A 228,948-nucleotide genomic window follows, 5' to 3' on the forward strand; every position below is an offset into this window, starting at 1 on the left:
CCTCCCCCGTGGATCCCGCGATGCCCTCGGTCTCCGGCCATCCGTAGTCGGCGCCCGCGCGGAGGACGTTGACCTCGTCCCAGGTGCGGTGGCCGAGTTCGGAGGCGTAGGGCGTGCCGTCGGGCCCGAACGCGATCCCCTGGACGTTGCGGTGGCCGCTGGAGTAGATCGGCGACGCCGGATCGGGGTTGTCGCCGGGGATCGAGCCGTCGAGGGCGATGCGCAGGATCTTCCCGTTGAGCGAGTCGCCGGTGGCGGCGTTCTCGGGTTCGAACGCGTCACCCGTCCCGATCCACAGGTGCCCGTCGGGCCCGACGACGAGACGGCCGCCGTGGTGGCGGTCGGCGGTCTGGATGCCGTCGAGCAGCACCCGGTCGACGGTCAGGGAGCCGTAGTCGTCGGCCACGGTGAGTGCGACGACGCGGTTCTGGTCCTGCCCGGAGACGGAGGCGAAGACGGTGCGGTCGTCCGCGAAGCCGGGGGAGGCGACGATGCCGAGCAGGCCCCCTTCCGAGGTCACCTCCACGTCGGGGACGGCGCCGACCGTGCGCGGATCGCCCCCTTCCGGGGGGACGCGCAGGATCTCACCGCTGATGCGCTCGGACACGAGCGCCGATCCGTCCGGGAGGAAGGTGAGCCCCCAGGGCGCCTCCAGCCCCGTCGTCAGCTCCTCCGGCTCGCCGAGGTCGGCGACCGCGCCGGCCGGGGCGGTGCCGGCGGCTGCGGAGGGGGAGGGAACCGCCACGCGACCGTCCGGCGCGCCGGAGCACCCGCTCGCCGCGACGGCGACCGACGCCGCGAGGATCGCTGCGCGCGATAGCGATCGCGCGCCCGCGGCCGTCCGCCCTGTCCCGTGGCCGCTCATCGCTTGAGCTCCAACGTCTCGGCGAAGCCGAGGCGCCGGACGAAGGCCTCGCGCGTCAGGTCGCTGAAGGCCATGACGTGGTCGGCCCCCGCACGGGCGGCGTCCACCACGGACCGGAACGGCCTGCCTCCGGCGGGAAGGGCCAGGACGCGCCGGATCTCCTCGGCCACCTCCTGCGGGTCGGCGGTCGTCCCCGGCTCGAAGAGCCGCTCGTGCGCTTCGTGGGTCCGTTCGACGAGCGGGTCCAGCTCGGCGTACTGGGCGGCCACGTTCTCGTCGGTGGCCCTCGACGCGTTGGGGAAGTGCTGCGTGCCCTGCGTGATCGCCCCCGGCATGACGATCGAGGTCGCGATGCCGAACTGCGACGCCTCGTAGGAGGTCACGACGGCGAGCGCGTCGAACGCCGCCTTGGAGGCCACATAGGGGCCGAGGAAGGGCGGGGTGGTCACGAGGATGGTGCTGCCGACGTAGACGAGCGTTCCCGAGCGGCGCCGGCGCATGTGCGGCAGGACCGCGCGGTTCACCCGGTGCGCCCCGATCGCGTTGACGTCGAGCAGGTGGGCGATGTCGTCGTCGGTGAACGCCTCGACGTACCCGATGGACAGGTGCCCGGCGTTGTGCACGACGACGTCGATCGCGCCCGTCTCGCCGACGATGCGCTCCACGGCGCTGTCGGCCGAGGCCTGGGACGTCACGTCGAGTTCGGCGACGTGCAGGTCGCGGTCGTGCGACCGGGCGCGGGCCCGGAGCTCGGCCGCGGCGGCGGCGTTGCGGTCGCCGGGGTCGCGCATCGTCGCGTAGACGGTGTGGCCTGCCGCGGCGAGGGTCTCGGCGGTCACGCGCCCGATGCCGGTGGCGGCACCGGTGATCACTGCGATGGACATCTTCGGTTCCCTTCCTTCTGGCGGGTCCCTTCAGGCGGCTCCGCGCTGACGTGGCGGATCCGTCCGCTCACCCGGCGCGCGGGGCCCTGCGAGGAACGCGCCGGTCTCGGCGATTCCTCGGCGGAGCCGAGCCGTCCCGGCGGGCCCGAGGGGGCGATCGGCCTGCCGGCGCTGACGAGCGCGAGCCGCGCTGTGCTGTGGGCCGTCATCCGATCCTCCGCTACGATATGGACTAGTTGTTCACATACGACGATACGCAGAAATGCACAGTCTGTCCATAAGTGGGGTGGCGATGTCCGAAAGCTCTGCCGTGCAACGGGGCCGGGGCCGTCGGCCGGCCGCGGAGGTGCGCGCCGACGTGCTCACCGCAGCCGGGCGCATTCTGCTGCGAGACGGCATGCAGGCGGTCAGGTTCGACCGCGTGGCGGCGGAAGCGGGGGCCAGCAAGACGACCCTCTACAAGTGGTGGCCGTCGCCGGGTGCGCTCGCGGCCGAGGCGTACTTCGCCCAGAGCCGGCGGTTGCTGGACTTTCCCGACACCGGTGATGTGCGCGCCGACCTGGTCGCCCAGCTCCGCTCGTTCGTGCGCTGGCTGAAGGACGACGGCGCGGAGAAGCCCCTGTCTGAGCTCATCGGCGCCGCCCAGATGGACGAGAGCCTCGCCCAGGCCTGGTCGGAGAGTTACGCGCTGCCTCGGCGCGAACTCGCGCGCCAGCGTCTGCGCATCGCTCGGCGGCAGGGCCAGCTGCGCGAGGACGCGGACCTCGACATCATCGTGGACCAGCTGTGGGGCGCCTGCTACCACCGGCTGCTCGTGCTCAGGGTGCCCTTCGACGAGTCCATCGCCGAGCGCCTGGTCGACCAGGCGCTCCACGGGGCGGCCCCGCGCGGAGCGGGCCGCCCGGAGCCGGCCGCCACCGACCGCGGCGCCGGCCGAGGGCCGGCGGGCGGCGCCCCCTGCGGGGCGTCGCGCGGTCGGGGCCGGTGCGGGGCCGCGGCGACGGGCACCGCCGGGCGGGCGGCCTCCCCGCGGCGCGGAGTACCTACTCCGGTGCGTCGCCCCAGAGCAGGTCGGAGATCCGGGTCACCGTGGCCTGCATGTGCTGCAGTGCGTCGGGGATGCGGTCACGGCCGAACCGGTAGCGCGGTCCGTCGACGGTGAGGATGGCGGCGAGGTTGCCCGAGGAGTCGCGCACCGGACGCGACAGCGAGAGCAGGCCCTCCTCGAACTCGTTGTCGATCACCGAGTAGCCCTGCTCCCGGACCTCGCCGAGTTCCTTCAGAAGCGCATCGCGGTCGGTGATGGTTCGGGGCGCGAAGGACTCGAGCTTCTCCGGAAGGAGCGAGGTGACCTTGTCCTGCGGCATCTCCGCCAGCAGCACCTTGCCGGTCGAGCTCGCGTGCAGCGGGAAGTGCCGGCCCACCTGCTTGCCCATCGCGACGCCGACCAGGTGTGCGCTGTCGGCCTGGGCGATCAGCTCCAGGCCGTCGTCGCCCACGGTGACCGACATCGTCACCGTCTCGCCGAGTTCGGCGGCGAGGTCGTCCAGCAGGGGATGGACCCGCTTCACGAGCCCTGAGTAAGGGTCGGCGATCTTGCCGAGCCGCGCCAGTTCCCAGCCGAGGATGTAGTTGTTGTCCACCCGGTCGACGAAGCCGTTCTGCTCCAGGCTGTGGAGGAGCCGAAACGCCGTGGGGCGGGCGATGCGCGTCGCGGCGGCCAGGGTCGTCGCCGTCGCGCCGTTCGGATGCCTGGCGAGTTCCCGAAGCAGGCGGACGGCTTTGACCACGGACTTGTTGGTCATGTCCGCCGGTTCGGGTGAGTCGCCCATGGGTTGGTCCTCCAGCTTGTCCTCGCCCGCTTATTGCGGGACGCATTGCAGTTGCCACTGTATCGGGAGGACCAGGGACGACGTGTTGCGAGCGCGTCACCGGTGGTGGCTCCGTCCTCTGCGGCACCGCACGCCGGTCCCGCCTGCGGCGTGTGCCTGCGCGGCCGAACCGATCGCCTTTCCGAGCGCCGCCGGCGGAAAAGGCCGCCGGTGTGATTTCCTCGAGTGCGCAGGAGAATGGACGGGAATGCATCGTCTGCCCCGCGGAATTCGCCGTGAATGGAGCGGTCAATTCCCCTGTTTCGCACGGCCGCGAAAGCGCCGCTTTCGCGGCCGCCCGGGCGGGCATCCCTCGGGCCGCGGCCCGAGGGGCCCGGGCCGGGGGCGGGTTCGGCGCCGCCGCCGGCGCTGGCAGCGCGCGGACCTCCGCGGACCCGGTGTCTCCGGGCCGGGCGGAGGTGCGGACCGTGGCGGCGAGGCCGCCGGGGAGCCGCACCGGCACCCGGTGAAGCTCCTCCCGGGAGGGGTACTCGACGACGGTGGCCGTCGGGCCGAGCGTCGTCTCCAGCAGGGGACGCCTGGTCGGCAGGTCGCGCGCGTGCGCCCGGAGCGGTGTCGCGCCGGCGGCGGGCACGTCGTCCGCGGCGGCGTCGAACCCACCGTGGAGCGGACCTCCACTCCCGGTGCGGCGGCCGCACCGCGGCGAGCAGGGCGTCCCGCTCGGAGTCGAGCGCGGCGGCGCGCGTGGCGGGTGCGAGGGCCCGGTCGAGCCTCCTGGGCACCGGTTTCGGCTGCGGGCAGGTTCTCGATGGCGGCCAGGACGGTGGTCTGGCCCTGTCGTCAGGTACGGGGCGGCTCGGTCGCGCCAGTCGTCCGACCGGCCGCGGCGGCGACGTCGGCGGCCGTGCGCAGGCCGCTCTCGATCGCGCCGTCGATGAACCCGGGCCACAGGTCGGCGTGGTCGCTTCCGGCGAAGTGCACGACGCCTTCGGCGCTGCGCTGCCGGTCCCGGTGGCGGGTGAGCTGGTGGGGGCGGTGGATGAGCCAGGTCTCCCCGGAGCGCGGGTCGGCCATCCAGTCGTGCCCGGTGACCTCGAGGACCTCCAGGTCGTCCCGCCAGACGCGGAGGGCCTTCTGGACCGCGTCGCGATCGTGGGGGGAGATCCGCCGCGAGTCCGCCCCGAAGGAGACCAGGACGGCGTCGTCCTCCCCGAGGAACTCGGTGCGCACGACGGACAGCGGGTGGTGCGCGGAGGAGTAGGCGAAGAAGGGGGCGACCGGGCCGCGCACCCGGATCCACACCTTCACGCCCTGGGACGCGGTCCTCTCCCGGCCGGCGGCGAGCTTGTCCTCCGGGAGCGCGGGGGACAGGGCCAGGTCCGGGAGGATGTTCTGCGGCAGCGTCACGACGACCCGCTCCGCCGCGATCTCGGCGCCGCCCGCGGTGGTGACCACCGCCCCGCCGGGGCCGTGGCCGATCCGCTCGACGGGGCAGGAGGTGCGGATGTCGGCGCGGGTTTCGGCGGCGATCGCCGAGACCAGGGCGCGGGTACCGCCGGCCAGTCGGAACACGGCCGAGGCCTCGTGCATCAGGTGCCAGGACCCGGCGGTGGCCGCGGTCCACCGCAGGGCGCTGCTGAAGCCGGCCTGGTCCAGTGGGGCGTTGAGGTGGCCGACCCAGGCGGCCTCGTTGGCGTTGCGCTCCTCCACGGGCAGGTCGAGCTCGTCCAGCTTCTCCTGCACGGTGGCGCCGTCGAGGGCGCCGATCCCGGGCGCCGCGGTCGGCATGTCCGGCCGGGGGATCGCTCGCATCGTCCCGGCCATGAGGCGGCGCATGCCCGGGTCGATGAGCTCCATGAACGCGTCGAGCGAGCCCGTGCGCACCTCGTCTCCGGCCAGCCAGTAGGCCTCTTCGGGGCGCGGCCCGCGTGTGACGGGCAGCCCGTGGCGGGTGATCTCCGCCCAGACGTGCGGCTGCACCCAGTGCACCCACGTGCCGCCGATCTCCAGGGGGCGGCCGAGGCGCTCGTCGGTCCACACGCGCCCGCCCAGGCGCTCGCGGGCCTCCAACACGGTGACGCGCAGCCCGCTCCGGCCCAGTTCGCGCGCCGCGACCAGGCCGGCGATCCCGGCCCCGACGATGACGACGTCGGTCTTCTCCTGCATGGCGTGCCTCTCTCGGATGCTTCGGCTCCCGGTGCCGAAGCCGACGGAGGCGGGCCTTCGGCTCCGGGCGGCCGCGCGACCGGCGGCCCGCGGACGGGCGTCTGCCCGTCGAAGGCGAAGGAGGGGAACGAACCGTCGATCGTCGGCGGGAGGTCCGGACGACGCACCCGGAACCGGGATTCAGCTGCACATATTGACGTTCAATATACGGACGTATTGTTCAGTTTAAGGAGTCGTAGTCGAGGCCGTCAAGGCGTGGTTCTCGCGGTTCGCGGGAGAGGGCGTACCGATGAGGCGGTTTGCGGCTGCTGTCCTTGGCCGCGATGGTCGTCACAGTGTCGCAGTAATTGGACGCAGCGTTCTGTATGAGAACAGGAACAACAGTGCGCCATGGGCGGAGAGAGATCGATGCCCCTGCCGAGCACCGACGAAGCCGCCGCGGCCCTGCCCCCGGCTGCAGGGCTCTCCGCCTGTGAGGCGCGGCTTACACCCCACCCTGTGGGGTCCGACAGCCGTGCCGCGGGCGCCGGTACGGCGCCGCCCGAGCGGCGTGCGCTCCTGAGCACCGCGTTCATTACTGGTTCTGGACACGCCAAAACTGGACGGTACGGGCGTGGGTCGGTGGGAGTGCGCGTTCCGGCCCGCGGCGGAGTGCGCGGCCCTGCTCGGTGGTGTGCTGCGGCCGTTGCAAGGCGGCGGCTGCGGCCCTCGCGCCTGCACTGCCGAAGAAACCGCTGGTGGCAGTGGTTTCCCGACCGGGTTTCCGGTCGGGTGGCAGCCGGTGGAAACCCTCTGCGTCGCATCTTGACGGAGCGGAGCGGCCGACCGTACTGTGCGGTTCATGGCGTTCATATAGTGGCTTATATGTTCATTTATTGAACACTAGGGGGATCAATGTCCCACGAGCGGATGCGGCTGTTCGCCTTCGACTTCAACGGGCCGGCGCACCTGTCGGCCGGACTGTGGCGGCACCCGGACGACCGGGGTGCGCGCTACACCGACGTCCGGTACTGGACGGAGTACGCGAAGCTGCTGGAGGAGGGCCGGTTCGACGGCCTGTTCCTGGCCGACAACGTCGGCTACCACGACGTCTACGAGGGGAGTGCGGACGCGGCCCTGCGCGACGCGGCGCAGATACCGGTCAACGACCCGGCCCTGGTGGTGCCGGCGATGGCGAGCGCCACCACCCACCTGGGGTTCGGCATCACCGCCTCCACCTCCTACGAACACCCCTACGCGCTGGCGCGGCGCTTCACCACCCTGGACCACCTCACCTCCGGACGCATCGGCTGGAACCTGGTCACCTCCTACGCCGAGAGCGCGGCGCGGAACATGGGCACCGGACGCCAGGTCCCGCACGACGAGCGCTACGACATGGCCGCGGAGTACCTGGAGGTGTGCTACAAGCTCTGGGAGCGGTCCTGGGAGGAGGGCGCCGTCCGCCGCGACCGCGCGGGCGGTGTCTATGCGGACCCCTCGCGCATCCACGCGATCGAGCACCGGGGCACCTACTTCACCGTGCCGGGCTTCTTCCTGTGCGAGCCGTCGCCGCAGCGCACCCCCGCGCTCTTCCAGGCCGGCGGTTCGTCGAAGGGGCGGGCCCTGGCGGCGGCGAGCGCGGAGGCGGTCTTCGCCAACGCCACCTCGATGAGCGCACTGAAGCGGCAGGTCGACGACCTGCGGTCGCAGGCGGAGGCGGCGGGGCGGGACCCGCAGAGCGTCCGGGTCCTGCAGATGCTGACCGTCGTCTGCGCGCCGACCGACGAGCAGGCGCACCAGCGCTACGAGGAGTACCGGCGCCTGGTGAGCTATGCGGGCGCGATGGCCCGCTACAGCGGCTGGACCGGCCTCGACATGGCGCGGTTCGACCCCGACGTCCCGCTGCGGAACGTCAAGACCGAGGCCGGGCAGACCATGGTCGACATCTTCTCCAAGGCCGACCCCGACCGCGACTGGACCCCGCGCGACATCGCCGAGTACATCGGCGTGGGCGGGACCGGCCCGACGCTGGTGGGCTCGCCGGCCACCGTGGCGGTGCAGCTGGAGGAGTGGATGCGCCGGACCGGGGTCAGCGGCTTCAACATCGGCCACGCCCTCAAGCACAGGGACATCGCCGACTTCATCGAACTGGTCGTCCCCGAGCTGCAGCGCCGCGAGCTCGTGTGGGACGACTACGACGGCTCCACCCTGCGGGAGAAGCTCTACGGACCCGGTGTGACCCGGCTCCGCGACGACCACCCCGGAGCGGGCCACCGCGAGCGCCGACCGCAGGGCGTCGGCGCCTAGAAGCAAAGCCCACGCATCGACAGGAGGTGTGGTCCATGTTGACGGTCGAGTCCCCGATCTCCCAGCAGCACTACCGCAGTGTCATGGGGCGGCTGCCCACCGGCGTGGCGGCGGTCACCGGCCTGGACAAGGACGGCGAGGAGCTCGGCTTCATCGTCGGGACGCTGGCTTCGCTCTCGCTGACACCGCCGCTGGTGACCTTCAGCGTCGGCGAGGCGTCCTCCACGTGGCCCAGGATCCGGCGCCGGCAGTACTTCACGGCGAACGTCCTCGCCAGCGCCCAGACCCACGTGTGCCGCGCGCTTTCCCGCAAGGGGGCCGGCAAGTTCGAGGGCCTGCGGTACACGAGCGGCCCACTGGGGACCCCGCACCTGCCGGAGTCGATCGCCTGGATCGACTGCGAGGTGCAGGCGGAGATCGTGGTCGGCGACCACTTCATGGTCGTCGGCGGCGTGGTCTCGATGGAGTCGGCCGCGGGGGAGCCGCTGCTCTTCCAGGCCGGCGAGTTCGGCCGGTACGCCGGTCTGTCCGACAGCGCAGCGGTTGCGGGTTAGGAGCGGGGCATGAACGAGGACCGGCGCCGGAACCTGCTCAACGCCTGGCGCGCCGCATGGGGAAACGGTGACATCGACACCTTCGAGGGCCTGCTCACCAGCGGCTACGTGCGCCACACCAAGAGCGGCTCGGAGGGCCTCGAATCGGTCAGGTCCGCCATCGCCGCCTCTCAGAAGGCGTTTCCCGACCTGCGTACCGAGATCCTCGAAACCGTCGAGGAGGGCGCGCTCCTCGCGCTCCGCTGGCAGAGCCGGGGGACCCACACCGGCGAGTTCATGGGCGTGCCGCCCACGGACCGGATGGTGACCGTGACCGGGGCGTCCTTCTGCCGGTTCGAGGGCGCGCTGCTGGCCGAGGAGTGGGTCGTCTGGGATCCGCGCGAACTGCTGTCGGCCATGAACATCTGGGCGCTGGGCTCCCGCGCCGAACGCTAGGGCCGAGGTGGACACGTGCTCGTCGAACCGCGCGGCGGCCGCGTCGGCCGGAACGCCCCCGCGGGTGCCGCGGGGGCGGCTTCCTAGAGCAGGCGCCGCGCGGCGTCGAGTAGCGGGGTGCGGTAGCTGCGCCCGAACAGGCACACGTGGGCGAGCAGCGGGTGCAGCTGGTGCAGCGGGACGCGGGCCCGCCGGCCCTCGGCCAGGGGATAGGCCTCGTGGTAGGCGGCGAGGATCCGGTCCAGGTGGGGCGCGCCGAACAGCTCCAGCATGGCCAGGTCGGTCTCGCGGTGCCCGCCGTGGGCGGCGGGGTCGATCAGCACCGCCCCCTCAGGCCCCCAGAGCACGTTGCCGCCCCACAGGTCGCCGTGGATGCGGGCCGGGGGCTCGTCGGGGCCCGCGAGGGCGGCGACGCGGGAGAGGACGCGCTCCAGGAGCGCCACGTCTTCAGAGTCCAGGTGCGCCCGGTCGCGGGCGTCGCGCAGGTAGGGCAGCAGGCGGCGCCGCGCGTACCACTCGGGCCACCGTTCGCCCGGTGTGTTGTCCAAGGGCAGTGTGGCCAGCCACCCGGGCCGCGACGCGCCGAAGGACGGTGCCCCGGCCCGGTGGGTGAGCGCCAGGCGCCGACCCAGCTCGGCGGCGGCCTCAGCGTCCGCGCGGTGCTCGCGGACGAGTTCCAGCACCAGTACGCCCTCGTCGGCGGCGAGAACCTCAGGCACGGCGGCACCTCCGGGCGCCTCGGCGAGCCAGCGCAGCCCGGCGGCCTCCGAGCCCAGCGCCTCGGCGCAGCCGTCGGCGACCTTGGCGAAGAAGGGGCGCCCGTCGGCCAGTTCGCCGCGGTGCAGGGTCCACGCGTGCGAGGAGCCCAGCGGGGTGCAGGAGCGCACTTCGCTGGAGGCGGCCGCCGCGATGGCCGCCGCCGGAGGGGGCGCGGGAGTCGGCTGGGACATGGCGTGCTCACTGGGTAGCGGGTGCCGGTTCGGGCCCACGGTACCGCCGCGGGCCGCTGCCGTCCGCGGGACGCCGGTGGTCTGCGGCGGAGAGCAGCGTGCCCGGCCCCGCACGGCCGGTGTGCCGGGGGGCGTTTCCAGTTCGGCAACCCGTGGCATTAAGTTGGCCCTGCCGAACTTTTCCGATCGCTCTGGCACGGAGGTCTGGCGTGGGACTGCTCGACTCCCCGACCGGCGCGGCACGCTCGACGACGTCGCGCCTGCGTTCGGGCGTCGCTCTGCTCGGTCCGGCGTTCGTCGCCGCGATCGCCTATGTCGATCCCGGCAACGTCGCCACGAACGTCGCCGCCGGCGCGACCTACGGCTACCTGCTGGTGTGGGTCATCGTGGCGGCCAACGCCATGGCCTTCCTGGTGCAGTACCTCTCCGCCAAGCTCGGGCTGGTGACCGGCCGGTCCCTGCCGGAGGCGCTGCGCGAGCGCTTGCCGCGCGCCGCCCGGCTGGGCTACTGGGCACAGGCGGAGCTGGTGGCCATGGCCACCGATCTGGCCGAGGTGCTGGGCGGGGCGATCGCGCTGCGCATCCTCTTCGACGTCCCGCTGCTCCTCGGCGGCGTGATCACCGGGGTGGTCTCGCTGGGGCTGCTGGCGATGCAGAACCGCTACGGGCAGCGCCCCTTCGAGCGCGCCATCACCGGACTGCTCGGCGTGATCGCTCTGGGGTTCATGGCGGGACTGGTCGTGGAGCCGCCCTCGGCCTCCGGCGCCCTGGGCGGTCTCGCCCCGCGGTTCGCGGGGACCGAGAGCGTCCTGCTGGCGGCCGGCATGCTGGGGGCCACGGTGATGCCGCACGCGGTCTACGTGCACTCGGCACTGGCGCGCGACCGGCACGGACGCCGGCGCGGGCCGCTCCTGCAGCGGCTGCTCGATGCCAACAAGGTCGACGTCGGGGCCGCCATGCTGCTCGCCGGCGCGGTCAACCTCGCCATACTGCTGCTGGCCGCGAGTGCGCTGCAGGGCAGCGAGACGGGCGAGTCGCTGGAGGGCGCCCACGCCGCCGTGAGCGCGAACCTGGGTCCGGCCGTCGGGCTGCTGTTCGCGGTCGGGCTGCTGGCGTCCGGGCTCTCCTCGACGGCGGTGGGCTGCTACGCGGGCGCCGTGGTGATGGACGGCCTGCTGCGCCGGCGCATCCCGCTGTTCGCACGCAGGCTGATCACCCTCCTGCCGGCCCTGGCGGTGCTCGCCCTGGGGCTGGACCCCACCCGGGCCCTGGTCCTGTCGCAGGTGGTGCTGTCCTTCGGCATCCCCTTCGCGCTGGTTCCCCTCGTCGTCCTCACCGCCCGGCGCGACGTCATGGGACGGCACGTGAACGGGCGCGGGGTCACGGCCGCCGCCGTCGCGGTCGCGGCGGCCGTGGTCGCCCTCAACGTCGCGCTCGTCTATCTCACCGCCACCGGGCAGAGCTGAGCCGGGGCGAGGCCGCCGGGGCCTGCGGCGACCAGGGCGCTGAGCCCGGATGCCCCCACCGCGGCATCGGGTACGGGCGCCGGGTGTGCGCTCGCCTCAGTCGCGGGCGCAGCAGGAGCAGCCGGGCTCGCACCCGCAGGCGTCTTCGGCCGTGCCGCTCGCGGTGCCGGTCGCGGTGCCGGTCGCGGCGCCGGTGTGAGTGTGGGTGGGGGCGGGGGTGCCGACGGCGGCGGCGATGCCGCCCGGGGCGCAGCAGGCGTCGCCCTTCCAGGCCTCGCGGCCCTCCTTGACTGCGACCGCGGCGATGGCGAGGGCGACCAGCGGATCGGCCCAGGCCCAACCCAGCAGGGCGTTGGCCAGCAGGCCGGCCAGCAGGGCGGCGGAGAGGTAGGTGCACAGCAGGGTCTGCTTGGAGTCGGCCACCGCCGACGCCGAGGACAGCTCGCGACCGGTGCGGCGCTGGGTCAGCGACAGCACGGGCATGATCCCCACCGACAGTCCCGCCAGAACGATGCCGGTCAGCGAGGGCTCGGCCTCGCCCGCACCCAGCAGGGAGCGCACGGCCTCGAAGGAGACGTAGGCGGCCAGCGCGAAGAACGACACCGCGATGATGCGCAGCGCACGGCGTTCGCGCCGCTGGCGGAGTGCGGCTTCGCGCGCGGAGAACTGCCAGGCCACAGCCGCCGCCGAGGAGACCTCGATGACCGAGTCGAGGCCGAAGCCGATGAGGGCGGTGGAGGAGGCCAGCGTTCCGGCGGTGAGGGCGACGACGGCCTCGACCACGTTGTAGGCGATGGTGGCGGCCACCAGCAGGCGGATGCGACGGGTCAGTACCTCCCGGCGCCGGTCCGATACCCGCGGCGTGATCTGGTGGGCCATCAGCAGCAGTCCTTCTCGTCGGCCTCCGGGCAGGTGGTGTCGTCGGCCACGGCGAGCACCGCTGAGCGCAGGTCGTCGATGGCGTGGCCCAGGCGGGGGTCGGCGATCTCGTAGCGGACGCGGCGGCCCTGGGGCACGGCGACGACCAGGCCGCAGTCGCGCAGGCAGGCGAGGTGGTTGGACAGGCGGGTGCGGCTGATGTCGAGGGCGTCGGCGAGGTCGGCGGGGTGGGCGGGCGCCTGCCGGAGCCGCAGGAGGATGCGGCAGCGGATGGGGTCGGCCAGGGCGCGGCCGAAGCGGGAGAGGGCGTCGACGTCGGTGGCGAGGGTCAGCATACGCCGACGATACACAATTCTCTGAATCCTTGTGAAGATGAATCCATGATCTCCTGGCGTATCGTTCTCCCGTTCCATTGGGCGCCCACGTCCCCCCGCGGATCGGGGGCTGCGGCGTGCCGTGCCCCCGGCGGCACGGCCGCGCCGCCCGCCGGATCGATCAAGCGCCACGAACCGCTCCCCGCCGGCCGCGGGCTCGCCCCGACCGGCGGCGCATGCGAGCCCGGCGGCGACCGCGGCCGTGTGGCCCGGCAGCGCGCCACACGGCCGGCCCGGCCGAGGCCGCGGGGTGCGGCCGGGGCGGGACTTCAGGGCCGCGACTCCGCGGGGTCGGAGACGACGGTCAGAGTCCCGGCCGTGCCGTCGATCTCGACGGCCTGGCCGTCGGCGATCCGCCGGGTCGCGTCCTCGATGCCGACGATGCAGGGTTTGCCGTACTCGCGGGCGACGAGCGCGCCGTGCTGGAAGCTGCCGCCGGTCTCCAGGACGATGCCCGCGGCGTTGACGAAGAGGGGAGTCCAGCCGGGATCCGTGGCCCGGGCGATGAGCACCTCGCCGGGCAGCACGGGCTTCTCGCCGACCGTGCTCAGCACCTTCGCCGGCCCCGACGCCAGTCCGGGCGAGACCCCCTCTCCGACCAGCGCGTTCGCGGCCGCCGCCCGGGGCGCGGGACGGGGTATGCGGCCGCGGGAGTCCACCGCGACCGGGAACCGGGTGCCCGGCATCTGCCGGACGAGCCTGCGGTAGCGGGTGTTGCCGCGGGCGCGGGCGCGCAGGTCCGCCTCCGGCGTGCCGGGTGTCCGGGCTGCTTCGGCGAGGTCCTCCCAGGTCAGGTCGAAGACCTGCTCGGCTGTGTCCAGCAGACCGGCCTCGGCGAGTTCGCGACCGGCCGCGAGGGCGCGCCGGCGCACCCGGTAGCCGTCCCTGACCAGCTGGTACTTGTGGATCTCCCGGAGGCCGCCGAGAACCTCGGCGGTGCGGTACAGACGTGCCACGAGCCGCGCCTTCAGGGGGCTGCGGGTCCCGTCGAGGAGCCGGCGGTAGGCGTCGCGCCGTTCGCGCCGGCGCCGCTCGCTGGCCTGCCGCGGGTTCTCCCGCGTCTCCTCGTCGAGCAGCATGTAGTGGCGCATCTGCTCCAGTACCGGCCGGGGGTCGTCGGCGTAGCGGGGCGTGGCGAGGTCCAGTTCGTCGGGCCCGCGGAACCCGTAGTCGGCCATGAACGCGTCCCACCGGTCCAGGAACGCCGGCGGCAGATCCCGCTCACCGATGCGGCGGGCCAGCGCCGCGGGATCGGTGTAGGCGTCGGGTCCCGCGTGCTCCTCCAGCGACCGCGCGAGGTCGTAGAGAGCCAGGCCCATCTCGATCGTGGTGTTGTCGGGCATCGAGCGCAGCGCGGTGCCGAGAGACCGCCTCTGCTCGGCCGGGGAGCGCCGGTAGAGCGCCGTGAGCAGGGACGTCGCCGCCTCCGCCGCGGCGGTGAGGGGCAGGCCCTCGCGGACGAGCAGGCGCACGGCCGGCTTCATGGTCTGCTCGCCCAGGTGCCGGAGCGAGGGCGCGGTGCGTTCCACGTCGTCCAGGTGGCGGCGGTGCCGGTCGACGGCGCCCGCGTAGCGCCGCCGCGCCCGCTCGGGAGCCGCCAGCGCGCCCAGCGTTCTGGCGACAAGGCCCGAGGCGTGGGCGACGGTGCCCGCGACCGTCCGTGCCGCGTCCGCCGGGGCCGGCCTCTTCGCGGCCCTGCGGTAGTACCGCGCGTCGACGTTGCGCACGGTCCGCGCCGCGTGGACGTCGAGCGTCGCCAGCGACGCGGCCAGCCGCTCGGTGCCCAGCCACAGCACGTTCGACGCGTTCAGGTACCACCGGCCGCCCACCGTGTGCATGAGGCCGCCGCTCTCCCGCGTCGAGAACCGGCGCCCCGTCACCTGCCGGATCATCTCGACGACGGCTTCGGCCATCCACTGCTCGCCGAGCACCGACAGCGGCTCCTGCATCCCCTCCTCGAGCAGCGTGGTGTCCAGGTAGAGCCGCCGGGGAGCCCCCGGTGCGGTGCGCAGCTCCTCCGGCACCGGGAAGTAGGCGGTGACCGGGCGCGCCTGCAGGAGCGAGAGTTCGCCGTCAGCGGTGTAGGCCCATTCGACGTCGACCGGGGCGGCGGTGAGCGCCTCGGCGCGCGCGACCATCCGCGCGAGGGCCGCGGCCTGCTCGGCTGTCAGAGCGCACCGCGAGGGGTCGCCGCCGCCCTCGCCGCGCCTCTCCACCGAGCCGCCCTCGGGCCGCGACCACAGCGCGGTCTCCTTGGCGCCCGGCCTGGTTTCGAGCAGGCGCCCCGTCGCCTTGTCCACCACGAACCGGTCCGGTGTGACGCTGCCTGCGACCACGGTCTCGCCCAAGCCCCAGTTGGCCTGGATCACGACCTCGTCGTAGTCGTTGTTCTGCGGGTTCAGCGAGAAGGCGACTCCCGCCGAGGCGCTGTCGAGCTGGCACTGCACGACCACCGCGATCTCCGCCGCGGCGGGGTCGAAGCCGCGCCGGCGCTTGTAGGAGACCGCCGGGAAGCCCACAGCGGAGAGGAACACCGTGCGCAGAGCCGCGGCCAGCTCGTCCGGCCGGACACCCAGGACGCTCTCGTAGACCCCGGCGAAGGACGCTCCGGCGAGGTCCTCGTGCGGGGCCGACGAGCGCACGGCCAGCAGCCGCGTCCCCGGCGCGCCGCCGGGCCCGGGGTCCGCGCCCGCCAGCCCGTCCAGCGCCTCGGACAGACGGCGCTCCTGCTCGGAGGTCAGCGCCAGGTCCTCGCCCGCGGCCTGCAGGTCGGCGGCGCGCGTGCGCAGGTCGTCGTCGGAGGGGCCGTCGGCGCCGACGGCCTCGGCGAAGCCGCGCCACGCAGGGGCGGCGCGCAGGTGTTCGAGCCACGGCCTGAAGAACGCCGTGGTCAGCACGAACCCCGGCGGCACCGGCAGTCCGGCGCGGGTCATCTCGATCAGCGACGCGCCCTTGCCGCCCACCTGCGCTGCAGGGGGCCGACCGGCTGTGGCGAAGGGGTACAGCACGGCGTCCGGTTCTCGGTTCATCGTCGTCCTCCCGGTGCGCGGTCGGGTCTAGGTCTCCAGCAGGGCGCGCAGCGCACCGAAGGCGCCGGCGGTGTCGGTGGTGGAGTCCAGGAGTGCGTGCAGCACCAGGCCGTCGCCGGAGGCCGCCAGCAGGGCCGCCACCGCGTCGGGGTCCGCGTCGGCGCGCACGGCGCCCCGCTCCTGCTCGGCACGTATCAGCCTGCTCAGCACGCGCCGGTACTCGGCCAGCAGCGCGGTCACGCGCTCGGTCAGCTCCGGATCCCGCCCCGCCTCGCGCAAGGTCTCCACCAGCACACCGGAGAGCACCCGCTCGGAGTCCTCGCGGCGGGCGACCGATGCGGTGATCAGCTCGATGAGCTGGGTCAGGGTCTCCACGGCCGCCAGCTCGCCGATCGGCAACGCGGATTCGACCGTCTCCAGCGCGGCCTGGGCGAGCAGTTCCCGCTTGCCGCGGAAGTGGTAGCTCACCGCCCCCAGCGGCAACCCGGCCCGTTCGGCCACCGCCCGCGTGGTCACCCGGCCCCAGCCCACCTCGGCGATCAGAGCGGCGGCGGCAGCGAGCAGCCGCTGCCGCGTCCCGCCGGAGTGCGCCCGTTCCGGCGGGACTTGTTCAAATGAACTGTTCACTTGAACAACTCTACCAGGGGGCTCCGCCCGCCGGCGGTTTGCGGCCGCGCCGGCGGCCCGGCCGCCGGCGGCGGGGGAGGTCGGGCGGCGAACCGCTGCGCCCGGGTGCCGGGGCCGGGGGCGGGCCGATTGAACGCCGTGGGCGTCACCCCACCGCGGTGCTGTCGACGGTCCAGGCGCGAGCGCGGTCGCTGAGGGTGACACCCAGGCCGGGGCGGGCGGACAGGTGCATGCGCCCGTCGGCGATCTCCAGGTGCTCGTTGAACAGCGGGTCGAGCCATTCGAAGTGCTCGACCCACGGCTCGCGCGCAAACGCGGCGGCCAGGTGGATGTGGATCTCCATGGCGAAGTGCGGAGCCAGCTCCAGCCCGCGCTGGTCGGCCATGGCCATCACCTTGAGGAACTGCGTGATCCCGCCGATTCGGGGCGCGTCGGGCTGAACGATGTCCGCACCGCCTGTGCGGACGAGCTCGGCGTGCTCGGCCACGCTGGTCAGCATCTCGCCGGTGGCGACCGGGGTGGCGCAGTCGGCGGCCAGCGCGGCGTGGCCGGTGAAGTCCTGCGCGTCCAGCGGCTCCTCGATCCACACCAGGTCGAACTCCTCCAGGGCGCGGCACATCCGCCGCGCGGTGGCGCGGTCCCACTGCTGGTTGGCGTCGGCCATGAGGGGCACCCCGGGCCCCAGGTGCTCGCGCACCGCGTGGACCCGGGCGATGTCCACGGCGCTGTCGGGGTGGCCGACCTTGAGCTTGACGCCGCCGATCCCGGCCTCCACCGCCGCGCTCGCCTTCTCCAGGACCTCTTCCACCGGCGCGTTCAGAAAGCCGCCGGAGGTGTTGTAGCAGCGCACCGAGTCCCGGTAGGCACCGAGGAGTTTGGCCAGCGGGAGACCCGCACGCTTGGCCTTGAGGTCCCACAGGGCGATGTCGAAGGCGGCGATGGCCTGGACCGCGAGCCCGCCGCGGCCGACCGAGGCCCCCGCCCACGCGAGCTTCTCCCAGATCTTGGCGATGTCGCTGGGGTCCTCGCCCAGCAGGGCGGGGGCGATCTCCGCGGCGTGGGCGAACTGGCCCGGCCCTCCGGCCCGCTTGGAGTAGCTGAAGCCCACCCCTTCGAGTCCCGACTCGGTGGAGATCTCGGCGAACAGCATCGCCACCTCGGTCATCGGACGCTGCCGGCCGGTGAGGACCTTGGCGTCGCTGATCGGGGCCTCCAGGGGCAGGGTGACCGAGGACAGCCGAACCCCGCTGACGCGGTCCACCGTGGCGGGGCCGGCGGCGACCAGAGCGGAGTGGGCGGAGGTGCTGGTGGGCATGTGCGGCGGTGTCCCTTCGCGGCGGGAAAGACGACAGGAAGAAGGGCAACGGGTCGCTGCGCTCCGTGGCGGGGCCGGTGCCCCGGCGGCGGTCCGGGCGGGAGGCGGGGCCGCGCGCCCCGCCTCCCGTGCGCCGGAGGGGGCCTCAGCTCTCGCGGACCTCGTCGATGGCGGCCATGACCTCGCTGTACTCGCCCTTGCGGGCCTCGTCCAGCAGGCCGGACACCGACTCCTGGAACTCGGTGGTCTCCACGTCGTGGATCTTGATCCCGGCGTCCTTCATCTCCGCGAGGGACTCCTCGACCTCCTGGTCCCACAGCTTGCGCTGCTCGGCGACGGACTCCTGCGCGACGTCGCGCAGCAGTTGCTGATCCTTCTCGCTGAGGGAGTCGAACACGTCGGCGTTGATCATCAGCACCTCGGGGATGCGCTGGTGGGCGTCCATGGTGAAGTGCTTGGCCAGCTCGTAGTGGCCGCTGCTGACGTAGCTGGGCTCGTTGTTCTCGGCGCCGTCGAGGACGCCGGTCTCCAGGGAGCTGTAGACCTCGCCGTAGTCCATGGTCACGGGGGACCCGCCCATGGCCTCGACCATGTCGGCGTTGACGGACCCCTCGATGACGCGGATGTCCAGGCCCTCCAGGTCCTCAGGGGAGGTGATGGGCTTGTCCACGGTGTAGAAGTTGCGGGCGCCGGCCTCGTAGTAGGCCAGGCCCACAAAGCCGCTCTCGCGGAGGTCGCCCAGCATGCCCTGGGCGTAGTCGCCCTCGAGGAACCGCCACAGGTGCTCCTCGTCGTCGAAGAGGTAGGGCATCGAGAACACCCCGAACGCGGGCACGAACTCCGCCACGGGCGCCGTGCTGACCCGGGTCATCTGCGCGGCGCCCATCTGCACCTGCTCGATGACCTCGCGCTCCTCGCCGAGCTGGGCCGAGTGCCGGACGCTGATGTCGATGCGGCCGTCGGTCCGCTCGCGGACGTGGTCGGCGAACCAGATGTCGGCCTGGGTGGTCGGGTAGTCCTTCGGGTGGGTCTCGCCCAGCGACCACTGTTGGCTGCCGCCGCTCTCGCCGCCACCGCCGCAGCCGGTGAGGGCGAGCGCGCCGACCAGTCCCAGCGCGGCAAGGGTTCGTAGGGAACGTGTCTGCTTCTTCATGAGGAACTCCTCGGGGGGAGAGGGGGACGGGCCCGCTAGAGGCCCGCCAGGGACGGCAGCCAGAGCGAGAGGGCGGGGACGAAGGTGATGGCCAGCAGCACCAGAAGCATGGGCGCGTAGAACGGGAGGACGCCGCGTGTGGCGTCCTCCACCCGGATGTCGCCCACCGCGGCGCCGACGAACAGGACGCCGCCGACTGGGGGCGTGATCAGGCCCAGGCCGAGGTTGAGCATGAGCATGACGCCGAACTGGACGGGGTCCATGCCCACGCTCGTCGCCACCGGCAGGAGGATCGGGGTGGTGATCAGGATGAGGGGCGCCATGTCCATCACGGTTCCGAGCGCGAGCAGCATCAGGTTGATGAGCAGCAGCACCACGATCGGGTTGTCGGACATGCCGGTCAGGCTCTGGGTCAGCGCGGCGGGGATGCGGAGCTGGGTCATCAGGTAGCCGAAGGCCCCCGCCGAGGCGATGAGGAACAGCACCGAGGACAGCGTGCGCGTGGCCCGGTTGAGGACACCGATCAGCCCGCGCGGGGTCAGCTCCCGGTAGACCACCAGCGAGACGACCAGCGCCCACACGCAGGCGATGGCAGCGGACTCCGTGGCGGTGAACACGCCGGTCATCACGCCGCCGATGATGATCACCGGCGTGAGCAGACCGAGCGAGCCCTGCCAGATCACCCGGGGCCACTCCCGCAGGGGGACGCGTTCGCCCTTGGGGTACTTGCGGCGCCAGGAGAGGTAGTAGGTCAGCCCCAGCAGCGCGAGGGCGAGCAGCAGGCCCGGCAGGACCCCGGCGAGGAACAGCGCACCGATGGACACGCTGCCGCCCGCGGCCAGCGAGTAGATGATCATGTTGTGGCTCGGCGGGATCAGCACGCCCTGGATCGAACTGGACACGGTGACCCCGACGGAGAACCGGGCGTCGTAGCCGGTGCGCTTCATCACGGGCACCATGACCGAGCCGATCGAGGAGGTGTCGGCCACCGCCGATCCGGAGATGCCGCCGAAGAAGGTGCTGGCCATGACGTTGAGCATCGCCATGCCGCCGCGGAGCCGCCCGATCATCAGGTTCGCGAGGTCGATGAGCCGGCGGGATATCCCGCCCGCCCCCATGATCTCGCCGGCGAGTACGAAGAAGGGGATCGCCAGCAGCGGGAAGGTCAGCAGCGCGTTGACGATCTGCTGGCCCACCACCGGAAGGGGGATCTGCAGGTAGAGCGCGGTGCACAGCGATGCCAGGGCCAGCCCGAGGGCGATCGGGATGCGCAGCGCCAGGGCGGCCACGAACACCCCGATGAGGATGGCCACGGCCAGAGGGTCACCGATCATCGTCGTCCTCCTCGGGAGCCGGTTCCGCCCCGGTCGTCTCGGCGCCCCGTGTCTGCGCGGGCCCGGCCGAGCGGGCCGCGCCGGCGGTCAGTCCGTCCCCGGAGATGGGCACCGCCTCGCTTCCGGGCGCCGCGGCGATGTCGTGCGCGCCGTCCTCCCCGCCGCTCGGGCGCGTGTCCCGGCGGGTGTCGATCCCGACGAGCTGCAGCAGGCTGTACACGGCCACGAGCACGCCCGTCACCGGCATGACGGCGTACTGCACCGAGGAGGGCAGGCCGGTCGCCGGGAGGCTGGTGCCCGCGGTGGACACGGTGAACTGCCAGCCCTGGAACACCAGGTAGAGGGCGAAGGCGAGGAACGCCAGCGGGGTCAGCGTCTCCACCGCGGTCCGCAGCCTGGGCGGGAGCCGGTCGGTGATGAAGGTGACGCCGATGTGCGTGTGCTCCCGCAGGCCGATGGCGATGCCGAGATAGCCCACCCAGGCCAGCAGGATGAGCGCCACCTCCGACCCCCAGCGCGGACTGGCCTGCAGCACGTAGCGGCCGAACACCTGCCAGGTGACCACCAGCACCACCGCGGCCAGTGCCGTGAGCGCGAGGGTGTCGGTCGTGCGGTCGAGCACGCGCAGAACTCCGCGCGCGATCGACTGGAACTTGGGCGGCACGGGCTATCGACCCCCTGCGGGTGCGGCGCGTTCGGCGAGGGCGCGGCGGATCTGCGCCAGGCGGCGGGCCGAGGCCAGGCCGCCGTGGTAGACGTGGAACTCCGTGGCGCCCGCGTCGGCGTACAGGTCCAGGCGCCGCTCCAGGTCGGCCGGGTCGGCCGGCCGCGGCGGCAGCGCGAGCACGTAGGCACCCACGTCCGCGTCCGCGGGCCGCGCCTGGGCGGCCAGCCCGGCCAGCCCGGCGGCGGCCTCCTCGTCGGGGGTCCAGCAGGTGCCCACGAGGCAGTCGGCGGCGGGGCCGCCCGGGTCGTCGGCGACGGTGGCGAACGGCCCGGTCGCCCACGCGTCGGCGGAGGCGTGGACGGCGACGCGGATTCCCGGACGCAGTTCGCGGGCCCGCCCCAGCAGCAGCGAGCGCAGCTCGGCGGCGAGCCCGGTGCGCACCCGGCGCACGGGGGCGGCGAGCGGTCCGAGCGCCTCCTCCACCGAGGGCGGGGGCTCGGCGGCGTCGACCCCGGCGCGGACCCGGCGGACCAGGTCGGCCGGATCGACGCCGGCGTCGCGGTAGCGCCGGTCGCAGGCCGCGCAGCAGCACAGCGACAGCAGGTCGAGCTGGACCGGGGTGTACTCCGCTCCCTCGGTCTTCTCGTGGTGGCCGCCGTGGCGGACGCCGAGCGGGCCGCAGGCCTCCAGGATGAGGCCGTCGGGTTCGCCGAGGGCGACCACCTCGGCGACGAGCCGCGCGCAGTAGTCGCGGACCTCGGCGGATGCGGGGCACAGGGCGTACTCGTAGTGCTCGCCGAAGGCGTTGCGCACGGTCAGGTCCGGGTGGGCCGCGCCGAGGAGCGAGTTGTGGGTCAGCACGACCCACGCGGGCACGGCCAGGCCGGCGGCGCGCAGGGCCGTGCGCGCCGCCGCGAAGGAGTCGTCCCCGGCGACCCAGTCCGGGCGGCCGGGCACGAGCCTGCTGCCCTGCCACGCATCGGGCGTGACGGGCACGTAGCAGGCGGCGTGCCGGGCGTGGACGAACCGGTGGCCGGGATGGCGGGGGGTGGCGGCACGGGCGGTGTGGTAGGAGGCGGCGACCGCGACGGACCCGGCACCGAGTCCGGCCAGGCGGTCGGGTGCGCCGGGATCGCCGACCACGTCCCAGGGGTAGGCGTAGACGGTATTCACCAGAACCTCGTCTTCGGCTGGTAGTCGGGCTGGAAGCGCCGCATGTAGGTGGTGTCGTCGCGCCGGGTGATCCCGCAGCGCAGGTACTGCTCGTGCATGGCCGCCAGCGCGTCGCGGTCCAGGTCCACGCCCAGCCCCGGCGCCTCGGGGACGGCGACCGCGCCGCCGCTGAAGCGCAGCGCGCCGGCGGCGACCACGTCCTGCCCGTTCTGCCAGGGCGTGTGGGTGTCGCACGCGTGGTTGACGTTCGGCACGGCGGCGGCCAGGTGGGTCATGGCGGCCAGGCTGATGCCGAGGTGGGAGTTGGAGTGCATGGACAGCTCGATGCCAAAGGTCTGGCACAGCGCGGCCATCTGGGTGGAGCGCCGCAGGCCGCCCCAGTAGTGGTGGTCGATGAGCAGGACGCCGATCGCGCCCTGGGCGACGGCCGGGGGCAGGTGGTCGGGGGTGACCACGCACATGTTGGTGGCCAGGGGCATGGGTGAGCGGGACGCGACCTCGGCCATGCCGTCGATACCGGAGGTAGGGTCCTCCAGGTACTCCAGCACCCCGGCGAGCTCGGCGGCGACGCGCACCGAGGTCTGCGGGGTCCACGCCGCGTTGGGGTCCAGCCGCAGCGGCATGCCGGGAAACGCCTCGGCGAGGGCGCGGACCGCCGCGACCTCCTCGTCCGGAGGGAACACGCCGCCCTTGAGCTTGATGGAGCCGAACCCGTAGTCGGCGACCAGGCGCCGCGCCTGGGCGACGATCCCGCCGGGGTCGAGGGCCGCACCGAAGGGGTCCTCCGGGGCCCCCGGGTGGGCGGCCCACTTGTAGAACAGGTAGGCGCTGTAGGGCACGGCCGAACGCACCGGTCCGCCCAGCAGGTCGACCACGGGCCGGCCGGCCGCCTTGCCCTGGATGTCCAGGCAGGCGACCTCGAAGGGGGAGAACACGCCGTCGGCGGTCTTCTGGTTGCTGCCCGCACCGGTGAGGCCGTGCTGGTGGGTGACGACCGCGGAGCCCACGCATTCGGCGACCAGGGTGCCGACGCGGTGGAGGTCGTAGGGGTCGGTGCCCAGGAGCGCGTCGGCGGCGGCCCGCACCATCGCCAGGTGCGCCTCGTCGCCGTAGGTCTCGCCGAGTCCGGTGAGGCCGTCGTCGGTGGCGACCTCCACGACGCCCCGCAGCGCCCACGGCTCGTGCACGCCGGTGGCGTTGAGCAGCGGCGGGTCGTGGAAGGCCACCGGAGTCACGGTGATGCCACTGATGCGCACGGTCACCCCCTGACCAGTCGCAGGCCGTCGTCGATGATGCGCTGCAGGACGTCCAGATGCTCGGGGCCGGGGTCGGTCAGCGGCGCGCGGACGGGGCCGACCGCGCGGCCCCGCAGCCGGGCCCCGGCCTTGACCAGGGACACCGCATAGCCGGGGACGCGGTCGCGCAGTTCGGCGAACGGGCGGTAGAAGCCGGAGAGCAGCCGCTGCACCGCCGCCTGGTCGTCGTTGCGCAGAGCCGTGTGGAACGCTCCGGCGACCTCGGGGACGAAGGCGAAGGCGGCCGAGGAGTACAGGTCGAAGCCGACCGCCCGGTAGGCGGGGGCGGAGAGTTCCGCCGTCGGCAGGCCGTTGAACAACAGGAACTCGTCGCCGACGGCCTCGCGCACCTCCAGCACGATCCGCTGCGCGTGCTCGATGTCGCCCAGGCCGTCCTTGAAGCCCGCGACGAACGGCTCCTTGGCCAGGCGCGCGACGCCTTCGGGTGAGAAGCGCGCATTGTTGCGCTGGTAGATGACCACCGGCAGCGGGGAGGCCGCGGCGACCTGGCGGACATAGGACTCCAGCCCCCCTCCCGGCCCCTGCACCAGGTAGGGCGGCATCACCAGCAGGCCGTCGGCCCCGGCCTCGGCGGCGGCCCGGGCGCAGGCCCGGGCGTGGGGGAGCGGGCCGCCGGCGCCGCTGAGCACCGGCACGCGCCCGGCCGCCGCCTGCACGGCGGCACCGACGAGCCGCCGGTACTCGGCGAGGTCCAGGGCGTGGAACTCGCCGGTCCCGCACGCAGCGAAGACGCCGCCTGCACCGGCGTCGACGCCGTCGGCGACGTGGTCGGCGAGCACCTCGGGCGCCAGGTCGCCCGCCGGGTCGAATGGCGTGACCGGGAAGAACAGTAGGCCGTCTAACTGCATCTCATCTCAATTCACATATATGAATGAAAATCTCCCTTGTAAAAGATGGCTAGAAATGTAAAATTTTCGATATCCGGTGTCAAGGGGGCGTAACGGGTGATCCTGCGACGAAGGGCCACGTCATGACGGTGAAATCCGCTGACCGGACACTCGAGGTCCTGGAGGTGCTGGCGAGATCGGCCACGCCGCTGTCGCTCGCCGAGCTGCACGACGAGCTCGGCTATCCCAAGTCCAGCCTGTACGTGCTGCTGCAGACCATGGTGGAGCGGCGGTGGGTCGAGACGGACGCGCGCGGATCGCTCTACCGGGTGGGCGTGCGCGCCCTGCTGGCCGGTACCTCCTACCTCGACCGCGACCCGGTGGTCCGCGCCGCCGCGCCGATCCTCGAAGAGGTGCGCAGCGAGGTCAACGAGACCGTGCACCTGGCGCGGCTCGACGGCGGCAGCATCGTCTACCTGGCCAGCCGCGAGTCGCGGCACCAGCTGCGCACGGTCTCCCGCGTCGGGCGGCGGCTGCCGGCCTACGCCACCGCGCTGGGGCGGGCGATCCTCTCCCAGCGCCCGGACGGCGCGGACCTGGTCCCCGAACACCCGGAGGCGCTCAGTCCGCGCGGCCTGACCGACCGCCGGGCGATCCTCGCCGAGCTGGACGAGTTCCGCCGGATGCACTACTCGAAGGAGTCCGAGCAGACCAACCTCGGCCTGGGCTGCCGAGCGGTGGTGCTGACCTACAACGACCCGGTGACCGACGCGCTGAGCTGCTCGGTTCCGCTGGCGCGGCTGGACGAGGACCACAGCCGGCACATCGTGGACACCCTCATCGACGCCTCCCGCCGCATCTCCGAGCTGCTCACCCGCTGACCCCGTCTGGAAGGGACTGCCCATGACCGAGCGGATTCTCATCACCGGCGCGGCCGGAGGACTCGCGAGCCTGATGCGCCCCCGGCTCGCCCGGCCCGGACGCGAGCTGCGGCTGCTCGACGTCGCGACTCCGGCCGACCCCGCTCCCCACGAGGAGGTCGTCACCGCCAGCGTCACCGACGCGGCGGCGGTGGCCGAGGCGATGCGCGACGTCTCCGCGGTGATCCACCTGGGTGGCCACAGCCTGGAGGGTCCGTGGGAGGACATCCTCGACGTCAACGTCCACGGCAGCTACGTCGTCCTGGAGCAGGCGCGCCTGGCCGGGGTCCCGCGGGTGGTCCTGGCCAGCTCCAACCACGCCGTGGGCTTCCACCCCCGCGTGCCCGAGGTGCCCGACTACGCCTTCCCCCGCCCCGACACCTTCTACGGCGTGAGCAAGGTGGCCCTGGAGGCACTCGGCAGCCTCTACCACGACAGCTTCGGCATGGACGTGATCGCCGTGCGCATCGGCACGTGCTTCGAGAAGCCGACCAACGCGCGCATGCTCGACCACTGGATGTCGCCCGACGACGGTGCACGCCTGTTCGAGGCGTGCCTCAACGCCCCCTCGCCCGGGTTCCGCGTCGTCTGGGGCGTCTCGGACAACACCCGGCGGTGGACCTCGCTGGAGGCCGCCCGGGCGCTGGGCTACGAGCCGCAGGACGACTCGGAGGCCTACGCCGAGACGATCCGGGCCGCCGAGGGCGAGCGCGACCCGGACCGCCCGCCGCACAACCAGATCGGCGGCCACTGGCGGCTCGCCGCCGCCGACCCCCGAAACCGCACTCCCCGCATCGACCGGACCTAGCCCGGGCGCCCGCTCATCGGCGACGCTCGCAAGCTCCCCGGCGAGATGTGCTGAACCCGCTGCGGCGCCGACCCCGCCGAGGTCGGCGCCGCAGCGGTGTCCGGTGCCCGCGCTCAGCGCGGCCGCCGCCGCGCGCGCCGACCGCCGCGCTCCGGTGGTCGGCTCCCCGGCCGCTCCCGAGGGGACGGGCGGGCCGTGCCGGGGCCCGGCCCTGGGGGTCCGTGTCGCGGCGACCGGTGACGGGGACCACACCAACCCCTTGACCCCCGCTCCGGCTGCGAATTAGTTTACTTCCAGTACAAATTAGGTGCGTCACAGGTCGATGGCTTTGCGTCGTCGGCCGCACCGTCGCCCTCATCCACCCATCGGCGGAGCGATGCCCTCACACGAGCACGAAGGACACACATGGCCAGGGAACTCTCCCGCCGTCGCCTGCTCTCCGCGGGATCGGCGGCCTCACTCGCCCTGCTGCTTCCCGGATGCGGGTTCGGCATCGGCAGTTCTCGGCTGAGCGCAGGAGCCGCGATCTGGGACATCTCCACCGGCAGTGAGCAGAAGCTGCTCGAAGACGTGGTGAGGAGGTTCAACCGCCGCGCCGACGGCGCGCCCGTGGCCGCCCAGTTCTTCCAGAACGACCCCTACAAGAACCGTTTGCGGACGTCGATGATCTCCGGAACGCCGCCCGAGGTGTTCTACAACTGGGGCGGCGGCCAGCTCAAGGCCTTCGTCGACGCCGGAGAGGCCGCGGCGATCCCCCCGTCGGTCGCCACCGACCGCTACTTCCCGTCGGTGATGGAGGCGGTGACCTTCGACGGGCGCGTCTACAGCGTCCCCAAGTCGGGCACCGCGCCGAAGGTCTTCTTCTACAACAAGGACCTCTTCGCCGAGCACGGCCTCAGCCCGCCGGAGAGCTGGAGCGATTTGCTGGAGGTCGTCGGCGTCCTCTCCGGCGCGGGCCTGACCCCGATCTCCCTCGCGGGCCAGAACCTGTGGACGAACATGATGTACCTGGAGTACCTCGTCAACCGCGTGGGCGGGCGCGAGCCCTTCAGGGCCGTCGTGGCCGGCGAGTCCGGCGCGTGGTCGCACCCGGCCTTCCGGCAGGCGGTCGCCATGATCCAGGAGCTCGTCGACGCCGGCGCCTTCCCGGACGGGTTCGCGGCCCTGGACGCCGACACCAACCAGGACACCCAGCTCGTGTACTCGGGGCAGGCGGGCATGCTGCTCCAAGGCGCGTGGAACTACCAGCGCTTCGTCACCGACGCCCCGGACTTCGCCGGCGACAGCCTGGGCTGGTTCCCCTTCCCCGCCGTCGAGGGCGCCGGCGGCGACGCCGGCGCCGTGGCCGGAAACCTCACCAACTTCTACGCACTGAGCAGCGCCTCCCGCAACCGCGACCGGGCTGTCGCGTTCCTGGAGGAGGCGGTCATGAACGAGTACATGGTCGACCGGTTGATCGACCTGGGACTGGCGCCGCCGGTCGAGGGCATCGAGGACCGGCTGGCCCGAAGCGACCGCTCCGAATGGCTGCTGTTCATCTACCGGTTGGTGCGGGGCGCCTCCTACTTCGACCTGTCCTGGGACCAGGCACTGCCACCCGAGGTGGCCCAGGAACTGCTGACCAACCTCGGCCGCGTGTTCGCGCGGAGCATCACCCCCGATCAGTTCGCACAGAACATGAACCGCATCCCGAAGCGCTGAGCACGCTCGCCCCCGCGCCCGCGTACAGCGGGCCACCCACGCCGCCTCCCGCCCCCGACACAGGGGAGACTCGTGTCTGAACCACGTGATCGGAAAGCGCCGCTGCTGCTGATGCCGGCGCTGCTGTTCTTCTCCGTCTTCGCCCTCGGGCCGCTGGTCGCGGCCGTGTGCCTGAGCTTCCTGCAGTGGAACGGGATCACCCCGCCGCAGTGGATCGGGCTGGATAACTGGGCCCGGGCGCTCACCGACCCGCTGACCCTGGACTCCCTACGGCTGACCCTGCTGGTGATCGTCCTGTCCTGGCTGCTGCAGACCCCGGCCAGCATCCTGCTGGGGGTCTTCCTGGCCGGCTACCAGCGCTACCGCGCCCTCCTGGGGATCGCCTACTTCCTGCCGCTGCTGTTCTCGGCCGTGGCCGTCGGCCTCATCTGGCAGGCGATCCTCAGCCCCCAGGGCGCGCTGAACTCCCTGCTGCGCTCGGTGGGCGCCGACGCCCTCGCCCAGCCCTGGCTGGGCGACCCCGGCACGGCGATCTACGCGGTCATCATCGTGATCGCCTGGCAGTTCATCCCGTTGCACACGCTGCTCTACCAGGCGGCGGTGCGTCAGATCCCGCAGCAGCTCTACGAGGCCGCGCGCATCGACGGCGCGGGCACGCTCCGGCAGTTCTTCTCCATCACCCTGCCGCAGCTCAAGTACACCCTCATCACCTCGTCGATCCTCATCGTCAACGGATCGATCACCTACTTCGACATCTTCTTCATCCTCACCGGCGGGGGCCCCGAGAACTCCACCCGGATCCTGCCGCTGCACATGTACATCACCGCTTTCCAGGAGACCCGGATCGGCTACGGCAGTGCGATCGCGGTCCTGCTGGTCGCGCTCGGGCTCGTCCTGTCCCTCGCGCTGCTGCGGATCTCGGGGTACTCGCGCATGGAGAGCCAGGCAGAGGGAGCGTGAGCCTTGGCAGGCACACACGGCGGTACCGCCGACCCGTCCGACGCCCGCGCCCGGCGGGCCGCCGGGCACCGACCGCGGCGGTCCTTCCCGCTGGTTCCGCTGATGGGGCTCGTCTGGTTCGCGGCGGCGTTCTACCCCGTCTACTACATGTTCATCAGCAGCCTGCGGGAGCAGGGCGACTACCTCGAAGGCAGCCCGTGGCTCCCGCCGCTGGACCCGGTCGTGGGCAACTACACGGAGGTCCTGCGCAGCGGGCTCGCGCTCTACTTCCTCAACAGCCTGTTCGTGGTCACCCTGTCGGTCGGCCTGATCGTCTTCGTCAGCTTCCTGGCCGCCTACGTGATCGCGCGCATCAGCAGCCGGGCCGTCCGCGCGGTCTTCACCACCTTCCTGATGGGGCTGGCGATCCCGCTGCAGGCGGCGATCATCCCCGTGTACCTGCTGATCGTGGAGCTGGGGCTGTACGACACCCTCTACGCCCTCATCCCGCCCCAGGTGGCGTTCGGCATCCCGCTGACGGTGCTGATCCTGGTGAACTTCATCCGCGACATCCCCAACGACCTCTTCGACGCGATGAGGATCGACGGCGGGGGGCACCGCCGGGCCCTGCGCACCCTCGTGCTCCCGCTCTCGCGGCCGGCCCTGGTCACCGTCGTCATCTACAACGCGCTGCAGGCGTGGAACAACTTCCTGTTCCCGCTGGTGCTGACACAGAGCGCGAACGTGCGGACGATCCCGCTGGCCCTGCAGCAGTTCCAAGGCCAGTACGGCGTCGACGTCCCCGGCCTGATGGCCGCGGTGCTCCTGTCCACGCTGCCGATCGTGGTGCTCTACATCGTCGCCCGCCGGCAGCTCCTGGGAGGTCTGACCGCCGGCTTCGGAAGGTGATTCGAACGGGTCGGCGCGCAGCGGGTGACCACGCCCGCGGCGGCCGGCCCACGGTTGAGAGGAGTCAGGTTTGACTGGCGACGCCCTGCTGTCCGTCCGCGGCTCGACGCTCGTGGACCGCAACGGCACCACTGTCGTCCTGCGCGGATTCGGCCTCGGCGGGTGGATGAACATGGAGAACTTCATCACCGGCTACCCGGCGAACGAGGAGGCGCACCGCCGCTCCGTCCGGCGGGTGCTGGGGGAGCGGCAGTACCACCTGTTCTTCGACCGGTTCCTGGAGTACTTCTTCACCGAGGAGGACGCGCGCTACATCGCCTCTCTGGGGCTCAACCTCGTCCGGCTGCCGATCAACTACCGGCACTTCGAGGACGACATGCGCCCCTTCGAGATCGACGAGTCGGGGTTCCACCACCTGGACCGGGTCGTCGACCTGTGCGCACGCCACGGCATCTACACGATCATCGACCTGCACGCGCTGCCCGGCTGCCAGAACCAGCACTGGCACTCCGACAACCCCACCCACCGCGCCCTGCTCTGGGAGCACAGGCACTTCCAGGACCGCGCGGTGCACCTGTGGGAGGCCATCGCCCGCCGCTACCGCAACAACCCGTGGGTGGCGGGCTACAACCCGATCAACGAGCCGGCGGATCCGAGCGAAGAGATGATCATGCCGTTCTACGCGCGGCTCTACGAGGCGATCCGCGCCCACGACCCCGACCACGTGATCTTCCTGGAAGGCAACCGCTACTCCCAGGACTTCCACATCTTCGGTGAGCCCTGGGAGAACGTGGTCTACACCAACCACGACTACGCGCTTCCCGGTTTCGTCGACGGAGGCCCCTACCCGGGGGTGAGCCGCGGCACCTACGTCGACCGCGACGTGCTGGAGGAGACCTTCCGGCGGCGCAGCGCCTACATGCTGTCGCGCGGCCTGCACGTATGGGTGGGCGAGTTCGGCCCCGTCTACACCGGCGACCCCGAGGCCGACGCGATGCGCTACCGGGTGCTCCGCGACCAGCTGGAGATCTACCAGCGCTACGGGGCCAGCTGGGCCGTCTGGCTCTACAAGGACATCGGCCTGCAGGGGGTGGCCTACGCCGCGCCCGACTCCCCGTGGATGCGCCGGGTCGAGCCGATGCTGCGCAAGAAGGCGCGGCTGGGCGCCGACTCCTGGGGCGGAACGGAGGAGGGCATCACCGAGGTCATGCAACCGATCCGGGACCTGTTCGCGCGGGAGTTCCCCGACTACGCGCCGTTCCCGTTCGGGGCCTCGCGCGACATCCAGCAGCTCGTGCGGCACATCCTGCTCTCGGAGCCGATGGTGGAGGAGTTCGCCGAGCTCTTCCGCGGGGTCACCGACGAGGAGATCGACACGCTGATGCGTTCCTTCCTGTTCGAGAACTGCCGCATCCGCACACCGCTGGCCGACGTCCTGGCCGAGCACTCCGGTACCGCCGCGCACGGAAGGTGAGCCGCGGCCCGCGCCCGGGTCGGCCCTGAAGGCGGCCGACCCGGGGCCTCACGCGTCGGGGTCTGCGGGCCAACCGCCGGCGGCTAGCCGGCACCGCGCCCGCAGACCCCGCACGCTGCGGCGGGCTATGCCGACGCCGGCGGCGGAGCGGCGTCCCGAAGCCGCCCCGCCGCCGGCGTCACCGCGTGCACACGAAGCTGTCGGCGCTGGCGGGGTCACCCGAGCGGTAGCGCGGCCACAGGGGGTACTCGCACAGGGGCCGGGACCTGCCGTCGCCGCCGGCGGTGACGACGGGATCGGTGGGCGGCCGGCGGTTCTCGACCCACTGCTCGAGAGCGGTGACCGAGTCCCAGGCGGCGGCGAAGGCGGGATCGCCGACGTTGGCGTGGTTCGCACCCGGCACGAGGTAGTAGCGCATGAACCTCTTCGTCTTCCGCGGCCCTACCGTGGCGACCACCCGCTCGTAGTAGTCGTTCGTCGACCGGTGGGAGACGAGCTCGTCCGCCGCACCGTGGATCAGCAGCAGTCTGCCGCCCGCGCGCCGGAACGGCCGCAGGTCCGCGTCGTTGAGGTCCTGCAGAGCCGAGAGGCGGCTGATCCGCTCCCGCCACTTCCCCGGGTGGCGCGGGTCGACGGACAGTGCGCTGCGGCCGGGATCGCGGGTCAGGAAGTACTTGACCCACTGGTCCCAGTACTGCATCCCGTAGCCGCTGGTCAGCGGCATGGGGTCCGCGGGAGCGGCGGTGCCGAACCCCAGCAGCGGTGTCCTCATGTCCGCGCCCGACAGGAACGGAAAGCCCGGATAGCTGCGCTCGCCGCTGGCGATCTCGTAGGGCCAGGCCCACTCCGAGGAGATGGCGCGCACCGAACCGATCTGGCGGTCGGAGAGGCACGCCGTTCCGGTGTCCTCGCCGCCCGGGCACCGCAGCTCGCGGGGATCGAAGTCGCAGGCCCGCACGTTCGAGACGATCCCGTCCTCCAGGCCGTCGAGGCCGTCGCAGGCCCCGACGGCGCTGTCGTAGAGCAGGCCCTGCTTCTCGGGCCCGGGGAAGGCGTCGGGTTCCGCCAGAAGCTGCGTCGCGTAGCCGAGGTAGAGCGCCTCCGCCAGGTTGTTCCATGCCGGATAGGCCGAGATGACGCCGTCGAAGGCCCTGGGCCACCGCTGGACCGCGGCCAGCGCCTCGCGGCCCCCCGTCGATCCGCCGGCGAAGTACGCGTGCTTCGGTTCGGCGCGGCGGCTCTGCCGGATCAGGAACAGAGCCGCGTCGTGGGTCTTCTTGAGCGCATCGCCGGTCGCGAAGTTCCGCAGCGCCTCGTCGTTCACGGCGAAGGAGCCGTCCAGTGACGGAACCGGGTGCATCGCCGGATCCGCCTGGTGCCCCGAGTCGCCGGCGTAGGTCGCATACCCGCGGGCCAGCGGGGTCGGCTCGTCCGCCGGCCCGAAGGGCACACCCGCTGTGACGTCGGGGACGGTGCCGTTGTAGCCGCCGCCTCCGAACATCATCGTCTTGCGGTTCCATTCCACCGGTACGGCGATGCGCATCCCGATGTCCGGGGCCGAGGTGTCGACAGGGTGGAGCGCGGCGTCGATACGGCAGTAGCTCACGCTCTCGCGGCCGACGGCCTCCGTCACCGCCGAAGCGGCGGTGACGCTGCCGCCCCGTGTGGGCAGGCTGATGGCGGAGGCGGGGATCTCCCGGCCTTCGAGCTCCGCGCACTGCGGGCGCTTCCCCTGCGGCGCAGCGTCCTCGGCGGCGGCCGGCCGGGCGGCCGCCGCGGTGCACAGGATGACGGCGGCGACCGCAAGCACCAGGCCGGTGCGCGCCGTGCCCGGTCCAGAGGTCTGGGTCCCCGGTCTCATGGCAGGCCCCCTACTCGCCGGCGCGCGTCGTCTGCGCGGATTCGCGGCCCGGACTCTCTTCGAGGTCGTGGCGGAGCCACGTGCGGTAGAGGGTCGTGTAGAGGAGCGGCGCCACCACCGCGGTCACCGGCCAGATCACGTAGAGGAAGACCGCCGTGGAGGTGGGTAGGCCGCCGAGGGTGCCCTCGCCGCCCAGCGCCGCGTGGGAGGCGGCGAACAGTGCCGCGAGTGCGGCGCCGAAGACCGCCACCTGGCCGACCATGGACGGCGACCAGAGGTCGCGCCTGTTGAGCGAGCCCATCAGCATGAACACCGTCGCCAGCACGGGGACGGCGTAGTAGACCAGGTACCACTGGTCCAAGAGCATTCCGGCGGTCGCGGCCGCGATGGTGGCGAAGGTGGCGGCGACCAGGGAGTCGACGCGGCCCAGGCCCGCCGGGCGGTCGCCGGCCAGCTCGACGAACCTCTCCGACGACGTCCGGGAGGGCGCCGCTACCGAGACGGCGACGAAGAGGAGGATTCCGAGGCAGACGACCGCTCCGCCGGACAGCAGGTACGCCGGCAGGGTGACCACGCCCTCGGCTGTCAGCACGGTCAGCGCGAGGTTGGCGACGATGCCGAAGACGACCGCTGCGGTGGTCGCCGTCGCCGTGGCGCGGCGCCAGTACAGGCCCAGGACCAGCGGCCCGAAGATGGCGGCCGCGAACGCCGCCCAGCCGATGGCGCCGAGGATGAAGACCACCTGGGAGAGGTAGAGCGCGAAGACCAGCGAACACGCGACGACGAGTGCACTGGCCACGCGCGCCCAGAGGAGTTCCCTGCGGACGCGGATACCCAGCGCCCCGGTGACGTCGCGCATCAGGGCCGACGCTCCGACGGCGATGAAGGAGTTGGCGCTGGACATGATCGCGGCGAGCAGTCCGGCGAGCACGAATCCCGCGAACGTCGGAGAGACCATGTTGTCCAGGAACCAGGTGGCGGTGTTGTCGATGTTGTCCAGTTCGGGTGCCCGCCCGGCCATGGTCAGTCCGCGCGTCGCCAGCCCGACGCCGAGGGCGAAGAGGGTCGTCACGGCGTATGCCACTCCCGCGACCAGGGCGCCCCACTTCAGCTCGGTGGGCGAGCGCAGCATCAGGAACTTGGTGATCAGCTGCGGCTGTGCCGCGGCGCCGAGGACGGCCAGGATCACGAAGGCCCAGATCCACGTCAGCGGCTGGGTCGCGTCGATGCGCAGGAACGAGACGTCCTGGGCCGCGATGCTTTCGAGCATCGCCCCCCAGCCGCCGAGGGTGCTGGTGGCGACGAAGAAGACGCCGATGGACGTGGCCACCATGAGCAGGCCCTGGATGAAGTCCGTCCAGGCGCCGGCGAGCATCCCGCCGACGATCGTGTAGAGGGCGACCACGAGCGAGCCGATCAGGGCGCCGGTGGTCGTCGAGGTGTCGAAGATCAGGGCGACGATCACGCCGATGGCGGTCACCTGGGCGGTCATGTAGGCGACCGCTCCGATGAACATGGCGACCGACATGGCCAGATGCGCCGAGCGGCCGGGGTACCTGAGTCGGATGACGTCGGGAATCGAGTAGACGTCGTGCTCCCGGGCCAGCCGGTACAGCCGGCTTCCGAGCAGGAACCAGGACAGGGCGAAGGCCAGCGGCACGAAGAGCGCCGCCGCGACGATCGCCTGCAGGCCCCAGGCGTAGGTGTTGGCGGTGTGGCCGATCATGCCGAAACCGCTCTGGATGGAGGCGAACGTACCGACCGCCATCACCAGGAAGCCCAGTGTCTGGCCCGCGACCAGGAAGTCCCTCGACGACTTCACCTTCGACCTCGCCCAGTAGCCGATACCGAGCATGAGCGCGAAGTAGATCAGGATGAACACGATCGCTGAGTTCATGTGAACCTCAATCCTCCTAGAGCCCGACCTCCCCCGTGCAGGCATGTCATACTACGCAGTATTATGTGTCCCAGGACACAATAGTCAACCATTCGCCAGTGTGGGCACTCTCAGCGGTAAAGGCGGTGGGGGCCACCGCCGGCCGCGAGGAGGGGGACCGTTGAGCATCAGCGCTCACGACACCGGGGCCGTTGGAAGGACGCCGGAGGCCAGGCACCGCATCCTGGACGCGGGCGCCGAAGCCTTCATGCGTCGGGGCTTCTCCAGCGCCACGCTCGATGACATCGCCGATCAGGTCGGAGCCACCAAAGGGCTGATCTACTACCACTTCCGGTCGAAGTTCGACGTGTTCCTGGCCGTCTACGAAGAGGGGATGCGGCGGGTCCGCGAACGCGTCGAGCCCCATGCGGCGAGCGGCGGCAGCGGGCGCGAGCGACTCGCGGCGATGTCCCGCGCCCATCTCCTCAACCTCATGACGGACCTCGCGTACCACCACGTGGTCCACCAGGGCGTACGCGCTCAAGACTCCTCGGAGCTGAAGATCCGCCAGCGCGACGCGCTGAGCGCCCTCAACGGGCTCAGGCGCGACTACGAGCACATGTTCCGCCGGGTCGTGGCCGAGGGCATGGCGGACGGCTCGCTTCGCCAGGTCGACGTCTCGCTGGCCGCCCGGACCCTGCTGAGCAGCCTGAACGCCGTCGACATGTGGTACCGGAAGATCGAGGACCAGCCCGCCGAAGAGGTGGAGGAACTGGCCGGCCACATCGTCGACCTGCTCGTCGGAGGCCTGTCCGCCGCACCCGGAACCCGGGGGGCGCCCCGGTCGGATGCCTCTGACCGGCGGTGACGCCGACCGCCGCCGTCTGTCCGGCCGGTCGCGGGTGCCCGATCCGAGCCCGGCGCCGCGCGTCCACGTCGACCAGCCCGACTTCGCCGTTCGGGCCATCCGGCGGGTCACCGACCGGGCCGCCGCCTGACAGGCCGCCCCGCCCGGGCCCGGCCCCCACCGCCTGCACGCGGCGGATCCGGTCGGTCATCTCCGAGACCTCGTCGGAGCCGTCGCCCGCGGGGTGGATGTGAACCCGGTCGGCCGCTCGCCCCTGGGCAGCGCCTCGGTCCGGGCGATCTCGTCGGAGACCGTGCCGGTTTCCGCGGGCGGCCGCGCAGGAGACGAGCCGGGGCCTCAGGCGAGCCCGCCGTTCACGTAGACGACCTGGCCGTTGACCCAGCGGGCCGGGCCGGCGAGGAACGCGACCGCCTCGGCGACGTCGTCGGGCGTGCCCAGGCGCTCGAGCGGGGCGGCCTTGGCGAGCTCGTCGACGGTCTGCTGGTCCTTGCCGTCAAGGAAGAGCGGAGTGGCGGTGGGACCGGGGGCGACGGCGTTGGCGGTGATGTCCCTCCCGCGCAGCTCGCGGGCCAGGACCAGGGTCATGCTCTCGACCGCGGCCTTGGAGGCGACGTAGCCGCCGTAGGTCGGGAACCGCGTACGGGTCACGGTCGTGGAGAAGTTGATCAGCGCGCCGCCCGCCCGGAGCCGGTTGGCCGCGAGCTGGGAGACGACGAAGGTGCCGCGGATGTTGGTCCGGTGCATGCGGTCGAGGTCGGCCAGGTCGAGGGTCGCGATCGGCGAGAGCAGCATGATCCCGGCGGTGTTGACGACGACGTCGAGGCCGCCCCACTCCTCCTCGATCGTGTCGAACCCGGCCGCCATCGCGGCCTCGTCGGCGACGTCGCCGCCGACCGTGATCGCCTGTCCTCCGGTACCGCGGACCTTCGCCGCCAGCTCCTCGGCGCGAGAAGCGTTGCCGGAGTAGTGGACCGCGACGGCGAAGCCGTCCTGGACGAGGCGCTCGACGACACTGCTGCCGATGCCGCCGGAGCCGCCGGTGACGAGAGCGACGCGCGCGGTGGTGCTGGTCATGGGGTGCTCCACTCGGCTGAGATTCGTGATGTGGACTGTCCGTCCATATAACCATGATATGGACGAGAAGTCCATATATCCCGCCCTGCGTCCTGCGGTGGCGCGAAGGCCGATGGGTCGACGGGTGCGCAGGGCGTGGGTTGGATCGTGTCCGGCTGCCCGGGCCGCCGGTTCCGCCGGCCGCCTGTGATACGCCCGGCGCCCCGGCGCCCGCTTGCCCCGGCCGGGCGCTGCCCTGCACCGGCCGGGGCAAGCGTGTCGTGGTCTTCCCTTGCAACAACCGAAAAACTGTTGCGGCCGGAGTAGACATGCGCCGGGGAGGGTGCTAATTTTCCTGCTGTGGCCGAGAAACCGGGCCGCAAACGGCCGCCGGCAGACATCGGCGGAGCAGGTCGGCCCGACCGGCGCACACGTGCGGCACGGCGCCGGGGGCCGGTAGGACCGCAGTAGGCGAATAGCGCAAGCGCAGGATCGCAACAGCAGTAGTGAAGCAGGAGTTGTCGAAGCAGTTGCCGTTGTGAGGACGACGAGAGGAGCGGATGCCATCAGGATCGCCCGCGCGAGGAACGTCGCCGCGCGGGTACCGCAGGACCCTGGTTCGAAAGAGGTGGTCCACGGTCAGACAACCGCGATCCCCGCATTCCCGGCGCCGCAGGCGCGGGAATCGGCAGGCCGGTCCCGCTGGGGCCGGTGCGTAGATGGTGTTGAACTCTCGGGCCCCGGCGCCGCAGTGGCGCCGGGGCCCTCGGTGTGCCCGCGGAGACGTAGACGGTGTGCGGTGACCGGTTCCGACGCCGCTGGTTGCCTTGATGACGACGGCTCTCCCGCCTACACGAGGGGGCGGGCGGCGGAGGTGGCGGGCACCACGCCGGCGTTCCCGCGCGCGCCGGGTTCGGGCGGGCTGATCGAACCGCTGCGTTCGGCGGGAGGGCACCGGCGCTTCTCGCGCTATCGGGTGCGGACCGCGGCGCGCGCCCGGATCCGACCCGACCCGTAGGGCTGGTACTGGGGCCGCAGGCCCCCGCTGTCGCGGGTGCTCCACGCCGCGCGGCCTTCGCCCTGATGGGCGCCTGCGCTTCGCCAACGCGCAGGTCCCGCATCGACGCCCGCGGCGTACGCACCGCGCCCGCCGGGGATGAGCAGTCGGCGCGTACAGCCGGTGCCGAGACCGCCGAGACCGCCGAGCCGGAGGCGCCCGCCTGCCCCGCAACCGGCGCCCGACCCGGATCCGACATCGAAGGCCGGCCGCGGCTGCAGTGGCCGAAGCGGCGGTTGAGCCCGGACGGTCGTCGGCCGCAGCGGTCGGCGGCGCCTCGGTGAAGTAGGTGATTGTCACCGACGCGAACGCGGGTGCGTCTGCGCGATCGTCATGGCATGGCGACACGATCCCACGGCACGGCGGCTTACCGCCTCGCCCGCGGCTCGGTACCGGGTTCGCCCCGCACCCCCGGGCGCGGCCGTCGCCGCCGCCGGAACGCGGAACCCGCCACCCCTGACGATGACGACTCGATGAGCGATGAACCGCCTTCGCCGCTGTGCCCGCCCGGCCGGGCGGGCACAGCGGCGAAGGCGGCGATCGGCGGCGGCCCGGGGCTCGTCTCCGTCAACGCCGCACAGCAGTTGGGCGGCGCGGTCGGGCTCGCCGCCCTCGCCGGATCGCCGTCGGCGCCGCGGGGACGCACGCGGGCGCGGACATCTCGTCACGACCGCGTTCCTCGGCGCGCTCGCCTGCATCGCCATCGCTTTGTCGCTCGCCCGCCCAGACCCGCGGCCGGCCTCCGGCCGCACGGACGCGCGCTGACCCCGGGACAGGCCCCGCCGAGAACCACGCCTCGGCGACACGACGGAAGGAACACCCGACGATGAACGCCCCTACTGTGCTCGTGACCGGTGCGACCGGAACCATCGGATCGACCCTGGTCCCCGAGCTGCAAGCCCGCGGCGCCGACGTCCGCGCCATGATCCGCGATCCCGACCGCCCCGTTCCCGGCGCCGAGAACGTCGTCGCCGACCTGCGCAACCCGGAGTCGGTCACCGCCGCGCTGAAAGACGTCGACGCGGCCTTCCTCAACAGCCCGTCGGCAGAGGACGCCGCCGCGCTGCAGACCCGGTTCGCCGCGTTGGCGCGCGGCGCCGGCGTGCACCGGCTCGTGGTGCTCTCCCAGTACGCGGCGCGCCCCGACTCACCGGTGCGGTTTCTGCGCTGGCACGCCGAAGTCGAGGCATACGTGCAGCAGTTGGGCCTGGACCACACAGTGCTGCGCCCCAACCTCTACATGCAGGCGCTGCTCGCCTTCGCCGGGACCATCGCCCAGGGCCGGTTCGCCGCGCCCGTCGGCGGTGCCGCCGTCAGCGCCGTCGACACCAGGGACATCGCGGAGGCCGCGGCGACGGTGCTGACCGGCACGGGGCACACCGGCCGCACCTACACCCTGACCGGGCCCCGGGCCGTGACCCACGACCAGATCGCTCAGGCGCTGTCCACCGCCACCGGGCGCGACATCGCATTCCAGGACGCACCCGCCGACCACTTCGCCGCCGCACTGGAGGGCGTGCTCCCGCCGTGGCAGCTCGCCGGCCTGGTCGAGGACTACGCCCACTACGCCCGCGGGGAGGCCGCCGAGGTGCACACGTCGGTCGCCGACCTCACCGGGCACGCAGCACGCGACATCACCGACTTCGCCCACGACTACGCCGCCGCGTTCACACCGGAGTGACCCTCCCCGCGACCACCGATCGCCGACTTCTGTCCCTCCACCTCGCCTGTGAGGCGGTGGGAGGATGCCGGCAAGGGCTACTCCGGTCGGCTGGTGGTCGGCATGGACCTCGACCGGATCGGGATCGGAACCGCATGATCCGCGCCTCCTCCGGCGTCCGGAGTCCGGCGGGCGGCCGATTCCGCGGTCGCGGAGGACGACCACCGGACGGCGGTGCGGTCGCCCGGCGAGCGCCGGTCGCCGAAGCAGGGGAGCGGCGCCGCAGCCCCCGACCCGGCGTGCCGTCGCCCTCGCCGGTCGGGCGCACGGGGCGTTGACCGCGGCCGGTTCAGGTGAACCAGCGCCGTGCCTGCCCGGCCAGCACGCGCTCGAACCGCTCGGGGAAATGCGCGCCGGAACCGAGCGTGGCCTCGTCCCCGAGCTCGCGGAACAGCCGCTCGCGGACCCGCCGGGCGAGGTCGGGGTCGACGTCTCCGATCGACTGCCGCGTGGGCTCGTCGAGCTGGACCGGGCAGACGCGGACGCCGGGGCGCAGCGCGCGGCCGGGGATCGTGATCTCGCTCAGCAGCGGCCCCGCACACCGCGGCGAGGAACGCGGAACCCGCCGGCGCAGGGGCGCCCGGGGGCCCGGCACCGAGAACACGCGGAGGTCCATCGGGCCCGCGTCGGCGAGGCGCACCCGCCTGACGTGGGGATATGGGCCAATCTAGGACGGGACACCGGCGGGCCGACCAGGGCCGGCCGGCCCGGCCGCCTGAACCGGCTGCCGCGGGGAGGGGAACATGGCGCGACCCTTCGGCGATCGGGGAGCGCATCGGGCCCGCCGAGGACGGCTCCCAGCGCCTACTCCAGCCGTCCCGCGGCCTCTTCGGCGCCTGGAACCTCGCGCACCACACCCGAAAGGAAGCCGTCCATGGAACCGGCGGAGGCCTCAGCCACCCTGCTCGCCTACTTCTCCCGTGCCGGGGAGAACTACTGGTTCGGGCGTCGCAGAGATCTCGCGGTCGGCAACACCCAGCAGGTGGCCGACACCGTCGCCGCCCTGTCCGATGTGGAGGTGTTCCGCATCGAGGAGGCCGAGCCCTACCCGCACGACTTCGACACCACAGTGGCGCGAAGCCAGCGGGAGCAGGACCGTGATGCCCGCCCGCTGATAACGGGGAGCCTGCCCGATCCCGCCCGCTTCGACACGGTCCTGCTGGGATGCCCGGTCTGGAACAGCCGCGCCCCGATGATCATGCACACGTTCCTCGACGGTTTCGACCTGTCCGGCAAGACGATGCACCCGTTCGTGACCTATGCGATCGGCGAGGGCCGGGTCTTCGACGACTACGCGGACCTCTACGTCGGCCGGGCGGTCATCGGCGAGGGACTCGCCCTCCGCGGGGAGGAGGTCGCCGACGCGGAGCCGGATATCACCCGCTGGCTTTCCGGTACGGGCCTCATCGAGCCGTGACCGGCGCCGTTTCGCCCGTACCGGCCGTCGCAGCCACCCGGTAGGCGCAGGCGTGCCGTGAAGGCTGCGAACCTCCGCATATCGTCGGCGTAGCGAGATCCCCGGACGCATCGGCCGCACCGCGCCGCCGTGGCTTGCGAGACGACGCGAACTCCGCCATGGGCGCGAAGGACGCGGCCGAGCGCCGACCACCGACGACCCGAGGACGGACGCAGCAGTGACCGACAGTCGACGCGGACAGACGGAGACGCGCCCGGACACGGCGGAGGCCCGACAGGAACAGGCCGATCGCGGCGGGACCGGCTCGGACACCCGGCACGGGCGCCTCCGCAGGGCACTTCGCACCGCTACCCGGCCCGGGCCCTGGAAGCGCGGCCCGGTGCTCGCGGCGCTGGCGCTGCTGCTGAGCCTGCTCCTGCTGCTGCACGCGCAGATCCCCAATCGGCTCGCGGGCCTCGGCAGCCTCGTGGAGACCTTCCTGCCGTGGTTCGGCCTGTTCATCCCGGTGCTGCTGGCGGGGGCGCTGTGGCGCCGCTCCGCCGCGGCGGTGGCCGCGCTGCTGGTGCCGGCGCTGGTCTGGCTGAACCTCTTCGGCGGGCTGCTCGCCGACAAGTCCCACGCGGGCGGCGACATCACGGTGGTCAGCCACAACGTCGGCGCCGCCAACCCCGACCCGGCCGGCACCGCCCGCGACCTGGCCGCCACCGGGGCGGACCTGCTGGCGCTGGAGGAGATCACCGCACAGGCGCAGCCGGTGTACGAGAAGGAGCTGGCGGAGGCGTACCCCCACCACACGGTGCAGGGCACGGTCGGCCTCTGGAGCAAACTGCCGCTCGCCGACACCGCGCCGGTCGACATCAAGATGGACGCCGGGCCGCTGGCGGAGACCAAGCCGGACGAGGTCACGATGGGCTACACCCGGGCGCTGCGCGCCACGGTGACCACGGACCGGGGGCCGCTGGCGGTGTACGTGGCGCACCTGGGGTCCGTACGGGTTATGCCCAGGGGGGGATTCTGGACGGACTCGCGGGACAGGAACGCCGAGGCGCTCGCCAAGGCCGTCGCCGCCGAGCAGAACGAGCGGATGGTCGTGCTCGGCGACCTCAACGGCACCATGGACGACCGCGCGTTCGACGGCCTCACCGCGCGACTGCACTCGGCCCACGACGAGGCCGGGGCCGGGTTCGGCTTCAGCTGGCCGGCGGCGTTCCCGGTGGCGCGGATCGACCACATCCTCGTGCGCGGCGTGGAGGCGGAGAGCGCGCGGGTGCTGTCGACCACCGGCAGCGACCACCTGCCTGTGAAGGCCGCGCTCAGCTGGTGAAGCCGCGCCCCCGGTCAGCCGACGGCCTTCAGGCCGACGCCTCCGCCGCGTGCTCCGCGCGGCGGTGAATTCGACAACGCGCCGATCCGGGTGGCGTCGAGCCGCCAGACGGCGGGGTCCGGGCCGCGGACTCGGTGAGTGCGCGCTCGCCGGCGGGTTCGGTGCCCGGCACCGCGCCACCCGCGCGCCGGAGGTGGTGCCGTGCCCGGATCAGCCCGTGCTCAGCGCCGGTGGCCAGGGCGATGCTCCCGTTCGCCGGGAGAGCCCTGCCGTCGTTGCGGGGCGCGCAGCGCCCGCTCCGCCACGACCGACGAGCAGAGGACGCGGGGACGCCGGTGCGGGGAGCGCTGCCGATCACCTCCGGTGGCGGGTCTGCGCGGTGCCCGGGGACGCGCAGCCGATACACGTTCGGGCGGTGGGGCGCGCGCTGAGGCGCGCCGCGGCGATCGGACCTCCGCAGCCCTCGCACGTCCAGTACACGCCGTCGCGCAGCCGCTGGGCGGCCCGGTCGAGATCAGTGAGCTCGCCGCGCACGCGGTCCCGCATGGCCTGGAGCTGCTGGCGTTCGTAGGCGATCGTGGGTCCCTCGGGATCGTGCTCGTCGTCGTTGCCCGTCAACGCGGCCGCCTCGACGACGCCGTCCCACTGGCGCATCAGGGATTCGGCCAGTCCCTCCGCTTCGGCTCTGGCCTGGCGAATCCGCTCCGCTGCCGCGCGGTGGTCCGTTCCGGGGCGCTCGGGTTCGGCTGCTTCGTCCATGGTGCAGGCCACAACGCCGTCCGCGCGGTGGCTATTTCGCGCGCGCGGCTCGAAGGGCTCTCGCCGCCGCAGCCTGCTGAAGCATCGGGGAACGAGCGCCGCTCGCCGGGTCTAGGCGAGCCCGTCGAGTACGGCGGTGAGCTGACTTCGAATCGCGGGTCGCCCGACCGGCCCCCCACCGTCCTGCTGAGCTACCGCACCGAAGACACCCGAGGGCAGTTCACCGGATCCGCGATCCAGCGCCTGCGCACGGTGTTCTCCGGGATGGACGACGCCGCGGTGCGGCACGCCTTCGCCGCTCTGGAAGAGGCGCCGGAGTTCCTGTTCGACTCGGTGCACCAGGTGAAGATGCCCCGTTGGAGCAGCGGAGGGGTCGCCATGCTGGGCGACGCGGCGTGGTGTCCGAACCTCTACTCGGGGATGGGGGCCACATCCACCCTCCGCGGTGGCGCCGAGCTCGGCCGGGCACTGCTGGAGTCCCCGGACGATCTCGACGCCGCCCTGGCCGTCTGGGAATCGCGGTTGCGCCCGTTCATCAGGAAGCACCAGCGGGCCGCACGGCTGAAGCAGCAGATGTTCGTGCCGTCGAGTCGTCCCGTCGAGGCACTTCGCTCGGTGGTCCTGCGCCTGGCGTGCACAGCACGGGAGCGGAGGTTGGCGAAGGCCCGCGCCACGGCGTCGGCCCGAACAAGAGACCGGTGCGCGGCAGGCCGGCGAGCCTGATCGGTGGCCGCCGTGCCGTCCGCCGAACCCTGGCCGCCGCCGGAGGAGAAAGACCTCACGCCAGGTCGCGGAGACACGGCCCCGGACACGCTCGTGCTCTACGCGGGATCCCACCACATCGACCGATAGGGATCAGCGCCGCGCATGAGGACGAGCGGGTCACCCGCGCGGCCGCGGCCGGCTTCGCGGCGGTGCCCGACGAGGATCATCGCTGTCATGTCCCGGCCTTCCGGGATCGAGCTGGCGCCCGGGACCGCTGCGTCCCGCGCATGGGGATCAGCCCGCCAAGTCGGGTGCCGGTCCGCCTGCACGCTGCGGGGCGAGCCGCGAGACGAGGCGGGGAGGGATCCGCTCCACATTCGGCACCTTTCTATACACGCGATGTATAGACGGGGTGTATAGTGCCGCCATGTCTTTCGCACACACCGTGCTCGGGCTGCTGGAGAACGGCCCCGCTCACGGCTACGACATCAAGCGCGCCTACGACGAGCGCTTCGGGATCGACCGGCCGATGCACTACGGGCAGGTCTACGCGGCGCTCGCGCGTCTGCTGAAGAAAGGGCTGGTCGAGGTCGCCGCCACCGAGTCCGGGGCCGGGCCCGAGCGCAAGCGCTACGCCATCACCGACGCAGGCGTCACCGATCTCGACGCCTGGCTGGCCACACCCGAAGCGCCCCAGCAGTACCTGCAGAGCACGCTCTACGCCAAGGTGGTCCTCGCCCTGCTGGCCGGCCGTCCCGCCGTCGACCTGCTGGACGCGCAGCGCGGAGCCCACCTCGAAGCCATGCGCGACCTCACCCGGCGCAAGGCCGGCGGAGACCTGGCCGAGATCCTGATCTGCGACCACGCCCTCTTCCACCTGGAGGCCGACCTGCGCTGGCTGGAACTGACCGCCGCCCGCCTGGACGAACTCGCCCGGGAGGTCCGCGCATGAGCCGCACCGCCCCCTCCGAGAGCCCCGGCCGAGCCCTCCTGACCGCACAGGACCTGGCCAAGTCCTACGGCCCCACAACAGCCCTGCACAGCGCTTCCTTCGACGTCGCTCCCGGCGAGATCGTGGCGATCATGGGCTCCTCCGGTTCCGGCAAGACCACCCTGCTGCACTGCCTGGGCGGAATCATCCGCCCCGACAGCGGAACGGTCCGCTACCGGGGCCGCGACCTGGGTGCGATGTCGGAGAGCGAGCGCAGCGCCTTGCGCCGCGGCGATTTCGGCTTCCTGTTCCAGACCGGCGGGCTCGTCCCCGAGCTGAGCTGCCTGGAGAACACAGCCCTGCCGCTGCGCCTCAACGGCGTCTCCCGCAAGAAGGCCCACCGCCGCGCAGCGGATTGGCTGGCGCGCCTGGGCGTCGATCACACCGCCACGCAGCGCCCCGGCGAGGTCTCCGGCGGTGAGGGGCAGCGTGTCAGCCTGGCCAGGGCGCTCATCATCGAACCCGCTGTGCTGTTCGCCGATGAGCCCACGGGCGCGCTCGACTCCCTCAACGAGGAGAAGGTGATGCGGCTGCTTGCCGACGCCGCACGCGGCAGCGGCACCGCGGTCGTGCTCGTCACCCACGAGGCCCGAGTCGCCGCCTACGCCGATCGCGAAGTCGGCGTCCGCGACGGCCGCACTCGCGATCTCGTTCCGGGCGCCGCCGGATGACCGGGCGGGGGGCGCGCCGCCAGGCGGCGCCGCTGCGCTGGTTCCGCGAGGCCGCCCTCGGCGCGCGGATGTCGGTGTCGGGCGGCCGCGACTCCTGGGCGCGGCTCGGGCTGATCGCCGTGGCCGTCGGGGCGGCGGTGGCCCTGCTGCTCGCCGCGGCATCCGTACCGACCCTCCTGGACGCGCGCAAGCAGCGCGACGAGGCGCGCTCCTACGACATGGCGGCGCCACGGATCACCGAGCCCTCGGCCGAGACGCTGCTCATCGCCTATGCGACCACGGAATACGCCGACCACCGGGTCTACGGCCAGATCGTCGAGCCCGAGGGCCCGCGCCCGCCCCGGCCGCCCGGCGTCGCCGAACTCCCCGGCCCCGGCGAGATGGTGGTCTCGCCCGCCCTGGCACGGCTGCTGGATTCGCCTGAACACCGGCTCCTGCGGGAGCGGCTCGACTACCGCGTCGTCGGCACCATCGGCGACGCGGGGCTGCTCGGCCCGCACGAGTTCGCCTACTACGCCGGCGCCGACGACGGTGTGCTCTCCACGGACATGAGGGCGGCGCTGGTCACGCGAATAGACGACTTCTCCAGGCCGCGCGCCGACTCCGCGGCCGACCCGGCCATCCTGCTGCTGCTGGTGCTGGGCACGGTCGTCGCCCTGCTCCCGCTGGGCGTGTTCGTGGCGGCAGCGCTGCGCTTCGGCGCCGACCAGCGCGACCGCAGGCTCGCGGCGCTGCGGCTGATCGGCGCGGACCGGTGGGCCGCCGCACGCACCGCGTGCGGCGAGACCCTCGTCGGCGCCCTGGCCGGGCTCGCCGTCGGCGTCGGGCTCTTCGTGCCGTTGCGCCAGGCCGTGCCGCCGCTGCGGCCGGGCGGCATCGACGTGTTCGCCGCCGACATCGTGCCCCACCCCCTTCTCGCGGCCGTGGTGTCGGTCGGGGTGGTCGGGCTCGCGGTCGCCGTCACCCTCGTCTCCACCGCGCGGGCGGCCGCCGAGCCGCTCGGGGTGACGCGTCGCGCATCCCGGCCGCGCCGCAGGCTGTGGTGGCGTGCCGCGCCGCTCGCGGTCGGCGCCGCGCTGCTGGCCCCCGCCGCGACCGGGAGCGAGGGGTTCGGCTCGGGCTCCATCCAGGTGCTGACCGTCTCCGGAATGGTGCTGTTCCTGCTGGGCGCCGCCGCGGTGACCCCCTGGCTGTTCCAGATGATGGTGTCCCGGGCGCGCCGCGGCGGTGTGGCGCGGCTGCTGGCCATGCGCCGACTGCGCGCGGACGGAGTCGCGGAAACGCGCATCGTGGCCGGTGTGGTGGTGGCCGTCGCGGGCGTCATCGCGCTGCAGACCGTGTTCGCCGGGGTGGAGCAGGACCTCGCCGACCCCCGCCCGATGACCCCGGGCGAGCCCCTCTACTCGGCGAAGATCCCGGACCGGTCGCCCGCGGCCGCTGCCGAAGCCGCCGCTCAACTGGGAGCGCTGCCGCAGGTCCGCGACGTGCGTGCGGTCACCGAGTACCTCACCGCGACGGCCCCGGCCGGGCAGGTGCCGGTGCGGGTCGGCGATTGCGCGGCGCTGCGCGAGCACGCCCGCATCGGTGCGTGCTCCGACGGGGACGTCTTCGTCGTAGACGGCAGTGCCCGCGCGGCGGCCGGCGACCGGCTGCGGATCTCCGGCCTCGGCGCCGAGGTCTCGTGGACGCTGCCCGCCGCCACCCGCACGGTCCCGCCACCGGAGCCCGACGACGCCGCCGAGGGGGCCGGAGCGAGCGCGCCGGCCGGTTCGGGCGGCGGGGTGCTGGCCACGCCGGGGGCCGTCAGCGGCGCGGGCCTTCCGCCGACCGCCGTCCACCTGGCCTTCGGCCTCAAGCCCGCCACACAGGAGTCCCTGGACGAGGTTCGCACCGCGCTCCGCGGAATCAGCCCACTGGCCCACACCAAGGTCAACCGGATGCCGGGCGGCGCCGAGGTCATCGACCCGATCAGGGGCGTGCTGACCGCGGTGGTCTCGGCGTCCCTGGCCGTCATCGGGCTGGGGCTGCTGATCTCCACGGTCGAGCAGCTGCGCGAGAGCAGGCGGCCCCTGGCGGTGCTCGCCGCCTCGGGGGTGCGAAAGCGGACGCTTGCGGTGTCGGTGCTCTACCAGGCGGCGATACCGCTCGCCACGGGTCTGCTCGTCGCCGTCGCGGTCGGCGCCACCCTCGCCGGGCTACTGCTGCGCGTACTCGACTACCCCGTGGAGTTCGACCCGGCCGCGATCGCCGCCATCGTCGCCGTGGCGGCCGCGGTCGTCCTCGGCATCGTCCTGCTCAGCCTGCCGGTCCTGACCCGGCTCGTCCGCCCGGACAACCTGCGGGCGGAGTAAGCGCCGCCGGGGCGCCCCGGCCCTTCCCCCCGGAGCGCCCCGGATCCGCCGTCGCCCGCGACATCGACCAAGGCCGCGCCCATGAGGAGGTGTGGCGTGCGGTTCGTCCGATTCGGCTGGAGTGAACAGGCTGTCCCGTAAACGCGCCGCTCATTCGGTTGCTCCGCGCCCACGCGGGGCCCGGGCAGTCCAGCCCTTACTCCGGCGCCGGACATAAGCATGATTACATCCTGTCCTTTTCGTTTGAGGGCGCTGCTGTCGAAGCGACGCGCTTGGCGAGCGCTTTGTCGCGCCCGAGGCGGAAGAGAACAGGGCCGGCTCTTCCCGCAGGAGGTCGAGGTCGGCGCCGAACCCTCGCGATTCCGGCCGACGGCTCCTACAGCGATCCGAGCAGCAACAACGCCCGACACCTGTCTCATTCGGAATGAGAAGTTCGAGCGACCGACGAAAACGCGGAAACGGACGGACAGTCGCACAGCGAATGCGGGTTCCATGCCACCCCATTCCGGGAGCGGCGGGTCTCAGAGTTGGAATAGGATCCGGCTTACCAGGGTCGGCACCTTCGCACATCCCTCAGGGCGCCGCCTCGATGAGCGGTCCGCGGAAGAGGAGGCCTCATGACCAATTCCTCCGTCCCTGACACCGGCCGCATCGCCTCCGAGATCAACTCTCTGCGCGCGGACGTGTCCCTGCGCCTGGCCCGGCTCGAACGCGATCTCGGCACCACCGCCGCCACGGCGAAGAAGACGCTGGAGGCGCTCCAGCGCCTCAGCGCGGAGTTCGACCGCGAACGCACCGTCCAGCTCGCCCACCACCGCATCGGGGAGCTCACCCAGCAGATGGAGCGCCGCTTCGGCGACAGGGCACGAGCCCGCCGACTGGCCGAGAGCGTCATCAACGAGATCGCCATGGACGCCGTCCAGTCCGGGTTCATCGATCGCGACTCCCTGCGGGAGTACACCACCCAGGTCGCGCTGGCTACGCCCGGGTACTGGCTCGCGCCGGCGGCCCTGATGTTCGCCTCGACCTACCTGAAGGACCACGAGCGCTACGAACTCGCCAGCCGTACGGCCCTGCCTCTGGACGAAGGGCGGACGCGGCTGTTCATGGCTCTGGCGCTTACACGGGCCGACGACGAAAAGGGGGCGGCTTTCTGGCTGGAGGGATACCTGCAGACCGTCGACCCGGAGGCGCTCGACCGCGACTTCCTGGTGCTGCTCGACGCCGTTGCGAGCGGCGCGCTGGGGCGTAGCTGCCGTACGCACGCCGAGGAGGCGCTGAGCCGCTGGCGCCGCGAAATGTTCACCGACGAAACCAACCGCGTCCAGGTCGCCAAGCTGATCGAGCTGTTCGCCGATGAGACTCCGCATCTGGACGACGCGACGCCGACTCTCGCCGAATGCGCCTCCGACTGGCCGAAGGTGGCCGAGGCCTACCGCCAATCCCGTTCCTGCCTCTACGTGGCCGACCGGCTGCGCGAGGAGCTACTGGGCACTGCGAACGGCATCGTGACCGGTGCCTACGGCGACGGCATCGTGCACAGCGCGCTCGACCACCTGGTCAACCAGCAGTCCGACGACGAGGCGGCCCTCCAACGCGAAATCGACGTGCAGAAAAGGATCATCGAGTACGGGGGCGACGTGGTGCGGGCCGCCGAAGGCGACCGCAGCCCGGCCGCCAATACCACGATGGACCTACCCACGCTCTTGATGCACGCGGCGTTCCCCAGCGCGGCCGAGCACACGCAGTTGGGCGCGGAGGCCAAGCGCCTGGCCGTGAGCTGCGCGCGCGACTGGATCACGGCCGCGGGCGAGACCGTCTCGATGCGTTCCCGCCAACGGCGGCCCGCGGACGTCGTCGTGCATGTCGGCCACTGGCAGCACGCCCTGCCCACCGACCCCGCCTCCCCGGTCTCCGGAAAGAAGCTGGCGGCCGAGCTTGGCGACCATCTTCTCAATGTGCGGCGGATGCGCCGCACGTTGAATGTCGCCGTGGTTCTCGGCTGCCTCGTACTGTTCGCGGCGGTGACCCTCGGCATGCCGCTGTTCGTCGGCTCGGGGTACGTGATCTCCGCCGTCCTGGCCGCGTTGCTCACTGTCGGCGCCGCGCGCTTGGCGCTGGGGCGGCTGCGCAAGCGTGTCCCGCCCATCGAAGCCGAGAACGACTACTACCGCGCGAGCCGCACCCGCGAGGCTCAGGAGCGGCTTGAAGCGGTGGTGCGCGAACACGAGGAATGCCGAATGCTGTGGGCGCGGGCAGAGACCCAGGGCTTGCCGTCTCTGGTCGCGGTCCTGGACGAGATCGAGACGCGCTCCGCATCAGCAGCGCCCCCGACCATCATGCTCTCCCCCGGTTGGACCCGTGTGGACGGCCACGAGTCTCCGGGGCGGGGCGAGACCGCACGGCACACCGCGGCCGATCCTGCACCCGTTGTCGAGGAGGCCGTCGAACATGCGGAGAAGCACACGCGCTGAGGACCGGAGCCGTGTAGCCGTCCGCGTCCTCGGCGGAGGGGCGGGGGCGCGATGACCGCCACCACGTGGCTGGACGACAGGTTCGAACTCACCGAAGTCGTGGGCCGCGGTGGGCACGGCCGCGTATGGCGCGCACGCGACCACAAGCTCGACCGCGACGTCGCCGTAAAGGACTGCCCGGCCGACGCGGCTCACGACGAGGTGCAGGCGCTCCGCCGTGAGATCACCGCCCTGGCGCACGTCAACAGCCCCTACGTGGTGGCGATACACGACTTCATCCTCACCGGTGCGAATCTGTGGCTGATTATGGAATACGTGCGCGGCGGCTCTCTGCGCGACCAACTCCGCGAGCAGGCGCGGCCGCCCAACGCCTCGCTGCTGCGGTGGATCGAGCAGATCTGCCGCGGCCTCGCGGCGGCGCACCAGCGGCGAATCGTCCACCGCGACGTCAAACCGGCGAACATCATGATCACCGACGAGGGCGACGCGAAGCTGGTGGATTTCGGAATAGCGGGCTTTTTGGGGCGCCCCACAACAACACCGGGTGTCCACCTCACCGCCTGCTACGCGGCGCCGGAGCGCTGGCGCGGCGAACGGGGCGACGCCCGGACCGACCTCTACGCCGTGGGGTGCGTCCTCTATGAGATGCTCACCGGGAAGCCGCCCTTCGGCTCCCATCAGGCGCCGCTGGTCTACCTCCAACGTGCCCACCGGTCGGAGACCGTCGTGCCGCCCGAACGGCTGGCGCCGGGAATCTCGCCGCCGCTGAGCCGCCTCGCCCTGGACCTATTGCAGAAGGCCCCCGATGATCGGCCGGGGGACGCCCGAGTGGTGGCCGAGCGCGCCAGGGCGGCCGCCCATAGCGCTCCCGGCGCGGTGCCGAGCAGGGAAAGTGGCGGACTCCCCGCTTCCTACGACGCGCCTGTCGGTGCGTCTGACGATTTCGCGCGCAGGATCGAGAACGACGCGCGCGAGCTCGCGCGGCGCCTCGGGCCGACGCACCCGGAGACGCTGAAGGCCCGGATGGAGCACGCGGAGATGACGGGGCAGGCCGGAGACGCCCACGGCGCGGCGCAGCTGTACCGCCGATTGGCACAGGACTACCAGAAGGCGTTCGGGCGGGGCTCCCGCGGGCGACTGGACGCCTTCCAAGGGGAGTCGAGGTGGCTCAGCCGTGCCGCTGAGCAGGCTGCCCAGCAGGAGTAGGCGTCGGCCGGCGGCAACTCTGGAATGGGCGCGGGGTTCGGCGCCGGTCGCTCCCAGGAGGCGGCGGTGCCGCCGGCAGCGTTCGGTGCCGGCTATCGGGCCCTGCCCGGGTCGGGCCTTCTCTCGCGAAGGCGATTGTCGAGGTGCCTTGCCTATGTGCGGCCCTCGGCGGGATTCGGCGCGGGCTACGTGGCGGGGGTGTAGATGACGACCCAGTGATCCTGCTGCGCATCGTGCAGCATCTCACTGTGGAACGTGTGCCAGCCCTTCGCCGGGTGGAGCAGTCTCTTGATCCCGGATCGTTCGCACGCGACTTCGCCGCGTCCCCAATGGCGGCGGAAATCCGCACTGGTGGCGGTCAGCTCCTTGACCAAGCCCTGGAGTCGGGCATCGTGCGGGTAGCGCGCGATGGCGGTCCGCAGCTCCGCTGTCGCCCATCGTCCGTACCTAGCGGCTCCCTCTTCCCCGAGGACGCGCCGAGCCGATGGAGCAAAGCCCTGGTAGACGATATTGCGGTCGTAGGGGCCTGTGCCGTGTGGTTGTCCGAGAAGTTCGGTTGCGGCGCTGTTGCGAGCCAAGACATCCAGCCGGCCATCGTGAACGGTCGCCGGAGTCGTGAGGCCTTCGAGCAGATGAGACAGGCCCGGCCTGACCTGCTCGCTCGGGCTCGTCGGCTCGGGCGGCAGCTCGCCTGCGAGACGGAAGAGATGATCCCGCTGGCCCGGTAGCAGCTCGAGCGCGCGGGCGAGGGAGGTCAGCACTCCTCGCGAAGGATGCGCGACCCGGCCCTGTTCGAGGCGGATCAGGTACTCGACGGAGATCTCCGCGACCGCTGCCAGTTCCTGGCGGCGCAGCCCGCGCACCTGTCGGCGGGAACGACGGGCTTCGCTTGCTTGCGCGTGGGGCGCCACGCTCGCCCGGCGCGCGCGTAGGTAGCGTCCGAACTCTTGTCTCGGCTTCGTCGGCATAGTGCCTATTCTCCCTCCCCGATCGCGGGGTGGTCTTGAGAGGACCATCCCCGAGCGAGTCTCCCCGCAGCCCGTGGCCGTGGCGCAGGGTGGATCGAAAGGCGCCGAGCGGGGCCGGCACCAGCCCGGCGGCCGAGGCCAGGGCCCGGGCGGTCCACACACTCGGCCCTCTCGAGCCACCGACAACGTACGGAGAAGCATATGTCCGAGGGACGTATTGCACTGGTCACCGGAGCGAACCAGGGGATGGGCAAGCGCGTCGCGCAGGAGCTGGCCACGGCCGGGCTCCGCGTGTTCGTCGGCTCCCGCGACCTCTCCCGGGGTGAGACCGCCGCTCACGAGATCGGCTCAGGAGCCACCGCCATACAGCTGGACGTGACCGACACGGCATCGATCGCGTCAGCGGCAGCGGTCATCCACAACACCGCGGGCAGGCTCGACGTGCTCGTCAACAATGCTGCGATCTCCACCACTCGCACCGAGATCCGCGACATGGCGGAGCTGCTGGCGTCCTCCGCGCCGAGTGTCGTGCCGCTCGACGAGGTCCGCGCCGTCTGGGACGTCAACGCCTTCGGACCGCTGGCCGTCTACCAGGCCATGCTGCCGTTGCTGCGTGGCTCCGAGGATGCGCGCGTGGTCAACGTCACCAGCGCAATGGGGTCGCTGACGACGATGGCAGATCCGAATTTCCCTTTCCACGGCGGGTTCGAGCCGGTCTATTCCGCGTCGAAGACTGCGCTCAACGCGATCACGCTCGCGATGATGGTGGAACAGGAGAACACCGACATCAAGGTCAACCTGGTATCACCGGGCTTCGCGAACACCGCGCTCGTCAACTTTCAAGGCACCGACACCGTAGAAGACGCCGCGCGAGAGATCGTCCGAGTCGCGCTCCTCGACGGAGACGCGCCCTCTGGAACCTTCACACAATGGAAAGGCGCCGAAATCCCCTGGTAGCGGATTGGATGTCGGGTCCGTTCCGGGCTGCTCCGCACCCGGCGGTAAGGGCACCCACCCTGAAGGCGCGGCAGCGGGTTCAGGGTGCTACTCCGGGGAGATCCGGATCCCCACGTGCGGCAGGGAGACCGATGATGACGCCATGACAACCAAGAGGACATCCCCCCAGAGCCGCCTTCGTCGACCACTCGTCGTGTTCTTCGCTCTGACCTTCTTATTCGGCTGGGGAGCTCTGGCGTCCCTGATCGCATTCGGCGGTCTCATGGAGCCGGTCTTGGGCCCTCCGTCCGGCACGCACCCGGTGTTCGTCCTGGCCGTGTACTCGCCTGAGTTCGCGGCCCTCTACGTCATCTGGCGGGAGGGCGGCATGCGCGATATCCGGGACCATCTGCGCCGTTTGACCCTGTGGCGGATGCCTGCCGGATGGTGGTTGTTCCTGCTGCTCGCGATGCCCGCTGGCAAGTATGTGAGCGCGCTGCTGAATGGGACGGCGGGCGAGTTCCCCTTCTCCCCGTGGTACCTGGTCCTGCCCGCGCTGATCCCGGCGCTTCTGCTCGGACCGATCGAAGAACTCGGCTGGCGCGGTTACGCCCAGCCGATGCTGCAACGCCGGTTCACCCCCTTGGTGACCAGCCTCGTCCTCGGATTCTTCTGGGGGCTGTGGCATCTGCCGGCGTTCCTGCTCAGCGGCACCCCGCAGAGCGCATGGTCCTTCGGCCCGTTCATGCTCGGTGCGTTAGCCCTGTCGATCATCATGACGCCCCTGTTCAACGTCTCCCGCGGTAGCATCCTCATCCCCGCCCTGTTCCACTTCCAGGCCAACATCCCCGCCTACCCCGAGGGGCAACCCTGGGAGAATTACGTGTTCGCCCTCCTGGCGGTAGTCATGGTGATCTGGAAGCGGGACCACTTCTTCTCCCGCGACGGCGCCGTCACCGACGTCGTCCTCCGTACCCGTTGACGCTTCGCGCCCGAGCGCGCAGCGGCGCACCCGGAGCGACGAGATCCCGCGCCGTACCGGTTCGCCGAGCGCGGCTGGTACATCTCCTTATCAGTGCGCGGACACCATCACCCCGCGGGGGCGTACGCACAGTTGGCAGCGTGCACGTCTTCGGGCGTCCGCCCCGGTACTCGGGACAGAGCGAGTCGAAGCCGTCGTCGTTGAAGTTGTGGATCACGTCGCTGCTGGCCGGCGCCCACCACAGTCGGCGCGGCGGGCCTGCTGACGCGGACGCCGCTGATCCTGGGCAGCGTCGCGAGCCTCGCCGCGAACATCGCGGTCGCCGGTCTGAGTTTCCCCCAGAGCGTGGGCGCTTGAGGCGATGGCAGGCGTGATCGAATCAGAGGACTATGTCGGCCAGGCGGGTGATCTCGTCGAGGTCGTCGGTTCCAGGGCCCAGGATCAGTTCGTCGGTGCCCAGGTCCTCGAATCGCTTGACGGCGTCGCGCAGTGATTTTGCGTCGGTGTGCACGTTGTCGAGGACGATGTCCTGGAATTCGGCGGTAGCGGCGTAGTAATCGGCGATGTTGGCCCGACTGCGGCCGGGATCGCCTAGCGCGAAGTAGTTGTGGGCGACCAGCCGGGGCTGTCCCTGCCGCCCGGCCGCCTGCCACGCGGCACGGGCAGCGTCGAAAGCGCCGGACGCCAGGGCCGCCGGCACCGATCCGGCAATGTAACCGTCCGACGACTCGGCCATCCGGCGGTAGGCGGCCGGGGTCATTGCGCCGAATAGCAGCGGCACCTGCCGTCCTCCGGCCGGAACCGCCGGGTTAGGGCTCCCCGGAACGGGTTCGCCGGCCCACATCGACCGGTAGGTCGCCAGATCGCGGTCCATCCGGGCGCCGCGGTCCCGGGGCCCGTGCCCGGGCACGACGAAGTCGTCCTCCCGGATGCCCACCCCGATGCCGAGGGTGAGCCGGCCGCCGGAGACCCCGTCGATCGACGCCGCCTCCTTAGCCAGCAGCGTGCCCGGCCACGTGGTAGCCAGCAGCACCTGGCTGAGCAACCCGATCGTGGTGGTGGCACCGGCGGCCGCGGCCAAGGCGACGGTGTCCATCACGCCCGGATAGGCGATCCTGCCGGCGGTTCCCAGGGTGGCGAAGCCCGCTTCCTCCGCTCGGCGGGCCCAGTCGGGAATCACCGGGGCGTGGACGTCGCGGACCTGGTTGGGTAGTCCGATGCCGATGCGCATCGAGGCGCTCCTTAGCTGATACGGGTGTCGACGGTGCACGGGCCGTGGACCGGCCCGCCCCGCGATCGTGGTCAGGCGCCCATACACCCGGGTTGCAACCCTCAGACAGCGCGCGCCGGAGCGGTCAGGACGGCGACGGCGTCGTCGAGTGTCGGCGGCTGTGCGGGAGGGGCGCCTTCGTACCAGCCGTGCGGCATGACCGACTGGAGGTAGGTGCCGGCCGGCCGGATGCCGCTGCGCGCCTGGTGGAAATGGACGACATCGCGGAGCAGTGCGGCGCCTGCCGGATCGCCGGCCGCGTCCAGGGCCAGGGCCCCGTTGTGCAGCACGGCCAGCTGGTTGCTCAGGTCGCCTTCGGTGAGGAAGCGCCGCAGCGAGGTGCGCAGCAGCGGCAGCGCTTCGCCGTCCCTCGCGTCGACCAGGGTCTGGGCCAGCATCAGTTCGCTGAGCGCGGCCGTCCAGACCAGCCCGGAGGCGTCGGCGAGCCGCACGGCGGCCCGCAGCCGGCGTCGGCCGTCGGCGATCCGGCCGGCCATGACGAGGGCGGCGCCCCACGCCATCGCGGTCGCCGCGATCAGCCAGGTGGTCCGCGTCTCGGTGGCGATGGCGTGCGCCTCGGCCGACGCGGTCAGCGCGATCGCCGGGTCGCCTCCCGGCAGCTGGACCAGAGCCTGGTAGTAGCGGACCTCGGCGAGCAAACTGCGATGCCCCGGTTCCGAGCCCACCGCCAGGAACGCCTCGGACAGCAGGCGTCGCGCCGTGGTGACGTCGCCGGTGAAGTAGTACAGGCCGGCCGACGAGGCCTTGGCCCGCACGACGTCGCCGAGCGGGGCGTCCGGCGCGGCGGCCAGGGCCGCGGCCAGCGTCCGGTTGCCCTCGTCGAGCAGGCCGCTGCGGATCCAGAACCACATGAGCCGCGCGGCCGTACGCAACGCCTCGACCGGGGCATGCGTCAGGTCGTACGCGAGCCCCGCGCGCAGGTTCGGCAACTCCCGACGCAGCGCCGCCATCGTTGTCGCGGACCGCTCGCCCTGCAGATCGCCCGCGGCCCGGGCGACCAGCGCGCGGACCCAGACGGCATGGGCGGCCCGGGTCCCCGCCGGATCCGGGTCCACGGACCGGCAGTACGCCCGGATCGTCTCCAGCATGCGGTAGCGCGCCGTGCTGCCGCCGGTCTCGGCGGTGACCACGGACTGGTCGACCAGCGAGACGAGCGAGTCGAGCCCGGCGGTGGCGGAGGCCGCGGCCTCCAAGGGAAAGCCGCCTTCGTACGGCCAGAGCCGCACCGCGAGGTCGCGCTCGTCGCCGGAGAGAAGATCGAAGCTCCACGCGAGGGCCTCCTGCAAGGTCGCGTGCGAGGTCATCGTGCCGTGCGGGATCCGGCCCAGTACCGTGAACCGGTCGTCCAGTTGCTCGATCAGCCCCCGTACGCCGAAGGTCCGCACCCGCGCCGCCGCCAGTTCCAGGGCCAGCGGCAGGTGGTCCAGCGCGTCGGCGAGGCGGTGCAGATCCCGGCGGTCGGCGTCCTGCTCGACCCAGCCGGGCCGGCCCGCGCGGATGCGATCGGTCAGCAGCGCCACGGCGTCGTCAGCGGCCAGCGGCCCGAGCGGCAGACTGTGCTCGCCGTCGACGCCGAGCGGGCCGCGGCTGGTGGCCACCACCCGCAACGCGGGAACCCGGTCGAGCAGGTCGACGACGAGCCGGGCCGCCTCACCGGCCAGGTGCTCGCAGTTATCGAGCACCAAGGGCTCCCCGTGCAGACGCAGCCGCTTGACGAGCGCCTCGTACGGGTCCCCGGCGAACCCGGTGGCGTCGACTGCCGCGGCGACCGCCGAGACCAGGTGGGCGGGGTCGGCCACATCGGCGAGCCGGACGACGGCGTCCCGCCCGGCCCATTCCACGGCCAGGCGGGTCTTGCCCGCCCCGGCGGGCCCGACGACGGTGACGAGCCGATGCCTGCTGACGAGACGGTCCAGCAGGGCAAGATCGGCGTCGCGGCCGATGAACGACGACAGCGGCCGATCACCGGGCGTCGCGGCCGCGACACCGGTGGCCGCCAGGGCCGGGTCCTGCGCCAGGATGCGGCCTTCAATCCGCCGCAACTCCGGTCCGGGGTCGACACCCAGTTCCTCGGCCAGCAGGGCCCGGACCCGGCGCACCGCGTTCAGGGCGTCAGCCTGGCGCCCCGAGCGGTAGAGCGCCAGCGCGAGCAACTGCCAACGGCGTTCGCGGTACGGCTCGGCGTGCACAAGCCGCTCGAGCTTGGCCACCGCACCGGCGTGGTCGCCGGTGGCCATCAGCGCCGCGGCGCACTCCTCCTCGGCGCCGGCGCGCTGTTCCGCCAGTGCGGCACGGATCGCGGCCGTCGACGCGTCGTCGGCCAGATCCTCGTACGGTGTCCCGCGCCACAACCGCAGCGCCGCTTCGAAGGCCTCGTGCGCATCTGCGTGGCGGTCGCCGGCCACCAACGCACGGGCGCGGAGGAGGTGACCGCGAAACCGTTCGACGTCGGTGTCCTCGGCAAGGAGCCGATAGCCACCGGGGGAGCGCCGCAACGCCGTGCCCGGCAACACCCGGCGCAGCCGGGAGACGTACACCTGCAGGGCGCTAGCGGGATCGCGTGGCCGGCTTTCACCCCACAGTCCTTCGGCCAGGCTGTCATCCGAGACCGGCCGCCCTTCCGCGGCGATCAGGATCGCCAGCAGCCTGCGGGGCAGTCGACCCCCGACGTGCACCGGCTGATCTCCCGCACGGACCTCGAACGGACCCAGCACCGCGAACGTCAACACCGCACCATGTAAGCCCATGTCGCCGACAGCGGCAAATGGCGCGGCGGCCGCCGTATCCGCGTTGTAGGCGCCATGAAAGGCACGTTTTCGAAGCTGCTCCCATGCACAACGAGAAGATGGCCGACAGCCGCGACATGATCGGCGCGCACGACGCCATGCGTCGGGAGTTCGGCGCTTTGCCCGCCCTGGTCGCCGGCGTTCCGGCGGGTGACGCGGACGGCACCGGCGTCGTCGCCGACCACGTCCTGATGATGGTCGACTTCCTGCACGCCCACCACACCAGTGAGGACGACCATGTGTGGCCCCGGCTGCGGGAGCGCTGCCCCGACGACGTCGGTCCCCTCATCGAGACGATGGACCGGCAGCACGCCTTCATCGACGGCGAGCTGGAGGCGCTCGCCGCGGGCGGCCGGCGTTGGCGGGCCTCCGCCGACGCCACCGACCGGGATGCCGTCGCCGCCGTCGCGGAGGGTCTGTTGCCGGCGCTCTACGAGCATCTGGCGCTGGAGGAGGAGCGGATCCTGCCGCTCATCGATCGCTTCCTGACCGAACGCGAATGGAAGGCGGCCGTCGAGGCCTCCTTCGGCAAGGTGACCTTCGCGCGGCGTCTGCTGATGCTGGGCATGGCCCTGAACGAGGCGGGCGAGGAGCAGGCCCGGCTCCTGCGGGCCGCCGTCCCCGCCGTCGTCTGGCATGCCGGTCGCCCGATCGGGACCCGTCTCTATCGCACCCACCGCCAGCGCCTGGCCTCCGCGAGCCGGGGTTCAGATCTCTGATCCTGGCCTTCGACGGTGTTCCGGACGACAGAATGGCTTGGCTGCGGCCGCCGATCCTGCCGGGGTTCACCTTCAACGAAGGACGCCACACCCACCGCAACTGGTTGGCCGAGGACGGGATACCCGAGGCCGCCCGCGCGGCCCGACTGGGCCGTCGGATGCGGGGGAGGGGCGACGTCTACGAGCACGTGAGCCCCGGCGATGAAGGAGCAGGTCCTACCGTGCTGGGGGAGCGGTGGCGCCGGAGCCTGCAGGCGCTCAGGCGATTCGAGTGCCGGTGGGTCGTGGGGACGGTTCCGCGGTTCGGTGGGTGCTGCTGTGCGCCCGATGAAACGAGGGCTTCGTGGCGGGAATGGGAGGCGACGTCTTTCGGGGCGTCTCCACGCTCGTGGGGCCGAAAAAGGAAAAAGGCCGCCGAAGCGGCCTCTGACCTGCGATGATGCTGGTGGGCGATACAGGATTCGAACCTGTGACCTCTACCGTGTCAAGGTAGCGCTCTAACCAACTGAGCTAACCGCCCTGGTTCGCACTGGAGTGCGAAGCGGGTGGAGGCGGAGACGGGAATCGAACCCGTGTACAGGGATTTGCAGTCCCTTGCCTAAGCCACTCGGCCACTCCGCCGCGAGCCGTGACCGAGGCACTTGCTCGTCCCCTTACGGCTACTCCGAGCGGACGACGGGATTCGAACCCGCGACCCTCACCTTGGCAAGGTGATGCTCTACCAGCTGAGCCACGTCCGCGTGGCCATGGGCGGACCCATGGTTATCCGTGCACATTTCGCACGCCGAGCGGACGACGGGATTCGAACCCGCGACCCTCACCTTGGCAAGGTGATGCTCTACCAGCTGAGCCACGTCCGCGCGGAGGAAGGCTTCCCGTTGAGGGCGGGGCGCCTCCTTCGCTGTGGTTAGGACTCTATCGGATAACCGGCGTGCACACGAAATCGAATACGCACGCGGGAGGGGCGGGAGGGCAGGCGGTGCGGGCTCGCGGCACCGCCCGGGGAGAGTCGGGGGAGGGGGCTCAGCGCTCGACGTGGGCGGGAGTGGTGGGCATGTCGGGGCGGGGCGGAGCGGACAGGTACTGGCCGACGCGCTCGATCACCTTGTTCATCTCGTAGGCGACGAGACCGACGTCGCACTCGGTGTCGGAGAGCAGCGCCATGCACGCGCCCTCCCCGGCGGCGGCGACGAACAGGAAGGCGTCGTCCATCTCGATGATGGTCTGGCGGATCCCGCCCGCGCTGAACTGCTTGCCGGCCCCCGCCGCCAGGCTGTGCAGACCGGAGGTGATCGCGGCCAGGTGCTCGGCGCTGGCGCGGTCCAACCGGCTGGACGAGGCCATGAGCAGTCCGTCGGTGGACAGGACTATGGCGTGCCGGGCTCCCTGCGCGCGGGTGAGGAGGTCGTCGAGCAGCCAGCTCAACTCGCCTGGGGCGGTGCTCTGTGGGGTCATAGCTCTCTTGATCCGTCGTCGTCTCGGCCGGACCGCGCCGACCCCCGGTGAAGGGGCGCGCATGCGTCCGCGGAACCCCCCGGGGTGAGGGTCCTCATAAGCGTTGCCCAGATGATAGCCATTCGTAACCCACCCAGTTGCTTTGCTGCGGCGTGTCGGACGGGTGACCACTTAGTGCGATAGGACGGGTACCGGTGCGATTCGCTACGTTACCCGTGGTGGCCGGTACGCATAGGGGTGCGGCCAAAGTTGGTCACGGCACTTGTTTCTTCGTGCCGCCGGGCCCGGGCCCGCGTGACGTCGGCCGCACCGACGCGGCGCGCCCGCCCTTGCGCCGAGCGAGGTGGCAGGATCTGGAGGCACACGGACCGGTGCGGTGCGCGCGGGCAAGCGCGCGGGCGGGGGAGCAGCGGCGCGGACCGCGGTCGCACCGGTGCCGCCGCGTCCGGCGGGGACTGCGGGTCGCGCAGCGCCGCCGCGGCGACCAGCACGAAGGAGGAATCGAGCATGCGGGTGTGGATCGCCGGCGCGGGATTCGGCCGGGGCCGGGTCGTCGACGAGAGCGAAGCCCTGATCCCTGTCCTGGACCACGGGATCACGGTGGGAGACGGGGTATTCGAGACCGTCAAGGGCGTCGCCGGGCAGCCGTTCGCGCTGTCGCGGCACCTGAGGCGGCTGGCCCGCTCCGCCGCCGGGCTGGGTCTGCCCGCGCCCGACCTCGGCCTCATCGCCGACGGCGTGCGGAAGGCGGTCGACGCCAACCCCGGGATCGAGCGTTCGCGTATACGCATCACGGTGACCGGCGGCCCCGGCCCGCTGGGGTCGGACCGCACGCCGGGAGAGCTGACGTGCATGGTGGCGGTCGCGCCGCTGAGTCCGGTCACCCCCACCGTGGACGTGGCCGTAGTGCCCTGGACGCGCAACGAGAACGGTGCGCTGACCGGGCTGAAGACGACCTCCTACGCCGAGAACGTGCTGGCCCTGGAGTACGCGCACGCACGCGGCGCCGGGGAGGCGCTCTTCGCCAACACCGCCGGCAACCTCTGCGAATGCACCGGGAGCAACGTCTTCGTCGTCCTGGACGGCCACCTGCTCACCCCGCCGCTGTCGGCGGGACCGCTGGCGGGCATCACCCGCGAACTGGTCCTGGAGTGGGCCGGGGGGACCGAGGCCGACGTCGCGATGGCCGACCTCGAACGGGTGTCGGAGGCGTTCTTGACGTCCTCGGGCCGCGACGTGCAGCCCATCAGGGCCATCGACGGCCGGGAGCTGCCCGCCGCACCGGGTCCGGTGACACGCAAGACCATGGACGTGTTCGTGGATCGCGGTGCCTCCGACATCGACCCCTGAACGGCCGGCGCGCGGCGCCGGCGCGTACCGAATGCGGTGCGCCGCCGGAGCCCCGTCGTCGGCGACGGGGCGCAGTCGCCCCGATCTCCAATGATGGGACCGCTCGCGGGGCGGAGGCGCGGACGGCGCGTCGCCTTCGGCCGGGGACGGCCGCCCGCCTGGCCTGTTTCGAGGGCCTGTCCGGCTCCCCGGGGCTCAGCGGGCGTGCAGTGCGGTGCCGCGGCGTGCGGTCGCTGGACCGTGCGCGGCCTCAGGACTGCAGGTGGCGCTCGATCTCGGAGTCGAGGTCGACGTAGTCGCCCTCCTGGCCGGCGGGCACGATCTCGTAGGTGCGGTGCAGGAACTCCGCCAGCGGCGACACCTCGGCGTCGAACTGCGCCTGTCCGAACGGAGAGGACAGAGCGATGTTGACGGTGCGCTCGCCGACGCCCTTCTCGGGCCACACCCGCACGTCGCCGTCACCCGCGGGCCGCACGATGCCCACGGTCAGCAGTTCGCGCGCGAAGATCCACTCGACGGGCTCGTCCTCGCCGGTGTGGAAGGCGACCTTGATCGCGTACGGGTCGTCGGCCGTGTAGTCCAGCCGTGCGACCAGAGGAACGGCTGTGCGGTCGGGGACCACGAGCCGAAGCCCAAGCTCGGCGCTGGCAGTGGTGCCGCTACTGTTCATGTTCGCCAAACCTTTTTCTCGTCCGGCCCCGTGTGCGGGAGCGGGTTCGTTGCCGTCTCGACCGCTCCAACGCGGCCGCGGGCGGTCTATGACGGACAACCGGCGGATTTTCTCGCCGGCCGGGTGACTTGGAGTGCGGTTGACGGTCCATGTGCCGCCACCAGATCCTCCGTCACTGTAATGAGCTGCGGAAACCAGGAATTTCCCGATGATCTGTGCGGCACATCACGCGGACGCCCAGGTCGGGGGCACCCCGTGGGGCACCCGGTCGCCGGATGCCCGTCTTCGCCGGGCTTTCGTCGCTTTGCCCCTGATTGAATGCAGCCATGGCTCCGCTTGATGAGACGTCGGTCACAGTCGTATCGGCCTCCTGGGGAGGACTGCACCATCCACCCTGTCGGATGCGCTAGAGTCTTCAGTGTTCGCCCCGCAGGGAGCGGGACACCTTCGGGCGATTAGCTCAGTTGGCTAGAGCGCGTCGTTCACACCGACGAGGTCACTGGTTCGAGTCCAGTATCGCCCACACGGCCTGCTGTGGTCGGTGGCCTTCGGCCGCCTTCCCTGCGGGCCTTGTATTTTTCGGGGGGGCGACCCCCGGACCCCCGAGACGGCCTGCTGTGGCCCCCGGCCCCCCGATCGCCCCAGGGCTCCGGACAACAGCCCTCACCCCGGCGTCTGAATGCTATCCAGCGCGTGCCGGAAACCGGGCGCGCTCACACGGATGCTGTCCCATTCACCCGTGCGTCGGCTCGCGGCGCGTTCCGCGCGGCGCATCGCCGCCGCCGCGGGCGGGCTCGCCCGCGCCCCCGTCGCCGCAGGCGGTGCGGGGTTCGCAGGCTCCGGACAGGCGGGCTCTGGGAAGCCGGGTGTACGTGGCCGACGCCATAATCGGTCGGCGTGTCCGCAATCGCGGCCACCGGATGTCCGAATCCAGGGGCCCAGGGCGGGCGGATGCGGCCGTTCCGGTCAGTCGGAGTCGGGAGCGGGGCGCAGCGCCGAGGCGGAGTGGTCGTGCTCCCGGCGGTGCTGCCGCGCCTTCTGGACGGCGCGCTCCTTGGCCCGGTGCGCCCATGAGCGCGCGTACCGCAGCAGTCCTCGGGCCCAGGCGAACTCGGTGGCCAGGATTGCGAGTCCGAGGATGATCCCGGCCACGCCCGGCCCCGGGGCGACGCACATGACGAGCCCGGCGAGGAGCACGATCAGGCCCACGGTCGCGACGACCGTACGCCACGTCAGGCTGAGGACCGGATGGGCGTGCATGCGCATGCGCCAGATGCGCAACCGGGTGCGGAGCCTGCGCCAACGGCGTGAGGGCCGACGCGCCTGGGACATGGGGGATGCCGCCGGGTCCGGGTGGCCAGCGCCGCTCATGGGGCTCGGAGACATGCGCCTACGATATCCGCCGGATCAAGGGCGGGTAACGGTCCCGCCGGAACAAATCCAAAGTCGCCTGCCAGGCGGGCAATGCCGCCGTCACACGACTCAGCGCTCCGGCGCCGCCCGGCGCAGTCGAGGCCGCCGATCCCGCGCCGCATTCAGTCCGCCGCGGGGTCGGCGCCGACCGGCTGCGCGCACGCCTCGACCGGGTCGAGGCCGTAGATCCAGTCCGCGTTGGCCGCCTCGGCCCGGCTCACCTCCCGCGCCCAGGCCTCGGGCGAACGGTCGCCGTCCGCCCGCAGCGCGCCAAGTATGTCACGGGAGACTGCGTCCAGCCGGTCCGTGCGTCGCCGGCGCAGCCGGGCGTAGCGCTCCAGCGCGTCTCCGGCGGTCAGCGAGGTCGCGTCACGCAGGCACGCCGCCAGTGCCACGGCGTCCTCGACGGCCTGGTTGGTCGCCTGGGCGAAGAAGGGGAGTGTGGGGTGGGCCGCGTCGCCCATCAGCGCGATCCTGCCGCTCTGCCACACCGGCACGGGGGAGTGGTCGTGCACGCCCCAGACGCCCACCCACTCGGCTGCCGAGACCAGGCCCAGCGCCGCCGTGCTCCAGCCGCCGAACGCCGCGGTGAGGTCGCCGATGCGGTCCCGCGAGGTCCAGGAGTCCGGTTCGCCGGTGCCTGCGGGAACCGTCGCGCTGAAGCTCACCTTCTGCCCGCCTGCGACGGGGAAGCAGGAGATGTAGCGGTCGCCGCCCGTCCACACGCGCACGCGGGCCCGGCCGCACTCCTCGGGAGCGCGGGAGGCCGGAGCGAGGCCGCGGTAGAGCAGCCGCCGGGCCGGGCGGTAGCGCTCGGTGTTGAGCAGGCTGCGGATCAGCGAGTTGGCGCCGTCGGCGCCGACGGCGACGTCGCCGTGCACCTGGCGGCCGTCGGCGCAGCGCACGACGACCCCGTCGCTGTTCTCCAGCAGGTCGGTCACGTAGTGGCCGGTGCGCACCGTGTCGGCGGGGAGGGCGTCGTGCAGGGCCCGGTGCAGGTCGGTCCGCAGCAGGGCCAGGGTCGGGGCGCCGTAGCGCGCGGAGAGTTCGCCGCCGAGAGGGGAGCGGGCCAGCAGTCGCTCGTCGTCCCAGCGGAGCAGTTCGCGGGACTCGGGGTACACGCCGACGCGCTCCAGGGCGGGTCCGAGGTCGAGATTGCGCAGGGGCCGCAGGGCGTTGGGGGTCAGCTCCACTCCGGCGCCGGCGGGAGCCGGGTCGGGAGCCTGCTCCAGGATCGTGACGCTGATGCCGTCGCGGACCAGCGCAGCGGCCAGCGTCATCCCGGCGATGCCCGCCCCTACCACCACAACTCGCACGGGACCCTCCGGACCTGGCTCGCTTCTGGCCTATCTGCTCCAGCGGGTTACATGCCCGTCCGGAAGCCTTACGGCACCCAATGGATCCTAAACGATCCGACTTGATCCGAACATGGTCGGCTCCGATCCCGCGCGGTCGCTTTCGGTGGCCATCCCCCGCCCTGGCGGCGATCAAGGACGCCGCACGCGGTCCGAAATCGGGCAGTTCGGACGGGCTGTCGAGGGGTGCCGATCTAAGCCGCACGGCGCCCGCGGTCGGCGCGGCGCGGTCGCCGGTCCGCGAGCGCGGCGAACCGGGCCCGGGAGCGGAGGGCGCGCAGGCCGCGGCTGAGGTGGGGCGGGCCGCGGGCGGCGAATGGCGGGTGATGGGGCGTGGCGGAGCCGATAGCATCGACTGGAGCGGTGCGGGCCGCTCCAGCCTCCCCGCGCCCGTCTCAGATCCGCGCGTGCAAGCGCCGACCAACGTATGAGGAGCCACTGTGTCCGTCGTGCCTGAGCTGCATATCACCCTCGCCGGAGTCGAGCGTGCGGTGGCGGCTCAGACTACGGCCGGCCAGGCGCTCGGAGCCGACGGGCGGACCGTGGTCGCCGCCCGCGTCAACGGCGAGCTGCGCGACCTCGCCCACGAGCTCTCCGAAGGCGACGCCGTCGAGCCGGTCGCCATCGACTCCGACGACGGCCGCGCCATCCTGCGCCACTCGACCGCCCACGTCCTGGCCCAGGCGGTTCAGGAGCTGTTCCCCGAGGCCAAGCTGGGCATCGGCCCGCCCGTCGACAACGGCTTCTACTACGACTTCGACGTAGCCGAGCCGTTCACCCCCGAGGACCTCAAGCGCATCGAGAAGCGCATGCAGGAGATCGTCAAGCAGGGCCAGCGCTTCGACCGCCGCCCGGTCTCCGACGACGACGCGCGCGCCGAGCTCTCCACCGAGCCTTACAAGCTGGAGCTGATCGGTCTCAAGGGCGACGCCGGCGACTCCGCCGAGGGCGCCGGCGTCGAGGTCGGCGCCGGAGGGCTGACCGTCTACGACAACATCCACCCCAAGACCGGTGAGCTGTGCTGGAAGGACCTGTGCCGGGGCCCGCACCTGCCCACCACCCGGTCCATCCCCGCCTTCAAACTGATGCGCTCGGCCGCCGCCTACTGGCGCGGCAACGAGACCAACCCGCAGCTCCAGCGCATCTACGGCACCGCGTGGGAGAACCGCGACGCGCTCAAGGACTACCTCGCCTTCCTGGAGGAGGCCGAGAAGCGCGACCACCGCAGGCTGGGCGCCGAGCTGGACCTGTTCTCCTTCCCCGAGGAGCTCGGCTCGGGCCTGCCGGTGTTCCACCCCAAGGGCGGCGTGATCCGCAAGGAGATGGAGGAGTACTCCCGCCGGCGCCACGAGGAGGCCGGCTACGAGTTCGTCAACACCCCGCACATCTCCAAGGCGCAGCTGTTCGAGACCTCGGGGCACCTGCCGAACTACAGCGAGGGCATGTTCCCCCCCATGGAGTTCGAGGGGCAGGACTACTACCTCAAGGCCATGAACTGCCCCATGCACAATCTGATCTTCCGCTCGCGCGGCAGGTCCTACCGGGAGCTGCCGCTGCGGCTGTTCGAGTTCGGCACCGTCTACCGCTACGAGAAGTCCGGCGTCGTGCACGGCCTCACCCGCGCCCGCGGGTTCACCCAGGACGACTCGCACATCTACTGCACGTTTGAACAGGCCCCCGACGAGCTGGACAGCCTGCTCACGTTCGTGCTGGACCTGCTGCGCGACTACGGGCTGAGCGACTTCTACCTGGAGCTGTCCACCCGCGGCGAGTCCGAGAAGTTCATCGGCGAGCCCCAGGAGTGGGAGGAGGCCACCGAGCTCCTGCGCCAGGCCGCCCAGAAGCAGGGCCTGGACCTGGTCATGGACCCCGGCGGCGCCGCCTACTACGGGCCGAAGGTCTCGGTGCAGGCCAAGGACGCCATCGGCCGCACCTGGCAGATGTCCACCCTCCAGGTCGACCTGCAGCAGCCCAAGCGCTTCGAGCTGGAGTACACCGCCTCCGACGGCTCCCGCCGGCGCCCGATCATGATCCACCGCGCGCTGTTCGGGTCGATCGAGCGGTTCTTCGGCGTGCTGCTGGAGCACTACGCGGGCGCGTTCCCGGCCTGGCTGGCGCCGGTCCAGGCGGTGGGCATCCCCATCGCCGACGAGCACGCCCCCTACCTGGCGGGCTTCGTCGAGCGGCTGCGCGCCGAGGGGATTAGGGCCGAGATCGACTCCGGCGACGACCGGATGCAGAAGAAGATCCGCAACGCCCAGAAGCAGAAGGTCCCCTTCATGCTGCTGGCCGGCGACGACGACATCGCCAAGGGCGCGGTGTCGTTCCGCTACCGCGACGGCTCGCAGAACAACGGCGTGCCGCTGGACGAGGCCGCGGACGAGATCGTCCGGGCGGTGCGCGAACGCAGGTAGGGCCGAGTGGAGCCGCCGAGCGCCTCGGGCGGCGCCGGCGGGCGCAGGACGGGACGGGCCGCCGCCGCGGACCGGGCGGGTGTGCCGCGGCGGCTCCGCGGTTTCTCCCGCGGTCCTCAGCCGCCGGCCGCCTCCAGCGCCTGCCGCGCGCCGCGGCAGGTGTGCAGAACGGCGGCGGCCACCGAGCGCGGATCGTCGGCCATGGGGATGTGCCCGCAGCCCCGCAGCGCGATCCTGCGGGCGTGCGGGATGCGGCGCAGGGCGCGCCGCGCCCCCGCGGGCGGCAGCAGGCGGTCGCGGTCGCCCCAGGCGATGGTGACCGGGCAGGCGATCGCGCCCGCGAAGCGGTAGGCGGCCACGTGCGGGGCCATCCTGACGAACGGTGATCCCGGCGCCAGCACCGCGGTGTCGAAGGCGACGCCGCTCGCGGCCGCCGAGGTCGGGTCGGCCCGAAGCACCCGCCGCGCCAGGGCCCGCGCCGGCGGTGTGTGCGCGGCGGCCCGGATGATCCGCTGGGGCACGCGGGCCGCCCAGCGCGCGCTCGCGGCGAGCAGGCGCGCACCGGCGCTGCGCGCGGCCGAGCCGAAGCCGATGGGGGAGAGCGCCGTCACCGAGGCCGCCTCGCCGCGGACGGCCATCTCCAGCGCCACGGCTCCGCCCAGGGAGTTGCCCACCACGTGCGGGCGGTCGATACCGAGTTCGGCGCACAGCCCCAGCACCGCGTCGACGAGGAACGCCACGTCGTAGGGGTCCTCGGCGGCGGGTGCGGGAGAGTCGCCGAAGCCGGGCAGGTCCGGGGCGAGGACCTGGTGGTGGGGCGCCAGGTCGGCGACGAGCGGCTGCCAGGCGCGGCGGTTGTGCCCCAGGCCGTGCAGCAGCAGGACGGGTTCGCCGGTGCCCCAGCGGTCGTAGACGATGCGCGACGGCTCCATGAACTCTAGGTGTACCCGATTCGATCGGTGAGTATGGGATCCGGGGGGCCGTGAGCGGGCGGGTGGCGCGGGAGCGGTCGCCGGAGCGCGCGAGGCGTGTGGCCGGCCGCCGAGCCGGCTGTGGTCCATGCGCGGGCGGGGCGGGTGCCGGCGAGCCGGAGTGCGCGGCGGCCGCCGGGCGGGGGCGTACCGGGCGCGCTGATACGGGCGTGAGACGGGCGTGCCAGCGGCGGGGCCCGTGGCGGTCCCGTCCGGAAGGCGGGTGGCATTCTCCCGCCCGGCGCCCGGCGCAGCCGAGTCGGCCGGGCCGCCGTCCGGAAGGCGCGGTGCCGCCCGGGGTGCCGGTGTGGGGCGGGCGCCCCGGGCGGCGGAGGCGCTCAGGCCTCCAGAGCTGCGTCCGGCTCCACGTCGCACTCGTGGGCCGGGCGCGTGTCGAGGTAGCCCCACTCGACCATCGCCTCGGCGCCGAGGCTGTCGCGGTCGCCGGCCTCCTCGACGAGCCCGGGCGCGAGCAGGATCTGCTCGCCGCCGCCGGGCTGCTCGAACGCCGGCGCGATCGGGCCGGTCCGGGCGGTGAAGTCCTCGGTCACCCGGTAGCAGCGGTAGTTGTGCGCCGGGCCGTCCGGCCAGGTGTTGAGCGCGTCCGGAGGCAGCGCCCGCTCGGGGAACGGCGTGCCGGCGGGGGCGAGGAAGGAGCCGCGCGGCGACCCGAAGCGGTCCACCATAGCGCCGGCGGGGACCGTCTCCCTTTCGCTCTGCGGTCGGCCCCCGCGCATCGCGAACCCGTCGTGCGCGGGATAGCGCCAGCGCTCCCACAGCTCGCCGGTCGCGGTGTCGACACCGGTCTCGCGGTGCTCGGCCAGGAAGGCGACGGGCTCGGCGCCGCCGAGGCGCTCGTAGTCCTCGACGAGCTCGCCGACGACCCCCTCGTCGGGCAGTTCGGCCGGTCCCAGGCGGCGGTCGCCGCACATGTAGCGCTCCCGGTCGGCCTGGCTGGGCGGCGGAACGAGCGCCGGGCAGACGTGTTGCGTACTCGCTCTGGCCGGCGCCGCGGCGGGCGCGGCCCAGGCGGTGGCGGGAGACGCGGCCGTGGCGAGCGCCAGGGCGGCCGTCAGGGCGACGGCTCGCCGGAACCGGTGCTTGTGCGGCAGTGATCGGGGCATGGGAGATGACTCCGTTCTGTGCGGGCGGCGAGCGCCGGGTGCGCGGCCGCGGGCGGTTCGGAGTCATTCAACTACAGTGCGTCACTGTATGGGGTCGTTTCGGGCGCTGTGCCGCCGGAACGGCGGAGAGTCCGCGGGCGCGCGTCCGAGGGGCGGCCCCGCCCGGCGGCGGAGGGGGCGGGCGGCGTGGCAGGCCCGGGCTCCGCAGGAGCCGCCGCGGGCGGCGGCTACCGCCCCTTCGCCGCCCGCTGCTGCTGCCAGCGCTCGATCAGGGCCGGGAACTCGCCGATCATGAACTCGTAGAAGTCGCGCATCTCCTCGAGGCGGGGCCGCGCATGGCCCTCGTCCGAGGTGATCTCGACGCCGTGCCGGGCCATGCGCAGCATCGCCTCCACGACCTCGTTCTGCCTGCTGAACAGGCGGGCCCAGGCGTCGTCGCGCAGGCGGTAGTGGTCGCGCCGGCTGCCGGCGGCGGGGACGCGCTCCAGCAGGCCGACGGACGTCAGCATGGTGATCGCGCCCGAGACGGCCCCCGTGCTGACCGCGAGCTCCTCGGTCAGCTCGCCCTGGGTCAGGGTCGGCTGCTCGGCGAAGATGGCGGCCGCCAGCACGCGCGCCGCCATGCGCTGCATCCCGTGCTCGCTCAGGGTCAACGCGAGCTGCTCGGCCGTCTCCCGGCGCTCATCGGCTGCGGGCAAGCCGGTTCCTCCTCGGGGTCTGCGGTGGGTGTCCATCATAGCGAATCCTTCGTATGATCTGAGTATTCAGAAGTTTCTGAAATCCGAGTACAGTGAGAGGTCCCCGGCCACGCCTCCCGTGCCGCCGCCGGCACGCCGCGACCGCTCTCGGCACCGGTCCGACCCGCGACCTCAGAAGGAGTCCCTCATGCGGGTCCTCATCGTCAACCACGGAACCCGCGGCGACGTGCAGCCGTTCGCTGCGCTCGCACGGGCCCTGCGCGACGCCGGGCACGAGCCGCTGCTGGCCGCCGCGGAGTCGTCGGCCGCCCTGGCGGCCGACCACGGGCTGGCGTTCGCGCCCCTCGACGACGGGCCCGTCCGCATGCTGGAGGACAAGGAGCTGGTCGCGGACACCGGCGACTCGGGAAGGCGGGGCGGTCGGCTGCGCGAGGCCAAGGCGATGGTGCGCATCGTGCGCCGGGCCAAGGCCGACATGGTCCGGGTGCTGGACGACATGGCCGCCGCCGCGGACGGGTTCCGCGGCGCCGACGTCGTGGTGCACGGCATGGGCTACCCGGGCCACCACATCGCCGAGTACCTGCAGGTGCCCTCCGTTCCGGTGGCCCTGCAGCCGTTCTGGGTGCCCACGGCGGCCTTCCCCAACCCCATGCTGCCGGTGCCCGTGCCGCGCGCCCTGAACCGGGCGAGCCACCGGACCAACGCGCTCGTGCTGAGCGCTTACAACGGGACCGTGGACGCCTGGCGCGCGGGGCGGCTGGGCCTGCCCCGGCGCCGCGGCAGGCACGACGCCCTGCGCCGACCCGACGGGACGCCGGCGCCGCTGCTGCAGGCCTTCAGCCGCCACCTCGTGCCCGACCCGGCCGACTACCCCGGCTGGGTGCACACCACCGGCTACTGGTTTCTGCCCGCGGCCGCCGACTGGACGCCGCCGGAACGGCTCACGGCGTTCCTCGAGGCCGGTGAGCCACCCCTGTTCGCCGGGTTCGGCTCCATGCCCGGGAGCAACCCCGCCCGGCTGGGCCGGGAGGTCGTCGCGGCCGTGCGGCGCACGGGCGCACGCGCGGTTCTCGCGACCGGATGGGGCGGGCTCGCCGACGTCGCGGAGGCCGACGACGTCCTCGTCGTCGGGGAGGTCCCGCACGACTGGGTCTTCCCGCGCGTCTCGGCGGTCGTGCACGCCGGCGGAGCCGGGGCCGTCGGCGCCGCGCTGGCCGCCGGGCGCCCGCAAATCGTCTGCCCCTTCCACCGGGAGCAGCGCTTCTGGGCCGACCGCGTGCACGCCGCCGGACTCGGCCCCGAGCCGCTGTCCGCCGCCAAGGTCACCGCCGGCGGCCTCGCCGAGCGGATCCGGCGGGCCGCGGACGACGGTGCGGCGGCCCGCCGCGCCCGCGAGACCGGGGCGCTGGTGCGCGCCGAGGACGGGACGGCCGCCGCCGTGGCGCTGGTGGAGGGCGAAGCGGCGCGGGGCAGGGCGGCCGGCGGCGCCTAGGGACCGCACCGCCCGGACCGCACCGCCGGGGCGGCGGCCGCCGTTCCGGACGCGTCAGGCCGGGAGCCCCAGCTCGCGGGCGATGAGCATGCGCTGGATCTCCGAGGTCCCCTCGCCGACCTCCAGGATCTTGGCGTCACGGTAGAACCGGCCCACCGGGTACTCGTTCATGAACCCGTAGCCGCCGAAGACCTGCGTCGCGTCGCGCGCGTTGTCCATGGCGGCGTTGGAGGACGCCAGCTTCGCGATCGCCGCCTGCTTCTTGAACGGCTCGCCCGCCAGCATGCGCGAGGCGGCGTCGTAGTAGGCGAGGCGGGCGGTGTGCACGCGCGCCTCCATGTCGGCGATGGTGAACTGGATCGCCTGGTAGCGCCCGATGGCGTTGCCGAACGCCTCGCGCTCGGCGGCGTAGCGCAGACTCTCGTCGACGCACCCCTGGGCCAGCCCCACGCCCAGCGCCGCGATGGCGATCCGGCCCTCGTCCAGGATGCGCAGGAACTGCGCGTATCCGCGGCCGCGCTCGCCCACCAGGTTGGCCTCGGGCACCCGGCAGTCGTCGAACACCAGCTCGTTGGTGTCGGAGGCGTTCCAGCCGACCTTGGAGTAGTGCTGGCCCACCGCCATGCCCGGGGTGCCCGTCGGAACCAGGATCGCCGAGATCTCCGGGCGGCCGCCGTCCTGGTGCCCGGTGACCGCGGTGACCGTGACCAGCGCGGTGATGTCGGTACCGGAGTTGGTGATGAACGCCTTGGTGCCGTCGACCACCCACTCGCCGCCCTCCAGGCGCGCGGTGGTGCGGGTGGCGCCGGCGTCGGAGCCGCCGCCCGGCTCGGTCAGGCCGAACGCGCCCAGTGCCCGGCCGGAGCACAGTCGCGGCAGCCACGTGCTGCGCTGCTCGTCGGTGCCGAAGCGGAAGATCGGCATCGCGCCCAGCGACACCCCCGCCTCAAGGGTGATCGCCACCGACGAGTCGGCGCGGGCGAGCTCCTCCAGTGCCAGGCACAGCGCGAAGTAGTCGCCGCCCATGCCCCCGTACGCTTCGGGGAACGGCAGGCCGAACAGGCCCATGCGGCCCATCTTGGCGACGATGTCGTAGGGGAACGCGCCGCGCTCGTAGTAGTCGCCGATGACCGGGGCCACCTCGGTGCGGGCGAACTCCTCGACGGTGCGGCGCAGCTCCTCGTACTCCTCGGACAGCCCGTGGGCCATGGTCACTCCTCAAGCGTGGTGGGCGCGGAGTCGGGGCCGCCGGAGCCCGGCGGGGTCTCCGCGGGCTCCGGGGTGATGCGGGCCAGCACGGCGTCCATGGCCACGGGGCGGCCGGGGCGCACGGGCAGCTCGCTGACGGTGCCGCCGACGGGCGCGGTGACGGTGTGCTCCATCTTCATCGCCTCGACGACGGCCACGGGAGCTCCGGCGGCGACCCCTTCGCCCTCGGCGACGGCGAGCGAGAGGACGGTGCCGGGCATGGGGCTGCGCACCGTGCCGTCGCCGGCGGCCCCGGCGGTGCGGGACGGCGCGAGGACGGGGTCGTCCTGGAAGCGCCAGGCCGCGCCCTCGCGGCCCAGCCACAGCCCGGCGGGCTCGGCGGCGCGGGCGTAGCGCAGAGTGCGCGAGCGCAGCGCCACCGTCAGGGTGCGGCCGTCGGGCGAGCGTGCGGCGTCGACGGCGACGGACGGGCCGCCGTCGACGCTGACCTCGTAGGCGACGGTGCGGGGGCCGTGTGCGCCGGCTCCGGGTACCAGCGGCGGGGCGCCGAAACTCTGCGGGTCGGCGGCCGCGGTGGTCGCGGGGGAGGGGCGGCGGCGCACGCGGACCGCCGCCGCGCTGTGCCGGGGCGAGCGCAGCCGCCATGCCGTCCAGCCGGGCTCGCCGACGCGCCAGCCGTCGGGGACGGCGAAGCGGTCGGCGGTGCGCGGGTCCGGCTCCAGGCCGAGCTGGTGGTCGGCCGCCGCGGCGATCAGCTCGTCGGGCGGGGGAGCGGCGGAGGAGCCCGCGGTGGGAGCGGGTCCGGCGGCGCTCGTCCGGTCCGCGGTGGCGTGCTCCGCTGCTGTCGGAGCGGGGCCGCTGGCCGGGGCGGTGAGCTCGGGCGCGAGCCGCTCGGTGAGGTCGGTGCTCAGCGCTCCGGCGCGCACCTGGGGCGTGCGCAGCAGGGCGCGCAGGAAGGACACGTTGGTGTCGCAGCCGAGCAGCGTGTAGGCGGCCAGGGCGGAGTCCATCCGGTCCAGGGCGCCGGCGCGGTCGGGGGCCCAGGAGACCACCTTGGCCAGCATGGGGTCGTAGGCGGAGGTGATCTCGGTGCCCTCGTCCAGCCCGGAGTCCACCCGCAGGTCCGCGCCCGCGGGCTCGTCCAGCAGCAGGACGCGGCCGCCGGTGGGCAGGAAGCCGTGGGCGGGGTCCTCGGCGTAGACGCGGGCCTCGACGGCGTGGCCGGACAGGGAGACGTCGGCCTGAGCGAAGGGCAGCGGTTCGCCGCGGGCGACGCGGATCTGCAGTTCGACGAGGTCGATGCCGCGCCGGCCGCCGACCGCGGCCACGGCCTCGGTGACGGGGTGCTCCACCTGCAGGCGGGTGTTCATCTCCAGGAACGAGTAGTCGAGGGCCTCGGTCGTCGACGGGTCGGACGGCCGGGGTGGTGAGGGACGCTCGGCAGCGGGTTGACCTGAAGAAGGGGACTCCCCCGGAGTCCCTGCGTCGCCGTGCCCGGAGCCGTGCGGAGCGGCGCTCGCCGTCCACAGCCCGCCGGATCGGGTTGGCGAACCGGGGCCGCGGTGGGCTTGACTTGAGATAAGGGGTTCCCCCGGAGCCTCCGCACCGTGCTGCCCCGAGCCGCCGCCGGCGGGCCCGCCGCTCTGCGGCCTCTCCGGCCTCGCCTCCGCAGCCGAGCCGACCGATCCCGCGGCCTGCGCCCCGTCGGCGGCCTGCTGCGCAGCTTCCTCCGCCTCCACCGCCGCGCCCTCCGGCGGCTCGACGATGAACTCGACGGTTCCGGCGCCGACATACCCGCACGCCTTGGCCGCGGCCACCGCCGCCTCGCCCATCGCGGCGCGCTGCTCCGCGTTCAGCAGCGGCGACGGCGACTCCTCGACGATCTTCTGGTGGCGTCGCTGCAGACTGCACTCGCGCTCGCCCAGGTGCAGCACGTTGCCGTAGCGGTCGGCCATCACCTGCACCTCGATGTGGCGGGGCCGCCGCACCAGCCGCTCGACCAGCAGCGTCCGGTCGCCGAAGGCCGCCTCGGCCTCGCGCCGCGCCGCCGCGGCCGCCGCGGCGAGCTCACCCGGCCCGTGCACCACGCGCATCCCCTTGCCGCCGCCGCCCGCCGAGGGCTTGATCAGCAGCGGGTAGCCGGTGCGCTCCGCCGCGCGTGCCAGTTCGCCGTCGTCCATGGGCCGACCGGGCTCTTCGGCGAATCCGGGCAGCAGCGGCACGCCGGCCGCGGCCACGCGCTCCTTGGCGCTGATCTTGTCGCCCATCGCCTCGATCGCCGCGGGCGGCGGTCCGATGAACACCAGGCCCGCCTCCGCGCAGCGCCGCGCGAAGTCGGCGTTCTCGGCGAGGAAGCCGTAGCCGGGGTGCACCATCCGCGCGCCGGACTGCACCGCCGCCGCCACGATCGCCTCGGCGTCGAGGTAGCTCTCGGCCAGGGACGGGCCGCCGACGCAGACCGCGGCGTCGGCCGCGCGCACGTGCCGGGCTCCGGGGTCGGCGGTGCTGTGCACGGCGACCGAGCGCAGGCCCATCCGCCGGACGGTCCGCATGATGCGTACGGCGATCTCGCCGCGGTTGGCCACCAGCACGGTGGTCGCGCGGCCGGAGGCGGACACCCCCGCGGCGCGCTCGCCCGGACCGCCGGCGGGTCCGCCCGGGGCCTGCCCGCCCGGGACGCTCCCACCGCTTCCCGCGCCGGCCGGTGCGGGGCCCGCGGCGGTCCCGTCCCGCGGCGCCTCCGGCACGCGGTCCGCGCGCTGCTCACCCTCGGACATCGTCGTCCACCTCACATCCGGAACACGCCGTAGCCCACCGGCTCCAGCGGGGCGTAGCGGGCGGCCTCCAGACCCAGCGCCAGCACGGTGCGGGTGTCGGCCGGGTCGATGACGCCGTCGTCCCACAGCCGCGCGGTCGAGTAGTAGGGGTCGCCCTGCCGTTCGTACTGCTCGCGGATCGGCGCCTTGAACTCCTCTTCCTCCTGGCCCGGCCACTCCCGGCCCTGCGCCTCCAGTTGGTCGCGCCGGACCGTGGCCAGCACGGAGGCGGCCTGCTCGCCGCCCATCACCGAGATCCGCGCGTTGGGCCACATCCACACGAACCGCGGCGAGTACGCCCGGCCGCACATGCTGTAGTTGCCCGCGCCGAAGGACCCGCCCACGACCACGGTGAGCTTGGGCACCCGCGCGCAGGCCACCGCCGTGACCATCTTCGCGCCGTGCTTGGCGATCCCGCCGGCCTCGTAGTCGCGTCCGACCATGAACCCCGAGATGTTCTGCAGGAACACCAGCGGCGTGCTGCGCCGGTCGCACAACTCGATGAAGTGCGCGCCCTTGAGCGCCGACTCGGCGAACAGGATGCCGTTGTTGGCCACGATCCCCACGGGATGGCCGTGGATGCGGGCGAACCCGCATACCAGGGTGCTGCCGTACTCGGCCTTGAACTCGGTGAACTCGCTGCCGTCGACCACCCGCCCGATGATCTCGCGCACGTCGTAGGGGGTGCGGGTGTCGGTGGGCACCACGCCGTGGATCTCGGCGGGGTCCAGCTCGGGCGGCCGCGGCTCCGCCCGCTCCCAGGCGGGCTCGCCGCGCGGGCCGAGCGTGTCGGCGATCTGGCGGACGACGGCCAGTGCGTGGGCGTCGTCCTCGGCCAGGTGGTCGACGACACCGGAGACGCGCGCGTGCACGTCGCCGCCGCCCAGCTCCTCGGCGGTGACGACCTCGCCGGTGGCCGCCTTCACCAGGGGCGGGCCGCCCAAAAAGATCGTCCCCTGGTCGCGGACGATCACGGCCTCGTCGCTCATCGCCGGGACGTAGGCGCCGCCGGCCGTGCAGGAGCCCAGCACGGCGGCGATCTGCGGGATTCCCAGCTGCGACATGGTCGCCTGGTTGTAGAAGATGCGCCCGAAGTGCTCGCGGTCGGGGAAGACCTCGTCCTGCATCGGCAGGAAGGCGCCGCCGGAGTCGGCCAGGTACACGCACGGCAGCCGGTTGTGTAGCGCGACCTCCTGGGCGCGCAGGTGCTTCTTGACGGTCATCGGGTAGTAGCTGCCGCCCTTGACCGTGGCGTCGTTGGCGACGATCACCGCCTCGCGCCCGCATACGCGCCCGATGCCGGTGATGATCCCGGCGGCGGGGGCGTCGTGGCCGTCGGCGCCGTAGAGCCCCCAGCCGGCCAGGGGTGCCAGCTCCAGGAACGGCGACCCGGGGTCGAGCAGCCGGTCGACGCGCTCGCGCGGCAGCAGCTTGCCGCGCTCGGTGTGGCGGATGCGGGTCTTCTCCGGTCCGCCCAGCGCGGTGGCGGCAAGGCGCTCGCGAAGTTGGGCCGCGAGGGCGCGGTTCGCCGCGGCGTTGGCCGCGAACTCGGCGCCCTCGGTGTCGACGGCCGAGCTGAGCACCGGTGCCGTTGGCATGGGTTCGCCTCCGCTGTTAATGAACGCTAACATCGGTGATGTTAGTGTCCGTTAACGTCGGTGTCCAGTGCTGAGCGCGCTCCGTCCGGGCGCTGCCGGGTCGAGGGAAGGAGGCGCCGATGGCCGGCCGCACCGCCGGCGCCCGCCGCGCCGAGATCCTGCGGGCCGCGGCGGGCCTGTTCGCCGCGCGCGGTTTCCACGGCGTCAGCATCGACGACCTGGGCAAGGCGGTCGGCACCAGCGGCCCGGCGCTCTACCGGCACTTCCCCGGCAAGGACGCGCTGCTGGCGGCGATGCTGCTGGAGGTCAGCGAGCGCCTCGCCGCCGACGGAAGGCAGCGCGCCGAGGCCTGCGGCGACCCGCACCGGGCGCTGGACGAGCTGCTGCGCGGCCACATCCGCTTCGCGCTCACCGAGCCGGCGCTGATCACGGTGCACGACCGCGAGCTCGGCAACGTCGCCGAACCCGACCGGCGCCGCATCCGCCGCCTGCAGCGCGGCTACGTCGAGCAGTGGGTGGGCGTGCTGGCCCGCCTGCGCCCCGACGCCGACCCGCCCACCCTGCGCGCCGCCGTGCACGCGGCATTCGGCCTGCTCAACTCCACTCCGCACAGCGCCCAGCAGCTGGATCCCGAGCCCATGGCGGAGCTGCTGCTGTCCATGGGCCGGGCCGCCCTGCTGGCGGAGTCCTGACACCCGCGCCGCGCCGCCCAGGGGCCCTCCAGCGGGCGCGAGAGAACCGCGCCGTGCCCGCGCCCGGCCGAACGGCGGCGGTCCGCCCGCGCGCCGTCCCGTAGCGGTCCCGGCCGCACCTGCGGCGGCCGCCTCGGCCGCTCCGGCCGCGACGACACGGCGGCAGGCGGCCGGGCTCGTGCCCGGCTCTCCGTGGACCGTCGGCGCAGCCCGCCGCCCAGGCCGCGGCGTTCGGCGGTCGCCTCGACCGAAGGCCGGTGGCCTCGGCGGACGGGGCCGCCGCCCGCCCGCGGGCACTCGCCGGCGTGTCGCGGCCGGGGCCCGCGCCACCGGGCCGACGTTTGACCGCGAGGCGCTCGGGCAGCCCGAGCAGCAGACGGACTCGTGCGCCCGGCCGGTGCCGGCGGCAGGCGGCGCCGGGCCGGCCCGCACGGCGGCTTAAGGGGGAGTGGATCGACCATGGCACGGCCTCGCATCGTGGTGGTTGGCGCGGGATTCGCAGGGCTGCAGGCCCTCAAGCGCCTCGAACGCCGCATACCCAGGTCCGCCGCCGACATCGTGCTGGTCGCGCCCAACGACTACATGCTCTACAGCCCGCTGCTGCCGCAGGTGGCCTCGGGGCTGCTGACGCCCCAGTCCCTGGCGGTCTCGCTGCACCGCTCGCTGCACCGCACCCGCATCGTGCCCGGGTCGGCCATCGGTGTGGACACCGACGCCAAGGCGGTGCTCATCCGCAAGATCTCCGACGAGCCGGCCGTCGAGCGCTACGACCGGCTCGTCCTCGCGCCGGGCAGCCTCACCCGCGTCTTCGACATCCCGGGCCTGACCGAGCACGCGTTCGGCAACAAGAACCTCGCCGAGGCGACCGTGCTGCGCGACCACGTGCTCGCCCAGCTGGAACTGGCCAACGCCACCACCGACCCCGTGGAGCGCGAGGAGCGCTGCCGGTTCGTCGTGGTCGGCGGCGGCTACACCGGTGTGGAGACCGCGGCGTCCCTGCGCCGGCTGACGGAGGAGGCGGCGCGCCTCTATCCGTCGCTGCGCTCGGCCATCAACTGGCACCTGGTCGACATCGCACCGCGGCTGCTGCCCGAGCTGGGCACCAGGCTGGGCGAGGAGGCGCTGGACCTGCTGCGCTCCATGGGCGTCGAGGTCAAGCTGGAGGTGACGGTCAGGGAGGTCACCGAGCACAAGGTCGCGCTGACCGACGGCCGGATGCTGCCGTGCCGCACCCTCATCTGGACGGCCGGCACCTCGCCCAGCCCGCTGATGGACTCCCTGGGTGCCGAGACCAGCCGCGGCAAGCTCGTGGTGGACTCCGACCTCGCGGTGCCCGACCTGCCCGACGTGTTCGCCCTCGGCGACGCCGCGGCAGTGCCCGACCTCAGCAAGGACGACCAGGGCGCGGTGTGCCCGCCCACCGCCCAGTACGCCGAGCGCCAGGGCACGGTGGCCGCCGACAACGTGATCGCCTCGCTGACCGGTCGGCCCAAGCGCACGTTCCTGCACAAGGATCTGGGACTGGTCGTCGACCTGAGCGGGCGCGACGCCGTGGCGCGGCCGCTGGGCTACGACCTCTCGGGGTTCCCGGCGTTCGCGGTCACCCGCGGATACCACCTGTGGTCGCTGCCCTCCAACCCCGCCCGCGCGCGGGTCGCGGCCAACTGGATGATCCGGGCGGTAACCGGCGGCGAGGTGGCGCGGCTGGGCTTCCACCGCGGCAAGCCCTCGACCTTCGTGGACCTGGAGGCCGCCCACTACCTCGACCCGCAGGGCGCCCGCCGGGAGAGCGCGCGCCTGCTGGAGTCGGCTCCGCAGCCCGAGGGCGGCTGACGGTCCCGGTCCGGCGGCGCCGGACCGGTCGGAGGGACCGGCCGCCCCGTTCGCGGTCAGCCGCACAGCCCCACGGGCGGCGGCCTCCCGGTCGCCGGCCTGCGGCCGCCGCCCGCACGCATGCTCCCGGGCGCCGGCGTCCGGCGCCGGCGGGCGCTGTCAGCGCACGATCTCGTAGCCCGCCTCGTCGACGGCGGCGTCGAGCTGCTCGCCGCTGAGCGGGCTCTCACTGCTCACGTCGACACGGCCGCTGCCCAGGTCGACCTCGACCGAGGTCACCCCCGGCAGCGCCGAGACCTCCTCGGTCACCGCCTTGACGCAGTGCTCGCAGGTCATGCCCTTGACGGTGATGGTGGTGGCGGCCACGGCGGTCCCTTCCTCGTGGACGGATGTGTCGGTTCCGAAAGGGCGGGTCAGGAGCGCACCAGCCGGGCGATGGCCTCGGAGGCCTCGCGCACCTTCTCGTCGGCCTCCTCGCCGCCGTTGGCGACGGCGTGCCCGACGCAGTGCTTGAGGTGCTCGTCGAGCATCGACAGCGCGAAAGAGCGCAGCGCCTTGTTCACCGCGGCCGTCTGCGTGAGGACGTCGATGCAGTAGGAGTCGCTCTCGACCATCCGCCTCAGGCCACGCACCTGCCCCTCGATCCGGCTGAGCCGGTCGAGGTGGCTCTTCTTGTTGTCGTGGTAGCCGTAGGTGGCCATCTGGGTGCTCTCCCCGGTGTCCCGCTCTTCAGCCATCAATATACCCCCTTCGGGTATAGCAGCGCCCTATGTGCGTGCGGCATTCCCGCGCCGCGGCTCGCCGCCTCGGCACGATACCGACGGCGGCGCGGTGGCCCCAGTATCGCCGCCGCCGCGGGCGATCGGCGCGAACCGGCACACATGGGGCGCCCGGCCCGCAGCGCCCGAAATCGGTGTGCTCCGTGCCGGGCTGCGGACGCCCGCCTCAGCTCCGGCGCGGCCGCAGCCCCAGTCGGCGCAGCTCCACCTCCGCCAGGCCCGCGACGGCCTCCGCGTCGCCCGCGCGCCACGCCCCGGCCGGATCGGGCGAGACCTTCAGCAGCCGCCGGGGCCGCGCCGTCGCCAGCGCGCGCAGCGCCAGTAGAGGCGCACCGCTGTCGGCGGGCATCGACCGCAGCGCCGCGGCGCTCGAGGCCCGGCGGATCCACCGGCCCCGCGTGGGCAGCCAGGCGACCAGTGCGAAAAGCACCGGTACCACCGCCGTCATCAGCGACAGCGACAGCGCCACCGTGCCCATGGTCTCCTGGAACCCGCGGCCGGCCTCGCTCAGTGAGGCGCCCGCGTCGCCGACGCGGCCGAACGGCGCGGCGAGGCCCTCGCCGGCCCACGGCACCCGCTCGGCCTGCTCGGCGGCGTCGGCCATGCTCTCGGCCACGCCGTCGCCCGCCGACTCCATCAGCTCGCCGGGTTCGGCCAGGGCGGCGAGCGTCTCGTGCAGTGTCAGGCCCGCCCACACCCACGCCGCGATCCAGCCCGCGGTCAGCAGGTCGGCCCCGGACTGGATCAGGAAGCGCAGGGGGCGGTCGGCGTAGATCCGCATCGATGTCTCCGAAGGGTGAGAGGGGGTGGGGGCAGGGGTGCGCCGGCGGCACCGCCGGAGAGGCGGCCGCCGGCGCCTGTGTCGGGAACAGTCCCCTCAGGAGTCGGTTCTCAGACCTGCCGGGTACTCGCCGGGGCCCGACCGCACCCGCCGGCGGGCGAATCCGCAGTTCGCCGCGGCCGCCGGAGGAGCACTCCGGCGCTTGCCAAGCGCACGGGGGCCGACCGACCATGGGGGTATGAGCGAGGCCGGAAACCAGGAGAGCAGCATCCTCGGGCGCATCAGCGAACTGGTGACCGAGGAGCGCGACCTGCGGGAGCAGAACGAGCACCGGCTGACGCCGGAGGAGCGCCGGCGGATGCGCCGCCTGGAGCGCGAGCTCGACCAGTGCTGGGACCTCCTGCGCCAACGCCGTGCACGCGAGGAGTTCGGCGACGACCCCGACGCCGTGCATGTGCGCCCCGCCGACGAGGTCGAGGGCTACCGGCAGTAGGTCCCGAGGGAGCAGCAGGGCACGGGACCGGAGCCGGCGCCGGGCGGTGAACGGGCGCCGTGCGGGGAACCCGAGGCCCGTTTCCGGCGTCTCACCGGGTGACCGCGCACCGGCCGGTCGGCGCGCCCCCGCGGACGGCGCCGCCTCCGGTGCCCAGAGCTGCTGAGACGGATCGGGCCGCCCCTCGATGCTGGAGATCCTGACCGGGACCGGGCTCGCCTCGGCCGCCGGGCTCAACGCCTACGTCCCCCTGCTGACCGTCGGAATCATCGCGCGCTACACGGAACTGCTGCCGCTGGGCCCGGGATGGCAGTGGCTGGAGCACCCGGCCGTGCTCGTCATCCTCGGCGTGCTGCTGGCACTGGAGGTCGCGGCCGACAAGATCCCCGCCGTCGACAGCCTCAACGACGCGGTGCAGACCGTCGTGCGTCCCACATCGGGCGGCATCACCTTCGGCGCCGGCGCCTCCTCGACCACCGCCACGGAGATCGCCTCGTGGGCGGGCGGCGACGGGAGCGGCGGGGGAGCGGCCTGGTGGCAGATCGCCGCCGGCGTACTGATCGCGCTGGCCTTCCACCTGCTCAAGGCGAGCGCGCGCCCCGTCCTCAACGCCGTGACGTTCGGTGCCGGCGGCCCCGTGGTCAGCGTCGTCGAGGACGCCGCCAGCGTCCTGACCTCGGTCGCGGCCGTCCTCGCCCCGGTCCTGGCCGCGGTCGCCGCCGTGCTGCTGGCGGCGGTCGGCGTCTGGGCGTGGCGCCGCCGCAGGCGCAGGCGGCGCGAGCCGCGGAGCTCGGCGGCTCCGCGCATCCCCTGACACCCGCTGGCGGTACCCGGTTCGCAGCCCCCGGGTGCCCGGGTACGGCTCCCGGCTCCCGCCCCGTTGGTGCCCAGGTCGGCGTCGGTTCGGCCGCCGCCGTGTCTTAGAGTGCTCAGCGTGGTAGATAACGGGTTCGCTCGCCTCAACGGCGTCACGCACATCGTCTGGGACTGGAACGGCACGCTGCTCGACGACAACCACGCCAACATGGCCGCCCTCAACCGGGTCTGCTCCGAGTTCGGCCGGGACCCCGTCGAACTGGACTTCTGGCGCACCTTCTTCCGCCGCCCGCTGCTCGACTGCTACGAGGAGCTGCTGGGCCGCTCCCTGGCCGAGGAGGAGTGGGCGCGCCTGAACCGCGTCTACGACGACCACTACACCGAGCTGCTGCCCTCCTGCGGCCTGGCCGACGGTGTGCCCGACATCCTGCTCGACTGGCGCGCCTACGGCGGGTCGCAGTCGCTGCTGTCGATGGCCTCCCACGACAGCGTCACCACGCTGGTCGCCCAGCGCGCGCTGGAGCGCCACTTCGCGCGGGTGGACGGGCGGCGCTTCGACACCCGCGACGGCTCCAAGTCCCACCACCTGGCCGCCCACCTCGCCGAGCTGGACGTCGACCCCTCCGCGGTGGTGCTCGTCGGCGACATCGACGACGACGGCCGCGCCGCCACCGAGGCCGGGGCGCACGCGGTCCTGGTGGCCGCCGGCATGATGAGCCGCGAGCGGCTGGAGGCCACCGGCCACCCCGTGGTCGACACCCCCAGGGAGGCCGTCGCCGCCCTGTGCGCCTGAGCCGGCGCGGCGCCGCCGCTCGGCGGGCCGTCGGACGGGACGAGGGGCGGCACCGGCGGTGCCGCCCCTCGTTCACTCGCTGCGCCCGGGGTCCGAGCGGACCTCAGCCGAGCTGGACCTTGCGGGCGTCGTCGAAGCGGCGCTGCACGTCCGCCCAGTTGACGACGTTCCAGAACGCCTTGACGTAGTCCGCCTTGACGTTCTTGTACTGCAGGTAGAACGCGTGCTCCCACATGTCCAGCATGAGCAGCGGGTAGGAGCCGGCCGCCAGGTTGCCCTGGTGGTCGTAGAGCTGCTCGATGATCAGGCGCTGGCCGAGGATGTCCCAGGCGAGGATCGCCCACCCGGAGCCCTGCACACCGGTGGCCACGGCGCCGAAGTGGGCGCGGAACGCGTCGAAGGACCCGAACTGGTCGTCGATGGCGGCACCGAGCTCGCCCTCGGGCTTGTCGCCGCCGTCCGGCGACATGTTCGGCCAGAAGACGGTGTGGTTGATGTGCCCCGCCAGATTGAACGCCAGGTTCTTCTCCAGGAGGTTGACCGTGCTCAGGTCGTTCTTGTCCCGGGCCTCGGCCAGCTTCTCCAGCGCGGTGTTGGCGCCCGAGACGTAGGTGGCGTGGTGCTTGTCGTGGTGCAGCTCCATGATCTGACCGGAGATCCACGGCTCCAGCGCCGAGTAGTCGTAGGGCAGCTCCGGAAGCTCGTAAGGCGCAGGCATGTTTCTACGCACCTTCCTCTGACGCGGTTAAAAAGGATTCGGGGCGAACGCGATCGCCGGTAAAGAAGCTATCAGCAGCCGCCCCGGCCCGCCGGTATAGCCCTTCTGACAGGGTGCGGCGGGAATAATCCGGGCCCTTCACCCCCGCGCTCTACCCAGGCCGCCCGCTTCCTATCCGCACGGCTTCGCCCCCGAGTGCGCCCGGCGCGCCGGGCGCGGCCGGCCCGCGCGCACGGGCCGCCGAGCGGGCTCACCCGGCCCGCTCGAAGCCCGCGCCGTTCCAGGTCGTGCGGGCGCAGGCCACACCCCAGGCGCCCTTGCGCTTGAGGATGTCGTAGATGTGCATCCGGTCGATCCTGGGCGAGACCCCGTAGCCGGAGGGCCAGGTGATCGCCCAGTCCATGTCCAGGTCGACCAGCAGTTCGAGCAGCCGGGCGATGGTGGGGTCGTCCAGCCGCTCGAAGGCCTCGTCCAGCAGCACCATGCGCAGCGGGCCCTCGGCGTCGCTCTGCAGGGCGTCGTAGAATGCGGCGCTGGCGGCGAACAGGGTGACATAGGACACCAGGCGGGTTTCGCCCGAGGAGAGCTGGCGGATGCGGCGGTCGCGCGGGCGGCCGTCGGGCCCGGTGTCGTGGATGCGCACCCGGTAGGCGTACCACCGGCGGTAGTCCAGCGCCCCCGACAGCAGCTCGGCGTAGCCGGCGCCGGCCCCCTGGGCGCGGGTGGCGCGGATGCGGTCCATCAGCGCTCGGCGCAGCCGGTCGTTCTCCTCGGCGCTGCGCCGGGCCAGCGGCTTCTTCGCCAGTGCGAACGCCGACCGCTCGGCCGGGTCGAGCTGCGGCGAGGGCTCCCAGGACAGCTCCACCCGCACGCCCTGGCTGGAGTGGGCGGCCTCCAGCACCGTGTTCATCCGCCGGGTCAGCGCCTCGGCGGCGCCGATCTGGCGGTGCAGCTCCTCGGCGATGTCGCCGAGCAGGTACTCCTCGAAGACGCCCTCCTCCCGCGCGGTGAGGTTGTCCTCGGCCTGGGCGAGCCGGGCCGCGGTGGCGCGGGCGGTGGCGGCCACGGGCGCGGTCCCGGCCTCGTCGCTGACGGTGACGGTCAGGATGGCCCGGTCCCGGTCGGCCTGCACGTCGTGGGTGCCGGCCAGGGCGGACTGCAGCGCCTGCAGGCGCGCGATCAGGTCGCGCTCCAGCGCCGCGGGGTCGCCCGCTCCGCCCTTGCCCCCGCCGCGCCCGCCCTTGCCGCGGGACGCTCCGGACGGCTCGGCCGCCCCGTCCCCGCGGTCGGCGGCGCGCTCGGCCGCGGCCGCGGACAGCTCCGCGCGCAGCTCCGCGCGGTCGAACGGCGGCTCCACCAGGCCCGTGGCGGCCTCCCACACGCCGCCGACGCCGGCGGCGTCGGTCAGCGCGTCCTCGGCGTCGGCGACCTTGGCGCGGGCCTCGCGCACCCGCCCCTCGACCGCGTCCAGGCGTCCCTCGGCGTCGGCGAGCGCCTTGATGGCCGCCTCGACCTCGCCCTGCGCCTTGGGTGCACGGTTGCGCAGCTCGCCGCGTTCCTCCTGGAGAGCAAAGATGCGCGCGCCGACCTCCTCGGCGTCGCTGCCCAGCCCTTCGCGCAAAGTGGACAGGACGGCGTGGGCCTCGGTGTAGGCGCGGTGGATCTCGGCGGCGTCGTCCTCGGCCTTGCGCCGGGACTCGACGGTGCGGGCGTGGTCCTCCTGGGCGGCCGCCAGCGAGCGCAGCGCCTCGCTGTAGTCGCGGCGCAGCAGCGAGCCGACGCCCTCCAGCGCCTCGGCGGCGCGGCGCGCCTGCTCGCACAGCTCCCGCAGCTCGGCCGCGCCCGGGGCCACGCCCAGCTCGGCGCAGGCGCGCCGGTGCTCGGCCTGCTCGGCGCCGAGCCGTGCGCGCGTGCGGGCGTGCTCGGCCTCGGCCTCCTCGGCGTCGGCGGCGGCGCGGGCGGCCGCCGACCGGCGCGACCGGGTCTCGATGTGCTCGCGCAGCACCTCGCCGATGTCGGGAAAGGCCTCCAGACAGGTGTTCCACGCCGACTCGCGGCGCTGGGCGGCCGCCAGCTCCGCGCGCAGGGACTCCTCGTCGGCGCTCAACCGCGCGCCGTGCTCCTCCAGCTCCGCGACGCGCCGCCGCCGCGCCTCCTCGCGGGCGCCGGCGCCGATGTGCTCGGCGGCGTCCTTGCGGTGCCGGCCGTGCAGCGGGCCGGACCGCCAGCGCCCGTCGAGCCCGAACGCCAGGCCGCCCAGAACGCCCGCCCCGGCCGCGGGCAGCCGGTAGGCGCGCAGCGCGTGCTCCACGGTCTCCCGGACGGCTCCGGGCGCCGGTCGCAGCAGGTCGGCCAGCGCCGGCTGCCCGGCCGGGTCGGCGGGGAGCTCGGTGCCGTCGGCGGCGAGCAGCCGCCCGTCGGACGCCACCCGGGCGTCGGCGAGCCCGCTGTGCCAGGCGGCGTCCAGGCGGGCGCGGTCGGCGTCGCCGAGTCCGGGACGCGGCTCCGCCAGCGAGGCGAGGGCGGCGCCGTCGCCGGGGCCGTCCTCGGCGGTGGCGAGCAGCGGGACGCAGCGCAGCAGCGCCTCGACGGCCTCCTCGGACACCGCCGTGTCGCCGGCGGCCGGGCGCAGCGCGTCGGCCAGCGACGGGCCGCGGCACTGCGGCCCCGGAACCGCGAGGGTGTCGTCGCCGTCGTCGGGCCCGCAGACCCGGCCGTCGGCGCGCACCCAGGCGGTGAGCAGTCCGGCGGCCTCCAGTGCCGCCTCCAGGTGCGCCCGGGCCGGGGCGGGCAACCCGTCGGCGAAGTCGACCAGCCGGTGGAAGGGGGCTCCCCGGTCGGCGGAGCGCTCGGCGGTGGACAGCGCCGGCGCGGGCGGCTCCACCTCGGCCGACGCACGCAGCCGGGCCAGCTCCGCGTCCAGGCGGGCGCGCTCGTCGCGGGCCCCGGCCAGGCGCTGCTCGGCCTGCAGCACCGCGTGCTGCGCGCCGCGCACCCGCGGTGCCAGGGCGGTCCGCACGTCGCGGTGGGCGCCGCGGAAGGCCTCGGGGTCGGCGCCCACCGCGTCGCCGTCGGGTGTTTCGGGCAGCTCGCCCGGCTCGGGGCGGTCGTCCGCCGGCAGCGCCTCGGCGTGCCAACGCGCGACCGCCTCGGCCCAGGCCCGGCCGAGCGCGTGCAGGCGCTCCTCGCCCTCGCGCGCCCTGCGGGCGGCCGCGTCGGCGTCCTCGGCGGCGCGGGCGGCCTGCTCACCGAGGCCGCGGACGCGCCGGTCGTCCTCGTCGAGGTGCTCGGCGCGCGAGCGCAGCGCCGACAGCTCGGGGCCGCGTTCGGCGGCCGCCCGGGCCGCCTCGTCCACGCGCTCGGCCGCGCGCTCGGCCGATTCCCGCAGTTCGGCCGCCGAGACCTCGGGGGCGGTCTCCCGGTGCACCTCCTCGGGGCGCGCCCCGGGCTCGGGCGAGAGCAGCACGCGCTCGGCCGTGCGCCCGCGCCGCGCCTGGGCCGCCGGCTCGGGCAGCCGCCCCAGCGCCGCGGCCAGGCCGACGCCCTCCAGTGCCTCGCGGGCCTCGGCGGCGCCCGAGGACGCAGCGGCGCCGAGGCGGTCGACCAGCCCGGCGGCGCGCTCGACGGCGCCGACCGACTGCTCCTCGGCCGAGCGCAGCCCCGCGGCGTTCTCCAGCGCGGCCACGGCGTGCCGCCGCTGCGAGGCCACGGTGGCCTCCTTGTCCTCCAAGTCGCCCAGCGCGCTATAGGCGGGTGAGGCCTTCAGCGCCTCCAGTTCGGTCTGCACCGCGTCGGCGCGCTCGGTGACCGCGTCGCGCTCGGCTTCGGCGCCGCGCAGCGCCTCCTCGGCGGAGGCGCGCTCGGCCTCGCGCTTGGCGCGCCCGCCCTCGGCCCGCCGGGCCTCGGCCTCGGCGGCCTCCAGCTTGGCGGCGCGGTCGGTGAGCACCCCCAGTGCGTAGCCGCCGTAGCCGTCGAGGAACGCGCCCAGCGCGGTGTCGGCGCGGCGCAGCCGGGCGACGTTGCGCCGCACGCCTTCGAGGTTGTCCAGGCCGGTGGCGGTGCGGGAGATGACGTCGGGGTCCACCGGCGGCAGCGCGTCGGAGAGCAGCTGCTCCAGCTGGCCCTGCAGCACCTTCAGGCCGATGTCGGGATTGCGCAGTGTGCGCTGCAGGTGCAGCAGGTCGGCGTAGCGGCTGCCGCCGCTGATGCCGTAGACGGTCGCGGCGACCCGCTGCTGGAAGGCCTCCTGGCCGCCGAGGACGGCGTCCTCGCCGATGCGCTCGCGCAGCCGCGCCTGGCTGACGGGCCGGTCCTGCTCGGTCAGCGCGAAGTCCTTGTTCACCCGCAGCGGGGTGATGAACCGCCAGGAGTCGCTGACCTGGCGGCTGGAGGCGCTGGCCTTCACGCCGACGCCGCAGGTCACGAACTCCTCGGTGCCGTCGGACGCGGTGCTGCGCAGCTCGGTCCAGGCATAGCCCAGGCGCATGCTGCCCTCGGCGTAGTCGTCGAGCATCAGCCGGCTCATGCTGACGGTGTCGAAGCCCTTGCAGCCCATGTTGCGCAGGTCGCCGTCCAGGCACAGCGGCAGCAGCAGCTCCAGCGTGCGCGACTTGCCCGATCCGTTGGTGCCCTTGAAGATCACCCGGCCGCCGGAGAGGTCGAACTCCTCGTCGCGGTACTGCCAGATGTTGACCACACCGGCCCGGTGCAGGCGCCACCGCTCGCGCGGGCGCGCGCCGCCCCGTTCCGGCGGCGCACCGGCACCGGCGCTGGCGTCGGCGCCGGCCACGTCCGCGGCGACCGCCCGCTGATCGGGCTCACTGGCGTCGATGGTGTACCTCCCACGAGTCCTCCGCCGAAGGCGGACATGCAACCGAAGCCCTGCCGAGCAGGGTAGAAGACGGTGCCGACGCCGCGCGGCGCCGGCGGGCCCGGCGCGCGAGCCGCGGTGCCGGGCCGCGGAGCGGGGCAGGCCTCAGACCCCGAAGAGGGCGTCCTGGCCGGGCGGGGCGGCCCCGCCGGTGCGGGGAACCCCGCCCGCGCCGTCGCCGGCGGGCGCCTCCTCGGCGTCGGCGCCGCCGGCGTCGAGGCCCACCGGGCCGTCGGGCACCGGCCGGTACCTGGCCGCCGCGGTACTGATCTCGACCGCGCCGTCCGCGCCGGTGCGGGCCAGTCCCGACTGCGCCAGGGTCTGAGTCACCGATCTGGCGAGGCGGCCGGTGTCGCGCACCGCCTCGCGCGACCACGCGCGCGGGTAGCGCTCGGCCAGCTCGGCCACCGTGGCGGCAAGCCGCTCGGCGGTGACGGGCACCCAGCCCTCCTCGGCGCCGGCACCCTGCCCGTCGCCGCGCTGCCGGCCGCCAGCGCCGTCCGCGCCGCCGGCGCCGTCCGCGTCCGGAGTCCGGTGCAGCAGTTCGGCGGCGGCCAGCAGCGCGATGCGGGCCACGGTCCCGGTGCCGGGGAAGTGCCGGTCGGTGAGGTAGCCCTCGGGGTCGACGGCCAGCACACCCTCCGCGCGCACCTCCAGCCGCAGGCCGGTCAGGTCTTCGAGCAGCCGCGCCTCGGCGCCCAGGTTGGCGCGCAGCCAGTCGCGCTCCCGCGGTGACAGGCAGGAGTGCGGTACCACCGGGTCCTCGGTGATCCGCCGCCGGACGCCGTGGCGCTCCTCGGCGCCGCCGCCCGGCTGCACCCGTCCGCCGTCCGCGCCGGCGCCGCGGTCGGCGACGCCCGCCAGTTCCCCGGGCGCGTCGGCGCGTCCCAGCGGTGCGGCGACCAGGTGGCCCAGCAGCTCGGCGTCGACGGTCAGCAGGGCCTCGCGCTCGGCGTCCTCGGCCCACGGCGAGACGCTGCCGTCGGTCTCGGCCAGCACGCCCAGGTCGATCAGGTGGCGCAGCGCCGCGGCCAGCGCGCGCCGGTCGACGATGCCCGCACCCAGCTCCAGCCCCGCCTCGGAGCCCAGCGCGCGCACCTCACCGACCAGCGACGACAGCAGCAGCTGGCCCTGGCCTCCGGTGAGCACCGCCAGCACCAGCGCCAGGTAGGCGTAGGTGCGCGGGGTGAACGGCGCCCCGTTGGGCTTGTGGGCGCCGCGCATGCCGTCGGGCGCGCGCCCGGTCTTGTACAGCCGCGCGAAGCCGGGCTCCACCACCAGCCGGTAGCCCAGGTAGCCCGCGAAGAGGGTCTGCAGCCGGTCGGCGTAGCGCCGCACCGCCGACAGCGCCTCGCCGTCGGGTCCCTCGGCCCGCAGCAGCGGGCGCCGCAGCAGCACCCGCGCGCACCGGCGCACCTGCGCCGCCTCGATCTCGTCCAGCCCGTCGAACGCGGCGGTCTCGCCGCCGGTGAGCGGGTCGCGGCGGCTCATCGCGCCCCCTCCGCGTCCGGCAGCAGCGGGTCCTCGACGCTGAGGCGCACGTCGACACCGTGCAGCTCCAGCGCCCCCAGCTCGGAACCGATGCGCGCGACCCTGCCCCGGGGGCGCGGCTCCAGCACGACGGTCAGCCCGGTGGCCGCGTCGGAGGCGCTGCCCTGGTCGGCCGGCCCGTCGCGGTCGGCGCCGGCCAGGGTCAGCAGCTCGCACAGCACCTCCAGCGCGTCGCTGGAGAGCCGCGCGCCCGCCAGGTCGCCGCGCGCCGCCGCCAGCTCGCCCACCGCGGCGCTGCGTCTGCCCCGGCGGCGCTCCTCCTCTTCCAGCAGCGCCGCGCGTCCCAGCGGGTCGTCGCTGATGCGCGGCGCCGGTCCGCCAGGCGCCCGCTCGCTGCGGCTGCGCACGTTGACCTCGACGTCGATGCGCTTGCCCTGCGGCCAGGTGCGGGCGGGGTCGGGGGCGTCGTCGTCGGCGGCCAGCGCCAGGTGGCGCGCCGAGAACAGGCCGAAGGCGGCGGCGTAGAGGTCGTGCGCGGTCTCCGGGGAGGCCGAGTCGAACCAGCCGGCCAGCTTGACCAGGTCGCGGCGCCGCCCCGGGTCCACGCCTCCGGCGCCGGTGACCCGCTTGACGTTGGCGAACAGGGCGGTGATCGCGCGGCTGGTGGCCTCGCGCAGCTCGTCGACCTCGGAGGGGCGGCCGGGGCGGCCGACGAACCACCCCGTCAGCTGCTCCCAGTCGGCGGCGCGCCGGCCGGGGGCGCGCTCCATCAGCTCGGTCTGGCCGGAGCGGGCCGGGCGCGGGGCGAGGTCGCCGCCGGGCCCGGAGTCCAGCCGCGCCAGCAGCTCGTCGCGCCTGCGGTTCAGCCCGCCCAGCCGCAGCACCACGGGCTCGGAGTGGCGCAGCACGTCCTGGGCGATCAGCTCGACGTACTCCAGCAGCATGTGCTTGAACCCGGCGGTCTCCGCCGGTGCCAGGTCGTAGCGGGCGATGACCGAGCCGAGGTAGGCGTAGAAGTCGCGTACGGCGGCGGCGAACTCCTCGTGCTGCAGGAACAGGGTGGTCACCTGTTGCGCCAGGCGCTCGCGCAGGCCGCGCGCCGACGCGGCCTGCGGTCCGCGGCCCTGCTCGGCGCCGAGGATCTCGCCGAGGGTGCTCTCGATGTCGGCGAGGCCGCGCTCGATGGCGGGCAGCAGCTCGCGGGAGACCTCGCGGGCGCCCTCGGCGACGCTGAGCACGTCCTCGGCGTCGCGCTGGATGCGCACGGCGAGCTTGGCCGCCTGGTAGCGCACCCTGCTGCGGGTGAACTCGGCGATGGTGGCGGCGGGCTCGCGGCGGCCCGGCACGAGGTTGCCCCAGCGGGCGAGCTGCTCCAGCCGGTCGACGACGACCTCCAGCCGGGACTCGCCCGCGTCGATCTCGCCGCGGCGCTCGGCCCCGGCCAGGGCCGCGGCGACCTCCCCGGCGCCCAGGTCGGCCATGAGGGTGGAGGTGAACAGCCGCATGACCGCCAGGTAGGTGCGGCGCTCGGGAGCGGTGAGGTAGCCGTAGAGCCGCAGCCGGTCGGCGCCGTCGCCGGCGGGCTCCTCGGCCGCGGCGGAAGGGGCCTCAGCGGGTGCGGGCGCGTTGCCGGGCGGTCGGGTTCCCGGTGCGGGGGCGCTGTCTCCGGAGCTCTGCGGGGGCCGTTCGGCGTCGTCGTTGCGCATGACCCGCCCCAACCTAGTGCGTCGCGGCGTCCGGCGCGGACAGGCCGCCGGACCGCCGGCGGTCCGGCCGCGGTCCGGCCGCGGTCCGTGGAGTCGGCGCGGACGGTCGCGACGCAAAGCGCGCGGAATCGTTTGCATTCGGCCGGTAATCGATTTCGCTGCCGGCCATCGGTTTCCCCCATGGCATGCGGGAACGCGGAATCGGCCGCCGAGGGCGGTTCCGGGGCCCCGTTTCCGGTCGGCGGCGGCCATTGCCTCGGGTGCGGCCGGAGATCGGGTGCGCACTTTCCGGAGCCCGCCGGAATGGGCCCGGGGCGCGCTTCGCGGGACGATCCTGCGCTGACCGGCGGAAACCGGCGGGCCGCGCGGGATCGCACGGGGTGCGCGGGTCCGGCGTCCCGCCGGAGTCCCCGTTGCGCCCGGTCCGCAGCCTCCGAAGCGCCGCCGGTCGGCCGGGCGGTGATGGCCGTGGCCGGGGCGGGCGCGTGCCGCCGGCCACGGCGGAACACCGCCGTCGGCCGGAGCCCCGGACCGTGCGGGCCGGGTGGCGGCGCCGGGGTTGTCGTGCCGATGAACGCGAGAAGAATTGTGTCCTTCAGGTGTTTCGCCGCCGCGCGCAACCCGCCACACGGGTCCGCGCATTGCGTTAGTGTCAATTCCGCCCCGCTGTATTCTGTTCCGAAACGCGGGCGACCCCCTGCTCCGGATCGTCGGCCGCCGACCCGCTTCGCGGCGGTGATCCCGAATACGCCGCGCGAGTACCGGAGCGGGAGATCCCCCAGTCCGCCGAGTCCGGCGGTCACACGATTCTGGAGGTCCTCGATGCGGTTCCTGCGGTCCCTGCGTTCCGGCTGGCGGCATCTGGCGGCGACCGCACTGCTGGGAGCGGTCGGTCTGGCCGGGCTCGCGGTACTGGCGGGACTGGGCGTGCTCGGATGGGAGAGCGCCGTGCTGCTGGCGGCCGTGGGCGCCGCCGCGGCGGCGAACGCACTGCTGGTGGTGCGGCTGACCCGCCGGGTGGCCGCCCTGGACCGGCGGCTCCGGGACGCGGACCGGCGCCTCGACACCCGGGCGCGCGAGGTGGCCGCCGCCGTCGGCGCGGGCCGCGCGGAGCTGGCCGCGTCGCTGGCCGGCGCCCGCGAGGAGCTCACGCGGGTGCGCGCCAAGGCGCTGCCGTCGATGTCGAAGCAGCTGACCGAAGCCGTCACGCTGCAGGGGCGCCACGACTACGAGCAGCAGGTGGCCTGGACCGAGCTGCGCGAGTACCTCGGGGCGGGCCCGTTCATGCCCTCGCTGCGCGGCTGGGCCGCCTCGCCCGACGTGATGCGGCTGCTGGTGCGCCTGGTCGAGAGGAACCGGCCCGACCTGGTGGTCGAGTGCGGAAGCGGCGCCTCCAGCGTCTGGCTGGGCTACGCGCTGCGCCGCGCCGGTCGCGGGCGCCTGGTCGCGCTGGAACACAGCGAGCGCTACGCCGAGCTGTCGCGTCAGCTGGTGCGCGAGCACCGGCTGGAGGACATCGTCGAGGTCCGCTACGCGCCCCTGACCGACTGGAGCCCCGTCGCCGACACCGACGACGCTGTGGAACAGCAGCCGTGGTACGACACGTCGGTCGTGGAGGACCTGCACGGCATCGGCCTGGTCTTCGTGGACGGGCCGCCCGCGGGAACCGCGAAGCAGGCGCGCTTCCCAGCCCTGCCGGTGCTGCTGCCCCGCTCCGAACCGGACGCGGTCTTCGTCCTCGACGACGCGGGCCGGCCCGACGAGCGCGCGATCGGCAAGCGCTGGCTGCAGGACTTCCCCGAGCTGAGCTCGCGCGAGGAGCAGGCCGAGAAGGGCGCCCGGGTCTTCGTCCGCAAGGCGCTGTGACCGCGGCCCCGCACGCGGCGGCGAAGGGGGCCGCCGCGTGCGGGGCGCCCGCGGAAGGCGGGCCGGCGGGTCAGGGGACGACCAGGGACAGGCCCTCGGCGGCGAGCGCGTCGCGCTCCTCGCCCTCGATCTCCACAGTGTGCTGGAAGGTCAGCAGCGTCCCGTTCTTGGTCTCACGGGTGTCGGTGAGCTCGATACCGTCGCGTACGCGCGCCCCCGAGCGCACCGGCTGGAGAAAGCGCACCCGGTTGAGGCCGTAGTTGATCGTCATCGTCGGCCGCTTCTCCAGCCGCCACACCTGCGGGCCGAAGGCGGACAGCAGCGACAGGGTGAGGAAGCCGTGCGCGATGGTCCCGCCGAAGGGGCCCGCGGCGGCCTTCTCCGGGTCGACGTGGATCCACTGGTGGTCGCCGGTGGCGTCGGCGAACGTGTCGATGGACTCCTGGGTGACGGTGTGCCAGTCGCTGTAGCCCAGGTGCTCGCCTTTGGCGGCGACGAGGTCGGCGAGGTCGGTGAAGGTCCGCATGTTCGTGTGCACTCCTTAGGCCCGGACGGACGGCTCTTGGGAGACTCTAGCGAACCGACCGTTCGGTATGGCAGAGGGCGGGGCGGTATCGCAGGCCGCCCCCGCGGACCTCAGCCGTCCGGGGCGACCGAGGCGCGCAGGTCGTCGAAGACCACCCGGCCGCGGTACTGCTCGGCGGAACGGGTCTCGACCAGGTACACGCGCTCGACCGCGACCGGCTGCGCGATCCCCTCCGCCACGCCGAGCCGCGCCTCGCGCCAGCCCTTCCAGTCCACCCGGGGGCCGTAGACCGAATGGCGGCCGCCCTCGGCGTCGGACACGGTCAGCGCCAGCAGAGCGCCGTTGCCGTCGCCCCGCACCCGCAGCCGGAACGCGAAGGCGGTGCCGCCCGCCGGCAGCGGCGCGGGTGCGGCGGCGTAGGCGGCCCGGTCGCGCCGCTCGCCGGTGAAGTCGTAGTCGAGGGCGAGGCCGCGGCCGCCGTGCCCCTTCGCCGGAGCGACCTCGGCCGATGCGGCGCGGTAGGACTCGGCCGTCCAGGATCGGGCGTCCTCGAAGTCGGCGAGCCGCACACTGCGCGAACCGATCAGCAGCGGGACCTCGGCGCTGCGCGCGCCCGCCGCGACCGTGACGGTGCCCGTCCCCTCGTCGGCCTGGGGCTCGACCAGCACGCTGCCGTCGTCGCGCCGGGTGACGGCGGCCAGCCGGCGCGGCTCGACGGTGATCTCGGCCTCGGCCGGCTCGACGGGCGCGCGGGTGCCGTCGGGCGCGACGCCGTCGACGACCAGGGACCGGCCCGGCGCGGACGCGTCCGCGAAGGCGAGCGCGGCGGGCGCGGTCTCCAGGCGCTCGGGGCCCGGCAGGACCCGCAGGCCGATCGCGCCCCGCGCCCCGCCGGCGCGCGCGCTCACCCGCACACGGCCGGGCTCTCCGGCGCGGAACAGCCCGTTCGCCACTTCGCCGCTGTCGGACGTCCAGCTCGGCGCGGCCGCGGGCGCGGGCCCGTAGGCGGAGTCGTAGGGGCGGGCGCTCAGCTTGCGGCTGAGCCCGGAGAACACATGGCGGGGGTCGGGCCGCACGGGCAGTGCCGACCCCGGCTCCGGCCGTGCGCGCAGCACCGGGCGCACCCACACGCCGCGCGCCCGCCCGTCGCCGTCGGGCGCGTGCACCGCCAGCCCGTTGGACACCGCGCGCAGGGCCTCGCCCGGGCGGTTGTGCGGCACCGGATCGGTGGTGCCGGGCTCGCGGGCGAGCAGCGTCGCCGAGCCGCCGCCGTCCAGCTCCAGCGCCTCGTGGGCGCCGGCCGCGCGCAGCCGCTCGGCGGCCTCGCGCAGTGTCGCCCCCGCGGTTTCGGGGACGCGTCCGTCGGCGACCAGCGCGAACATCCGCCGCCCGTCGCGGGAGAACCCGACGGCCGTGCGCGGGTGGCGGGCGCCGTCGTCGGCGGCGGTGACGCGCCCGTCGCGCAGCAGCACATTGCGCCCGCCGACGGCGGTGTGCGGCGTGGAGCCTCCGGCGCGCAGCGTGTAGTCGAGCCCGACCGGGGCGCCCGGCTCCACCTCGGCCAGGCGCTCCGCGGCGGCGCCGCGGCCGAGCAGCACGCGGGTGCCGGGCTCGACGGGCCCCTCTCCGGCGGACCGGCGGACCTCGCGCACCTCGCCTTGGGCCACCACCAGTTCGGTGACCGGGCCGGATCCCGCGGCGCGCGAGCGCGGATGGCCGCCCCAGGCGCCGGTGAACACGCCGGTCCCCTCGGCCGGGACGTGGTGGCTGTTGAGCCGGTCGATGTCCAGGTCCTCGCCCGGGAGGTCGGCGGTGCCGGAGAACTCCGCGCGGTGGATACCGCCGCGCCCCGCGGCGCCGATCGCGACGACGTGCCGGTGGCCGGGGGTGGGCGACTTGAGGACCGCGCCGTCGCGGACGGCCGCGCCCAGCGGCGCGTTCGAGGCGCCGGAGTCGAAGAAGTCGCCGTTGACGGCCGCGACGGTGCCCCGGGACGCGGCGAGCTCCGCCAGCGGCGCGGAGTCGGTGACCGGGCCGCCGCCCGCGTAGGCGACCTCCGCCGGTCCGCTCAGATCCACGCTGAGCATGCCGAATCCGTCCCCGGCACCGGCCGGCGCCAACACCACACCGGGGGCGACGGGAACCTCCCGCGGAGCCGCGGGCGCGGCGGCCGCGGCGGGCACCGCCGGCCACAGCGGGAGGACGAGAACCAGGGCCGCTGCTGCGGCACGGTGGAACACGGCGGAGACCTCCGGGCGGGTGAGCGGCCGCAAGGCGGACGGAGCGGTTTCCCGACGTAATGATGTCGTTGCTCGGAGTGTTCGCCAACCACCGGCGCAGCGCGCCGGGCGATAGCCGTCCCCTGCGCAGGCGCGGTCCGCTCCGCGAGCCCGCCCGCGGGCCCCTCACCCGCCGGCCGCGGGGCCTCGCCGACATTCTCGGCGGCCGCCGAGCGCACGCCCGCACGTGCGCGTGGTCACCGGCGCACGCCGCAGCGGGTGGGGAGCGCCGGGCGTGCTCGGCGGCCGGGGCCGCGAGGACCGCATGCGCGAAGCGCCGCTGCCCGGCCCCGCGAAGGGCGGCGTGCAGGGGCCGGCCCCGGTCGGGGAGGCCGGGGGTGGGGCGTCAGCCCTCGTCGCCCAGGACCACCGAGTCGACGGCCAGGCTGCGCAGCTCGCGGGTGTCGACCTCATAGCCCAGGCCCGGCTCGGTCAGCGGGATGGGGGTGATGCCCTCGTGCGCGCGAACCGGCGGCCGCACCGTGTCGCGGGTGAGGTGGCCGCCTGCGCCGGGCATCTCGCTGGGCAGGGAGACACCGGGCAGCGACGCCAGGGCGGCGATGGCCGCACGGCCCACGCCGGACTCGGCGTCCCATCCGCACCAGACGTCCCATCCGGCGTCGACCGCGCGGTCGTGCGCGCGCCGCGCCGGGGTCAGCCCGCCCAGCAGGCTCGTCCGCAGGCTCAGCGCGCGGGCGGCCTCGGCGGCGATGGCGCGGCCGAGGGTCTCGGGGGAGTCGATCGAGGTGCTCAGGGCGACGGGGGTGCGCAGCTCGCGCTGGAGCCGCGCGCAGGCCTCCAGATCGCCGCGGGGGAACGGCTCCTCGATCGCGACCAGGCCGTACTCGTCCAGCGCACGCAGCGCCCGCAGGTCGGCGGGGTCCTCGCTGTAGCGCCCGCCCGCGTCGACCTGGAGCACCAGGAAGGGGAAGCTCTCCTGGACGGTGTGCACCACGTCGGCGTCCCAGCCGGGTCCGACCTCCAGCCGCACCCGGCGGAAACCGCTGCCGACCTGCCGGTTGACCTCGCGGACCAGCGACTCGTCGGAGGGCTGCCGGCCGACCGTGGCGCCGGCGGTGAAGGCGGTGCGGTCGCCGCCCAGGGCGTGCGAGAGCGGCGTGCCGCGCTGCCGGCTCCACAGGTCCCAGCAGGCGGCGTCCAGCCCGGCCGCCACCTGCGGCGCCCGGGGCAGGTCGGCCCACGCGTCGCCGGCCTCGGTGGGCCGGTGCCAGCTGTGCCGCAGCAGGGCTGGCGCGAAGTCGTCGACGAGCAGCCGCCAGCGTTCGTCGTCGGCCCCGGGAACCTCGCCCCACCCGGTGTTGCCGCGTTCGTCGCGCACCCGTACCAGCGCGTGGCGGGCGAACTGCGGGCGGGCCTCGGCTGACCCGCGGGAGCGGGGGTGGACCAGCGGCAGGCGGGCCAGGGTGGCGTCGACGCCGGTGACGCGGGCGAGGGTCGCCGGTTCGGTGGGTGACACGCGGGCTCCGTCTCGATGCGGCCGGGATGTGGCAAGGGCGGCGCCCGGTCCGGGCTCGATCACCGCCCACAACCGAACGTATCCGCTCACCGAGGACGCTGCCAGCGGCGGGGGCGTGTCCGCCCTCCGCGGGCGGCCGGCGGTGGAGGATGCGGGTCCCTGCGGCGCGGCTCTCGGGGCCGCTGCGCTGGTGCAGCGTAGGGGGCGGATCAGGCGCGGCCCGCCTCGATGCGGCCGCCGCCCGGACCGCCGCCCGCGCCGTGCGGGCCCGCCCGGCGCTGTGCGGATCGTCGCAGGCACCGCGGCCGGGAATACGGGCCTGCGGCGCCGCGCGCTACCGGGGCGCCTCGAACAGCACCGCCGATCCGAGGTCCCGGCGCTCGGCCGCGCCGAAGCGCCGCCGCAGGGCCGCGAGCACGGTGGCGTCCTCCTCGCCGGTCAGCGCGAAGCGCGAGGAGGCGCCGTGCCAGCTGACGGCGGCGCGCCCGCCGGGGCGCAGTACGCGGTGCAACTCGGCCGCGCCCTCGTCGAGCGACGGCCACATCGCCACCGTGTTCACCGTAACCACCAGGTCGAAGGCGGCGTCGGGCTCGCCGGTGGCGCCGGCGCTGCCCGGGTGGACCCGCAGGCGGCCCGCGCGCAGTGCGGCGGCGTTGCGGCGCCGGGACATGGACACCATCCGCTGGGAGGGGTCGACGCCGGCCACCTCCTCCACACCGGGCGCCGACGCGAGCAGGCCCAGCAGCACCCCCGGTCCGCAGCCGACCTCCAGGACGCTCCGGTACGCGCCGGGCGCCAGCGCCGCGAGGACGTCGGCCTGCTGGCGCCGGTTGGTGACGGCGAGCACCCAGCCCGCCGCGACACCCAGCGGCCCGCGCGGCAGCGCGAAGGGGTTGGCGCCCACGGGTTCGCCGTTCCACAACCGCCGCCGGCCCATCGCCGCCCCCTTCGGCTCCGCCTCCGCGCCGGCCCCGCCGCGGGCGGGGCTAACCGGATCGTGCCCAGCGGGGAGCGGAGGGCAACACGGCCGGTCAGGGTATCCGCACGGCCGGTCACGGTATCCGGGTGTCGGGCATCGCCTCGGCGCCCCGCCGGCAGCCGGCGCCCGCTCGCATCCGCCCGGCTTCCGCACCGGCGTCTGCGGCCGCCCGGCGGAAGGCGCTCAGCCCGGCCTCCGCCGGAGGCCGGGCCGGCGTCCTATTCGGCCAGGACCTCGGTCACGGTGCGCGACTTGACGCCGTGCGCCTCGGCCACGCCCTCGTTGGTGACGACGCCGTCGTGCGTGTTCAGCCCCTGGGCCAGCGCCGGGTCCTCCGACAGCGCACGCCGCCAGCCCTTGCCGGCCAGCTCCACCACATAGCGCAGCGTGTCCTTGGTCAGCGCGTGGGTGGAGGTGTTGGGGACCGCGCCGGGCATGTTGGCCACGCAGTAGAACACCGTGTCGTGCACCGCGAAGGTGGGCTCGTCGTGGGTGGTGGGGCGGGAGTCGGCGAAGCAGCCGCCCTGGTCGATGGCGATGTCGACGAGCACCGCGCCCGGGCGCATCCGGGCGACCAGGTCGTTGGAGACCAGCTTGGGGGCCTTGGCGCCGGGGATCAGTACCGCACCGACGACCATGTCCGACTCCAGCACGGCGCTCTCCAGCTCGAAGGCGTTGGAGACCACGGTGCGCACCCGCCCCTGGTAGATGTCGTCGGCGTGGCGCAGCTTGGCCACGTTGAGGTCGAGCAGCGTGACGTCGGCGCCCATGCCCGCGGCGATGCGGGTGGCGTTCAGACCGGCGACCCCCGCGCCGACGACGGTGACGCGCGCCGGGCTCACTCCGGGCACCCCGCCCATCAGCCGGCCGCGGCCGCCGCTGGGCCGCTGCAGGGTGTACGCGCCCACCTGGGGTGCGAGCCGGCCGGCGACCTCCGACATCGGGGCCAGCAGCGGCAGCGAGCCGTCCGCCAGCTGCACCGTCTCGTAGGCGATGCCGGTGACGCCGCGCTCCAGCAGGGCGTCGGTGCACTCGCGCGAGGCCGCCAGGTGCAGGTAGGTGAACAGGGTCTGGCCGGGCCGCATGCGGTGGTACTCCTCGGCCACCGGCTCCTTGACCTTCAGCACGAGATCGCCCTCGGCCCACACGTCGTCGGCGGAGTCGAGGACGCGAGCGCCCGCCGCGGCGAACTCCTCGTCGGAGATGGAGGACCCCCGCCCGGCGCCGCTCTGGACGGCGACCGAATGGCCGCGGGTGACCAGTTCGTGGACGCCTGCGGGGGTGATGGCCACCCGGTACTCGTGGTTCTTCACTTCGCTGGGCACGCCGACGCGCACGGGGCTCCTCCTCGCATCGTCTTTGATACGTCTTCACTCTCGCGTGCCCGGGCGCGAGCCGCCATCTCCACAATGGCTGCCGTTTTCGCAGCATGTTTACATGGTGTAACGGCTCGGCGGCCAGGTCAGCGCGGTCGGGACGCGGGCTTGTCCGGCACCGTGCGCGGCGCGTGACCGTCCGGCTCGGTGAACCGGCGCGGCGCGGCCGCAAGCGCGCACCCGTAGGCGCCGCGGCCCTCGACCCAGGTGCCCGCTACCCGCCCGACGAGTCTGCGACCGCAGTAGGGACCGGGATCGGACTCGGGCACGGTCTGCTCGGCCGCGGTGTCGAAGGCGACCAGGTCGGCGTCGTACCCCGGCTCGATGCGCCCCTTGCGGTGCAGCCCGACGAACTCGGCCGGCGCCTGGGCCGTCCAGCGCGCGAGGTCGGCCACGCCGCATCCGCGCCGGCGGGCGGCCGTCCACAGCGCCGGCAGCGTCCAGCCGATCCCGGCGACGCCGGTCCCGGGGCGGTGGCCCGAGCCCACCTGGGTGATCACCGGGTCGCCGCGGTCCAGCAGCGCGCTCCACAGCGCGTCGCGGTTGGGCCCGCTGCGCAGCGGGGGCCGGCAGGAGTGCGCGGCGGAGTCCTCGGGAATTTGCTCGACCGGCAGGCACAGGTAGTGCGGGCAGGTCTGGGCGCTGATCCCGGCGCCCATGGCGCGGGCCGCGGCCAGCACCGCCGCGCACTCGGCCGCGCTGAAGGGCGACACCAGCACGCGGGTGCCGGCTATGCGGGCTGCCGCGACCAGGCGCTCCACCCCGCGCCGCTCCGCGCGCGCCGGGCGCGCGGCCAGCAGCGCCGAAAGACCAGGCCCCTGCGGCGCCGACAGCTCGCCGGCGTCCTCGGCGTGCACCACCAGCGGCGCGTCCATGGCGGCCAGTTCGGCCATCGCCTTGCGCAGCGGGGTGTCGCCGATCCGGTGGTCGGCGGAGCCGGTGCCGTCGGAGAGCGAGCAGTGGAACCCCACCGCACCGGCCGCGCGCAGTTCGGCGAGGTCGGCGGGCGTGCTGGAGGCGGTGATCGCGCCCAGGAACGCGACTCCGGGCGCGGTCCCGGCGGCCGCGGCCAGGTGGGCGAGCAGGCCCCGCTCGCCGGTGATCGGCGGGTCGGCCGGCCCCGAGGCGACCAGGGTCGTGACGCCGCCGCGGACCGCGGCGGCGGTGGTCTCCGCGTACGCTTCGCGCAGCCCCCGGCCCGGCGCCTGCACGGCCGCGTCGACGTCGACACCGCCCGGCAGCAGCGCGGTCTCGCCCAGGTCGACGTCCTCCGGCGCGGTACTGGGCGCCCGGTACCGGTCGACGACGACGATCCTTCCGGCGCCCACCCCGACCGACGCCGGCGCGACGCCGTCGGGGGTGGCGACCCGCCGCGAGCGGATGACGGTGTCGATCTGGGGCATCTCGGAAATCCCCTTCATGGCTCGACGGCGGTACTCGCGCGCACAACGGGAACGGCGGCCCAGGCGCCCTTCGGAGTGGTCGCCCGACCGTATCGCGATCGGCGCCGCGCAGGTGGCGAACTGCGAGAACGCGCCGGGGGAGGGAACGCCTCGCGCCTCGCTCGCGCGTGGAGACCGGCGGATCGCTCCGCTTCCCCGCGCCCGCGGACCGTTCTCCGGCGGTTCCGCCGCGAACGGCCCGTATCGGAGACCACGCCTGTTTCGGGCGGGGGCGGAGATGGAGCGGTGGGTGTGGTGCCGCGGTCGTGGCCGGGGCGGGGCCCGCGGCCGGGCGCCGGGTGGTGAGTGAGTCGGTCCGGATGCCCGCCGGATGCGCGTGTGCTGGGGGCGCAAGGAACCCTCCGGGAGGCCCCGCCGGCCGTCGCTGCGGGGGATGCGGCAATGGGTCGCAGCTCGCTCTGCGAGCGGGAGCAGCTTGCCGCCGAGCGCACGTTGTACCTGTTCGGAGGTCCGGGGGCCTTGGTGGTAGGGCCTTGTCCGGAGTGTGCGGCGTGCGTCCGGCGGCAAATGCGACTCACGCGCGGGGTGTAGTGCGCCCCAGTGCCGCAGCTCCGGTGGCGGCCCGCCGTGGACGGTGCTCGGACGGTTCCCTCTCACCTCGTTGCCTCGGACGTGAGCACGACCGCGCGATAACGCCCCTCGATGGCTGGGCCTGCGGTGATCGGTGCGGTGCCCGCCGGTGGCCCGTGTAACGGGGGCGGCGACGACGGCTGGGGCGCGGGGCGGGTTTCGGCGTGTCCTTGCGCTTCGGTCGGCCGACCGGAAGGCGGGTGTCCGACTTGGTTTACGTCCGTACGGGCCCTGGCGGGACTCCCGCGACGAAGGAAACGGGCAAACTGGAGTAAAAAGGAAGGCCTGTCGCGCGAAATCCGCGGAATCGGTCGCCGGTGGCCGCGCATCCCCGATCCGCGAGGAAATACGTCCCGTTATGACCGGTTCGTGCGCCCGGGCAAGAAGGCGCGGGGGCTCCAGCGAGCGCTAAGCAGCCCAGAGGGGCCTTCGGGCGACGTTTTCGGTGGGATCGTCGAAGCGCGGGCTTCCGTGCGCCGCGGGAAAGCGGTCGAATCAGGATAAGTCAGCCGGGTTTATTCCGTATCGCGGAATGATGGTGGGGTGCTGGGGCTGCTCCGCGGTTTTCGTGCTATCGGGCGCGGTCCGGCCCTGCTCAGCACGGCAGGGAAAACCTCCGGCACCGGCCCAGCGACGACCTCCGCTCCCACCCGACCGCACGCCGCCGTCGCCGCCCACGTCGTCACCACAACCGGCGGGCACCCGAACCGATGGTCGCGGGCCCGGCCGTTCGCTGCCGTCGTCGCTCCGTTGCCTGCGCAATCGGCGGGTACCGGGTGCGGGCGGTGTCTGCGGGCTGAGGCGTGTGCTGCCTTCGGCGCTTCGTTGCCTGCGCAAATGGGCGGGTACCGGGTCCGATACCTGCGCGCCCGACCGCACGCCGCCGTCGTCGCCCACGTCGCGACCGCAACCGGCGGGCACCCGAACCGATGGCCGCGGGCCTCGCCGCGGATCCCTTCCCGTCGGGGGCATGACAGGGATGGCGCGGGTCGCCGCGCGGGAGGAGACTCGGGGTCGGGGACCGAAAGGCGTCCCCGCCGCGCCGCTGCGGGAGCGGCCTACGGATCCGCCCGTCCCTGTGTCCGGCCCTGGAGTCCGGCCACCCCGGAGTCCCGCCTCCGCGGGAGCGGCCCTCGGAGCGGGCCGCCTGCCCCGGCCGGCGTCTCCGACACGTTGTAGTAGATGTAGTAGATTTATCGTGGTCCGTGGTGGTGTTCGCGTGGACGTTCCTGTCCTGCTCGTCTCCGATATGACCGGCTGGATCGGCCCCTGGATGTGGGGCGCGGCCGGGATGCTGGTCGGCGCGGCCGCCGCCGCAGCGGTGATCCGCCACCGCGACCGCCAGTAGCGACCCCTGACCCACGGAGCGACCCGCGTGAGTTCCCCCGGAGTCCGCGAGGGCGACCTCCCGCGCGAGGAGCCCGCCGAGAGCCGAGCCCCGGGAGCGGCCGTCCGCGCCCCCGGCGCCGACACCGCCGGGATCATCGCCGTGGCCGCCGTCGCGTCGGGCCTGATCGCCCTCATCGTCGCCCTCGTCGCGGGCGGCGCGGTCACCGTCCGCGTGATCCCCGGCCTGCCCGACGCCGGGCCCCTCACCCGCTGGGGGCTTCCCACCGCCACCGCGGTGCGCGACGTCGCCGCCGCGCTGACCGTTGGCCTGCTCGTGCTGGGGGCCTTCCTGCTGCCGCTGCGCAAGGGCGCGCCGGGAGCGCAGGCACTGGGCTACGTGCGCGTCGCGGCCTGGCCGGCGCTGGTCTGGGCGGCGGCCGCCGGGGCCGTCCTGGTCTTCCAGCTCTCCGACGTCTCCGGGCTCCCGCCCGGCCAGGTCGTCGGCGACCAGCTGACCAGCTACGCCGTCTCGGTCGCCCAGGGGATCGGCCTGCTGGCGGTGATCCTGCTCGCCTGCGGCACCGCGCTGCTGAGCCGCACCGCGGAGACCGCCGCAGGCACCCTGGCCCCGCTCGCCCTGGCCGTCGCCGGCCTGATGCCGCCCGCGCTGACCGGCCACTCCGCCTCCGCGGGCAGCCACGAACTCGCCGTCACCGGCCTGGCGCTGCACGTCCTCGCGATCTCGCTGTGGGTGGGCGGGCTGGCCGCGGTGACCTTCCACGGACTGCGCGCCAAGCCCGCGGCCCCCGCCGTGGCCGCCGAGCGCTTCAGCCGGATGGCCCTGTGGGCCTACATCGGCGTGGGCGTGGGCGGCGTCGCCAGCGCCGCCAGCCGCCTCTACGCGGTGTCCGACCTGGTCACCACCTCCTACGGCCTGCTCATCCTGGTCAAGGCCGTGCTGTTCTGCGCGCTCGGCGCGCTCGGCTGGGCGCACCGCCGCCGGACGATCCCGCGCATCACCGAGGCAGGCGGCCGCCGGCTGTTCGCGCGCCTGGCCGGGGTCGAGATCGCGGTGATGTCGGCCACGATGGGCATCGCGGCCGCGCTGAGCCGCACCGCGCCCCCGGAGCAGCCGGGCACGGTGACCGAGGCCGAGGCGGTCCTGGGCTTTGCCGTCCCGCCGCCGGTCAGTGTGCAGACCCTGCTCACCCTGTGGCGGCCCGACCTGTTCTTCGCCCTGGTGGTCGTGGTGCTGGGCGGCGGCTACGCGGCGGGCGTGGTGCGCCTGCTGCGCCGCGGCGACAGCTGGCCCTGGGGCCGCACCCTCTCCTGGGCGGCGGGCCTGGCGGTGCTGGTGGCCATGCTGCTCAGCGGCGTGGCGACCTACTCGATGGTGACGTTCAGCATGCACATGGTGCAGCACATGGTGCTGTCCATGCTCGTGCCGATCCTGCTGGTGCTCGGCGCCCCGGTCACCCTGGCGCTGCGGGCGCTGCACCCGGCCCGCATCCGCGGCGACCGCGGGCCGCGCGAGTGGCTCGCCGCGTTCATCAACAGCGGGTTCTCCACGACCGTCACCCATCCGGCGGTGGCGGCCCCGGTGTTCGTCCTCAGCCCCTACGTGCTGTACTTCACACCGCTGTTCCCGGCGCTGATGAACGACCACACCGGGCACCTGCTGATGAACGTGCACTTCCTGCTCACGGGGTTCCTCTACTACTGGATCATCGTGGGTGTGGACCCGGGGCCGCGCAACCTGCCCTACCTGCTGCGGCTGGTGCTCCTGCTGGTGGCCATGGGTGTGCACGCCTTCTTCGGCATCACGATCATGATGCAGTCGGCCCCGCTCGCGATGGAGTACTACGGCCAGTTCGACGTGCCCTGGCTGGACGCCCAGGGCGCCGACCAGTACGCGGGCGGCGGCATCGCCTGGGCGGTCGGCGAGGTCCCCACGGGCCTGGTGATGCTCGCCATGGTCCGCCAGTGGTGGGTCGACGACGAGCGCGCCGAGCGGCGCCGGGAGCGCCACAGCAAGCGCGGCGGCTCCGACGACGCCGACATGGACGCCTACAACGCCTACCTGGCCGAACTCGACAGGCGCTCGAAGGGCGGGGCCTGACGCCGCCTCCTCCGCCCAGAGCGGAAAACGGCGCCCTCCTTTGCAACGGGGTGGCGCCGAGCGCCCGATTCCGGTTGGGTCGGAGCCATGAGGAAATTCCGGTTCGGTTTCAACAGCCGCCAACAGGAGATCGACCGCTGGATGCAGGTGTGCCGGTCCGCCGAGGAGGCGGGCTACGACGCCGTCCAGGTCCCCGACCACCTGGGAGCCGCCTCGCCCTTCGCACTGCTGGCCGCCGCGGCCGCCGCGACCTCGCGGGTCCGGCTCGGCACCCTCGTACTCAACAACGAGTTCTGGAACCCCGCCCTGCTGGCGCGCGAGGCCGCGACGGTGGACCGGATCTCCGGGGGGCGGTTGGAGCTCGGCCTGGGCGCCGGGCACATGAAATCGGAGTTCGAGGCGGCCGGGATCCCCTGGCGCTCCCATGCCGAGCGGCTGGAGCGTCTGGAGCGCAGCATCGGCGAGCTGGACCGGCTGTTCGCCGAGGACGGACAGGAGCCGCTGCCGCACCAGGTGCCGCGTCCTCCGCTGCTGATCGGCGCCAACGGCGACGCCGGACTCGCACTGGCCGCCCGCCACGCCGACATCGTGGGCTTCGCCGGCCTCACCCAGATCAAGGGCCGCCGCATGGGCACCTTCCGCGTGGACGACCTGGACGAGGCGCGGCGCCGGGTGGACTTCGTCCGCGCCAAGGCGGGCCAGCGGGCGGACGCCCTGGAGTTCAACATGCTGGCGCAGGCGGTCGTGGTGACCGACGACGCCGAGAAGAGCGCGGCCGAGCTCGTCGAGGGGTACTCCGAGACCGGCCTCGACACCGTCCGCAAGGTGCTGGACTGCCCGTACGTGCTTGTGGGCACCGCCGAGGAGATCGCGGCCAAGCTCGTCGGCAACCGCGAGGAGCTGGGGTTCTCCTACATCACCACGCACGGGCCGTTCCGCGAGGCGCTCGGCAGGGTAATCCCGGTGGTGCGCGAGAAGGTCGGCGAGCAGCAGGCCGGGCCGACGGGATGAGCGCGCCGGCCGGTCGGCGCCGGGCGCGGTCCCGGCACGGACGCGCGGCCGAAACCCGATGCCCGCGGTTCCGGCCCGACCCCACCCGTCCCGAAGGAGCGGATTCCGGTCGGACCGGTTCCGACCGAAGCCGTATCAGGCCAGCAGCAGGGCGATCCCGGTGCCGGCGGCGCCCAGCGCGGCGCACACCAGCAGGCCGCCGCCCGCCACGGCCGGCGTGAGCCGCAGCCCGCGCGGTTCGGCGACGCCCAGTCCGGCCGCGGCCTGCCGCGCCACCAGGGGCAGCAGCGCCATCCCGGCTGCGTAGACCACGACCACCGCCGCCGAGGCGACCAGGAACGCCTGTCCCGCGCCCGCCGCAGGATCGCCGCCCAGCGTCCGGGCCGCCGCGAGCGCGGGGACCGCGAGGAGCAGCGCGGCGCAGACGGCGCCGAGCGCGCCCTTGGCGGGAGCGGCGGCGGACCGCCCCGCAACCAGCAGCAGCCCGACGAGGGCCGCCAGCATGACGGCGCCCGCGATCCCGAACACAGCGATGTCGACCAGGGAGCTCACCCGCACATTATGGCACCGTGCGCGGTGCCGCCCCGCCGTCCCCCGGCCCGGCGGCGCCCGGTGTGAAACGGATCTCGGCCAGCTCGGCGGCCGCCGAACGGTCGAGCAGGAGCAGCGAGCGCGCACCCGGCACGACCGCCTCCGCGCCCGCCGCGCAGTCGACGAGCACGCGGTGCCACCGCCGCACGTGCCGCCGGTGGGCGCGCGGGGTGACCGCCCTCCCGCGCCGGATCTGGGCCTCCAGCGCGGCCCCCGGGTCGACGTCGATGAGCAGCAGGTGGACCTCCCGCCCGCGGTGGCGGCAGTAGCGGCCGAGCAGGCGCAGCACCGCGCGGTGCGTGGCGGTCACGTGCACCGCGACCGGCCCGCCGCCCTTGCGCAGGACCCGCAGCACGCGCAGGTAGTGCAGGAGGTGCGTCGCCCAGCGCCAAACGGGGTAGGGAAGTGCGCGCAGTCGGCGGGCGAGCCGGTTGCGCGCCTGCTGGGAGTCGATCACCCGCGCGCCGTCGGGGGTCGCAACCGGCACGGTCTCGGTGCCTTCCAGCGCGAACAGCCGGTTGAGCAGCGTGCTCTTGCCGGCGCCGGGAATGCCGCCCACCAGCAGCAGCGAGTCGGTCGGATATCGCAGTACCCGCGGTGCTTCCTCCGCGCGCAGTGCGCGAGCGGGGGAGGGGACAGGGGCAGGGCCCGTCGAAGGGAACATGTCGGTGGTTATGCGCCTTTCGGATAAGCCATCGTTAAGAGGCGGCCGGAACTTCGGTCGGAGCGGTCGGAGGCGCCGCGGTCGGCGCGGTGAGCGGTCGGTGCGGCGGGCCGGTCGGTGGTGGATGGCGGAATGAGTGCGGGGAGTGCGGAAATGGGACGTGGCGACCGCGGAATCGCGCTGGGGCCCTCGCAGCGGGTGCCGCCGATCGGGCAGGGCACCTGGCACATGGGTGAAAGGGCGGACCGGCGCGCCGACGAGGTCCGGGCACTGCGTGCGGGGATCGATGCGGGGATGACCCTGGTCGACACCGCGGAAATGTACGGCGAGGGCGGAGCCGAACGCGTGGTCGGCGAAGCGGTCGCCGGCCGTCGCGAGGAGGTCGTCCTCGTCTCCAAGGTCTACCCGAGCAACGCCGGTCGACGCAGGGCCAAGACCGCGTGTGAGCGGAGCCTCAGCCGGCTGGGTACCGACATCATCGACGTCTACCTGCTGCACTGGCAGGGGCCCGTACCCCTGTCGGAGACCGCCGCGGTGATGGAGGAGCTCCGCGACGAGGGCAAGATCCGCCACTGGGGCGTGTCCAACTTCGACACCGAGGCGATGGAGCGCCTGTGGCGCGTCCCCGCGGGCCAGGCCTGCGTCACCGACCAGGTCCTGTACCACCTGGCCTCGCGCGGCATCGAGTACGACCTGCTCCCGTGGTGCCGCGGGACCGCCCCCGGGCTGCCGGTGATGGCCTACTCGCCGCTGGCCCAGGGCGGCGCCGCGCGCCGCAGGATTCTGCAGGATCCGGTGCTGGGCGAGATCGCCGCCGGGCGCGGCGTGCAGCCCGCCCAGATCGCCCTGGCCTGGACGGTGCGCGAGGGGGACGTCGTGGCGATCCCCAAGGCCGCCGATCCCGCACACGCCCGCCAGAACGCCGAGGCGCTGGACATCCGGCTCACCTCCGACGAGCTCGCCGCCCTCGACAAGGCCTTCCCGCCGCCGACCCGCCGCACCCCGCTGGAGATCCTGTGAGCCCCAAGCCGCCGGCCCGGCCCTGAACCCGCGCAAGGTCGATCGGACTGCAACTCCGCCACCGAGCCGTGCAGCCCGTTTCGCTGAAGGCTCGAGAGCACGTCAGCCACGGTTCCCGGTGGTCTGCGCCATGAGTCGGCGATCTGCTGGGCGCACGCCCAGACCTCTTTCCGATGCGGATGAATCCGATCGAGGACGAAGTCGTCCGCGCTCTCGGCCTCGATGTCCCATTGCGACAGGGCCGAGGCGGGGAAGTCCGGTAGGTTCTCCGTGACGATGACCTGAGCACGTGCGCGGATCGCCGCTGCCGGGACATGCCGATCATCCGGGTCTGGAAGATCCAGCGATTCGATCCCGGGTTCATACCCCGTGACGAGGCAGTCCCGGACGGCGCAGATCATCGGTTTCCGAGTGCGGTCGAGTGCCTCCTCGGACAACTCGGGTCGGTTCGATTTGAGGTTGCTGAAGGTCTCGTCCAGGATGCGATGGGTCCACTTGGCCTGGACGAGACCTGCCTGAGCCAATCTGAGGAGCAAGTCCCTCAGAGTGCTCGGATACAGGACATTGGCGTCATACAAGACAACAAAGGGCATTTCAATCCAGGCCCAGCTCCCGAGCCATCGCCGACAGTTCGTCGGCGGCTTCGCGGCGGCGCTGGTCGTCCCTCCGCATGTACTCCACCAGGGAGTCCGCGCGCACCCTGCGATGTGAGCCCACCTTGCGGTAAGCAATCTCTCCAGCCTGGAGAAGCCCGATCAAATGCGGTCGTGAGACGTTGAGCATGTCCGCGGCCTGCTGGGTCGTCAGTTCTGCGTGTTCCGGCACGATCGAAACCCCGCGCCCTGCAGCCATGTGGTGCAGTACGGCCGCCAGGAGCTCGACAGCTGAGCGGGGTAGGAGAAGTTCCTGCTGGTTGTCCTCGACGAGTACAGGGACAGTCGTCAGGGTCTCGGGATGCTCGTCCAGGTATCGGCGAATCCGGGGGAGTGCGTCTGCGGCCGCCTCGATCTGTGTGGAATCAGGGTGCGAAGACAGGACTGCCACGGTTCCTCCTCGCCTCGGGGTGAGGTAGAGCTGGCCTGTATCCGCATTGCCGAAACAAGTGAAGCAAACGCAACAGTGTGCGGTGTTCGCTCCAGTCGAGGGCCGGGGTGGCGGGGGCATGCGGAGGGTCCGATGGTTCCCCGGTGCATCGGTGGTGGGGCGGGGTACGGCGGTTGCCCGACCGGTGGGGGTCAGGCCGTCTGCTGCAGGCGGGAGCCGGTGGGGGTCTTGACCACCGTGAGGCGGGTGGTGATCCGGGTGCGGAGGTCGGCCACGTGGCTGACCACGCCCACGGCCCGGCCGCCGTCCCGCAGCGAGTCGAGGACCTCGAGCACCTCCTCCAGGGTCTCCTCGTCCAAGGTGCCGAAGCCCTCGTCGATGAAGAGGGTGTGCATGTCGTGGCCGCCCGCCTCCTGGGCGGCGACGTCGCCCAGGCCCAGGGCCAGGGCGAGCGACGCCACGAAGGTCTCGCCGCCCGAGAGGGTGGCGGGGTCGCGCTCCTGGCCGGTCCAGGCGTCCAGCACGCGCAGGCCCAGCCCGCCGCCCGAGTGGGAGCGGTCGCCCGCGGACTTGTCGACGGTGTGGCGCAGCTCGTAGCGGGCGCCGGCCATGGTCGTCAGCCGGTCGTTGGCCGCGGCCACCACCTGCTCCAGCCGGGCGGCGAGCACGTAGGCCGACAGCCGGACGCTCTCGCGGTTGTCGGCGGAGGTACCGGCGGCCAGGCGCGCCAGGCCGTCGGCGACGCTGTGCCGGCGGCGGGCGGGGCGGGACTCCGCCAACCGGTGCTCCAGCCGGGCGCGCAGCTCGGTGAGCCGCTCCGCCCGCTCGGCGAAGCGGTCGCGCCAGCGCACCGCGTGGTCGGCGGCGCCCTCGGCGCTCTCGGCCGCCGCCGACAGCCCCGCGACGTCCGGTGCGGGAAGAGCGCCGGCCGCCGCGAGGTCGGCGTCGTCCAGAACCGCGCGCACCGCGGCCGCCTGGTCGTCGTGGGCCCGAATGCGCTCGCGCAGCCGGCGGCGCTCATCGTCGCCGCGCTCGGCGGCCCGCACCCGGTGGGCACCGGTGAACCCGGCCTCGGCTGTGGCGGCGCGCGCCTCGCGTTCGGCGGCGCGAAGCTCCCCGGCAGCGGCCGACCGGTCGTCCAGAGCCTGCACCGCCTCCTTGAGCAGGTCGGCCTCATCGGCCAGCCGGCTGATCCGCGCGGCGAGGTCGGCGTCCTCGCCCCGGGCGTCGTCGAGCGTGCGGGTGAGCCGGTCGGCCTCCGCGGCCTTGGTTTCGCGGACCTTCTCCAGCTCGGCGATGCCGCGGACCAGCTCGGCCTCGTCGGTGCGCGCCTTCTCGACCTCGGTGTCGATCCGCTGCAGCTCCGCGGCGAGCCGCTCGGCCTCGGCCTCCGCTGCGCCGATGCGCTCCAGATCGGCGCGGCGCCGCTCCAGCAGCTCGGCGGCCGCGTCGGCCTCCATGCCGCCGGCGGTGTCCCGGGCGGCGTCCAGCTTCGCGGTCAGCTCGGCGACCGTGTTCTCGGCGGTGCTGCGCTCCGCGGCGGCCGCATCGGCGGCCGCGGTGGCCGCCTCCTCGTCCGCCGGCGAGGGCCGGTCGGCGGCCCCCGCGGCGGGGGCCGGGTGCTCGGCCGAGCCGCACACCGGGCACGCCCGGTCCGCCTCCAGCCCCTCGGCGAGTTCGGCGGCCATGCCCTCGATGCGCGACCGGCGGATCTCCTGCAGCCGGTCGCGGGCCGCCTGCGCGGCGTCGACCCGGGAACGGCGCCGCTCCTCGGCTTGTGCCAGTTCGTCGGTGAGCCGCTGCGCAGCCTGGGCCGAGTCCTGCCGGGTGCGGGCGAGCTCGAGCGCCTCCTCGGCGCTTTCGCGCGATCCGGTCCGCCCCCGGGCCGCGTCCAGCTCGGCGGCCGCCCGGGTGCGCCGTTCGGGCAGTTCGGCGGCCCGCTCGCGGCACTCCCCAACGCGGCGCCGCGCCTCGGCGGTCTCGGTATCGGCGGCCGCGATCTCCGAGCGCACGGTCCGCAGCCGCTCCGCGTCGCCGCGGAGGTGCTCCAGCTTGGCGACCTCGTCGCGGCGCGCACGCTCGGCCGCCGACAGCGGCTCGCGCCGAGCGGAGCCCGCAGGGTCCGCGGAGTCGGAGGCGTCGGAGGAGTCGGCGGCGATGGCGGCGGAGGGGCCCGAGGCGTCGGCGCCGGACCGGTCCCCACCGCCGGCGGTTCCGGGCGCCAGCGCGCGAACGAGGCCGAGCCGCTCGGCCGCGGCCAGTTCGGCCTTCTCCACCTGGCTGCGCCGGTGGTCCTCGGTGCGCAGCAGGGGCATCACCCCGGCCGCGCGCTCGGCGGCGTCCAGTTCGGCGGCCCACTCCTCGCGCTCGGGTTCGCGCCCGGCCAGCTCCTCGCGGCGGCGCAGCGCGTCGGCGCGGCGCCCCTGCCGGAGCTCCAGCTGGCGGGCCTCCTCCAGGCGGCGGCGCGCGGCGTCGCGGTCGTGCAGGGCGGCCGCTGCCGCCCGGGCGGTGTCGTCGGCCGTGCCCGCGGCCACGGCCGCCAGCTCGGCCGCCCACGGCGCCAGCCCCTCCAGGTCGCCCTCGGGCCGGGCGGAGCGGCCGACCTCGGCGACCAGGTCGGCGGTCTGCCCGACGGCGGCCTCGGCGCGCCCGGCCTCATGGCCCAGGCCGCGCGCGTGCTCGCTCAGCCATTTCTCGACCTTGGTGAACACGTCGGTGGCGAAGATGCGTTCGAGGCTCGCCTGCCGTTCGTGCGCCTTGGCGCGCAGGAACCGCGCGAAGTCGCCCTGGGGCAGCAGCGCGATCTGGCAGAACTGGTCGAGCGACAACCCCAGCACGTCGCGGGCGATCTGGCCGGCCTCGTCGGGCCGGTTGGTCAGCCCGCGCCAGGTGCCCTCGTCCAGTTCGGTGACGACGGCCTTGGCCTTCTCCTCGGTGGTGCCGCTGCCGCGCTTCTTCGGCCGCTGCCAGGCGGGCCGGCGCAGGAAGTGCAGGCGGCGCCCGCGCACGGTGAGCTCCAAGGTGACCTCGGGCGCCGCGCCGGGGGAGGCGTGGTTGCTGCGGGGCGAGCGCGCGGCCTCGCGCACCCCCGGCACGCGGCCGTAGAGCGCGAAGCACACGGCGTCCAGCACCGAGGTCTTGCCGGCGCCGGTGGGCCCGTGGATGAGGAAGAGGCCGCCGTCGCCGAGGCGGTCGAATTCGACGGTCTCGGTCCCGGCGAAAGGGCCGAAGGCGCAGACGGTGAGCTTGTGCAGGCGCATCAGCGGGCGGCCTCCCCGATGCGGACGTCCTCCAGCGCGGCGGCGACGAGGTCGTGCTCCTCGCCGGTGGCGGGCGCGCCCCGCGCCCAGTCGACGAAGTCCAGCACCAGCTCGGAGTCGGAGCGGTCGGCGGTCCGCCGCGACCAGCTGCGGTCGTCCGCAGGCGGCCGGTCGTCGGGGGCGAAGTCCAGCACCAGGGCGTGCGGGAACCGCTCGCGCAGCCGGTCCATGGGAAAGGCCGGGCGCAGCGGGTCGGTGAGGGTGACCTGCAGCCAGTGGCCGGTGTAGTGCTCCCAGCGGTCGGCGGTGAGCAGGTCGTCGATGCGGCCGCTGATGCGGGCGACCGGGCGCGGCACCGGTGCGGGGGCGAACTCCGCGGCCACGGCGCCCGAGGGCCCGATGTCGAGGATCCAGCACCCTTTGACCTGGTGCTCCTCGGAGAACGAGTAGGCCAGCGGCGAACCGGAGTAGCGCACCGACCCGGCCATGGTCTGGCGGCCGTGCAGGTGGCCCAGCGCGGTGTAGTCGACGCCGTCGAACACCGTCAGCGGCACGTGGGAGGCGCCGCCGACGGAGATGTCGCGCTCGCTGTCGGAGGGCGCGCCGCCGCTGACAAAGGCGTGGGAGAGCACCACCGAGCGGGTGCCGGCGGGCCGCGACGCGAGGTCGGCGCGCACCAGGTCCATGGCGTGGCCGAGCACCGCGGTGTGGCCGCGCCGCTGCAGGCCCCAGTGCGGCCGGGCGATCTCGGGCTCCAGGTAGGGGATGCCGTAGAAGGCGACCGGACCGTGCTCGTCGTCGATCAGCACCGGCGAGCCGACGTCCTCCAGCGAGGCGCGCAGGTGGATGCCCGCAGCGTCGATGAGGCCGGTCGCGTAGCTCAGCCGGACCATGGAGTCGTGGTTGCCGCTGATGAGCACAGCCCGCGCGCCGGTGTCGCGGATGCGTCCCAGCGCCTCGTCGAGCAGGCGCACAGCCTCGACCGGGGGCAGGGCGCGGTCGTAGAGGTCGCCCGCGACCGCGACGACGTCGATGCGCTCCCGGCGGACGGTGTCGATGAGGTGGTCGACGAACGCCGCCTGGGAGTCGAGGAGGTTCTCGCGGTGGAAGGAGCGTCCCAGATGCCAGTCGGAGGTGTGCAAGAGGCGCATGTTCCGGCAGAGTACTGGAGGCGGGCGTGGTTCCGCAGTGGATCGCGATGACCTGTGGACGGGCGGCGCACCGCCCGTCCCGCGGCTCTTCGGGACCGCTCAGGCGCGCTTGCGCGCCAGGGTCAGGCCGTCGCCGATCGGCAGCAGCACGAGCTCGACGCGGTCGTCGGCCAGCGCGCGGTCGTTGAAGTCGCGGATGCCCTGCACCTGCGCGGAGTCCTCGGCCGGGTCGATGACCCGCCCGTGGGAGAGGGTGTTGTCGACCAGGAGCACGCCCCCGGGGCGCATCCGCGGCACCAGCTCCTCCCAGTAGCCGATGTAGCCGTCCTTGTCGGCGTCGATGAAGGCCAGGTCGAAGCGCCGCTGCTCGGGCAGCGCGCGCAGGCTCTCCAGCGCCGGCCCGATGCGCAGGTCCACCTTGTGCGCGACGCCGTCGCGCGCCCAGTAGCGGCGCGCGATCGCGGTCCACTCCTCGCTGACGTCCAGTGCGAGCAGCGTGCCGTCGTCGGGGATGCCGCGCGCCATGCAGATGGAGGAGTAGCCGGTGAACGTGCCGACCTCCACCACGTCGCGGGCGCCGCTGATCCGGGCGAGCAGTGTCATGAACGTGCCCTGTTCGGCACCGATCTGCATGGTCGTCAGGTCGGGGTAGAGCCGGGCGGTCTCTTCGGCGAGGTCGGCGAGCACGGGGTCGACCGGGGCGCTGTGGTCCACCAGGTAGGCGTGCAGTTCAGGGGGCAGGGATTCCGAAGCGCGTGTCACGCGCGCCACTCTAGCCGCGCCGCCCCCGGCTGTCCCGCCGCCGCGGCCGTCACACCTCGGGCAGCAGTTCCGGCCACGGGAAGAGGTAGAACGTCAGCAGCACTATGGCGATGGTCAGCGACGGGGTGACGAGGTTGCGCTCGACCTTGCTGTCGGTCGTGAAGCCGATCTTCTCGCCGAAGCGGTACTTGGTGGCAGGCCACAGCAGCGGCACGCCGAGCTCGGTGGCCATGTCGCCGAGGAAGTGCAGGAAGCAGCCGAACGCCACCGCCAGGCCGATCCAGGAGTAGTCCACGCCCGAGGTGAAGAGGGCGAGCGTGACGGCGCCCGTGGCCATCGCGTTGATGACCGCTGAGGCGATGCTGTTCTTCTCGCTGCCCAGGCCCAGTCCGTTGAAGGCGATGCCCAGCAGCAGGAACACGAAGATCTGCACGGCGAACTCCGACCACAGTGCCAGGCCCTGGGTCACCGAGCCCATCAGCACCGCGAACAGCAGGGAGTGGGTGCCGTTGCGGTGCCCGCCGAACATCCAGTTGAAGATGCCGCTGAGCGCCCGGGTGAAGGCGCCGTAGGTGTTGGTGATCGTGGAGCTCTTGGCGTCCAGGTCGGGGATCAGCGCGGCACCCGCGCAGACCAGCGAGCCGGCGACGATCTCACCGGGGCCCAGGTCGAAGCTGACCCCGAGCACCTCCCGGCCGTCCAGGAAAGGAACGACCGCCATCCAGCCGACTATGCCGCTCAGCGCGTGCGAGTGCCCCATCATGGGCGAAAACCGTAGCGGTTGCCGGAATTCCAGGCGAATCCGAGGGTGGTTTCGGGGCGGGGGAACGGGCCCGGGGGAGTGCGCGGAACGGGTGCCCCTGGGTCCGGAGTCCGGTTCCGGCGCCCGTGCGCGACCGGGGCCGATCCGCGGGCCGACGATTGTGAACGGCGCGTGACACTCGCGAGGTAAATCGTTGACGCAATTCTGTACATGCTGGTAAACAACCAACTGATCCCTGCGTCACGATCCCTGTACACCCCGTCTTTTCCCCCGCACCGCGAACCCGAGGGGTTGAGCAGCACATGGCCCGACAGCAGGAACCCGCCCGGCCGCCGGCCCGGGCGCCGAAGAGCCGCGCGGCGCGGCGCACCGCCGCAGTCCTGACCGCGGCGCTCGTCGCCACCGCTCCCGCCCTGACCGCGGCCCCGCCCGCCGCCGCCGAGGCGGAGGGCGCCGACACCCTCACCATCGCGGCGTCCCAGCCGGTCGACTCGTTCAGCCCCTTCCTGGCCCAGCGGCTCATCAGCACCAGCATCCACCGGCTCGCCTACGACTACCTCACCAACTACGACCCCCGGACCAACGAGCCCATCCCCGGGCTGGCCGAGTCCTGGACGACCTCCGACGACGGCCTGACCTGGACCTACACCATCCGCGACGGCGCCACCTGGAGCGACGGCGAGCCGCTGACCGCCGAGGACGCCGCCTGGACCTTCACCACGATGATGGAGGACGAGGGCGCCGCCACCGCCAACGGCAACTTCGTGGCCAACTTCGAGAGCGTGGAGGCCGTCGACGCCACCACCCTGAAGATCACGCTGAAGGAGCCCCAGGCCACCATGCTGGCCCTGGACGTCCCGATCGTGCCCAAGCACATCTGGAAGGACGTCGGCGACTACTCCTCGTTCGACAACGACGAGTTCCCGGTCGTCGGCAGCGGCCCCTTCGTCATCACCGGCCACAAGCCCAACCAGTCGATCACCCTGGAGGCCAACGAGGACTACTGGCGCGACCCGCCGAAGTTCGACCGGCTGGTCTTCCGCTACATGCCCGAGCGCGACGCCCAGGTCGAGGCGCTGCGTGCGGGCGAGGTGTCCTTCGTCAGCGGGCTCACCCCCGCCCAGGCGGACGCGCTCAAGGGCACCGAGAACATCACGGTCAACACAGCCAGCGGCAAGCGGTTCCAGGGCTTCACCATCAACCCGGGCGCGCGCACCCAGGACGGCGAGGAGTTCGGCGACGGCCACCCCGCCCTTGAGGACCGGGTGCTGCGCCGCGCCATCATGCGCGCGATCGACAAGGACGAGATCGTCGAGTCCGTCTACGGCGGCTACGCCGAGGCCGCCGGCGGCTACGTCCCGGCCCGCTACGACACCTACCACTGGACGCCCGACGCCTCCCAGCGCCTGGACTTCGACCCCGGCGCGGCCAACGAGATGCTGGACGAGGCCGGCTACGAGCGGGGCGGCAACGGCGTGCGCGTCTCGCCCGGCGGCGACCCGCTCAAGCTGCGCATGCACGTCCACAACGACCGGCCCGACTACGTCGCCATGGGCAAGCTGCTGGTGGAGCGGCTGGCCGACATCGGCATCGAGGTCGACAACCGCACCGTCGACCCCGGCGTGCTCAGCGACGCCCTCTACAGCGGCGAGTACGACCTGATCTTCACCGGGTGGACGGTCAACCCCGACCCCGACTACGTGCTGGGCATCCACACCTGCGGGGCGCTGCCGACCGAGCCCGGGACCATGCGCAGCGACGCCTACTTCTGCGACAAGGACTACGACCGCCTCTACGAGCAGCAGCTGGCCGCCTACGACGACCCCGAGGGCCGCGCCGCCACGGTCAAGAAGATGCAGGAGATCCTGTACGAGGAGGCGGTGGTCAACGTGCTGACCTACGCCGACACCCTGGAGGCCTACCGGTCCGACCAGATCGCCTCCATCCAGGTCCAGCCCGACCCCGGCGGCAACATCTGGGGCCAGGACGGCCACTGGTCGTGGAGCTCGGCGGTGCCCGCAGCCGACTCCCGGGCCGGCGCCGCCGTCTCCCCCTGGGCGCTGGCGGGCCTGGGCGCCGTGGTCCTGGTGGCCCTGGGCGGGGGCGTCTATTTCCTCCGCCGCCGCGCCGCCACCGCCGGGGACCGCGAGTAGCCGTGGCAGCCACCGAGAAGGCCGGAACCGGACGGCCCGCGGCGGGTACCCGGACCCGCCGCGGCCGCCCGGGCCTGCACCCGGCGGTGCGCTACCTGGGCGGGCGCGTGCTGACCGCACTGGTCTCGCTGCTGGCGGTCATGGTCACCAGCTTCTTCCTGTTCCGGGTGCTGCCCGGCGACCCCGTGGCCGCCCTGACCCAGGGGCGCTCGGTCAGCGTCGATCAGCTGGAGGCGATGCGCCGCGACTTCGGCCTCGACCAGCCGCTGCCGCAGCAGTTCGCCGACTACTGCCTGGGCATGCTCACCCTGGACTTCGGCATGTCCTACCAGTACCGCGTGCCCGTCGCCGACCTGATCGCCGAACGGATCGGTCCCACCCTGCTGCTGGCGGGCACCGGCACCGTCATCGCCGCGATCCTGGGGCTCGTGCTGGGCACCCGTGCGGGGTGGCGGCGCGGCTCGCTGATGGACCGCGTCGACACCGGCGTCGCGCTGACCCTGTGGTCGGTGCCCTCCTTCTGGCTGGGACTGCTGCTGATCGTGCTGCTGGCCTCAGGCGCCGGCCTGTTCCCCACCAGCGGGATGTCCAGCCCCGGTGTCGAGGGCGCGTTCGCCGTCGCGCTGGACGTGGGCCACCACATGGTGCTGCCCGTGGCCACCATGGTCGCCGTCGTCTACGCCCAGTACATGATGATCATGCGCTCGTCGGTCCTGGACGAGATGGGATCGGACTACCTGACGACCGCCCGCGCCAAGGGCCTGCGCGACTCCGTGGTGCTGCGGCGCCACGCCGTGCCCAACGCGCTGCTGCCCACGGTCACCCTCATCTTCCTGAACCTGGGCCGCGTGGTCTCCGGCGTGATCCTGATCGAGACCGTGTTCGCCTGGCCGGGACTGGGCTCGCTGTTCTACTCCGGACTCCGGGTGCCCGACCTGCCCATCGTCCAAGCGCTGTTCGTCGTCTTCGCGGGCTCGGTGATCGTGATGAACCTGCTGGCCGACCTGGTCTATCCGCTGCTGGACCCCCGGGTGCGGACATGAGCCGCGCCGCGCTGGCCTGGACCCGCCGGCGCCGTGCCCTGGCCGGCTACGCCCGCGCCTTCGCCGGAAACCGCGGCGGCATGGCCGGCCTCGCCGTGCTGGCGCTGATCGGGCTGGCCGCGCTCGCCGCTCCGCTGTTCATCGACGCGGACGCGCTCAGCCTCACCGAGGCCGAGGGCGGCCGGTTCCAGCCGCCCGGACCCGGGTACCCGCTGGGCACCGACGCGTTCGGCCGCTCCGTGCTGGACCTGGTGGTGTGGGGCGCGCGGATCTCGCTGACCGTGGGGTTTCTGGCCGCGTTCGTGTCGGTGGCCCTGGGCACCCTCATCGGGGTCGTCGCCGGCCACTTCGGCGGATGGCCGGGCAACGTGCTGATGCGCGTCACCGACTGGTTCGCCGTGCTGCCCGCCCTCGTCATGGCGGTGGCGCTAGCGGCCGTGATGACCCGCAGCACGCTGACCATCATCATCGCCATCGGGGTCACCGCCTGGCCCACCACCGCGCGCGTCGTGCGGGCCCAGACCCTCGCCGTCGAGGCGCGGCCCTTCATCGAGCGGGCGCGCGCCCTGGGCGGCGGCCACGCCCATGTCATGCTGCGCCACGTGCTGCCCAACGTCCTTCCGGTCGTGCTGGCCCAGACCACGCTGCTGGTGGCCGAGGCGATCCTGATGGAGGCGACGCTGGCCTTCCTCGGGCTGGGCGACCCGGGCACCGTCTCCTGGGGCGGCATCATCCAGGAGGCGCGCACCGCCGGCGCCATCAGCTCGGGCATCTGGTGGTACATGATCCCGCCGGGAGTGGCCATCGCCGCCGTCGCACTGTCGTTCACCATGTGCGGGCGCGCCCTGGAGGGCGTGCTCAACCCCCGGCTGCGGGAGCGCCGATGAACCCGACCGAGCATCGCCCGGACACCCCGGCGCCCGAACCCGCGGACGCGGCGGACCGCCCCGGCCCCGACCGCTGCCTTGAGGTCGACGGCCTCTCCGTGTCCTACCGCGCCGGCGGCGGCGAGATCCCCGCCGTGCGCGGCGTCTCCTTCGACTTGGAACCGGGCAGCAAGCTCGGCGTCGCCGGGGAGTCGGGCTGCGGCAAGTCCACTGTGGCGCTGGCGCTGCTGCGGCTGCTGCCCCGCTCGGCGCGCATCAGCGGGCGGGTGCTGCTGGACGGCGAGGACGTGCTGGACATGCGCTGGGGCCGGCTGCGCGCCGTGCGCTGGGCCGGAGCCTCGATCGTGTTCCAGGGCGCGATGCACTCGCTCAACCCCGTCCAGCGCGTCGGCGACCAGATCGCCGAACCGCTGCTGGTGCACGGCGGCGCCGCACCCGCCCAGGCGCGCTCGCAGGTCGTCGAGCTGCTGGAGCAGGTCGGCCTGCCCGCCTGGCGCGAGCGCTCGTATCCGCACGAGCTCTCCGGCGGCCAGCGCCAGCGCGCCATGATCGCGATGGCGCTGGCCTGCCGGCCGCGGCTGATCATCGCCGACGAGCCCACCACCGCCCTGGACGTCATGATCCAGGCGCAGATCCTGCGGCTCATCGACGAGCTGGTCACCGGCCGGGACATCAGCATGCTGATGATCAGCCACGACCTCTCGGTGCTCGCCGAGACCTGCGACCGGCTCGCCGTCATGTACGCCGGGCGCATCGTCGAGGAGGGGCCCGCGGACGAGGTCTTCGCCGCGGCGCGCCACCCCTACGGCGCCGCGCTGAGCGCCGCCTTCCCCCGCGTGGGCGACCCGGCGTCGCGCCGCGCACCGCGGGGGCTGCCCGGCGACCCGCCCGACCCCGCGGAGCTGCCCTCGGGCTGCTCGTTCCGCCCCCGCTGCCCCGAGGTCCAGGAGCGCTGCTCCGAGGTCGACCCTGTGCTCTGGCCGGCCGGCCCGGGCCGCACCGCCGCCTGCGTGCAGGTGCTCCCACCCGAGCAGGACACTCGGCCGCCGCCCGGCCGCGACCGCGCCTCGGAGACGACGGGTGAGTGAGGAGACGGGATGAGTTCTGAAGCCGACGCCCCCGGCGGCACCGAGGCCGCCGTCCCGGTGCTGGCGGCCGAAGGGCTGGAGGTCGCCTTCACCGGGCGCACGGGCCGCAGCACGGCGCGCGCCGTCGACGGTGTCGACCTGGAGATCGGCGCCGGCGAGATCGTCGCTCTGGTGGGCGAGTCCGGGTGCGGCAAGTCCACGCTGGCCCGCGCCCTGCTCGGGCTGGTGCGGCCTTCGGCCGGCCGCGTGGCCTTCCACGGCCTGGGGCTGGGGTACCGGCCGCGCGAGCTGAAGGAGGTCCGCAGGCGCGTGCAGCTCGTGCTGCAGGACCCCACCGGCGCGCTGAACCCGCGGCACACCGTCTACGAGGCGGTCGCCGAAGGCCGGCGCATCCACAGCGGCAGCACCGCCGACGAGGAGGAGCACGTCGCGAAGGCGCTCGCGCGCGCCGGGCTGCGTCCGCCGGAGCGCTTCTTCCTGCGCTACCCGCACGAGCTGTCCGGCGGGCAGCGCCAGCGTGTCGCCATCGCCGGCGCGCTGGTCCTGCAGCCCGAGGTCATCGTCGCCGACGAGCCCGTGGCCTCGCTGGACGCGTCGGTGCGCGGCGAGATCCTGCAGCTGCTGCTGCGCCTGCGCGACGACCACGGCCTGGCGGCGTTGGTCGTCACCCACGACCTGGGACTGGCCTGGAACATCGCCGACCGCGCCGCCGTGATGTACCTGGGGCGGGTGGTCGAGACCGGCAGCGTCGAGGAGGTGCTCGCCGCGCCGCGCCACCCCTACACGCAGGCGCTGCTGTCGGTGCTGCCCGAGTCGGGCGCCGCAGAGCCGCAGATCCTCGCGGGCGAGCCGCCCGACCCGACCCGCATCCCCGGCGGCTGCCGCTTCCACGTGCGCTGCCCGGTCCTGGCCTCGGGCGCCGCGCAGGCGGCGGGAGTCGCCGAGCGCTGCCGCAGCGAGGACCCCGGCATGCTGGGCGGCTCCGGCGCCGCCGCGCAGGTCGCCTGCCACTGGGCGCACGCGCACGAGGCCGAGCCGGCCGGCTGAGTCCGCCGCGGGAGTGGGCCGGGTCAGAAGCCGGGCACCCGGACGACGAACCCGCTCCTGGGCAGGGCCGGCAGCCGCCGCATGTCCACCTCGGCGTCCTGTTCGGGAACCTCGTAGTCCAGGCGGGCCAGGCGGCGGGCGACCGCGGCGATGAGCGCCACCGTCACCGGCTCGCCGGGGCAGCGGTGGTGGGTGTTCGGGTCGCCGGCGCCCTGGGGTACGAGGTCGTAGGGCGTCGGCATCCGGTCGCGGAAGCGCTCGGGCCAGAACGCTTCGGGCTCGCGCCACACCCGGGGGTCGTGGTCCGTGCCGTAGAGGTCGAGCAGCACGCGCCGGCCGCGCGGGATGCGCCGGCCCCGCAGCACCATGTCGTGGCGGGCGCGGGCCGCCACGAACGGGAAGAACGGGTAGTAGCGCCGCACCTCCTGGGCGAACAGCCGCGAGGGCGCCGGATCGCCGGAGCCGCCCGCGCCGCCGCCGTCGTCCTCCGCGGCGATCTCCTCGGCGCAGCGGGGGTCGCGGTGCAGCGCGTGCGCGGCGAAGGCGAGGTAGACCGCCACCGCCACGACCGGCCGCAGCACATTGAGCAGTTCGACCGCCGCGGTGTGCTCGTCCAGCAGGGCGCCGTCGGGATCGCGGTGCCAGGCCGCGGCATGGGCCGCGGTGTCCTCCGGCGGCGCGATGCGGCCCGCGCGGATGCGGCGGACGACGTCGCCGGCCCACCGGTCGGCCGCGCGCCGCGCTCGCCGGGAGCGCAAATGGCGCGGCCCGATCCGGCCCGCGCCGTCGTAGAGGGCGGTGAGCTGGGAGGTGCGCTTCGGCGCGTCGGCCGGCTCCAGCGGCACCCCCGCCCAGGTGCACACCGCGCGCGTGAGCACCGCGCGGAACTCGTCGTAGAGGACGACGCGGCCGCGCCCCGGCCAGTCGGCCGCCGCGCGGTCGAACCCCCGCTCGACCAGCGCCGCCAGTTCGGCGACCCGCTGCGGCGACATGAGCGAGACGAACAGGCGCTTGCGGTGGCGGTGGGCTTCGCCGTCCAGGCCCTGGACGCCGCCGCGGCCGAAGATCGTCTTGGTGATGCGCGGGGGCACTGCACCGCTGCGGGTGAAGTGGCCCGTGTCGGTGAAGACCGCCGCCGCCTCCGGGCCGGTGACGCACACGGCCGGCTCCAGCATGAGCCGGGTCGTGAACGCGTCGGTGCCCCGCCGCCGGCAGCGGCGCGAGATGAACCGGTAGGGGTCGAGCAGCAGGGCCGGGGTCCGGTCCCACACCGCCCTCTCTGCGCCGGCAGCCATGCTCCTCCCTCCGCCGCGGTGGGCCCGGGCCACCGGGTCCGCCCGGCACGCGTGCCGCCCGCCGAGCGGCGAGCGCTCTCGCCGCCCCGCTCGGGGTCCGCCGCCGCGACTACCCCGAAGCGGGCGATCGACGCACGCCCGGCCGAATGGGGCGGCGCGCGGCGCCGCGTTCGGACGCCGTCGGCGGAAACACCGGCGCGCGGGCGCGGGATGAGGCACCATGGGTGCGTGGACGCCCAACACGTAGCGCTCCTGCGCGAGCTCCTGGCCCCGACACCGTGGCTGGAGCGGACCGAGGACTTCGCCAAAGCGCTCCGCCGCACCCGCAACCCCGGCGGCCTCATGCTCGTCGGCACCGCCGAGGACGAGCCCTGGCACCTGGCCGCCCATCTGGACGACGAGGCCCGCTACAGCGGCCTGCCCCAGCTCGCGCCCAGCCTGGTGCGCTGGCAGCCGCCGCCGGACGCCCCGCCGCACCTGCGGATCGGGCTGGAGCGGCTGGCCGACGCCCGGCGCGGCGAGACCCTGTTCGTGGTGAACTCCGAGGAGGAGGCGCCCGTCCCGCTGCTGGAGCGCGTCGACGACGCCCGCCGCACCGGGGCGACCATCCTCTCGCTGGACCAGGGCGACCGCGAGCTCGCATCGCTGGCCCACGAGTCCATCAGCCTGCGCCCCGAGCGCGAGCCGCTGACGTTCGAAGGGCTGCAGCACCTGGTCAGCACTGCTGCCGGGCAGCCCGGCGCCGACCGCAAACCGGGGCTGCGCGAACGGCTGTCGCGGTTCCTCGACGTGGTCAGCGGTCCGCGTATCCTCGACTGACCCGCCCGCCGCCGCTCTGCGCGCGGGCACGGGCGGGCGCACGGCCCGGTGCCGGCCGCCACGGCGCCGGAGAGGCCGGCCCGGTCGGGGGAGGGACCCGGATCAGTCGCGGTCCTGTTCGTCCCAGGACTCGTTGCGCTCGGCGACGATGTTCAGCGCGGCCGCGGCGGTGGCCTCGTCGGGGTAGGGGCCGAGGCGGTACTTGCCCGGGCACCCGGGCCCCTGCTCGGGCTTGCTGTGCCTGAGGCAATACCACCACTGCCGGTCCTCATCCGGGGTGGTGTGGTCCCGGTCGCTCATGGTCGGCTCCTGCTGATTCGTCCGGCTTCTCGTTGCCTGTTCCCCGGCTCTTACCCGCGTGTCGGTGTCCCGACGCGGATCGCCGCGGGTCCCCTAAGAACTAGAATGCGCTGACATGACTACTCCGCTGGTTCCCGGGCGTATCTCGCCGCCCCGTTCGGTCCCCTCCGCCATCGCGCGTCCGGAGTACGTCGGCAAGAAGCGCCCCGAGGAGGGCGTGCTCGGCGACGTGCAGACGCCCGAGACGATCGAGGCCATGCGCGAGGCCGGGCGCATCGCGGCCCGGGCGCTGCGCGAGGTCGGCGAGCACGTGGTCCCCGGTGTGACCACCGACGAGCTGGACCGCGTCGGCCACGAGTTCCTCTGCGACCACGGCGCCTACCCCAGCACCCTCGGGTACAAGGGCTACCCCAAATCGCTGTGCTCCTCACTCAACGAGGTCATCTGCCACGGCATCCCCGACGACACCGTCGTCTCCGACGGCGACATCGTCAACATCGACATCACCGCCTACATCCACGGGGTGCACGGCGACACCAACGCCACCTTCCTGGCGGGCGACGTCGACGAGGAGTCCCGGCTGCTGGTCGAGCGCACCCGCGAGGCCACGATGCGCGCCATCAAGGCGTGCCGCCCGGGCAGGCGGCTCAGCGTCGTCGGCCGGGTGATCGAGTCCTACGCCAAGCGCTTCGGCTACGGCGTCGTCCGCGACTTCACCGGGCACGGCGTCGGCCCGGAGTTCCACTCCGGCCTGGTGGTGCCCCACTACGACGACCCGCGGGCCGACACGGTCATGGAGCCCGGCATGACCTTCACCATCGAGCCGATGATCACTCTGGGCACGATCGACTACGAGGTCTGGGACGACGGCTGGACGGCGGTCACCGCCGACCGCAGGCGCACCGCCCAGTTCGAGCACAGCCTGGTCATTACCGACGAGGGTGCCGAGATCCTCACTCTGCCCTAGGAACGGGCGCCGCGGGCCGAGCGCCCGCACCACCACAGCAGGCGCGGCCAGGCGAGGGGAGCGACGCGGTGCGGATCCTGATCTCGGCCGACATGGAGGGGGCCACCGGGGTGACCTGGCCCGCCGACGTCACGCCGGGAACCGAGCAGTGGCAGCGCTGCCGGGCCATGTTCACCTCGGACGTCAACGCCGCGATCTCCGGGTTCTTCGCCGGCGGCGCGCGCGAGGTGGTCGTCAACGAGGCGCACGCGACGATGCGCAACCTGCTGCTGGAGCGGCTCGACGAGCGGGCCGCCATGATCACGGGCCGCCACAAGGACCTGTCCATGGTCGAGGGAATCCAGCACGGCGACGTCGACGGGGTCGCCTTCCTCGGCTACCACAGCGGCGCCGGCGCCGAAGGAGTGCTCGCCCACACCTACCTGCCCAACTCCATCACGGGCGTGTGGCTGGACGGCGAGCCCGCCGACGAGGGCCGGCTCAACTCCTGCGTCGCCGCCGAGTACGGCGTGCCGGTGCTGCTGGTCACCGGCGACGACCGGGCCTGCGTCGACGCCGCGGCCTACGCGCCCGACGCGCACACCGTGGCGGTCAAGCGCTACGTCTCGCGCTACGCCGCGCTGTGCCGCCCGCCGGGCGCCACCGCCGACGACATCGCCGACGCGGCGGAGGCCGCGGCGGCCGAGGCCGGGCGCACCGCGCCCGCCGCCAGCGGGCCCCTGACCGTCGAGGTCGAGCTGGACGCCGCCCACCTGGCCGGCGCCGCGGCGGTGGTGCCCGGCGTCGAGCAGACCGGTGCCCGGCGTGTCCGCTACACCTCGCAGACGGCCTTTGAGATGATCCGCTGCTTCAAGGCCGTCACCACGCTCGTCTCCAACGCGGTCGAGGCCGACTACGGCTGACCGGCGGCGAGCGGGAGGGGGCGGCGGCACCGGGGCCGGCGACCAGCGCCGGCGGGCACCGACGAAAGGCATGCACGAGGTGGAGCGCGCCCGCACAGCACGACGGCCCGAAGCCGGAACCGCCCCGGGAACGGGCGGCCTCGACCGGCTCGACGAGGAGGCGGTGCGGTTCACCTCCGAGCTGATCCGCCTCGACACCACCAACCGCGGCGGCGGCGACGGGTGCGAGCGGCCCGCCGCCGAGTACGTCGCCGAGCGCCTCGCCGACGCCGGCCTGAGCACGCAAGTGCTGGAGTCGGCGCCGGGCCGCGCCAACGTGGTCGCCCGGGTCGAGGGCACCGACCCCGCCGCTCCCGCTCTGCTCGTGCACGGCCACCTGGACGTGGTGCCGGCCGACGCCTCCCGGTGGAGCCGCCATCCGTTCAGCGGCGAGGTCGCCGACGGCATGGTCTGGGGACGCGGCGCCGTCGACATGAAGGGCACCGACGCCATGGTGCTGGCGCTGGTGCGCCACTGGGCGCGCACCGGCGTGCGGCCCCGCCGCGGCCTCGTGCTCGCCTTCACCGCCGACGAGGAGGACAGCGCCGCCTACGGCGCCGAGTGGCTGGCCCGCGAGCACGCCGGTCTGTTCGAGGGCTGCACCGAGGCCGTGGGCGAGTCCGGAGGGCATACGGTGCACGCCGCGGCCGCCGACGGCACGCCCGTGCGGCTGTATCCCGTCGGCGCGGGCGAGCGGGGCACCGCCTGGCTGCGGCTGAGCGCCGAGGGCACCGCCGGGCACGGGTCCAAGACCAACCGGGACAACGCCGTCAGCGCGCTGGCCGCCGCGGTCGCCCGCATCGGCGCACACGAGTGGCCGGTGCGGCTGACGCCCGTCACGCGCGCCGCGCTCGACGGCGTCGCCGCCGCGACGGGCGTGCCCGCCTCCACCGCCGACCCCGGGTTCGACCCGGCCCGCGACACCGACGCGCTCGTCGACTCCCTCGGCGACGCCGCCGATCTGGTCCGCCCCACCGTCCGCTGCAGCAGCGCGCCGACCGTGCTGGACGCCGGCTACAAGGTGAACGTGGTCCCCGGTCGGGCCGAGGCCGGGATCGACGGGCGGGTGCTGCCCGGGACAGAGGAGGAGTTCGCCGCCGCCCTCGACGAGCTGACCGGCGACGAGGTGCGGTGGGAGTACCGCCACCGCTCCCGGCCCCTGCAGTCTCCGGTGGACGCGCCGATCGTCGCCGAGATGCGCGACGCGCTGCTGGCCTTCGACCCCGGCGCCCACGTCGTGCCCGTGTGCCTGACCGGCGGCACCGACGCCAAGCAGTTCGCCGAGCTCGGCATCGCCGGCTACGGGTTCTCGCCGCTGCACCTGCCGCCCGGCCTGGACCACGGCGCCCTGTTCCACGGCGTCGACGAGCGCGTCCCCGTGGAAGGGCTGCGCTTCGGCGTGCGCGTGCTGGACCGCTTCCTGCGCGGCCAGCGCTGACCCCGCGCCCGCACCCCCGACCGAGCACCGCGACCGCGACGACGGAAGAGGCACCACCGTGAACGACGCACCCCCCTGCGGAGCCTGGCCCTCGCCGATCGGCGCCGGCGACGTCGCCGACCACGAGGGCGCCCCCAACTGGCCGGCGGCCCTGGGCGAGGAGGTGTGGTGGACCGAGCCGCGCCCCGCCCAGGGCGGGCGCGTCACGCTGTGCCGCACGCGGCTGGACGACCCCGCGGCGCGCCCGCGGGAGATGCTGCCCGCGCCCTGGAACGTGCGCAGCCGCGTGCACGAGTACGGCGGCCGCCCCTACGCGCTGGTGCCCGCTGCGGCGGGCACGGCCGTGGTCTTCGCCGAGTTCGGCGACCAGCGCCTGTACCTGTGGCAGCCGGGCGGGGAGCCCGCGCCGCTGACCCCGGAGCCACCCGAGCCCGCCGGGCTGCGCTACGTCGAACCCGTGCTCTCGCCGGAGGGCCGGGAGGTCTGGTGCGTGTGCGAGCGCAGCACCGGCCCCGCGCCCACCGACGTGCGCCGGGCGATCGTCGCCGTCCCGCTGGACGGCTCGGCCGCCGGCGACCCCGCGGCCGTGCGCGAGGTCGCGGCCGGCCACCGCTTCCTGGCCTGCCCCCGCGTCTCGCCCGACGGCCGGCGGCTCTCGTGGATCGGCTGGGACCACCCCGACATGCCCTGGGACAGCACCGTGCTGCACATCGCCGACCTGGGGCCGGGTGGGCGCACCTCGGGCGCGCCCGCGACCGTCGCCGGCGGGCCCGGCGTCTCCGTGGTCCAGGCCGAGTGGGCCGACGCCGACACCCTCTACTGCGTCGCCGACCCCTCCGGCTGGTGGAACCCCTACCGCATCAGCGCCGGCGCCGACGGGACCTGGGGCGAACCGCGGCCCGCGGCGGCCGCCGAGGAGGAGTTCGGCGGAGCGCTGTGGCAGCTGGGCTACACCTGGCTGGCGGTTCCGGCGCGCGGACCGGTGGCCGCCGTGCACGGGCGCGCCACGAGCGCGCTGGGCCGGATCGACCCCGCCACCGGCACCGTCTCCGACGCCGACACGCCCCACACCGAGTGGTTCGGCCGGCTGGCCGTCGGCGGGGCCGCGGGCGACACCCTGGTCTGCCCGGCCGCCGCGCCCGACATCGCCCCCGAGATCGTGGCCGTGGGGCCGAGCGGGTCCTGGCGGTCGCTGAGCGCGCCCGACCGCCGCGGCCGCGGCGCGGGCGCTGCCTCCGCAGCCGAGGGCACCGCCGCGGACCCGGACTACATGCCCGTCCCGCGCCCGCGGGTGTTCACCGGCCCCGGCGGCCGCGAGGTGCACGCCAACCTGTATCCGCCGCGCAACCCGCACGCCCAGCCGGCTCCGGGGGAGCGCCCGCCGTACGCGGTGTGGGTCCACGGCGGGCCCACCGGCCGGTCCCCGATGATCCGTGACCTGGAGGTCGCCTACTTCACCAGCCGGGGGATCGGCGTCGTCGAGGTCGACTACGGCGGATCGACCGGCTACGGGCGCGCCTACCGCGAGCGGCTGCGGGAGAACTGGGGCGTCGTCGACGTGGAGGACTGCGTGGCCGCCGCGCACGCCCTCGCCGAGGAGGGCGCCGCCGACCCCGGCCGCATCGCGATCCGCGGCGGCAGCGCCGGAGGGTGGACGGCGGCCGCGGCACTGGCATTCACCGACGTCTTCGCCTGCGCCGTCATCAGCTTCCCCATCGTCGACCTCGCCGGCTGGCGCACGGGCGAGACCCACGACTTCGAGTCGCAGTACCTGGAGAGCCTGGTGGGCCCCTGGCCCGAAACCGCGCGCCGCTACGCCGACCGCTCGCCGGTCAACCGCGCCGGCGACGTCAGCGCCCCGTTCGTGCTGCTGCAGGGCCTGGAGGACGAGATATGCCCGCCCGCACAGGCGGAGCGGTTCGTGCAGCGGGTGAACGGCGTGCCGCACGCCTACCTGGCCTTCGAGGGCGAGCAGCACGGCTTCCGCCGCAAGGAGACGATCCGGGCGGCCCTGGAGGCCGAGCTGTCCCTCTACGCCCAGGTGTTCGGGTTCGAGACCGACGCGCCGCATCTGGAGCTGCGCCGGTGACGGCGGCGCCGGGCGCGCGCGGGCCGCGGCTGCGTCCCGGCGACGCCGTCTCGGTTGTCGCTCCGTGCAGCCCCGTGACCTGCGACGGGATCGAATCGGGTCTGTCCGTGCTGCGCAAATGGGGCCTGGAGACCGCCGAGGGCGAGCACCTGCGCGGCCGCCACCCCCGGCTGCCCTACCTGGCCGGCACCGACGAGGAGCGCGCCGCGGACCTCCAGCGCGCCTGGCTGGACCCGCGCACCGCCGCGGTGCTGTGCGCGCGCGGCGGGGACGGCGCGCACCGCGTCCTGGACCGGCTGGACTTCGCCGCGATGCGCCGCGCGCCCGCAAAGACGCTGGTGGGCTTCAGCGACGTCACCGCGCTGCACGAGGCGTTCGCGGTGGAGCTGGGCGCCGCCACCCTGCACGGACCGGTGGTGGCGCTGGAGTCCTTCAGCGAGGACACGGTCGCGGCCGCGCACCTGCGCACCGCGCTGTTCGAGCCGGAGGCCGCCACCGTGCTCGGCGCTCCCGGCGCGGAGACGCTCGTGGGCGGCACGGCGCGCGGAGTGACCGTCGGCGGCAACCTGAGCGTGCTCAACGACAGCCTCGCCGCGCCGCACAGCCGCCCCTCGGCCCGGGGCGGCCTCGTGCTGCTGGAGGACGTGGGCGAGGACGTCTCGCGGATCGACCGGATGCTGACCCAGCTGCTGCGCAGCGGGTGGCTCGAGGGCGCCGCCGGCGTGCTGCTCGGCTCGTGGGAGGGCTGCACGCCCGACGCCGCCGCAGTGCGCACGCTGATGCTGGAGCGGCTGGCGCCGCTGGGGGTCCCGGTGGTGGGCGAGTTCGGCTTCGGCCACCGCGCCGCGCAGATCACCGTGCCGCTGGGCGCTGCGGCCACCCTCGACGCCGATGCGCGCACCCTCACCCTGGACCGGCCCGCCCTGGCGTAGGCGGCGGCCCGACTTTCGGCGGTGCCGGCGCCGCTGGATGCCTCCTTAGGTCCAACCCGATTCCGAACCCGCGCATGATGCCCGTTAACGCGGGGATGCCGATACTGAGGACGGGAGACCGGGAGGAGCCAGCAGACACCGCACCAGAGGAGGGGAGGCCGATATGGTCGCGATCACGTGGCGGCACCGGAACCGGCGGCCCGAAAGGGGTGTGGCGCACAGCGCCTCCTCCGAACCCGGTGCCGGGCACGCGCACCGCCCCTCGGGGATCAGCCGGTTCGGCCCGCGCCGCGTCCTGGCCGCCGTGCTTCCGGCGCTGCAGGCGGTCGTCGACGCCCGCGGCCTGGTCCCCGAGCCCGAACCCGCGCAGGTGCGCGCGATGCTCGTCGAGATCGGCGAGCTGGACGCCGCCGCGCCGCCGCAGGAGCGCCGCCGGGCGCTGGCGGACTTCCAGCGCGCCAACGGGCTGCCCGGCGACGGCGTCGCCGACGGCCGCACGGTCTCCATGCTCTCCCGCGCCTGGCGCGAGCACCGCGAAGCGCGCGGGCGGGGAGAGGCGGCGCGCTGACCGGGGGGTCGGTCCCGCCGCGTCGGTGCAGCGGGCGCCGCACCGGGTGACCCGCCCGAAACCGAGTCCGGTTCGGTCCTGCGGCGGGCACCTGGCAGGATCGTGGCATGGCAGAGCAGAGAACCCCACACGACCTCCCCGACGTCTCCGGCCTGTCCGTCGCCGTGCTCGGCGGAACCGGCGACCAGGGCCGCGGCCTGGCGCTGCGGCTGGCGATGGCCGGACACCGGGTGGTCATCGGCTCGCGCAGCCGGGAGCGGGCGCAGACCGCCGCCGACGAGCTGGGCGAGGGCCTTCCGGTCGTCGGCGACGAGAACGCCGCGGCGGCCCGCGGCTGCGACGTGGTCGTCGTCGCGGTGCCCTGGGACGGGCACCGCGCCCTGCTGGAGTCGCTGGCCGGCGACCTCGCGGGCAAGCTGGTCGTCGACTGCGTGAACCCGCTGGGCTTCGACTCCAAGGGCCCTTACGCCCTGGATGTGCCCGAGGGCAGCGCGGCGCAGCAGGCCGAGGCGCTGCTGCCCGACAGCCGCGTGGTCGCGGCCTTCCACCACGTCTCGGCGGTGGTTCTGCTGGACCCCGGCGTCGAGGAGGTCGACCTGGACGTGCTGGTGCTGGGCGACGACCGCGACGCCACCAACACCGTGCGGGCGCTGGCCGCCCGCATCCCGGGCGTCCGCGGGATCTACGGCGGCCGGCTGCGCAACGCCCACCAGGTCGAGGCGCTGACCGCCAACATCATCGCGGTCAACCGTCGCTACAAAGCGCATGCGGGACTGCGCATCACCGACGTCTGACCGGCGCGCGCGGCGGGCGGAGCCGGCGCAGCCCGGCCCCGCCCGCCCCGCCGCTACAGCATGGAGCGCAGCTTCTCCACGAGCGCGACCGGGTCGTCGCCGACGGGTGTCACGTTGAGGTGGGTGACACCGGCCGCGCGGAAGGCGGCCACGCGCTCGCGGACGTAGGACTCCGGCCCCACCAGGTTGGTCAGCTCCACGAACTCGTCCGGAACCGCGGCGGCGGCCTCCTCCTTCTTGCCCTCCAGGTACAGGTCCTGGATGCGCTCGGCGGCCTCCTCATAGCCGTAGCGCCGCGCGACGTCGTTGTAGAAGTTCTTGCCCTTGGCGCCCATGCCCCCGACGTAGAGGGCGATCATCGGGCGGGTGAAGTCGGCGAGCTTGCGGGTCTCCTCGCCCTCGCCGATGGCCAGCAGGCCGCCCGCGGAGATCTGCAGCTCGCCCAGTGAGGGGTCGCGCTTGGCTCTGCCCCGGGCGAGGGCCTCGCCCCAGACCGAGTCGGCCTTCTCCGGGATGAACAGGTGCGGCAGCCAACCGTCGGCGATCTCGGCGGTCATGGCGACGTTCTTCTCGCCCAGGGAGGCCAAGAAGATCGGGACGCCGCTGCGCACCGGGTGGTTGATGATCTTCAGCGGCTTGCCCAGGCCGGTGCCCTGCTCGGGCGGCAGCGGCAGGGTGGTGGTGCGGCCGTCGTGGCTCAGGCGCTCCTCGCGCGCCCACACCTTGCGGCAGATCTCGACGACGTCGCGGGTCCGGCCCAGGGGCTTGGTGTAGGGGACGCCGTGCCAGCCCTCGATGACCTGGGGGCCGCTGGCGCCCAGCCCGAGCACGGCGCGCCCGTCGGAGAGGTAGTCCAGCCCGGCCGCGGTCTGCGCGATGAGGGTGGGGGTGCGCGTGTAGACGGGCAGGATCGCCGAGCCGATGTTGACGCGCTCGGTGCGCGCGGCGATGTAGCCCATCAGGGTGGGGCTGTCGTAGCCGTAGGCCTCGGCCACCCACAGGGTGTCCAGCCCGGCCTTCTCCAACTCGACGACCTGGTCCACGGCCGGCTTGGCCTCGCCGGCGTACTGCAGCGGCATGGAGATGCGCATGGTGCCTCCCTTGACTCGCGCGGCGGGGCGCGCACGGATGCCGCAAACTCTACTACCGAGTAACTTGTCGGCGGCGGGAAGGCCCGGACGTGCGCCGGGCGCGCACGCTGACGGCGCGGACGCGTGGGCGGCCCGCCGGGGGCGGCTCCCGGCGGGCGCCGGTGATCAGTTGTAGGAGTGGTCGGCGTCGGGGAAGGAGCCCTGCACGACCTCGTCGGCGAACGTGCGCGCGGCCGTGGACAGGGTCTCGTTCAGGTCGGCGTAGGCCTTGACGAACTTGGCCACGTGCGGGCTGAGCCCGGCCATGTCCTGCCAGACCAGCACCTGGGCGTCGGTGCGGGGACCGGCGCCGATGCCGATGGTCGGGATGCTCAGCTGCTCGGTCACGCGGGCGGCCAGCTCGCTGGGCACGCACTCCAGCACGACGGAGAACGCGCCGGCGCGCTCCAGCTCCTTGGCGTCGGCCAGCAGCGCGGCGCCGGCCTCCTCGCCGCGGCCCTGGACCCGGTAGCCGCCGAGGGTGTTGACCGACTGGGGCGTGAGCCCGATGTGGCCCATGACGGGGACGCCCGCGCCGACCAGCGCCTCGACGTGCGCGGCGACGCGGTGCCCGCCCTCCAGCTTCACGGCCTGGGCGTGGCCCTCCTTCATGAACCGTGAGGCCGCGTCCAGCGCCTGCCCGGGCGAGCCCTGGTAGGAGCCGAACGGCAGGTCCGCCACAACGAGCGCGCGCCTGGTGGCCCGGGAGACGGCCGCGGTGAGCGGGAGCAGGTCGTCGACGGTGACGGGCAGGGTGGAGTCGTAGCCGTAGACGACCATCGCCGCCGAGTCGCCGACCAGCAGGACGGGGATTCCGGCCTCGTCGAAGACGCGGGCGGTCAGCGCGTCGTAGGCGGTGAGCATCGGCCAGCGCTCCTGGCGCTCCTTGGCCTGCAGGATGTCGCGGACGCTCACCCTGCGGTTGGTCTTTCCGCCGTAGAGGGCGGGGGGTGTTGCGGTTGTGCTCATAGTGCTTCCTCCGGTGTCTCGAAGCGCGGCTGCGGCGTCTCCGGACGGTGTCGGACAGGCGCGGCGGCACTGGGCGCCGTCGGCCGATTCATCATCCCATAGCAGGATTCGCGGCCTTCACTGTGGGCCAACTCCGCGCGGCCCTCGGATCATCCCGGTGGGGACGGCGCCGGTCCAGCCCGCCGTGCGGGCCGCCCGAGCCGCGGGGGAGCGCGGCGGGGGAGCGGCGTGAGGCACGGTGGGGCGCTGCGGAATCCGGTCCGTGTCCGAGAGCGGTATGCGGGAGAGGGATGAATTCGGCGGGCAGCAGGAAATCATCGCCGTGCGGAGTGTGCCGGCTCCGGGCCGCACGGTGCCGAGCGGTCGGCGCCGTAACGTGAAAACGTCTCGATATGAAGCGACTTCCGGGTCCGGTGGAGTGCGGTGATCCGGTAATCGGCTACGAATCGGCGGAATTGGGTGGAGGCGTGTACGTGCCCGGATATATTGTCCGAAGGCTACGCGGAAGCCCGGCAAAGCCGCCGTTTCCGGCATCCCGGCGCGCCCGAGTCGCCACTGTTGAAGCACGCGGCAATGGCATAAACTGTTTGGAACAACGGTCTTGGGAACCGCGCAACCAGCGCCGCCGAGGGGTGGCGACGCACTCGCGGGTTTCATGTCCGCGGGTCCGAATAGAAGATACCCGGCCACCTCGCGCGAGGAGGGAATTTCCGTTGTGAGTGGGCATCCCCCCGCCCCGGAGGCAGCCTTCGCGGCCCCGTCCGCGACCCAGGCGCCGCCCGTCAAGGTCCTCGTCGTCGACGACCACGCCTTCTTCCGGCGCGGCCTGGTCTCCGTGCTGGACGACGAGCCCGACATCGACGTGGTGGGCGAGTCCGGCGACGGCGAGCACGCGGTGCGCACCGCCGCCGACCTGGTGCCCGACGTCGTGCTGATGGACGTGTGGATGCCGGGCAGCAGCGGCATCGACGCGTGCACCGGCATCAAGGACATGGTTCCCAGCGCCAAGATCGTGATGCTGACCATGAGCGACGAGGAGGACGACCTCTTCGAGGCGCTCAAGGCGGGCGCCACCGGCTACCTGCTCAAGGAGATCTCCGTCGACGAGCTGCCCGCCGCCGTGCGCGCCGTCGCCAGCGGGCAGTCCTTCATCACGCCGTCGATGGCCACCAAGCTCATCGGCGAGTTCACCGCCCTGGCCAAGAAGGACGGCGGCCGCGCCCGCCGAGTCCCCGCACCGCAGCTGACCGGCCGCGAGACCGAGGTCCTGCGCCGCGTGGCGCGCTGCCTGAACAACAAGGAGATCGCCGAGGAGCTGTTCATCTCCGAGCACACGGTCAAGAACCACGTGCGCAACATCCTGGAGAAGCTGCAGCTGCACTCCCGCACCGAGGCGGCCGTCTACGCGGTACGCGAGAAGTTCCTCGACGGCGACTAGGCGGCGGTCACGGGGGCGGCCGGAGGCCGAAGACGTGCGCCGCCTACACGCCGGTCGCACGCGGGCGCCGGGTCCCGCACCCGGCGGGCGCGGGACCCGGACCGTTTCGCGGGCGGGGCCGCGCGGTGCGCGCCGCCGATCAGAGCGTCGGCAGGTAGCGCTGCAGCTCGTAGGGGGTCACCTGGCGCCGGTAGGACTCCCACTCGGCCTTCTTGTTGCGCAGGAAGAAGTCGAAGACGTGCTCGCCCAGGGTCTCGGCGACCAGCTCGCTGTTCTCCATCGCCCGGATGGCCTCGTCCAGGCTCTGGGGCAGCGGCGCGATCCCCAGCGCGCGCCGCTCGGCGTCGGTCAGCGCCCACACGTCGTCCTCGGCGCCGGGAGGCAGCTCGTAGCCCTCCTCGATGCCCTTCAGCCCGGCGGCCAGGATCACCGCGTAGGCGAGGTAGGGGTTGCAGGCGGTGTCCACCGAGCGGAACTCGATCCGGCTGGAGTTGCTCTTGTTGGGCTTGTACATCGGCACCCGCACCAGCGCCGAGCGGTTGTTGTGGCCCCAGCACACGTAGGCGGGGGCCTCGCCGCCCGCGCCCGCCGAGGCGGCGGCGTTGTCCCAGAGGCGCTTGTAGGAGTTCACCCACTGGTTGCACACCGCGGTGATCTCGGCCGAGTGGCGCAGCAGGCCGGCGATGAACCCGCGGCCCACCTTGGACATCTGGTACTCGGCGCCCGCCTCGTAGAACGCGTTGCGCTCGCCCTCGAACAGCGACATGTGGGTGTGCATGCCCGAGCCCGGGTACTCGGTGAAGGGCTTGGGCATGAAGGTGGCGTAGACGTCCTGCTCCATCGCCACCTCCTTCATCACCAGCCGGAAGGTCATGATGTTGTCGGCGGTGGTCAGCGCGTCGGCGTAGCGCAGGTCGATCTCCTGCTGGCCGGGGCCGCCCTCGTGGTGGCTGAACTCCACCGAGATGCCCATGGCCTCCAGCATGTTGATCGCGTTGCGCCGGAAGTCGTGCGCGCTGTTGTGCGGGGTGTGGTCGAAGTAGCCCCCGGAGTCGTTGGGCTCGGGCAGCTCGCCGAGCTCGGGCTTCTTCTTCAGCAGGTAGAACTCGATCTCGGGGTGGGTGTAGAAGGTGAACCCGAGGTCGGAGGCCTTGCTCAGCTGGCGCTTGAGCACGTGGCGGGGGTCGGCGTAGCTGGGGCTGCCGTCGGGCATGAGGATGTCGCAGTACATGCGGGCCGTACCGTGCGGCTCGTTGCGCCAGGGCAGCACCTGGAACGTCGAGGGGTCGGGCTGGGCGAGCATGTCGGCCTCGTAGACCCGGGCGAAGCCCTCGATGGCCGACCCGTCGAACCCGATGCCCTCGGTGAACGCGGCCTCGAGCTCGGCCGGTGCGACGGCGACCGACTTGAGGTAACCGAGCACGTCGGTGAACCACAGTCGCACGAACCGGATATCGCGCTCCTCCAGGGTACGGAGCACGAACTCCTGCTGTCGGTTCACGGTCCACCTTCCTCGTCGTGATGCGCGCGGCGCTGCCTGCAGCGGCCGGCGCGGACTCCTACGCCAGTTTGCACGCCGCAGGTTTCCGGCGCATTAACGCAGCTCGCGCCCTCCGCCGTGGCCACAGTGTACGCAGCCGCACATCGCGGACCCTCCGCTGCGCCGGACCCGGGTGCGGCGCGCCGGGCGCCCCACCCACTAGTCTCGAATGCGTGGCCCAGCTCAGAATCGCGATGGCGCAAGTCAACCCCACCGTAGGCGACCTCGACGGCAACTGCCGGATCGTGCTCGACCACGCCCGGCGCGCCCACGAGGCGGGCGCGCACCTGGCCGTGTTCCCCGAGCTCGTGGTGACCGGGTACCCGGTCGAGGACCTCGCCCTGCGCAACTCGTTCGTGTCGGCCTCGGTCAAGGCCGTGTCCGCGCTCGCCGAGCGCCTGGCCGACGAGGGCCTGGGCGAGCTGCCCGTGGCGGTGGGCTACCTCAGCCGCCGCGTCGGTGTGGGGGAGCGCTACGGCCAGCCCGCGGGCACCCCGCAGAACGCCTTCGCGCTGCTGCACCGCGGCCGCGTCGAGGTCGGCTCGGCCAAGCACCACCTGCCCAACTACGGCGTCTTCGACGAGGCGCGGCACTTCGTCCCCGGCGAGACCCTGCCGGTCGTGCGGCTGCACGGCGTCGACGTCGCCTTCGCGGTCTGCGAGGACCTCTGGCAGGGGGGCGGGCCCGTGGCCGCGGCCCGGCGTGCGCGCGCCGGACTGCTGGTGACCGTCAACGCCTCGCCCTACGAGCGCGACAAGGACAACGTCCGGCTGGAGCTGTGCCAGCGCCGCGCCCGCGAGATCGGCGCCGCGGTGGGCTATGTGAACATGAGCGGCGGCCAGGACGAGCTGATCTTCGACGGCGACTCGCTGATCGTCGACGCCGAAGGCGAGCTGGTCGCCCGCGCACCCAAGTTCGAAGAGGACCTGTTCGTCACCGACCTGGCGCTGCCCGCGGCCGACGGCGGCGTGCCGCCCTCCGAGGGGCCCGGCGAGGCCGTCGACGGTGTGCGGGTGGTGCGCCACCTGCTCTCGGGCGAGCCGGCCGAGCCCTACGCGCCCGCGCCGCCGGTGCTCACCCCGCGCGCCGACCCCGCCTCCGACGTCGGCGAGGTCTACCGCGCCCTGGTGGTGGGCGTGCGCGACTACGCGCGCAAGAACGGGTTCGGCTCGGTGGCGGTCGCGCTCTCCGGCGGCATCGACTCCGCGCTGACCACCACGGTGGCCGTCGACGCGCTGGGCGCCGACCGCGTCCACGTGCTCCTGCTGCCCAGCAGGTACTCCAGCGAGCACTCGGTCTCCGACGCAGAGGAGCTGGTCAAGCGCCAGGGCGTCACCTCGCGCACGGTGGCCATCGCGCCGATCGTGGCGGCGTTCGAGGAGGGCCTGACTCTGGAGGGGCTGGCCGCGGAGAACCTGCAGGCGCGGGTGCGGGGCACGCTGCTGATGGGCCTGTCCAACCAGGAGGGCCACCTGGTGCTGGCCACGGGCAACAAGAGCGAGCTGGCCACCGGCTACTCCACCCTCTACGGCGACTCGGTGGGCGGGTTCGCGCCGATCAAGGACTGCTGGAAGACGCTGGTCTGGGAGCTGGCGCGCTGGCGCAACGCCGAGGCGGAGCGGACCGGCGCGCCCCCGCCGATCCCGGAGAACTCCATCAGCAAGCCGCCGAGCGCCGAGCTGCGGCCCGACCAGCTCGACACCGACTCGCTGCCGGACTACGACCTGCTCGACGGGCTGCTGGACGCCTACATCGGCACCGACAAGGGCATGCGCGAGCTGACCACCGACGGCTACCCGCCCGACCTGGTCGAGCGCGTCATCCGGATGGTCGACCGGGCCGAGTACAAGCGCCGCCAGTACCCGCCGGGGCCCAAGATCAGCTCGCGCAACTTCGGCCGCGACCGCCGCCTGCCGATCACCAACCGCTGGACGCCCCGGTCCTGAGCACGGCCCGGCCGGGGTGTGCCCGGAGGGCGGTCAGACGAGTCCCAGCTCGTGTGCGCGGGCTCCCGCGCTGGCCCGGTTGGGCAGCTCCAGCTTGGCCAGGATGTGCGAGACGTGCACGCTGGCCGTCTTGGCCGCGATGAACAGCTCCTGGGCGATCTCGGCGTTGGTGTAGCCGCGGGCGAGCAGCCGCAGCACCTCGGCCTCGCGCGGAGTCAGCCCCCCGGGCGGGGACGCCGGCGGCGCGCCGCCGACCGGGCCGCCGTCCTCCAGCGCCACCCCGGTCCGCCGCGCCAGCTCGCGGGCCCGGCCCTCCAGGACGGCGGCGCCGTGCTCCGACGCGCGCTTGGCGACCTCCCGCAGCCAGTCGCCCACCGGTGCGCCGCGGTCGGCGGCCAGCGCGGACTCGGCCGCATGCAGCAGGGCGTCGGCGCGGTGCAGGGGCATGCTGACCCTGCTCCAGGCCGCGACCGCCGCCTGCCAGGCCGCGGCGGCGCCGGCCGCGCTTTCCGGCCCCAGGCCGCACGCGGCCGATGCGAGCCGTGCGCGCACCGTCGCCCGGAAGGCCGCCTGGACCGGTCCGTCGGTCCGCAGCCCGGCGACGATCCGCTCGACGCACGCGCGCACCGCCGCCGCCTCGGCGCAGACCTCCTCGGGCATCTCGGCGGCCTGCCGCAGGAACGCGGCGGTGCGGTCGAGCAGGACCCAGCCGTAGCCCGGCGACCGGTCGAAGTCGATGTCCTCCAGCGCCTTGGCCGCCAGCGCCGACGCGCGTGCGAGGTCGCCTTCGGCCATGTACAGGTCGAGCAGTGCGGCGGTGCTGAGCTGCACCGTGTGGATGCGGGAGCGTCCGGACGCGCATTCGGGGTCGAGCTCGTCCGCGCTGCGGCGGGCCCCCTCGACGTCGCCCTGGGCCAGGGCGGCCCGCACGGCCACGGTGGCCAGGTACACGCGGTGGGCGGGGGAAGGGGAGGCGATCATGCTGCTGCGCACCAGCTCACGGCAGCCCGCGAGGTCGCCCAGGTCGAAGCGGGTCTCGGCGATGTTGAGTGCGACGAAGCACCCGTTGGCGCTCATCAGCCCCAGCTCGCGCAGCCGCTCCATGGCGGCGTCGAGCTGGACGAGCGCCTCCTCGTGCATCCCGCGCTCGCGCATGTAGTGGGAGAGGTTGGCCATCCCGCGCGCCTGCAGCGAGGGGTCCTGCAGCTCCCGCGCCAGCTCCAGCCCGCGCTCCAGGGTCGCGCGGCCCTCCTCGAAGTCGCCGTCGTTCATCCGGCAGGTGCCCAGCGTCATGAGGGCGTCGGCCTCGGCGCAGGTGTCGCCGCCTTCGCGGGACCGGCGGATCGCCTCGGTGGCGAGCGCGGTGGCACTCGACCACCAGAAGGAGGCCTCCGGGACCCCGTCGACTCCGGGGGTGGCCGTGAGCGACTCGTCCTGGTGCAGCATCGCCTCCCGCGCCAGCAGCGACAGCACGAAACCGTAGCCGGGCTCGCGGGGCGGGTGCTCGGCCATCGCCTCGAACAGGTCGGCGATCCCGTCGCCGTCGGAGATCTGGGTGCGCGCCTGGCCGCGGCGGCGCAGCAGGGTCGCGCGGTCGGTGCGGCTCTGCTCGTCGTCGGCGCCGGCGGGGATCTCGGCGAGTCCCGAGTCGCACAGCGCCCGCGCCCGGAAGAAGTCGCCGCTCTCCAGCGCCGCCGCCGCGGCCCGCGAGACCACCTGCACGTGGTTGTGGCCCTGGACCCGCTCGACGGCGTCGGGAACCCTCTCCCAGAACTCCAGGACGCGCTCCAGCATCCGCAGCTCCTCGGCGAAGGCGAGCGTCTCCGCGGACCGCACGGCCGCCCACCAGGAGGCGCTGAGGGCGCGCGGGAGGTCGTGGCCGGAGCAGTAGTGGTGCGCCTGCTCCGCGGCGAGGCGGTGCAAGGGGACGGCGCCCGGAATGGCGTCCAGGGCCTCGGCGAAGCGCAGGTGCAGCAGGGTGTGCTCGCCGGGCAGCAGCTCGTCGTGCACGGCCTCGCGCAGCAGTGCGTGCCGGAAGCGGTAGCCGCTGCCGTCGATGCGCAGCACGTTGGCGTCGACCAGGGCGCGCAGGGCGGTGTTGAGGTCCTCCTCGCCGAGCCCCGCGACGTGGGCCAGCAGCTCGTGCTCGATGTGGGCGGCGCTGACGGCGCCGATCGAGGCGACGCGCAGCACGCGCCGGTGCGCCTCGTCGAGCCCGTCCAGGGAGGCCAGCAGCAGCTCCCGGGGCCGCTCGGGCAGCCCGGCGCCCACGAACCCGCTCTGGCCGGCCAGGGACTCCACGAACAGCGGGTTGCCGCCGGTGCGGTCGAACAGCGCGGCCGCCTCGTCGGGCTCCAGCTCCCGGCCGCGGATGGCCGCGGCCTGCTCGGCGGCCTGGTCGTGCGTGAGGGGCTCCAGCGTGATGCGGGTGACCGAGGGCAGGCGCTCCAGCTCCAGCAGCAGGCGGCGCAGCGGGTGGCCGCGGTGGAGGTCGTCGCTGCGGTAGGTGGCGACGATCTGCACGGCGGCGGAGTCGAGGTTGCGCAGCAGGAACACCAGCAGGTCGCGGGTGGCCGAGTCGGCCCAGTGCAGGTCCTCGATGACCACCGTGAGGCCTTCGGAGCCGGCGGCTCCGGTCAGCAGGCGCAGCACCTGCTCGAACAGCAGGCCGCGCGCCTCGCGCCGGTCCTCGGGCGGCGTGCCCAGCTCCGGCAGCAGGCGGGCCAGCTCCTGGGCCATGAGCGAGCCGTCCGCGCCCCCTTGGACGAGCTCGTCGAAGACCGCGCGGCCGCGGTCGCGCAGGATCTGGCGCAGCACCGCGACGAAGGGGGCGAAGGGCAGGCCGTCGACGCCCAGTTCGAGGCATCCGCCGGCGACCACGCCGCCCGCGACACGTTGGGAGAGCTCCGCGATCAGACGGGACTTGCCGACCCCGGCGTCACCTCCCACGAGCACCGTGGCCGCGCCGGCGCCGGAGCGCGCGCTGTGCGCGTGGTCGAGGAGGGTGCGGAGTTCGTGCTGGCGCCCGATGAAGACGGGACTGGTGCCGACAGGCGTCATGCAGTCCAGTATGCCGACAAAAGGGGTGTTCGGGCCATCGGAATTCCGGCCGGCGGGACCGCCGGAGCAGGGACGGGCCCGGCCGACCGCCGCGGGCGCGGACGGCCGGGGCCCGGAGACCGCGTCCAGTGGGGCTCCGGCCGCCCGGAAGCGGCCGGCCGGCCCGTCCCGCGGGTCAGCACGGGGCCGGTGCGCGCTCGGCGGCGTTCTCCGGAGCGTCGCCGGCCCGGGTGGCCGGACCCGGTGCCGGAGCGGTGTCGGCGGGGGCGGTGTAAGGGACGGACGGCTGCCGCTCGGGCAGCGCGTCGGCGGTTCCGCCACCGGCGCCCTCATCCCGGCCGCGCGCCCGCCGGATCCGCGCCCGCGCCGCGCGCAGCAGCCTGCTCTGCCGGGCCTCCTCGTGAAGTCGGGCGATCCGCTCGTCCGCGGCCGCTTGCAGGAAGTCGGGGTGCATGGCGATGACCTACTCTCGTGGAACTGCCGTGGTGCCAAGCCGGGCGCTTCTGCCCCGGTGATGTCCACGCTCGCCGTAAGACGGCCGTGCCCGCATCGGGCGAATGCCTTATGTGCGCGCCCGGACGGCGCTCACCACCGCGGATTCCGGTCTCCGCGCCTAAGACACGCCCGATCAACCCCGCCGGGCCGCGCGCCCGCCGGGGCCGCCGGGCGCGCAAGTCCCCTGCTCACGCCGCATTCCGCCGGCCTCTTACGGTGACGCTGCAAAGCCGGTCGCCGCCCCGCCGGCCGGCCGGGTTCGGATGCAAGCCCCGCCCGAGCGGAAGCGGCGCGGTCGCGCGTGCGGCGGTGGTCCGTCGGGGGGAGTTTGCCGTGATGCCGTCCCTCGCCTGCGCGGATGTTTCGCGTCTTGGGTGCGGTGCGTGCACGGGAGTGGTGGTGGCGGGCGGAGGTGCGTGGCGCAGGCGGTGGGGCGCTTGCGCGCTGCGGCCCGTGACTTCGTAGAGGGGCTGCCGCGCCGATGGGGCTTGTGAAGGGCTGCCAGAGCGGTCGGGGCCGCGCGTGTGGCGGTTGAGCCCGCCGGGGCGGTGTCTTGTGCCTGTGCGGATGCTTCGCGGCTTGGGTGCGGGACGACCCGCGTGCGCCGCCCGTTCGCGGACCTCGTGCGGGGCGGTGTGCAGCCTCTGGCCGGAGGCGGCTGACGGGGGATCGCGGAATCGCGCCTCATCGGCGTGGGGGGCGGTGCGGGCCTTGCTCGTCGGCGAATCCGGAGCCCGCGCGGATGGCGCTTGGCGCCTGGGGTGCGAGAGGGTTCGCGGGGCGGTGGGGACGGTCTCCGACAGTTCATGCCACGGCGGGGAGGCGGGTCAGCGGTTCCGGATGGACTGCCGTGGGCGTGTCACTTTCCGTTTTCGGCCGGACGCGCGTAGTTGTCTTCGGTGTGGCCGCTCGTGACGGAGAGCGGCTCCGACGGCCGGACGGGCGATCGGGGGCTGGTGGACGTGTCCGACGGGAACGGGAGCTTAGGCCGCCGCTGCGCGGCGGGTGCGATGACCGCGGCCATGGTGGCGGCGGCCGCAGCGGGCGCCGCCGGTGCGGCGGACGTGCCGGGCGCTCCGGGGAAGGAGGGCGCTGCGGCGGATGCGGCCGGTGCTGCGTGGAGCGGGACGCCGGCCTCGGCGGCGTTCGCACCGGGGGCTCCGCCTTCGGTGGTCGCCGCGCTCGCTCCCGCCGATTCAGCGGAGCCGGGTGCCGGCGAGCGCACCGCGACGGTCGAGGGGGCGACCCTGGGCGTCCGCATCACCGACGACCGCGACACCATCGCCGCGGGCGAGGAGGTGCTCTACACCCTCACGCTGCGCAACGAAGGCGACGAAGAGCGCCACGCCATCGTCTCCCAGCGCGTCTCGGCGAAGGCGCGGTTCGTCGACGTGGGAGAAGGCGGCACGGCGAGCGGCGGGGTTGCGACCTGGCGCGTGGTGGTCGAGCCCGGCGCCGAGATCGAGCGCACGGCCCGCGTACGCCTGGGCGAGCCCGGCGAGCGGCTGTGGCGCATGTCCACCACCGCCTGCGCCCAGAGCGAGGCGGGCGCACCGCCGGTGGCCTGCGCCACCGACGCCGACCGGGTCGACGGCTCGGTGCGCGAGGCAGCGTCGGCGGTCTCGGCACCGCAGCGGGTGCTCACGGTCACCAGCGTGCTCACCGCGGTTCTGCTCGTGGTGGCGACGGGCGTCGCGGCCTTCGTCGTGTGGACCCGCCTCCGCCCGGGAGCCCGCAGGGACCCGGCGAACGGGAGCGACGGCTGAGCCCGTCCCGCGCGGATCTGGGTCGCCGTGAGTCCGGGGGCCGCTGCGAGGCGGGGCGGGGGGGCGGGGGCGGCCTGGTCTGCGACGCCCGGTGGTTCCCGTCCCGGGTCGCTGCCTCGTGGTCGGTGGGTGCGGGTAGCGGGGCGCAGGGGTGTCAGCGGCGGGATGTGGGGACGGGTCCGGGAAGGCTTACGGGAAGATCGTGTCTCGCATTCGCGCGTCCGCCAGCGGGGCGGTGTTGCGGGCCGCCGGGGCAGTGGCCCTTCGGTTCAGGGCCCGCTGTCCTCGCCCGCGCCCAGGATGTGCGTGAGCACCGCGCGGATCTCCGCCGCCTCGACCCCGCGCTCGTCCAGCAGCCCTTGCAGGAACAGGCCGTCGACGGCCGCGACCGCCGCGCGGACGGCCGTGGGATCGCCCGTGCAGCGGGCGACGGCCTCGGTGAGCGCCGTGAGGTAGCGGCGCACGACCGGGCGCAGCGCCGGGCGGCGCACCGCCAGCAGGGTCAGTTCGCACTCGGCCAGTGCGCGGCGGCGGTCGGTCACCGCACCGTCGGCGACCAGGCCGGCCAGCGCCGCCGGGACGTCCTCGTGCTGCCGGGCCATCGCGTGCAACTGCTCGACGTAGGTGTCGGTCGCCGAGGTGAGCGCGGCCACCAGCAGGTCGTCGAGGGTGGCGAAGTGGTAGACCGCCGAGCTCGCCGGTACGCCCGCCTCCCGCGCCACGGCGCGGTGGGTCACCCCGGCGACCCCGCCGGCCTCCACGACGCGCAGCGTCGCGGCGATCAGTTCGGCGCGCCTGCGCTCGCCCCGCGCCCGGCGGCCGTCGGCGGCGGCTTCGGTGGTCAGTGCGCCCCTCCCAGCTCCAGGGCGAGCACGCCCGCGATGACCAGGACGATGCCGCCGCCCTGAATCCAGGTGAGGCCGTCGCCCAGGAAGGCGGCGCCGATCACCGCGACCAGCGACACCCCCAGCGCCGCCCACACCCCGTAGGCGACCCCGATGTTCATGCCGCGGACCAGCACCTGGGCCAGCAGCCAGAAGGCCGCGCCGTATCCGGCCAGCGCGACCGCGGTGGGCACCAGGCGCGTGAACCCGTCGGAGAAGCGCAGCGCGATCGTGCCGGTGACCTCGGCGGCGATCGCGGCTAACAGCAGCAGCCACGTCATGGACGGCCTTCTTTCCTTCCGGCCCGGCCGCAGCGGGGCCGGGTGTGCTGGGGGCGGTGCGGAGGCGGGACGCGGCCGCACCGGCACGCCGGGCGCGGGCTCCGGACGGCCGGCGCCCTCGCGCGCCGTCCGCCGCGACCCCCGGAGGCCGGCGAGAAAGTTGAACGTGTGTTCAACTAGATCAGCCTACCGGCGGATCGCCGCGGGCGGCTACCGTGATCAGCGTGGCTCGGGAGACTTTCACCATGACGGCCGGTGCGCTGGCGAGGCGCGGTTTCGGCGACGGCGCGCGGGCGGTGCGGCTGCTGGCGGACTGCGGACTCGATCCCGGGCGCCACGCCGCCGTCGTCGACGAACTGGGCGCCGCCGCCGACCCCGACCAGGCTCTCCTGGGCCTGACCCGCCTGCTGGAGTGCTGCGCCGAGCCCGACGAGCTGCTCGACGCACTGTGCTCCGACCCCGATCTCAGCGCCCGACTGGTCAAGGTCCTCGGCGCCAGCACCGCCCTCACCGACCACCTGGTCCGCCATCCCGGCGACTGGCGCGAGCTGCGCGGCGCCGACGCCGCCCGTGCGCCCGGCCCCGACGCGCTGCGGGCCGGTATGCTGCACATCGTCGGCGCCGACCCCAACGCCGCGGCGCCCGTCGCCGCGGAGAAGGTCGACGACCCCGCCGGCCCTGCGCACGCGCTGCGCGTCGCCTACCACAGGCGCGTGCTGCGGCTGGCCGGGCGCGACCTCACGGGCGCCGCCGACCTGGAGACCGTCGGCGCCGAACTGGCCGACCTGGCCGCCGCGGTGCTGGACGCAGCGCTGGCGATCGCGCGGGCCGACGACCCCGAGCAGGCCGCGCTGTGCCGGATGGCGGTCATCGGCATGGGCAAGTGCGGCGGCCGCGAGCTGAACTACGTCAGCGACGTCGACGTCGTCTTCGTCGCCGAGCCCGCCGACGGCGCCGAGGACGACCAGGCGGCGATGCGCGCCGCGGCGCGCCTGGCGGCCGAGACGATGCGCATCCCCTCCGAGACCGGCCCCGAGGGCACCCTGTGGCAGGTCGACGCCGCGCTGCGCCCCGAGGGCAAGAACGGGCCCCTGGTGCGCGCGCTGTCGGGGCACGTGTCCTACTACCGGCGCTGGGCCAAGACCTGGGAGTTCCAGGCGCTGCTGAAGGCCCGGCCCATCGCCGGCGACGCCGCGCTCGGCGCCGCCTACGCCGAGGCGATCGAGCCGATGGTCTGGCAGGCCGCCGGCCGCGACAACTTCGTCGACGACGTGCAGTCGATGCGCCGCCGCGTGGTCGCCCACATCCCGCCCGCCGAGTCCGAGCGGGAGATCAAGCTCAGCCGCGGCGGTCTGCGCGACATCGAGTTCTCGGTGCAGCTGCTCCAGCTCGTGCACGGCCGCAGCGACCCGGCGCTGCGTTCGGGCAACACCTTGGCCGCGCTCGACTCGCTGTCCTCGCGCGGGTACGTGGGCCGCGACGACGCGGCCGGCCTCGCCGACGCCTACCGCTTCCTGCGCCGAGTCGAGCACCTGCTCCAGCTCAACCGGCTGCGCCGCACGCACCTGCTGCCCGACCCCGACAGCGCCGACGGCGCCGAGCAGCTGCGCCGGCTCGGCCGGGCCATGGGCTACGGCGCCAACCCCGTCACCGAGTTCATGTCGGCCTGGCGCCGCGTCGCCGCAGAGGTGCGGCGCCTGCACGAGAAGCTCTTCTACCGCCCGCTGCTGCACGCCGTGGCGCGCCTGCCCGAGGGCGAGCAGCGGCTCACCCTGGAGCAGGCGGGCGACCGGCTCAGCGCGCTGGGCTTCGCCGACCCGTCCGGGGCCCTGCGCCACCTGGAGGCGCTGACGTCGGGGGTGTCGCGGCGGGCGTCCATACAGCGCACGCTGCTGCCGGTGATGCTGGGGTGGTTCTCCGACGCCCCCGACCCCGACGCCGGGCTGCTGGGCTTTCGCAAGGTCAGCGAGGCGCTGGGCGGCACACCCTGGTACCTGCGGCTGCTGCGCGACGACGTGCGGGTGGCCGAGCGCATGGCCTGGGTGCTGGGGACCAGCCGGTACGTCACCGAGCTGCTGCTGCGGGCGCCCGAGGCGGTGGCCGTCCTGGCCGACGACGCCGACCTGGTGCAGCGGCCCACGCACGCGCTGGAGGCCGAGGCCGACGCCGCCCTGCGCCGCCACGGCACCGCCGAGAACGCCGTGGCGGCGGTGCGGGCGCTGCGCCGCCGCGAGCTGCTGCGCACGGCGCTGGCCGACCTGCTGGACGTCTCGCCGGTGGCGGCGGTGGGCGACGCGCTCACCGCGATCACCGTGGTGACCATCGAGGCCGCACTGCGCACCGCTCGCGCGCGGGTCGCCGACCAGCGCGGCGAGGAGCCGCAGACGCGGCTGTGCGTGGTGGGCATGGGCCGCTTCGGCGGCCGGGAGCTGACCTACGCCAGCGACGCCGACGTGGTCTTCGTGCACGAGCCGCTGCCCGGCGCCGACCCGGTGGCCGCCACCGAGACCGCCGACGCGATCGTGCGGGAGCTGCGGCGGCTGCTGGAGATGCCGGCGCACGACCCGCCGCTGCTCCTGGACGCCGACCTGCGCCCCGAGGGCCGCAGCGGTGCGATGGTGCGCACCCTGGACTCCTACGCCGCCTACTACCGGCGCTGGTCGGCGACCTGGGAGAGCCAGGCGCTGCTGCGCGCCGCGCCCGTCGCCGGCGACGCGGAGGTCGGTGAGCGCTTCGCCCGGATCATCGACCCGATGCGCTATCCCGACGGCGGCGTCGGCGACACGCAGGTGCGTGAGATCCGCAAGCTCAAGGCCCGCATGGAGGCCGAGCGGCTGCCCCGCGGCGCCGATCCCGCCACGCACACCAAGCTGGGCCGGGGCGGGCTCTCCGACGTCGAGTGGGTCGCCCAGCTCCTCCAGCTCCGGCACGCCCACGAGGTGCCCGAACTGCGCACCACGGGCACGCTGGAGGCGCTGCACGCGGCGGTCGGACACGGTCTGCTCGACGCAGAGGACGGCGCCACCCTGGAGGCCGCCTGGTGCCTGGCCGCCCGCGTGCGGGGGGCGATCATGCTGGTGCGGGGCAAGCCGTCGGACTCCATCCCCAAGCCGCTGCGCGACCAGGCGATCCTGGCAGGCGCGCTGGGCTACCGGGACGACGGTGACGAGGGCGCGGTCGGCCGCATGGTGCAGGACTACCGCCAGGCCACGCGCCGGGCGCGCGCGGTGATGGAGCGCGTCTTCTACGACGACTGAGCCGCAGAGCCCGCGGGGCCGGGCGCGAGGAGTCCGAGCGGCGAGGAGGCCTGCCGTCGGCGAGCGGGGCGCGGAACGCGAAACGAGCACCGCCGCGCCGCGCGCGGAGGTGCTCCGGTGGTGCGTTCGCGCCCGGAGGCGGGGGAGAGGCTAGACGAACACCGCCACGGCCACGTTCACGACGGCGAGGGCGCCCGCGGTGATCGCCAGGCGCTTGTCGGGCCTGCGGACGTCGAGGATCGCCACGACCGTCACCGCCAGGGCGACGACGAGCTTGACGCCGATCTTGGCGTGGTCGACCGGACCGTCGCCCATCTCGGCCAGCCCGGTCAGCAGCAGCCCGGTCACCAGCTGCAGCAGCGAGCTGTGCAGGATGCTCTTGGGGCCCGCGGCGTGTCCGGCGATGAGCTGGAGCATGAATCCCGCGATGATGCCCGCCATCCCCAGCAGGTGCAGGAAGACGAGTACCGAGTTGATGAAGTCCATGCACCCGACGCTACTACGACCTGTAGTAACGAGGTGTCGCCCCCGGGCCGCCCCGCCATCACATTTCGGCAGCGCCGCCGGCACCCGCGCGCCCGGTGCCGGAGGGCAGCGGCGAAACTCTCCGGCCCCGGGAGGGCGAAGGGCCGCCGCCCGCACCCCCTGCCAGGTGCGGGCGGCGGCCCGAGTACGGCCCGGATCAGCGCTTACGTGCGCTGACCTGCAGCGACGTTAAATGTCGTAGTACAGCTCGAACTCGCGCGGGTGGGGGCGCAGGCGGAGGGAGTCGATCTCCTCGGTGCGCTTGTAGTCGATGTAGGTCTCGATCAGGTCCTCGGTGAAGACACCGCCCTCGACCAGGAACTCGTGGTCGGCCTCAAGGGCGTCCAGAGCGGCGTCGAGCGAGGCGGGCACCTTCTCGATGGCCTCGGCCTCGGCCGGGGGCAGCTCGTAGAGGTCCTTGTCGACCGGCTCCGGCGGCTCGATCTTGTTCTTGATGCCGTCGATGCCGGCCATGAGCATCGCCGCGAAGGCCAGGTAGGGGTTGGCCGAGGGGTCGGGCACCCGGAACTCCAGGCGCTTGGCCTTGGGGTTGGACCCGGTCAGCGGGATGCGGATGCAGGCGGAGCGGTTGCGCTGCGAGTAGACCAGGTTGATCGGGGCCTCGTAGCCCGGCACCAGGCGGTGGTAGGAGTTCACCGTCGGGTTGGTGAACGCGAGCAGCGCCGAAGCGTGCTTGAGCAGGCCGCCGATGTAGTAGCGCGCCATGTCCGACAGCTGCGCGTAGCCCGACTCGTCGAAGAACTGCGGGGCGCCGTCCTTCCACAGGCTCATGTGGCAGTGCATGCCCGAGCCGTTGTCGCCGAAGACCGGCTTGGGCATGAAGGTGACCGACTTGCCCTTGGAGTACGCCGTGTTCTTGACGATGTACTTGTAGAGCTGCACGTTGTCGGCCGTCTTGAGCAGCGTGCCGAACTTGAAGTCGATCTCGGCCTGGCCGGCGGTGCCCACCTCGTGGTGCTGGATCTCGACGTCCATGCCGGCGTCGATGAGGTTGCGCACCATCGTCGAGCGCAGGTCGCTGTAGTGGTCGACCGGCTCGACCGGGAAGTAGCCGCCCTTGTAGCGCGGCCGGTAGCCCAGGTTGGACTCGCCGTTGCGGGTGCCGGTGTTCCAGGCGCCCTCGATCGAGTCGATGTAGTAGAAGCTCGCGTTCTCCTGGGTCTGGAAGCGCACGTCGTCGAAGATGTAGAACTCGGCCTCGGGGCCGACGAAGACGGTGTCGGCGATGCCGGTGCTCTTCAGGAAGGCCTCGGCCTTGCGGGCGACGTTGCGCGGGTCGCGGCTGTAGGACTCGCGGGTGAAGGGGTCGTGCACGAAGAACGTGAGGTTCAGCGTCTTGTGCTCGCGGAACTGGTCCAGGACCGCGGTCGCGAGGTCCGGCAGCAGCAGCATGTCGGACTCGTGGATGGCCTGGAAGCCCCGGATCGACGAACCGTCGAACATCAGGCCCTCGTCGAAGGTTCCCTCATCGACGTGCTCGATGGGGAGGGTGAAGTGGTGCGCTGCCCCGAACAGGTCGGTGAATCGGACGTCGAGGAATTTGACGTCCTCGTTCCGGGCGAAGGCCAGAAGTTCTTCGGCGCTGCTGAACAAGAGTTACCTCCGTGCAGGTGAAAGAGGTCGCACGGTCCGTGCCCCGCGCCATTGCGGTACCGTGCTCCGGCCCAGCGACCTCCCGGCTACGTCAACGACGCTAGGAGCAGGCGATTTCCGGTCCATGTCTCCAATGTTTCCTGCGCGTTACGGAGCTCGGCGTTTACCCTGCCTATCGTGCATGAGCGGCGATAACACGGTGAAACCGGACACGCGGGAGGGGTGCGGACACCGCTCGTGGTGCCTGCGGGACGACCGGAACCGCCTGTGTGTGCCGATACCGTTGTGTCCATGGCCAACACCGGAGGCGCCGATCAGGCGCAGTTCCGCTACCGCGGCAGCCGTCTGGGCATGACCGAGTTCGGGTCGGGTTCCGTGCCGGGGATCGGCCGGCGGCTGTCGGGCCTGGTCCTGGACTGGCTGCTGTGCGCCCTCGTCGCCTCGGCGGCCACCGGAGGGCTGCGCGGCGACCCCCAGGACACCACGTTCGCCTCCGGCGCGGCGCTGGTGCTGTTCGCCGTCTACACCGCCGCGATGCTGGCGGTGTTCGGCACCACGCTGGGCAAGCGGATGGTGGGTACCGAGGTCGCCTCCACCGGCGAGCGCGCGCTGCCGTGGCCCGTCGCGATGGTGGTGCGCACGGTCCTGCTCTGCCTGGTCATCCCGGCCGTGGTCTACGACCGTGACCACCGCGGCCTGCACGACCGTGCGGCCGGCACCGTCACCCGGCGCATGTGAGGCCGGCGCCCGGCGGCACGCAGGCGCGGCACCCGGGGCACACCGTTCGACGCGGCCCGCGCAGTGAAGGGCCCCGCGGATCCGGGCCGTTGCGGCCCCGCCCGCCGGTCCGGTCCCGGCGCAGCCGGCCCGAGGCTCCGCCCGGCCACCGGCGCCCTCGGGCGCGCCCTTCGGGCGCTTCGCCCGGAAGGCCGTCTCAGCGTCCGCCGCCGCCGGGAGCCTTGGGCCCCTTGGGCATCCGCACGCCCTTGGGCATGGGCCCCTTGGGCATCTGCATCCCGCCGGGCAGCGCCTTGAGGCGGTAGCGCAGCTCGGCGACCTCGCCCTTGTCCAGGTTGCGCGGCAGACGCACCAGCCGGCGCTGGAGCCGGGCGATCGGCACCTGGGACTCGCCGTGGCCCACCTGCAGGTCGTAGATGGGCGTGTTGGAGGCGACGCGCGCGACCTTCTTCTTCTCCGCGGCGATGAGCCCCTTGAGCCGTGCGGGGTCGCCCTCGCCCACCAGCACCACGCCGGGCCGCCCCACCGCGCGGTGGACGACGTCCATCTGCCGGTTGGCGTTGACGCCGGGCTCGTTGGTCCAGTCGCCGCGCATGTTGTCCAGCACCGCGGTCGCGGCGCCGAGCTGGCCGTCCAGCATCTGGTACTGGAGGCGCTGCGTGGCGCGCGTGAAGTAGAAGAAGCCGGCCAGGAAGGCCACGCCGAACCCGAGCGGCCCCCAGTACAGCCATCCGCCGAAGACGATTCCGCCTACGACGGCCAGCGCGAGCACCGCCAGGAAGATCCCGACCGCGATGGGGATGGTGCGCGGACTCTGCCGGTGGACCACCCGGACGACCATGCCGAACTGCTTGAGCCGACCGGGCGGCTTCTGCGCCCCGTCCTGGCCGGAGGCGCCTTGCGCCGGGGTCGCGGTGGCCTTGGTGTCCTTGGGCTTCTTCGCCATTGCATTTCCAGGCAGGGCGCACCGGCGGTGCGCCGGCGGGGGAACCCCTCTCCTGCCCGTCCTCCTATCGGTCGAACCCTGCTCGTCGGGCCGCGTCCCGCTCGCATCGGGCGCGCCGCAGCTCGTCTGGCCGGTGCCGGACCGCCGCCGGCCGCCCTGGCCGGGGGCGGCGGTCCGTCCCGCGTCCCTTTCAGGATATGGGCCGCCGGTGGGCGGACGTGAGACGGCGGCCCCTCGGCCGCCGTCTCAGCTTGGTTACGTTGTCACCGGTGGCGCCGTCCGCGCCGGCCGCGGTCGGCGGCGCGTACGCCGGAACGCCGGTGCGGCCCGCCGACCGGGGCGCCCCGAGCCCCGCGGGCCCGGCGTGGCCTCAGCTGCCCGCGGCGACCCGCTCGCGCTTCTCGATCGCCTGCTGGTACAGGCGCCCGGCGCGGTAGGAGGAGCGCACCAGCGGCCCGGACATGACACCGGCGAAGCCGATCTCCTCGGCCTCCTCCGACAGCTCGACGAACTCCTCGGGCCTGACCCAGCGGTCGATGGGGTGGTGCAGCTTGGACGGCCGCAGGTACTGGGTGATGGTCAGCAGGTCGCACCCGGCCTCGTGCAGGTCGCGCATCGCCTCGCTGATCTCGGCGCGGTCCTCGCCCATGCCCAGGATCAGGTTGGACTTGGTGACCAGCCCGTCGGCGCGCGCCTTGCCGATGACCTCCAGCGAGCGCTCGTAGCGGAAGCCCGGACGGATCCGCTTGAAGATCCGCGGCACCGTCTCGATGTTGTGCGCGAGCACCTCGGGCCGGGACCCGAAGACCTCGCCCAGCTGCTCGTCGTCGGAGTTGAAGTCGGGGATCAGCAGCTCGACGCCCGTGCCCGGGTTGAGCTCGTGGATCTTGCGGACGGTCTCGGCGTAGAGCCAGGCGCCGCCGTCGTCGAGGTCGTCGCGCGCCACACCGGTGACCGTGGCGTAGCGCAGCTCCATCTTGCGGACCGACTCGGCCACCTTGGTGGGCTCCATGCGGTCCAGGGGGCTGGGCCTGCCCGTGGCGATCTGGCAGAAGTCGCACCGCCGGGTGCACTGGTCGCCGCCGATGAGGAAGGTGGCCTCGCGGTCCTCCCAGCACTCGTAGATGTTGGGGCAGCCCGCCTCTTGGCAGACCGTGTGCAGCCCTTCGCGCTTGACCAGGGAGTGCAGCTCGGAGTACTCCGGCCCCATCTTCGCCTTGATCTTGATCCAGGGCGGCTTCCGCTCGATGGGCGTCTCGCTGTTGCGGGCCTCGATCCGCAGCAGCCTGCGGCCCTCAGGAGTGACGGTCAACGCGGACCCTTCCTTTCCTGCTTCCCTTGTGGGGAGTTCGTGGTACGGCGGCCCGGCTCAGGCGCCCGCGGGCTCCGGCTCGGCACCGCGGACCGGCTCGGGCGCGCTGTCCTGCACGCGGTAGCCGGTGGCGCCCAGCACGGCGGCCAGGTGGCGCTCGACGACGGGGACGGCATCGGCGACCGAGACGTCGCGGCCCAGTTCGGCGGAGAGCGAGGTGACCCCGGCGTCGGTGATGCCGCAGGGCACGATCCGGTCGAACCAGGACGGGTCGTTGTCGCAGTTCAGCGCGAACCCGTGCATACCGACACCGCGGGCGATCCGGCAGCCGATCGCGGCGATCTTGCGCTCGGCCAGACCGCGGTCGGGGTCGGCCGCCAGCCAGACTCCGGTGCGGCCCTCGACCCGCCTGCCCTCCAGACCGAACTCGGCGATGGCGCGGATGAGGGCCTCCTCCAGCATCCGCACGTAGCCGACGACGTCGATCGGCTGCCCCAGCCGCACGATCGGGTAGACCGTGGCCTGGCCGGGGCCGTGCCAGGTGAGCTTGCCGCCGCGGTCGATGTCGACGACGGGGGCGCCGGGATCGGTCAGCGGGCGGTCCCAGCGGCCGGTGCGCTTGCCCGCCGTGTAGACCGGCTCGTGCTCCAGCACCAGGACGGTGTCGGGGATGAGGTCGCCGACGCGGTCGGCGTGCACCCGCTTCTGGAGGTCCCAGCCCTCGTGGAAGGGCACCGGGGTCTCGCCGAGGCGGACGAAGACGAGCTCACTCATACATCCCACCATATGCCCCGGCCAGGGCTCAGGCGATGTCGGATAGGGCACCGGCCAGCCCGGGGCGGCGGAAGGAATACCTCTCGGCCGACAGGCGTTCGGGCACCGCACGCTGGCTCACGAGCGCCGCCTCGTCGGCGAAGCCGCCCAGCGCGGCGCGCATCGCGAATCCCGGAACGGCGAGCACGGCGGGCCTGCCCACCGCGCGCGCTACGTACCGGGTGTAGGAGGCGTTGGTGACCGGCTCGGGCGCGACCAGGTTCACCGGGCCGGTGATGTCGGGCCGCTCGATCAAGAACCGCAGCGCGCCCACCGCGTCGGCCAGCGCGATCCACGAGATGTACTGCCGCCCGCTGCCCAGGCGCGCGCCCAGCCCCAGCCGGAACAGCGGCAGCAGCGTGCCCAGCAGGCCGCCCGAGCGCGCGAGGACCACGCCCGTGCGCGCGTGCGCCACGGACAGGCCCGCCTCCTCGGCCGGGGCGGTGGCGGCCTCCCAGTCGGCGACCAGCTCGGCGAGGAACCCGCGGCCGCGCGGACCGTCCTCCCCGGTGCGTACGGCGCCGGTGTCGCCGTAGTAGCCCACGGCCGAGCCCGAGACCAGGCGCGGCGGCGGCCGGTCCATGCCCGCCAGCGCGACCGCCAGCGTGCGGGTGCCCGCGATGCGGCTCTCGCGCAGCAGCCGCCTGTAGCGGCGCGTCCAGCGGGCCGGGCCGATCGGGGCGCCGGCCAGGTGCACGACCGCGTCGGCGCCGGCGAGGCGGCCGGTGTCGACGTATCCGCTCTCGGGGCGCCACTCCGCTTCGCCGGTGTGGCGGGCGGGGCGCCGGACCATGCGGACGACCTCGTGGCCGTCGTCGGTGAGGGAGCCGGCCAGTGCGGAGCCGACGAGTCCCGAGGCCCCGGTGATCGCTACGCGCATGGCCGCCAAGCTACCCCCTGCGCCGTCCGCGGCGCCCGCGAGGCGGGGCCGCCGGAGGGCCGGGGCGGTCCGGCCAGCGTGAGCGCGATGCCCGTGGCCGGTTTCCGCCAAACTCCGACGCGACAAGCACGGGTGAAATACCGTAGTGTTAGCGCCGCGGGACTCAACGTAACCGTCGGGTTCCGCGGCGCAGACCTTTGGTGATGGGGATCACCAGGGGGATGGTGAATGGTGGGGTAAAAAGCGGGGCGGTACCCGGTCTCGGGCACCGCCCCGTCCGCTTGTGCGCGGCGCCCGCTCGCGGGGCGCCGCCGGAGCCTAGGCCAGGCCGACCTCGGACTCGAACGCGCCTTCCTCGATGCGCTCGCGGATGTCCTGCAGGAAGCGCGCGGCGTCGGCGCTGTCGATCAGCCGGTGGTCGTGGGTCAGGGCCATGTACATCATCGACCGCACCGCGATGACCTCGCCCAGCTCGGGGTCGTCGACCACCACCGGGCGCTTGACGACCGCGCCGGTGCTCAGGATGCCGACCTGCGGCTGGTTGATGATCGGGGTGGTGAACAGGGCGCCCACCTCACCGGTGTCGGCCAGCGTGAACGTGCCGCCGCTCAGCTCGTCGGGGCTGAGGCTGCCGGTGTGCGCGCGCTCGCTGAGGTCGGCGATCTTGCGGGCCAGCCCGCCCAGGTTGAGGTCGCCGGCGTCCTTGATCACCGGCACGAGCAGCCCGGGCTCGGTGTCGACCGAGATCCCCAGGTTCTCGATGCTGTGGTAGGTGACCTCGTAGCTGCTGCTGTCGATGACCGCGTTGAGCTTGGGGTGGGCCTTGAGCGACTCGACCGCGGCCAGCGCGATGAACGGGAAGAAGCCGAGCTCCACGCCTTCGCGCTGCTCGAACTCCGCGGCGGCGCGCTCGCGCAGCCGGGCGACGGTGGTGACGTCGACCTCGATCACCTGGGTGACCTCGGCCGAGATCCGCAGCGACTCGGCCATCTGGTCGGCGATGGTCTGGCGCAGCCGCGACATGGTCTCGGTCGTGCCGCGCAGCTGGGTGTCGGCGGCCGCCGGGCGGCGGGTGCGCGCGGGCGCCTGCGGTGCGGTGCCGCCGCCGGCGGGGGCCTCGCGGCGCTTGCGGGCGGCGTCCTGCACGTCCTGCTTGCGGATGCGGCCGCCGACACCGGTGCCCTGCACCGTGGAGAGGTCGACGCCCTCCTCGGCGGCGAGCTTGCGCACCAGCGGCGTCACGTAGGCCTCGGTGACGGCGTCGGTACCCGCGGAGCGGCCGGTGCCGCTGACCGTCTCCACGTCCACCGGCGGGGTGACGTCCTCGCGGCTGGGGCGCTGCGCGGCCTCGGCCGGCGCGCCGCGCTGGGGCTCCGGGGCGGCCTGCGGCTCCGCCTCGGGCTCGGGCCGCGCCGCCGGCTGGGGAGCGGGCTCCGGCTCCGGCTCGGGCTGCGGCGCGGACTCCTCGGCCTGCGGCGCCGGGCTCTCCGCGGGGTCGGACGCGGGCTCCTCGGGCTCGGGGGCGGGGGGCTGCGCGGTGGCGCCGCCGCCCTGGCCGGACTCGTCGGCGTCTTCGCCCTCCCCGCCGATGATCGCGATCTCCGCGCCGATCTCCACGGTCTCGTCCTCGGCGACGAGGATCTTGCTCAGCACCCCGGCCGCCGGGGAGGGGATCTCGGTGTCGACCTTGTCGGTCGAGACCTCCAGGAGGGGCTCGTCGACCTCGACGGTGTCGCCCTCCTGCTTCAGCCACTGGGTGACTGTGCCCTCGGTGACGCTTTCGCCCAGTGCGGGCATTGAAACGGAAGTCGGCATGGTTCCTCTTAAATGGACGTGCGGAACGCGGGGAAGAAAAAGGCGGGGCGAGCCCCAGCCCGCCCCGCGGTCGCCTCATTCGTGGACGTGCAGCGGCTTTCCGGCGAGTGCCAGGTGCGCTTCGCCCAGCGCCTCCGACTGCGTCGGGTGCGGGTGGACCAGCTGGGCCACCTCCGAGGGCAGGGCCTCCCAGTTGTAGATGAGCTGGCCCTCGGCGGTCAGCTCGCCCACGCGGGAGCCGATCATGTGGACGCCCAGCACGGGGCCGTCCTTCTGGGCGATGACCTTGACCGAGCCCTGCGTCTGCAGGATCTGGCTCTTGCCGTTGCCGCCGAGGTTGTAGTCCAGCTCGACGGTCTCGTACCCCTTCTCCTTGGCCTTGGCGGAGGTCAGGCCCACTGAGGCCACCTCGGGCTCGGAGTAGGTGATGCGGGGCACGCCGTCGTAGTCGATGGCCGGCGGGTTCAGCCCGGCGATCTGCTCGGCGACGTAGATGCCCTCGGCGAAGCCGACGTGGGCCAGCTGCAGGGTGGGGATGAGGTCGCCCACCGCGTAGATGCTGCCCACGCCGGTGTGCAGGTTCTCGTCGACTTGGACGAAGCCGCGCTCCAGCTGGACGCCGGCGTCCTCGAAGCCCAGGCCCTCCGAGACCGGCCCGCGGCCGATGGCCACCAGCAGGACGTCGGCCTCCAGGGGCTTGCCGCCGCCCTGGAGCGAGACGCTGACGCCGGAGTCGGTGGTCTTGACGCTCTCGAACGGGGTGCCCAGCTCGTACTTGATGCCGCGCTTGCGGAACGCGCGCTCCAGCTGCTTGGAGGTGGACTCGTCCTCCAGCGGAAGCAGGTGCGGCAGCGCCTCGACGATGGTGACCTCGGCGCCGTAGGAGCGGTAGACGCTGGCGAACTCGACGCCGATGACGCCGCCGCCCAGCACCACCACCGACTGGGGGACGCTCTGCATCTCCAGCGCCTGCTCGCTGGTGATGACCTTCTCGCCGTCGATGTCCAGGCCCAGGGTCTTGGGCACGGAACCGGTGGCCAGCAGGATGTTGGCGCCCTTGTATACGGCGCCGCCGACGGTGACCTCGTCCGGCCCGGTGAGCCGGCCCTCGCCCTCGACCACGGTGATGCCGTGCGCCTTGATCAGGCCGGTCAGGCCGCGGTACATGCGGTTGACGACCTTGTCCTTGTAGGCGTTCACGCCCGGCATGTCGATGCCCTGGAAGTCGGCCTTGACGCCGAAGGTCTCGCTGTCCCGCGCGGCGTCGGCGACCTCGGCCGAGTGCAGCAGCGCCTTCGTGGGGATGCAGCCGACGTGAAGGCAGGTGCCCCCGAGCTTGTTCTTCTCGATCAGGGCGACCTTCATGCCCAGCTCGGAGGCGCGGATGGCGGCGGCGTAGCCACCGCTGCCGGCTCCCAGGATCACCAGGTCGAAGGTGCCGCCGTTCTCACTCACGGGAAGGACACTCCTTGATGTGGATGTGAATGTTCGTCTGGTTCGGACGAGTCCGCGCGGAGGGCGGTCCGGGTCCGCTACCCGGATGCCGCCGCTGTTCGCGTTCTAGCTGCGGTCGCCGTGGTTCGGCTTCCGCGTCAGGTCCGGCGTGCGGAGCGGTTCTCCGCGATCCGCACCAGGGTCCGGGTGGCGGCGCCGGTACCGCCCTTGGGCGTGTAGCCGAAGGGGCCGCCCTGGTTGAAGGCGGGGCCGGCGATGTCCAGGTGCGCCCAGGCCGTGCCGTCGGCGACGAACTCCTTGAGGAAGACGCCCGCGCTGAGCATGCCGCCCCAGCGCTCGCCGGCGACGTTGGCGATGTCGGCCACGGCGGAGTCCAGCCCCTTGCGCAGCTCCGCGGGGAGCGGCATGGGCCAGGACTGCTCACCGGCTTGGGTGGCGGCGGCCACGACGTCTTCGCGCACACCGTCGTCGTTGGCCATGACGGCGAACACCCGCGTGCCCAGCGCGACCAGTTGGGCTCCGGTGAGGGTGGCCACGTCCACGATCAGGTCGGGGGAGTCCTCGTGGGCGCGCACGAGCGCGTCGGCCATGACCAGGCGTCCCTCGGCGTCGGTGTTGAGGACTTCGACTGTCGTGCCGCCGTAGATCGTCAGCACGTCGGAGGGCCGCTGTGCGCTGCCGCCGGGCATGTTCTCTGCGATGGCGAGGTAGGCCACGGCGTTGACGGCCGGGCCCAGCTGCGCGATGGCGCGCATGGCGCCCAGGACCGCCGCGGCGCCGCCCATGTCGGACTTCATCCAGTCCATCGCGGAGGCAGGCTTCAGCGAGAGGCCGCCGGAGTCGAAGGTGATGCCCTTGCCGACGAACGCCACGGTGCTGCTCGCCTCGGGGTGGGTGTACTCCAGGCGGACCAGGCGGGGCGGGTTGGCCGAGCCCTGGCCGACGCCGATCAGGCCGCCGTAGCCGCCCTCGGCCAGCGCGTGCTCGTCGAGGACCTCGACGGCCAGGCCGTTCTCGCGCGCCACCTGGGCGGCGATGTCCGCCAGGTCCTCGGGTACGAGGTCGGCGGGGGAGGTGTTCACCAGGTCGCGGCTGAGGCTGACGGCTCCGGCGAGGGTGCTCGCGCGCTCGGCGGCCTCCCGCGCGCCGGCGGCGGTGCTGGCGACCAGCAGCTCCGCGGCGGGGCCGCGGGTGTCCTCGCCGGTGCGGTACCGGGTGAAGGAGTAGTCGCCGAGCAGGGCGCCCAGAGCGGCCGAGTGCACCAGCTCGGGGGTGTCGGCGGGCAGGGCGAGGGCGATCCGGGTGTGGTTGGCCCCGCGCGACCGCAGCGCGGCTCCGGCGGCGCGGGCGACGGCGTCGGGGTCGGGCGCGCCGCCCGGCGGCGGGGCGCCGAGGCCGACGGCGATCACGACCGGCGCGGTCAGCGTGCCCTGGGTGGGGACGCTGTGCACCTCCTCGGCGGCACCGGTCGCTCCGAGCAGCGACAGCGTCTTGGCCAGGCCGCCGGGGAAGGCGGCGTCGACGCTGTCGGCGCCGGACGCGGGCTGGGGTCCGTCGTCCGACGGATGGTAACCGACCACCACCGCGTCGACGTCGAGCGAACCGGGGGATTCCGTAATTACTGACAACGACGTGCTCACGTCCCCGATGCTAGCCCTTGTGACGTGCCGCCGGGCACCGCGCCCGCGGCGTGGCCGCGCGCGTGCGCAGAACGCCGGAATGCGCCGCGGTCCTGGTGGCCGTATGCGGCGGCGGAGGCGGGTGGAGGCGGGTGGTGGCGGACGGAGGCGGCGCCCGCGGCCGGGAGCGGCCGCGGGCGCCGCGGAGCGGAGACCGCGCCGTCGGCCCCGCTCACGCGGGCGTCGCCGCGATCCGGGCCCGGCGGCGGTTCGGGGTGCGGTGCGTGTGCGGTGCGCTTCGGCGGCGCCGCGGCGTGCCGGAGGCGCACGCCGCGGCGTGCGCGCCGGGCGGGCGCCGCCGGTGCCGCCCCGGGCGGACGCGGCAGCGCGGCGGCTGTGAAGAGATGTGAGGATGGCAACACGTGCCACCCGCCGGTACGCCGAGCGGGAGGCGGGAGCGGCGGCCGGGCTCCGCCGCCGCGGGCTCAGGCGGCGGCAGCGGCCGTGACCAGCAGTGCGGCGGTCGTCGCGGTCTCGGACAGTGCCCCCAGGGTGTCGCCGGTTATGCCGCCGGTACGGCGCAGCGCGCGGGCGAGCAGCGGCGCGGCGGCGGCCGGGCCCGCCGCGGCGGCGAGGGCGCAGGAAAGCGCGAACGCGCCGCCGCCCGCGAGCCCCGCCAGCGCGGACACCGCCACGACCGCCCCGGTCGCCGCGGCCGCCGCCCAGTACGGAACGGTCCCCGACACGAACGCTCCCAGGCCCTCCGGGCGCGCCGAGGGTACGCGCGGGGTGCACGCCCAGGTGATCGCCAGCCGGCCGCTCGCAGCCGCGGCCACCAGCGCGGCGGCCGCGGCGGCGGGCGAGGAGTCGGCGACGGCTCCCAGCGCCGCCGTCTGTATCAACAGCACCAGCACCAGAGTGATGACGCCGAAGGGCCCGATGTCCGAGCGCCGCATGATCTCCAGGGCGCCCTCCGCCGGACGACCGCTGCCGAGCCCGTCGGCGAGATCGGCCAGGCCGTCCAGGTGCAGCCCGCGGGTCAGCAATGCGAGCGAGCCCACCGCCAGGACGGCGGAGAGGAAGCCGGGCAGGCCGACCAGCAGCGCGGCCGCCAGCACGGCCGCGGCGGCGGTCCCCAGCGCCGCGCCCACCAGCGGCGCGAGGGACATCGCCCAGCCCGCCACGGCGCGGTCCACCCGCGGAGCCGCGACCGGCACCGCAGTCAGTGTTCCGCCCGCCATGCGCAGCCCGTCGAGGCAGTCGCGCAGGGGGCCGCCGCGGGAGCCGCCCCCGGGGGGTTCCGCGCCGTCGGCTGGGGGCATCGCGTGTTTCCCTTTCGTCACTGGGCGGGACCCGCGGCCGCCGGAAGGGCCGGCGCGGGCGGTGCGACCGGCGCCCTCCACGCGCCGCCGCGGCCTTCGTGCCGGGCCCGGTCCGGCGGGTGCCGCCGTCGCCGCGAAGGTAAGGGGCCGGGGAGGTAAGGAGCCGGGGAGTCCGCCGACCGCCGAGGATGCGGCGCGGATGGAACCACCCTACGCAGCCGCTCGGCAAGGCGGCGATCCGCCGAGGGCGCCCGAGGGCGTGTTCGCTGTGTCCGTCGGCAGCGGGCGGGGTTCGTGCGTGTCCCCGCGCATGAGAGGGCGGTGCGCTGCTGCCGGCCTGCTTCAGGGGGTCTGGTCTTGCGGGGTGGGCCCCGTCGCGGCGCTGCGCGGTGTCCGGTGCCGCTTTCTCGCGGTTGGGGAAGGAGGGCCCTTTCCCTGGCGGGCTGCGCAATCCTGCACAGTGGGGGGCGGGGACTTCTGCTGCGAGCGGTCAGCCCGGACCGGTGCGGCACCAGCGTCAAAGGAGACGTCTGCCGCGACCGGAGGGAAAGGTCGCGAGGGCGGTCCCGGGGTGCCGCTCGGCAGGGCGGCGATCCGCCGAGCGTGTCCTAGCGCAGCTCGACGACGCGTCCTGCTGCAGCGAGCACGACCTCCTCCGACTCCGCCGCCAGGAGCTGGTTGACCCGCCCCAGCCAGTCGCGGAACAGTCCGCCGCTCGCCGTCGCCGGCACCACGCCCGAGCCCACCTCGTTGGTCACCGCGACCAGGTAGGCCGGGCAGCGGCGCCAGGCCTCCACCAGCTCGTCGACGCGTGCGGCCAGCTCGTCCTCGGCGCCCGAGGGCGGCGGCTCCTGCCACAGCCCGCACGACTCCATCGCGCCGGCCAGCCAGGTGCCCACGCAGTCGAACAGGACGGCGCCCCGCGCCTCGCGCAGCGCGGCGGCCGCGTCCGGGGACTCCACGGTCTTCCACCAGGAGGGCCGCCGTGCCCGGTGCAGCGCGACGCGGCGGGCCCACGCCCGGTCCCCCTCGTCGCCGTCGTCCTCCCCACCGCCCGGCCGGGGGCCCGTGGCCAGGTAGGTGACCTCGGGCTCGCCCAGAAGGCGCGTCTCGGCCTCGGCCGACTTCCCCGACCGGGCACCCCCGGTGACCAGCACGCGGTGCGGGCCGTGGGCGCGCTCGGGCGGCCAGGCCGACGGGGGGCACCACTGCTCCTGGCCGTCGAACGGCGCCGAGGCGCCCCACAGCCGTGCGCGGCGGTCGAACTCCGCGGGGGAGTGCACCCGGTGGTCGCCGCCCACCGCGAGGACCGCCGTGGTCGTGGCGGCGACGCCCGCCCGGCGCAGGGCCCCGATCGCGGCGGGCGACGCACCGACGTCCACGATCGCCACGTCGACCTGGTGCGCGGGGGTACCGGGGGCGGAGGCGGCCTCGGCCGTCCAGCCCCCGGCGTCCTGCGGGTCGGGGCGCGGCGAGGGCGCGGGACCGTCGGCCGGCGCATCCGGGCTGGCGAGCAGCAGTCGCCCGCCGCCGGGGCCCTCGACGCGTGTGCCGTAGGGGGTGACCTCGACCGTGTATCCGGACGGGGGAGCCGAGACCGGACCCGCGCCGGGTTCGCGCAGCGTCAGCGCGTCGTCGACGGTGACCCGCAGGGGGACGCGGCGGTTCTCCGCGGCGCGGTTGCACGATGCGCAGCGGCAGTGGGGTGCGGGCCAGCCTTCGGGGCCGGAAGTACCGGAAAGTCGGATTCGCACGTTGGCCAGTCAATTGCATCGGGGGCGGGGACGGCGGGGCGGGCCCGCGGCGCGCAGGGCGCACTGCGGCGACGCGCGCCGGGAGCGGTGGCGCTCCGCGGGCACAGCCTATGCTCGGAACCGTCTCCGGCGCCGGTACGGGCGCCGGCAGCGCGAGTCGGACATGAGAAAGGGCGGCCCATGGCCTGGAGCTGGCGGTACGAGACCGAGCACGGCAAGCCCCTGGAGGACGGGGCCCTGCCGCGCGAGCTGTTCTCCTCGCGCGGCGACGCCGAGAGCTGGCTGGGCGAGACCTGGCGCGAGCTGGTCGACGGGGGCGCCTCGCGGGTCACGCTGCTGGAGGACGAGCGCCCGGTGTACACGATGAGCCTGGACGACCCCGCCTGAGCGGAGCCCCCGCCGCGCGCCCGCCCGGAGGCGGCGCGCAGCGGGGCACGTCAGCCTGCGGCCCGCGGGCGGCGGCCCCTTCCGGCCCGGCCGGAAGGGGCCGGTTCGCTCAGGGCCGCTGGGGCGGGCTGACCGTGAGCGCGGGGTCGCGCTGGACGGCGTCGCCGAGGGCCTCGTCGATGCGGGCCATCAGGCTCTCGTCGAGGCGCACGCCCGCGGCCGCGGCGTTGTCGCCCACCTGCTCGGGCCGCGAAGCGCCGATGATCGCCGCCGAGACGTTGTCGTTCTGCAGCACCCAGGCCACCGCCAGCTGGGCCATGGTCAGCCCGGCCTCCTCGGCGAGGGGGACCAGGCGCTGGACGCGCTCCAGTACGTCGTCCTTCAGCACGCGGCTGATGAACCGCCCGCCGGTCTCGTCGGTCGCACGCGAGCCGGCCGGCGCCTCCTGGCCCGGCTTGTACTTGCCGGTGAGCACGCCCTGGGCGATGGGGGAGAATACGATCTGGCCCAGCCCGCCGCGCCGGCTGGCCGGAACCACCTCGGGCTCGATGACCCGGTGCAGCATGCTGTACTGCGGCTGGTTGGAGACGATCCGGTCCAGACCCATCTCGTCGGCGAGCGTGAGCGCCCGCTCGATCTCCTCGGCCCGCCACTCCGAGACCCCGATGTAGCAGACCTTACCCTGGCGCACCAGGTCGTCGAAGGCCCGCAGGGTCTCCTCCAGCGGGGTCGCGTAGTCGAAGCGGTGCGCCTGGTAGAGGTCCAGGTAGTCGGTGCCCAGCCGGCGGAGCGAGTCCTCGCAGCTGCGCACGATGTGCTTGCGGGAGAGGCCGCGGTCGTTCTTGCCCGGGCCCGTCGGCCAGAAGACCTTGGAGAGGATCTCCAGGCCGTCGCGGCGCTCGCCCTTCAGCGCCCGGCCCAGGACCTCCTCGGCGCGCCCCTGCGCGTAGGCGTCGGCGGTGTCGAAGGTCGTGATGCCCTCGTCCAGCGCCGCGCGCACGCACGCGGTGGCCCCTTCCTCCTCGATCTGGGAACCGTGGGTGATCCAGTTCCCATAGGCGATCTCGCTGATGACCAGACCGCTGTTGCCAAGATGCCGGAATTCCATGCCGAGCACCTTACGCCGGTGCGGGCGGGCGGCCCATCGGAAGGGTGGGCGTGCCGGGCCCGCGGCCGGTCAGCGCCTGGGGGCGGGAACGGGCTCGCCGGGCTTGACCCTGGGCTTGGGCAGGCGCAGCCGCCGGACCTGGAGCTGGCGCACCGCCGCGTACCAGCCCGCGCCGCGCACCGAGCCGTCGTCGGGGAACAGCTCGCGCGCCTGGCGCTTGACGCGGTTGGCGACGAAGACGCCCTCCACGATGATCGTGACCATCATGGCCGGCCACACCACGTAGGTCACCACGACCTGGAACTCGGGCAGCGGCAGGAACAGCAGCACGATGATGGCCAGCGAGAAGTACAGGAAGTACTCGCTGATGCTGCGCCGGGAGTCGACGACGTCGCGCGCGTAGGCGCGCACCGGGCCGAGGTCCTGCGGGCGGAAGTTGCGCTCCTCGCCGGGAGGGGCCCCCTTCGCGCGCTTGACGCGCGGGACGTCGCGCGCCTGGCGCTCGCGCCAGGCGCGGTAGGCCTCCTTGCGGGTCTGGGGGGCGTTCACCGGCCGGTGCAGCGCGGGTGCGGATTCGCGGCGCTTGGGCGTTGGCGCGCCCTTCTTCGGGGTATATCCCTTAGGTTGGGTGGCCTCAGCAGTGGCAGGGCCGGACGCGGCCGGATCTTCGGATGCGGGAACGGAGCGACGTCGGAACACGTCTACCAGGGTAGCCGGTCCGAGCTTCATGGCGACCCTCCGCCCGAGAGCGTAGGGTTGGATGCAGCGCCCGCCGGGAACAGCCGATACACGGACCGAGAAGGGGACGGCCACGCCGATGAGCGTGTTTCAGCGACTTTCCATGATCTTCAAGTCCAAGGCCAACCGGGCCATGGACTCCGTCGAGGACCCGCGCGAAACCCTCGACTACTCTTATCAGAAGCAGCTCGAACTGCTGCAGAAGGTCCGGCGCGGCGTGGCAGACGTCGCCACCTCCCGCAAGCGGGTCGAGCTGCAGGTGCAGCAGCTGGAGCAGCAGTCGGGCAAGCTTGAGACCCAGAGCCGCCAGGCGTTGGAGCAGGGCCGCGAGGACCTCGCGCGCGAGGCACTGACCCGCCGGTCCGGCCTGCAGTCCCAGATCGACGGACTCCGCCAGCAGCACGAGCAGCTGCAGGGCGAGGAGCAGAAGCTGACCCTGGCCGCCCAGCGCCTGCAGGCCAAGGTCGACTCCTTCCGCACCCGCAAGGAGACCATCAAGGCCACCTACACCGCGGCCCAGGCCCAGACCCAGATCAGCGAGGCGTTCTCGGGCATCTCCGAGGAGATGGGCGACGTCGGCATGGCGGTGCAGCGCGCCGAGGACAAGACCGCCGAGATGCAGGCCCGCGCCGGCGCGGTCGACGAGCTCCTCGAATCGGGCGCCCTCGACGACGTCAGCGGCAGCTCCCGCGACGACATCCAGTCCGAGCTCGACCGCATGGCCAGCTCCAGCGGAGTCGAGCTGGAGCTGGAGCGGATGAAGCAGGAACTCGGCGGGGGCTCGGCCCCCGCGCCCCAGATCGAGGAGGGCGGCACCGCCTCCTCGGGCGGCACGGGCGGCGCCGGAGGCAGCACGGCCAACGGCAGCGGCACCAACGGCAGCAGTGCCAACGGCGGCCAGACCCAGCCCTACCGCCAGGGGGAGGGAGCATGATCGTACGGATCATGGGGGAGGGGCAGCTCGACCTCACCGACGCAGACCTGGACCTGCTCAACCGCTTCGACCGCATCCTTGAGGAGGCCCTCGAGTCCGACAGCGAGGACACCTTCCGCCAGGCCCTGCACGACCTGCTGGAGCGGGTCCGCCAGGACGGCAAGCCGCTGCCGCCGGACTCCCTGGAGCCGTCGCAGTTCATCCTGCCGCACGCGGACGCCAGCATGGAGGAGGTCCGCGCCATGCTCGGTGACGAAGGACTCATCCCCGACCTCTCCTGACACCGGGAGCGCCTTTTCCCGGCCCGCCTCCCGGTCGGCTGCCCGCGATGGCCGCCGCGCGCCGCGCGGCGGCCATCGGCGTTTCCGGGCCTCGCCGGAGCGGGCCCCCGGGCGCTCCGCGCACCGGCGCCGCCCTCTCCCCGCCCAACGCGCGCGGCTGCGGCACTCCGGGTACGCCGTCGCCGCTGACTAGACTGCAGATGTCCGGTCGGATGAGCAGGGCCGTCGATCCGCGGCGCGCCTCCGGCCGGCGGACCCGGCCGCCGCCGGGACCGGACCGTGCAAGCGGACCGAGGAGCGCCGCCGTGGCTGGTTCGAAGTTCACACCCGACCGCGGGCTGACCACCCGCATGGTCGCCACCATGTCCTTACTGGGCATCCTCTACGTGGCGTTCGTCATCGCGCTGTACCTGGTGGGCATGCCGCTGTGGCTGCTGATCCTGGTGGTGCTCGGCTTCGCCGCCTTCCAGTACTTCGCCTCCGACAAGATCGCCGTGTTCTCCATGGGTGCGCGGGAGGTGTCGCCGGCCGAGGCGCCGGAGCTGCACGCCGTCGTCGACCGGCTGTGCGCGATGGCCGACATGCCCAAGCCCAAGGTCGCGATCGCACGCACCGACGTCCCCAACGCCTTCGCGACCGGCCACAACGAGAAGAACGCGGTCGTCTGCGCGACGACCGGCATCATGCGCCGCCTGGACACCGCCGAGCTGGAGGCCGTCCTCGCGCACGAGCTGAGCCACGTCGCCCACCGCGACGTGATGGTCATGACGATCGCCGGCTTCCTGGGCATCATCGCCGGGTTCCTCACCCAGATGGGCCTGCGCTTCGCCCTGTTCAGCGGCGGCGCCCGCAGCAACAACAACGGGCCCGCGCCGGCGGTCGTCGCCCTGCTGGTGGTGCTGGTCAGCGCCATCGTGTGGGTCCTGAGCTTCCTGCTGACACGGGTCCTCTCGCGCTACCGCGAGCTCTCCGCCGACCGCGCAGCCGCCTACCTGACCGGACGCCCCTCGTCGCTGGGCAGCGCACTGACCAAGATCAACGGGGACATGGCGCGCATCCCCACCAACGACCTGCGCCGGGCCGAGCCGTTCAACGCCTTCTTCTTCACCCCCGCGGTCTCCAAGAAGGGGTTCAGCTTCAGCCAGCTCTTCTCCACCCACCCGCCCATCGAGCAGCGCCTGTCCCAGCTGTCCGACATATCCCGGCAGCTGGGGACCGGGGCCTGAGCGCGCGGCGCCGCGGCGGCGCACGGCCGCCGGGGCGCGGCGGAGCACCCACGGACAGCCGAACACGGGGAAGGACCCGACATGAGTTTCCTGCGCGCCCTGCTGGGCCGTTCCAAGCCCGCTCAGCCCGACCTCGACGCCCTGTTCGGCCTTCCCTCGGCCGCCATCACGCTGCAGGCGACCGCGGGCCTGCGGCCCACCGGCACCGGCTCGGTGGCCTTCCGCCCCGCCGAGGGGCAGGCCTTCAGCGAGCTGCAGCAGAGCGTCACCGACCTCCTCAACGCCGACGGCGGTCCCCGCATCGAGGCGACGGCCGACGAGTACGGCTACACCTGGCTGGTGATGGAGGCGCCGGACGAACCGGCCGATCCCGCGTCCGGCGGTATCAGCGAGCTGGTCACCGACATCCACGCCGTCAACTCCTCCCTGGAGACCCACGGCTACGGGCCCTCCCTGCTGTGCTCGCTCGTCACCTTCGCCGACGAGGGGGGCCGCCGGGTCGCGCTCGTCTACCTCTACAAGCGCGGCACCTTCTACCCGTTCGCACCTCTGGTCGGCCAGCGGCGGGACAACGCCCTGGAGCTGCAGGTGGAGGCCGCGGTGGGCGACGACCTCGCCGTCGAGCGGGACAAGGCCCGCTGGTTCCCCGTCTACGGAGCCCCCGGCCTGTAACCCGCCGCCCGGCGGCCGGGAGGGCGCACGTTCGGAAGCGGGCGGACCGGGGTGGCGGCGCCGTACGTACGGGCGGACACGCGCGGTGCGGCGCCGCCGGGAGCCGCTCACGTGCGCGCCCGCCGCTTGTGCGCGAACACGGCGGCGGGATCGGCGTCGGCCACCACCAGGTCGACCACCTTCGCCGCCCCCAGGCGGTCCAGCACCGCGATGTGCCGCGTCGCGCCGGTCGACGTGGGGAAGGACGCAAGATTGTCCGTAGCGGTCACCGTGGTCCCGGCGATCGCGACACTGTAGCCGCGACCGCGCTTGAGCGCTATACCGCGTTTCCGTGCTTCGGTTGTGAGTTGGTCAATGATTTCAAGCTCTCCCATGGGGAAACGGTCCTCCTGATCGGCGCCGTTTCATAGTGAGAGGAATGTTCCCGCACGGGGATGGTTCAAGTTGCACATCGGTGCATAGGATCAGCGCGTGAATGAAACGGGATTCGGCGCGAACCTCGCAAAACTACGTGAACTTTCCGGGCTCACACAGCGTCAGCTGGCCATGCGGATCGGCGGCTCCGCTTCCTCGCTGTCCAGATGGGAATCGGGGACCATCACCCCGAAGCGCGCCGACGTCGAACGGCTGGACGAAACCCTGAGCGCCGGCGGGCGCCTGGTGAGAACGTGGGAAACCGAGGCCTCGGGCTCTCAGCTGCCCCCGTGGATGCGCGCAGTCGGCTCGCTTGAGGACAAGGCGCTGTCCATCGACACCTTCACCCTGTCGACGGTCCCGGGGCTCGTGCAGAGCTATGCGTTCGCCCGCGAGGTCTTTCGCGCGGGGCGACCGACGGCAACCGCCCAAGAGCTGGACAAGCTCGCACGCGCACGTGTGGAGCGGTACGAACGGCTGACGCGCACCAGCGACCCGTTCGTCACCGCGGTCTTCCCCGAGTTCGCGCTGGGCTGGGCTCCCGAACACGTTCGGATCGAGCAGGCCAAGGCGCTGCTGGAGCTCGCTCAGCGGGAGCGGACGTCCATCCACATCGTGCCGAACGGGACTCTGCTGCTGTCGGTGACCTCGGCGGTTCACGTCTACCGGCTGGGTGACGGCGCCGTGGTCGCCGCAAGCGACCACGGCAACGGCAACCTCGTGTACGACACCGCGTCGCACGCTGCGAGGATTGACGGGTTCATCCGGGACGCCCTGACCCGCGCTCTCCCGGAAACGCACACTGTGACGCTGCTCGAAGGGATGTTGGTCCAGTGATGTGGTCTGCGGACGGGTTCCACAAGTCGTCGTATTCGGACAGCGGAAGTCACTGCGTCGAGGCCCGGGAGACTGTGGAATCCGTCGACGTGCGCGACACTCAGAACCGCGATTGCGGGCACCTTTCATTTCCCGTAGCGGAATGGCGGGCGTTCCTCGCGGACGTCGACGAACTCTGAATCCCCAGGCTGCATTGCCGGTGTCCGCAGTCTGAGCGGCGACGGGTGTCCGCATCGCCGCCGTCCGCCCTCCGCAACCGGGCGGCCCGGGCGGCGGCCGCCATGAGGCGCACGGCACACTGGTGGGGTGCGCATCGTCATAGCCCCAGACAAGTTCGCCGGCACCCTCAGCGCCGTCGAGGCCGCCGAAGCCGTCGCCGAAGGGTGGCGCTCGGTCGACCCCGGCGCGCAGACCCGGCTGCTGCCGCTGTCCGACGGCGGCCCCGGCTTCGTCGAGGTCCTGCACACGGCCCTCGGCGGCACCCTGCACGAGGCGCAGGTCACCGGCCCGCTCGGCGCCCCCGTTCCCGCCCGCTACCTGGTGTCGGGTGCCACGGCCTACATCGAGAGCGCCCAGGCCTGCGGCCTGCACCTGGTACCCGGGGACCGGCGCGACCCGGGCCGCACCACCAGCCGCGGCGTGGGCGAGCTGATCGCCCGCGCGGTCGCCGACGGCGCGCGCAGCGTCGTCGTCGGGCTCGGCGGCAGCTCCACCAACGACGGCGGCGCCGGCATGCTCGCTGCGCTGGGCGCCGAACCCGCCGAAGCGCTCAGCTGCGGCGGCGCGGCGCTGGGGCAGCTTCCGGGCGCCGTCGGGCTCGACGCCGCGCGCGAGGCGGTTCACGGGGTCTCGCTCGTCGCCGCGACCGACGTCGACAACCCGCTGCTGGGCCTGCACGGCGCCAGCGCCGTCTTCGGTCCGCAGAAGGGCGCCGACGACGACCAGGTGCAGCGCCTCGACGCCGCGCTGGCCGCCTTCGCCGAGGCCACCGACCCCGGCGGGCTGCGCGACGCCCCCGGCGCGGGGGCGGCCGGCGGCCTGGGCTACGGCATGCTGCTGGTCGGCGGCGCCGTGGAGTCCGGTATCGCCCGCGTGCTGGGCGCGGTCGGCCTGGCCGAGGACGTCTCGGCGGCCGACCTCGTCATCACCGGCGAGGGTTCCTTCGACACCCAGTCGCTGCGCGGCAAGCTCCCGCACGGCGTCGCCCGGGCGGCCGCCGACCAGGGTGTGCCCTGCGTGGTCCTGGCCGGCGCAGTCGGCGTCGGGCGCCAGGAGGCCGCGGCCGCCGGCATCGCCGAGACCTACTCCCTGGTGGAGTCGGCGGGTTCGACCGAGGCCGCCATGAGCCGCTCCGCCGAGGAGCTGCGCAAGCTCGCCGCCGATGTGGCCCGGCGCTGGTCGGGCGCGCGCACCGGGGCGGCGGGCGCCGCCGGCGACTCGTCCGCCGAATAGGCCCGGTGGCGCCGCGCGGCGCCACCGGGCCTATTCGGCGCGTCAGCGCACGTCCGGGTACCCCGCGGGTCGTCCCCAGCACAGATCGCGAATATGGCGGCGGCCGGTATGAGCGCCTAGTCTGGACGGCAGCAGCATTGCGCGTCCCCGCCACGGGCAGGAATGCAACAGCGGCCGCGGGCGTTGACCTGTCCGGGTCGACCAGTGCCAGTGGCGGCCGCCACGCTTTTACGGAGGAGCTAGCAGATGACGGTTCAGAGCGAGGCCCCCGCGCAGGGCATCATCCTGACGGAGACGGCGTCGAGCAAGGTCAAGAACCTCCTGGAGCAGGAGGGGCGCGACGACCTGCGGCTTCGTGTCGCTGTGCAGCCGGGCGGCTGCTCGGGGCTCCGCTACCAGCTGTTCTTCGACGAGCGCGAGCTCGACGGCGATGTCGTGCGCGACTTCTCCGGCGTCGAGGTCGTCACGGACCGGATGAGCGCCCCCTACCTCATGGGCGCCAAGATCGACTTCGTCGACACCATCGAGAAGCAGGGCTTCACGATCGACAACCCGAACGCCTCGGGTTCCTGCGCCTGCGGCGACTCCTTCAACTGAGGCGACCGCTCCCGCACGCCGGCGCCCCGATCCCGGGCGGCGGCGCGGTCGGGCATCGCCCGCAGACCAGCCGAGGGTCCGCACGCCCCGCCGGGGCGCGCGGACCCTCGTCGTTTCGCCGGGGCCCGCGCCGCCGCCGAACCCGCTGTAGCGGTGCGCCCGCACCGGGCGGCGGCTCCCGCCGCCGCGCGGCGGGAATTCTTCTCCCGTAGGCGCAGGGCGGAACGGAAAGCGTGTGGCGGAACAATCCGGATTCGGATTCCCGGCTGCGCCCGCTGCGGCGCGGAATTCGCGGCGCCGGCGCGCACCGATCCTGCACAGACCGGAACCGGAGCGGATATCCTGCCTCTGACCTGCGACGGAGCGGTACCGTCGCAGGCGCCTTCAACGGGAGAATCCGGGATCGGTAGGCTTGAGGACCGTCCATTCTCCCCAATCCAAGGAGCCCTCTGCAGTGCGCATCGCGGTTACAGGATCGATTGCCTCCGACCATCTGATGACCTTCGAGGGACGGTTCTCCGAACAACTCATCGCCGATCAGCTCGAGCAGGTGTCGCTGTCGTTCCTGGTGGACGAGCTCGAGGTGCGGCGCGGCGGCTGCGCCCCCAACATCAGCTTCGCCATGGGGGTCCTGGGCCTGAGCCCCGTCCTCGTAGGCGCGGCAGGGGCCGACTTCGACGAGTACCGCTCCTGGCTGGAGCGCCACGGGGTGGACACCTCCGGCGTGCACATCTCCGAGCTGCGCCACACGGCGCGCTTCGTCTGCACCACGGACAAGGACCACAACCAGATCGCGTCGTTCTACCCCGGCGCGATGGCCGAGGCGAAGAACATCGAGCTCAAGCCGCTCTCCGACTCCGCCGGCGGCTTCGACCTGGTGCTGGTCAGCGCCAACGACCCCGGCGCCATGACCCGGCACAGCCAGGAGTGCCGGGACCGCGGCCTCGCGTTCGCCGCCGACCCCTCCCAGCAGCTGGCCTTCATGGACGGCCCGCAGGTGCGCGAGCTGATCGAGGGCGCCGACTACCTGTTCACCAACGAGTACGAGAAGGCGCTCTGCGAGCAGAAGACCGGCTGGAGCGAGGACGAGATCCTCGGCAAGGTCCGCACCCGCGTGACCACGCTGGGCGCCAAGGGCGTGCGCATCGACCGCCGCGGTGAGCCGCCGATCCAGGTCGGCCCCGCCGCGGTCTCCGACAAGGTCGACCCCACCGGTGTGGGCGACGCCTTCCGCGCCGGCTTCCTCGCGGGACTGTCCTGGGGACTGCCCCTGGAACTGTCCGCCCAGGTCGGCAACGCCATCGCGGTGCACTGCCTGGCGGTCAACGGCCCGCAGGAGTACGAGCTGACCGCGGCGAGCCTGCTCGACAAGATCACCGAGTCCTACGGCGAGGACAGCGCGCGCGAGATCAAGCCGCACCTGGCCTGAGGTCTTGTGGCCGTACCCGCCCCGGCGCCGCGCAGCGGAGCCGCGACGGGTGCACCGGGCCTTCCCGGCGGCGGGTCGCGGGCGTCTCGGCCCGCTCGCGGTCCCGCCGGGGAGGCCCTTTTCGCGTGTCCGCCGGTCCGCCGCGCCCTCGGACCGCGCGGGTCAGCTCCGGCGGCGGGCCTCGTCCCGGGGACAGCGGCGGCGGTGCCGTCCCGGGTCGGCGCCGTGCGCCGGTGCGGCGTCCCCGGCGAGGAAGTCGAACAGCGCGCGCTCCAGCTGGCACGCCTCCGTCGCGCGGGCGCTCCAGGGCACCCGCACCAGGGCCGCGTCGGCGCCGCCCGTGAGCTGCACCCACACCGTCGCGCCGCGGGCGTCCAGCTCCCACAGCCAGGCGGCTCCCCGCGGCGCTCGGGGCAGCCGGTGCACCGCGCGCGTCAGTTCGTCGCGGTAGCGGTCGTTGACCCGGGCGATGATCTCCTCGGCCGGCCCGGTGAGCGGGTCGGGGCGGGTCAGCGCGAACGCGGCGCCCTCGACCAGCCCGGCGGCGTCATAGGTGTGGTAGGCCACACGGCGCGGTGTCAGCCTGAGCAGCACCGGTGCGTCCGGCTCCGGGCGCCGCGCGGCGGTGGCGAGCAGCTCCTCGTCGGGGTGGCGCTCCCACACCGCGAGGGCCGCCGAGCGGCGGTCGCGGGCGGGGACCTCCTCCAGGCTGCCCTGGCACCACAGCCGAGCGCGTACAGTAGAGGTGCGACCCACGCGCCGAAGCGCGGACAGATCGACACCGGCCTCCGGGCCGCTGGCTGTCCGCCGCTCCTCCCGCACCGCCTCGTGCAGCGGGTGGTGCGCCGCGACCCACAGCAGGACGCGGCCGGCGCGATCGACCGCCCCGCGCACGCTGAAACGCGTGTCGGGATTGTCTGCCAACGTCGCCGCGGTGGGGGTCGCCGTGGCGGCAAGGGAACGGACCCGTTCGGTCTCGGACGGGCTGGGCTGTCGCATGACACCTCCTAGACTTAGGCAAGCCTTACCTAGGACTCCCATATTTCGCAAGTGACTCATAGACGGAGGACGTGAATGCGCTACACCGGACCTAAGGTGCGGTTGTCCCGGCGCGCGGGTACCCCGCTGACCCGTAAGGCGGTCAGCTACTTCGAGAAGCGGCCTTACCCCCCGGGTGAGCACGGCCGCCGAGTTCGGCGCTCCACCAGCGACTACGCGGTGCGCCAAGCGGAGAAGCAGAAGCTGCGCTGGTACTACGACCTGTCCGAGAAGCAGCTGGCCCGTGCCTACGAGACGGCCAAGAAGCGGCCCGGGCGTACCGGTGAGGAGCTGATCGCCGAGCTGGAGACGCGGCTCGTCTCGATCGTGCTCCGCTCCGGGCTCGCGCCGTCGGTCTACGCGGCGCGCCAGTACATCAACCACGGCCACATCACCGTGGACGGCAAGAAGGTCGACATCCCCTCGTACCAGGTCAAGGCCGGCCAGGTCATCAGTGTGCGGGAGAAGTCCCGCCAGATGGTGCCCTTCGTCGAGGCCGCCGAGGGCGTGCACGCCGACGACAAGACCGCCGGCTACCTCGCGGTCAGCCACAAGGACCTGCGCGTGGCGGTCATCGACCGCCCCAAGCGCGAGCAGGTGCCGGTGCCCTTCGACGAGCAGCTCGTCGTGGAGTACTACGCGCGCTAGCCCCAGCGCTTCGCGTGCCTGATGCGGGCCGCGCGCCTTGCCGGACCTCCGGAAGGGCGCGCGGCCCGCTTCGTGTCGGCGGCCGGGCCGCCGACACGCCCGCACCCGCCAGCCGCGGGCGGTCGGGCCGTCTGCGCGGGCTCAGTACATGCGCCGGATGTGGAACGCACTGCCCCGGGTCAGCGGCACCTCGCCCACGAACTCCTGCATCTTCATCCGGCACCAGGACGGGATGTCGGTGCGCGCCGCCGGGTCGTCGGCCGTCACGGCGATGACCGAGCCGATCGGCACCTCCCGGATCCGCCCGGCGAGCATGATGATGGGGATCGGGCACTTGCGCCCGACCGCCTCGACGGTCACCAACGGCTCCTCCGCCAACGGACCTCCTCTGGTGGTGGCTCGTACTCCATTCTTTACCCGAGCCGGGCACTAAACGGCACCCGGTTAAGAGGCCGGTAAATCCCGCGGTACTCTCGCCTTAGCCCGCTACCGACGGCCGGAACCGGATACTCCGGGCACCCGGCGGCCGAGGCCGGCGGGCCGGGTGAACACGCCGACTCCCCGGAGCGCCCGCATCCCCGTGCCACCGGGCGGTGGGGCGGGGCGGACGCGTGTGGCCGCGTCCCCCGCGCGGGCACGCTGCCAACACGCTGGTCAGGCATGCCCCTGATCGGGGGCCCGGGAAGATCGCGCTAGTGTTTCCCCCGAAAAGCTTTGGAATACGACCGCCCGCGCAACGTCCGCGGGCATCACCGCTGGGAAGGCAATCCGTGAGTCCGACCCGCCATAGGAATCGGCGCCCCGCGCTGCGCCGATGGGCACCGCGTGGCGCCGCGCTTGCCGCGCTGGGCCTGGCTGCGACCGGCTGCGCGTCGAACGAGTTCACTCGTTTGGGTGTGCCGGAGCCGATCACCGAACAGGGCCAGCGCGTCCTCACGCTCTGGCAGGGTTCATGGGTGGCGGCGTTCGCGGTCGGCATTCTCGTGTGGGGATTGATCGTCTGGTCGGTCATCTTCCACCGCAAGCGCTCCGAGCAGCTCCCGCCGCAGGTGCGCTACAACATGCCCATCGAGGCCCTCTACACCGTTCTGCCGATCGTGATCATCGCGGTGCTCTTCTACTTCACCGCGCGCGACCAGACGGCGCTGCTGTCCACCGAGGAGGCGCCCGACACCAACATCGAGGTCGTCGGCTTCCAGTGGAGCTGGCAGTTCAACTACCTGGAGCAGTCCAAGGCCGAGGCCGAGGAGCAGGGCAGCGAGCCGCAGACGCGGTTCTCCGTGGCCGGAACCCCCGAGCACAGGCCCACCCTGGTACTGCGCGAGGGCGACGTGGTCCACTTCGACCTCACCTCGCCCGACGTCATCCACTCGTTCTGGATCCCGGCCTTCGCGTTCAAGATGGACGTCATCCCGCACCAGGACAACGAGTTCCAGGTCAAGGTGAAGGAAGGCACCGCGGGCACCTACGCCGGCCGCTGCGCCGAGCTGTGCGGCGTCGACCACTCCCGGATGCTGTTCACCCTCAAGGTGATGGAGCCCGGCGACTACGACGCCTGGGTCGCCGAGCAGGAGGCCAAGGCTAAGCAGCAGCAGCTGGAGACGGCCGAGCAGCTGGAGTCGGGAGTCGAGAACCCCGGTACCGGGATCGACCTCCCCGGCCCCGAGGGCGAGGGCCCCGAGGACGAGGTCACCGACGAGGAGCCGGCGGCCGACGAACCGGCCCCGGCCGACGAGGCGAACGTGCCCGCCGCGGCCAGCGAGGAGGCAGGGCGCTGATGGCGACCGTGACGCAGACCCCCGAGGCGGCGGCTCCCGCCAGTACACGCAAAGGATCGATCCTGGTCAGCTGGGTGACCTCGACCGACCACAAGGTCATCGGGTACATGTACCTGATCACCTCGTTCGCGTTCTTCCTCCTCGCCGGTGTTATGGCGATGATCATCCGTGCCGAGCTGATGTGGCCCGGCATGCAGGTGGTCAGCCACGAGCAGTACAACCAGCTGTTCACCATGCACGGCACGATCATGCTGCTGCTGTTCGCGACCCCGCTGTTCGTCGGGTTCACCAACATCATCATGCCGCTGCAGATCGGTGCGCCCGATGTGGCGTTCCCGCGCATGAACCTGCTGGGGTACTACCTCTTCCTGTTCGGCGGCCTCATCGTGGTCGGCGGGTTCCTCACCCCCGGCGGCGCCGCCAGCTTCGGCTGGTTCGCCTACACACCGCTGTCGGACGCGGTGCGCTCACCCGGGCTCGGCGGCGACCTGTGGATCATGGGCCTGGTCGTCAGCGGTCTGGGCACGATCCTGTCCGCCGTCAACTTCATCACCACCGGGCTGTGCATGCGCGCCCCCGGCATGACCATGTTCCGCATGCCGATCTTCACCTGGAACGGGCTGCTGACCAGCGTGCTGGTGCTCATCGCCTTCCCGGTGCTGACGGCCGCGCTGGTCGCGCTGGGCGCCGACCGCATGGTCGGCACCCACGTGTTCGATCCCGAGCACGGCGGGGCCATCCTCTGGCAGCACCTCTTCTGGTTCTTCGGCCATCCGGAGGTCTACATCATCGCGCTGCCGTTCTTCGGCATCGCGACCGAGGTGCTCCCGGTGTTCAGCCGCAAGCCGATCTTCGGCTACAAGAGCCTGGTGGCGGCCACCATCGCCATCACCGGCCTGTCGGTGACCGTGTGGGCCCACCACATGTTCCCCACCGGCGCGGTGCTTCTGCCGTTCTTCTCGTTCATGTCGTTCCTCATCGCGGTCCCCACCGGTGTGAAGTTCTTCAACTGGGTCGGCACGATGTGGCGCGGCCAACTCGTCTTCGCCACGCCGATGCTCTTCACCGTCGGCTTCCTGGTGACGTTCCTCTTCGGCGGGCTCACCGGTGTGCTGCTGGCGTCGCCGCCCATCGACTTCCACGTCACCGACTCCTACTTCGTGGTGGCCCACTTCCACTACGTCGTGTTCGGCACCGTGGTGTTCGCGATGTTCGCGGGCTTCTACTTCTGGTGGCCCAAGTTCACCGGGAAGATGCTCAACGAGGCCCTGGGCAAGATCCACTTCTGGCTGCTGTTCTTCGGGTTCCACGGGACCTTCCTGGTGCAGCACTGGCTGGGCGCCGAGGGCTTCCCCCGCCGCTACGCCGACTACCTGCCCTCGGACGGGTTCACCGGCCTGAACATCATCTCGTCGGTCAGCTCGTTCGTGCTGGGCGCCTCCACTCTGGTGTTCTTCTGGAACATGTGGGTCACCCACCGCAACGCCGCCAAGGTCGAGGTGGACGACCCCTGGGAGTACGGCTGCTCGCTGGAGTGGGCGACCTCCTGCCCGCCGCCGCGGCACAACTTCACGTCGCTGCCGCGCATCCGCTCCGAGCGTCCGGCGTTCGACCTGCACCACCCGCACGCCGCCGCACCCGGTGTGGCGCCCGAACCCGCAACCGCGAAGTAGGGGAGCGAGCTCACCATGAAGATGCAGGCCTACCTGTTTATGGGCGTCTCGACCTTCTTCGGCCTGGTCGCCGCCATGTACGCGTACTGGTCCTGGGTGGCGCACGGCACGATCGAGTGGACCGGCACCGTCGCGCTCGTCGTGTCGATCTTCTTCGGCTGGATGATCGGCTTCTGGCTGTGGCAGTCGGCGCGGCGCAGCGAGCGGTACCACGGCCTGGCACCCGAGGAGCGCCTCGACGGCGACATCCCCGAGAACTCCGGCGAGTACGGGTTCTTCAGCCCGCACAGCTGGTGGCCGCTGTTCGTGGCGATGGCGGTGGCCTTCATGGCCGTCGGTGTGACCATCGGCTGGTGGATGGTGTTCATCGGCGCCCTCGCCGTGATCCTCACCGTCATCGGCTGGGTGTTCGAGTACTACCGCGGCGAGTTCAGCCACTAGCCACCGGACCCGGCCCGGCCGGGCGTCCGAGACTCCGGTCACCCCCGGTGGGCGGCGGTTTCCACCGAAGCCGTCACCCGCCGGGGGTATTCTTTTTCCGGCGGCCGGCGTCTCCCGCCGGTACGTTGCCGGTTTCCCATCCCCCGCGGCCGCCTTCCCGTGGAACAGCGGAACTTTTCGGCATTGTTTGGCATCGGCCCTGTAGGGGCAGTGCCGAGCAAAGGCCGCCTTCAAGACTGGAGGTCGCAGGGTGAAGGGCAGATCACTCCCAACGGCGCTGCGCGGCGCCGGAGTCGGACTGGCCGGGCTGGCCCTCGTCCTGGCGACGGCCTGCACCGGCGGCTCCGGCTCACCGACGGCCGCGGGCGAGGGCGAGACCGGCCCCGCCGTCGACGTGCGGATCTCGCCCAAGGACGGCGCGAGCGAGGTCGAGCCCGACGTCCCGGTGACCGTCGAGGCCGCCGACGCCAAGGTCACCGACGTCCGGATCGAGCAGACCGGCGGTGCGGCCGACGCCGCCGCCGAGGAGAGCGCGAGCCCCTCGCCGAGCGGCGAGTCCGGACTCGGCGAGGTCACCGGGTCGCTCAGCGAGGACGAGTCCACCTGGGTCAGCGACCGCAACCTCACGCCCGGCTCCGAGGTCACCGTGACCGCCACCGCCGAGAACAGCGACGGCGAGCAGACCGAGGTCGTCAGCGAGTTCCGCACCAAGCAGGCGGTCGAGGGCAAGCGCCTGGAGCTGCAGTCGAACTTCCCCACCAGCGGCCAGACCGTGGGCGTGGGCATGCCGGTGATCGTCAACTTCGACCTGCCCGTCGAGAACAAGGCGCAGGTCGAGAACTCCATGGAGGTCACCTCCGAGACCCCGGTCGACGGCGCCTGGAACTGGTTCGGCGACACCACCGCGGTCTTCCGCCCGCAGGAGTACTGGGAGCCCCACCAGAAGGTCACCGTCGACCTGCTCCTGGCCGGGGTCGAGGGCTCCGACGGCGTCTACGGCATCGAGAACCACCAGCTCAACTTCGAGGTCGGCCGCGAGCAGATCAGCACCATCGAGGACTCCCAGCACACCATGACCGTCGAGCGCGGCGGCGAGTCCATCAAGACGTTCCCCATCAGCAACGGCCGCGGCGACATCCGCAAGTACACGACCACCAGCGGAGTCCACCTCACCATGGAGAAGTACGACCACCTGGTCATGGACTCCTCGACGACGGGCATCCCGGTCGACAGCCCCGAGGGCTACAAGCTCGACGTCGACTACGCGGTCCGCTTCTCCAACAGCGGCGAGTTCACCCACGCCGCTCCGTGGAACGGGCGGCTCGGCGAGTCCAACGAGAGCCACGGCTGCACGAACATGAGCAACGCCGACGCCAAGTGGTTCTACGAGCAGTCGCTGATGGGCGACCCGCTCATCATCAACGGCACCGACCGCGAGCTCGAGGTCGACAACGGGTGGGGCTACTGGCAGCGCTCCTGGGACGAGTGGCTGGCCAACAGCGCCACCGGCGAGCCCGACACCACCGACGGCGAAGGCACACCGGGCGACGTGCACGGCGAGGACGCCTGAGGAGCCGCTGACCGGGCGCTCCGGGCGGGCTGCACACTCCCGCCCGACCAAAGCGCCGGTACCGGCCACGGGGCCGCGGAGTCGCACTCCGCGGCCCCGACGCGTGTCGGCCTCCCCCTTTGCCCGGCGCGGCACCCGAGCCCCGCAGCGGGCGGCTCAGCGCTGCTCAGGCGGCTCCCGGCGCCCCGCTTCTCCCCTCAGCCGTGCGCCGTTCTCCGCAGGCGGCGGGGCGACGGGGCCGTGGGAATGGGGGAGTGGGGAAACGGGGAGCGGCTCCGGCGCACCGCCGGGAGACGCCGGAACGCGACGGCCCGGCACCCCGCGGGGTGCCGGGCCGTCGCGTTCCGCCCACCGGCCGCGGGCGGCCGGAACGGCAGGCTAGGAGGTGGAGGAGGTGGTGGCCTCCTCGCGGGCCTCCTCGTGCTCGCCCTCCTCGTGGGCGCCGTGGTGCAGGTGGTGGCCCGTGTGCGGGCGCACGCCCTCGAAGGAGACGTTGTCGCGGGTGTACCACTCGGCGAGGCGCTGCCGCAGCCGACCCGTCATCCCGCGCGAGGACGGCGACTCCACGCCGTTCTCGTCGAGGGCCTGCACCTCGATCCGCGAGACCGGCTCCTTGCTCTCCAGCACGCGCACGGTCTCGTCGGAGGACTCCTTGTGCACCTCGATGAACTCACCGCTGGGCAGCTGCTGGATGGTGCCGCTCTCGTAGCCGTGCTCCAGCTGCTCCCGGTCGCGGCGCTGGAGGCCCAGGCACACGCGCTTGGCGATCATGAAGCCGATGAACGGCCCCACGATGACCGTGATCCGGAAGAACCAGGTGGTCGCGTAGAGGCTGATGGAGAAGGTCTCCGACAGGATGTCGTTGGACCCCGCCAGCCACAGCAGGCCGTAGAAGGTGATCCCGGCGACGCCCATGCCGGTGCGGACCGGGGCGTTGCGCGGGCGGTCGGCCACGTTGTGGTGGCGCCGGTCGCCGCTGATCCACTGCTCCACGAACGGCCACAGCGCCATCGCGCCGAACACCAGACCCGGAATCACCAGACCCGGCACGAGCACCGCGGTCGGAATCGCATAACCCGCGATGTTGAGGTCGAACCAGTTCGGGAAGATCCGCAGCGACCCCTCCATGAAGCCCATGTACCAGTCGGGCTGCAGCCCGGAGGTGATGGAGGTCGGGGTGAAGGGCCCGAACAGGTGGATCGGGTTGACCTGCACGAACGCGCTGAGTCCGGCGGTGACGGCGAAGACGAAGAAGAAGAACCCGCCCGCCTTGACCGCGAACGCCGGCAGCATCGGCGTGCCCACGACCTGTTTCTCCGTGCGCCCCTTGCCGGGGTACTGGGTGTGCTTCTGGTGCCACAGGATCAGCACGTGCGCACCGATCAGCGCCAGCAGGATGCCCGGGATCAGCAGGATGTGCAGCATGTACAGCCGCGGGATGATGTCCTCGCCGGGGAACTCGCCGCCGAAGAGGAACATCGACACGTAGGGCCCCACGATCGGCAGGGCCATCATCACGCCCTGCAGGATGCGCACGCCCATGCCGGAGGGCAGGTCGTCGGGCAGCGAGTACCCGAACAGCCCCTCGATCATGGCCAGGGCGAAGAGCGCCACACCGATCAGCCAGTTGATCTCACGCGGCTTGCGGAACGCGCCGGTGAAGAACACCCGCAGCATGTGTACCAGCATCGCCGCGACGAAGATCAGCGCGGCCCAGTGGTGGATCTGGCGGATCAGCATGCCGCCGCGCACGTCGAAGTTGATGTAGAGCGTGGAGGCGTAGGCCTCGCTCATCGTCACGCCGTGCAGGCGCTCATAGGAGCCGTGGTAGACGATCTCGGCCATGCTCGGCTTGAACCACAGGGTCAAGAAGACGCCCGTGACGAGCAGGATGATGAACGAGTACAGGGCGATCTCGCCGAGCATGAACGACCAGTGGTTCGGAAAGACCTTGCCGAGCTGCTTCTTGCCGGTCTTGGCGAGGTGGAACCGGTCGTCGATGTAGTTGCCGGCGCCGCGCAGCGCCTTGGGCGCCTGTGTTGTACGACTCATCGGCTAGTTCCCCCTCTGCGCGTCCCAGAAGGTCGGCCCGACCGGCTCGGAGAAGTCGCCGTCGGCCACCAGGTAGCCTTCTTCGTCCACTGTAATGGGCAGCATCGGAAGCGGCCGGTGGGCCGGTCCGAAAACGACCTTGGCGCCGTTGGCGGCGTCGAAGGTCGACTGGTGGCACGGGCACAGAATCCGGTGCGATCCGCTCTCGTAGAGCGCCGCCGGGCATCCGACGTGCGTGCAGATCTTGGAGTAGGCGACGATCCCGTCGTGGGTCCAGTTGCGCTGCTCCCGCGTCATCTCGTCGCTGAACTCGGACTCGTCCATGCGGATCAGCAGGATGACCGTCTTGGCCTGGTCGTTGAGGCTCAGCCCGTGCGGGTGCTCGGGGTCGGGCGCCACATAGGGCAGGGCGCTGATCATGCCGCCCGCGCGGAGGTCGTCCGCGTGGATCCAGCCGTCCTCGTCCTCCTGGACGCCGCCCTCGACGACCATGTGCATGCCCGGCTCCCACAGCGTGTGCTTGAGGGTGTCGCGGGGCAGCGGGCCGGTGTCGCGCAGCAGCACGATGGGCGCCAGCCCCAGCGGGGCCATGGCCAGCAGCAGGGTGCGGCGCATCAGGGGGCGCTTGGTGAACCCGCTCTCGTCGGCGCCGCGCATGAAGAAGTCGCTGAAGGAGCTCTTCTCCTCGGGCGCCGACGGAAGCTCGTCGTAGTCGTTGGCCACCTCGTAGTGCGGCATGACCCGCCGTGCCCACACCGTCATGCCCGCACCGATGCCGAACAGGGACAGCGTGAGCGTGCCGCCCATCAGCATGTTCGCCCACTGGCCCACCAGCGGGTTGGCGATGGCCGGGTCGCCCTCGGCGTCGGGCGGGAACAGGAAGTAGGACACCAGGAAGCCCACGCCGCCCAAAAACGCCAGGGTGAACCACATCGAGGCGGTGCGCTCGCCCTTGCGCTGCACCTCCTCGGGGCGGGAGTGGGTCTCCGCCGCGGAGTAGGCGCCCTCGTGGTCCGCCTCCTCGCCGGTCCTGCCGGAGACCACCCGGTCCTCCTCGGCGGAGGTGGGGGTGCCGATGACCCGGTCGGGCCCCTCGGCGCCCGGGTCGGTGTCGTGGTTGCGGTTGTTCTCAGTCATGGGCTCGCTGCTTTGCGGTGATCCAGATCGCGCACGCCACGATCAGGCTGAGACCGACGGTCCAGCTGATGAAGCCCTCGGCGACCTGGCCCACACGGTTGAGGTCGAAGATGCCCCCGGCGTTCGGCTCGGCCTGGAGGTCCTTCACGTAGGCGATCAGGTCCTGCTTCTCGTCCGGGGTGACGGTCGTGTCGTTGAACACGGGCATCGCGCCGGGGCCGGAGATCATGGCCTCGTAGATCTGCCGGGGCGTCGCGTCGCCGATCTCGGGCGCCCACCGGCCGCCCGTCAGCGCGCCGCCCTCGCCCGACCAGCTGTGGCAGTGCGCGCAGTTGGCCAGGTAGAGCTGCATGCCGGCCTCGGTGTTGTCGGCGCCCTCAAGGTAGTCCTCGTAGCCGGCTTCCCACTCCTCGGCCGCCTTCTCGTAGGCGGCGTGGCTCTCGAAGTCGGCGCGCTGAGGAGCGGCGCCGGGGATGTCCGTGGGCACGCCGGGCGCGCCCTTCTCGCCGATCTCGGCGTTGTAGAACGCGAGAAGGTCGGCGAGCTCCTCCTCGGTCAGCGCCGACGGCTTGCGGGGCATCTGGGCGTCGGGGTTCATGGAGGGCATGCGGCCGGTGCTGACCTGGAAGTCCACGGCCGCGGCGCCTTCACCGGTGATGTCGGGGCCGGAGTAGCCCTCGCCGCCCGTGCCGTCCCTGCCGTGGCAGCTGGCGCAGGTCTTGGTGTAGATCTCGCGGCCCTGGGCCACGTCCTCGGCGGTCGGCTGCTGCTCAGCCGCTGCGGCGTCGGCCGCCAGAGTCTGCGCCTCGGCCCGCTCCGCGCTGGGGGCGAAGACAAGTCGGAGGCCAAGCGGTCTTAGGAAGACAAAACAGGCAGTCAACTCCTTGGCTCACAGAACGACATGGCTACGATCCGACTTCCCGTTTCGGGTCACTGAAGGAGGTAGATGGTTGCGAACAAAGCGACCCAGACCACGTCGACGAAGTGCCAGTAGTAGGACACGACGATGGCGCTGGTCGCCTGCTGGTGAGTGAAGCGCTTCGCGGCGTACGTGCGTCCCAGCATGATCAGGAACGCGATCAGACCACCGATGACGTGGAGACCGTGGAACCCCGTGGTGAGGTAGAACATCGAGCCGTAGGCGCTGGACTGCAGCGTCAGGCCCTCGTGCACGATGAGCTCGTAGTACTCGTAGCCCTGGCCGAGTACGAAGACCAGGCCCATGAGGAACGAGATGACGAACCACAGACGGAGCTTCCCGACATCACCGCGCTCGGCGGCCCAGACGCCTGCCTGGGCGGTGAAGCTGGAGGCCACCAGAATGATGGTGTTGACGAGGGCGTAACCCACGCTGAGCTCGGCAGCGGGCCATTCGCCCAGCTCGGGGTCGCCCAGGGTCACCGATCGGATGGTGTAGTACATCGCGAACAGCGCTGCGAAGAACATGAGCTCGTTGGCAAGCCACACGATGGTGCCAACGCTCACCAGGTCAGGTCGCTTTGCCGCACCGTGCAACGGTGTCGGTCCTGTTGGTTGATTCGCGGTTGCTGTCGCCACGGGAGCATTATTACGGCATCCCGCGAAGGTTGTTGCACGACCCCCCGAAAGGCGCCCGATCTGCCGTGGCAACGGTATCGGCTCGTGATCGTCGGGCGGGCGCCCGCGCACCGGATGCGGGGCGACGTGGAGAGGATAGCGCGCGCGGCGCCGCCAGTCACGGGATCCGCCGCACCTTCCGGCGTGTCCGGGTTCCGGGGCGGCCCGCACCGCCGGGCCCGCGCCGAGGGGCGCCGGATGGCCAGGCGTGTGCCCTCGGTGGCATGCTGAGGTGGCGAAGGTCTCAACTCGACGGCCGCCGGGCTCGTGCCCGGACGCCCGGAGCGCCTCCCGAAGGCACCGGTGCCGGCCGTGACGTACAGGGATGGTGACGGTTGACCATGGCGACCAACGGCCCCGCTTCCGGGGAGCCCGCCGCGCGCATGCGCGTGCTCCTCTACAGCGACAAGCCCGGTACCCGCGAGCAGGTGCGTACGGCGGTCGGGCGCCGGCCGGCCGCCGACGTCCCGAAGGTCGAGTTCGTCGAGTGCGCGACCGCGCCCGGCGTGCTGGCGCGCCTGGAGGACGGCGGCATCGACGTCGCGGTGTTCGACGGCGAGACCGCGCCGGCCGGCGGCATGGGCGTCTGCCGCCAGGTCAAGGACGAGATCTACCGGTGCCCGCCGGTGCTGCTGATCATCGGGCGCCGCGACGACGGATGGCTGGCCGCGTGGTCGCGCGCCGACAAGGTCGTCAGCCACCCGATCGACCCGGTCGCGCTGGCCGAGGCGCTGGCCGAGCTGATGCGCGAGCAGGCGGCCGGGACCGCCGCCCTCGGGTAGTCTCCGACGCAGGAAGCGGCGCCGCCGGCCGGCGGCGCCGCGGCACACCGCCGGCCGCGCGCCCGAGGTGTGCACGCGCCTCCGCCCGTGCGGTGCAATCCGCGGCGGGCGGCACGGACCCAGCCGAGCGGGAGACGTTGCCGATGGTGCACAGCGCAGGTGCGAGCCGAGGCGGCCGACTGCGGCCGCGCGGCCCCGCCGCTTTGGCGCGCCGCCCGCTGACCGCGGCCCCGGCCGCGCCGGGCCGCGCCGGGGCGAGCGCCGGCCGCGGGACCCGCGGCGTGCAGGCGCGCTTCGCCGGGGGCGGGGGCCGCCACGGGGCCGACACCGCTCGATGGCGCGGCTGAGCCACTCCGCTCAGTCCGACCGCCCGACGACGCGTCCCCTGGACGATCCCCCGAGGAGCACCCACGTGAGCACCACCGAACGCACCTGGTCCGAGCTGATCACCGCGCTGCTGGAGGGCCGGCCGCTCTCCGCCGAGGACACCGGCTGGGCCATGAACGAGATCATGTCCGGCTCGGCCACCGACGTGCAGATCGCCGGCTTCGCCGTGGCGCTGCGCGCCAAGGGGGCCGAGGTGGCCGAGGTCACCGGCCTGGCCGAGGGCATGTTCCGGCACGCCGTGCAGATCACGGTCCCCGGCAGCACGGTCGACGTCGTCGGCACCGGCGGCGACCGGGCCCACACCGTCAACATCTCCACCATGGCGGCGATCGTGGCCGCCGCGGCCGGAGCCAAGGTCGTCAAGCACGGCAACCGCGCCGCGTCGTCGTCCTGCGGCACCGCCGACGTGCTGGAGCGGCTGGGCGTGGTCATCGACCTGGCGCCCGAGGACACCGCGCGGGTGGCCGAGGAGGCGGGCATCACCTTCTGCTTCGCCCCGCTGTTCCACCCGTCGCTGCGCCACGCGTCCAAGACCCGCAAGGAGCTGGGCGTGCCCACGGTGTTCAACTTCCTGGGCCCGCTGACCAACCCGGCGCGGCCGGGCGCCGCGGCAGTGGGCGTCTTCGACGAGGGCATGTGCGAGACCATCGCCGGCGTGTTCGCCCGGCGCGGCACCTCGGCCATGGTCTTCCGCGGCGACGACGGCCTGGACGAGCTCACCACGACCAGCACGTCCCGCATCTGGACGGTGCACGGCGGCGCGGTGTCCCACGAGCGCTTCGACCCGGCCGAGCTGGGCATCGAGCGCGCGGAGCCGGGGGCGCTGCGCGGCGGGGACGTCGAGTACAACGCCCGCGTGGTGCGGGACCTGGTCGCGGGCGGCCCCGCCGCCGAGGGAGCCGTGCGCGACGCGGTCCTGCTCAACGCGGCGGCGGCGGTGGCCGCCACCCTGCCCGGCTTCGGCTCGGCGGGAGCGGCGGAGACCCTGGGCTCGGCCCTGGAGGTCACCGAGAACGCGTTGACCAGCGGAGCCGCCGCCCGCGTGCTCGACGACTGGGTGGAGGTCAGCCAGTCCCGCGCCAAGCGGGCCTGAGGGGGCCAACACCGCCCTGCGGGGCCCGCGGACGTGCGCGCGGGCCGGGCGGCCGGCCGCGCGGGGTGCGGAGTGACCGCAGCGTGGCGGCCCCGGCGGCCGTTGCCGACCGGCGCCGGACGGCGGGGCGGCACGAAAGTGGTGACATCGCGCGCCAGAGGGGTACGCCGTGTGCGACACGGCGAGCCGCATCGCCCCTTCCGCCCCTCACCCCCAGGAGGCAGCAGTGCGCAGCAGAGTCGTCATCGCAACCGTCGTGGTCGTCTGGCTGCTCATCGGCCTGTTCGCGGCTATCCAGCGCGGCTACTTCAGCACAGACGAGGCCAACTGCGCGACGATCGGCAGCACCCTCACGACGATCGCGGCCGGACCGCTGAACTACTTCGGCGTCAACCCGACCGTCGAGTGCCCCGAGCTGCCCCAGCCCTCGGAGTAGGCCCCGGTCCGCCCTTCCCGCGGCGCCCCTACCCGGCGGCGCGCGAAGGGCGGATCCGGCGGACCCGGCGCACCGCCCGCCGGGGCGGGGCCCGGACGCGAACGGACCGGGAGGCCGGCTGCGCGCGCGGTCGTCGGCGGGCGCCGGCCGCCGGTCAATCCTCCATGCCCAGCGAGAACGCCGCCTCCAGATCATGGTTGGAGTAGGCGTGGAAGGCGATGTGGGTGTCGGAGGAGAGCACGCCCGGAACCTTGTTGACGCGGCCGGGGATGACCTCGGCCAGGTCCTCGTGGCCGCGCACCCGCACCATCGCGATCAGGTCGACGCCGCCGGTGACGGAGTAGACCTCGCTGACGCCGCCGATCTCGGCGATCGCCTCGGCGACCTCGGAAATGCGGGCGACTTCGGCCTTGATCATGACGATCGCGGTGATCACGGGGTGTCCTCCGGTTCGGTGGGTCGGCGGGCCGGTCAGTAGACGTCGGAGCGGCGGATCCCGGAGCGCCAGCGGATGCGGTGCATCAGCAGCGCCCCCATCGCGCCGGCGATGAAGCCGTAGACGTGGGCGGCGTAGGCCACGCCGGTGTCGGAGCCGGGATAGGCCGACATGCTGACGTAGAGAAAATACTGGAGGATGAAGTAGGTGCCCACCAGCGCCCATCCCGGCAGCCGCACCGGCACGATGACCAGCACCAGGGTCACCACGCGGCTGCGGTGCTGCACCAGCAGGTAGGCGCCCAGCACGCCGGAGATCGCCCCCGAGGCGCCCACGAGCGGGACCTCCGCCGAGGCCTGGCTGAGCGCGAAGGCGTAGGTGGCCACCAGGCCGCTGCCCAGGTAGAGGCCCAGGTAGCGCAGCCGCCCCAGGCGGTCCTCGACCACCGGGCCGAACACGAACAGATAGACCATGTTGCCGATCAGGTGCAGCGCCCCGCCGTGCATGAACATCGAGGTCAGCGCGGAGACCCAGGCGACCTTCGTGTGGCCGGGCGCGGGGCAGGGCCCCGCCCCCTCGACCTGGGCTCCGCCCAGCAGCTCCACGGGGATGGCCGCCCAGCGCAGGAAGTAGTGCTCGACGGCGCACTGGCGGGGCAGGTCGCCGGCGTCGTACCACACGGCCAGCAGCGACAGCGGCGAGAGCAGGTAGGCGGCGACGTTGACGGCGATGAGCGCGTAGGTCACCGTGGGCACGCGCCGCACCGGGTAGTCGTCACTCAGCGGGATACCCGCCATCTGCACTCCTTGGGCGAGGACTCCGGTCACTGCGGGCGCGGGCCGGTGCGTCCGCCGGGCGCGGGGCGTCAGCGGTGCGCGAGCGCCGACACGCCGCGCTCCCAGTCTGTCAGGTGGCGGTACTTCTCGGCCCCATTGACGGGGCATGTCCAGCCTTCGGCGGATTCGGCCAGCCGTACGCCCGGGGCCTCCAGCCAGCGCAGTACGCACTCCATCTCCCAGGCGCTGGCGCACGGCGCCGGCCCGGGGCCGGGGAACGCGGACTCGGCGGTGCCGCTCAGCGCCGCCACGAACTCCGCGGGGTCGGCGCCCGGGGCCATGACCCCGCTGTTGGCCAGCCGCCCGTAGCGCACCACGTGGACGTCCCAGCCGGGCCGTGCGGCGCCCGCGGGGCCGCGTGCGGGCGCCGCCGCGACCAGCTCGGGGATCGCCGACAGGGCGGTCAGGCGCTGGCTGCGCGCCGATGCGGTGAGGAACGCGGCCAGCCGGTCGCGGTGGCCGGCCGCCTCCTCGTAGCGCAGCTGCTCGGACAGCTCGCGGATGTGGGCGGTGATGCGCTCGACCACCGGTGCGGGGTCGGCGGTCATGGCGCCCTGGGCGGCCGCGGCGTGCACGGCGTAGTCCGCGGCGGTCTCGGCGCCCGAGCAGGGGGCCCCGCACCGGCCCAGCTCCGCCAGCACGCAGGCGGCGGTGGGCTTCGCGGGTGTGATCCGGCGGGTGCACTGGCGCAGCGGGAAGGCCTCGTGCAGCGCCTCGCGGGCGAGTTCGGCCTCGCGCGCGGACCGGAACGGCCCCAGGTAGGGTGCGCCGTCGTCGCGCACGGTGCGCACGATCGACAGGCGCGGGAAGTCCTCGGCGGTGAGCTTGAGCCAGGGCGCGCGCTCGGGGTTGCGCGAGCGCCGGTTGTAGGGCGGCTTGCGCTCGGCGATCATCCGCAGCTCGCGCACCTCGGCCTCCAGGCCGGTCTCGCACACGATGGGGGTGACCCCCTCGACCAGGGCCGCCATCTCGCGGATGCGGCCCCGCTTCTCGGAGCCGGTGAAGTAGGAGCGCACGCGCCGGCGCAGGTCGGTGCTCTTGCCGACGTAGAGCGCGTCGCCCTTGGCGTCGGTGAAGACGTAGACGCCCGGTGCCGCGGGGACGTCGTCGGCGATGCGGCGCTTGGTGCGCTGTGCGGCGGTGGGGGCCGAGCGGAAGCCGCGCAGCTCCTGAGCGGTCTCGACGCCGAAGGCGCCGAGGCGCTCCAGCAGGCCGTGCAGGACGCCGACGGTGGCGCGGGCGTCGTCGAGGGCCCGGTGGGTGGGCTGGTCGGCGACGCCGAAGTAGCCGGCGAGGGTGCCGAGCTTGTGGTTGGGCACCTCCTCGCGCGTGACCAGCCGGCGGGCGAGCGCGACGGTGTCGACGACCTGGGGCGCGGGCCAGTCGTAGCCGTGCGCGGCGCAGGCGGCCTTGAGGAAGCCGACGTCGAAGGGGGCGTTGTGGGCGACCAGGAGGGAGCCGCGCTCCAGCCCGGCGAACTCCAGGAACCCAGGGATCACGCTCTCGACGGCGGGCGCCGGGGCGACCATGGCCTGGGTGATCCCGGTGAGCAGCGTGATGAACGGCGGGATGGGCAGGCCGGGGTTGACCAGCGTCGAGAACTCGCCGAGCACCTCGCCGCCGCGCACCTTGACGGCGCCGATCTCGGTGATGCCCGACGCGTCGGCGCGGGTGCCGGTGGTCTCCAGGTCGACGACGACGAACGTGCATTCCGACAGGGGGGTTCCCAGGTCGTCGAGGGTGCCTTGGACGGGGGTGTGCTGCTCGGCCACCCCGACAGGGTAAACGGGGGCACCGACGCCGCCGGCGGCCGGGCGGGGTCGGCGGCCGGTGTCGGCGCAGGTGGCGCGGTGCGCCGAACGCGGGCGGGCGCCGGGTCCCGCGGGGCGGGGCCCGCGTGGTTCGGCCCGTTTCCCCCGCGATCTCCGTGGAAGGATGGCCCAGACCCCGGGGGAGACCGGGCCGCGAGCCGCGGCGGGGCCCCGGTGCGCAGCGAGGCTTGAGGTGCGGAGTGCAGGAGGACCAGGCAGATGGGTGTGCGGAATCCGGTTCCGCCGCGGCGCGGGCGGTGCGTTCGCGGCGCCGGGGTGCGGTCGTGACCTCCGAGGCCGGCGGGCGCCCGCGGCGCGGCGGCGCCGAGGAGTCCGCGGCCGCCGCGAAGCGCCCCGGCGGCGGCGAGGGCGACGGCGCGGAGAGCGCGGAGAGCGCCGTGGAGGGTCCGGAGCGCCCGCTGCCCGAGGCCGTGCGCGCGCGGGTCGTCGAGTACGGCTCCGAGGTCCTGGGCGGGATGCGCCTCTCCGACCTGCCGCCGGTGCTGCGCCGCGTCGCGAAGTTCGAGCCGCGCCGCCGTGCGCGGCTCGCCGGTCCGCAGATCGCCGCGCAGCTGGAGGCCGACGCGGGCTTTCGCGGGCAGGTCGCCGAACGCGTCGAGCAGGTCTGGCCCGAGCTGGTCGGCGAACTGCGCCGCGGCGTGGTGCCGCCGGCGGCCGACCCCGTCGCGGTGGCGGCGGCGGCCTACCTGCTGCGCCCCGAAGGCTGGCGCGCCGTCGTCGACCGCGTGCGCGAGGAACTCGACCGCCAGGAGACCGCCAAGGAGGTCGACGACGCCGCCGGCACCATCGCCGACCTGCGCCGCCGGCTGGAGGAGGCCAAGAGCGGCCAGCGTGAGGAGCTGGCGCGGCTGCGCAGCGAGCTCAAGGACCAGCGCAGCACCATCGCCGACCTGCGCCGCCGGCTGCACACCGAGCGCGAGCGCGCCAAGGAGGCGATGAACGAGGCCGAGCAGGCGATCGCGGAGGCGGCGGACCGCAGTGCCACCACGACCGGTCAGGTCAACGCGGTGGAGGCGGAGAACCGCCGGTTGCGCAACCGCCTTGCCGCGGCCGAAGCGCAGGTGGAGAACGCGCGCCGGGCCGCCCGCGCCGGGCGCAGCGCCGACGAGGCGCGGCTGCGGGTGCTGCTGGACGTGCTGCTGGAGGCCTCCCACGGGCTGCGCCGCGAGCTGGCGCTGCCCAGCTCCATCGAGAGTCCGGCCGACCTGGTGGCGGAGCAGCACTCGGCCGGGGCGGCCTCGGTCCCCGGCCAGGGGCTGCCCGACGACGACCCGGGGCTGGTCGACGAGCTGCTGAGCCTGCCGCGGATGCACGTGCTGGTGGACGGCTACAACGTCACCAAGACCGGCTACGGCACCCTGCCGCTGGCCGACCAGCGCAGCCGGCTGCTGTCGTCGCTGGAAGGGCTGGCCAGCCGCGCCAAGACCGAGATCACCTGCGTCTTCGACGGCGCCGACGTCAGCACGCCGCCGGTGCTCTCGGCCACGCGCCGGGTGCGGCTGCTGTTCAGCGAGCCGGACGAGACCGCCGACGAGCTGATCATCCGGCTGGTGCGGGCCGAACCGCGGGGGCGGCCGCTGGCTGTGGTCACCTCCGACCAGGAGATCGTCGCCGCGGTCCGCCGCGAGGGGGCGCGCACCGTCGCGTCGTCTCTGCTGCTGCGCCGGCTGGGCGGATAGGCGCCGTGCCGGCGGTGCCTACGCGCCGGCGCCGGCACCCGGCCGTGGTTCCCGGCCGGGGCGGGCGCGACCGATGCGGCGTCCGAAACCCCGTGTGCACCGGGTGACGCGTCGGTCGTTGTGGTTGAGGTGCCCTGTCCGGTCCGCTAAGTTCTATCCGGAGCTTGTTCGGCTTCCCGCGAAGAACGCGAGGGTCGCGCCTGCGGCGCCGGTGTCGCCGCGTCGTGCGCTCTGCGGGAGGCCCCCGGTGACGGCGGTGCCTTTGCGGCGTGCCGCCGCACCGACCGGAGGTCCGGCCCGGTGTGTCCGCGGTTCCCGCTCGCCCGGCACCCTGCCCGGATTCCGGTCGCCCCCGCCCCGATCCCCCCATCCCGCATGTGGACCTGACCCGTAAGGAGCGTGGACCGCCATGACGAGCACAGGTGGTCGGCGCACGGCCCGCCGGATCGCGACCGGTTTCGGGGTCGTGGCCGTAGGAGGCCTGATCGTGCCCTCCGGGGTGGCCTATGCCGAGCCGACCCAGCAGGAGGTCGAGGACAAGATCGGCGAACTCCAGGAGGAAGCCGACGGCATCGTCCAGGAGTACAACAAGGCCAAAGAGGACTACCAGGCCGCCAAGGAGAAGGCCGACGACCTCGAGGAGCGGGTCGGCGACGAGCAGGAGCGCTACAACGAGCTGCGCGACGACGTCGCCGACTTCGCCAGCGCCGCCTACCGGGGCACCGACCTCGACTCGCCCTCCAACATCATCAACGTCGAGAACCCCGAGGAACTGCAGGCCCAGTCGGCCGACGTCGGCTACCTCTCGGAGAACCAGAAGGAGAAGCTGGACGACTTCACCGACTCCTCCGAGCGCCTGTTCCGGTTGAAGGACGAGGCCGACGAGGCCCTGGCCGACGCCAAGGACGAGAAGGAGGAGATCGAGGACAAGAAGGACGAGGTCGAGGAGAAGATCGAGAAGCAGCAGGACCTGCTCTCCGAGTTCCCCTCCGCCGACCCCGCCACCGGCGGCGACGACTCCGGGGGCGGCAGCTACACCGGCGCGGCCTCCGGCGACGCGCGTGCGGCCCTCGACTTCGCCTACGCCCAGCTGGGCAAGCCCTACGTCTACGGCGCCACCGGCCCCGACAGCTACGACTGCTCCGGCCTGGTGATGCGCTCGTGGGGTGCCGCCGGGGTGAGCCTGCCGCGTACCACCTACGGCCAGGCCGAGGCCGGCCCGCGCGTCAGCTACGACCAGCTGCAGCCCGGCGACATCCTGTTCTTCTTCGACGGCCTCGGCCACGACGGCCTCTACGTCGGCAACGGCCAGATGATCCACGCGCCGCGCACCGGCAAGAACGTCGAGGTCGTCTCGCTCTCGGGGTACTGGGACGGCCAGTTCCAGTTCGGCGTGCGCCCTTAGGGCGGACGGCGGACGCCGGGTCGCCTGCGCCCGCTCCGGTCGCGGACCGGGGCGGGCGGTGCGCCCCTCAGCACTCCGGCTCTGATCCGGTCGCCGCGTGCTCCAGGGCGCGGCGGGCCGGGCGGCGACGGCTCCAGGTGAATCGGCGCCGATGCCGATATGGGGTGGGGATGATCCGGACGTTCCATTGCGGACGGGCCGTAAAGAGGTAGAAATAGTAACGAATCGGTTGAGTATGGTGCTGGGGATGCACTAGTGTTCCTCGCCGAGCCCGGTCGCCTGTACGTGCCATCAGAAGGGTGGCGCCGGCCGGCTCCCGCCGACCTCCGACCGTGCCGTTCCACCCCCGGGCCGGCGGAGACCGGAAACCCCCTTGCGGGCGTGTTCTCTCGCACGCCGCACGCATCCTTCCCGGATCACCGGGCGCCGACTGCGCCCCGGGTGCGACCGCCGAACGCCGCGGCCGCCCCGCTTCCGCGGAGTCCTCCGGTCAGGCGGCCCCCTGGCAGAAAGGTGTGCCACCATCGTGGATGAACGCCATGAACGTGGCTCGTTCCGCCGGCATCTCGCGACCGTCGGCTTCGTCGCCGCAGGCGCTTTGATCCTGTCCTCCAGCGCCGCGGTCGCCGAGCCGAGCGTCGACGAGGTCCGCAACAAGATCGAGAAGCTCGAAGAGGAGCACGCGGAGCTCGCCGAGAAGTACAACCAGGCGAAGGAAGACCACGACGCCGCCAAAGAGAAGCTTGAGGACCTGCGCGAGGACAAGCAGGAGACTCAGGACAAGATCGACGGCATGCAGGACGACATCCGCGGGCTCGCCAACGCGGCCTACACCAACGCCGACTTCGGGTCGCCCGCTTACCTGCTGGGCTCCCAGGGCCCCGCAGACGCCCTGGAGCAGGCCGCCGACCTGGGCTACCTCTCGGAGAACCAGCAGCAGACGCTCGTCGACTACAACGAGCAGAAGGACAAGCTGGACGACCTGACGGCCGAGGCGGCCGACACCGAGGACAAGGCCAAGGACAAGCTGGACGAGGCCGAAGAGGCCAAGGACGAGGCCGAGAAGAAGATCGAGAAGCAGGAGGACCTTCTCAGCGACCTGACGGCCGAGCAGCAGAACGCCGCCACCTCCGGTGTCGGCGGCGGCGACTCCGGCGCCACCTATACCGGCAGCGCCTCGGGCAGCGCCGGGGTGGCCATCGACTTCGCCTACGCCCAGATCGGCGACTCCTACAGCATGGGCGCCACCGGCCCCGACGTCTGGGACTGCTCCAGCCTGGTGCAGGCCGCCTGGGCCGAGGCCGGCGTCAGCCTGCCGCGCACCACCTACGACCAGGTCAACGCCGGAACCCCGGTGTCCTGGGACAGCATGCAGCCCGGCGACCTGATCTTCTTCTACGACGGCCCCAGCCACGTGGGCCTGTACGTCGGCAACAACATGATGGTGCACGCCTCCAACCCCTCCAAGCCGGTCGCCGAGGTCTCGCTGAGCGGCTACTACCAGAGCAACTTCCACTCGGCGGTCCGCCCGTAGCGCCCGCACGCGGGTCTCGGCGGCGAGCGGCCGCGCTCGTCGCCGAGACCGCGGTCCCGGCTCGCCCTGAGGGGCCTGACGGCGTGACCGCCGTGATCGCCGAGTCGCGGCGGCCGACGCGCCGCCCATCCGGGGACACGGCGCCGCCGCTTGCCGGGCGCCGGTCCGCGTCGCCGACGCGCCCGGCGGCGTCGACCGCGAACCGCGTCCGTCCGGCCGTCGGCCGCGGGCGCGCCGACGCTGAGGCCGCGGCGCGGACCCGGTGAGCGGGGGCGGTCGCTGGAGCGTGCCCGGCGCGGACTGCGTCCCCCGGTCGGCGGCCGCGCTCACCTGCAGGGGGTGCTGACCCGCCACGGTGACGCGATGGCGCCGGGGCGGTTCCCGGTCATCCGCGTCGTGGACGGGGTGCGGCACGGCCGGGACCTCGCCGACGCCCTGGAGCGGGGTGCCCGGACGTCCCCTCCGGCCTCGGCGGCTGTCGCCGACCTGCTGTTCACCGCGCGTCCGGACCGACGCCGGCCGTGCGCGCGGCGACCGGTCGCGCGCTGCCGGGCGGTCCGCGGAGGACACCGGCGTGCGCTTCCGGACGCTGGGCCGGCCCGCGCGGCCGTGTACGCCCGCGGTGCGGATCGGCCTAGACTCGGGCCCGTGCCGCGTACGCTGATCATCACCAACGACTTCCCGCCCCGTCCCGGGGGGATCCAGGCCTTCGTGCACGAGCTGGCGATGCGTCGGCCCGCCGACTCCGTCGTGGTCTACTGCTCCACCCCGGGGGCGCGCGGCTCGGCCGCGTGGGGCAGGGCCTCCGACTTCGACCTCGACCTGCCGTTCCCGGTCGTACGGGAGCGCACGTCCGTGCTGCTGCCCACCCCCGCGGTGGGCCGGCGGGCCGCGCGCATCGCCGAGCTGGAGGGCTGCGACTCCGTGCTGTTCGGCGCCGCGGCGCCGCTGGGGCTGCTGGCCGGGCGCCTGCGCGGCGCCGGGGTGCGGCGCATCGTCGGACTCACGCACGGACACGAGACCGGCTGGTCGACCCTGCCGGGTGCGCGCCGGGCGCTGCACCGCATCGGTGAGGATACCGACACCCTGACCTACCTCGGCGAGTACACGCGCACTCGCCTTGGGCGGGCGCTCTCGCCCGCGGCCGCCGACCGCATGCGGCGGCTGGCGCCCGGCGTCGACGCGGAGCGGTTCAGGCCCGGAGCCGGCGGGGCCGGCATCCGCGAGCGCCACGGCCTGACCGGGCGGCCGGTGGTGGTGTGCGTCTCGCGCCTGGTGGCGCGCAAGGGGCAGGACACGCTGCTGCGGGCCTGGCCCCGCGTGCTGGCCGACGTGCCCGACGCGGCCCTGCTGCTGGTAGGCGGCGGCCCCTACCGGGGGCGGCTGGAGGCTCTGGCGCGCGACCAGGGGGTCGCGGACTCGGTGCGCTTCACCGGCGACGTTCCGGCCGGCGAGCTGCCCGCCCACTACGACGCCGGCGACGTGTTCGCGATGCCCTGCCGCACCCGCAACGGCGGGCTGGACGTCGAAGGGCTGGGCATGGTCTACCTGGAGGCCTCGGCCGCCGGTCTGCCGGTCGTGGCCGGGCGCTCCGGCGGGGCGCCCGACGCGGTGCGCGAGGGCGAGACGGGCCTGGTGGTTGACGGCGCGTGGCCCGGACCGACCGCGCGGGCGCTCATCCGGCTGCTGCGCTCCCCGGCGGAGGCGGCGGCCATGGGCGAGCGCGGGCGCGCCTGGGTGCAGGCGGAGTGGAGCTGGGAGGGCGTCTCGGCGCGTCTGGGGGAGCTGCTGGAGGGCTGACCGCGGGTGGCCCGTCCCGGCCACGCCTGGCACCCCGCGTACAAGCCTGGGAGCCTGCAGCACTCGTGTACGCGGTGCGCCGCCGGCCCGCCGGTTCGACGGGGCACGGCCCCGCCGGGCCCGGCCCCCGGATGCGGCGAAGGCGGGTGCGGGCGCGCCCGGCCCGCACCCGCCCCGCCGATCGCCCGGCCCGCGCGGGTCAGCCGCTGTAGAGCCGGTCGATCTCCTCGCTGAACTGCTTGGCCACGACGTGCCGCTTGACCTTGAGCGACGGCGTCATCTGGCCGCCCTCCTCGGAGAAGTCCGACGGCAGGATGGTGAACTTGCGCACCGACTCGGCGCGCGAGACCGCCTTGTTGGCGTCGTCGACCGCCTCCTGGACAGCGGCCACCAGATCGGGGTCCTCGACCAGGTCGGGGATGTCGCCGGTCTTGCCCTTCTCCTTCTTCCAGAACTCGAAGGCCTCGGGGTCGACGGTGATCAGCGCGGAGATGAAGTTGCGGTTGTCGCCGACCACCATGCACTGGCTGACGATCGCGTGGCCGCGCAGCCGGTCCTCGATCACCGCGGGGGCGACGTTCTTGCCGCCGGCCGTCACGATGATCTCCTTCTTGCGGCCGGTGATCGACAGGTAGCCGTCCTCGTCCAGCACGCCGAGGTCGCCGGTGCGGTACCAGCCCTCGGAGTCGAAGGCCTCGCGCGTGGCCTGCTCGTTCCGCCAGTACCCGCGCATCACGTGGTCGCCCTTGACCAGGACCTCGCCGTCCTCGTCGATGCGGTGGCTGACCCCGGGCAGCGGGGGCCCCACCGTGCCGATCTTGTTCGCCGACGGGCTGTTCACGGAAGTGGGGGCCGAGGTCTCGGTGAGGCCGTAGCCCTCGATGATGGTCAGCCCGACACCGCGGAAGAAGTGGCCGAGCCGGTCGCCCAGCGCGGAGCCGCCCGAGACCGAGTACCGGGCCTGCCCGCCGACGGCGGCGAGGATCTTGCCGTAGACCAGCCGCTCGAACAGCGCGTGGCGCAGGCGCAGCGCCAGCGGCACGCGGCCGGAGTCCAGCGCACGGCTGTAGGCGACGGCGGTGTCGGCGGCGGCGCGGAAGATGCGGCCCCGGCCCTCGGAGACGGCCTTCTGCTCGGCCTTGTTGTAGACCTTCTCGAACACGCGGGGCATGGCGAGCAGGAACGTGGGGCGGAACGAGCCGAGCGCGTCGATGACCTCGGGGCCCGTGGTGGGGAAGTGGCCCATCACGGTGCGCGACTCCACGCAGCCGACCTGGATGATGCGGGCGAAGGAGTGCGCCAGCGGCAGGAACAGCAGCGTGGAGCGGCCCTCGATGGAGAAGACCTCGTGCAGCGGTCCGTGCACCGTGTTGAGGATGGTGAAGAGCAGGTTGCGGTGGGTCAGCTCGCAGCCCTTGGGGCGGCCGGTGGTGCCCGAGGTGTAGATCAGGGTTGCGGCCTCGTCGGCGGTGCCCGCCGTGCGCCGCTCCTCGACGGCGGAGTCGCCGACGCCGTCGCCGCTCTGCCGGAACTCGCCGAACGCCGGACCCTCGATGCGCCAGACGTGCTCCAACTCGGGCAGGTCGCCGCGGACGGCCTCGACACGTGCGGCGTGCTCGTCGCTCTCGGCGAAGACCGCCCGGCTCCCGGAGTCGCTGAGGATCCAGGAGATCTGCTCCTCGGACGAGGAGTCGTAGATCGGGACCGTGACGCCGCCCACCGACCAGACCGCGTAGTCGATCACGGTCCATTCGTAGCGGGTGCGCGACATCAGGCCGACCCTGTCGCCGTGCTCGATCCCGGCCGCGATCAGGGCCTTGGCGACGGCCGAGACGTCGTCGCGGAACTGCGCGCAGGTGACGTCGCGCCACTGGCCGTCCTCCTGCCGGCGGAACGCGACGGCGTCGGGCTCCTCCCGGGCCCGCGCAAAGAGCGTGTCGGGCAGCCGCGACTCGGCCGCGACCTCCACCTTCACCGGACTGCTGAATTCGCGCACGTCATTGCTCCCGGACATCTGCTTCCACGAGGGGACAGCACGACCGTAACAACTTTCCCTACCCGCGGGTAGAACACGTTCTCGGCTGGACGGCGTTGGTATCCGAAAGTGACCTTCAGCCCCGTACCGGCCGCGTACCGGCTGTTTCCCCGGGCCTACCCCGGAATCCTCCGGGGGGTCCCCGGATTTCCCCCGGGCGCCTCGCCCGGACCGCGCCCCGGGCGGCTAACGTGACGGGCAGAGCCGAGGAACAGGGCCGACAGGGAAGCGGGGTCGAAGTCACCATGGCCGAGCCTGATCGCGGCACCGACCGCACCGACAAGGACGGCAACGGGTCGCAGGACATCATCGACGACGCGCTGCGCATGGTCGACACGCTGCAGAGGCGGCTGCTCGTGGCCGGGGTGCGCCGCGGCGCCGCCGCGGCGACCGCACCGCCGCGCAAGGGGGACGTGTGGGAGGAGGCCGTCAAGTACGAGCAGCCCCGGCCCGCGGTCTCACCGGTGGACGAGCTGCTGGGCATCGCGCGCAAGAAGGGCCCGGAGGTCGTCGGACACCTCGGGCGGGCCGGCATCGCCGTGGTCGGCGCCGTCGGCGAAACCCTGGGCGTGGTCGAGCGCGCCCTGGAGCGCCGCACCCCCGACCCCGAACGGCCGCGCCCGAGCGACCGGGGGTCCCAGGTGCGCTCCGAGGTCGAGGCGCCGCGTGAGATCCCCCGCGGGGACTGAACTAGAATCCCGCGGGAACCGGTTTAGACCAATCGCCGTGCCGCCCGCGCTCCACCCACTGCGCCCCTGAGCCGCGGTGCGCCCGGCGCCGCGCGCACCGCGGGAGACGAGCAGGAGGAGCCGCGCATGCGGATGACGATCGGCGTGGACATCGGCGGCACCAAGGTGGCCGCCGGGATCGCCGACTCCGAGGGCCGGGTCCGCGACGTCGTCACGCACCCCACCCCCTTTGGCGACGGCGAGGCCCTGGCCGACGTCGTGGGCGGGGCGGTGCGCGAACTGCGCGACGGCCACGCCGACGGCGCCGTCGCCGCCGTCGGCGTGGGCACCGCCGGGTTCGTCGACGCCGACCGGGCGACCATCGTGCTCGGCGCGAACCTGGGACTGGCCGAGGAGCCGTTCAAGGAGCGGCTGCGGCGGCGCGTGGACCTGCCGGTCGTGGTCGAGAACGACGCCAACGCCGCCGCGTGGGCCGAGGTCCGCTTCGGCGCCGGCCGCGGCAGCGGGCACGTCGTCTGCGTCACTCTGGGCACCGGAGTGGGCGGCGCCGTCGTCATGGACGGCGAGCTGCAGCGCGGGCGCTACGGCGTGGCCGGCGAGGTCGGCCACTACCGGGTCGTGCCGTTCGGGCGCCGGTGCGGATGCGGCAACCACGGCTGCTGGGAGCAGTACGCCAGCGGCCGCGCCCTGGTCGGCGAGGCCCTCGACCTCGCCCGCGCCGAGCCCAAGCGGGCCGAGCGGATGGCACAGCTGGCCGGGGGCGAGGCCGAGGACATCCAGGGCCGCGAGATCACCGCCGCCGCGATGGAGGGCGACGAGGGCGCGCTGTCCTGCTTCCGCGCGGTGGGGGAGTGGGTGGGCCTGGGGCTCGCCGACCTCGCCGCGATCCTGGACCCGGAGCTGTTCGTGATCGGCGGCGGAGTCTCCGACGCCGGCGACGTCCTGCTCGGGCCGGTCCGCGACTCCTTCGCCCGGCACGTCACGGGGCGCTCCACCCGCCGCCTGGCCGAGATCCGCATCGCCGAGCTGGGCTCCCGGGCGGGCATCGTCGGCGCCGCCGACCTCGCGCTGCGCTGATCCCCCTCCACCGCGCCCGTCCCGTCCGCGGGCGGCGGCATGGGCGGCGCCGTCCACCCATGCCGCGAGGCGGCGCGGGTAGTCGTGCGAGTGTGACGGAATTCCGGATGCTCAGCTACAACGTGCACGGCCTGCGAGGCGGCCCGGACGCCGTGGCGCGGGTGGTCGACGCCTGCGCGCCCGACGTCGTGTGCCTTCAGGAGGCGCCGTACCTGCTGCGCTGGCAGTCCCGCAGGCGCAGGCTGGACCGCTCCATCGGCATGGTCCCGGCGATCAGCCGCCGCACCGGCGGGCTGGCCGTGCTGTACCGCCCGGGGATCGAGGTGCACCGCATCGGGCACCATGTGCTTTGCCGCTATCCGGGCCTGCGCGTGCGGAGCCTGTCCATGGCCGCGCTGCAGGTGGAGGGGCTGCCGCTGCTGGTCGCCTGCGCCCACTTCGACCCGCACCCCGGGGCCCGCCTGCACCACGCCGGGGAGGCGGTGGACCGCCTGGCCGCCTTCGCCGCCGAGAACCCGGGGCCGTTCGTGCTCGCCGCCGACGCCGCCTGCTCCCCCGGGGACGCCGCCTGGCGGCTGCTGACCGCCGGGCTGCGCGACGCCGCGGCCGAGCACCCGTGGGGCGGTTCGGCGACCTTCCCCGCGCACGCGCCGCGCCGCCGCGTCGACGGCGTCTTCGTCTCGGGCGACGTCCTGGTGCGCCGGGCCGGTGTGCCCGTGGACCTGGTCGACCCGGCCGACATGGCCGCCGCGAGCGACCATCTCCCGGTGCTCGCCGACATCGTGCTAGGCGAGGCAGGCGAGGCAGAGGAGGGGCGGCGCCCGGTCGGAGGCTGACCGGCGGGCGGCCCGCGCCGGGGGAGGGCCGCCCGCCGGGCGGCGCCGCGTGCTCAGCCGGTCGGCCGGCGGTGCGCCGCGCCGCGGCTCAGCGCCACCGGGCGGTGAAGGCCTGCGCGCAGTCCTCGCCGGGCGAGTCGGCGGAGGCCGAGCGGTCGGCGCCGACTCCCATTCGACGGACCCCGCGGGGCCGACCTTCACCAGCTTGTACCCGAAGGCCGTGCCCTCGGGCGGTTGCGCCGACCACGCGGACGTTCTGCCCGTACACATAGGGACGTCGTGCGGGGAACTCGGTCAGTGCGTAGCGCGCCCGGGCGGCGCGGTCCGAGCGGGAGCGGGCGGGCGCGGGTGCGGCGTACGGGGAGAGCCGGAGGCGCGGGGGTGCGCGGCTACGCCGCGGTGCCCGGGTTGTCGTCGGGCCGCTCGGTGCCGGTTCCGTCGGACTCGGGGGCGGGCACGCCCTCGGGGTCGGTGTCGGCCTCGGCCGACGAGCGCGTGCCGCGCTTCCTCCCCTTCTTGCGCGTGGACTTGCGCTCGGCCTTCTCGGCGCGCCTGCGCTCCTTCTCGCCGGCGTGCTGCTCCTTCTTCTCCTCCTTGGCCGCCGCCTCAAGCTCGGACTTGACCGACTGGGCGTAGCGGTCGACGTACTCCTGGCCGGACAGCTCCATCAGGGAGTACATGATCTCGTCGGTGACGGCGCGCAGGACCCGCGGGTCGCGCTCCATCCCGTAGTAGCGGGAGAAGTCCAGGGCCTTACCGAAGACGACCTTGGGCCGGATGCCGAGCTTGGGCAGGGTGCGCCCGGGCGGCATGATCTTGTCGGCGTTGATCATGGCCATCGGGACGACCGGCGCCTTGGACTCCAGCGCCATGCGCGCCACCCCGGTGCGGCCGCGGTAGAGCTTGCCGTCGGGCGAGCGCGTGCCCTCGGGGTAGATGCCCAGCAGCTTGCCCTGCTTGAGCACCTTCAGCCCGGTGCGCAGCGCCGCCTCACTGGCCTTCCCGCCGGACCGGTCGATGGGGATCTGCCCGACCCCGGTGAAGAACAGGCGGCTGAGCAGCCCCTTGGGCCCGGTCCCGGTGAAGTACTCGGCCTTGGCCAGAAACGTGATCTTGCGGGGCAGGGGCAGCGGCCCGAAGAAGTGGTCGGAGAAGGACAGATGGTTGCCGACCATGATCGCCGGTCCCTGTCGGGGCACGTTCTCGACGCCTTCGGCGCGCGGCTGCCACAGCACCGCGATCACAGGTCCCAGAATCGCCTTGACAACCCAATAGAACACCGGCACTCACCCCCGCTCACGCGGGGCGTGCTTCGACGAACTCGCCACGTCAGCCTTCCCGCTCACACGAACATTCGCCGTCATCTTCCCATTGTCGCGGGCGTACTACCAATGGCGGAACAAGTTACCCGCAGGTAGTCGCGCCGCGGGTGCCGCGGACCCGCCCGCGGGCCGGTGCTGCGGCCGTTTCCGCCGACCCCGGGACCGGGTATCCGGGAGGCGGAGCGCGTACTAGTTTCGTAAAGTCGGTCAGTGAACCCGCGGCCGTCCGCCGCACCCCGCCGGATCCTCAGGAGGGCCCTCCATGCCGACGATGCCGGGTGCCGAGCCCTACCGCCGATCCGGCGACGGCGTCGGCGTGCTGCTGTGCCACGGCTTCACCGGGACGCCCCGCGCCCTGCGCCCCTGGGCCGAGCACCTGGCCGAGGCCGGGCTGGCCGTCGACGTCCCGCTGCTGCCCGGCCACGGCACCAGCTGGCAGGAGATGGCCAAGACCACGAGCACGCAGTGGGTGGAGGCCGTGGAGTCCGCGCTGCTGCGGATGCACGGGATCTGCCACACCGTCTTCGTCATGGGTTTGTCGATGGGCGGCTGCCTGGCGCTGCGCATGGCCGAACTGCACCCCGACAAGGTGCGCGGCGTGGTCGTGGTGAACCCGTCGCTGGCGCTGGAGAACCGCCTGCTGCTGGTGGCCCGGCTGCTGGCCCCCCTGGTGCCCACCACCGCCGCGGTGGGTGAGGACGTCAAGAAGCCCGGCGCCGGCGAGGGGTCCTACGAGAGGGTCCCCACCGCCGCGGCGGCGACACTCCCGAGGCTGTGGCGCGCCACGAAGCGCGACCTGCCGGCCGTCACCGCGCCGGTTCTCGCCTACCGGAGTCCCCAGGATCATGTCGTGGGGCCGCAGAGTCTGCGTATCCTCACAAGTAGGGCGGTGAACGCGCCGCTGCGCGTCCACTCCCTGGACAACAGCTACCACGTGGCCACACTCGACCACGACGCCTCAACCATCTTCGACGGCAGCCTCGCGTTCGTGCGCGAGCACAGCAGAAGCGGGGAAGGGACGAAGCGATGACTCATCGCCGGGGCAACGGTCTGCTCGCCGACACCTACGTCCCGCTCATCGTGCTCCCCACCGCCCTGGCCGACCAGATGCTCGACGCGCTGCGCGAGTCCGGCATCGCGGCCTACGCGGTGCAGCTGGACGACGGGCTGCTCGACGACTCCGGCGCGGTGGAGGAACCGCCGACCGACCACCTCTACGTCGACGCCCACGAGCGGGCCACCGCCGAGGAGATCCTGCGCGACCAGCTTCCGGACCTGGAGTACCGGGGCCTCGAACCGGGCGGCGCCGAGACCGCCGAGGGCCCCCGCCGGCAGACGCGGGTGGAGCCCGAGCCCGGTGCGGGGGCGGGGGCCGCGGCGGCGGCCGCCGATGACGACGTGTGGGCCGATCTCGTCGCGCGCTTCTACGACACACCTTCCGCGTCCGAGGCCGCCTGGCCCGACGCCGAGAACCTCGCCGCCGGCGAGCGCCCCGCCTCCCCGGACCCCGATCCCGACGACGCCGCCGAGGACGCCGACGACGAGGAGGCCGGCGGCGCACCGGCCGCCCGCGTGGTCCGCCCGGCCGACCCCGCGGACGACCGCGAGCACTTCGTGCCGCCCCCGCCGCCGCCCCTTCCCCGGGGCGACCTCACCAGCCGGCTGTCCTGGGCCGGGCTCTTCGGCGGCCCGCTGCTGCTGCTGGGCTCGATGCTGCTGGGGATGTCGCTGCCCGGCTGGCTGGCGTTTCTGGCGGTGGCCGCCTTCATCGCGGGATTCGTCGTGCTGGTGGTCCGCATGGGCGACCGCCCGCCCGGCGACAACGGCCCCGACGACGGCGCCGTGGTCTGACCCCGCCGCGCCGCCGCACGCGGCCCGCCGCCGTGCGCGTCCCGGCGCCGCGGCGCCCTCCCGTTCCCCGGCCGGCAGGACCCTGAGCTGATGACCCCCGAATCCCCCGACCTCACCCGCGCGGCGGCCGGCGCCGCGCCCCCTTCCGGGACCGCTTCCGCGCCTTCCGGCTCCCCGACCGCCGCCCCCGGGACCGCGGGCGCCGGAGCGGGCACCGCGGCGAGCGGCCGCGGCGACGGGCGGCCCAGCGGGCCGACCGGGCTCTCCACGCCCCTGTGGCGCGCCATCGCGGTCTTCCGCGCGGCGTCGGTGGGCTACGCCGTGTTCCTGATGGTGCAGTACCTCGACCTGCTCGCACGGCCGTGGGCGGCGTGGGGCGTCCTCTGCGCCATGGCCGCGTGGACCGCCGCATCGGCCGTCCTCTATGCCCGACCGCACCGCCGCACCCGCCTCCTGCTGGCCGCCGACCTCACCGTCGCCTTCGGCTGCCTGGCGGCCACGGCCCTGGCGGTCGAACCCGGCTACCTGCGCATGGCCCCGCCGCTGACGACCACCTGGTTCGGCGGCGCCGTCCTCGCCGCCGCCGTGCTGGCCGGACGGCGCGTGGCGCTGGGCGCGGCGCTGGCGCACGGCGTCGTCGACATCGCGGTGCGGACCGCGATGGGCCTGACCATCACGGCCGCGGTACCGCGCGGCGTCGTGCTGCTGCTCCTGGCCGGCTACTCGGTGGGCTACCTGGCGACCTACGCCGCGGCGGCCGAGCGCCGCTTCGCCGAAGCCGTCGAGCTGGAGGCGCGCACGCGCGAGCGCGAACGGCTGGGCCGCTCCATCCACGACTCCGTGCTCCAGGTCCTCGCGATGGTGCAGCGGCGCGGGGCGGAGGCGGGCGGCGAGGCGGCCGAGCTCGGCCGCCTCGCGGGCGAGCAGGAGGCGCGGCTGCGTGCGCTGATCGCCGGCAGGCACGGCGCGGGCCCGGCGGACGGTCCCGCAGGGGGAGCGGACGGCGGCGCGGCCCCCTCCGCCGCGCCGGGGGACGCCCCGCCGACCGCCGACCTGGCGGGCCTGCTCGACGCGCACGCCGGCGCCCGGGTGACGCTCTCGGCGCCGGCGACCGAGGTCGCCGTGGAGGCCCGGGCGGCCCGCGAGATCGACGCCGCCGTCCGCGAGGCGCTGAGCAACGTCGAACGCCACTGCCCGCCCGGGACCCGGGCCTGGGTCCTGCTGGAGGACGAGGGCGGCACGGTCACGGTCACAATCCGCGACGAGGGCCCCGGAATCGAGCCGTACCGCCTCGACGAGGCCGCCGCCGAGGGCCGCCTTGGTCTCGCCCAGTCGATCCGCGGCCGCATCGCCGACCTCGGCGGCACCGCCGAGATCACCGCGGCCCCCGGCCAGGGCACCGAGATCGAGTTGCGCGTGCCGCGCTAGGTGTGATGTCCCGGCACGTCGGTAACAGCCGACACGCCTCGAACAGCGGTTGCATGAGAAAAGGGCCTGCTGGTCCCGGTGTGGATTGCGGACATCTGCACCGAGGCTCAGGAGGCCTACGTGCGGCCACCGCAACGCCCCGCCGGTTCCCACCGGGCGCCTGCGACCGGGCCGGGCTGCGCGCCGCACTGGACCGCTGGTTCGGTCCGGTGGCCGCACCCGCTTAGCACGGCCGGGGATCGGGGCGGCTACGCCGGCGGCGGTCCGTCGCCGGGCTCCTCCTGGTAGGAGTAGCGCTGCTCCTTCCAGGGGTCGGCGCGGTTGTGGTAGCCGCGCTCCTCCCAGAAACCGCGGCGGTCGGCGGCGAGGTACTCCACCGCGCGCACCCACTTCACGCTCTTCCACCCGTACAGGTGCGGCACGACCAGCCGCACCGGATGGCCGTACTCGGGCGCGAGGCGCTCGCCGCCGCGGTGGGTGGCCAGCAGCACGTCGGGGGCGAGGAAGTCGTCCAGGCGCATGTTGGCGCTGTAGCCGTACTCGGCCCACACCATCACGTGCGTGACGGCGGGCGCGGGCGGAGCCAGCTCCACCAGGGCCGCTGTCGAGACGCCGCTCCAGCGCACGGCGGGCAGGGTGAACCTGGTCACGCAGTGGAAGTCGGCGACGGCCGCCACACGCGGCAGCGCGTCGAACTCGGGCCAGGTCCACCGGTACTCGCCCAGCGACTCGGTGAAACCGTAGACCCGCAGGTCCCATCTGTGCGCACGGAACCGCGGCACCGGGCCGTAGTGCAGGGCGGGTCGGCCGCGTGGCACGTGCTGCCCCGGCGGCAGCGGCTGATCCGACAATCGCTCTCCTTCGCGCGTTCTTCGCCATCCTGCCAGTGCCGGGCGGCGGCGCGCTCGGCCCCTCCGCCCGTTCGGAGCGGGCCGGGGTATGCGCTATAGTCGCTTCCATGCAGCAGAGCTTTTGGCGCTTTTATGGCTACCGGCCCACGGCTAGGACGGTCGCCCGCCAAGCGCTGCGCTGAGACGGACGACCAGAGGAGCCCCGGGCCGGAAGCGGCCCGGGGCTCCTCTGCTGCCCGGCCCCTTCCGCCCCGCCGCTCCCGGCCCGTCCGGCCGACAACTCCACCGCGTCCGGGAACGGACACCGAAGTGCCGAAGGGACAACGCACATGGTCATCGTCATGGGACCTGGGGCCACACGCGAACATATCGACAACCTCGTCGACCTCGTCGCAAACGCGGGAGGCGAGGCCTACGTGACCCGCGGAGTCAGCCGCACCATCATCGGCCTGGTCGGCGACGTACGGCAGTTCGAGACCCTGGACCTGCGCGCCATGCCCGGTGTGAGCGACGTCCTGCGCATCAGCGTCCCCTACAAGCTCGTCAGCAGCGAGCACCATCCGGGCCGCTCCACGGTGCGGGTCGCCGGCGTCCCCGTCGGCGGCGACAACATGACCGTCATCGCCGGCCCGTGCGCCGTCGAGACCCCCGACCAGACGCTGGAGGCCGCGCGCATGGCCCGCGCGGCCGGGGCCTCGCTGCTGCGCGGCGGCGCCTACAAGCCCCGCACCTCCCCTTACGCCTTCCAGGGGCTGGGCGAGACCGGCCTGAAGATCCTCGCCGACGTGCGCGCCGAGACCGGGCTGCCGATCGTGACCGAGGTGGTCGACGCCGGCGACGTGGACCTGGTCGCCGGCTACGCCGACATGTTGCAGATCGGCACCCGCAACATGCAGAACTTCGCGCTGCTGCAGGCGGCGGGCGAGGCCGGCCGCCCGGTGCTGCTCAAGCGCGGCATGAACGCCACCATCGAGGAGTGGCTGATGGCCGCCGAGTACATCGCCCAGCGCGGCAACCTCGACATCGTGCTGTGCGAGCGGGGCATCCGCACCTTCGAGAAGGCCACCCGCAACACCCTCGACATCAGCGCGGTGCCGGTGGCCCAGAGCCTGTCGCACCTGCCGGTGATCGTGGACCCGTCCCACTCGGGCGGCAAGCGCGAGCTGGTCCTGCCGCTGTCGCGCGCGGCGATCGCGGCCGGCGCCGACGGGGTCATCGTCGACGTGCACCCCGCGCCCGAGACCGCGCTGTGCGACGGCCCCCAGGCCCTGTTCGGCGACGACATCGGCGAGCTGGCCGGGATCGCGGCCACCCTCGCACCGCTGGTGGGCCGCACCCTCACCGCCGCGCCGGCGCCGACCGCGGCCGGCGTGTAGCGGAGGCCGGACGCACCGGGGTTGTCCCGTCCGGCGGTCTCCGCGGAGACCGCCGGACCGGCGCCGTCAGGCGGCGGGTCGGGCGGCCGGCAGCGCGGCCCTTCAGACCTCGGCGGGCGCCGCGTCGCCCAGGAAGCTGGGGCGGTGCAGCTGCTTGACCGTGAGCAGGTGCTCGGCCAGCTCCTCGGCGTCCAGGCGCTTCTCGATCTGGCGCAGGTCGGGGATCTTGGCGGCGGTCTCGACCTGGCGCGGCGTGAGCAGCGTGCAGCAGTCCTCGTCGGGCAGTTCCGAGATCGACAGCGTGCCGATCCGCCGCGCCTGGTCCATGATCTCGGTCTTGTCCATGCCGATCAGCGGCCGCAGTATCGGCAGGTCCACGGAGTCGTCCAGCGCCGTCAGATTGGTCATGGTCTGGCTGGAGACCTGGCCCAGCGCGTCGCCGGTGACAAGCGCCTCGGCGTTGAGGTCGTCGGCCAGCGCCTCGGCGGTCTTGAGCATCAGCCGCCGCTGGGCGATGATCTGCAGCCGCTCGGCGCCGGAGGACTTCAGCTGCTGCTGCGCCTTGCCGAAGGGCACGACGAACAGCCGCGAGCCCACCTGGTACCGGTCCAGCTGGCGCACCAGGCTGTAGGCCTTGTAGATCGACTCCGGCCCGGTGAAGGGCATGCCCGAGAAGTGCAGGAAGTCGACTTTCAGGCCGCGGCGCATCATCCGGTGCGCGGCGACCGGCGAGTCGATCCCGCCCGACATCAGGACCAGCGCGCGCCCGCTCATGCCCACCGGAAGACCGCCCTGGCCGGGGATGCCGTCGGTGAAGACGAACACCTCGTCCTTGTCGACCTCGATGGAGACCGTGTTCCGCGGGTGCTTGAGGTCGACCGGCAGGCCGTGGGCCTGCTGCACGGCCGCGCCCACGTGCGCGGCGAGCTGCGAGGAGGTCAGCGGGAACCGCTTGTCGCGGCGGCGGGCCCGCACGGCGAAGGCGCCGCTGCGGTCGGCCAGCGCCTGCACCGCGGTGGCGGTGACCGCGTCGAGGTCCTTGGGCACCCGGCGCACCAGGTGCACCCACACCACGCCCATCACGTTGCGCATCCGCTCGCCCAGTTCGGCGACCTCGATGTCGGAGGCGCCGGGCATGCGGACGATGACGACCCCCGAGCCGCGCCGGGTCAGCCGGATCGGGCTCAGGCCGCGCGCGGACGCGCGGATGTTGTTGTGCAGGCGGCGCTCGAACAGGCTGCGGTTGCTGCCCTTGAGTACGATCTCGCCGAGCTTCATCAGCACGCACAGCTCGTGCGGTCCGGACGCCGACCGCTCCGGGACGGCGGCCTGGGCCTCGCGTCCTTCGACGGCCTCGGGCTCGGACATGACGGCCATGACAGCGGCTCCCAGATGTCTCGACGGGTGAGGGGAGGGCGGAGGCCGTTCCCCCGCCGCTTCCAGTATCGGACATCGCAACGACCGGACGCGACGGAGGATTCCCGCGCACGCGGCCGCAGCGGCGCCCGGGGTGTCCGAAACGCCGACGGCGCGCCCCGGCCGCGGTACCCGGCGCAAGCCGGGCGGGGCGGGGCGCGCCGCGGAGCGGTGGGCGGTCGGTGCGCCGCCGCGGTGCGCCGGTCAGCCGAAGAAGACCTCGGCCTCTTCGAAGCGCTCGGCCGGCACGGTCTTGAGCTTGTCGGTGGCCGCCGACAGGTCGACCCGCACGATGTCGGTGCCCTGCAGCCCGACCATCTTGCCGTAGTCCTGGTCGTGGACGGCTTCGATGGCGTTCACGCCCAGCCGGGTGGCCAGCACGCGGTCGAAGGCCGAGGGGGTGCCGCCGCGCTGCACGTGGCCCAGGACGACCGAGCGGGCCTCCTTGCCGGTGCGCGACTCGATCTCCTCGGAGAGGCGCTGGCCGATGCCGCCGAGGCGGACGTGGCCGAAGGCGTCCTTCTCGCCGGCGGAGAGCTCCATCTGGCCGTCCTTGGGGTGGGCGCCCTCGGCGACGACGAGGATGGGCGCGTAGTTGGTCTCGAACCGGCTCTCGACGTGCGCCACGACCTCGTCGATGTCGAAGGGGCGCTCGGGGATGAGGATGACGTTGGCGCCGGCGGCCATGCCCGAGTGCAGCGCGATCCAGCCGGCGTGGCGGCCCATGACCTCCACGACCAGAGCGCGGTGGTGGGACTCGGCGGTGGTGTGCAGCCGGTCGACCGCCTCGGTGGCGATGTTGACGGCCGTGTCGAAGCCGAAGGTGTAGTCGGTGGCGTTGAGGTCGTTGTCGATGGTCTTGGGCACGCCCACGACGTTGACGCCGCGGTCGGTCAGCTGCGTGGCCACCCCCAGGGTGTCCTCGCCGCCGATGGCCACCAGGGCGTCGATTCCCAGCTCGGCCATGTTCTCCTTGACCCGCTCGACGCCGCCCTCGATCTTCATGAGGTTGGTGCGCGAGGAACCCAGGATCGTGCCGCCGCGCGGCAGGATCCCGCTGACGGCCGCCCGGTCCAGGGCCATGGTCGCGCCCTCAAGCGGCCCGCGCCAGCCGTCCCGGAACCCGACGAACTCGTAGCCGTAGTCCTTGATGCCCTTGCGGACCACTGCGCGGATGACCGCGTTCAGCCCCGGGCAGTCGCCGCCACCGGTCAGCACCCCGACTCGCATGCGTGCACTCCTCGAATTCCTGTGGACAACCTGACCGCCCCTGCCGGCGCGGGCGCCGTTCGGGCGGTGCGGACCGCAGGGCGACAGCGGTCGTCCGCCGTCACGCCAGGGGCCACAATGTGACCGGTGCCACGGAAGGCGCGCGCCGAGCGTTGGAAGCCGCCTGCCGGGGGGTAAGTCCCCCGGATGGCGGATCGGAGCCGGGGCGGCGCCTTCAGTCCCGCACCGTCCGCATGGTCTAGACCATAGTCGCCCAACGTGCTGGAGGCCAACCCATGTCCGTCCTCGCGCTCGATGCCGGCACCACCGGCGTGACCGCACTCGTCGTCGACGACAACGGCGGTGTTCTCGCCCGCGGCTACCAGGAGTTCGCCCAGCATTACCCCGAGACCGGCTGGGTCGAGCACGTTCCCGAGGAGATCTGGCAGGCGACCCTGGCCGCGTGCCAGACGGCCCTGGACGCCACCGACAGCGTGCCCACCTGCGTGGGCATCACCAACCAGCGCGAGACGGCGGTGCTGTGGCACCGCAAACGCGGCAGCTCGCCGCGCAGAGCCGTCGTCTGGCAGGACCGCCGCACCGCGGGCATCTGCGCCGAGCTGCGCGAGGCCGGGCACGAGGGCCGCGTGACCGACGTCACCGGCCTGCGGCTGGACCCCTACTTCACCGGCACGAAGCTCACCTGGATCAGCCGCAACGACCAGCGGGCCTGGAGCGGCGTGGAGTCCGGCGAGACCGTCGTGGGCACCGTCGACTCCTACGTCATCAGCCGGATGACCGCCGGGGCCCGGCACGTCACCGACGCCTCCAACGCCTCCCGCACCCTGCTCTACGACATCCACCGCGGCGAGTGGTCGCAGGAGATGTGCGACCTGCTCGGCGTGCCGCTCTCGGCGCTGCCCGAGGTCGTGCCCTCCTACGGGGTCGTCGGCGAGACCGATCCCCAGGAGTTCCTCGGCCTGCGGATTCCCATCGCCGGGATCGCCGGCGACCAGCAGGCCGCCATGTTCGGCCAGAACTGCTACACCCCGGGCACCTCCAAGTGCACCTACGGCACCGGCTCCTTCGTGCTGGTCAACACCGGCCAGCAGCCGGTGGCGCCCGACCACGGCCTGCTCAGCACCGTGCTGTGGCAGCACCCCGACGGCCGGCTCGACTACGCCCTGGAAGGCTCGATCTTCGTCACCGGCGCGGCCGTGCAGTGGCTGCGCGACGGGTTGGGCCTCATCGACAGCGCGCCGCAGTCCGAAGGGCTGGCCGCCAGCGTGCCCGACTCCGGCGGCGTGGTGTTCGTCCCGGCGCTGACCGGCCTGGGGGCGCCCGACTGGGACCCTCACGCCCGCGGCGCCATCTTCGGCATCACCCGCGGCACCCAGCGCGCCCACATCGCCCGCGCCACCCTGGATGCGATCGCCTTCGAGGTCCGCGACGTGGTCGAGTCCATGGCCGCCGCCTCCGGCACCCGGCTGCCGGAGCTGCGGGTGGACGGCGGCGCCTCCACCAACGACCTGCTCTGCCGCATCCAGGCCGACCAGCTCCAGGTCAGCGTGGCCCGGCCCGAGGTGCAGGAGACCACTGCGCTGGGCGCCGCGTTCCTCGCGGGACTGGCCACCGGCGTGTGGTCCTCCACCGACGAGCTCGCGCGCACCTGGCACCTGGACCGCCGCTTCGAGCCCGGCGACCGCGACGACGCCGCCCACCGGCGCTGGCGCACCGCCGTCGAGCGCTCCAAAGGCTGGGCCGAGCTCCGCTGAAGCCCCGCCCGCGCGGGCCCGCGCAGGCACCGCCCGTGCGGCCGCACTCGCGCGGCGCCGCGGGCGCCGGCGGGCGCGCCGCGCGGCGCCCGGGCTCACTCGTCGCCGTCGAGCCCCCGGTCGATCGCATAGCGCGCCAACTCGACGCGGTTGTGCAGGTGCAGTTTGCTCAGCGTGTTCTGCACGTGGTTCTGCACGGTGCGGTGGGACAGGGTCAGGCGCTCGGCGATCTGCTTGTAGCCCAGCCCCTTGGCCACCAGCCGCAGCACCTCGGTCTCGCGCGGGGTCAGCGACGGCGCCGCGGGCTCGCCGGCCGGCTCCGGCTCGGCGGCCATCCGGCGGTACTCGCCCAGCACCAGCCCGGCGAGGCCGGGGGTGTAGACCGCCTCGCCGGCGTGCACCCGGCGTACGGCCTCCAGCAGCTCCTCGCGCTGGGCCGACTTCACCAGGTAGCCGGTGGCGCCGGCCTTGACCGCCTCCAGGACGTCGGCCTGCTCGCCGCTGGCCGAGAGCACCAGCACGCGCGGCGGCTCGCCGCCGGCCAGCAGGCGGCGCGTGACCTCCACGCCCCCGATGTCGGGCAGCTGCAGGTCGACCACCGCGACCGTGGGCCGGGCCGCCGGGGCCACGCGCACGGCCTTGGCGCCGTCGCCCGCGGTCGCCACCACCGCGAAACCGGCCTCGGCCAGGTCGCGCGCCACCGCGTCGCGCCACATGGGATGGTCGTCGACGACCATGACGCGGACCGCGCGCCCCTCCGCCGACTCCGCCTCTGCCCGGTCGATCATGGGGCGACTCTAACGGAGCCTCCGCGGCGGCCGCGGCCCTCGGCGGGAGGCGGTGGTGCGGTCAGTCGTCACCGCCGTCGCCGTCGCCGCCCTGGCCGTTGCCGTGGCCCGGCGGCCTGCCGCCGCCACCGCCGGTGTCGAACGGGCTGGCGACCAGCTCGATCTCGGTGTCCTTCTCGGCCTCGCCCTGCGGGCTGTAGCTGGTGACCGTGTCGCCGCCGAAGATCCTGGTGACCTTCACCTTGAAGCCCAGCTCCTCCAGCTTCTTCTTCGCGTCGTTCACGTTCCATCCGGTCACATCGGGGATCCCGATCGCCGCGGGCCCCGAGGACACGGTGATCGTGACGGTGTCGCCGGAGCTCACGGTCTCGCCGCCGGGCGGGTCCTGCGATACGACCTCGCCCTCGGGGACGTCCTCGCTGGGCTCCTCGGTCACCGAGACCTGCAGCCCGGCGTCCTGCAGCGCCGTCTCCGCCTGGTCCTGCTGCATCCCCTCGACCTGGGGGACCTCGAACCCCGCGCTGACGGACAGGGTGACCGGCTCCTCGCGGTCGGCGTCGGTGCCCGCCTCGGGGTCGGTGCTGATGACCGTCCCCGCCGGCTGGTCCTGGGACTCGGTCTCCTGCTCCACGACCTCGGCGAAGCCCTGGTCCTCCAGCGCGGCCCGCGCGTCCCCGGCGCTCTGGCCCACCAGGTCGGGCATCTCGACGGTCTGCGGCCCCTTCGACAAGAAGAGCTTGACCGTGTCGCCGGGGAGGATGCGCTCACCCACCGCGGGCTCCAGCTTGGCGACGGAGCCGGCCGACTCCTCGGAGTAGACGCGCTTGTCGGAGGTCTCGATCTGCACCGGGATGTCGCCCAGCACCGCGCGGGCGCCGGACTCGTGCATGCCGACGACCTCGGGCACGGGCTCGTACCTGCCGACCAAGAACCACCAGCCGAACACCAGGAGCACCACCGCGAGCACGCCCGCGACGATCATCATCGGGTAGCTGCGGTAGTCCAGCCGCAGGCGGGAGCGCCGCCCCCGCCCGCCGCGGAACGCCGGTGCGGCCTCCTCCCCGGCCGGCCCGCCGGTCTCGACGACGAGGGTGTCGTTGGACCCGTCCGAAGCCGGGGGCGGCGCGGCGGTGTGACCGCCGTGGGCCGCCTCGGCCGCCCCGGCGGCCGGCAGCGCCGACTTGGTGTTGAGCACCAGGGCCAGGTACTGGCCGGCGTCGCCGGGCCGGTAGCTGGGGTCGCGCTCGGTGGCGCGGGTGACCAGGGTGTCGATCTGGGGCGGCAGCCCGGGGACGGCGCGCGAGGGCCGCGGCACGTCCTCGTTGACGTGCTGGTAGGCGATCGAGATGGGGGTGTCGCCGGTGTGCGGCTGCGCGCCGGTCAGCAGCTCGTAGAGCATGATGCCGGCCGCGTAGACGTCGGTGCGCGCGTCCGCGGCGCCGCGCTCGATCTGCTCGGGCGCCAGGTAGGCGGCGGTACCCATCACGGTGCCGGTCTTGGTGGTGGCCTGCTGGGAGGACTCCACCGCCCGCGCCAGGCCGAAGTCGGCGACCTTGACGCGGCCGTCCTCGGTGAGCAGCACGTTCTCGGGCTTCACGTCGCGGTGGACCAGTCCGGCCTGGTGGGCGGCGCCCAGCGCCGCCAGCACCGGCGAGATGACCTCGACCGCGTCCGAGGGCGACAGGCGCCCGCGCGCGTTGAGCATGTCGCGCAGTGTCCGCCCCGGCACGTACTCCATGGCCAGGTAGACGTGGCCCTGGTCGGTGCCCTGGTCGTAGACCTGCACCACGTTGGGGTGGGAGAGCTTGGCCACCGAGTGCGCCTCGTTGATGAAGCGGCGCACGAAGGAGGGGTCCTGAGCCAAGGAGGGGTGCATGACCTTGCAGGCCAGTCGCCGGTCCAGCCGCGTGTCGTGCGCGACGTAGACCGTGGCCATGCCTCCGCTGGCCACCCGTGCCTCGACGTGGTAGCGCTGATCGAGTGTCGTGCCCACCAGAGGGTCGGCAGTCGTCATGTCCACACCCGGGAGTGTAAGGCGTCGTGCGTGCGGGGGTGGCGCCTGCGGTGGTCCGCGGCCCGACCGCGACCGGGCACAAGCCCCTGAACTGGGCGGACTGCGCGGCCGAGGGTGAGACCGGACACGCGGGCCGTCCGGGCGCCGCCGGACGGTCCGCTGTGGATCCTAGTCCACGGCCGGGGAGGACGCCCGGGCGTAGCGCCGAACGGGGATGCGCCCGGCGCGTCGGGCGGCGCGGCCGGCGCTCACGGCGTCGCGCATGGCGGCGGCCATCAGTACCGGGTCCTGGGCGCGGGTGACCGCGGTGGCCAGCATGACCGCGTCGCATCCCAGCTCCATGGCCAGGGCGGCCTCGCTGGCGGTGCCGATGCCGGCGTCGATCACCACCGGGACCCCCGCCTGCTCCACGATCAGCTCGATGTTGTGCGGGTTGCGGATGCCCAGGCCGGAGCCGATGGGGGCGCCCAGCGGCATGACCGCGGCGCAGCCGACCTGCTCCAGCCGGCGCGCGAGGACCGGGTCGTCGTTGGTGTAGGGCAGGACGGTGAACCCCTCGTCGACCAGGCGCTCGGCCGCGTCGAGCAGCTCGACCGGGTCGGGCAGCAGGGTGCGCTCGTCGGCGACGACCTCCAGCTTGACCCAGTCGGTCTCCAGTGCCTCGCGGGCCAGGCGGGCGGTGCGCAGCGCGTCGCCGGCGGTGTAGCAGCCGGCGGTGTTGGGCAGCGGCCGGATGCCGTTGCGCCGCAGCACGTCCCACACCGTTCCTTCGGCGCCGGGGGAGACCCGGCGCAGCGCGACGGTGGTCAGCTCGGTGCCCGAGGCGGCCAGGGCGTCCTCCAGGACGCGCAGCGAGGGCGCGCCGCCGGTTCCGGTGATGAGCCGGGAGGTGAACGAGCGCCCGGCGATGACCAGCGGGTCCTCGCCGGACTCCGCGCCGGGGTGCGGCCGGTCCTCGCGGCCGGTGCCGGGAGCTCCGGCGGCCTCCGGGCTCGCCGGGGTGTGCGTATGGGTCACGTCAGCCTCCTTGGACCGCGGTGAGCACGTCGACGCGGTCGTCCTCGCCGACCTCGGTGGTGGCCCAGCCCGCCTTGGGCACGACCTCGTCGTTGAGCGCGACGGCGATGCCGGCGGGCCGGTGCGTCAGAGAGCGCACGACCTCCTCCACGGTGGTCCGGGGTGGGACCGCGCGGCGCTCGCCGTTGATGATCACATCCACTGGTCCTGCTCGCCTCCCTCGGTGCGGCCGCCGTCCGCGGCGGCGGGGAGACCGCCGGCGGCGCGGGTGGCGGCGAACCGGCGCGCGTAGTCGGGAAGCGCGCCGGTGGTCAGAGCCTGGGCCATGGCGTCACCGGTGGCCGGGGCGAGCAGCACCCCGTGCCGGAAGTGGCCGGCGGCCAGGTGCAGCCCGGGGACCGCGGTGGGGCCCAGCAGCGGTTCGTTGTCGGGGGAGCCGGGGCGCAGCCCCACACAGGTCTCGGCGACCTCCAGCTCGCTGACGCCGGGCACCAGCTCGTGGGCGTCGCGCAGCACCTGCCACAGGCCGCCGGCGGTCAGGCGGGTGTCGAAGCCCTGCTCCTCCTGGGTGGCGCCGAGCACGATCTCGCCGGAGCCGCGCGGTACCAGGTACACGGGCGATCCCTTGACCAGGCCGCGCACGGTGCGGGTGACGATCGGGTCCTCGCCCTCGGGCGTGCGCAGGCGCAGCAGCTGGCCCTTCACCGGGCGCAGCGGCGGCACCACGCCCTCGGGGACCCCCTCGATCGCCGGGGTGCCCACCCCGGCGGCCAGCACGACCTGCCCCGCGGAGACCTCGTTGCCGGAGTCGAGTACGACCCCCCGGGCGCGGCCGCCGTCGAGGACCAGTCGGCCCGCGCGGTCGCGCACGCCCACGGCGCCCCGCCGCTCGGCGGCGGCGCGCATCGCCTCCAGCAGTGCGCGCGGGTCCACGGAGTGGTCGTCGGCCGCCAGGTATCCGCCGCGCACCGACGGCGCCAGCATGGGCTCCAGCCTGCGGCACTCGCGCCCGGTGAGCCGCTCGGTGGACAGGCCCAGGCGCTCCCGCAGCTCGCCGAGGTGGCCGAGCCGGGCCATGTCGTCGGTGTCGAAGGCGACCTGCAGGGTGCCCTCGGCGCGGTAGCCCGCATCCAGCCCGCTGTCCTCCTCAAGTTCGGCGACGAAGGAGGGGTAGCGGTCGCGGGAGAGGACGGCGAGGCGCATCAGCGCCTCCTCGCCGTAGGAGGCCTCGGTGGCGGGGGTGAGCATGCCGGCGGCCACGGTCGAGGCGGAGCCTTCGACCGGTTCGGCCACCACGGTCACGCTCAGCCCGGCGCGGGCGGCACGCCAAGCGGTGGCCAGCCCGACGAGCCCGCCGCCGACGACGACCACGTCGGCGGTGCGCTGCGAGGCGGAGAGGTCGGTCGCTGCACACACGGTCCTGCTGCCACTTCCTTCGCCGGTATGACCCGGATCAGGTTCATGCGGTCGGAGGCGGCCAGCCTCCCTCTCAGCCGGGTCCCGCCCCGGCTCCCGCGGGTGTTCTCGTCCGCACCCATTCTAGGGCCCGGCCCGCCGGGGTGTCCCGGGCGGAGCGGCGCTCCTCCCGGCGGACCGGGCCGGGGCGTGTTCGACGGATCCGTCCACGACTCGGACGCGTGGGTGCGCCCCGTGGTCGGGGCGTGCAGCGCTGTTCCGGAGCGGGGCGCTGCGCAGGAGGACAGCGACCCGCCGAACACGCGCCCTACGCCCTGAGCGATACGCCGCCGCAGCGGAGTTTGGCACGGGGGCGGGTGTGGCACATTGGCAGCGTGAACGAGAACGACAGCGACATCGACGCCCTCGTCGGTGAATGGATGACACTGAAGGACGCGGCGCAGGAGCTGAACGTCAGCCCGAACCGGGTCAAGCAGTTCATCGCCGACCACAAGCTGCTGGGCGTGCGGCGCGGCGGCGAGCTCTGCGTCCCGGCCGCGTTCATCTCCCGCGGCGACGTCGTCAAGGGTCTGCCCGGCACGCTCACCGTCCTGGCCGACTCCGGGTTCAGCACCGAAGAGGCGCTGGAGTGGATGTTCACCCCTGACGACACGCTGCCGGGAGCGCCCATCGAGGCGCTGAGCGACAACCGCGGCACCGAGGTCCGCCGCCGCGCGCAGGCCATGGCCTTCTGACCGCGCCCTGAGCCGGAGGCGTCCGCCCCCGCCGGGGCGGCCCGCCCCGGCGGAGGAGGGCGCGCGCGGGCGCCCGGCCCGCGGCGGTTACCCTGGCCCGGTGAACGCGAGCCTGCGAGAGCGCCTGGACCGGGCGCGCCTCTACCTGTGCACCGACGCCCGCGCCGACCGGGGCGACCTCGCCGAGTTCCTCGACGCCGCGCTGGCCGGCGGCGTCGACATCGTCCAGCTGCGCGACAAGTCCCTGGAGGCCCGAGGGGAGCTCGCCGCGCTGGAGACCGTGCGGGCCGCCTGCGAGCGCCACGGGGCCCTGATGTCGGTCAACGACCGCGCCGACATCGCCCTGGCGGCGGGCGCCGACGTGCTGCACCTGGGCCAGGAGGACCTGCCTGTGGCCCACGCGCGCGCCGTCGTCGGCGCCGGTCCGTTGATCGGCCGCTCCAACAGCGACGCGGCGATGGCGGCCGCCTCCGACCAGGAGGAGGGCGTCGACTACTTCTGCGTGGGTCCGACCTGGACCACGCCTACAAAGCCGGGCCGGGCCGCCGCCGGGCTGGAGCTGGTGGAGCGCACCGCTGCGATGGCCCCGCAGCGCCCCTGGTTCGCCATCGGCGGCATCGACCTGGCCAACCTCGACCGCGTGGTGGCGGCCGGCGCCCGGCGCGTGGTCGTCGTGCGCGCCATCACCGGCGCCGAGGACCCGCGCGCCGCGGCGGAGGAGCTCGCGCGCAGGCTCGCCGCCGCGGGCTGAACGCGCCCGTGCCCCCTCCGGCGGGCGCACCCTTTGCCTAACACCGTCAGGTAACGATGTGCCCGGCATGCTTTCCCGCGTGCCCCGCCCCTTCTAGCGTCGGTGACACGAATCACGTCCGTACTGCGTGAAGGGTGAGGGCGAATGCGCAGCACCATGCAGGACGTCCCGCTGTCCGTCGGCGACCTCGTCCGCTACGGCACCTCGGTGCACAGCCGGGCCCGCATCACCACCTGGACCGGCGGCGAGCCCCGCCGCGCCACCCTCGGCGAGGTCGGCGCGCGCGCCGCCCGCCTGGCCCACGCGCTGCGCGGGCTCGGGGTCGCCGGAGACGAGCGCGTGGCCACATTCCAGTGGAACAACCAGGAGCACCTGGAGGCCTACCTCGCCGTCCCGGCCATGGGCGCGGTGCTGCACACGCTCAACATCCGGCTGCACGCCGACCAGGTCGCCTACATCGCCGACCACGCCGAGGACCGCGTCGTCATCGTCGACGCCTCCCTCGTCCCGGTGTTCGCGCCGGTCCTGCCGCGGCTGCGCACCGTGCGCCACGTGATCGTCGCCGGAGGGGAGCCCGGCGGCCTCGCCGCCGAGGGCGTGGAGGTGCACTCCTACGAGGACCTGCTCGCCCAACGGCCCGACACCTTCGACTGGCCCGAGATCGACGAGCGCGACGCCGCCGCGATGTGCTACACCTCCGGCACGACCGGGGCGCCCAAGGGCGTCGCCTACAGCCACCGGTCGATGTACCTGCACTCCATGCAGGTGTGCATGACCGACGGCATGGCCGTCGCCCAGGGTGACACCGTGCTCGCCGTCGTGCCCATGTTCCACGCCATGAGCTGGGGCCTGCCCTTCGCCGCGCTCATGGTGGGCGCCTCGCTGGTGCTGCCCGACCGCTTCCTGCAGCCGGGCCCGCTGGCCGACATGATCCAGGCCGAGCGCCCGACCATCGCGGCGGCCGTGCCCACCATCTGGCACGGGCTGCTGGAGGAGCTGGAGGCGGCGCCGCGCGACGTGTCCTCGCTGCACAGCGTCATCGTGGGCGGAGCGGCCTGCCCGCCCTCGCTCATGGAGCGCTTCGAGGAGCGCTACGGGGTGCCCATGCTGCACGCCTGGGGGATGACCGAGACCTCCCCGCTGGGCAGCTTCGCGCGCCCGCCCGCCGAGGCCGCCGGCAGCGAGCGCCGCGCCTACCGCCTCAGCCAGGGGCGCCTGCCGGCTTCGGTGCGGGGCCGGCTCATCGGCCCCGACGGCGCGCCGGTGCCGCACGACGGCGCCTCCGTCGGCGAGCTGGAGGTGCGCGGGCCCTGGGTGACCGGCTCCTACTACGGCGGAGAGGACCCGGAGAAGTTCCACGACGGCTGGCTGCGCACCGGCGACGTCGGCTCCCTGACCCCGGACGGCTTCCTGCGGCTCACCGACCGCGCCAAGGACGTCATCAAGACCGGCGGCGAGTGGATCTCCTCGGTCGAGCTGGAGAACTCCGTCATGGCCCACCCGGACGTGGCCGAAGCGGCCGTCGTGGCCGTGGCCGACCCCAAGTGGGACGAGCGCCCGCTGGTCGCCGTCGTCCTCCGGGACGGCGCGGCCGCCGGCGCCCCGGAGCTGCGGGAGTTCCTGGCCGAGAAGATGGCGCGCTGGCAGCTGCCGGAGTTCTGGACCTTCGTGGCGGAGGTGCCCAAGACCAGCGTCGGCAAGTTCGACAAGAAGACCCTGCGCTCCCGGCACGCCTCGGGCGAGCTCGAGGTCGTCGACACGCGCGAGTGACCGCTCGCGGCGCCTCTCCGGCGCCGGCGCGGGTCGGACCGGCGCGCGGTGCAGCGCGCCGGGGCGGGTGCGCAGGCAGCCCTCGACGGACCGGGCGGGCCCTCCGGTCAGCTCGGGCACGGCGGGCGGGACCGCGTCCGGTCCGCCCGCGGCGATCGCGGCGCAGGCGTCGGCGCCGACCCGGGTGCCGGCTCCGGATCCGTCCCGTTCCCCCGGCCGCGCCGATCGCCTCGGGCCCGGTGAGGTCGCAAACGCTCCCGTCGTGCCCGGGCCCGCCGGTGAGCACGGCCACCGCCGCCTCGGCCGCGTCCTCGCGCGAGACCCGCGCCAGGCGGCCCTGCCCGGCGGGCCCGCGGATGAGCCCGTTCCTCCCGGCTTTCCGCGCTTCCTCAAGGAGCGCGTACTGCGCCGGTCCGGGCGCGCGGTCGCCGACCCCGGGACGGCGCGGCCGCGGGCGTTCGCGCGCCTCTCAGCGTGTCGCGGTGCCGGACCCGCCGGACGGGTCTGCGCCGGGCCCGCTGCCGCCGCCGTCCGCGCCGCCGCTTCGGGCCGCGGGACCGTAGCTCAGCCGGCGCAGCAGCACCTCGGCCGGCCCGGGAAGGTCGGCCCGCTCCAGCGCGTAGGCGCCGATCAGCGTGACCAGCCACACGCCCGCGGCGAACAGGGCCGTGGCCGCGCTGCCGAAGTGCGCGCCGAGCCCCAGCCCCCACGCGGCCAGCAGCGGCGCGCACAGCACCGACTGGGCCAGGTAGCAGGACAGGGAGCGCTTGCCGACCGCGATGACGGCGACGGTGCCCGGTCCGGGGCGCGCCCGGCGGCTCACGGCGCGGCCGACCAGGGCGAACAGCGCCACGTAGCCCGCCCCGCCGAGCACGCCGCTCAGCTGCCGCACGCCGCTGAGCGCCGCGGTGACGGCGCCGTTCGCCGGAACGAGGCCGACGTGGGCCAGCGCCTCGGGCAGCGCCGACGCCCAGGCGAGGCCGATCCCCACCGCGGCGGCGGCGACGAGCAGGCGCAGGTGCCGGTCGGTGCGCTCCAGTGCCCGGTGGCGGCCCAGGACCAGGCCCAGCGCCATCATGGCGGGCATCACCAGGGTCAGGGCCTGCAGCGGCGCCAGGAGCGCCCAGGCCGCCAGCCGGTCGGCGACGGAAGCGAGGTAGTCCTCCTCGCTGAAGGAGGACCGCAGGATGCCGGACATGTCCGCTCCCGTCCCGCCGACGGCGCCGGAGGGGGCCAGCGCGGCCAGGGCGGCGCCGACCGCGCTGAACACCCACAACACGAGGGTCAGCCCGACGAGGACCGCCGCCGTCCACCGCATCGCGCGCTCGGGGCGGCGCAGCAGCAGCCCGCCCAGGACGAGCCCCAGCAGCCCGTAGGCGGCCAGGACGTCGCCGAGGAACAGCAGCGCCGCGTGCGCGAAGCCGAGCACCAGCAGCCACAGGTTGCGGCGGCGCACCACCGCGGCCGCGTCCCGCGGCGAGGCGCCCGCCGCGCACTGGCGGTCGTAGATGCGCACCAGCCCGTAGCCGAACAGGCACGCGAACATCGGGTAGACGCGTCCGTCCACGGCCAGGATCATCACGAACTGCACGGCGCGGTCGGCGGCCGACCCGTCGACAGGGTGGGTCCCCAGCGGCGACTGCCGGGAGCCGTAGAGGTACAGCGGGGTGTTGGCCAGCGCGATCAGCAGGAGCATGAACCCGCGGGCCAGGTCCGGGGCCGGAGCCCGCTCCGCCGGGCGCAGCGGTCCGCGTCGGGGGGCCGGTGTGGCGTCCACGATGGTGCCTCCAAGCGCGGGCAGGCCGCCGCAGGACGTGCTTTCCCTTCAGCGTGCCCGATGCGGCCGCCCGGTGCGACCGCCCGAGGGACGGGACGCCGCTCCGCTTCGGGGCGGAGGCGCGGTGCCCCGCGGGAGGAGGCCCGCACCGGGCGGGCCCCGCCCCGCCCGGCCCCCGCCCGCGGCGGCGCGGCCCGTCAGTGCTTGCGGGCGGTGGCGGCGACCACGAGGTCGGCCAGGGCCGAGCGTGCCGAGCCGTCGAGCAGGCCGCTCTCCAGCGCCGTGCCGGCCTGCTCGACGTAGTCGTCGATGCGGCGCTCGCAGGCCGCGAGCGCCCCGCAGTCCTCGGCCACGCCGCGCATCCACTCCACCGCGTCGGTGTCCAGCCCGGGGTCCCCCAGGCGCCGGAGGAACCCGGCGCGGTCGGCCGCGCCCGCGCGCTCCAGCGTCTCGGCCACGATCAGCGTGCGCTTGCCCTCGCGCAGGTCGTCGCCTGCCGGCTTGCCGGTCTGCTCGGGGTCGCCGAAGACCCCCAGGACGTCGTCGCGCAGCTGGAAGGCCACGCCCAGCGGCAGCCCGTAGGCCGTGTAGACGGGGGAGAGGTCCTCGTGGCGGCCCGCCAGCGCCGCCCCCAGGTGCAGCGGGCGCTCGACGGTGTACTTGGCGGCCTTGTAGTGCATGACCCGCAGCGTCGCCTCGACGGCGCCGCCGCCGCGCACCTGCTCCAGCATGTCCAGGTACTGCCCGGCCATCACCTCGGTGCGCATCGCGTCGAAGGGCGTGCGCCCGGCCCGCAGCGCCTCCAGCTCCAGGCCGCTGGCCTGGTAGAGGTCCTCGCTCCAGGCCAGGCACAGGTCGCCGATGAGGATCGCCGCGCCGCGGCCGAAGTCCGCGGCCGACCCGCTCCAGCCCGAGCGCTCGTGCAGCTCCTCCAGGCGCTTGTGGGTGGCGGGCAGGCCGCGGCGGGTGTCGCTGTTGTCGATCACGTCGTCGTGGATGAGCGCGCAGGCCTGCAGGAACTCCAGCGACGCCGCGGCGGCGTGGATGCCCGGCACGTCGGCGCCGCCCGCACCGCGCCAGCCCCAGTAGCAGAACGCCGGACGCAGCCGCTTGCCGCCGGCGAGCATGGCCTCCAGCGCGTCGACGGCCGGCGCCAGCTCGGAGCCGATCTCCAGCAGCTGGGCGCGCCGCCGGGCGACGAACCGGGCGATCTCGCTGTCGACGGCCGAGCGCACGAAGGAGACCGGAGAGGAGGCGGAGAAGGTCATGGGCTGCACATTATCGGTTGGTATGGGGTTCCCCGCCTGATGGCCGGGGTCCGCGCGCCGGGGCATCGGCGGCGCGGCGGCGGGTCCGCTTCTCGCCGCCCCGGTGCCGCCCCGGTGCCGCCGCGGCGGCGGTGCCGAACGGTCCGCGGCCGGGGGCCTCGCGGGCACCCGAGGCCGTTCTGCGGGTGTTCGTGCAGGTGAAGCGGGTAGTGGGTACCCACCCTCCCGGTGCGGGACAGGGCTTCGCCTAAGGTGGAACGCATGGTTGGGTCATCGACACGCAACGGGAGCGCGCCGGCCGCAGCGTCGCGGCCGCGCGACATCCGCGAACTGCTCAAGGCCGGCGAACCGACATTCTCCTTCGAGTTCTTCCCACCGAAGACGGACGAAGGACTGCGCAAGCTCTGGCGGGTGATCCGCCAGATCGAGGCGCTGCAGCCGTCGTTCATCTCGGTGACGTACGGCGCCGGCGGCGGTACACGGGATCTCACCGTCGAGATCACCGAGCAGGTCGCCACTGACACGACACTGCTCCCCGTCGCCCACATGACGGCCGTGAACCACTCCGTGCGCGAGCTGCGCCACCTCATCGGCCGCTTCGCCGGGGTGGGGGTGAACAACCTCCTCGCGCTGCGCGGCGACCCCCCGGGCGACCCGCTCGGCGAGTGGGTCAAGCACCCCGAAGGGCTGGAGTACGCGGAGGATCTGGTCCGGCTCCTCAAGGAGACCGGCGACTTCAGCGTCGGCGTCGCCGCGTTCCCCTACAAGCACCCCCGCTCTCCCGACATCGAGTCCGACACGAGGTACCTCGTGCAGAAGTGCCGCGCGGGCGCCGACTACGCCATCACCCAGATGTTCTTCGACGCCGAGGACTACCTGCGGCTGCGCGACCGGGTGGCGGCCGCGGGCTGCGACACCCCGATCATCCCCGAGATCATGCCGGTGGTGAAGCACTCCACCATCGGGATGTCCGAGCAGCTCTCCGGCGCGCCGTTCCCGCGCCACCTCGCCGAGGAGTTCGACAAGGTCGCCGACGACCCCGAGGCGGTGCGCAAGCTGGGAATCGAGCAGGCGCAGCGCATGTGCGAGCGGCTGCTGGACGAGGGTGCTCCCGGCATCCACTTCATCACGTTCAACCAGTCCACTGCCACACGGGAGATCTACGAGCAGGTCGCCTCCGACCGCCTCCCGGCAATGGCAGGGGCGCGGCCATGATCGTGAAGGGCCGATGAGGGCTGCCGGGGAAGTGGAACTCCGGTAGGACGTCGACGAACCCGCACGAGCGGTAGAGGCCCCGGGCGGCCGTCCGGCCGGCCGGGGTCGACAGGACGGCGGTGCGCTCCCTGCGCGCCGCCGTCAGTGTTTCCAGCAGGCTGCGGCCGATGCCGCGCCCCTGGTGGGCGGGCAGTACGTGCAGCTCGGCGACCTCGAAGGAGTCGGTGAACCAGCGCCGCTCGGCGCCGGGGTCGTGCTCGCGCAGCTCGGCGGTGACGATGTCGTGCCACCACTGCCCGCTGCCGCCGCGGAAGCCGTAGGCGAACCCGGCCGCGCCCCCGCCCTCCCGGGGCAGCGCGCTCACCGAGCGGAACCGGGGGTAGCGGGCGTGCTCGCGCATGATGGAGCGGCGCCCGGGGAGCTGCTCGCGGGGCGGGTCCATCGCGGCCGTGTAGATCTCCATCAGGGCCGGCAGAGCGTGCAGGAAGGCCGGAGCGGCCAGCTCCCACAGCTCGATCTCGGTGGTGCGCACAGGGCCACGGTAGACGACCGGCGTCCGCGCGCGGCGCTGTTGACGGAGGCCGCCGGGGTGCGCTTAACTGTCCATGTTCGTACTTCTGTTCGACTGGCGCCTCGGACGAGGCCCCGTCGGGTCGTCCGGAAGCTACGTTCACCCCGTGCTTGCGGCCCATCTGTCCGGTCGGGCGCGCGGGCGCGGGAAAGCGGCCGGGCGGGGGGAGGGGAAGCCTCTTGCCCGGCCGCGCCCCCTCCGGTCATCCGGGTCGGCGCGCTCCGGGTGCCCGCTCCGCACACCGACGGCCGCGTCCCCGCTGCGCGAGTGCAGCGGGGACGCGGCCGTCGTCGTCTCGGCGCGGCGAACCGCGCGGTCCCGAGGAGCACGGGGACACGGGGAAGCGCGGGACCGGTCCGCGAGGCGCTCGGCGGCATGCCCGCGGCGCGGCGGGGCGGCGCGTCCGCGGCCCGGGGGAGTGGGCGCGGGACGCGCGCCTCGGCCGGCGCGCGCGGTGGGCGCGCGCCGCGGTCTGCCGGTCCGTCTCAGGCCTCTGCCGGAAGGCCTGCCCGAGCCCGCTAGAACGCGTCGACCGCGCGGCGGGCCTCGGGGTCGAGGACGCCCCAGTTGATCAGCTCCTCGGTGAGGTCGCCGGGCGAGCGGTCGTAGATGACCGCCAGCGAACGCAGGTCCTCCTGGCGGATGGACAGCACGCGCCCGTTGTAGTCGCCGCGCTGGCTCTGGATGGTGGCCACATAGCGTGCGAGCGGCCCGGCCTTCTCCTGGGGCAGCTGCTGCATGCGCTCCAGGTCGATCACCAGCTTGGGTGTGGGGCCCAGCGGCGTCGGCGCGGCGCCGCCCGGCAGCAGCTCGGACATGGGCACGCCGTAGAAGTCGGCGAGCTCGGCGAGCTTCTGGACGGTCACGGCGCGGTCACCGCGCTCGTAGGAGCCCACGACGACGGCCTTCCAGCGGCCGTGGGACTTCTC

The 228,948-nt window shown here is 73.6% G+C and carries 188 protein-coding genes, 5 tRNA genes, 2 pseudogenes and 1 riboswitch (2 of these 196 cut by a window edge); of the genes and pseudogenes, 91 read left to right on the forward strand and 104 right to left on the reverse strand.

What is annotated here, in order from left to right; translation table 11 throughout:
* Both ABEA15_RS00745 and ABEA15_RS00750 read right to left on the reverse strand, forming a co-directional pair.
* Positions 1-745, reverse strand: partial view of a PQQ-dependent sugar dehydrogenase gene (locus ABEA15_RS00745; RefSeq protein WP_345554996.1) — the 5' portion only. Its footprint begins 305 nt before the window's first position; the window shows 745 of its 1,050 coding nt (coding positions 1-745); the start codon lies at positions 743-745; the stop codon falls past the left edge of the window.
* Positions 746-861: 116 nt separating this feature from the next.
* A complete protein-coding gene (locus ABEA15_RS00750; RefSeq protein ID WP_345554997.1) occupies positions 862-1,749 on the reverse strand; it encodes an SDR family NAD(P)-dependent oxidoreductase in 888 nt (295 codons plus the stop codon).
* A 358-nt stretch (positions 1,750-2,107) separates the two neighbouring features.
* Between ABEA15_RS00750 and ABEA15_RS00755 the strand changes: the two genes are divergently transcribed.
* Complete coding sequence (locus ABEA15_RS00755; RefSeq protein WP_345554998.1) at positions 2,108-2,911, forward strand: TetR/AcrR family transcriptional regulator; 804 nt, start codon at positions 2,108-2,110, stop codon at positions 2,909-2,911.
* Here the strand turns inward: ABEA15_RS00755 and ABEA15_RS00760 are convergent.
* On the reverse strand, positions 2,793-3,581 hold the full coding sequence (locus ABEA15_RS00760) for an IclR family transcriptional regulator (protein ID WP_344140130.1): 789 nt from the start codon (positions 3,579-3,581) through the stop codon (positions 2,793-2,795). The genes ABEA15_RS00755 and ABEA15_RS00760 overlap by 119 nt on opposite strands.
* A gap of 840 nt (positions 3,582-4,421) precedes the next feature.
* The gene (locus tag ABEA15_RS00765; protein WP_344140128.1) at positions 4,422-5,747 is read right to left on the reverse strand and encodes a flavin monoamine oxidase family protein; all 1,326 of its coding nucleotides are present in this window, start codon (positions 5,745-5,747) and stop codon (positions 4,422-4,424) included.
* 894 nt (positions 5,748-6,641) lie between these two features.
* Between ABEA15_RS00765 and ABEA15_RS00770 the strand changes: the two genes are divergently transcribed.
* The 3 genes from ABEA15_RS00770 to ABEA15_RS00780 are packed head-to-tail and all read left to right on the forward strand — an operon-like array spanning position 6,642 to position 9,022.
* On the forward strand, positions 6,642-8,033 hold the full coding sequence (locus ABEA15_RS00770; protein WP_344140126.1) for an LLM class flavin-dependent oxidoreductase: 1,392 nt from the start codon (positions 6,642-6,644) through the stop codon (positions 8,031-8,033).
* Positions 8,034-8,068: 35 nt separating this feature from the next.
* A complete protein-coding gene (locus ABEA15_RS00775) occupies positions 8,069-8,587 on the forward strand; it encodes a flavin reductase family protein (protein ID WP_344140124.1) in 519 nt (172 codons plus the stop codon).
* Between the two features lie 9 nt (positions 8,588-8,596).
* Positions 8,597-9,022 carry an ester cyclase gene (locus ABEA15_RS00780; RefSeq protein ID WP_345554999.1) on the forward strand — a complete coding sequence of 142 codons (426 nt, stop codon included), beginning with the start codon at positions 8,597-8,599 and terminating at the stop codon, positions 9,020-9,022.
* Positions 9,023-9,105: 83 nt separating this feature from the next.
* On the opposite strand, the gene ABEA15_RS00785 is transcribed toward ABEA15_RS00780, so the two are convergent.
* Positions 9,106-9,972 carry a fructosamine kinase family protein gene (locus ABEA15_RS00785; RefSeq protein ID WP_344140120.1) on the reverse strand — a complete coding sequence of 289 codons (867 nt, stop codon included), beginning with the start codon at positions 9,970-9,972 and terminating at the stop codon, positions 9,106-9,108.
* Positions 9,973-10,181: 209 nt separating this feature from the next.
* Here ABEA15_RS00785 and ABEA15_RS00790 point away from each other — a divergent pair, with 209 nt between their 5' ends.
* The gene (locus tag ABEA15_RS00790) at positions 10,182-11,438 is read left to right on the forward strand and encodes an Nramp family divalent metal transporter (protein WP_344140118.1); all 1,257 of its coding nucleotides are present in this window, start codon (positions 10,182-10,184) and stop codon (positions 11,436-11,438) included.
* Between the two features lie 96 nt (positions 11,439-11,534).
* Here the strand turns inward: ABEA15_RS00790 and ABEA15_RS00795 are convergent, their stop codons facing one another.
* From ABEA15_RS00795 to ABEA15_RS00845, 11 genes are all read right to left on the reverse strand, one after another.
* Positions 11,535-12,317 (reverse strand): cation efflux transmembrane domain-containing protein, encoded by a 783-nt coding sequence (locus tag ABEA15_RS00795; protein ID WP_345555000.1) that lies wholly within the window; start codon positions 12,315-12,317, stop codon positions 11,535-11,537.
* Positions 12,317-12,652 carry an ArsR/SmtB family transcription factor gene (locus ABEA15_RS00800; protein ID WP_345555001.1) on the reverse strand — a complete coding sequence of 112 codons (336 nt, stop codon included), beginning with the start codon at positions 12,650-12,652 and terminating at the stop codon, positions 12,317-12,319. The genes ABEA15_RS00795 and ABEA15_RS00800 overlap by 1 nt, the downstream gene beginning before the upstream one ends.
* 308 nt (positions 12,653-12,960) lie before the next feature.
* Positions 12,961-15,720 (reverse strand): PEP/pyruvate-binding domain-containing protein, encoded by a 2,760-nt coding sequence (locus ABEA15_RS00805; protein WP_345555003.1) that lies wholly within the window; start codon positions 15,718-15,720, stop codon positions 12,961-12,963.
* Positions 15,721-15,747: 27 nt separating this feature from the next.
* On the reverse strand, positions 15,748-16,347 hold the full coding sequence (locus ABEA15_RS00810) for a TetR/AcrR family transcriptional regulator (RefSeq protein ID WP_345555005.1): 600 nt from the start codon (positions 16,345-16,347) through the stop codon (positions 15,748-15,750).
* A gap of 145 nt (positions 16,348-16,492) precedes the next feature.
* Entirely contained in the window at positions 16,493-17,662 is a 1,170-nt protein-coding gene (locus ABEA15_RS00815) for an L-talarate/galactarate dehydratase (protein WP_345555006.1), read from the reverse strand.
* 145 nt (positions 17,663-17,807) lie between these two features.
* The gene (locus ABEA15_RS00820) at positions 17,808-18,815 is read right to left on the reverse strand and encodes a TRAP transporter substrate-binding protein (RefSeq protein WP_344140106.1); all 1,008 of its coding nucleotides are present in this window, start codon (positions 18,813-18,815) and stop codon (positions 17,808-17,810) included.
* Positions 18,816-18,850: 35 nt separating this feature from the next.
* On the reverse strand, positions 18,851-20,149 hold the full coding sequence (locus ABEA15_RS00825; RefSeq protein ID WP_344140104.1) for a TRAP transporter large permease: 1,299 nt from the start codon (positions 20,147-20,149) through the stop codon (positions 18,851-18,853).
* Positions 20,139-20,813, reverse strand: coding sequence for a TRAP transporter small permease (locus ABEA15_RS00830; protein WP_344140102.1), 675 nt, complete (start codon positions 20,811-20,813; stop codon positions 20,139-20,141). The genes ABEA15_RS00825 and ABEA15_RS00830 overlap by 11 nt, the downstream gene beginning before the upstream one ends.
* 3 nt (positions 20,814-20,816) lie before the next feature.
* The gene (locus tag ABEA15_RS00835) at positions 20,817-21,989 is read right to left on the reverse strand and encodes a hypothetical protein (RefSeq protein WP_345555008.1); all 1,173 of its coding nucleotides are present in this window, start codon (positions 21,987-21,989) and stop codon (positions 20,817-20,819) included.
* Complete coding sequence (locus ABEA15_RS00840) at positions 21,986-23,245, reverse strand: glucarate dehydratase family protein (protein WP_345555009.1); 1,260 nt, start codon at positions 23,243-23,245, stop codon at positions 21,986-21,988. The genes ABEA15_RS00835 and ABEA15_RS00840 overlap by 4 nt, the downstream gene beginning before the upstream one ends.
* 2 nt (positions 23,246-23,247) lie before the next feature.
* Positions 23,248-24,153, reverse strand: coding sequence for a 5-dehydro-4-deoxyglucarate dehydratase (locus ABEA15_RS00845; protein ID WP_345555010.1), 906 nt, complete (start codon positions 24,151-24,153; stop codon positions 23,248-23,250).
* Between the two features lie 122 nt (positions 24,154-24,275).
* Between ABEA15_RS00845 and ABEA15_RS00850 the strand changes: the two genes are divergently transcribed.
* The 6 genes from ABEA15_RS00850 (at position 24,276) to ABEA15_RS00875 (ending at position 30,883) form a co-directional block, all read left to right on the forward strand.
* Positions 24,276-25,013 (forward strand): IclR family transcriptional regulator, encoded by a 738-nt coding sequence (locus ABEA15_RS00850; RefSeq protein ID WP_344140093.1) that lies wholly within the window; start codon positions 24,276-24,278, stop codon positions 25,011-25,013.
* 22 nt (positions 25,014-25,035) lie between these two features.
* Positions 25,036-25,860, forward strand: coding sequence for an NAD-dependent epimerase/dehydratase family protein (locus ABEA15_RS00855; protein WP_345555011.1), 825 nt, complete (start codon positions 25,036-25,038; stop codon positions 25,858-25,860).
* Positions 25,861-26,265: 405 nt separating this feature from the next.
* Positions 26,266-27,561, forward strand: coding sequence for an extracellular solute-binding protein (locus ABEA15_RS00860; RefSeq protein WP_345555012.1), 1,296 nt, complete (start codon positions 26,266-26,268; stop codon positions 27,559-27,561).
* A 72-nt stretch (positions 27,562-27,633) separates the two neighbouring features.
* On the forward strand, positions 27,634-28,521 hold the full coding sequence (locus ABEA15_RS00865) for a carbohydrate ABC transporter permease (RefSeq protein ID WP_344140086.1): 888 nt from the start codon (positions 27,634-27,636) through the stop codon (positions 28,519-28,521).
* A 3-nt stretch (positions 28,522-28,524) separates the two neighbouring features.
* A complete protein-coding gene (locus ABEA15_RS00870; RefSeq protein WP_344140084.1) occupies positions 28,525-29,409 on the forward strand; it encodes a carbohydrate ABC transporter permease in 885 nt (294 codons plus the stop codon).
* 70 nt (positions 29,410-29,479) lie between these two features.
* On the forward strand, positions 29,480-30,883 hold the full coding sequence (locus ABEA15_RS00875) for a glycoside hydrolase family 5 protein (protein WP_344140082.1): 1,404 nt from the start codon (positions 29,480-29,482) through the stop codon (positions 30,881-30,883).
* Between the two features lie 178 nt (positions 30,884-31,061).
* Here ABEA15_RS00875 and ABEA15_RS00880 read toward each other — a convergent pair whose 3' ends face one another.
* Entirely contained in the window at positions 31,062-32,744 is a 1,683-nt protein-coding gene (locus tag ABEA15_RS00880; protein WP_345555013.1) for a tannase/feruloyl esterase family alpha/beta hydrolase, read from the reverse strand.
* Positions 32,745-32,754: 10 nt separating this feature from the next.
* Positions 32,755-34,641 carry a sodium:solute symporter family protein gene (locus tag ABEA15_RS00885; RefSeq protein ID WP_345555014.1) on the reverse strand — a complete coding sequence of 629 codons (1,887 nt, stop codon included), beginning with the start codon at positions 34,639-34,641 and terminating at the stop codon, positions 32,755-32,757.
* Positions 34,642-34,801: 160 nt separating this feature from the next.
* On the opposite strand from ABEA15_RS00885, the gene ABEA15_RS00890 reads away from it, so the two are divergent.
* On the forward strand, positions 34,802-35,488 hold the full coding sequence (locus ABEA15_RS00890) for a TetR-type transcription factor C-terminal domain-containing protein (RefSeq protein WP_344140074.1): 687 nt from the start codon (positions 34,802-34,804) through the stop codon (positions 35,486-35,488).
* Positions 35,489-35,824: 336 nt separating this feature from the next.
* On the opposite strand, the gene ABEA15_RS00895 is transcribed toward ABEA15_RS00890, so the two are convergent.
* A complete protein-coding gene (locus ABEA15_RS00895; RefSeq protein WP_345555015.1) occupies positions 35,825-36,562 on the reverse strand; it encodes an SDR family oxidoreductase in 738 nt (245 codons plus the stop codon).
* Between the two features lie 778 nt (positions 36,563-37,340).
* On the opposite strand from ABEA15_RS00895, the pseudogene ABEA15_RS00900 reads away from it, so the two are divergent.
* Positions 37,341-37,541, forward strand: a pseudogene (locus tag ABEA15_RS00900) (MerR family transcriptional regulator); the annotation flags it as partial.
* Positions 37,542-38,424: 883 nt separating this feature from the next.
* Positions 38,425-39,279 carry an SDR family oxidoreductase gene (locus ABEA15_RS00905; protein WP_345555016.1) on the forward strand — a complete coding sequence of 285 codons (855 nt, stop codon included), beginning with the start codon at positions 38,425-38,427 and terminating at the stop codon, positions 39,277-39,279.
* Positions 39,280-39,607: 328 nt separating this feature from the next.
* On the opposite strand, the gene ABEA15_RS00910 is transcribed toward ABEA15_RS00905, so the two are convergent.
* Positions 39,608-39,934 carry a hypothetical protein gene (locus ABEA15_RS00910; RefSeq protein ID WP_345555017.1) on the reverse strand — a complete coding sequence of 109 codons (327 nt, stop codon included), beginning with the start codon at positions 39,932-39,934 and terminating at the stop codon, positions 39,608-39,610.
* Positions 39,935-40,192: 258 nt separating this feature from the next.
* Between ABEA15_RS00910 and ABEA15_RS00915 the strand changes: the two genes are divergently transcribed.
* Entirely contained in the window at positions 40,193-40,735 is a 543-nt protein-coding gene (locus ABEA15_RS00915; protein ID WP_345555018.1) for a flavodoxin, read from the forward strand.
* A 379-nt stretch (positions 40,736-41,114) separates the two neighbouring features.
* The gene (locus ABEA15_RS00920) at positions 41,115-42,059 is read left to right on the forward strand and encodes an endonuclease/exonuclease/phosphatase family protein (protein WP_345555019.1); all 945 of its coding nucleotides are present in this window, start codon (positions 41,115-41,117) and stop codon (positions 42,057-42,059) included.
* A gap of 354 nt (positions 42,060-42,413) precedes the next feature.
* Here ABEA15_RS00920 and ABEA15_RS00925 read toward each other — a convergent pair whose 3' ends face one another.
* Positions 42,414-42,818, reverse strand: coding sequence for a TraR/DksA family transcriptional regulator (locus tag ABEA15_RS00925; protein ID WP_345555020.1), 405 nt, complete (start codon positions 42,816-42,818; stop codon positions 42,414-42,416).
* A gap of 27 nt (positions 42,819-42,845) precedes the next feature.
* On the opposite strand from ABEA15_RS00925, the gene ABEA15_RS00930 reads away from it, so the two are divergent.
* From ABEA15_RS00930 to ABEA15_RS00955, 6 genes are all read left to right on the forward strand, one after another.
* On the forward strand, positions 42,846-43,541 hold the full coding sequence (locus ABEA15_RS00930) for a Rossmann-fold NAD(P)-binding domain-containing protein (protein ID WP_345555021.1): 696 nt from the start codon (positions 42,846-42,848) through the stop codon (positions 43,539-43,541).
* Between the two features lie 409 nt (positions 43,542-43,950).
* Positions 43,951-44,475 carry a PadR family transcriptional regulator gene (locus ABEA15_RS00935; RefSeq protein ID WP_345555022.1) on the forward strand — a complete coding sequence of 175 codons (525 nt, stop codon included), beginning with the start codon at positions 43,951-43,953 and terminating at the stop codon, positions 44,473-44,475.
* The gene (locus ABEA15_RS00940; RefSeq protein WP_345555023.1) at positions 44,472-45,185 is read left to right on the forward strand and encodes an ABC transporter ATP-binding protein; all 714 of its coding nucleotides are present in this window, start codon (positions 44,472-44,474) and stop codon (positions 45,183-45,185) included. Before ABEA15_RS00935 ends, ABEA15_RS00940 begins: the two co-directional genes overlap by 4 nt.
* Positions 45,182-47,536, forward strand: a complete 2,355-nt coding sequence (locus ABEA15_RS00945; protein ID WP_345555024.1) for an FtsX-like permease family protein — start codon at positions 45,182-45,184, stop codon at positions 47,534-47,536. Before ABEA15_RS00940 ends, ABEA15_RS00945 begins: the two co-directional genes overlap by 4 nt.
* A 617-nt stretch (positions 47,537-48,153) precedes the next feature.
* Positions 48,154-50,010, forward strand: coding sequence for a hypothetical protein (locus ABEA15_RS00950; RefSeq protein ID WP_345555025.1), 1,857 nt, complete (start codon positions 48,154-48,156; stop codon positions 50,008-50,010).
* A gap of 51 nt (positions 50,011-50,061) precedes the next feature.
* Positions 50,062-51,216, forward strand: a complete 1,155-nt coding sequence (locus tag ABEA15_RS00955) for a serine/threonine-protein kinase (RefSeq protein WP_345555026.1) — start codon at positions 50,062-50,064, stop codon at positions 51,214-51,216.
* 185 nt (positions 51,217-51,401) lie between these two features.
* Here ABEA15_RS00955 and ABEA15_RS00960 read toward each other — a convergent pair whose 3' ends face one another.
* Positions 51,402-52,184, reverse strand: coding sequence for a helix-turn-helix domain-containing protein (locus ABEA15_RS00960; RefSeq protein ID WP_345555027.1), 783 nt, complete (start codon positions 52,182-52,184; stop codon positions 51,402-51,404).
* A gap of 201 nt (positions 52,185-52,385) precedes the next feature.
* Here ABEA15_RS00960 and ABEA15_RS00965 point away from each other — a divergent pair, with 201 nt between their 5' ends.
* On the forward strand, positions 52,386-53,141 hold the full coding sequence (locus ABEA15_RS00965) for an SDR family NAD(P)-dependent oxidoreductase (protein WP_345555028.1): 756 nt from the start codon (positions 52,386-52,388) through the stop codon (positions 53,139-53,141).
* A gap of 142 nt (positions 53,142-53,283) precedes the next feature.
* Positions 53,284-54,102, forward strand: coding sequence for a CPBP family glutamic-type intramembrane protease (locus ABEA15_RS00970; RefSeq protein ID WP_345555029.1), 819 nt, complete (start codon positions 53,284-53,286; stop codon positions 54,100-54,102).
* Positions 54,103-54,481: 379 nt separating this feature from the next.
* Here ABEA15_RS00970 and ABEA15_RS00975 read toward each other — a convergent pair whose 3' ends face one another.
* Both ABEA15_RS00975 and ABEA15_RS00980 read right to left on the reverse strand, forming a co-directional pair.
* Positions 54,482-55,333: an LLM class flavin-dependent oxidoreductase gene (locus tag ABEA15_RS00975; protein WP_345555031.1), complete on the reverse strand. Its 852-nt coding sequence runs from the start codon at positions 55,331-55,333 to the stop codon at positions 54,482-54,484.
* A gap of 101 nt (positions 55,334-55,434) precedes the next feature.
* Positions 55,435-58,122 carry an AfsR/SARP family transcriptional regulator gene (locus tag ABEA15_RS00980; protein ID WP_345555033.1) on the reverse strand — a complete coding sequence of 896 codons (2,688 nt, stop codon included), beginning with the start codon at positions 58,120-58,122 and terminating at the stop codon, positions 55,435-55,437.
* A gap of 101 nt (positions 58,123-58,223) precedes the next feature.
* Between ABEA15_RS00980 and ABEA15_RS00985 the strand changes: the two genes are divergently transcribed.
* A complete protein-coding gene (locus tag ABEA15_RS00985; RefSeq protein ID WP_345555035.1) occupies positions 58,224-58,898 on the forward strand; it encodes a hemerythrin domain-containing protein in 675 nt (224 codons plus the stop codon).
* A gap of 443 nt (positions 58,899-59,341) precedes the next feature.
* On the opposite strand, the gene ABEA15_RS00990 is transcribed toward ABEA15_RS00985, so the two are convergent.
* The 5 genes from ABEA15_RS00990 to ABEA15_RS01010 all read right to left on the reverse strand — a co-directional run bounded on the left by ABEA15_RS00990 (position 59,342) and on the right by ABEA15_RS01010 (position 60,353).
* Positions 59,342-59,418, reverse strand: a tRNA-Val gene (locus ABEA15_RS00990).
* 26 nt (positions 59,419-59,444) lie between these two features.
* Positions 59,445-59,519, reverse strand: a tRNA-Cys gene (locus ABEA15_RS00995).
* 46 nt (positions 59,520-59,565) lie between these two features.
* Positions 59,566-59,638: transfer RNA gene (locus ABEA15_RS01000), tRNA-Gly, on the reverse strand.
* Positions 59,639-59,685: 47 nt separating this feature from the next.
* Positions 59,686-59,758: transfer RNA gene (locus tag ABEA15_RS01005), tRNA-Gly, on the reverse strand.
* Between the two features lie 163 nt (positions 59,759-59,921).
* Positions 59,922-60,353 carry a roadblock/LC7 domain-containing protein gene (locus tag ABEA15_RS01010; RefSeq protein ID WP_344139729.1) on the reverse strand — a complete coding sequence of 144 codons (432 nt, stop codon included), beginning with the start codon at positions 60,351-60,353 and terminating at the stop codon, positions 59,922-59,924.
* A gap of 507 nt (positions 60,354-60,860) precedes the next feature.
* Here ABEA15_RS01010 and ABEA15_RS01015 point away from each other — a divergent pair.
* Entirely contained in the window at positions 60,861-61,703 is an 843-nt protein-coding gene (locus ABEA15_RS01015; protein WP_344139726.1) for an aminotransferase class IV, read from the forward strand.
* A 250-nt stretch (positions 61,704-61,953) separates the two neighbouring features.
* Here ABEA15_RS01015 and ABEA15_RS01020 read toward each other — a convergent pair whose 3' ends face one another.
* Positions 61,954-62,373, reverse strand: coding sequence for an SsgA family sporulation/cell division regulator (locus ABEA15_RS01020; protein ID WP_344139723.1), 420 nt, complete (start codon positions 62,371-62,373; stop codon positions 61,954-61,956).
* 449 nt (positions 62,374-62,822) lie between these two features.
* Here ABEA15_RS01020 and ABEA15_RS01025 point away from each other — a divergent pair.
* Positions 62,823-62,896, forward strand: a tRNA-Val gene (locus ABEA15_RS01025).
* A 443-nt stretch (positions 62,897-63,339) separates the two neighbouring features.
* Here ABEA15_RS01025 and ABEA15_RS01030 read toward each other — a convergent pair.
* Positions 63,340-63,639, reverse strand: coding sequence for a PGPGW domain-containing protein (locus ABEA15_RS01030; RefSeq protein WP_345555037.1), 300 nt, complete (start codon positions 63,637-63,639; stop codon positions 63,340-63,342).
* 269 nt (positions 63,640-63,908) lie between these two features.
* On the reverse strand, positions 63,909-65,102 hold the full coding sequence (locus ABEA15_RS01035; RefSeq protein WP_345555039.1) for an FAD-dependent oxidoreductase: 1,194 nt from the start codon (positions 65,100-65,102) through the stop codon (positions 63,909-63,911).
* Positions 65,103-65,581: 479 nt separating this feature from the next.
* Between ABEA15_RS01035 and thrS the strand changes: the two genes are divergently transcribed.
* Positions 65,582-67,555, forward strand: coding sequence for a threonine--tRNA ligase (gene thrS, locus ABEA15_RS01040; protein ID WP_344139714.1), 1,974 nt, complete (start codon positions 65,582-65,584; stop codon positions 67,553-67,555).
* 116 nt (positions 67,556-67,671) lie between these two features.
* On the opposite strand, the gene ABEA15_RS01045 is transcribed toward thrS, so the two are convergent.
* From ABEA15_RS01045 to ABEA15_RS01055, 3 genes are all read right to left on the reverse strand, one after another.
* Complete coding sequence (locus ABEA15_RS01045) at positions 67,672-68,487, reverse strand: alpha/beta fold hydrolase (RefSeq protein ID WP_345555041.1); 816 nt, start codon at positions 68,485-68,487, stop codon at positions 67,672-67,674.
* A gap of 377 nt (positions 68,488-68,864) precedes the next feature.
* Entirely contained in the window at positions 68,865-69,650 is a 786-nt protein-coding gene (locus ABEA15_RS01050) for a TNT domain-containing protein (protein WP_345555043.1), read from the reverse strand.
* Positions 69,651-69,877: 227 nt separating this feature from the next.
* Positions 69,878-70,348: a GbsR/MarR family transcriptional regulator gene (locus tag ABEA15_RS01055; protein ID WP_344139704.1), complete on the reverse strand. Its 471-nt coding sequence runs from the start codon at positions 70,346-70,348 to the stop codon at positions 69,878-69,880.
* A 187-nt stretch (positions 70,349-70,535) separates the two neighbouring features.
* Between ABEA15_RS01055 and ABEA15_RS01060 the strand changes: the two genes are divergently transcribed.
* Positions 70,536-71,840 (forward strand): nucleotide disphospho-sugar-binding domain-containing protein, encoded by a 1,305-nt coding sequence (locus tag ABEA15_RS01060; protein WP_345555045.1) that lies wholly within the window; start codon positions 70,536-70,538, stop codon positions 71,838-71,840.
* A 54-nt stretch (positions 71,841-71,894) separates the two neighbouring features.
* Here the strand turns inward: ABEA15_RS01060 and ABEA15_RS01065 are convergent, their stop codons facing one another.
* From ABEA15_RS01065 to ABEA15_RS01075, 3 genes are read right to left on the reverse strand one after another with little or no spacing between them, the layout of a single operon-like run.
* Entirely contained in the window at positions 71,895-73,049 is a 1,155-nt protein-coding gene (locus ABEA15_RS01065) for an acyl-CoA dehydrogenase family protein (protein WP_344139698.1), read from the reverse strand.
* A 2-nt stretch (positions 73,050-73,051) separates the two neighbouring features.
* Complete coding sequence (locus ABEA15_RS01070; protein WP_425579341.1) at positions 73,052-75,826, reverse strand: ATP-binding protein; 2,775 nt, start codon at positions 75,824-75,826, stop codon at positions 73,052-73,054.
* Between the two features lie 11 nt (positions 75,827-75,837).
* The gene (locus tag ABEA15_RS01075) at positions 75,838-77,448 is read right to left on the reverse strand and encodes a carboxyl transferase domain-containing protein (protein ID WP_425573271.1); all 1,611 of its coding nucleotides are present in this window, start codon (positions 77,446-77,448) and stop codon (positions 75,838-75,840) included.
* Positions 77,449-77,582: 134 nt separating this feature from the next.
* Here ABEA15_RS01075 and ABEA15_RS01080 point away from each other — a divergent pair, with 134 nt between their 5' ends.
* Positions 77,583-78,155 (forward strand): SACE_7040 family transcriptional regulator, encoded by a 573-nt coding sequence (locus tag ABEA15_RS01080; RefSeq protein WP_345555048.1) that lies wholly within the window; start codon positions 77,583-77,585, stop codon positions 78,153-78,155.
* 459 nt (positions 78,156-78,614) lie between these two features.
* Complete coding sequence (locus ABEA15_RS01085) at positions 78,615-79,988, forward strand: NAD(P)/FAD-dependent oxidoreductase (protein WP_344139689.1); 1,374 nt, start codon at positions 78,615-78,617, stop codon at positions 79,986-79,988.
* Positions 79,989-80,147: 159 nt separating this feature from the next.
* Here the strand turns inward: ABEA15_RS01085 and ABEA15_RS01090 are convergent, their stop codons facing one another.
* The 3 genes from ABEA15_RS01090 to ABEA15_RS01100 form a co-directional block, all read right to left on the reverse strand.
* Positions 80,148-80,354, reverse strand: coding sequence for a heavy-metal-associated domain-containing protein (locus tag ABEA15_RS01090; RefSeq protein ID WP_344139686.1), 207 nt, complete (start codon positions 80,352-80,354; stop codon positions 80,148-80,150).
* Positions 80,355-80,401: 47 nt separating this feature from the next.
* On the reverse strand, positions 80,402-80,689 hold the full coding sequence (locus ABEA15_RS01095; protein WP_311543607.1) for a metal-sensitive transcriptional regulator: 288 nt from the start codon (positions 80,687-80,689) through the stop codon (positions 80,402-80,404).
* A gap of 244 nt (positions 80,690-80,933) precedes the next feature.
* Positions 80,934-81,548, reverse strand: coding sequence for a hypothetical protein (locus ABEA15_RS01100; RefSeq protein ID WP_345555050.1), 615 nt, complete (start codon positions 81,546-81,548; stop codon positions 80,934-80,936).
* Positions 81,549-81,786: 238 nt separating this feature from the next.
* Here ABEA15_RS01100 and ABEA15_RS01105 point away from each other — a divergent pair, with 238 nt between their 5' ends.
* The 3 genes from ABEA15_RS01105 to ABEA15_RS01115 all read left to right on the forward strand — a co-directional run bounded on the left by ABEA15_RS01105 (position 81,787) and on the right by ABEA15_RS01115 (position 83,650).
* Positions 81,787-82,041 carry a DUF2630 family protein gene (locus ABEA15_RS01105; protein ID WP_345555052.1) on the forward strand — a complete coding sequence of 85 codons (255 nt, stop codon included), beginning with the start codon at positions 81,787-81,789 and terminating at the stop codon, positions 82,039-82,041.
* Positions 82,042-82,228: 187 nt separating this feature from the next.
* Positions 82,229-82,855 (forward strand): DUF4126 domain-containing protein, encoded by a 627-nt coding sequence (locus ABEA15_RS01110; RefSeq protein WP_345555054.1) that lies wholly within the window; start codon positions 82,229-82,231, stop codon positions 82,853-82,855.
* A 120-nt stretch (positions 82,856-82,975) separates the two neighbouring features.
* Positions 82,976-83,650: an HAD family hydrolase gene (locus tag ABEA15_RS01115; RefSeq protein ID WP_345555056.1), complete on the forward strand. Its 675-nt coding sequence runs from the start codon at positions 82,976-82,978 to the stop codon at positions 83,648-83,650.
* Positions 83,651-83,753: 103 nt separating this feature from the next.
* Here the strand turns inward: ABEA15_RS01115 and ABEA15_RS01120 are convergent, their stop codons facing one another.
* From ABEA15_RS01120 to ABEA15_RS01135, 4 genes are all read right to left on the reverse strand, one after another.
* A complete protein-coding gene (locus tag ABEA15_RS01120; protein WP_311543403.1) occupies positions 83,754-84,368 on the reverse strand; it encodes a superoxide dismutase in 615 nt (204 codons plus the stop codon).
* A gap of 250 nt (positions 84,369-84,618) precedes the next feature.
* The gene (locus tag ABEA15_RS01125; protein ID WP_345555058.1) at positions 84,619-89,064 is read right to left on the reverse strand and encodes an SbcC/MukB-like Walker B domain-containing protein; all 4,446 of its coding nucleotides are present in this window, start codon (positions 89,062-89,064) and stop codon (positions 84,619-84,621) included.
* 279 nt (positions 89,065-89,343) lie between these two features.
* Positions 89,344-90,729 (reverse strand): TIGR02678 family protein, encoded by a 1,386-nt coding sequence (locus ABEA15_RS01130; RefSeq protein ID WP_345555060.1) that lies wholly within the window; start codon positions 90,727-90,729, stop codon positions 89,344-89,346.
* Positions 90,726-92,435, reverse strand: coding sequence for a DUF2397 domain-containing protein (locus ABEA15_RS01135; protein ID WP_345555062.1), 1,710 nt, complete (start codon positions 92,433-92,435; stop codon positions 90,726-90,728). Before ABEA15_RS01135 ends, ABEA15_RS01130 begins: the two co-directional genes overlap by 4 nt.
* A gap of 822 nt (positions 92,436-93,257) precedes the next feature.
* Between ABEA15_RS01135 and ABEA15_RS01140 the strand changes: the two genes are divergently transcribed.
* The gene (locus tag ABEA15_RS01140) at positions 93,258-94,301 is read left to right on the forward strand and encodes a class I SAM-dependent methyltransferase (RefSeq protein WP_345555064.1); all 1,044 of its coding nucleotides are present in this window, start codon (positions 93,258-93,260) and stop codon (positions 94,299-94,301) included.
* Positions 94,302-94,371: 70 nt separating this feature from the next.
* Here the strand turns inward: ABEA15_RS01140 and ABEA15_RS01145 are convergent, their stop codons facing one another.
* The 6 genes from ABEA15_RS01145 to ABEA15_RS01170 all read right to left on the reverse strand — a co-directional run bounded on the left by ABEA15_RS01145 (position 94,372) and on the right by ABEA15_RS01170 (position 102,341).
* Positions 94,372-94,827 carry a MaoC family dehydratase gene (locus ABEA15_RS01145; protein WP_344139658.1) on the reverse strand — a complete coding sequence of 152 codons (456 nt, stop codon included), beginning with the start codon at positions 94,825-94,827 and terminating at the stop codon, positions 94,372-94,374.
* 110 nt (positions 94,828-94,937) lie between these two features.
* On the reverse strand, positions 94,938-96,914 hold the full coding sequence (locus ABEA15_RS01150) for a phosphodiester glycosidase family protein (protein ID WP_345555066.1): 1,977 nt from the start codon (positions 96,912-96,914) through the stop codon (positions 94,938-94,940).
* A gap of 538 nt (positions 96,915-97,452) precedes the next feature.
* Positions 97,453-98,583, reverse strand: coding sequence for an enolase C-terminal domain-like protein (locus tag ABEA15_RS01155; protein ID WP_344139652.1), 1,131 nt, complete (start codon positions 98,581-98,583; stop codon positions 97,453-97,455).
* A gap of 334 nt (positions 98,584-98,917) precedes the next feature.
* Complete coding sequence (locus tag ABEA15_RS01160) at positions 98,918-99,520, reverse strand: class I SAM-dependent methyltransferase (protein WP_345555068.1); 603 nt, start codon at positions 99,518-99,520, stop codon at positions 98,918-98,920.
* Positions 99,521-99,780: 260 nt separating this feature from the next.
* Positions 99,781-100,899 carry an alanine dehydrogenase gene (gene ald, locus ABEA15_RS01165; protein ID WP_344139646.1) on the reverse strand — a complete coding sequence of 373 codons (1,119 nt, stop codon included), beginning with the start codon at positions 100,897-100,899 and terminating at the stop codon, positions 99,781-99,783.
* Positions 100,900-101,024: 125 nt separating this feature from the next.
* Positions 101,025-102,341, reverse strand: a complete 1,317-nt coding sequence (locus tag ABEA15_RS01170) for an amidohydrolase family protein (protein WP_345555070.1) — start codon at positions 102,339-102,341, stop codon at positions 101,025-101,027.
* 1,849 nt (positions 102,342-104,190) lie between these two features.
* On the opposite strand from ABEA15_RS01170, the gene ABEA15_RS01175 reads away from it, so the two are divergent.
* From ABEA15_RS01175 to ABEA15_RS01185, 3 genes are all read left to right on the forward strand, one after another.
* Positions 104,191-104,319, forward strand: a complete 129-nt coding sequence (locus ABEA15_RS01175) for a hypothetical protein (RefSeq protein ID WP_344139640.1) — start codon at positions 104,191-104,193, stop codon at positions 104,317-104,319.
* 27 nt (positions 104,320-104,346) lie between these two features.
* Complete coding sequence (locus tag ABEA15_RS01180; RefSeq protein WP_425579342.1) at positions 104,347-106,419, forward strand: bifunctional copper resistance protein CopD/cytochrome c oxidase assembly protein; 2,073 nt, start codon at positions 104,347-104,349, stop codon at positions 106,417-106,419.
* Between the two features lie 87 nt (positions 106,420-106,506).
* Complete coding sequence (locus tag ABEA15_RS01185; RefSeq protein WP_345555072.1) at positions 106,507-107,430, forward strand: TIGR03621 family F420-dependent LLM class oxidoreductase; 924 nt, start codon at positions 106,507-106,509, stop codon at positions 107,428-107,430.
* Between the two features lie 135 nt (positions 107,431-107,565).
* Here ABEA15_RS01185 and ABEA15_RS01190 read toward each other — a convergent pair whose 3' ends face one another.
* Together ABEA15_RS01190 and ABEA15_RS01195 are read right to left on the reverse strand one after the other, a co-directional pair.
* Positions 107,566-107,982 (reverse strand): hypothetical protein, encoded by a 417-nt coding sequence (locus ABEA15_RS01190; RefSeq protein WP_344139634.1) that lies wholly within the window; start codon positions 107,980-107,982, stop codon positions 107,566-107,568.
* Positions 107,983-107,989: 7 nt separating this feature from the next.
* Complete coding sequence (locus tag ABEA15_RS01195; RefSeq protein WP_344139631.1) at positions 107,990-108,685, reverse strand: AAA family ATPase; 696 nt, start codon at positions 108,683-108,685, stop codon at positions 107,990-107,992.
* 153 nt (positions 108,686-108,838) lie between these two features.
* Between ABEA15_RS01195 and ABEA15_RS01200 the strand changes: the two genes are divergently transcribed.
* Positions 108,839-109,705, forward strand: coding sequence for an aldo/keto reductase (locus tag ABEA15_RS01200; protein ID WP_344139628.1), 867 nt, complete (start codon positions 108,839-108,841; stop codon positions 109,703-109,705).
* 59 nt (positions 109,706-109,764) lie between these two features.
* Here ABEA15_RS01200 and ABEA15_RS25730 read toward each other — a convergent pair.
* The 6 genes and pseudogenes from ABEA15_RS25730 to ABEA15_RS01230 all read right to left on the reverse strand — a co-directional run.
* Positions 109,765-110,298, reverse strand: a pseudogene (locus tag ABEA15_RS25730) (PIN domain-containing protein); the annotation flags it as partial.
* Between the two features lies 1 nt (position 110,299).
* The gene (locus ABEA15_RS01210) at positions 110,300-110,749 is read right to left on the reverse strand and encodes a helix-turn-helix domain-containing protein (protein ID WP_344139622.1); all 450 of its coding nucleotides are present in this window, start codon (positions 110,747-110,749) and stop codon (positions 110,300-110,302) included.
* Positions 110,750-110,940: 191 nt separating this feature from the next.
* A complete protein-coding gene (locus ABEA15_RS01215) occupies positions 110,941-114,009 on the reverse strand; it encodes an AAA family ATPase (RefSeq protein ID WP_345555075.1) in 3,069 nt (1,022 codons plus the stop codon).
* Complete coding sequence (locus ABEA15_RS01220; RefSeq protein WP_345555077.1) at positions 114,009-115,160, reverse strand: exonuclease SbcCD subunit D; 1,152 nt, start codon at positions 115,158-115,160, stop codon at positions 114,009-114,011. Before ABEA15_RS01220 ends, ABEA15_RS01215 begins: the two co-directional genes overlap by 1 nt.
* A gap of 99 nt (positions 115,161-115,259) precedes the next feature.
* Entirely contained in the window at positions 115,260-115,922 is a 663-nt protein-coding gene (locus tag ABEA15_RS01225; protein WP_344139614.1) for an O-methyltransferase, read from the reverse strand.
* 49 nt (positions 115,923-115,971) lie between these two features.
* Complete coding sequence (locus ABEA15_RS01230) at positions 115,972-116,685, reverse strand: metal-dependent hydrolase (RefSeq protein WP_344139612.1); 714 nt, start codon at positions 116,683-116,685, stop codon at positions 115,972-115,974.
* Positions 116,686-116,987: 302 nt separating this feature from the next.
* Between ABEA15_RS01230 and ABEA15_RS01235 the strand changes: the two genes are divergently transcribed.
* Genes ABEA15_RS01235 through ABEA15_RS01255 form a run of 5 tightly spaced genes read left to right on the forward strand, consistent with a single transcriptional unit; the run spans position 116,988 to position 122,903 of the window.
* Entirely contained in the window at positions 116,988-118,838 is a 1,851-nt protein-coding gene (locus ABEA15_RS01235; protein ID WP_345555079.1) for an ABC transporter substrate-binding protein, read from the forward strand.
* A 2-nt stretch (positions 118,839-118,840) separates the two neighbouring features.
* A complete protein-coding gene (locus tag ABEA15_RS01240; RefSeq protein ID WP_345555081.1) occupies positions 118,841-119,881 on the forward strand; it encodes an ABC transporter permease in 1,041 nt (346 codons plus the stop codon).
* The gene (locus ABEA15_RS01245) at positions 119,878-120,768 is read left to right on the forward strand and encodes an ABC transporter permease (RefSeq protein WP_344139603.1); all 891 of its coding nucleotides are present in this window, start codon (positions 119,878-119,880) and stop codon (positions 120,766-120,768) included. The genes ABEA15_RS01240 and ABEA15_RS01245 overlap by 4 nt, the downstream gene beginning before the upstream one ends.
* Positions 120,765-121,856: an ABC transporter ATP-binding protein gene (locus ABEA15_RS01250; protein ID WP_345555083.1), complete on the forward strand. Its 1,092-nt coding sequence runs from the start codon at positions 120,765-120,767 to the stop codon at positions 121,854-121,856. Before ABEA15_RS01245 ends, ABEA15_RS01250 begins: the two co-directional genes overlap by 4 nt.
* A 9-nt stretch (positions 121,857-121,865) precedes the next feature.
* The gene (locus ABEA15_RS01255) at positions 121,866-122,903 is read left to right on the forward strand and encodes an ABC transporter ATP-binding protein (protein WP_345555085.1); all 1,038 of its coding nucleotides are present in this window, start codon (positions 121,866-121,868) and stop codon (positions 122,901-122,903) included.
* Positions 122,904-122,926: 23 nt separating this feature from the next.
* On the opposite strand, the gene ABEA15_RS01260 is transcribed toward ABEA15_RS01255, so the two are convergent.
* Positions 122,927-124,198 carry a cytochrome P450 gene (locus tag ABEA15_RS01260; RefSeq protein ID WP_345555087.1) on the reverse strand — a complete coding sequence of 424 codons (1,272 nt, stop codon included), beginning with the start codon at positions 124,196-124,198 and terminating at the stop codon, positions 122,927-122,929.
* Positions 124,199-124,408: 210 nt separating this feature from the next.
* Between ABEA15_RS01260 and ABEA15_RS01265 the strand changes: the two genes are divergently transcribed.
* The gene (locus ABEA15_RS01265; RefSeq protein ID WP_425579343.1) at positions 124,409-125,017 is read left to right on the forward strand and encodes a hypothetical protein; all 609 of its coding nucleotides are present in this window, start codon (positions 124,409-124,411) and stop codon (positions 125,015-125,017) included.
* Between the two features lie 102 nt (positions 125,018-125,119).
* Here the strand turns inward: ABEA15_RS01265 and ABEA15_RS01270 are convergent, their stop codons facing one another.
* Positions 125,120-125,317, reverse strand: a complete 198-nt coding sequence (locus ABEA15_RS01270) for a hypothetical protein (protein WP_344139588.1) — start codon at positions 125,315-125,317, stop codon at positions 125,120-125,122.
* Between the two features lie 115 nt (positions 125,318-125,432).
* On the opposite strand from ABEA15_RS01270, the gene map reads away from it, so the two are divergent.
* From map to npdG, 7 genes are all read left to right on the forward strand, one after another.
* Positions 125,433-126,284, forward strand: coding sequence for a type I methionyl aminopeptidase (map, locus tag ABEA15_RS01275; RefSeq protein WP_344139585.1), 852 nt, complete (start codon positions 125,433-125,435; stop codon positions 126,282-126,284).
* Positions 126,285-126,352: 68 nt separating this feature from the next.
* Complete coding sequence (locus ABEA15_RS01280) at positions 126,353-127,186, forward strand: M55 family metallopeptidase (protein WP_345555090.1); 834 nt, start codon at positions 126,353-126,355, stop codon at positions 127,184-127,186.
* Positions 127,187-127,256: 70 nt separating this feature from the next.
* Positions 127,257-128,663, forward strand: a complete 1,407-nt coding sequence (locus ABEA15_RS01285) for a M20/M25/M40 family metallo-hydrolase (RefSeq protein ID WP_345555092.1) — start codon at positions 127,257-127,259, stop codon at positions 128,661-128,663.
* Positions 128,664-128,721: 58 nt separating this feature from the next.
* On the forward strand, positions 128,722-130,752 hold the full coding sequence (locus tag ABEA15_RS01290; RefSeq protein ID WP_345555094.1) for a dipeptidyl-peptidase 5: 2,031 nt from the start codon (positions 128,722-128,724) through the stop codon (positions 130,750-130,752).
* A complete protein-coding gene (locus ABEA15_RS01295; protein ID WP_345555096.1) occupies positions 130,749-131,684 on the forward strand; it encodes a S66 peptidase family protein in 936 nt (311 codons plus the stop codon). The genes ABEA15_RS01290 and ABEA15_RS01295 overlap by 4 nt, the downstream gene beginning before the upstream one ends.
* A 163-nt stretch (positions 131,685-131,847) precedes the next feature.
* Positions 131,848-132,252 carry a peptidoglycan-binding protein gene (locus ABEA15_RS01300; RefSeq protein WP_345555097.1) on the forward strand — a complete coding sequence of 135 codons (405 nt, stop codon included), beginning with the start codon at positions 131,848-131,850 and terminating at the stop codon, positions 132,250-132,252.
* Positions 132,253-132,359: 107 nt separating this feature from the next.
* Positions 132,360-133,046 carry an NADPH-dependent F420 reductase gene (npdG, locus tag ABEA15_RS01305; protein ID WP_345555098.1) on the forward strand — a complete coding sequence of 229 codons (687 nt, stop codon included), beginning with the start codon at positions 132,360-132,362 and terminating at the stop codon, positions 133,044-133,046.
* A gap of 53 nt (positions 133,047-133,099) precedes the next feature.
* On the opposite strand, the gene ABEA15_RS01310 is transcribed toward npdG, so the two are convergent.
* Together ABEA15_RS01310 and panB are read right to left on the reverse strand one after the other, a co-directional pair.
* Positions 133,100-134,137: an LLM class F420-dependent oxidoreductase gene (locus tag ABEA15_RS01310; RefSeq protein WP_345555100.1), complete on the reverse strand. Its 1,038-nt coding sequence runs from the start codon at positions 134,135-134,137 to the stop codon at positions 133,100-133,102.
* Between the two features lie 165 nt (positions 134,138-134,302).
* Complete coding sequence (gene panB / locus ABEA15_RS01315; RefSeq protein ID WP_345555102.1) at positions 134,303-135,145, reverse strand: 3-methyl-2-oxobutanoate hydroxymethyltransferase; 843 nt, start codon at positions 135,143-135,145, stop codon at positions 134,303-134,305.
* Positions 135,146-135,860: 715 nt separating this feature from the next.
* Between panB and ABEA15_RS01320 the strand changes: the two genes are divergently transcribed.
* A complete protein-coding gene (locus ABEA15_RS01320; protein ID WP_344139558.1) occupies positions 135,861-136,583 on the forward strand; it encodes a response regulator in 723 nt (240 codons plus the stop codon).
* Between the two features lie 139 nt (positions 136,584-136,722).
* Here ABEA15_RS01320 and ABEA15_RS01325 read toward each other — a convergent pair whose 3' ends face one another.
* On the reverse strand, positions 136,723-138,084 hold the full coding sequence (locus ABEA15_RS01325; RefSeq protein WP_344139555.1) for a glutamine synthetase family protein: 1,362 nt from the start codon (positions 138,082-138,084) through the stop codon (positions 136,723-136,725).
* Between the two features lie 212 nt (positions 138,085-138,296).
* On the opposite strand from ABEA15_RS01325, the gene ABEA15_RS01330 reads away from it, so the two are divergent.
* A complete protein-coding gene (locus ABEA15_RS01330; RefSeq protein ID WP_345555105.1) occupies positions 138,297-140,069 on the forward strand; it encodes an NAD+ synthase in 1,773 nt (590 codons plus the stop codon).
* Positions 140,070-140,102: 33 nt separating this feature from the next.
* Here the strand turns inward: ABEA15_RS01330 and ABEA15_RS01335 are convergent, their stop codons facing one another.
* Both ABEA15_RS01335 and ABEA15_RS01340 read right to left on the reverse strand, forming a co-directional pair.
* The gene (locus ABEA15_RS01335; protein WP_345555107.1) at positions 140,103-143,129 is read right to left on the reverse strand and encodes a helix-turn-helix transcriptional regulator; all 3,027 of its coding nucleotides are present in this window, start codon (positions 143,127-143,129) and stop codon (positions 140,103-140,105) included.
* 175 nt (positions 143,130-143,304) lie between these two features.
* A complete protein-coding gene (locus ABEA15_RS01340) occupies positions 143,305-143,583 on the reverse strand; it encodes a hypothetical protein (RefSeq protein ID WP_345555109.1) in 279 nt (92 codons plus the stop codon).
* A gap of 1,051 nt (positions 143,584-144,634) precedes the next feature.
* Between ABEA15_RS01340 and ABEA15_RS01345 the strand changes: the two genes are divergently transcribed.
* Positions 144,635-145,390: a hypothetical protein gene (locus tag ABEA15_RS01345; protein ID WP_345555111.1), complete on the forward strand. Its 756-nt coding sequence runs from the start codon at positions 144,635-144,637 to the stop codon at positions 145,388-145,390.
* 269 nt (positions 145,391-145,659) lie between these two features.
* Here ABEA15_RS01345 and ABEA15_RS01350 read toward each other — a convergent pair whose 3' ends face one another.
* Positions 145,660-146,235 (reverse strand): TetR/AcrR family transcriptional regulator, encoded by a 576-nt coding sequence (locus tag ABEA15_RS01350; RefSeq protein WP_345555203.1) that lies wholly within the window; start codon positions 146,233-146,235, stop codon positions 145,660-145,662.
* Positions 146,232-146,555 carry a DMT family transporter gene (locus ABEA15_RS01355; RefSeq protein WP_311543447.1) on the reverse strand — a complete coding sequence of 108 codons (324 nt, stop codon included), beginning with the start codon at positions 146,553-146,555 and terminating at the stop codon, positions 146,232-146,234. Before ABEA15_RS01355 ends, ABEA15_RS01350 begins: the two co-directional genes overlap by 4 nt.
* Positions 146,556-146,800: 245 nt before the next feature.
* Here ABEA15_RS01355 and ABEA15_RS01360 point away from each other — a divergent pair, with 245 nt between their 5' ends.
* Complete coding sequence (locus ABEA15_RS01360) at positions 146,801-149,812, forward strand: bifunctional [glutamine synthetase] adenylyltransferase/[glutamine synthetase]-adenylyl-L-tyrosine phosphorylase (protein ID WP_345555204.1); 3,012 nt, start codon at positions 146,801-146,803, stop codon at positions 149,810-149,812.
* 150 nt (positions 149,813-149,962) lie between these two features.
* On the opposite strand, the gene ABEA15_RS01365 is transcribed toward ABEA15_RS01360, so the two are convergent.
* Together ABEA15_RS01365 and glnA are read right to left on the reverse strand one after the other, a co-directional pair.
* Positions 149,963-150,298 carry a hypothetical protein gene (locus ABEA15_RS01365; protein ID WP_344139539.1) on the reverse strand — a complete coding sequence of 112 codons (336 nt, stop codon included), beginning with the start codon at positions 150,296-150,298 and terminating at the stop codon, positions 149,963-149,965.
* Between the two features lie 228 nt (positions 150,299-150,526).
* Positions 150,527-151,951: a type I glutamate--ammonia ligase gene (gene glnA, locus ABEA15_RS01370; RefSeq protein WP_344139536.1), complete on the reverse strand. Its 1,425-nt coding sequence runs from the start codon at positions 151,949-151,951 to the stop codon at positions 150,527-150,529.
* Between the two features lie 291 nt (positions 151,952-152,242).
* On the opposite strand from glnA, the gene ABEA15_RS01375 reads away from it, so the two are divergent.
* Positions 152,243-152,689 (forward strand): RDD family protein, encoded by a 447-nt coding sequence (locus ABEA15_RS01375; RefSeq protein WP_345555113.1) that lies wholly within the window; start codon positions 152,243-152,245, stop codon positions 152,687-152,689.
* Positions 152,690-152,885: 196 nt separating this feature from the next.
* On the opposite strand, the gene ABEA15_RS01380 is transcribed toward ABEA15_RS01375, so the two are convergent.
* The 9 genes from ABEA15_RS01380 to ABEA15_RS01420 form a co-directional block, all read right to left on the reverse strand.
* Positions 152,886-153,635: a DUF4191 domain-containing protein gene (locus ABEA15_RS01380; protein ID WP_345555115.1), complete on the reverse strand. Its 750-nt coding sequence runs from the start codon at positions 153,633-153,635 to the stop codon at positions 152,886-152,888.
* Between the two features lie 370 nt (positions 153,636-154,005).
* Positions 154,006-154,947: a lipoyl synthase gene (lipA, locus tag ABEA15_RS01385; RefSeq protein ID WP_344139528.1), complete on the reverse strand. Its 942-nt coding sequence runs from the start codon at positions 154,945-154,947 to the stop codon at positions 154,006-154,008.
* 57 nt (positions 154,948-155,004) lie between these two features.
* Positions 155,005-155,721 (reverse strand): lipoyl(octanoyl) transferase LipB, encoded by a 717-nt coding sequence (gene lipB / locus ABEA15_RS01390; protein WP_345555117.1) that lies wholly within the window; start codon positions 155,719-155,721, stop codon positions 155,005-155,007.
* Between the two features lie 28 nt (positions 155,722-155,749).
* Positions 155,750-156,640 (reverse strand): TIGR01777 family oxidoreductase, encoded by an 891-nt coding sequence (locus ABEA15_RS01395; protein ID WP_344139522.1) that lies wholly within the window; start codon positions 156,638-156,640, stop codon positions 155,750-155,752.
* Positions 156,641-156,958: 318 nt separating this feature from the next.
* Positions 156,959-158,455 carry a 2-oxoglutarate dehydrogenase, E2 component, dihydrolipoamide succinyltransferase gene (gene sucB / locus ABEA15_RS01400; RefSeq protein WP_425579344.1) on the reverse strand — a complete coding sequence of 499 codons (1,497 nt, stop codon included), beginning with the start codon at positions 158,453-158,455 and terminating at the stop codon, positions 156,959-156,961.
* A gap of 75 nt (positions 158,456-158,530) precedes the next feature.
* Positions 158,531-159,910, reverse strand: a complete 1,380-nt coding sequence (gene lpdA, locus ABEA15_RS01405; protein WP_344139518.1) for a dihydrolipoyl dehydrogenase — start codon at positions 159,908-159,910, stop codon at positions 158,531-158,533.
* 137 nt (positions 159,911-160,047) lie between these two features.
* Positions 160,048-161,550: a leucyl aminopeptidase gene (locus tag ABEA15_RS01410; protein ID WP_345555119.1), complete on the reverse strand. Its 1,503-nt coding sequence runs from the start codon at positions 161,548-161,550 to the stop codon at positions 160,048-160,050.
* Positions 161,551-162,014: 464 nt separating this feature from the next.
* Positions 162,015-162,851 (reverse strand): adenosylcobinamide-GDP ribazoletransferase, encoded by an 837-nt coding sequence (locus ABEA15_RS01415; RefSeq protein ID WP_345555121.1) that lies wholly within the window; start codon positions 162,849-162,851, stop codon positions 162,015-162,017.
* Positions 162,852-163,459: 608 nt separating this feature from the next.
* Positions 163,460-164,503 (reverse strand): bifunctional adenosylcobinamide kinase/adenosylcobinamide-phosphate guanylyltransferase, encoded by a 1,044-nt coding sequence (locus ABEA15_RS01420; RefSeq protein WP_425579349.1) that lies wholly within the window; start codon positions 164,501-164,503, stop codon positions 163,460-163,462.
* 282 nt (positions 164,504-164,785) lie between these two features.
* Between ABEA15_RS01420 and ABEA15_RS01425 the strand changes: the two genes are divergently transcribed.
* Positions 164,786-164,992 (forward strand): hypothetical protein, encoded by a 207-nt coding sequence (locus ABEA15_RS01425; protein ID WP_344139509.1) that lies wholly within the window; start codon positions 164,786-164,788, stop codon positions 164,990-164,992.
* 109 nt (positions 164,993-165,101) lie between these two features.
* On the opposite strand, the gene ABEA15_RS01430 is transcribed toward ABEA15_RS01425, so the two are convergent.
* The gene (locus tag ABEA15_RS01430; protein ID WP_345555123.1) at positions 165,102-166,100 is read right to left on the reverse strand and encodes an aldo/keto reductase family protein; all 999 of its coding nucleotides are present in this window, start codon (positions 166,098-166,100) and stop codon (positions 165,102-165,104) included.
* Positions 166,101-166,169: 69 nt separating this feature from the next.
* Positions 166,170-166,649, reverse strand: coding sequence for a DUF3043 domain-containing protein (locus ABEA15_RS01435; protein ID WP_344139503.1), 480 nt, complete (start codon positions 166,647-166,649; stop codon positions 166,170-166,172).
* A gap of 268 nt (positions 166,650-166,917) precedes the next feature.
* Here ABEA15_RS01435 and ABEA15_RS01440 point away from each other — a divergent pair, with 268 nt between their 5' ends.
* The 4 genes from ABEA15_RS01440 to pspAB all read left to right on the forward strand — a co-directional run bounded on the left by ABEA15_RS01440 (position 166,918) and on the right by pspAB (position 169,951).
* Positions 166,918-167,772, forward strand: a complete 855-nt coding sequence (locus ABEA15_RS01440; RefSeq protein ID WP_345555125.1) for a PspA/IM30 family protein — start codon at positions 166,918-166,920, stop codon at positions 167,770-167,772.
* Positions 167,769-168,053 carry a PspA-associated protein PspAA gene (gene pspAA, locus ABEA15_RS01445; RefSeq protein ID WP_344139497.1) on the forward strand — a complete coding sequence of 95 codons (285 nt, stop codon included), beginning with the start codon at positions 167,769-167,771 and terminating at the stop codon, positions 168,051-168,053. Before ABEA15_RS01440 ends, pspAA begins: the two co-directional genes overlap by 4 nt.
* A gap of 305 nt (positions 168,054-168,358) precedes the next feature.
* Positions 168,359-169,279, forward strand: a complete 921-nt coding sequence (gene htpX / locus ABEA15_RS01450; protein ID WP_345555127.1) for a zinc metalloprotease HtpX — start codon at positions 168,359-168,361, stop codon at positions 169,277-169,279.
* Positions 169,280-169,360: 81 nt separating this feature from the next.
* On the forward strand, positions 169,361-169,951 hold the full coding sequence (gene pspAB / locus ABEA15_RS01455) for a PspA-associated protein PspAB (protein WP_344139491.1): 591 nt from the start codon (positions 169,361-169,363) through the stop codon (positions 169,949-169,951).
* 107 nt (positions 169,952-170,058) lie between these two features.
* Here pspAB and ABEA15_RS01460 read toward each other — a convergent pair whose 3' ends face one another.
* Positions 170,059-170,325, reverse strand: coding sequence for a hypothetical protein (locus ABEA15_RS01460; protein ID WP_345555129.1), 267 nt, complete (start codon positions 170,323-170,325; stop codon positions 170,059-170,061).
* Positions 170,326-170,422: 97 nt separating this feature from the next.
* Here ABEA15_RS01460 and ABEA15_RS01465 point away from each other — a divergent pair, with 97 nt between their 5' ends.
* The 5 genes from ABEA15_RS01465 to ABEA15_RS01485 all read left to right on the forward strand — a co-directional run bounded on the left by ABEA15_RS01465 (position 170,423) and on the right by ABEA15_RS01485 (position 174,680).
* Positions 170,423-171,202: a helix-turn-helix domain-containing protein gene (locus tag ABEA15_RS01465; RefSeq protein ID WP_345555131.1), complete on the forward strand. Its 780-nt coding sequence runs from the start codon at positions 170,423-170,425 to the stop codon at positions 171,200-171,202.
* The gene (locus ABEA15_RS01470) at positions 171,202-171,381 is read left to right on the forward strand and encodes a DUF397 domain-containing protein (RefSeq protein ID WP_345555133.1); all 180 of its coding nucleotides are present in this window, start codon (positions 171,202-171,204) and stop codon (positions 171,379-171,381) included. Before ABEA15_RS01465 ends, ABEA15_RS01470 begins: the two co-directional genes overlap by 1 nt.
* Positions 171,382-171,508: 127 nt before the next feature.
* Positions 171,509-172,654, forward strand: a complete 1,146-nt coding sequence (locus ABEA15_RS01475; RefSeq protein ID WP_345555135.1) for a glycerate kinase family protein — start codon at positions 171,509-171,511, stop codon at positions 172,652-172,654.
* Positions 172,655-172,900: 246 nt separating this feature from the next.
* The gene (locus ABEA15_RS01480) at positions 172,901-173,251 is read left to right on the forward strand and encodes a HesB/IscA family protein (protein ID WP_344139476.1); all 351 of its coding nucleotides are present in this window, start codon (positions 172,901-172,903) and stop codon (positions 173,249-173,251) included.
* A gap of 454 nt (positions 173,252-173,705) precedes the next feature.
* Positions 173,706-174,680, forward strand: coding sequence for a carbohydrate kinase family protein (locus tag ABEA15_RS01485; protein ID WP_345555137.1), 975 nt, complete (start codon positions 173,706-173,708; stop codon positions 174,678-174,680).
* Positions 174,681-174,842: 162 nt separating this feature from the next.
* Here ABEA15_RS01485 and ABEA15_RS01490 read toward each other — a convergent pair whose 3' ends face one another.
* Positions 174,843-175,679 (reverse strand): DUF2470 domain-containing protein, encoded by an 837-nt coding sequence (locus ABEA15_RS01490; RefSeq protein ID WP_345555139.1) that lies wholly within the window; start codon positions 175,677-175,679, stop codon positions 174,843-174,845.
* A 75-nt stretch (positions 175,680-175,754) separates the two neighbouring features.
* Here ABEA15_RS01490 and rpsD point away from each other — a divergent pair, with 75 nt between their 5' ends.
* Entirely contained in the window at positions 175,755-176,366 is a 612-nt protein-coding gene (gene rpsD, locus ABEA15_RS01495) for a 30S ribosomal protein S4 (RefSeq protein WP_344139465.1), read from the forward strand.
* Positions 176,367-176,507: 141 nt separating this feature from the next.
* Here the strand turns inward: rpsD and ABEA15_RS01500 are convergent, their stop codons facing one another.
* A complete protein-coding gene (locus ABEA15_RS01500) occupies positions 176,508-176,744 on the reverse strand; it encodes a sulfurtransferase TusA family protein (RefSeq protein WP_344139462.1) in 237 nt (78 codons plus the stop codon).
* Between the two features lie 392 nt (positions 176,745-177,136).
* On the opposite strand from ABEA15_RS01500, the gene ctaC reads away from it, so the two are divergent.
* The 4 genes from ctaC to ABEA15_RS01520 all read left to right on the forward strand — a co-directional run bounded on the left by ctaC (position 177,137) and on the right by ABEA15_RS01520 (position 181,828).
* A complete protein-coding gene (gene ctaC, locus ABEA15_RS01505) occupies positions 177,137-178,144 on the forward strand; it encodes an aa3-type cytochrome oxidase subunit II (RefSeq protein WP_465269420.1) in 1,008 nt (335 codons plus the stop codon).
* A complete protein-coding gene (gene ctaD, locus ABEA15_RS01510) occupies positions 178,144-179,817 on the forward strand; it encodes an aa3-type cytochrome oxidase subunit I (RefSeq protein WP_345555142.1) in 1,674 nt (557 codons plus the stop codon). Before ctaC ends, ctaD begins: the two co-directional genes overlap by 1 nt.
* Before the next feature lie 15 nt (positions 179,818-179,832).
* The gene (locus ABEA15_RS01515) at positions 179,833-180,258 is read left to right on the forward strand and encodes a cytochrome c oxidase subunit 4 (RefSeq protein ID WP_344139453.1); all 426 of its coding nucleotides are present in this window, start codon (positions 179,833-179,835) and stop codon (positions 180,256-180,258) included.
* Positions 180,259-180,508: 250 nt separating this feature from the next.
* Complete coding sequence (locus ABEA15_RS01520) at positions 180,509-181,828, forward strand: L,D-transpeptidase (RefSeq protein WP_345555144.1); 1,320 nt, start codon at positions 180,509-180,511, stop codon at positions 181,826-181,828.
* Positions 181,829-182,206: 378 nt separating this feature from the next.
* Here ABEA15_RS01520 and qcrB read toward each other — a convergent pair whose 3' ends face one another.
* The 3 genes from qcrB to ctaE form a co-directional block, all read right to left on the reverse strand.
* Complete coding sequence (qcrB, locus tag ABEA15_RS01525; RefSeq protein WP_344139447.1) at positions 182,207-183,880, reverse strand: cytochrome bc1 complex cytochrome b subunit; 1,674 nt, start codon at positions 183,878-183,880, stop codon at positions 182,207-182,209.
* A gap of 3 nt (positions 183,881-183,883) precedes the next feature.
* Complete coding sequence (qcrA, locus tag ABEA15_RS01530; protein WP_344139444.1) at positions 183,884-185,017, reverse strand: cytochrome bc1 complex Rieske iron-sulfur subunit; 1,134 nt, start codon at positions 185,015-185,017, stop codon at positions 183,884-183,886.
* 930 nt (positions 185,018-185,947) lie between these two features.
* Entirely contained in the window at positions 185,948-186,574 is a 627-nt protein-coding gene (gene ctaE, locus ABEA15_RS01540; protein ID WP_465269419.1) for an aa3-type cytochrome oxidase subunit III, read from the reverse strand.
* Between the two features lie 380 nt (positions 186,575-186,954).
* Here ctaE and ABEA15_RS01545 point away from each other — a divergent pair, with 380 nt between their 5' ends.
* From ABEA15_RS01545 to ABEA15_RS01555, 3 genes are all read left to right on the forward strand, one after another.
* A complete protein-coding gene (locus ABEA15_RS01545; protein ID WP_344139438.1) occupies positions 186,955-187,395 on the forward strand; it encodes a hypothetical protein in 441 nt (146 codons plus the stop codon).
* 334 nt (positions 187,396-187,729) lie between these two features.
* Positions 187,730-188,875, forward strand: a complete 1,146-nt coding sequence (gene trpD, locus ABEA15_RS01550) for an anthranilate phosphoribosyltransferase (protein ID WP_386699095.1) — start codon at positions 187,730-187,732, stop codon at positions 188,873-188,875.
* A gap of 226 nt (positions 188,876-189,101) precedes the next feature.
* Positions 189,102-189,311, forward strand: a complete 210-nt coding sequence (locus ABEA15_RS01555; protein WP_344139432.1) for a hypothetical protein — start codon at positions 189,102-189,104, stop codon at positions 189,309-189,311.
* A 154-nt stretch (positions 189,312-189,465) separates the two neighbouring features.
* Here ABEA15_RS01555 and ABEA15_RS01560 read toward each other — a convergent pair whose 3' ends face one another.
* From ABEA15_RS01560 to ABEA15_RS01570, 3 genes are all read right to left on the reverse strand, one after another.
* Complete coding sequence (locus ABEA15_RS01560; protein ID WP_344139429.1) at positions 189,466-189,747, reverse strand: Lrp/AsnC family transcriptional regulator; 282 nt, start codon at positions 189,745-189,747, stop codon at positions 189,466-189,468.
* A gap of 35 nt (positions 189,748-189,782) precedes the next feature.
* Positions 189,783-190,544, reverse strand: coding sequence for a rhomboid family intramembrane serine protease (locus ABEA15_RS01565; protein ID WP_345555149.1), 762 nt, complete (start codon positions 190,542-190,544; stop codon positions 189,783-189,785).
* A 68-nt stretch (positions 190,545-190,612) separates the two neighbouring features.
* The gene (locus tag ABEA15_RS01570) at positions 190,613-192,355 is read right to left on the reverse strand and encodes a DEDD exonuclease domain-containing protein (protein ID WP_345555150.1); all 1,743 of its coding nucleotides are present in this window, start codon (positions 192,353-192,355) and stop codon (positions 190,613-190,615) included.
* 323 nt (positions 192,356-192,678) lie between these two features.
* On the opposite strand from ABEA15_RS01570, the gene ABEA15_RS01575 reads away from it, so the two are divergent.
* The 4 genes from ABEA15_RS01575 (at position 192,679) to ABEA15_RS01590 (ending at position 198,833) form a co-directional block, all read left to right on the forward strand.
* A complete protein-coding gene (locus ABEA15_RS01575; protein WP_425579345.1) occupies positions 192,679-194,094 on the forward strand; it encodes an NYN domain-containing protein in 1,416 nt (471 codons plus the stop codon).
* Positions 194,095-194,503: 409 nt separating this feature from the next.
* A complete protein-coding gene (locus ABEA15_RS01580; RefSeq protein ID WP_344139420.1) occupies positions 194,504-195,499 on the forward strand; it encodes a C40 family peptidase in 996 nt (331 codons plus the stop codon).
* 526 nt (positions 195,500-196,025) lie between these two features.
* Positions 196,026-197,033, forward strand: coding sequence for a C40 family peptidase (locus tag ABEA15_RS01585; protein WP_344139417.1), 1,008 nt, complete (start codon positions 196,026-196,028; stop codon positions 197,031-197,033).
* Positions 197,034-197,681: 648 nt separating this feature from the next.
* The gene (locus tag ABEA15_RS01590; RefSeq protein WP_345555151.1) at positions 197,682-198,833 is read left to right on the forward strand and encodes a glycosyltransferase family 4 protein; all 1,152 of its coding nucleotides are present in this window, start codon (positions 197,682-197,684) and stop codon (positions 198,831-198,833) included.
* A 199-nt stretch (positions 198,834-199,032) separates the two neighbouring features.
* Here the strand turns inward: ABEA15_RS01590 and ABEA15_RS01595 are convergent, their stop codons facing one another.
* Positions 199,033-200,829 carry an AMP-dependent synthetase/ligase gene (locus tag ABEA15_RS01595; RefSeq protein ID WP_344140743.1) on the reverse strand — a complete coding sequence of 599 codons (1,797 nt, stop codon included), beginning with the start codon at positions 200,827-200,829 and terminating at the stop codon, positions 199,033-199,035.
* Between the two features lie 284 nt (positions 200,830-201,113).
* Here ABEA15_RS01595 and ABEA15_RS01600 point away from each other — a divergent pair, with 284 nt between their 5' ends.
* From ABEA15_RS01600 to ABEA15_RS01610, 3 genes are all read left to right on the forward strand, one after another.
* On the forward strand, positions 201,114-201,557 hold the full coding sequence (locus ABEA15_RS01600; RefSeq protein WP_345555152.1) for a hypothetical protein: 444 nt from the start codon (positions 201,114-201,116) through the stop codon (positions 201,555-201,557).
* Positions 201,558-201,683: 126 nt separating this feature from the next.
* On the forward strand, positions 201,684-202,634 hold the full coding sequence (locus ABEA15_RS01605) for an ROK family glucokinase (protein ID WP_345555153.1): 951 nt from the start codon (positions 201,684-201,686) through the stop codon (positions 202,632-202,634).
* Between the two features lie 92 nt (positions 202,635-202,726).
* The gene (locus ABEA15_RS01610) at positions 202,727-203,470 is read left to right on the forward strand and encodes an endonuclease/exonuclease/phosphatase family protein (RefSeq protein ID WP_345555154.1); all 744 of its coding nucleotides are present in this window, start codon (positions 202,727-202,729) and stop codon (positions 203,468-203,470) included.
* Between the two features lie 389 nt (positions 203,471-203,859).
* Here the strand turns inward: ABEA15_RS01610 and ABEA15_RS01615 are convergent, their stop codons facing one another.
* A complete protein-coding gene (locus ABEA15_RS01615; RefSeq protein ID WP_345555155.1) occupies positions 203,860-204,750 on the reverse strand; it encodes a lysophospholipid acyltransferase family protein in 891 nt (296 codons plus the stop codon).
* Positions 204,751-205,054: 304 nt separating this feature from the next.
* Between ABEA15_RS01615 and ABEA15_RS01620 the strand changes: the two genes are divergently transcribed.
* From ABEA15_RS01620 to macS, 3 genes are all read left to right on the forward strand, one after another.
* Positions 205,055-205,822 carry an alpha/beta hydrolase gene (locus tag ABEA15_RS01620; RefSeq protein WP_344139399.1) on the forward strand — a complete coding sequence of 256 codons (768 nt, stop codon included), beginning with the start codon at positions 205,055-205,057 and terminating at the stop codon, positions 205,820-205,822.
* Complete coding sequence (locus tag ABEA15_RS01625; RefSeq protein ID WP_345555156.1) at positions 205,819-206,643, forward strand: hypothetical protein; 825 nt, start codon at positions 205,819-205,821, stop codon at positions 206,641-206,643. The genes ABEA15_RS01620 and ABEA15_RS01625 overlap by 4 nt, the downstream gene beginning before the upstream one ends.
* Positions 206,644-206,733: 90 nt before the next feature.
* Complete coding sequence (macS, locus tag ABEA15_RS01630) at positions 206,734-208,071, forward strand: MacS family sensor histidine kinase (RefSeq protein WP_345555157.1); 1,338 nt, start codon at positions 206,734-206,736, stop codon at positions 208,069-208,071.
* A gap of 248 nt (positions 208,072-208,319) precedes the next feature.
* Here the strand turns inward: macS and ABEA15_RS01635 are convergent, their stop codons facing one another.
* Positions 208,320-208,922 (reverse strand): molybdopterin-dependent oxidoreductase, encoded by a 603-nt coding sequence (locus tag ABEA15_RS01635; protein ID WP_345555158.1) that lies wholly within the window; start codon positions 208,920-208,922, stop codon positions 208,320-208,322.
* Between the two features lie 329 nt (positions 208,923-209,251).
* Here ABEA15_RS01635 and aroF point away from each other — a divergent pair, with 329 nt between their 5' ends.
* The gene (aroF, locus tag ABEA15_RS01640) at positions 209,252-210,298 is read left to right on the forward strand and encodes a 3-deoxy-7-phosphoheptulonate synthase (RefSeq protein WP_344139385.1); all 1,047 of its coding nucleotides are present in this window, start codon (positions 209,252-209,254) and stop codon (positions 210,296-210,298) included.
* Positions 210,299-210,400: 102 nt separating this feature from the next.
* On the opposite strand, the gene thiI is transcribed toward aroF, so the two are convergent.
* Together thiI and ABEA15_RS01650 are read right to left on the reverse strand one after the other, a co-directional pair.
* Complete coding sequence (gene thiI, locus ABEA15_RS01645) at positions 210,401-211,675, reverse strand: tRNA uracil 4-sulfurtransferase ThiI (RefSeq protein ID WP_345555159.1); 1,275 nt, start codon at positions 211,673-211,675, stop codon at positions 210,401-210,403.
* Between the two features lie 243 nt (positions 211,676-211,918).
* Positions 211,919-212,944 (reverse strand): 6-phosphofructokinase, encoded by a 1,026-nt coding sequence (locus ABEA15_RS01650; protein ID WP_344139378.1) that lies wholly within the window; start codon positions 212,942-212,944, stop codon positions 211,919-211,921.
* Positions 212,945-213,219: 275 nt separating this feature from the next.
* On the opposite strand from ABEA15_RS01650, the gene glpK reads away from it, so the two are divergent.
* Complete coding sequence (gene glpK / locus ABEA15_RS01655) at positions 213,220-214,698, forward strand: glycerol kinase GlpK (protein ID WP_345555160.1); 1,479 nt, start codon at positions 213,220-213,222, stop codon at positions 214,696-214,698.
* Positions 214,699-214,793: 95 nt separating this feature from the next.
* Here glpK and ABEA15_RS01660 read toward each other — a convergent pair whose 3' ends face one another.
* From ABEA15_RS01660 to thiO, 5 genes are all read right to left on the reverse strand, one after another.
* Positions 214,794-215,486 (reverse strand): response regulator, encoded by a 693-nt coding sequence (locus ABEA15_RS01660; protein ID WP_345555161.1) that lies wholly within the window; start codon positions 215,484-215,486, stop codon positions 214,794-214,796.
* Positions 215,487-215,547: 61 nt separating this feature from the next.
* Positions 215,548-217,506, reverse strand: coding sequence for a Stk1 family PASTA domain-containing Ser/Thr kinase (pknB, locus tag ABEA15_RS01665; RefSeq protein ID WP_344139369.1), 1,959 nt, complete (start codon positions 217,504-217,506; stop codon positions 215,548-215,550).
* 162 nt (positions 217,507-217,668) lie between these two features.
* Positions 217,669-218,415, reverse strand: a complete 747-nt coding sequence (locus tag ABEA15_RS01670) for a thiazole synthase (protein ID WP_345555208.1) — start codon at positions 218,413-218,415, stop codon at positions 217,669-217,671.
* 103 nt (positions 218,416-218,518) lie between these two features.
* Complete coding sequence (gene thiS / locus ABEA15_RS01675) at positions 218,519-218,719, reverse strand: sulfur carrier protein ThiS (protein WP_345555162.1); 201 nt, start codon at positions 218,717-218,719, stop codon at positions 218,519-218,521.
* The gene (gene thiO, locus ABEA15_RS01680) at positions 218,710-219,933 is read right to left on the reverse strand and encodes a glycine oxidase ThiO (RefSeq protein ID WP_345555163.1); all 1,224 of its coding nucleotides are present in this window, start codon (positions 219,931-219,933) and stop codon (positions 218,710-218,712) included. The genes thiS and thiO overlap by 10 nt, the downstream gene beginning before the upstream one ends.
* Positions 219,930-220,043, reverse strand: a riboswitch (TPP riboswitch). (Overlaps the previous gene by 4 nt.)
* A 264-nt stretch (positions 220,044-220,307) precedes the next feature.
* Here thiO and ABEA15_RS01685 point away from each other — a divergent pair.
* From ABEA15_RS01685 to ABEA15_RS01695, 3 genes are all read left to right on the forward strand, one after another.
* On the forward strand, positions 220,308-220,667 hold the full coding sequence (locus tag ABEA15_RS01685) for an Rv2175c family DNA-binding protein (RefSeq protein ID WP_344139360.1): 360 nt from the start codon (positions 220,308-220,310) through the stop codon (positions 220,665-220,667).
* Positions 220,668-220,767: 100 nt separating this feature from the next.
* A complete protein-coding gene (thiE, locus tag ABEA15_RS01690; RefSeq protein ID WP_344139357.1) occupies positions 220,768-221,418 on the forward strand; it encodes a thiamine phosphate synthase in 651 nt (216 codons plus the stop codon).
* Positions 221,419-221,562: 144 nt separating this feature from the next.
* Positions 221,563-223,188, forward strand: a complete 1,626-nt coding sequence (locus tag ABEA15_RS01695; RefSeq protein ID WP_345555164.1) for a long-chain fatty acid--CoA ligase — start codon at positions 221,563-221,565, stop codon at positions 223,186-223,188.
* A gap of 469 nt (positions 223,189-223,657) precedes the next feature.
* Here the strand turns inward: ABEA15_RS01695 and ABEA15_RS01700 are convergent, their stop codons facing one another.
* On the reverse strand, positions 223,658-224,965 hold the full coding sequence (locus ABEA15_RS01700; RefSeq protein ID WP_345555165.1) for a DUF418 domain-containing protein: 1,308 nt from the start codon (positions 224,963-224,965) through the stop codon (positions 223,658-223,660).
* Between the two features lie 197 nt (positions 224,966-225,162).
* Complete coding sequence (locus ABEA15_RS01705) at positions 225,163-226,233, reverse strand: polyprenyl synthetase family protein (RefSeq protein WP_345555166.1); 1,071 nt, start codon at positions 226,231-226,233, stop codon at positions 225,163-225,165.
* A 261-nt stretch (positions 226,234-226,494) separates the two neighbouring features.
* On the opposite strand from ABEA15_RS01705, the gene metF reads away from it, so the two are divergent.
* Positions 226,495-227,448 carry a methylenetetrahydrofolate reductase [NAD(P)H] gene (gene metF / locus ABEA15_RS01710; RefSeq protein ID WP_344139345.1) on the forward strand — a complete coding sequence of 318 codons (954 nt, stop codon included), beginning with the start codon at positions 226,495-226,497 and terminating at the stop codon, positions 227,446-227,448.
* On the opposite strand, the gene ABEA15_RS01715 is transcribed toward metF, so the two are convergent.
* Positions 227,366-227,911 (reverse strand): GNAT family N-acetyltransferase, encoded by a 546-nt coding sequence (locus ABEA15_RS01715; protein WP_345555209.1) that lies wholly within the window; start codon positions 227,909-227,911, stop codon positions 227,366-227,368. The genes metF and ABEA15_RS01715 overlap by 83 nt on opposite strands.
* Before the next feature lie 626 nt (positions 227,912-228,537).
* Positions 228,538-228,948, reverse strand: partial view of a transcriptional regulator BldD gene (bldD, locus tag ABEA15_RS01720; protein WP_017591133.1) — the 3' portion only. The gene runs 84 nt beyond the window's last position; the window shows 411 of its 495 coding nt (coding positions 85-495); its start codon lies beyond the right edge, outside the window — the gene reads right to left on this strand; its stop codon occupies positions 228,538-228,540.

The organism is Streptomonospora halophila (assembly GCF_039542725.1).
GTDB lineage: Bacteria > Actinomycetota > Actinomycetes > Streptosporangiales > Streptosporangiaceae > Streptomonospora > Streptomonospora halophila.

What these genes read in the sequence shown, in the direction of transcription:
- ABEA15_RS00750 (WP_345554997.1), bottom strand. Translation starts at nt 1,749, where the DNA reads ATGTCCATCGCAGTGATCACCGGTGCCGCCACCGGCATCGGGCGCGTG.
- ABEA15_RS00760 (WP_344140130.1), bottom strand. Translation starts at nt 3,581, where the DNA reads ATGGGCGACTCACCCGAACCGGCGGACATGACCAACAAGTCCGTGGTC.
- ABEA15_RS00765 (WP_344140128.1), bottom strand. Translation starts at nt 5,747, where the DNA reads ATGCAGGAGAAGACCGACGTCGTCATCGTCGGGGCCGGGATCGCCGGC.
- ABEA15_RS00770 (WP_344140126.1), top strand. Translation starts at nt 6,642, where the DNA reads ATGTCCCACGAGCGGATGCGGCTGTTCGCCTTCGACTTCAACGGGCCG.
- ABEA15_RS00775 (WP_344140124.1), top strand. Translation starts at nt 8,069, where the DNA reads ATGTTGACGGTCGAGTCCCCGATCTCCCAGCAGCACTACCGCAGTGTC.
- ABEA15_RS00780 (WP_345554999.1), top strand. Translation starts at nt 8,597, where the DNA reads ATGAACGAGGACCGGCGCCGGAACCTGCTCAACGCCTGGCGCGCCGCA.
- ABEA15_RS00785 (WP_344140120.1), bottom strand. Translation starts at nt 9,972, where the DNA reads ATGTCCCAGCCGACTCCCGCGCCCCCTCCGGCGGCGGCCATCGCGGCG.
- ABEA15_RS00795 (WP_345555000.1), bottom strand. Translation starts at nt 12,317, where the DNA reads ATGGCCCACCAGATCACGCCGCGGGTATCGGACCGGCGCCGGGAGGTA.
- ABEA15_RS00800 (WP_345555001.1), bottom strand. Translation starts at nt 12,652, where the DNA reads ATGCTGACCCTCGCCACCGACGTCGACGCCCTCTCCCGCTTCGGCCGC.
- ABEA15_RS00805 (WP_345555003.1), bottom strand. Translation starts at nt 15,720, where the DNA reads ATGAACCGAGAACCGGACGCCGTGCTGTACCCCTTCGCCACAGCCGGT.
- ABEA15_RS00815 (WP_345555006.1), bottom strand. Translation starts at nt 17,662, where the DNA reads ATGCCCACCAGCACCTCCGCCCACTCCGCTCTGGTCGCCGCCGGCCCC.
- ABEA15_RS00820 (WP_344140106.1), bottom strand. Translation starts at nt 18,815, where the DNA reads ATGAAGAAGCAGACACGTTCCCTACGAACCCTTGCCGCGCTGGGACTG.
- ABEA15_RS00825 (WP_344140104.1), bottom strand. Translation starts at nt 20,149, where the DNA reads ATGATCGGTGACCCTCTGGCCGTGGCCATCCTCATCGGGGTGTTCGTG.
- ABEA15_RS00845 (WP_345555010.1), bottom strand. Translation starts at nt 24,153, where the DNA reads ATGCAGTTAGACGGCCTACTGTTCTTCCCGGTCACGCCATTCGACCCG.
- ABEA15_RS00850 (WP_344140093.1), top strand. Translation starts at nt 24,276, where the DNA reads ATGACGGTGAAATCCGCTGACCGGACACTCGAGGTCCTGGAGGTGCTG.
- ABEA15_RS00855 (WP_345555011.1), top strand. Translation starts at nt 25,036, where the DNA reads ATGACCGAGCGGATTCTCATCACCGGCGCGGCCGGAGGACTCGCGAGC.
- ABEA15_RS00860 (WP_345555012.1), top strand. Translation starts at nt 26,266, where the DNA reads ATGGCCAGGGAACTCTCCCGCCGTCGCCTGCTCTCCGCGGGATCGGCG.
- ABEA15_RS00880 (WP_345555013.1), bottom strand. Translation starts at nt 32,744, where the DNA reads ATGAGACCGGGGACCCAGACCTCTGGACCGGGCACGGCGCGCACCGGC.
- ABEA15_RS00885 (WP_345555014.1), bottom strand. Translation starts at nt 34,641, where the DNA reads ATGAACTCAGCGATCGTGTTCATCCTGATCTACTTCGCGCTCATGCTC.
- ABEA15_RS00895 (WP_345555015.1), bottom strand. Translation starts at nt 36,562, where the DNA reads ATGACCAGCACCACCGCGCGCGTCGCTCTCGTCACCGGCGGCTCCGGC.
- ABEA15_RS00905 (WP_345555016.1), top strand. Translation starts at nt 38,425, where the DNA reads ATGAACGCCCCTACTGTGCTCGTGACCGGTGCGACCGGAACCATCGGA.
- ABEA15_RS00910 (WP_345555017.1), bottom strand. Translation starts at nt 39,934, where the DNA reads ATGGACCTCCGCGTGTTCTCGGTGCCGGGCCCCCGGGCGCCCCTGCGC.
- ABEA15_RS00915 (WP_345555018.1), top strand. Translation starts at nt 40,193, where the DNA reads ATGGAACCGGCGGAGGCCTCAGCCACCCTGCTCGCCTACTTCTCCCGT.
- ABEA15_RS00925 (WP_345555020.1), bottom strand. Translation starts at nt 42,818, where the DNA reads ATGGACGAAGCAGCCGAACCCGAGCGCCCCGGAACGGACCACCGCGCG.
- ABEA15_RS00935 (WP_345555022.1), top strand. Translation starts at nt 43,951, where the DNA reads ATGTCTTTCGCACACACCGTGCTCGGGCTGCTGGAGAACGGCCCCGCT.
- ABEA15_RS00940 (WP_345555023.1), top strand. Translation starts at nt 44,472, where the DNA reads ATGAGCCGCACCGCCCCCTCCGAGAGCCCCGGCCGAGCCCTCCTGACC.
- ABEA15_RS00945 (WP_345555024.1), top strand. Translation starts at nt 45,182, where the DNA reads ATGACCGGGCGGGGGGCGCGCCGCCAGGCGGCGCCGCTGCGCTGGTTC.
- ABEA15_RS00950 (WP_345555025.1), top strand. Translation starts at nt 48,154, where the DNA reads ATGACCAATTCCTCCGTCCCTGACACCGGCCGCATCGCCTCCGAGATC.
- ABEA15_RS00955 (WP_345555026.1), top strand. Translation starts at nt 50,062, where the DNA reads ATGACCGCCACCACGTGGCTGGACGACAGGTTCGAACTCACCGAAGTC.
- ABEA15_RS00960 (WP_345555027.1), bottom strand. Translation starts at nt 52,184, where the DNA reads ATGCCGACGAAGCCGAGACAAGAGTTCGGACGCTACCTACGCGCGCGC.
- ABEA15_RS00965 (WP_345555028.1), top strand. Translation starts at nt 52,386, where the DNA reads ATGTCCGAGGGACGTATTGCACTGGTCACCGGAGCGAACCAGGGGATG.
- ABEA15_RS00970 (WP_345555029.1), top strand. Translation starts at nt 53,284, where the DNA reads ATGACAACCAAGAGGACATCCCCCCAGAGCCGCCTTCGTCGACCACTC.
- ABEA15_RS00975 (WP_345555031.1), bottom strand. Translation starts at nt 55,333, where the DNA reads ATGCGCATCGGCATCGGACTACCCAACCAGGTCCGCGACGTCCACGCC.
- ABEA15_RS00985 (WP_345555035.1), top strand. Translation starts at nt 58,224, where the DNA reads ATGCACAACGAGAAGATGGCCGACAGCCGCGACATGATCGGCGCGCAC.
- ABEA15_RS01010 (WP_344139729.1), bottom strand. Translation starts at nt 60,353, where the DNA reads ATGACCCCACAGAGCACCGCCCCAGGCGAGTTGAGCTGGCTGCTCGAC.
- ABEA15_RS01015 (WP_344139726.1), top strand. Translation starts at nt 60,861, where the DNA reads ATGCGGGTGTGGATCGCCGGCGCGGGATTCGGCCGGGGCCGGGTCGTC.
- ABEA15_RS01020 (WP_344139723.1), bottom strand. Translation starts at nt 62,373, where the DNA reads ATGAACAGTAGCGGCACCACTGCCAGCGCCGAGCTTGGGCTTCGGCTC.
- ABEA15_RS01030 (WP_345555037.1), bottom strand. Translation starts at nt 63,639, where the DNA reads ATGCGCATGCACGCCCATCCGGTCCTCAGCCTGACGTGGCGTACGGTC.
- ABEA15_RS01045 (WP_345555041.1), bottom strand. Translation starts at nt 68,487, where the DNA reads ATGGAGCCGTCGCGCATCGTCTACGACCGCTGGGGCACCGGCGAACCC.
- ABEA15_RS01050 (WP_345555043.1), bottom strand. Translation starts at nt 69,650, where the DNA reads ATGCCCCGATCACTGCCGCACAAGCACCGGTTCCGGCGAGCCGTCGCC.
- ABEA15_RS01060 (WP_345555045.1), top strand. Translation starts at nt 70,536, where the DNA reads ATGCGGGTCCTCATCGTCAACCACGGAACCCGCGGCGACGTGCAGCCG.
- ABEA15_RS01065 (WP_344139698.1), bottom strand. Translation starts at nt 73,049, where the DNA reads ATGGCCCACGGGCTGTCCGAGGAGTACGAGGAGCTGCGCCGCACCGTC.
- ABEA15_RS01070 (WP_425579341.1), bottom strand. Translation starts at nt 75,826, where the DNA reads ATGTCCGAGGGTGAGCAGCGCGCGGACCGCGTGCCGGAGGCGCCGCGG.
- ABEA15_RS01080 (WP_345555048.1), top strand. Translation starts at nt 77,583, where the DNA reads ATGGCCGGCCGCACCGCCGGCGCCCGCCGCGCCGAGATCCTGCGGGCC.
- ABEA15_RS01085 (WP_344139689.1), top strand. Translation starts at nt 78,615, where the DNA reads ATGGCACGGCCTCGCATCGTGGTGGTTGGCGCGGGATTCGCAGGGCTG.
- ABEA15_RS01095 (WP_311543607.1), bottom strand. Translation starts at nt 80,689, where the DNA reads ATGGCCACCTACGGCTACCACGACAACAAGAAGAGCCACCTCGACCGG.
- ABEA15_RS01100 (WP_345555050.1), bottom strand. Translation starts at nt 81,548, where the DNA reads ATGCGGATCTACGCCGACCGCCCCCTGCGCTTCCTGATCCAGTCCGGG.
- ABEA15_RS01105 (WP_345555052.1), top strand. Translation starts at nt 81,787, where the DNA reads ATGAGCGAGGCCGGAAACCAGGAGAGCAGCATCCTCGGGCGCATCAGC.
- ABEA15_RS01110 (WP_345555054.1), top strand. Translation starts at nt 82,229, where the DNA reads ATGCTGGAGATCCTGACCGGGACCGGGCTCGCCTCGGCCGCCGGGCTC.
- ABEA15_RS01120 (WP_311543403.1), bottom strand. Translation starts at nt 84,368, where the DNA reads ATGCCTGCGCCTTACGAGCTTCCGGAGCTGCCCTACGACTACTCGGCG.
- ABEA15_RS01130 (WP_345555060.1), bottom strand. Translation starts at nt 90,729, where the DNA reads ATGAGCCGCCGCGACCCGCTCACCGGCGGCGAGACCGCCGCGTTCGAC.
- ABEA15_RS01135 (WP_345555062.1), bottom strand. Translation starts at nt 92,435, where the DNA reads ATGCGCAACGACGACGCCGAACGGCCCCCGCAGAGCTCCGGAGACAGC.
- ABEA15_RS01140 (WP_345555064.1), top strand. Translation starts at nt 93,258, where the DNA reads ATGCGGTTCCTGCGGTCCCTGCGTTCCGGCTGGCGGCATCTGGCGGCG.
- ABEA15_RS01145 (WP_344139658.1), bottom strand. Translation starts at nt 94,827, where the DNA reads ATGCGGACCTTCACCGACCTCGCCGACCTCGTCGCCGCCAAAGGCGAG.
- ABEA15_RS01150 (WP_345555066.1), bottom strand. Translation starts at nt 96,914, where the DNA reads ATGCTCAGCGTGGATCTGAGCGGACCGGCGGAGGTCGCCTACGCGGGC.
- ABEA15_RS01160 (WP_345555068.1), bottom strand. Translation starts at nt 99,520, where the DNA reads ATGGGCCGGCGGCGGTTGTGGAACGGCGAACCCGTGGGCGCCAACCCC.
- ABEA15_RS01170 (WP_345555070.1), bottom strand. Translation starts at nt 102,341, where the DNA reads ATGCCCCAGATCGACACCGTCATCCGCTCGCGGCGGGTCGCCACCCCC.
- ABEA15_RS01185 (WP_345555072.1), top strand. Translation starts at nt 106,507, where the DNA reads ATGAGGAAATTCCGGTTCGGTTTCAACAGCCGCCAACAGGAGATCGAC.
- ABEA15_RS01195 (WP_344139631.1), bottom strand. Translation starts at nt 108,685, where the DNA reads ATGTTCCCTTCGACGGGCCCTGCCCCTGTCCCCTCCCCCGCTCGCGCA.
- ABEA15_RS01200 (WP_344139628.1), top strand. Translation starts at nt 108,839, where the DNA reads ATGGGACGTGGCGACCGCGGAATCGCGCTGGGGCCCTCGCAGCGGGTG.
- ABEA15_RS01215 (WP_345555075.1), bottom strand. Translation starts at nt 114,009, where the DNA reads ATGCGCCTGCACAAGCTCACCGTCTGCGCCTTCGGCCCTTTCGCCGGG.
- ABEA15_RS01220 (WP_345555077.1), bottom strand. Translation starts at nt 115,160, where the DNA reads ATGCGCCTCTTGCACACCTCCGACTGGCATCTGGGACGCTCCTTCCAC.
- ABEA15_RS01230 (WP_344139612.1), bottom strand. Translation starts at nt 116,685, where the DNA reads ATGATGGGGCACTCGCACGCGCTGAGCGGCATAGTCGGCTGGATGGCG.
- ABEA15_RS01235 (WP_345555079.1), top strand. Translation starts at nt 116,988, where the DNA reads ATGGCCCGACAGCAGGAACCCGCCCGGCCGCCGGCCCGGGCGCCGAAG.
- ABEA15_RS01245 (WP_344139603.1), top strand. Translation starts at nt 119,878, where the DNA reads ATGAGCCGCGCCGCGCTGGCCTGGACCCGCCGGCGCCGTGCCCTGGCC.
- ABEA15_RS01250 (WP_345555083.1), top strand. Translation starts at nt 120,765, where the DNA reads ATGAACCCGACCGAGCATCGCCCGGACACCCCGGCGCCCGAACCCGCG.
- ABEA15_RS01255 (WP_345555085.1), top strand. Translation starts at nt 121,866, where the DNA reads ATGAGTTCTGAAGCCGACGCCCCCGGCGGCACCGAGGCCGCCGTCCCG.
- ABEA15_RS01260 (WP_345555087.1), bottom strand. Translation starts at nt 124,198, where the DNA reads ATGGCTGCCGGCGCAGAGAGGGCGGTGTGGGACCGGACCCCGGCCCTG.
- ABEA15_RS01265 (WP_425579343.1), top strand. Translation starts at nt 124,409, where the DNA reads ATGAGGCACCATGGGTGCGTGGACGCCCAACACGTAGCGCTCCTGCGC.
- ABEA15_RS01270 (WP_344139588.1), bottom strand. Translation starts at nt 125,317, where the DNA reads ATGAGCGACCGGGACCACACCACCCCGGATGAGGACCGGCAGTGGTGG.
- map (WP_344139585.1), top strand. Translation starts at nt 125,433, where the DNA reads ATGACTACTCCGCTGGTTCCCGGGCGTATCTCGCCGCCCCGTTCGGTC.
- ABEA15_RS01285 (WP_345555092.1), top strand. Translation starts at nt 127,257, where the DNA reads ATGCACGAGGTGGAGCGCGCCCGCACAGCACGACGGCCCGAAGCCGGA.
- ABEA15_RS01300 (WP_345555097.1), top strand. Translation starts at nt 131,848, where the DNA reads ATGGTCGCGATCACGTGGCGGCACCGGAACCGGCGGCCCGAAAGGGGT.
- npdG (WP_345555098.1), top strand. Translation starts at nt 132,360, where the DNA reads ATGGCAGAGCAGAGAACCCCACACGACCTCCCCGACGTCTCCGGCCTG.
- ABEA15_RS01310 (WP_345555100.1), bottom strand. Translation starts at nt 134,137, where the DNA reads ATGCGCATCTCCATGCCGCTGCAGTACGCCGGCGAGGCCAAGCCGGCC.
- panB (WP_345555102.1), bottom strand. Translation starts at nt 135,145, where the DNA reads ATGAGCACAACCGCAACACCCCCCGCCCTCTACGGCGGAAAGACCAAC.
- ABEA15_RS01335 (WP_345555107.1), bottom strand. Translation starts at nt 143,129, where the DNA reads ATGACGCCTGTCGGCACCAGTCCCGTCTTCATCGGGCGCCAGCACGAA.
- ABEA15_RS01340 (WP_345555109.1), bottom strand. Translation starts at nt 143,583, where the DNA reads ATGCACCCCGACTTCCTGCAAGCGGCCGCGGACGAGCGGATCGCCCGA.
- ABEA15_RS01345 (WP_345555111.1), top strand. Translation starts at nt 144,635, where the DNA reads ATGACCGCGGCCATGGTGGCGGCGGCCGCAGCGGGCGCCGCCGGTGCG.
- ABEA15_RS01355 (WP_311543447.1), bottom strand. Translation starts at nt 146,555, where the DNA reads ATGACGTGGCTGCTGCTGTTAGCCGCGATCGCCGCCGAGGTCACCGGC.
- ABEA15_RS01360 (WP_345555204.1), top strand. Translation starts at nt 146,801, where the DNA reads ATGACGGCCGGTGCGCTGGCGAGGCGCGGTTTCGGCGACGGCGCGCGG.
- ABEA15_RS01365 (WP_344139539.1), bottom strand. Translation starts at nt 150,298, where the DNA reads ATGGACTTCATCAACTCGGTACTCGTCTTCCTGCACCTGCTGGGGATG.
- ABEA15_RS01375 (WP_345555113.1), top strand. Translation starts at nt 152,243, where the DNA reads ATGGCCAACACCGGAGGCGCCGATCAGGCGCAGTTCCGCTACCGCGGC.
- ABEA15_RS01380 (WP_345555115.1), bottom strand. Translation starts at nt 153,635, where the DNA reads ATGGCGAAGAAGCCCAAGGACACCAAGGCCACCGCGACCCCGGCGCAA.
- lipB (WP_345555117.1), bottom strand. Translation starts at nt 155,721, where the DNA reads ATGAGTGAGCTCGTCTTCGTCCGCCTCGGCGAGACCCCGGTGCCCTTC.
- ABEA15_RS01395 (WP_344139522.1), bottom strand. Translation starts at nt 156,640, where the DNA reads ATGCGCGTAGCGATCACCGGGGCCTCGGGACTCGTCGGCTCCGCACTG.
- sucB (WP_425579344.1), bottom strand. Translation starts at nt 158,455, where the DNA reads ATGCCGACTTCCGTTTCAATGCCCGCACTGGGCGAAAGCGTCACCGAG.
- ABEA15_RS01415 (WP_345555121.1), bottom strand. Translation starts at nt 162,851, where the DNA reads ATGCCCCCAGCCGACGGCGCGGAACCCCCCGGGGGCGGCTCCCGCGGC.
- ABEA15_RS01425 (WP_344139509.1), top strand. Translation starts at nt 164,786, where the DNA reads ATGGCCTGGAGCTGGCGGTACGAGACCGAGCACGGCAAGCCCCTGGAG.
- ABEA15_RS01430 (WP_345555123.1), bottom strand. Translation starts at nt 166,100, where the DNA reads ATGGAATTCCGGCATCTTGGCAACAGCGGTCTGGTCATCAGCGAGATC.
- ABEA15_RS01440 (WP_345555125.1), top strand. Translation starts at nt 166,918, where the DNA reads ATGAGCGTGTTTCAGCGACTTTCCATGATCTTCAAGTCCAAGGCCAAC.
- pspAA (WP_344139497.1), top strand. Translation starts at nt 167,769, where the DNA reads ATGATCGTACGGATCATGGGGGAGGGGCAGCTCGACCTCACCGACGCA.
- pspAB (WP_344139491.1), top strand. Translation starts at nt 169,361, where the DNA reads ATGAGTTTCCTGCGCGCCCTGCTGGGCCGTTCCAAGCCCGCTCAGCCC.
- ABEA15_RS01460 (WP_345555129.1), bottom strand. Translation starts at nt 170,325, where the DNA reads ATGGGAGAGCTTGAAATCATTGACCAACTCACAACCGAAGCACGGAAA.
- ABEA15_RS01470 (WP_345555133.1), top strand. Translation starts at nt 171,202, where the DNA reads ATGTGGTCTGCGGACGGGTTCCACAAGTCGTCGTATTCGGACAGCGGA.
- ABEA15_RS01480 (WP_344139476.1), top strand. Translation starts at nt 172,901, where the DNA reads ATGACGGTTCAGAGCGAGGCCCCCGCGCAGGGCATCATCCTGACGGAG.
- ABEA15_RS01490 (WP_345555139.1), bottom strand. Translation starts at nt 175,679, where the DNA reads ATGCGACAGCCCAGCCCGTCCGAGACCGAACGGGTCCGTTCCCTTGCC.
- rpsD (WP_344139465.1), top strand. Translation starts at nt 175,755, where the DNA reads ATGCGCTACACCGGACCTAAGGTGCGGTTGTCCCGGCGCGCGGGTACC.
- ctaD (WP_345555142.1), top strand. Translation starts at nt 178,144, where the DNA reads ATGGCGACCGTGACGCAGACCCCCGAGGCGGCGGCTCCCGCCAGTACA.
- ABEA15_RS01515 (WP_344139453.1), top strand. Translation starts at nt 179,833, where the DNA reads ATGAAGATGCAGGCCTACCTGTTTATGGGCGTCTCGACCTTCTTCGGC.
- qcrB (WP_344139447.1), bottom strand. Translation starts at nt 183,880, where the DNA reads ATGAGTCGTACAACACAGGCGCCCAAGGCGCTGCGCGGCGCCGGCAAC.
- qcrA (WP_344139444.1), bottom strand. Translation starts at nt 185,017, where the DNA reads ATGACTGAGAACAACCGCAACCACGACACCGACCCGGGCGCCGAGGGG.
- ABEA15_RS01545 (WP_344139438.1), top strand. Translation starts at nt 186,955, where the DNA reads ATGGCGACCAACGGCCCCGCTTCCGGGGAGCCCGCCGCGCGCATGCGC.
- trpD (WP_386699095.1), top strand. Translation starts at nt 187,730, where the DNA reads ATGGCGCGGCTGAGCCACTCCGCTCAGTCCGACCGCCCGACGACGCGT.
- ABEA15_RS01565 (WP_345555149.1), bottom strand. Translation starts at nt 190,544, where the DNA reads ATGGCGGGTATCCCGCTGAGTGACGACTACCCGGTGCGGCGCGTGCCC.
- ABEA15_RS01580 (WP_344139420.1), top strand. Translation starts at nt 194,504, where the DNA reads ATGACGAGCACAGGTGGTCGGCGCACGGCCCGCCGGATCGCGACCGGT.
- ABEA15_RS01600 (WP_345555152.1), top strand. Translation starts at nt 201,114, where the DNA reads ATGGCCGAGCCTGATCGCGGCACCGACCGCACCGACAAGGACGGCAAC.
- ABEA15_RS01605 (WP_345555153.1), top strand. Translation starts at nt 201,684, where the DNA reads ATGCGGATGACGATCGGCGTGGACATCGGCGGCACCAAGGTGGCCGCC.
- ABEA15_RS01620 (WP_344139399.1), top strand. Translation starts at nt 205,055, where the DNA reads ATGCCGACGATGCCGGGTGCCGAGCCCTACCGCCGATCCGGCGACGGC.
- ABEA15_RS01625 (WP_345555156.1), top strand. Translation starts at nt 205,819, where the DNA reads ATGACTCATCGCCGGGGCAACGGTCTGCTCGCCGACACCTACGTCCCG.
- macS (WP_345555157.1), top strand. Translation starts at nt 206,734, where the DNA reads ATGACCCCCGAATCCCCCGACCTCACCCGCGCGGCGGCCGGCGCCGCG.
- aroF (WP_344139385.1), top strand. Translation starts at nt 209,252, where the DNA reads ATGGTCATCGTCATGGGACCTGGGGCCACACGCGAACATATCGACAAC.
- thiI (WP_345555159.1), bottom strand. Translation starts at nt 211,675, where the DNA reads ATGGCCGTCATGTCCGAGCCCGAGGCCGTCGAAGGACGCGAGGCCCAG.
- ABEA15_RS01650 (WP_344139378.1), bottom strand. Translation starts at nt 212,944, where the DNA reads ATGCGAGTCGGGGTGCTGACCGGTGGCGGCGACTGCCCGGGGCTGAAC.
- glpK (WP_345555160.1), top strand. Translation starts at nt 213,220, where the DNA reads ATGTCCGTCCTCGCGCTCGATGCCGGCACCACCGGCGTGACCGCACTC.
- ABEA15_RS01660 (WP_345555161.1), bottom strand. Translation starts at nt 215,486, where the DNA reads ATGATCGACCGGGCAGAGGCGGAGTCGGCGGAGGGGCGCGCGGTCCGC.
- ABEA15_RS01695 (WP_345555164.1), top strand. Translation starts at nt 221,563, where the DNA reads ATGCGCAGCACCATGCAGGACGTCCCGCTGTCCGTCGGCGACCTCGTC.
- ABEA15_RS01705 (WP_345555166.1), bottom strand. Translation starts at nt 226,233, where the DNA reads ATGACCTTCTCCGCCTCCTCTCCGGTCTCCTTCGTGCGCTCGGCCGTC.
- metF (WP_344139345.1), top strand. Translation starts at nt 226,495, where the DNA reads ATGGTTGGGTCATCGACACGCAACGGGAGCGCGCCGGCCGCAGCGTCG.
- ABEA15_RS01715 (WP_345555209.1), bottom strand. Translation starts at nt 227,911, where the DNA reads ATGGAGATCTACACGGCCGCGATGGACCCGCCCCGCGAGCAGCTCCCC.